This is a genomic window from Pseudomonas prosekii (assembly GCF_900105155.1).
Lineage (GTDB): Bacteria > Pseudomonadota > Gammaproteobacteria > Pseudomonadales > Pseudomonadaceae > Aquipseudomonas > Aquipseudomonas prosekii.
The window spans coordinates 5,173,740-5,395,791 of sequence record NZ_LT629762.1 but is presented as its reverse complement, the minus strand read 5'-3'; the positions used below and the strand labels follow the sequence as shown (position 1 = coordinate 5,395,791).

At 60.0% G+C, this 222,052-nt stretch carries 227 protein-coding genes, 2 tRNA genes and 4 pseudogenes (2 of these 233 only partly in view); 90 read left to right on the top strand and 143 right to left on the bottom strand.

Annotated elements, in window-relative coordinates; translation table 11 throughout:
- The 3 genes from BLU01_RS24360 to BLU01_RS24350 all read right to left on the bottom strand — a co-directional run.
- On the bottom strand, positions 1-574 hold the 5' portion of the coding sequence (locus tag BLU01_RS24360) for a class I SAM-dependent methyltransferase (protein ID WP_092280270.1). It extends 239 nt beyond the left edge of the window; 574 of the gene's 813 nt are visible here — the first part of the coding sequence; its start codon is at positions 572-574; its stop codon lies beyond the left edge, outside the window.
- Between the two features lie 316 nt (positions 575-890).
- Complete coding sequence (locus BLU01_RS24355) at positions 891-2,117, bottom strand: cytochrome c biogenesis protein DipZ (protein WP_092280268.1); 1,227 nt, start codon at positions 2,115-2,117, stop codon at positions 891-893.
- 403 nt (positions 2,118-2,520) lie between these two features.
- Entirely contained in the window at positions 2,521-2,784 is a 264-nt protein-coding gene (locus BLU01_RS24350; protein WP_092280266.1) for a DUF2790 domain-containing protein, read from the bottom strand.
- 297 nt (positions 2,785-3,081) lie between these two features.
- On the opposite strand from BLU01_RS24350, the gene BLU01_RS24345 reads away from it, so the two are divergent.
- Both BLU01_RS24345 and BLU01_RS24340 read left to right on the top strand, forming a co-directional pair.
- Positions 3,082-3,822 carry a response regulator gene (locus BLU01_RS24345; protein ID WP_092280264.1) on the top strand — a complete coding sequence of 247 codons (741 nt, stop codon included), beginning with the start codon at positions 3,082-3,084 and terminating at the stop codon, positions 3,820-3,822.
- Positions 3,819-5,123, top strand: coding sequence for an ATP-binding protein (locus tag BLU01_RS24340; protein WP_092280262.1), 1,305 nt, complete (start codon positions 3,819-3,821; stop codon positions 5,121-5,123). The genes BLU01_RS24345 and BLU01_RS24340 overlap by 4 nt, the downstream gene beginning before the upstream one ends.
- Before the next feature lie 395 nt (positions 5,124-5,518).
- Here BLU01_RS24340 and BLU01_RS24335 read toward each other — a convergent pair whose 3' ends face one another.
- Positions 5,519-6,265, bottom strand: coding sequence for an HvfC family RiPP maturation protein (locus BLU01_RS24335; protein WP_092280260.1), 747 nt, complete (start codon positions 6,263-6,265; stop codon positions 5,519-5,521).
- Positions 6,258-7,097, bottom strand: a complete 840-nt coding sequence (locus BLU01_RS24330) for an HvfB family MNIO-type RiPP peptide maturase (protein WP_092280258.1) — start codon at positions 7,095-7,097, stop codon at positions 6,258-6,260. Before BLU01_RS24330 ends, BLU01_RS24335 begins: the two co-directional genes overlap by 8 nt.
- 228 nt (positions 7,098-7,325) lie before the next feature.
- On the opposite strand from BLU01_RS24330, the gene BLU01_RS24325 reads away from it, so the two are divergent.
- The gene (locus tag BLU01_RS24325) at positions 7,326-8,168 is read left to right on the top strand and encodes an NAD-dependent protein deacetylase (protein WP_092280256.1); all 843 of its coding nucleotides are present in this window, start codon (positions 7,326-7,328) and stop codon (positions 8,166-8,168) included.
- A 115-nt stretch (positions 8,169-8,283) separates the two neighbouring features.
- On the opposite strand, the gene BLU01_RS24320 is transcribed toward BLU01_RS24325, so the two are convergent.
- Positions 8,284-9,186 carry a LysR family transcriptional regulator gene (locus BLU01_RS24320; RefSeq protein WP_092280254.1) on the bottom strand — a complete coding sequence of 301 codons (903 nt, stop codon included), beginning with the start codon at positions 9,184-9,186 and terminating at the stop codon, positions 8,284-8,286.
- 309 nt (positions 9,187-9,495) lie between these two features.
- On the opposite strand from BLU01_RS24320, the gene BLU01_RS24315 reads away from it, so the two are divergent.
- The 3 genes from BLU01_RS24315 to BLU01_RS24305 are packed head-to-tail and all read left to right on the top strand — an operon-like array spanning position 9,496 to position 12,089.
- Positions 9,496-10,194: a CoA transferase subunit A gene (locus BLU01_RS24315; protein ID WP_092280252.1), complete on the top strand. Its 699-nt coding sequence runs from the start codon at positions 9,496-9,498 to the stop codon at positions 10,192-10,194.
- 36 nt (positions 10,195-10,230) lie between these two features.
- Positions 10,231-10,896 (top strand): CoA transferase subunit B, encoded by a 666-nt coding sequence (locus tag BLU01_RS24310; protein ID WP_092280250.1) that lies wholly within the window; start codon positions 10,231-10,233, stop codon positions 10,894-10,896.
- 11 nt (positions 10,897-10,907) lie between these two features.
- Entirely contained in the window at positions 10,908-12,089 is a 1,182-nt protein-coding gene (locus BLU01_RS24305) for an acetyl-CoA C-acetyltransferase (RefSeq protein WP_092280248.1), read from the top strand.
- 50 nt (positions 12,090-12,139) lie between these two features.
- Here BLU01_RS24305 and BLU01_RS24300 read toward each other — a convergent pair whose 3' ends face one another.
- From BLU01_RS24300 to BLU01_RS24290, 3 genes are all read right to left on the bottom strand, one after another.
- Positions 12,140-13,459 carry an Nramp family divalent metal transporter gene (locus BLU01_RS24300; protein ID WP_092281734.1) on the bottom strand — a complete coding sequence of 440 codons (1,320 nt, stop codon included), beginning with the start codon at positions 13,457-13,459 and terminating at the stop codon, positions 12,140-12,142.
- Between the two features lie 119 nt (positions 13,460-13,578).
- Positions 13,579-14,148: a DUF3833 domain-containing protein gene (locus tag BLU01_RS24295; RefSeq protein WP_231987110.1), complete on the bottom strand. Its 570-nt coding sequence runs from the start codon at positions 14,146-14,148 to the stop codon at positions 13,579-13,581.
- Between the two features lie 10 nt (positions 14,149-14,158).
- Entirely contained in the window at positions 14,159-14,692 is a 534-nt protein-coding gene (locus BLU01_RS24290; RefSeq protein WP_092280246.1) for a chalcone isomerase family protein, read from the bottom strand.
- 162 nt (positions 14,693-14,854) lie between these two features.
- Here BLU01_RS24290 and BLU01_RS24285 point away from each other — a divergent pair, with 162 nt between their 5' ends.
- Together BLU01_RS24285 and BLU01_RS24280 are read left to right on the top strand one after the other, a co-directional pair.
- Positions 14,855-15,619: a hypothetical protein gene (locus BLU01_RS24285; RefSeq protein ID WP_092280244.1), complete on the top strand. Its 765-nt coding sequence runs from the start codon at positions 14,855-14,857 to the stop codon at positions 15,617-15,619.
- 84 nt (positions 15,620-15,703) lie between these two features.
- The gene (locus BLU01_RS24280) at positions 15,704-16,264 is read left to right on the top strand and encodes a DcrB/PsbP domain-containing protein (protein WP_092280242.1); all 561 of its coding nucleotides are present in this window, start codon (positions 15,704-15,706) and stop codon (positions 16,262-16,264) included.
- 11 nt (positions 16,265-16,275) lie between these two features.
- Here BLU01_RS24280 and BLU01_RS24275 read toward each other — a convergent pair whose 3' ends face one another.
- The 3 genes from BLU01_RS24275 to BLU01_RS24265 form a co-directional block, all read right to left on the bottom strand.
- Positions 16,276-16,998: an alpha/beta hydrolase gene (locus tag BLU01_RS24275; RefSeq protein WP_092280240.1), complete on the bottom strand. Its 723-nt coding sequence runs from the start codon at positions 16,996-16,998 to the stop codon at positions 16,276-16,278.
- Between the two features lie 175 nt (positions 16,999-17,173).
- Positions 17,174-18,286 carry a succinylglutamate desuccinylase/aspartoacylase family protein gene (locus tag BLU01_RS24270; protein ID WP_092280238.1) on the bottom strand — a complete coding sequence of 371 codons (1,113 nt, stop codon included), beginning with the start codon at positions 18,284-18,286 and terminating at the stop codon, positions 17,174-17,176.
- Positions 18,287-18,481: 195 nt separating this feature from the next.
- Positions 18,482-19,288, bottom strand: coding sequence for a class I SAM-dependent methyltransferase (locus BLU01_RS24265; protein WP_092280236.1), 807 nt, complete (start codon positions 19,286-19,288; stop codon positions 18,482-18,484).
- Between the two features lie 176 nt (positions 19,289-19,464).
- On the opposite strand from BLU01_RS24265, the gene BLU01_RS24260 reads away from it, so the two are divergent.
- A complete protein-coding gene (locus BLU01_RS24260) occupies positions 19,465-19,851 on the top strand; it encodes a hypothetical protein (RefSeq protein ID WP_092280234.1) in 387 nt (128 codons plus the stop codon).
- Between the two features lie 3 nt (positions 19,852-19,854).
- On the opposite strand, the gene BLU01_RS24255 is transcribed toward BLU01_RS24260, so the two are convergent.
- The 4 genes from BLU01_RS24255 to BLU01_RS24240 all read right to left on the bottom strand — a co-directional run bounded on the left by BLU01_RS24255 (position 19,855) and on the right by BLU01_RS24240 (position 25,295).
- Entirely contained in the window at positions 19,855-20,397 is a 543-nt protein-coding gene (locus tag BLU01_RS24255) for a hypothetical protein (protein ID WP_092280232.1), read from the bottom strand.
- 120 nt (positions 20,398-20,517) lie between these two features.
- A complete protein-coding gene (locus BLU01_RS24250; protein ID WP_092280230.1) occupies positions 20,518-21,942 on the bottom strand; it encodes a sigma-54-dependent transcriptional regulator in 1,425 nt (474 codons plus the stop codon).
- Positions 21,911-23,404, bottom strand: a complete 1,494-nt coding sequence (locus BLU01_RS24245) for an ATP-binding protein (protein WP_092280228.1) — start codon at positions 23,402-23,404, stop codon at positions 21,911-21,913. Before BLU01_RS24245 ends, BLU01_RS24250 begins: the two co-directional genes overlap by 32 nt.
- 442 nt (positions 23,405-23,846) lie before the next feature.
- The gene (locus BLU01_RS24240; RefSeq protein ID WP_092280226.1) at positions 23,847-25,295 is read right to left on the bottom strand and encodes a sensor histidine kinase; all 1,449 of its coding nucleotides are present in this window, start codon (positions 25,293-25,295) and stop codon (positions 23,847-23,849) included.
- Positions 25,296-26,099: 804 nt separating this feature from the next.
- Here BLU01_RS24240 and BLU01_RS24235 point away from each other — a divergent pair.
- From BLU01_RS24235 to BLU01_RS24210, 6 genes are all read left to right on the top strand, one after another.
- Entirely contained in the window at positions 26,100-26,609 is a 510-nt protein-coding gene (locus BLU01_RS24235) for an antitoxin Xre/MbcA/ParS toxin-binding domain-containing protein (RefSeq protein ID WP_092280224.1), read from the top strand.
- Complete coding sequence (locus BLU01_RS24230; protein WP_092280222.1) at positions 26,606-27,094, top strand: RES family NAD+ phosphorylase; 489 nt, start codon at positions 26,606-26,608, stop codon at positions 27,092-27,094. The genes BLU01_RS24235 and BLU01_RS24230 overlap by 4 nt, the downstream gene beginning before the upstream one ends.
- A gap of 248 nt (positions 27,095-27,342) precedes the next feature.
- A complete protein-coding gene (locus BLU01_RS24225; RefSeq protein ID WP_092280219.1) occupies positions 27,343-28,689 on the top strand; it encodes a hypothetical protein in 1,347 nt (448 codons plus the stop codon).
- A gap of 35 nt (positions 28,690-28,724) precedes the next feature.
- On the top strand, positions 28,725-30,971 hold the full coding sequence (locus BLU01_RS24220; protein ID WP_092280217.1) for an Ig-like domain-containing protein: 2,247 nt from the start codon (positions 28,725-28,727) through the stop codon (positions 30,969-30,971).
- 60 nt (positions 30,972-31,031) lie between these two features.
- On the top strand, positions 31,032-31,493 hold the full coding sequence (locus tag BLU01_RS24215) for a curlin (protein WP_092280215.1): 462 nt from the start codon (positions 31,032-31,034) through the stop codon (positions 31,491-31,493).
- Between the two features lie 27 nt (positions 31,494-31,520).
- Positions 31,521-32,969: a curlin gene (locus tag BLU01_RS24210; protein ID WP_092280213.1), complete on the top strand. Its 1,449-nt coding sequence runs from the start codon at positions 31,521-31,523 to the stop codon at positions 32,967-32,969.
- Between the two features lie 867 nt (positions 32,970-33,836).
- On the opposite strand, the gene BLU01_RS24205 is transcribed toward BLU01_RS24210, so the two are convergent.
- The 20 genes from BLU01_RS24205 to BLU01_RS24110 form a co-directional block, all read right to left on the bottom strand.
- A complete protein-coding gene (locus BLU01_RS24205) occupies positions 33,837-34,703 on the bottom strand; it encodes a CsgG/HfaB family protein (RefSeq protein WP_092280211.1) in 867 nt (288 codons plus the stop codon).
- A gap of 30 nt (positions 34,704-34,733) precedes the next feature.
- Positions 34,734-35,153, bottom strand: coding sequence for a curli assembly protein CsgF (locus BLU01_RS24200; RefSeq protein ID WP_092280209.1), 420 nt, complete (start codon positions 35,151-35,153; stop codon positions 34,734-34,736).
- Entirely contained in the window at positions 35,150-35,539 is a 390-nt protein-coding gene (gene csgE, locus BLU01_RS24195; RefSeq protein WP_092280207.1) for a curli production assembly/transport protein CsgE, read from the bottom strand. The genes BLU01_RS24200 and csgE overlap by 4 nt, the downstream gene beginning before the upstream one ends.
- Positions 35,536-35,994 carry a type II secretion system protein gene (locus BLU01_RS24190; protein ID WP_231987185.1) on the bottom strand — a complete coding sequence of 153 codons (459 nt, stop codon included), beginning with the start codon at positions 35,992-35,994 and terminating at the stop codon, positions 35,536-35,538. The genes csgE and BLU01_RS24190 overlap by 4 nt, the downstream gene beginning before the upstream one ends.
- 259 nt (positions 35,995-36,253) lie before the next feature.
- Positions 36,254-36,634 carry a type II secretion system protein gene (locus tag BLU01_RS24185; protein ID WP_092280205.1) on the bottom strand — a complete coding sequence of 127 codons (381 nt, stop codon included), beginning with the start codon at positions 36,632-36,634 and terminating at the stop codon, positions 36,254-36,256.
- Between the two features lie 4 nt (positions 36,635-36,638).
- The gene (locus BLU01_RS24180) at positions 36,639-37,112 is read right to left on the bottom strand and encodes a type II secretion system protein (RefSeq protein WP_092280203.1); all 474 of its coding nucleotides are present in this window, start codon (positions 37,110-37,112) and stop codon (positions 36,639-36,641) included.
- A gap of 2 nt (positions 37,113-37,114) precedes the next feature.
- On the bottom strand, positions 37,115-38,947 hold the full coding sequence (locus tag BLU01_RS24175) for a secretin N-terminal domain-containing protein (RefSeq protein WP_092280201.1): 1,833 nt from the start codon (positions 38,945-38,947) through the stop codon (positions 37,115-37,117).
- A complete protein-coding gene (locus BLU01_RS24170; protein ID WP_092280199.1) occupies positions 38,944-39,450 on the bottom strand; it encodes a hypothetical protein in 507 nt (168 codons plus the stop codon). Before BLU01_RS24170 ends, BLU01_RS24175 begins: the two co-directional genes overlap by 4 nt.
- Positions 39,450-39,998: a GspMb/PilO family protein gene (locus tag BLU01_RS24165; RefSeq protein ID WP_092280197.1), complete on the bottom strand. Its 549-nt coding sequence runs from the start codon at positions 39,996-39,998 to the stop codon at positions 39,450-39,452. Before BLU01_RS24165 ends, BLU01_RS24170 begins: the two co-directional genes overlap by 1 nt.
- Complete coding sequence (locus tag BLU01_RS24160) at positions 39,985-40,530, bottom strand: PilN domain-containing protein (protein ID WP_092280195.1); 546 nt, start codon at positions 40,528-40,530, stop codon at positions 39,985-39,987. The genes BLU01_RS24165 and BLU01_RS24160 overlap by 14 nt, the downstream gene beginning before the upstream one ends.
- 1 nt (position 40,531) lies before the next feature.
- Positions 40,532-41,335, bottom strand: a complete 804-nt coding sequence (locus BLU01_RS24155; protein ID WP_092280193.1) for a hypothetical protein — start codon at positions 41,333-41,335, stop codon at positions 40,532-40,534.
- Complete coding sequence (locus tag BLU01_RS24150; RefSeq protein ID WP_092280191.1) at positions 41,316-43,022, bottom strand: GspE/PulE family protein; 1,707 nt, start codon at positions 43,020-43,022, stop codon at positions 41,316-41,318. Before BLU01_RS24150 ends, BLU01_RS24155 begins: the two co-directional genes overlap by 20 nt.
- An 84-nt stretch (positions 43,023-43,106) precedes the next feature.
- Positions 43,107-43,637, bottom strand: a complete 531-nt coding sequence (locus BLU01_RS24145) for a response regulator (protein ID WP_092280189.1) — start codon at positions 43,635-43,637, stop codon at positions 43,107-43,109.
- Positions 43,638-43,860: 223 nt separating this feature from the next.
- Positions 43,861-44,814, bottom strand: a complete 954-nt coding sequence (locus tag BLU01_RS24140) for a peptidylprolyl isomerase (RefSeq protein ID WP_092280187.1) — start codon at positions 44,812-44,814, stop codon at positions 43,861-43,863.
- A gap of 17 nt (positions 44,815-44,831) precedes the next feature.
- A complete protein-coding gene (locus BLU01_RS24135) occupies positions 44,832-46,385 on the bottom strand; it encodes a cytochrome c/ABC transporter substrate-binding protein (RefSeq protein WP_092280185.1) in 1,554 nt (517 codons plus the stop codon).
- A 9-nt stretch (positions 46,386-46,394) separates the two neighbouring features.
- On the bottom strand, positions 46,395-47,042 hold the full coding sequence (locus tag BLU01_RS24130) for an SCO family protein (RefSeq protein WP_092280183.1): 648 nt from the start codon (positions 47,040-47,042) through the stop codon (positions 46,395-46,397).
- Positions 47,039-47,710, bottom strand: a complete 672-nt coding sequence (locus BLU01_RS24125; protein WP_092280181.1) for an SCO family protein — start codon at positions 47,708-47,710, stop codon at positions 47,039-47,041. Before BLU01_RS24125 ends, BLU01_RS24130 begins: the two co-directional genes overlap by 4 nt.
- A 13-nt stretch (positions 47,711-47,723) precedes the next feature.
- Entirely contained in the window at positions 47,724-49,676 is a 1,953-nt protein-coding gene (locus tag BLU01_RS24120; protein ID WP_092280179.1) for a YncE family protein, read from the bottom strand.
- A 146-nt stretch (positions 49,677-49,822) separates the two neighbouring features.
- Positions 49,823-55,672, bottom strand: a complete 5,850-nt coding sequence (gene mnxG, locus BLU01_RS24115; RefSeq protein WP_092280177.1) for a manganese-oxidizing multicopper oxidase MnxG — start codon at positions 55,670-55,672, stop codon at positions 49,823-49,825.
- 1,226 nt (positions 55,673-56,898) lie between these two features.
- Positions 56,899-57,507, bottom strand: a complete 609-nt coding sequence (locus BLU01_RS24110; protein WP_092280175.1) for a lytic transglycosylase domain-containing protein — start codon at positions 57,505-57,507, stop codon at positions 56,899-56,901.
- A 196-nt stretch (positions 57,508-57,703) separates the two neighbouring features.
- Here BLU01_RS24110 and gspG point away from each other — a divergent pair, with 196 nt between their 5' ends.
- Together gspG and BLU01_RS24100 are read left to right on the top strand one after the other, a co-directional pair.
- Positions 57,704-58,138 carry a type II secretion system major pseudopilin GspG gene (gspG, locus tag BLU01_RS24105; protein ID WP_092280173.1) on the top strand — a complete coding sequence of 145 codons (435 nt, stop codon included), beginning with the start codon at positions 57,704-57,706 and terminating at the stop codon, positions 58,136-58,138.
- Between the two features lie 14 nt (positions 58,139-58,152).
- Complete coding sequence (locus tag BLU01_RS24100) at positions 58,153-59,340, top strand: type II secretion system F family protein (protein WP_092280171.1); 1,188 nt, start codon at positions 58,153-58,155, stop codon at positions 59,338-59,340.
- A 303-nt stretch (positions 59,341-59,643) separates the two neighbouring features.
- On the opposite strand, the gene BLU01_RS24095 is transcribed toward BLU01_RS24100, so the two are convergent.
- Complete coding sequence (locus BLU01_RS24095; RefSeq protein WP_092280169.1) at positions 59,644-60,540, bottom strand: LysR family transcriptional regulator; 897 nt, start codon at positions 60,538-60,540, stop codon at positions 59,644-59,646.
- 160 nt (positions 60,541-60,700) lie between these two features.
- Here BLU01_RS24095 and BLU01_RS24090 point away from each other — a divergent pair, with 160 nt between their 5' ends.
- Together BLU01_RS24090 and BLU01_RS24085 are read left to right on the top strand one after the other, a co-directional pair.
- Complete coding sequence (locus tag BLU01_RS24090; RefSeq protein WP_092280167.1) at positions 60,701-61,720, top strand: alpha/beta hydrolase; 1,020 nt, start codon at positions 60,701-60,703, stop codon at positions 61,718-61,720.
- Between the two features lie 236 nt (positions 61,721-61,956).
- Positions 61,957-63,384, top strand: coding sequence for a mechanosensitive ion channel family protein (locus BLU01_RS24085; protein WP_092280165.1), 1,428 nt, complete (start codon positions 61,957-61,959; stop codon positions 63,382-63,384).
- A 213-nt stretch (positions 63,385-63,597) separates the two neighbouring features.
- Here BLU01_RS24085 and ycaC read toward each other — a convergent pair whose 3' ends face one another.
- From ycaC to BLU01_RS24055, 6 genes are all read right to left on the bottom strand, one after another.
- A complete protein-coding gene (gene ycaC, locus BLU01_RS24080; protein WP_092280163.1) occupies positions 63,598-64,224 on the bottom strand; it encodes an isochorismate family cysteine hydrolase YcaC in 627 nt (208 codons plus the stop codon).
- 65 nt (positions 64,225-64,289) lie between these two features.
- The gene (locus BLU01_RS24075; protein WP_092280161.1) at positions 64,290-66,128 is read right to left on the bottom strand and encodes an amidohydrolase; all 1,839 of its coding nucleotides are present in this window, start codon (positions 66,126-66,128) and stop codon (positions 64,290-64,292) included.
- Positions 66,125-66,739: an antibiotic biosynthesis monooxygenase gene (locus tag BLU01_RS24070; protein ID WP_092280159.1), complete on the bottom strand. Its 615-nt coding sequence runs from the start codon at positions 66,737-66,739 to the stop codon at positions 66,125-66,127. Before BLU01_RS24070 ends, BLU01_RS24075 begins: the two co-directional genes overlap by 4 nt.
- Entirely contained in the window at positions 66,732-67,148 is a 417-nt protein-coding gene (locus BLU01_RS24065) for a DoxX family protein (protein ID WP_092280157.1), read from the bottom strand. The genes BLU01_RS24070 and BLU01_RS24065 overlap by 8 nt, the downstream gene beginning before the upstream one ends.
- Positions 67,149-67,567: 419 nt before the next feature.
- A complete protein-coding gene (locus BLU01_RS24060) occupies positions 67,568-68,491 on the bottom strand; it encodes a LysR family transcriptional regulator (protein ID WP_092280155.1) in 924 nt (307 codons plus the stop codon).
- 72 nt (positions 68,492-68,563) lie between these two features.
- Entirely contained in the window at positions 68,564-69,547 is a 984-nt protein-coding gene (locus BLU01_RS24055; protein WP_092281731.1) for an MBL fold metallo-hydrolase, read from the bottom strand.
- Between the two features lie 276 nt (positions 69,548-69,823).
- Between BLU01_RS24055 and BLU01_RS24050 the strand changes: the two genes are divergently transcribed.
- Positions 69,824-70,324, top strand: coding sequence for a helix-turn-helix domain-containing protein (locus tag BLU01_RS24050; RefSeq protein WP_092280153.1), 501 nt, complete (start codon positions 69,824-69,826; stop codon positions 70,322-70,324).
- Positions 70,325-71,057: 733 nt separating this feature from the next.
- Here BLU01_RS24050 and BLU01_RS24040 read toward each other — a convergent pair.
- Positions 71,058-71,868 (bottom strand): annotated as a pseudogene (locus BLU01_RS24040) (alpha/beta fold hydrolase).
- A 55-nt stretch (positions 71,869-71,923) separates the two neighbouring features.
- Positions 71,924-72,490 carry a flavodoxin family protein gene (locus BLU01_RS24035; RefSeq protein ID WP_092280149.1) on the bottom strand — a complete coding sequence of 189 codons (567 nt, stop codon included), beginning with the start codon at positions 72,488-72,490 and terminating at the stop codon, positions 71,924-71,926.
- A gap of 319 nt (positions 72,491-72,809) precedes the next feature.
- On the opposite strand from BLU01_RS24035, the gene BLU01_RS24030 reads away from it, so the two are divergent.
- Positions 72,810-75,659: an ATP-binding protein gene (locus tag BLU01_RS24030; RefSeq protein ID WP_092280147.1), complete on the top strand. Its 2,850-nt coding sequence runs from the start codon at positions 72,810-72,812 to the stop codon at positions 75,657-75,659.
- Here BLU01_RS24030 and BLU01_RS24025 read toward each other — a convergent pair.
- Together BLU01_RS24025 and BLU01_RS24020 are read right to left on the bottom strand one after the other, a co-directional pair.
- The gene (locus BLU01_RS24025; protein ID WP_092280145.1) at positions 75,624-77,093 is read right to left on the bottom strand and encodes an ATP-binding protein; all 1,470 of its coding nucleotides are present in this window, start codon (positions 77,091-77,093) and stop codon (positions 75,624-75,626) included. The genes BLU01_RS24030 and BLU01_RS24025 overlap by 36 nt on opposite strands.
- 184 nt (positions 77,094-77,277) lie before the next feature.
- Positions 77,278-78,228 (bottom strand): GlxA family transcriptional regulator, encoded by a 951-nt coding sequence (locus BLU01_RS24020; protein WP_092280143.1) that lies wholly within the window; start codon positions 78,226-78,228, stop codon positions 77,278-77,280.
- A 320-nt stretch (positions 78,229-78,548) separates the two neighbouring features.
- Between BLU01_RS24020 and BLU01_RS24015 the strand changes: the two genes are divergently transcribed.
- Positions 78,549-79,271: a pirin family protein gene (locus tag BLU01_RS24015; RefSeq protein ID WP_092280141.1), complete on the top strand. Its 723-nt coding sequence runs from the start codon at positions 78,549-78,551 to the stop codon at positions 79,269-79,271.
- Positions 79,272-79,490: 219 nt separating this feature from the next.
- Here BLU01_RS24015 and BLU01_RS24005 read toward each other — a convergent pair whose 3' ends face one another.
- Complete coding sequence (locus BLU01_RS24005; protein ID WP_092280137.1) at positions 79,491-80,366, bottom strand: LysR family transcriptional regulator; 876 nt, start codon at positions 80,364-80,366, stop codon at positions 79,491-79,493.
- Positions 80,367-80,495: 129 nt separating this feature from the next.
- Between BLU01_RS24005 and BLU01_RS24000 the strand changes: the two genes are divergently transcribed.
- From BLU01_RS24000 to BLU01_RS23990, 3 genes are all read left to right on the top strand, one after another.
- Positions 80,496-81,809, top strand: a complete 1,314-nt coding sequence (locus BLU01_RS24000) for a YbfB/YjiJ family MFS transporter (RefSeq protein ID WP_092280135.1) — start codon at positions 80,496-80,498, stop codon at positions 81,807-81,809.
- Between the two features lie 169 nt (positions 81,810-81,978).
- Entirely contained in the window at positions 81,979-82,977 is a 999-nt protein-coding gene (locus BLU01_RS23995) for an NAD(P)H-quinone oxidoreductase (protein WP_092280133.1), read from the top strand.
- Positions 82,978-83,220: 243 nt separating this feature from the next.
- A complete protein-coding gene (locus BLU01_RS23990) occupies positions 83,221-84,993 on the top strand; it encodes a putative bifunctional diguanylate cyclase/phosphodiesterase (RefSeq protein ID WP_092280131.1) in 1,773 nt (590 codons plus the stop codon).
- Between the two features lies 1 nt (position 84,994).
- Here the strand turns inward: BLU01_RS23990 and deoC are convergent, their stop codons facing one another.
- On the bottom strand, positions 84,995-85,690 hold the full coding sequence (gene deoC / locus BLU01_RS23985) for a deoxyribose-phosphate aldolase (protein ID WP_092280129.1): 696 nt from the start codon (positions 85,688-85,690) through the stop codon (positions 84,995-84,997).
- A gap of 121 nt (positions 85,691-85,811) precedes the next feature.
- On the opposite strand from deoC, the gene deoR reads away from it, so the two are divergent.
- Positions 85,812-86,582 carry a DNA-binding transcriptional repressor DeoR gene (deoR, locus tag BLU01_RS23980; protein ID WP_178076550.1) on the top strand — a complete coding sequence of 257 codons (771 nt, stop codon included), beginning with the start codon at positions 85,812-85,814 and terminating at the stop codon, positions 86,580-86,582.
- On the opposite strand, the gene BLU01_RS23975 is transcribed toward deoR, so the two are convergent.
- Genes BLU01_RS23975 through rbsK (BLU01_RS23965) form a run of 3 tightly spaced genes read right to left on the bottom strand, consistent with a single transcriptional unit; the run spans position 86,575 to position 89,929 of the window.
- Positions 86,575-87,633: an aldose 1-epimerase family protein gene (locus BLU01_RS23975; RefSeq protein ID WP_092280125.1), complete on the bottom strand. Its 1,059-nt coding sequence runs from the start codon at positions 87,631-87,633 to the stop codon at positions 86,575-86,577. The genes deoR and BLU01_RS23975 overlap by 8 nt on opposite strands.
- Positions 87,630-88,961 carry an L-fucose:H+ symporter permease gene (gene fucP / locus BLU01_RS23970; protein WP_092280123.1) on the bottom strand — a complete coding sequence of 444 codons (1,332 nt, stop codon included), beginning with the start codon at positions 88,959-88,961 and terminating at the stop codon, positions 87,630-87,632. The genes BLU01_RS23975 and fucP overlap by 4 nt, the downstream gene beginning before the upstream one ends.
- Before the next feature lie 41 nt (positions 88,962-89,002).
- Complete coding sequence (gene rbsK / locus BLU01_RS23965) at positions 89,003-89,929, bottom strand: ribokinase (protein WP_092280121.1); 927 nt, start codon at positions 89,927-89,929, stop codon at positions 89,003-89,005.
- Between the two features lie 361 nt (positions 89,930-90,290).
- Between rbsK (BLU01_RS23965) and BLU01_RS23960 the strand changes: the two genes are divergently transcribed.
- Positions 90,291-91,241 (top strand): alpha/beta hydrolase, encoded by a 951-nt coding sequence (locus tag BLU01_RS23960; protein ID WP_092280119.1) that lies wholly within the window; start codon positions 90,291-90,293, stop codon positions 91,239-91,241.
- A 3-nt stretch (positions 91,242-91,244) separates the two neighbouring features.
- On the opposite strand, the gene BLU01_RS23955 is transcribed toward BLU01_RS23960, so the two are convergent.
- Positions 91,245-93,056, bottom strand: a complete 1,812-nt coding sequence (locus tag BLU01_RS23955) for an ABC transporter ATP-binding protein (RefSeq protein WP_092280117.1) — start codon at positions 93,054-93,056, stop codon at positions 91,245-91,247.
- Positions 93,057-93,234: 178 nt separating this feature from the next.
- Here BLU01_RS23955 and BLU01_RS23950 point away from each other — a divergent pair, with 178 nt between their 5' ends.
- The 4 genes from BLU01_RS23950 to BLU01_RS23935 all read left to right on the top strand — a co-directional run bounded on the left by BLU01_RS23950 (position 93,235) and on the right by BLU01_RS23935 (position 96,920).
- Entirely contained in the window at positions 93,235-93,837 is a 603-nt protein-coding gene (locus BLU01_RS23950; protein ID WP_231987109.1) for a hypothetical protein, read from the top strand.
- A gap of 154 nt (positions 93,838-93,991) precedes the next feature.
- The gene (locus BLU01_RS23945; protein ID WP_092280115.1) at positions 93,992-94,405 is read left to right on the top strand and encodes a VOC family protein; all 414 of its coding nucleotides are present in this window, start codon (positions 93,992-93,994) and stop codon (positions 94,403-94,405) included.
- 582 nt (positions 94,406-94,987) lie between these two features.
- Positions 94,988-95,749 carry a bestrophin-like domain gene (locus BLU01_RS23940; RefSeq protein WP_092280113.1) on the top strand — a complete coding sequence of 254 codons (762 nt, stop codon included), beginning with the start codon at positions 94,988-94,990 and terminating at the stop codon, positions 95,747-95,749.
- A gap of 229 nt (positions 95,750-95,978) precedes the next feature.
- A complete protein-coding gene (locus BLU01_RS23935; protein ID WP_092281730.1) occupies positions 95,979-96,920 on the top strand; it encodes a bifunctional 5,10-methylenetetrahydrofolate dehydrogenase/5,10-methenyltetrahydrofolate cyclohydrolase in 942 nt (313 codons plus the stop codon).
- A gap of 240 nt (positions 96,921-97,160) precedes the next feature.
- Here BLU01_RS23935 and BLU01_RS23930 read toward each other — a convergent pair whose 3' ends face one another.
- Positions 97,161-98,435 (bottom strand): glucarate dehydratase family protein, encoded by a 1,275-nt coding sequence (locus BLU01_RS23930; RefSeq protein WP_092280111.1) that lies wholly within the window; start codon positions 98,433-98,435, stop codon positions 97,161-97,163.
- Positions 98,436-98,467: 32 nt separating this feature from the next.
- Positions 98,468-99,835, bottom strand: a complete 1,368-nt coding sequence (locus BLU01_RS23925; protein ID WP_331716111.1) for an MFS transporter — start codon at positions 99,833-99,835, stop codon at positions 98,468-98,470.
- 105 nt (positions 99,836-99,940) lie between these two features.
- Here BLU01_RS23925 and BLU01_RS23920 point away from each other — a divergent pair, with 105 nt between their 5' ends.
- Positions 99,941-100,843, top strand: a complete 903-nt coding sequence (locus BLU01_RS23920) for a LysR substrate-binding domain-containing protein (RefSeq protein ID WP_092280109.1) — start codon at positions 99,941-99,943, stop codon at positions 100,841-100,843.
- Here BLU01_RS23920 and BLU01_RS23915 read toward each other — a convergent pair.
- The 5 genes and pseudogenes from BLU01_RS23915 to BLU01_RS23895 all read right to left on the bottom strand — a co-directional run bounded on the left by BLU01_RS23915 (position 100,840) and on the right by BLU01_RS23895 (position 108,134).
- Positions 100,840-102,935: pseudogene (locus tag BLU01_RS23915) on the bottom strand (EAL domain-containing response regulator). The gene BLU01_RS23920 and the pseudogene BLU01_RS23915 sit on opposite strands and share 4 nt — an antisense overlap.
- Positions 102,936-102,944: 9 nt before the next feature.
- Positions 102,945-103,334 (bottom strand): response regulator, encoded by a 390-nt coding sequence (locus BLU01_RS23910; protein ID WP_092280107.1) that lies wholly within the window; start codon positions 103,332-103,334, stop codon positions 102,945-102,947.
- A complete protein-coding gene (locus BLU01_RS23905; RefSeq protein WP_092280105.1) occupies positions 103,319-105,049 on the bottom strand; it encodes a PAS domain-containing sensor histidine kinase in 1,731 nt (576 codons plus the stop codon). Before BLU01_RS23905 ends, BLU01_RS23910 begins: the two co-directional genes overlap by 16 nt.
- A 239-nt stretch (positions 105,050-105,288) precedes the next feature.
- A complete protein-coding gene (locus BLU01_RS23900; RefSeq protein ID WP_092280103.1) occupies positions 105,289-107,523 on the bottom strand; it encodes an ATP-binding protein in 2,235 nt (744 codons plus the stop codon).
- The gene (locus BLU01_RS23895) at positions 107,520-108,134 is read right to left on the bottom strand and encodes a biliverdin-producing heme oxygenase (RefSeq protein ID WP_092280101.1); all 615 of its coding nucleotides are present in this window, start codon (positions 108,132-108,134) and stop codon (positions 107,520-107,522) included. The genes BLU01_RS23900 and BLU01_RS23895 overlap by 4 nt, the downstream gene beginning before the upstream one ends.
- Before the next feature lie 220 nt (positions 108,135-108,354).
- On the opposite strand from BLU01_RS23895, the gene BLU01_RS23890 reads away from it, so the two are divergent.
- Positions 108,355-108,867 carry a hypothetical protein gene (locus BLU01_RS23890; protein WP_092280099.1) on the top strand — a complete coding sequence of 171 codons (513 nt, stop codon included), beginning with the start codon at positions 108,355-108,357 and terminating at the stop codon, positions 108,865-108,867.
- A 388-nt stretch (positions 108,868-109,255) separates the two neighbouring features.
- Here BLU01_RS23890 and BLU01_RS27660 read toward each other — a convergent pair.
- A tRNA-Ser gene (locus BLU01_RS27660) sits at positions 109,256-109,370 on the bottom strand.
- 143 nt (positions 109,371-109,513) lie between these two features.
- Between BLU01_RS27660 and BLU01_RS23880 the strand changes: the two genes are divergently transcribed.
- Entirely contained in the window at positions 109,514-109,735 is a 222-nt protein-coding gene (locus BLU01_RS23880; protein ID WP_092280095.1) for a hypothetical protein, read from the top strand.
- Here BLU01_RS23880 and BLU01_RS23875 read toward each other — a convergent pair whose 3' ends face one another.
- The 16 genes from BLU01_RS23875 to BLU01_RS23800 all read right to left on the bottom strand — a co-directional run bounded on the left by BLU01_RS23875 (position 109,736) and on the right by BLU01_RS23800 (position 124,420).
- Positions 109,736-110,035 carry a hypothetical protein gene (locus BLU01_RS23875; RefSeq protein ID WP_092280093.1) on the bottom strand — a complete coding sequence of 100 codons (300 nt, stop codon included), beginning with the start codon at positions 110,033-110,035 and terminating at the stop codon, positions 109,736-109,738.
- A gap of 79 nt (positions 110,036-110,114) precedes the next feature.
- Positions 110,115-110,552: a cell wall hydrolase gene (locus BLU01_RS23870; RefSeq protein WP_092280091.1), complete on the bottom strand. Its 438-nt coding sequence runs from the start codon at positions 110,550-110,552 to the stop codon at positions 110,115-110,117.
- Positions 110,553-110,614: 62 nt separating this feature from the next.
- On the bottom strand, positions 110,615-110,980 hold the full coding sequence (locus BLU01_RS27815) for a tail fiber assembly protein (protein WP_167370420.1): 366 nt from the start codon (positions 110,978-110,980) through the stop codon (positions 110,615-110,617).
- On the bottom strand, positions 110,977-111,312 hold the full coding sequence (locus tag BLU01_RS27810; RefSeq protein WP_167370449.1) for a hypothetical protein: 336 nt from the start codon (positions 111,310-111,312) through the stop codon (positions 110,977-110,979). The genes BLU01_RS27815 and BLU01_RS27810 overlap by 4 nt, the downstream gene beginning before the upstream one ends.
- Positions 111,312-112,490 (bottom strand): pyocin knob domain-containing protein, encoded by a 1,179-nt coding sequence (locus BLU01_RS27870; protein WP_197675569.1) that lies wholly within the window; start codon positions 112,488-112,490, stop codon positions 111,312-111,314. The genes BLU01_RS27810 and BLU01_RS27870 overlap by 1 nt, the downstream gene beginning before the upstream one ends.
- A gap of 22 nt (positions 112,491-112,512) precedes the next feature.
- Positions 112,513-113,175 carry a hypothetical protein gene (locus BLU01_RS23855; protein WP_092280089.1) on the bottom strand — a complete coding sequence of 221 codons (663 nt, stop codon included), beginning with the start codon at positions 113,173-113,175 and terminating at the stop codon, positions 112,513-112,515.
- On the bottom strand, positions 113,172-113,543 hold the full coding sequence (locus BLU01_RS23850; protein WP_092280087.1) for a hypothetical protein: 372 nt from the start codon (positions 113,541-113,543) through the stop codon (positions 113,172-113,174). Before BLU01_RS23850 ends, BLU01_RS23855 begins: the two co-directional genes overlap by 4 nt.
- 3 nt (positions 113,544-113,546) lie before the next feature.
- Positions 113,547-116,648 (bottom strand): phage tail protein, encoded by a 3,102-nt coding sequence (locus BLU01_RS23845; protein WP_092280085.1) that lies wholly within the window; start codon positions 116,646-116,648, stop codon positions 113,547-113,549.
- Positions 116,648-117,046: a DUF6950 family protein gene (locus BLU01_RS23840; protein WP_092280083.1), complete on the bottom strand. Its 399-nt coding sequence runs from the start codon at positions 117,044-117,046 to the stop codon at positions 116,648-116,650. Before BLU01_RS23840 ends, BLU01_RS23845 begins: the two co-directional genes overlap by 1 nt.
- A 5-nt stretch (positions 117,047-117,051) precedes the next feature.
- Positions 117,052-117,651, bottom strand: a complete 600-nt coding sequence (locus BLU01_RS23835) for a hypothetical protein (protein ID WP_092280081.1) — start codon at positions 117,649-117,651, stop codon at positions 117,052-117,054.
- On the bottom strand, positions 117,651-118,235 hold the full coding sequence (locus BLU01_RS23830; protein ID WP_092280079.1) for a hypothetical protein: 585 nt from the start codon (positions 118,233-118,235) through the stop codon (positions 117,651-117,653). Before BLU01_RS23830 ends, BLU01_RS23835 begins: the two co-directional genes overlap by 1 nt.
- A gap of 17 nt (positions 118,236-118,252) precedes the next feature.
- Positions 118,253-121,693 carry a phage tail tape measure protein gene (locus tag BLU01_RS23825; RefSeq protein WP_092280077.1) on the bottom strand — a complete coding sequence of 1,147 codons (3,441 nt, stop codon included), beginning with the start codon at positions 121,691-121,693 and terminating at the stop codon, positions 118,253-118,255.
- Between the two features lie 77 nt (positions 121,694-121,770).
- On the bottom strand, positions 121,771-122,121 hold the full coding sequence (locus BLU01_RS23820) for a hypothetical protein (protein WP_092280075.1): 351 nt from the start codon (positions 122,119-122,121) through the stop codon (positions 121,771-121,773).
- Positions 122,122-122,192: 71 nt separating this feature from the next.
- Complete coding sequence (locus BLU01_RS23815) at positions 122,193-122,633, bottom strand: hypothetical protein (protein WP_157720187.1); 441 nt, start codon at positions 122,631-122,633, stop codon at positions 122,193-122,195.
- Positions 122,634-122,954: 321 nt separating this feature from the next.
- The gene (locus BLU01_RS23805; protein ID WP_092280069.1) at positions 122,955-123,428 is read right to left on the bottom strand and encodes a hypothetical protein; all 474 of its coding nucleotides are present in this window, start codon (positions 123,426-123,428) and stop codon (positions 122,955-122,957) included.
- 71 nt (positions 123,429-123,499) lie between these two features.
- Positions 123,500-124,420 carry a phage tail tube protein gene (locus BLU01_RS23800; protein ID WP_167370448.1) on the bottom strand — a complete coding sequence of 307 codons (921 nt, stop codon included), beginning with the start codon at positions 124,418-124,420 and terminating at the stop codon, positions 123,500-123,502.
- 152 nt (positions 124,421-124,572) lie between these two features.
- On the opposite strand from BLU01_RS23800, the gene BLU01_RS23795 reads away from it, so the two are divergent.
- The gene (locus tag BLU01_RS23795) at positions 124,573-125,154 is read left to right on the top strand and encodes an NUMOD4 domain-containing protein (RefSeq protein ID WP_167370447.1); all 582 of its coding nucleotides are present in this window, start codon (positions 124,573-124,575) and stop codon (positions 125,152-125,154) included.
- Here the strand turns inward: BLU01_RS23795 and BLU01_RS23790 are convergent, their stop codons facing one another.
- From BLU01_RS23790 to BLU01_RS23715, 15 genes are all read right to left on the bottom strand, one after another.
- Positions 125,155-125,550 (bottom strand): phage tail terminator-like protein, encoded by a 396-nt coding sequence (locus BLU01_RS23790; RefSeq protein ID WP_092280064.1) that lies wholly within the window; start codon positions 125,548-125,550, stop codon positions 125,155-125,157.
- On the bottom strand, positions 125,547-125,927 hold the full coding sequence (locus BLU01_RS23785; protein ID WP_092280062.1) for an HK97 gp10 family phage protein: 381 nt from the start codon (positions 125,925-125,927) through the stop codon (positions 125,547-125,549). The genes BLU01_RS23790 and BLU01_RS23785 overlap by 4 nt, the downstream gene beginning before the upstream one ends.
- Complete coding sequence (locus tag BLU01_RS23780) at positions 125,927-126,310, bottom strand: hypothetical protein (RefSeq protein WP_092280060.1); 384 nt, start codon at positions 126,308-126,310, stop codon at positions 125,927-125,929. Before BLU01_RS23780 ends, BLU01_RS23785 begins: the two co-directional genes overlap by 1 nt.
- 8 nt (positions 126,311-126,318) lie before the next feature.
- Entirely contained in the window at positions 126,319-127,314 is a 996-nt protein-coding gene (locus BLU01_RS23775) for a phage minor head protein (RefSeq protein ID WP_092280058.1), read from the bottom strand.
- Positions 127,311-127,832 (bottom strand): DnaT-like ssDNA-binding protein, encoded by a 522-nt coding sequence (locus tag BLU01_RS23770; RefSeq protein WP_092280056.1) that lies wholly within the window; start codon positions 127,830-127,832, stop codon positions 127,311-127,313. Before BLU01_RS23770 ends, BLU01_RS23775 begins: the two co-directional genes overlap by 4 nt.
- A gap of 51 nt (positions 127,833-127,883) precedes the next feature.
- Entirely contained in the window at positions 127,884-128,105 is a 222-nt protein-coding gene (locus tag BLU01_RS23765; RefSeq protein WP_092280054.1) for a hypothetical protein, read from the bottom strand.
- A gap of 10 nt (positions 128,106-128,115) precedes the next feature.
- Positions 128,116-129,075, bottom strand: a complete 960-nt coding sequence (locus tag BLU01_RS23760; protein WP_092280052.1) for a DUF2184 domain-containing protein — start codon at positions 129,073-129,075, stop codon at positions 128,116-128,118.
- A gap of 1 nt (position 129,076) precedes the next feature.
- Positions 129,077-129,556: a structural cement protein Gp24 gene (locus BLU01_RS23755; protein ID WP_092280050.1), complete on the bottom strand. Its 480-nt coding sequence runs from the start codon at positions 129,554-129,556 to the stop codon at positions 129,077-129,079.
- Positions 129,557-129,565: 9 nt separating this feature from the next.
- A complete protein-coding gene (locus tag BLU01_RS23750) occupies positions 129,566-130,693 on the bottom strand; it encodes a DUF2213 domain-containing protein (protein WP_092280048.1) in 1,128 nt (375 codons plus the stop codon).
- Positions 130,690-132,492: an anti-CBASS protein Acb1 family protein gene (locus BLU01_RS23745; protein WP_092280046.1), complete on the bottom strand. Its 1,803-nt coding sequence runs from the start codon at positions 132,490-132,492 to the stop codon at positions 130,690-130,692. The genes BLU01_RS23750 and BLU01_RS23745 overlap by 4 nt, the downstream gene beginning before the upstream one ends.
- Positions 132,489-133,769, bottom strand: coding sequence for a terminase large subunit domain-containing protein (locus BLU01_RS23740; protein ID WP_092280044.1), 1,281 nt, complete (start codon positions 133,767-133,769; stop codon positions 132,489-132,491). The genes BLU01_RS23745 and BLU01_RS23740 overlap by 4 nt, the downstream gene beginning before the upstream one ends.
- Positions 133,744-134,220, bottom strand: coding sequence for an HGGxSTG domain-containing protein (locus BLU01_RS23735; RefSeq protein WP_231987108.1), 477 nt, complete (start codon positions 134,218-134,220; stop codon positions 133,744-133,746). Before BLU01_RS23735 ends, BLU01_RS23740 begins: the two co-directional genes overlap by 26 nt.
- Positions 134,221-134,685: 465 nt before the next feature.
- The gene (locus BLU01_RS28130) at positions 134,686-134,874 is read right to left on the bottom strand and encodes a hypothetical protein (protein WP_231987107.1); all 189 of its coding nucleotides are present in this window, start codon (positions 134,872-134,874) and stop codon (positions 134,686-134,688) included.
- On the bottom strand, positions 134,843-135,220 hold the full coding sequence (locus BLU01_RS23720; protein ID WP_092280038.1) for a hypothetical protein: 378 nt from the start codon (positions 135,218-135,220) through the stop codon (positions 134,843-134,845). Before BLU01_RS23720 ends, BLU01_RS28130 begins: the two co-directional genes overlap by 32 nt.
- Positions 135,217-135,543, bottom strand: a complete 327-nt coding sequence (locus BLU01_RS23715) for a phage holin, lambda family (protein ID WP_092281727.1) — start codon at positions 135,541-135,543, stop codon at positions 135,217-135,219. Before BLU01_RS23715 ends, BLU01_RS23720 begins: the two co-directional genes overlap by 4 nt.
- A gap of 106 nt (positions 135,544-135,649) precedes the next feature.
- Here BLU01_RS23715 and BLU01_RS23710 point away from each other — a divergent pair, with 106 nt between their 5' ends.
- On the top strand, positions 135,650-135,859 hold the full coding sequence (locus tag BLU01_RS23710) for a hypothetical protein (RefSeq protein WP_092280036.1): 210 nt from the start codon (positions 135,650-135,652) through the stop codon (positions 135,857-135,859).
- Here BLU01_RS23710 and BLU01_RS23705 read toward each other — a convergent pair.
- The 14 genes from BLU01_RS23705 to BLU01_RS23645 form a co-directional block, all read right to left on the bottom strand.
- Positions 135,844-136,428, bottom strand: coding sequence for a hypothetical protein (locus tag BLU01_RS23705; RefSeq protein ID WP_092280034.1), 585 nt, complete (start codon positions 136,426-136,428; stop codon positions 135,844-135,846). The genes BLU01_RS23710 and BLU01_RS23705 overlap by 16 nt on opposite strands.
- Before the next feature lie 212 nt (positions 136,429-136,640).
- Positions 136,641-137,327 (bottom strand): hypothetical protein, encoded by a 687-nt coding sequence (locus BLU01_RS23700; RefSeq protein ID WP_092280032.1) that lies wholly within the window; start codon positions 137,325-137,327, stop codon positions 136,641-136,643.
- Entirely contained in the window at positions 137,324-137,998 is a 675-nt protein-coding gene (locus tag BLU01_RS23695) for a recombination protein NinG (protein WP_092280030.1), read from the bottom strand. Before BLU01_RS23695 ends, BLU01_RS23700 begins: the two co-directional genes overlap by 4 nt.
- Complete coding sequence (locus tag BLU01_RS23690) at positions 137,995-138,264, bottom strand: hypothetical protein (RefSeq protein WP_092280028.1); 270 nt, start codon at positions 138,262-138,264, stop codon at positions 137,995-137,997. The genes BLU01_RS23695 and BLU01_RS23690 overlap by 4 nt, the downstream gene beginning before the upstream one ends.
- A complete protein-coding gene (locus tag BLU01_RS23685) occupies positions 138,264-138,665 on the bottom strand; it encodes a recombination protein NinB (RefSeq protein ID WP_092280026.1) in 402 nt (133 codons plus the stop codon). The genes BLU01_RS23690 and BLU01_RS23685 overlap by 1 nt, the downstream gene beginning before the upstream one ends.
- Positions 138,662-138,904, bottom strand: a complete 243-nt coding sequence (locus BLU01_RS23680; protein ID WP_092280024.1) for a hypothetical protein — start codon at positions 138,902-138,904, stop codon at positions 138,662-138,664. The genes BLU01_RS23685 and BLU01_RS23680 overlap by 4 nt, the downstream gene beginning before the upstream one ends.
- Positions 138,901-139,128, bottom strand: a complete 228-nt coding sequence (locus BLU01_RS23675; RefSeq protein WP_092280021.1) for a hypothetical protein — start codon at positions 139,126-139,128, stop codon at positions 138,901-138,903. Before BLU01_RS23675 ends, BLU01_RS23680 begins: the two co-directional genes overlap by 4 nt.
- The gene (locus tag BLU01_RS23670) at positions 139,125-139,835 is read right to left on the bottom strand and encodes an ead/Ea22-like family protein (protein WP_092280019.1); all 711 of its coding nucleotides are present in this window, start codon (positions 139,833-139,835) and stop codon (positions 139,125-139,127) included. Before BLU01_RS23670 ends, BLU01_RS23675 begins: the two co-directional genes overlap by 4 nt.
- Positions 139,836-139,923: 88 nt before the next feature.
- Complete coding sequence (locus BLU01_RS23665; RefSeq protein ID WP_092280017.1) at positions 139,924-140,577, bottom strand: PDDEXK family nuclease; 654 nt, start codon at positions 140,575-140,577, stop codon at positions 139,924-139,926.
- Positions 140,577-141,917: a replicative DNA helicase gene (dnaB, locus tag BLU01_RS23660; protein ID WP_092280015.1), complete on the bottom strand. Its 1,341-nt coding sequence runs from the start codon at positions 141,915-141,917 to the stop codon at positions 140,577-140,579. The genes BLU01_RS23665 and dnaB overlap by 1 nt, the downstream gene beginning before the upstream one ends.
- The gene (locus BLU01_RS23655) at positions 141,914-142,921 is read right to left on the bottom strand and encodes a replication protein (protein ID WP_092280013.1); all 1,008 of its coding nucleotides are present in this window, start codon (positions 142,919-142,921) and stop codon (positions 141,914-141,916) included. The genes dnaB and BLU01_RS23655 overlap by 4 nt, the downstream gene beginning before the upstream one ends.
- Complete coding sequence (locus BLU01_RS27655; protein WP_157720186.1) at positions 142,918-143,139, bottom strand: hypothetical protein; 222 nt, start codon at positions 143,137-143,139, stop codon at positions 142,918-142,920. The genes BLU01_RS23655 and BLU01_RS27655 overlap by 4 nt, the downstream gene beginning before the upstream one ends.
- A gap of 61 nt (positions 143,140-143,200) precedes the next feature.
- On the bottom strand, positions 143,201-143,803 hold the full coding sequence (locus BLU01_RS23650; RefSeq protein WP_092280011.1) for a hypothetical protein: 603 nt from the start codon (positions 143,801-143,803) through the stop codon (positions 143,201-143,203).
- 50 nt (positions 143,804-143,853) lie between these two features.
- Positions 143,854-144,093, bottom strand: a complete 240-nt coding sequence (locus tag BLU01_RS23645; protein ID WP_092280009.1) for a helix-turn-helix domain-containing protein — start codon at positions 144,091-144,093, stop codon at positions 143,854-143,856.
- Positions 144,094-144,176: 83 nt separating this feature from the next.
- On the opposite strand from BLU01_RS23645, the gene BLU01_RS23640 reads away from it, so the two are divergent.
- The 19 genes from BLU01_RS23640 to BLU01_RS23560 all read left to right on the top strand — a co-directional run bounded on the left by BLU01_RS23640 (position 144,177) and on the right by BLU01_RS23560 (position 153,700).
- Positions 144,177-144,914, top strand: a complete 738-nt coding sequence (locus BLU01_RS23640; RefSeq protein WP_092280007.1) for a S24 family peptidase — start codon at positions 144,177-144,179, stop codon at positions 144,912-144,914.
- Between the two features lie 17 nt (positions 144,915-144,931).
- Positions 144,932-145,375 carry a hypothetical protein gene (locus tag BLU01_RS27650; RefSeq protein WP_157720185.1) on the top strand — a complete coding sequence of 148 codons (444 nt, stop codon included), beginning with the start codon at positions 144,932-144,934 and terminating at the stop codon, positions 145,373-145,375.
- Positions 145,376-145,816: 441 nt separating this feature from the next.
- Positions 145,817-146,014, top strand: coding sequence for a hypothetical protein (locus tag BLU01_RS23635; RefSeq protein WP_092280005.1), 198 nt, complete (start codon positions 145,817-145,819; stop codon positions 146,012-146,014).
- 61 nt (positions 146,015-146,075) lie between these two features.
- A complete protein-coding gene (locus BLU01_RS23630; protein ID WP_092280003.1) occupies positions 146,076-146,402 on the top strand; it encodes a hypothetical protein in 327 nt (108 codons plus the stop codon).
- A 131-nt stretch (positions 146,403-146,533) separates the two neighbouring features.
- Entirely contained in the window at positions 146,534-147,160 is a 627-nt protein-coding gene (locus tag BLU01_RS23625) for a hypothetical protein (RefSeq protein WP_092280001.1), read from the top strand.
- A gap of 72 nt (positions 147,161-147,232) precedes the next feature.
- A complete protein-coding gene (locus tag BLU01_RS27645) occupies positions 147,233-147,376 on the top strand; it encodes a hypothetical protein (protein ID WP_157720184.1) in 144 nt (47 codons plus the stop codon).
- Between the two features lie 180 nt (positions 147,377-147,556).
- Positions 147,557-148,093, top strand: a complete 537-nt coding sequence (locus BLU01_RS28215) for a pentapeptide repeat-containing protein (protein WP_092279999.1) — start codon at positions 147,557-147,559, stop codon at positions 148,091-148,093.
- Positions 148,094-148,139: 46 nt separating this feature from the next.
- The gene (locus BLU01_RS23615) at positions 148,140-148,457 is read left to right on the top strand and encodes a hypothetical protein (RefSeq protein ID WP_092279997.1); all 318 of its coding nucleotides are present in this window, start codon (positions 148,140-148,142) and stop codon (positions 148,455-148,457) included.
- A gap of 21 nt (positions 148,458-148,478) precedes the next feature.
- A complete protein-coding gene (locus BLU01_RS23610) occupies positions 148,479-148,682 on the top strand; it encodes a DUF551 domain-containing protein (protein WP_092279995.1) in 204 nt (67 codons plus the stop codon).
- Positions 148,683-148,701: 19 nt separating this feature from the next.
- Positions 148,702-149,124, top strand: coding sequence for a hypothetical protein (locus BLU01_RS23605; RefSeq protein WP_092279993.1), 423 nt, complete (start codon positions 148,702-148,704; stop codon positions 149,122-149,124).
- Positions 149,121-149,336, top strand: a complete 216-nt coding sequence (locus tag BLU01_RS23600; protein ID WP_092279991.1) for a hypothetical protein — start codon at positions 149,121-149,123, stop codon at positions 149,334-149,336. The genes BLU01_RS23605 and BLU01_RS23600 overlap by 4 nt, the downstream gene beginning before the upstream one ends.
- The gene (locus BLU01_RS23595; RefSeq protein ID WP_092279989.1) at positions 149,333-149,536 is read left to right on the top strand and encodes a hypothetical protein; all 204 of its coding nucleotides are present in this window, start codon (positions 149,333-149,335) and stop codon (positions 149,534-149,536) included. The genes BLU01_RS23600 and BLU01_RS23595 overlap by 4 nt, the downstream gene beginning before the upstream one ends.
- A complete protein-coding gene (locus BLU01_RS28120) occupies positions 149,533-149,904 on the top strand; it encodes a hypothetical protein (protein ID WP_231987106.1) in 372 nt (123 codons plus the stop codon). The genes BLU01_RS23595 and BLU01_RS28120 overlap by 4 nt, the downstream gene beginning before the upstream one ends.
- Before the next feature lie 156 nt (positions 149,905-150,060).
- On the top strand, positions 150,061-151,218 hold the full coding sequence (locus tag BLU01_RS23585; RefSeq protein WP_092279987.1) for a hypothetical protein: 1,158 nt from the start codon (positions 150,061-150,063) through the stop codon (positions 151,216-151,218).
- A 10-nt stretch (positions 151,219-151,228) separates the two neighbouring features.
- Entirely contained in the window at positions 151,229-151,987 is a 759-nt protein-coding gene (locus BLU01_RS23580; RefSeq protein WP_197675568.1) for an ERF family protein, read from the top strand.
- A 6-nt stretch (positions 151,988-151,993) separates the two neighbouring features.
- Positions 151,994-152,611, top strand: a complete 618-nt coding sequence (locus BLU01_RS23575) for a YqaJ viral recombinase family protein (protein ID WP_092279985.1) — start codon at positions 151,994-151,996, stop codon at positions 152,609-152,611.
- Positions 152,608-152,949 carry a hypothetical protein gene (locus tag BLU01_RS23570; RefSeq protein ID WP_092279983.1) on the top strand — a complete coding sequence of 114 codons (342 nt, stop codon included), beginning with the start codon at positions 152,608-152,610 and terminating at the stop codon, positions 152,947-152,949. Before BLU01_RS23575 ends, BLU01_RS23570 begins: the two co-directional genes overlap by 4 nt.
- A gap of 1 nt (position 152,950) precedes the next feature.
- Positions 152,951-153,307: a hypothetical protein gene (locus BLU01_RS23565; protein WP_092279981.1), complete on the top strand. Its 357-nt coding sequence runs from the start codon at positions 152,951-152,953 to the stop codon at positions 153,305-153,307.
- Between the two features lie 81 nt (positions 153,308-153,388).
- Entirely contained in the window at positions 153,389-153,700 is a 312-nt protein-coding gene (locus tag BLU01_RS23560) for a hypothetical protein (RefSeq protein ID WP_092279979.1), read from the top strand.
- Between the two features lie 39 nt (positions 153,701-153,739).
- Here BLU01_RS23560 and BLU01_RS27805 read toward each other — a convergent pair whose 3' ends face one another.
- Complete coding sequence (locus BLU01_RS27805) at positions 153,740-153,910, bottom strand: hypothetical protein (protein WP_167370446.1); 171 nt, start codon at positions 153,908-153,910, stop codon at positions 153,740-153,742.
- A gap of 77 nt (positions 153,911-153,987) precedes the next feature.
- Between BLU01_RS27805 and BLU01_RS23555 the strand changes: the two genes are divergently transcribed.
- From BLU01_RS23555 to BLU01_RS23525, 7 genes are all read left to right on the top strand, one after another.
- The gene (locus BLU01_RS23555) at positions 153,988-155,295 is read left to right on the top strand and encodes a DNA cytosine methyltransferase (RefSeq protein WP_092279977.1); all 1,308 of its coding nucleotides are present in this window, start codon (positions 153,988-153,990) and stop codon (positions 155,293-155,295) included.
- A gap of 209 nt (positions 155,296-155,504) precedes the next feature.
- Entirely contained in the window at positions 155,505-156,134 is a 630-nt protein-coding gene (locus tag BLU01_RS23550) for a hypothetical protein (RefSeq protein WP_092272602.1), read from the top strand.
- On the top strand, positions 156,131-156,592 hold the full coding sequence (locus BLU01_RS23545; RefSeq protein ID WP_092272605.1) for a hypothetical protein: 462 nt from the start codon (positions 156,131-156,133) through the stop codon (positions 156,590-156,592). Before BLU01_RS23550 ends, BLU01_RS23545 begins: the two co-directional genes overlap by 4 nt.
- Before the next feature lie 81 nt (positions 156,593-156,673).
- Positions 156,674-157,081, top strand: coding sequence for a hypothetical protein (locus BLU01_RS23540; protein ID WP_092279974.1), 408 nt, complete (start codon positions 156,674-156,676; stop codon positions 157,079-157,081).
- A 341-nt stretch (positions 157,082-157,422) separates the two neighbouring features.
- Positions 157,423-158,277, top strand: a complete 855-nt coding sequence (locus tag BLU01_RS23535) for a DNA adenine methylase (protein WP_092279972.1) — start codon at positions 157,423-157,425, stop codon at positions 158,275-158,277.
- 43 nt (positions 158,278-158,320) lie between these two features.
- Positions 158,321-158,725, top strand: a complete 405-nt coding sequence (locus BLU01_RS28115) for a hypothetical protein (RefSeq protein ID WP_231987105.1) — start codon at positions 158,321-158,323, stop codon at positions 158,723-158,725.
- Positions 158,611-159,774 carry a tyrosine-type recombinase/integrase gene (locus BLU01_RS23525; RefSeq protein WP_231987183.1) on the top strand — a complete coding sequence of 388 codons (1,164 nt, stop codon included), beginning with the start codon at positions 158,611-158,613 and terminating at the stop codon, positions 159,772-159,774. The genes BLU01_RS28115 and BLU01_RS23525 overlap by 115 nt, the downstream gene beginning before the upstream one ends.
- Positions 159,775-159,852: 78 nt before the next feature.
- On the opposite strand, the gene BLU01_RS23520 is transcribed toward BLU01_RS23525, so the two are convergent.
- From BLU01_RS23520 to thrS, 9 genes are all read right to left on the bottom strand, one after another.
- Positions 159,853-159,929, bottom strand: a tRNA-Pro gene (locus BLU01_RS23520).
- 88 nt (positions 159,930-160,017) lie between these two features.
- Positions 160,018-160,374, bottom strand: a complete 357-nt coding sequence (locus tag BLU01_RS23515; RefSeq protein WP_003179985.1) for a MerR family transcriptional regulator — start codon at positions 160,372-160,374, stop codon at positions 160,018-160,020.
- Positions 160,355-160,657, bottom strand: a complete 303-nt coding sequence (gene ihfA, locus BLU01_RS23510) for an integration host factor subunit alpha (RefSeq protein ID WP_002553164.1) — start codon at positions 160,655-160,657, stop codon at positions 160,355-160,357. The genes BLU01_RS23515 and ihfA overlap by 20 nt, the downstream gene beginning before the upstream one ends.
- A gap of 3 nt (positions 160,658-160,660) precedes the next feature.
- Positions 160,661-163,042, bottom strand: coding sequence for a phenylalanine--tRNA ligase subunit beta (gene pheT / locus BLU01_RS23505; RefSeq protein WP_092279968.1), 2,382 nt, complete (start codon positions 163,040-163,042; stop codon positions 160,661-160,663).
- A gap of 26 nt (positions 163,043-163,068) precedes the next feature.
- Positions 163,069-164,085, bottom strand: a complete 1,017-nt coding sequence (pheS, locus tag BLU01_RS23500; RefSeq protein WP_007905876.1) for a phenylalanine--tRNA ligase subunit alpha — start codon at positions 164,083-164,085, stop codon at positions 163,069-163,071.
- A 109-nt stretch (positions 164,086-164,194) separates the two neighbouring features.
- Positions 164,195-164,551, bottom strand: a complete 357-nt coding sequence (rplT, locus tag BLU01_RS23495) for a 50S ribosomal protein L20 (RefSeq protein ID WP_007905879.1) — start codon at positions 164,549-164,551, stop codon at positions 164,195-164,197.
- Positions 164,552-164,578: 27 nt separating this feature from the next.
- Entirely contained in the window at positions 164,579-164,773 is a 195-nt protein-coding gene (gene rpmI / locus BLU01_RS23490) for a 50S ribosomal protein L35 (RefSeq protein WP_008145659.1), read from the bottom strand.
- 60 nt (positions 164,774-164,833) lie between these two features.
- On the bottom strand, positions 164,834-165,385 hold the full coding sequence (infC, locus tag BLU01_RS23485) for a translation initiation factor IF-3 (RefSeq protein WP_176469887.1): 552 nt from the start codon (positions 165,383-165,385) through the stop codon (positions 164,834-164,836).
- Positions 165,385-167,307, bottom strand: coding sequence for a threonine--tRNA ligase (gene thrS, locus BLU01_RS23480; RefSeq protein WP_092279966.1), 1,923 nt, complete (start codon positions 167,305-167,307; stop codon positions 165,385-165,387). The genes infC and thrS overlap by 1 nt, the downstream gene beginning before the upstream one ends.
- 372 nt (positions 167,308-167,679) lie before the next feature.
- Between thrS and BLU01_RS23475 the strand changes: the two genes are divergently transcribed.
- Together BLU01_RS23475 and BLU01_RS23470 are read left to right on the top strand one after the other, a co-directional pair.
- Complete coding sequence (locus BLU01_RS23475) at positions 167,680-167,982, top strand: hypothetical protein (protein ID WP_092279964.1); 303 nt, start codon at positions 167,680-167,682, stop codon at positions 167,980-167,982.
- A gap of 293 nt (positions 167,983-168,275) precedes the next feature.
- Positions 168,276-168,488 (top strand): cold-shock protein, encoded by a 213-nt coding sequence (locus tag BLU01_RS23470; RefSeq protein ID WP_003179963.1) that lies wholly within the window; start codon positions 168,276-168,278, stop codon positions 168,486-168,488.
- 71 nt (positions 168,489-168,559) lie between these two features.
- On the opposite strand, the gene BLU01_RS23465 is transcribed toward BLU01_RS23470, so the two are convergent.
- Together BLU01_RS23465 and BLU01_RS23460 are read right to left on the bottom strand one after the other, a co-directional pair.
- Positions 168,560-168,880, bottom strand: coding sequence for an I78 family peptidase inhibitor (locus tag BLU01_RS23465; RefSeq protein WP_092279962.1), 321 nt, complete (start codon positions 168,878-168,880; stop codon positions 168,560-168,562).
- Positions 168,881-169,047: 167 nt separating this feature from the next.
- Complete coding sequence (locus BLU01_RS23460) at positions 169,048-169,353, bottom strand: hypothetical protein (RefSeq protein ID WP_092279960.1); 306 nt, start codon at positions 169,351-169,353, stop codon at positions 169,048-169,050.
- 134 nt (positions 169,354-169,487) lie between these two features.
- On the opposite strand from BLU01_RS23460, the gene BLU01_RS23455 reads away from it, so the two are divergent.
- On the top strand, positions 169,488-169,700 hold the full coding sequence (locus BLU01_RS23455) for a hypothetical protein (RefSeq protein ID WP_092279958.1): 213 nt from the start codon (positions 169,488-169,490) through the stop codon (positions 169,698-169,700).
- 33 nt (positions 169,701-169,733) lie between these two features.
- Here BLU01_RS23455 and BLU01_RS23450 read toward each other — a convergent pair whose 3' ends face one another.
- The 8 genes from BLU01_RS23450 to BLU01_RS23415 all read right to left on the bottom strand — a co-directional run bounded on the left by BLU01_RS23450 (position 169,734) and on the right by BLU01_RS23415 (position 177,382).
- Positions 169,734-170,762, bottom strand: a complete 1,029-nt coding sequence (locus BLU01_RS23450; protein WP_092279956.1) for a nucleoside hydrolase — start codon at positions 170,760-170,762, stop codon at positions 169,734-169,736.
- 44 nt (positions 170,763-170,806) lie between these two features.
- Positions 170,807-171,211: a D-ribose pyranase gene (rbsD, locus tag BLU01_RS23445; RefSeq protein WP_092279954.1), complete on the bottom strand. Its 405-nt coding sequence runs from the start codon at positions 171,209-171,211 to the stop codon at positions 170,807-170,809.
- Positions 171,208-172,125 carry a ribokinase gene (gene rbsK / locus BLU01_RS23440; RefSeq protein ID WP_092279952.1) on the bottom strand — a complete coding sequence of 306 codons (918 nt, stop codon included), beginning with the start codon at positions 172,123-172,125 and terminating at the stop codon, positions 171,208-171,210. Before rbsK (BLU01_RS23440) ends, rbsD begins: the two co-directional genes overlap by 4 nt.
- 37 nt (positions 172,126-172,162) lie before the next feature.
- Complete coding sequence (locus BLU01_RS23435) at positions 172,163-173,182, bottom strand: LacI family DNA-binding transcriptional regulator (RefSeq protein ID WP_092279950.1); 1,020 nt, start codon at positions 173,180-173,182, stop codon at positions 172,163-172,165.
- 3 nt (positions 173,183-173,185) lie between these two features.
- A complete protein-coding gene (locus tag BLU01_RS23430) occupies positions 173,186-174,163 on the bottom strand; it encodes an ABC transporter permease (protein WP_092279948.1) in 978 nt (325 codons plus the stop codon).
- A complete protein-coding gene (locus BLU01_RS23425) occupies positions 174,160-175,713 on the bottom strand; it encodes a sugar ABC transporter ATP-binding protein (RefSeq protein WP_092279946.1) in 1,554 nt (517 codons plus the stop codon). The genes BLU01_RS23430 and BLU01_RS23425 overlap by 4 nt, the downstream gene beginning before the upstream one ends.
- Before the next feature lie 57 nt (positions 175,714-175,770).
- On the bottom strand, positions 175,771-176,724 hold the full coding sequence (locus tag BLU01_RS23420; protein ID WP_092279944.1) for a sugar ABC transporter substrate-binding protein: 954 nt from the start codon (positions 176,722-176,724) through the stop codon (positions 175,771-175,773).
- Positions 176,725-176,920: 196 nt separating this feature from the next.
- Positions 176,921-177,382: a hypothetical protein gene (locus BLU01_RS23415; RefSeq protein WP_092279942.1), complete on the bottom strand. Its 462-nt coding sequence runs from the start codon at positions 177,380-177,382 to the stop codon at positions 176,921-176,923.
- 342 nt (positions 177,383-177,724) lie between these two features.
- Between BLU01_RS23415 and BLU01_RS23410 the strand changes: the two genes are divergently transcribed.
- From BLU01_RS23410 to BLU01_RS23400, 3 genes are all read left to right on the top strand, one after another.
- The gene (locus BLU01_RS23410) at positions 177,725-178,813 is read left to right on the top strand and encodes an asparaginase (RefSeq protein ID WP_092279940.1); all 1,089 of its coding nucleotides are present in this window, start codon (positions 177,725-177,727) and stop codon (positions 178,811-178,813) included.
- Between the two features lie 154 nt (positions 178,814-178,967).
- On the top strand, positions 178,968-179,258 hold the full coding sequence (locus BLU01_RS23405; protein ID WP_092279938.1) for a DUF1654 domain-containing protein: 291 nt from the start codon (positions 178,968-178,970) through the stop codon (positions 179,256-179,258).
- A gap of 4 nt (positions 179,259-179,262) precedes the next feature.
- Positions 179,263-179,952, top strand: a complete 690-nt coding sequence (locus tag BLU01_RS23400) for an endonuclease (RefSeq protein WP_092279936.1) — start codon at positions 179,263-179,265, stop codon at positions 179,950-179,952.
- A gap of 57 nt (positions 179,953-180,009) precedes the next feature.
- Here BLU01_RS23400 and BLU01_RS23395 read toward each other — a convergent pair whose 3' ends face one another.
- Positions 180,010-180,912, bottom strand: coding sequence for a siderophore-interacting protein (locus BLU01_RS23395; protein WP_092279934.1), 903 nt, complete (start codon positions 180,910-180,912; stop codon positions 180,010-180,012).
- Positions 180,913-181,015: 103 nt separating this feature from the next.
- The gene (locus tag BLU01_RS23390; protein WP_092279932.1) at positions 181,016-181,381 is read right to left on the bottom strand and encodes a penicillin-binding protein activator LpoB; all 366 of its coding nucleotides are present in this window, start codon (positions 181,379-181,381) and stop codon (positions 181,016-181,018) included.
- 248 nt (positions 181,382-181,629) lie between these two features.
- Between BLU01_RS23390 and csrA the strand changes: the two genes are divergently transcribed.
- A complete protein-coding gene (gene csrA / locus BLU01_RS23385) occupies positions 181,630-181,824 on the top strand; it encodes a carbon storage regulator CsrA (protein ID WP_007938114.1) in 195 nt (64 codons plus the stop codon).
- Positions 181,825-182,006: 182 nt separating this feature from the next.
- On the opposite strand, the gene BLU01_RS23380 is transcribed toward csrA, so the two are convergent.
- Entirely contained in the window at positions 182,007-182,465 is a 459-nt protein-coding gene (locus BLU01_RS23380) for a DUF2214 family protein (RefSeq protein ID WP_092279930.1), read from the bottom strand.
- A gap of 155 nt (positions 182,466-182,620) precedes the next feature.
- Here BLU01_RS23380 and BLU01_RS23375 point away from each other — a divergent pair, with 155 nt between their 5' ends.
- From BLU01_RS23375 to BLU01_RS23355, 5 genes are all read left to right on the top strand, one after another.
- Complete coding sequence (locus BLU01_RS23375) at positions 182,621-183,331, top strand: alpha/beta fold hydrolase (protein ID WP_092279928.1); 711 nt, start codon at positions 182,621-182,623, stop codon at positions 183,329-183,331.
- 47 nt (positions 183,332-183,378) lie between these two features.
- Positions 183,379-183,972: an alpha/beta hydrolase gene (locus tag BLU01_RS23370; RefSeq protein ID WP_331716158.1), complete on the top strand. Its 594-nt coding sequence runs from the start codon at positions 183,379-183,381 to the stop codon at positions 183,970-183,972.
- A gap of 121 nt (positions 183,973-184,093) precedes the next feature.
- Positions 184,094-184,351, top strand: a complete 258-nt coding sequence (locus BLU01_RS23365) for a DUF2790 domain-containing protein (protein WP_092279926.1) — start codon at positions 184,094-184,096, stop codon at positions 184,349-184,351.
- Between the two features lie 99 nt (positions 184,352-184,450).
- Positions 184,451-185,122: a heavy metal response regulator transcription factor gene (locus tag BLU01_RS23360; protein ID WP_092279924.1), complete on the top strand. Its 672-nt coding sequence runs from the start codon at positions 184,451-184,453 to the stop codon at positions 185,120-185,122.
- Positions 185,119-186,522 (top strand): heavy metal sensor histidine kinase, encoded by a 1,404-nt coding sequence (locus tag BLU01_RS23355; RefSeq protein WP_092279922.1) that lies wholly within the window; start codon positions 185,119-185,121, stop codon positions 186,520-186,522. Before BLU01_RS23360 ends, BLU01_RS23355 begins: the two co-directional genes overlap by 4 nt.
- Positions 186,523-186,573: 51 nt before the next feature.
- Here the strand turns inward: BLU01_RS23355 and BLU01_RS23350 are convergent, their stop codons facing one another.
- The 6 genes from BLU01_RS23350 to BLU01_RS23325 form a co-directional block, all read right to left on the bottom strand.
- On the bottom strand, positions 186,574-186,942 hold the full coding sequence (locus tag BLU01_RS23350; RefSeq protein ID WP_092279920.1) for a DUF6124 family protein: 369 nt from the start codon (positions 186,940-186,942) through the stop codon (positions 186,574-186,576).
- Between the two features lie 1,038 nt (positions 186,943-187,980).
- The gene (locus BLU01_RS23345; protein ID WP_092279918.1) at positions 187,981-188,373 is read right to left on the bottom strand and encodes a hypothetical protein; all 393 of its coding nucleotides are present in this window, start codon (positions 188,371-188,373) and stop codon (positions 187,981-187,983) included.
- A gap of 85 nt (positions 188,374-188,458) precedes the next feature.
- Entirely contained in the window at positions 188,459-189,106 is a 648-nt protein-coding gene (locus BLU01_RS23340) for a response regulator (RefSeq protein WP_092279916.1), read from the bottom strand.
- 2 nt (positions 189,107-189,108) lie between these two features.
- The gene (locus BLU01_RS23335) at positions 189,109-192,354 is read right to left on the bottom strand and encodes a hybrid sensor histidine kinase/response regulator (RefSeq protein WP_092279914.1); all 3,246 of its coding nucleotides are present in this window, start codon (positions 192,352-192,354) and stop codon (positions 189,109-189,111) included.
- Between the two features lie 91 nt (positions 192,355-192,445).
- Complete coding sequence (locus BLU01_RS23330; protein ID WP_092279912.1) at positions 192,446-193,642, bottom strand: EAL domain-containing response regulator; 1,197 nt, start codon at positions 193,640-193,642, stop codon at positions 192,446-192,448.
- Positions 193,639-196,446, bottom strand: coding sequence for an ATP-binding protein (locus BLU01_RS23325; RefSeq protein ID WP_092279910.1), 2,808 nt, complete (start codon positions 196,444-196,446; stop codon positions 193,639-193,641). Before BLU01_RS23325 ends, BLU01_RS23330 begins: the two co-directional genes overlap by 4 nt.
- A 246-nt stretch (positions 196,447-196,692) precedes the next feature.
- Between BLU01_RS23325 and BLU01_RS23320 the strand changes: the two genes are divergently transcribed.
- From BLU01_RS23320 to BLU01_RS23290, 7 genes and pseudogenes are all read left to right on the top strand, one after another.
- Positions 196,693-197,220, top strand: coding sequence for a fimbrial protein (locus tag BLU01_RS23320; protein WP_092279908.1), 528 nt, complete (start codon positions 196,693-196,695; stop codon positions 197,218-197,220).
- 88 nt (positions 197,221-197,308) lie between these two features.
- Complete coding sequence (locus BLU01_RS23315) at positions 197,309-198,034, top strand: fimbrial biogenesis chaperone (RefSeq protein WP_092279906.1); 726 nt, start codon at positions 197,309-197,311, stop codon at positions 198,032-198,034.
- Between the two features lie 124 nt (positions 198,035-198,158).
- A complete protein-coding gene (locus BLU01_RS23310) occupies positions 198,159-200,693 on the top strand; it encodes a fimbria/pilus outer membrane usher protein (protein WP_092281724.1) in 2,535 nt (844 codons plus the stop codon).
- 24 nt (positions 200,694-200,717) lie between these two features.
- A complete protein-coding gene (locus BLU01_RS23305) occupies positions 200,718-202,031 on the top strand; it encodes a fimbrial protein (RefSeq protein WP_092279904.1) in 1,314 nt (437 codons plus the stop codon).
- 44 nt (positions 202,032-202,075) lie between these two features.
- Positions 202,076-202,792 (top strand): fimbrial biogenesis chaperone, encoded by a 717-nt coding sequence (locus BLU01_RS23300; RefSeq protein ID WP_231987103.1) that lies wholly within the window; start codon positions 202,076-202,078, stop codon positions 202,790-202,792.
- A gap of 106 nt (positions 202,793-202,898) precedes the next feature.
- A protein-coding gene (locus BLU01_RS23295) for an IS3 family transposase (protein ID WP_092271200.1) occupies positions 202,899-204,049 on the top strand; the annotation gives its coding sequence in 2 pieces (ribosomal slippage) (positions 202,899-203,133 and positions 203,133-204,049; 1,152 coding nt in all).
- A 15-nt stretch (positions 204,050-204,064) separates the two neighbouring features.
- Positions 204,065-204,847, top strand: a pseudogene (locus BLU01_RS23290) (U32 family peptidase C-terminal domain-containing protein); the annotation flags it as partial.
- Positions 204,848-205,003: 156 nt separating this feature from the next.
- Here the strand turns inward: BLU01_RS23290 and BLU01_RS23285 are convergent.
- Positions 205,004-205,868, bottom strand: a pseudogene (locus BLU01_RS23285) (LysR family transcriptional regulator).
- Between the two features lie 97 nt (positions 205,869-205,965).
- On the opposite strand from BLU01_RS23285, the gene BLU01_RS23280 reads away from it, so the two are divergent.
- Positions 205,966-206,883, top strand: coding sequence for a DMT family transporter (locus tag BLU01_RS23280; protein WP_092279900.1), 918 nt, complete (start codon positions 205,966-205,968; stop codon positions 206,881-206,883).
- Between the two features lie 389 nt (positions 206,884-207,272).
- On the opposite strand, the gene BLU01_RS23275 is transcribed toward BLU01_RS23280, so the two are convergent.
- Together BLU01_RS23275 and BLU01_RS23270 are read right to left on the bottom strand one after the other, a co-directional pair.
- Entirely contained in the window at positions 207,273-207,503 is a 231-nt protein-coding gene (locus tag BLU01_RS23275) for a hypothetical protein (RefSeq protein ID WP_092279898.1), read from the bottom strand.
- 92 nt (positions 207,504-207,595) lie between these two features.
- Entirely contained in the window at positions 207,596-208,309 is a 714-nt protein-coding gene (locus BLU01_RS23270; protein ID WP_092279896.1) for a FadR/GntR family transcriptional regulator, read from the bottom strand.
- A 300-nt stretch (positions 208,310-208,609) separates the two neighbouring features.
- Between BLU01_RS23270 and BLU01_RS23265 the strand changes: the two genes are divergently transcribed.
- The 3 genes from BLU01_RS23265 to ampC all read left to right on the top strand — a co-directional run bounded on the left by BLU01_RS23265 (position 208,610) and on the right by ampC (position 212,684).
- Positions 208,610-209,932: an MFS transporter gene (locus tag BLU01_RS23265; RefSeq protein ID WP_408003148.1), complete on the top strand. Its 1,323-nt coding sequence runs from the start codon at positions 208,610-208,612 to the stop codon at positions 209,930-209,932.
- A 24-nt stretch (positions 209,933-209,956) separates the two neighbouring features.
- Complete coding sequence (gene gudD / locus BLU01_RS23260; protein WP_092279892.1) at positions 209,957-211,324, top strand: glucarate dehydratase; 1,368 nt, start codon at positions 209,957-209,959, stop codon at positions 211,322-211,324.
- A 208-nt stretch (positions 211,325-211,532) separates the two neighbouring features.
- A complete protein-coding gene (gene ampC / locus BLU01_RS23255; protein ID WP_092279890.1) occupies positions 211,533-212,684 on the top strand; it encodes a class C beta-lactamase in 1,152 nt (383 codons plus the stop codon).
- 127 nt (positions 212,685-212,811) lie between these two features.
- On the opposite strand, the gene BLU01_RS23250 is transcribed toward ampC, so the two are convergent.
- On the bottom strand, positions 212,812-213,924 hold the full coding sequence (locus tag BLU01_RS23250) for an MFS transporter (RefSeq protein WP_092279888.1): 1,113 nt from the start codon (positions 213,922-213,924) through the stop codon (positions 212,812-212,814).
- Positions 213,925-214,077: 153 nt separating this feature from the next.
- Here BLU01_RS23250 and BLU01_RS23245 point away from each other — a divergent pair, with 153 nt between their 5' ends.
- Positions 214,078-214,872 carry an SDR family NAD(P)-dependent oxidoreductase gene (locus tag BLU01_RS23245; RefSeq protein WP_092279886.1) on the top strand — a complete coding sequence of 265 codons (795 nt, stop codon included), beginning with the start codon at positions 214,078-214,080 and terminating at the stop codon, positions 214,870-214,872.
- Between the two features lie 522 nt (positions 214,873-215,394).
- Here BLU01_RS23245 and BLU01_RS23240 read toward each other — a convergent pair.
- From BLU01_RS23240 to BLU01_RS23230, 3 genes are all read right to left on the bottom strand, one after another.
- Entirely contained in the window at positions 215,395-215,967 is a 573-nt protein-coding gene (locus BLU01_RS23240) for a DUF4174 domain-containing protein (RefSeq protein ID WP_092279884.1), read from the bottom strand.
- Positions 215,968-216,170: 203 nt separating this feature from the next.
- Complete coding sequence (locus BLU01_RS23235) at positions 216,171-216,770, bottom strand: biliverdin-producing heme oxygenase (RefSeq protein ID WP_157720183.1); 600 nt, start codon at positions 216,768-216,770, stop codon at positions 216,171-216,173.
- 316 nt (positions 216,771-217,086) lie between these two features.
- Positions 217,087-217,872, bottom strand: coding sequence for a sulfite exporter TauE/SafE family protein (locus tag BLU01_RS23230; protein ID WP_092279880.1), 786 nt, complete (start codon positions 217,870-217,872; stop codon positions 217,087-217,089).
- A 21-nt stretch (positions 217,873-217,893) separates the two neighbouring features.
- On the opposite strand from BLU01_RS23230, the gene BLU01_RS27640 reads away from it, so the two are divergent.
- Positions 217,894-218,112, top strand: coding sequence for a hypothetical protein (locus BLU01_RS27640; protein ID WP_157720182.1), 219 nt, complete (start codon positions 217,894-217,896; stop codon positions 218,110-218,112).
- Here BLU01_RS27640 and BLU01_RS23225 read toward each other — a convergent pair.
- A complete protein-coding gene (locus BLU01_RS23225) occupies positions 218,090-218,827 on the bottom strand; it encodes a hypothetical protein (RefSeq protein WP_092279878.1) in 738 nt (245 codons plus the stop codon). The two genes, BLU01_RS27640 and BLU01_RS23225, sit on opposite strands and share 23 nt — an antisense overlap.
- 236 nt (positions 218,828-219,063) lie before the next feature.
- Here BLU01_RS23225 and BLU01_RS23220 point away from each other — a divergent pair, with 236 nt between their 5' ends.
- From BLU01_RS23220 to BLU01_RS23210, 3 genes are all read left to right on the top strand, one after another.
- On the top strand, positions 219,064-220,212 hold the full coding sequence (locus tag BLU01_RS23220; protein WP_092279876.1) for an aldose epimerase family protein: 1,149 nt from the start codon (positions 219,064-219,066) through the stop codon (positions 220,210-220,212).
- Positions 220,213-220,850: 638 nt separating this feature from the next.
- On the top strand, positions 220,851-221,684 hold the full coding sequence (locus BLU01_RS23215; protein ID WP_092279874.1) for an aldo/keto reductase: 834 nt from the start codon (positions 220,851-220,853) through the stop codon (positions 221,682-221,684).
- Between the two features lie 76 nt (positions 221,685-221,760).
- Positions 221,761-222,052: the 5' portion of a DUF1810 domain-containing protein gene (locus BLU01_RS23210; protein ID WP_092279872.1), read on the top strand. The gene runs 179 nt beyond the window's last position; the window shows 292 of its 471 coding nt (coding positions 1-292); its start codon is at positions 221,761-221,763; its stop codon lies beyond the right edge, outside the window.

Here is a 222,052-nt window from a genome sequence, read left to right as displayed (position 1 = left end):
AGTCGTGATCATCAAAATGCGTGTGCAGCCACGATTCGTTGCCCCAGTTCGACGGCGGTTGCGCGCCGGGTGGCGGTGGCAAGTGGCGACCGAGGGTTTTGAACATCTGGCCAACAAAGCCTTCGGGCGTCCAGTTGGCCAGGCCGATGCGACCACCGGGCCGCACCACGCGCGCCAACTCGGCGGCGGCTTTGCCCTGGTCGGGCGTGAACATCACGCCAAACGTCGAGAGCACCGCGTCGTAACTGGCGTCCTCGAACGGCAGCGCTTCGGCGTCGGCCACCTGAAAAATCACCTCCAGCCGTTCCGCGCGACTGCGGTCTTCGCCGCGCTCAAGCAGCGCCGCAACGTAGTCCGTGGACGTCACGTTGCATCCGCGCCGTGCGGCGGCGAGCGTCGCGTTGCCATTGCCGGCGGCGACATCCAGCACCAGCTCGTCGCAGCGCAGGTCGCAGGCTTCGGCCAGTTGCTCGCCGACAATCTGCAACGTCGTGCCGATCACGGCATAGTCGCCGCTGGCCCAAGCGGCCATCTGACGGTTTTTCAGGGCAGTGAGATCAATCGGTGTGCTCATGAGGTGATGCTCCCTGGCGGGTGAAAACACAGATCAGGCGCTGACGGACAACGGTTCCGCCGTAGTGGATCTTCTTGTTATGAGGACAGGGGCCGGCAGCGCCCTGCTCTGCAACTATCGCCCCGGCACTGCGCCGCGTCTTCGCCGATCGTCCGGAGATAGGCGCGGTTGCAGCGCTCGCCGATGAATGGCGATGAATCTGTTAAACCCGGTTAACAGTCACCGCGAAAAACGCCGCATATCCGCATTTTTCCAGACCCCAAAGTACCTGCGGCGAGTGAGCTTGCTCCCTCGCCAAAGGTACTTTGGTGGGACATTACGATGCGGCGGGCGCCTTCGCCTCTTGCAGCAGTTGTCGGATCATTTGTTCCTGCGTGTCGTAACTGCCCTCGCCAAAGTGGGTGTAACGCACCTGCCCTTTGGCGTCGATCAGGTAGTGGGCGGGCCAGTATTGGTTGTCGAAGTTGCGCCAGATTGCGTAGTTGTTGTCGATCGCCACCGGGTAGGTGATGCCAAGTTTTTCAACCTGATCCCTGACGTTATCGATGATGCGTTCGAAGCCGTATTCCGGGGTGTGCACGCCGATGACCACGAGGCCATCCTGCTGGTACTTTTTCGCCCAATCCTTCACGTACGGCAAGGTGTGCTGGCAGTTGATGCAGTCGTAGGTCCAGAAGTCGACCAGCACCACTTTGCCTTTCAGCGCTTGGGTATTCAGGGCCGGTGAGTTCAGCCATTCGACCGCGCCGTCGAGCGACGGCATAGAGCCCTTGTCAGTGTCGATGCCGGTGTCGATGGCAGTGTCAGCCTTGACCTTGCTGACGAGGTAATCGACCACCTTCGGCACGTTTTCCAGCAGGCCTTGCTCGACGCGGGTGACGCTTTCGGATGAGGTGCCGGCGAGCAGTGCGTTGTCCGCGCCGGTGGATATCACCGCTGCCGCCGCCAGTACCGCCACGCCCGCGCCGCGCCGCAACCAAGCGGTGACCGGGATCGACGGTTTGAGGCGATTGACCAGACTGCGTCCGGCGAAGATCAACGTGCCCAGCGACAAGGCACTGCCCAAGCCGTAAGCCACCAGCAACAAACTGGTTTGCGCGTTGGCGCCTTGCAGCATGGCGCCGGAGAGGATCACGCCGAGGATCGGCCCGGCGCACGGGGCCCAGAGCAAACCGGTGGCAACGCCGATCATCACCGAGCCGAGCGGGCCGGACTTTTTGCGTGTAGCGGGGTCGAGGCGATTGCCGAGCATTACGAACGGGCGTGCGAGCCAGTCACCGATGCGCGCGGAAATCAGCGACAACGCAAACACCACCATGACAATCAGCGCCACATGGCGGCCGGTGTTGTTGGCCTGGATCACCCATTCGCTGCTGACCACGGCCAGGCTGGCGATCAGGGCGAAGGTCAAAACCATGCCGCCCAACGTGAAAAATATCGAGGAGCGCGTGCGCTCGACCCCGGCAAACAGGAACGGCACAACCGGAAGAATGCACGGGCTGAGGACAGTCAAAATACCGCCCAGAAACGCGATGAGAAACATGGCAGGTCACCTGAAATAATCGAAACATCACCCGCCCCTGCAGGGGCCGAGCTTGCTCGCGAAGAGGCCGGCACTTTCAACACACATGCCGGCCGACAGATCGCTTTCGCGAGCAAGCTCTGCTCCTACAGAGAACGGAACATCACCCGCCCCTGTAGGAGCCGAGCTTGCTCGCGAAGAGGCCGGCACATTCAACACACATGCCGGCCGACAGACCGCTTTCGCGAGCAAGCTTCGCTCCTACAGAGAACGGGACATCACCCGCCCTGTGGGAGCCGAGCTTGCTCGCGATGGCGGTGTTTCAGTCGCTGTAGATATTGAGGCGACTGGCCTCATCGCGAGCAAGCTCGGCTCCCACAGGGGATTGTGGGGACTGCGGGAATTTGGCAATTGCATTGCCATCTCAACTGCCGTCGGCGCAGTCATCGGAGAATTTGCTGTAATCCAGTGCCTGGGTTTTGCCTTGCGAGTCCAGGTAAGTCAGCCGTGCATTGACGATCCCGCACGATGGCGTGGCGTCCTGTTTCAGCGACACGACTTTCTGAATGTCCAAATGCGTGCCGTAGGTGTAGGTTTTCGGCGTGACATCTGTTTCGGCGCGGGCCGACAAGGTGCAGATGTTCAGGGCGGCAAACAGGCAAGCGGCGTAGACGGCTTTGGTGTTCATGGCGGTAATCCTCAAGGCTTCAATGGTTAGTCGATGCGAGGCCTGCTGGTTTGCCTCGATGGAGCCCATTAAAAGCGTGCGACGTATCGCGCCTGTGTCGGGATTTGCCCTGAATCAGTCGTTACGTATCAAAGCCAGCGCCCGATACACAGCGATACAAAAGCCCGCAAAATAGACGTTTTTGCGTCCGCATGTATCCCTCGACAGCGCAGATACAGTGGAATACAAAGGCCTGCGGGCGAACGGACAAAGGCCCGATAGACTGCGCGACATCCCCCATTTACAGAGGCGGCACCCATGGAACATGTCGATCACATTCTCATCGTCGACGACGACCGCGAGATTCGCGAACTGGTCGGCAACTATCTGAAGAAGAATGGTTTGCGCACCACGGTCGTGGCGGATGGTCGGCAGATGCGTTCGTTTCTGGAATCGACGCCGGTCGACCTGATCGTGCTCGACATCATGATGCCGGGCGATGACGGCCTGACCCTGTGCCGCGAATTGCGCGCCGGCAAACACAAAACCACGCCAGTGCTGATGCTCACCGCGCGCAACGACGAAACCGACCGCATCATCGGCCTCGAAATGGGCGCCGACGATTACCTGGTCAAGCCTTTCGCCGCGCGTGAATTGCTCGCGCGGATCAACGCCGTGCTGCGCCGCACGCGCATGCTGCCGCCCAACCTGGTGGTCACCGAAAGCGGTCGGCTGCTGGCGTTCGGGCGCTGGCGCCTGGACACCTCCGCGCGGCATCTGCTCGACAGCGACGGCACCATGGTCGCCCTCAGCGGCGCGGAATATCGCTTGCTGCGAGTGTTCCTCGATCATCCGCACCGAGTGCTCAACCGCGATCAATTGCTCAACCTGACCCAGGGCCGCGACGCCGACCTGTTCGACCGTTCCATCGACTTGCTGGTCAGCCGTTTGCGTCAGCGCTTGCTCGACGATGCCCGCGAACCGGCCTGCATCAAGACTGTGCGCAGTGAGGGCTACGTGTTTTCCCTGCCGGTCGAAGTACTCGGGGCATCGGCATGAAACGCACCCTGATCTGGCCGCGCACCCTCGCCTCGCGGTTGTCCCTGATCTTCTTGATCGGCCTGATCCTGGCGCAGGCCTTGTCGTTTGGTGCGCAGTATTACGAGCGTTATGAAAGCGCCAGGACCACCATGCTCGGCAACCTGGAAACCGACGTTTCGACCTCGATTGCGATCCTCGACCGCTTGCCGGCAGACGAACGCGCGGGTTGGCTCAAGCAACTGGAACGGCGCAATTACCGCTACTTGCTCGGCGAAGGTTCGCCGGGCGCGGCGATGGACGATATGCCGGTTGCGGTGACGTCGATCAAAGACGCAATCGGCATGGAATACCCGATGACCGTGACGGATATTCCGGGGCCGCAGAAGCATTTCCAAGTGCATCTGAAACTCACTGACGGCAGCCCGGTGACCATCGACGTGCGGCCGGCGATGGTGCCGTTGTCGCCGTGGTTGCCGATTGTGCTGTTGGGCCAATTGGCGTTGATGATCGCCTGCACGTGGCTGGCCGTGCGCATCGCCATCCGCCCGCTGACACGGCTGGCGATGGCGGTGGAAACTCTCGACCCGAATACCCACGCGGTGCATCTGGACGAAAAAGGCCCGACCGAAGTAGCCCACGCGGCCAAGGCGTTCAACGCGATGCAGGCGCGAATTGCGGCATATCTCAAGGAACGCATGCAATTGCTGGCGGCGATTTCCCACGACCTGCAAACCCCGATCACGCGGATGAAACTGCGCGCCGAGTTCATGGACGATTGTGTGGAAAAGGACAAGCTGTGGAGCGACCTCAGCGAGATGGAACATCTGGTGCGCGAAGGTGTGGCGTACGCGCGCAGCATTCACGGCGCGACCGAAGAGAGTCGCCGCACCGATCTGGATTCGTTCCTCGACAGCCTGGTCTTCGACTATCAAGACATGGGCAAACAGGTGCAACTGAGCGGCAAAAGCGCTGCCGTCATCGACACTCGCCCGCACGCGTTGCGCCGGGTGCTGGTGAACTTGACGGACAACGCGCTGAAGTTCGCTGGCGCGGCCGAATTGGTGGTGAAGGTACTCGCCGATGGCAGTTTGTCGGTCAACGTAATGGACCGGGGGCCGGGGATTGCCGAGGAAGAACTGGCGCAGGTAATGGAACCGTTTTATCGCGTAGAGAACTCGCGCAACCGCAGCACCGGCGGCACCGGGCTGGGCCTGGCGATCGCCCAGCAACTGGCGCTGGCAATTGGCGGATCGCTGACCTTGCGCAACCGCGAGGGCGGCGGCCTGTGCGCCGAACTGAAATTGCCAGCGCCGCATTAGCCTTGTGGGAGCCGAGCTTGCTCGCGATGGCGGTGGGTCAGTTGAGATTGATGTTGAATCTGACGGCCCCTTCGCGAGCAAGCTCAGCTCCTACAGGGGGATGTTTGTTGGGTGGGGGATTGGCGTTCGACCGCGATCAATGTAGGAGTGAGCCTGCTCGCGATGGCGGTGGGTCAGCTGAGGTTGATATCAACTGGCACACCGCTTTCGCGAGCAAGCTCAGCTCCTACAGGGGATGTTTGTTGGGTGGGGGATTGGCGTCCGACCGCGATCAATGTGGGAGCGAGCTTGCTCGCGATGGCGGTGGGTCAGTTGAGGTTGATATCAACTGGCACACCGCTTTCGCGAGCAAGCTCAGCTCCTGCAGGTGCGGTGTTGTTGGGTGGAGGTTGTGCTCAGGCGGCCACGCCGAGCACGCCTTGTGCATGCATCTGCTGCAATAACGCCCAGCCGTTTTCCATGAATTCGCTCGACCCGGCAGCGCCCGCCTCTTGCGCCAGCCCTTGCAGTTGCGCCCGGCCATCCAGCGCAGGAAATTCGCCAATGCGCTGCAACAAGCGCCACGCCAGCGGGCTCAATTCGGCGAACTTCACGCTCCAGTCCTCTGCGCGCCGAACCAACAACAACGTCGGCTGATCCGGCGCAGCGTCAGGCTGATAATCCGGGCCTAAAAGCTGCACCGGCCAGGCATACGCCAACGGCCAGGCCAGTGGCGACACCTGCAACGGCCGCTCCAGCATTAATTGCGCGTCGCTGGCCGGCAACGGCTGGTCATCCGCCTGTTGCAGCACCATTTCGACCCATTCGTAATGCGCCAACTCGGCCATGAACGCCGGCCAATCTCCCGGCAATCCACCGGCGATAAACCCGACAAACTCGCGGGCAATTTCGCCAAATTTCGGCGTTTGTGCGCGGTGGTCACGCAAAAAGGCTCGCAGCAGCAACCGCCAATCCTCCTCGCCGAGAATCTTCACCAGCACCGGAAACGTGCCGCTGAGCAACAACGACAAATTGTTGAACACCAGATCGCGGTACACCTGCAGCCGCGCGGCATCCATTTCGGCCGGCGCCGCGCAGTTTTCGGGGTCGCGCAAGTAGCGGGTCAGGGCATTTTGCTGCTGATGCAACGAGGACTTATCCACGGTTCACCTCCGCCGCTTGCAAGCGGCGAATGGTCTGCAACTCGGCGACCAATTCGGAGAACGCCGGGAAGTTGAAGTCGCGCTCCAGCAGCGTCGGTTGCGCACCAAATCGCGCATAAGCCTCGGACAACAGCGACCAGACCACCGGTTTCACCGAAGCGCCGTGGGTGTCGATTTTCAACGTGTCGGATTCGTCGAAATGCCCGGCGACGTGCATGCCCACCACGCGTCCGGCATCGATACCGGCCAAAAATGCCTGCGGGTCAAAACCGTGGTTGATCGAGTTGACGTAGACGTTGTTGACGTCCAGCAGCAGGTCGCAATCGGCCTCGCGCAGTACGGCATTGGTGAAGGCCAGCTCGTCCATCTCCTGCCGGGGTGCGGCGTAATAAGAAACGTTCTCCACCGCCAGCCGCCGTCCGAGAATGTCCTGCGCCTGACGAATGCGCGCGGCAACGTGGTGCACCGCTTCTTCGGTGAATGGCAGCGGCAGCAAGTCGTACAGGTGACCGTCATCGCTGCAGTAACTCAAATGTTCGCTGTACAGCGGCACGTTGAAGTGATCGAGAAAACCGCGCACTTCGTGCAAAAACGCCACGTCCAGCGGCGCCGATCCGCCGAGCGATAAGGACAAACCATGACAGGACAACGGATAGCGTTCGGCCAACGCACGCAACGCCGCGCCGTGGGCACCGCCGATGCCGATCCAGTTTTCCGGCGCGACTTCGAGAAAGTCGAAGTCACCCACCGCCGCGGCCTGAAGGTCGTTGAGCAGACCGCGACGCAGGCCCAGGCCTACGCCGGGTTTGGGGAATAAATAGGCTGTGTGCATGCTGGTGGCCTCCTCTCAGTTGAACAATTTCGGTCAACCGAGTGAATCGCGCGGGTGTATCGGGGCTGTGTTTGAAACGGGCGGCAATCGTCTGCCGCTGTATCCCGAACGAGCGCGTACACACTGCAATACAAACCACCCAACCTCGTAGGAAGACAGAGCAGTTTTCGGGGGATGCGCGCGAAATGCTACGCTGCCAACACTCAAGGCCTACCCGGAGTGTTGAACATGCTCGACAGCCCCATCCGCGAACAGCTCGACCGACTTCAGCAGTTGATGGCCGACCAGCCATTCGCGGTTCTGACCGGTGCCGGCATCAGCACGCCGTCGGGCATTCCGGACTATCGCGACAACCAGGGCGTGCGCCGTGGGCGTCAGCCGATGATGTATCAGGAGTTTCTCGCCGCACCCGAAGCGCGCCGGCGTTACTGGGCGCGGGCGATGCTTGGTTGGCCGCGGGTGCGCGTGGCCAGTCCCAACGCGGCGCACGAGGCGCTGGCCAGTTTGCAGGGTTCGCGGCAGATCGGCGGGTTGATCACGCAGAACGTCGACACGCTGCACGATCAGGCTGGCAGCCACGATGTCATCGAACTCCACGGCAGCCTGCACCGGGTGCTGTGCCTGGATTGCGGCCAGCGCAGCGAACGCGATGCGATTCAGCGCGTGATGGAGGCGCAGAATCCGTACCTGGCGGGCGTCGATGCGGTGCAAGCGCCGGATGGCGATACGCTGCTGGATCCGGCGTTTGAAGCGCGATTCCAGGTGCCCCATTGCCCGCATTGTGGCGCAGCGCGGATGAAGCCGGACGTGGTGTTTTTCGGTGAAAACGTCGCGGCCGTCACGGCGGCGCGGGCGATGGCAGCGGTTGAGGACGCGGCGGGATTGTTGGTGGTGGGTTCTTCGCTGATGGCGTATTCGGCGTTTCGCTTGTGTCGGGCGGTGGTGGATCAGGGCAAACCGCTGATCGCGATCAATCTCGGGAAGACCCGGGCGGACGAGATCTTGCAGATGAAGATTGAAGGTTCGTGCGAGCAACTGCTGCCGCTGCTGGCGCAACACCTCAATTCCTGAGCAAACCCGACCCCTGTGGGAGCGAGCTTGCTCGCGATGGCGTGGTGTCAGGCGCCATCAACGTCGGCTGTGCCGGCGTCTTCGCGAGCAAGCTCGCTCCCACAGGGAAATGCGTTTATCCATCAGATAATCGCTGGCCGAGGTTGGCTTGCTTGAAGATGTCGAACAACGCCTGCGCCGCTGCCGACAGTTCGACCCCCGGTTTGGTCAGCACGCCAATCGCCCGCTCCACCACCGGGTCGCGCAGGGTGATGCAGTGCGCGCCCGACTCCTGCATCTGCCTGACGCACAGTGCTGGCACCGCGCTCACGCCCAAGCCGCTGGCGACCATGCGCCCGACCGTGGCCAGTTGATGGCTTTCAAATTCCACCGGTAACTTCATCCCGCGAGCCTGCAGGTGTTCTTCCAGCATCACCCGCACGGTCGACGGGCGTTGCAGGGTGATGAACGGTTCCTTCAACAACGTTTCCCAGTCGATTTCCGGCCGATCGGCCAGCGGGGAATCCGGCGGCACCACGGCGACAAAGCGGTCGATGTACAACGGCGTAAACTGCAGCGACGTGCTGTGCGCCGGTTCGAACGAAACGCCGAGTTCCACTTGGCGGTCGCGGACCATTTCCAGCACCTGTTCGTTGATCACGTCGTTCACCGTCACGTTGACTTTCGGGTAGCGTGCGCGGAAGGTTTTGAGGATCGGCGGCAGCAGGTTGCCGGCAAACGACGGCATCGCCGCGAGGGTCACGCGACCGCGCTGCAGGGTAAAACGTTGGCGCAGTTCGTCTTCGGCGTTGTCCCAATCGGCGATCAGCCGTCGGGCCAGCGGCACCAGTGATTCACCTTCCGGGGTCAGCGCGACGTTGCGCGTGTTGCGCGTGAACAGGCGGCCACCGAGGCCTTCTTCGAGGGCCTTGATGGTCAGGCTCAACGCCGATTGCGACAGGTGCAAGCGCTCGCAGGCGACGGCGAAGCTCAGGCTCTGCGCCACGGCGAGGAAGGCGCGGATTTGCTTGACGGTCATGGTCGCGTTGCTCCGGTGATGGGCGTGCAAGTTATTTGTAGGAGCATGGCTTGCCCGCGATGGCGTTTTTGACATCGTCTTCGCGAGCAAGCTTTGCTCCTACAGGTTATGAGGCGTCTGTGAAATCGTGTTCGCGAGCACGCTTCGCTCCTGCGGGAGGAATGATATTGATGTAGGGCGCACGGACGTCATTGGTGAGTTTTATCTATCAATCATCCTTAAAAATCAACTTAACAAATGAATCGACCGGCGCGACACTCGGTTGCATTACGGCTAGCCAGCCGCCCATCAAGAATAAAAGAGGTGCATATGGCAGGTTTCGACAAGCGCGTGAGTTCCTACGAGGAAGCTCTGGCAGGTCTTGAAGACGGCATGACCGTGATCGCCGGCGGCTTCGGCCTGTGCGGGATCCCGGAAAACCTCATCGCCGAGATCAAACGCAAAGGCACCCGCGACCTCACCGTGGTTTCCAACAACTGCGGCGTCGACGGTTTTGGCCTCGGCGTGTTGCTGGTCGATCGGCAGATCAGCAAAGTGGTGGCCTCCTACGTCGGCGAGAACAAACTGTTCGAAGACCAACTGCTGAAAGGCGAAATCGAAGTCGTGCTTACCCCGCAAGGCACCCTCGCCGAAAAAATGCGTGCGGGCGGCGCCGGCATCCCGGCGTTCTTTACCGCCACTGGCGTCGGCACTCCGGTCGCCGAAGGCAAGGAAGAACGTGAATTCCACGGTCGCCGTTACATCATGGAAGAGTCGATCACTGGCGATTTCGCCATCGTCAAAGGCTGGAAAGCCGACCATTTCGGCAACGTCATCTATCGCCACACCGCCCAGAACTTCAATCCGCTGGCCGCTACCGCCGGCAAAATCACCGTGGTCGAAGTCGAAGAAATCGTCGAGCCCGGCGAGCTGGACCCGTCGCAGATCCACACCCCTGGCATCTACGTCGACCGGGTCATTTGCGGCACGTTCGAGAAGCGCATCGAACAGCGCACCGTGCGTAAGTGATCCCCTGCCCCCGGACCGAATGAAGGAATAACAACAATGGCACTTTCCCGCGAACAAATGGCTCAGCGCGTCGCCCGCGAAATGCAGGACGGCTTCTACGTCAACCTCGGCATCGGCATTCCGACCCTGGTCGCCAACTACATCCCTGAAGGCATGGAAGTCATGCTGCAATCGGAAAACGGCCTGCTCGGCATGGGCCCGTTTCCGACTGAAGAAACCATCGACGCCGACATGATCAACGCCGGCAAGCAAACCGTGACCGCACGGATCGGCGCGTCGATCTTCTCCTCGGCCGAATCGTTTGCGATGATTCGCGGCGGCCATGTTGACCTGACCGTGCTCGGCGCTTTTGAAGTGGATGTGCAGGGCAACATCGCTTCGTGGATGATCCCCGGCAAGATGGTCAAGGGCATGGGCGGCGCGATGGACCTGGTCGCTGGCGCCGACAACATCATCGTCATCATGACCCACGCGTCGAAGGACGGTGAGTCGAAACTGTTGGCCCAATGCAGCCTGCCGCTGACCGGCGCCGGGTGCATCAAGCGCGTTCTGACCGACCTCGCCTACCTTGAAATCAAGGACGGCGCGTTCATTCTCAAAGAACGCGCGCCGGGTGTCAGCGTCGAAGAAATCGTCGCCAAGACCGCCGGTAAACTGATCGTGCCGGAGCATGTTCCGGAAATGCAATTCGCTGCTCAGTGAGGAATCATTCCATGCAAGACGTCGTTATTGTTGCCGCCACCCGCACCGCCATTGGCAGTTTCCAGGGCGCGTTGGCCGGTGTATCCGCGGTTGATCTGGGCGCGGCGGTGATCCGCCAGTTGCTCGCGCAAACCGGGCTCGACCCGGCGCAGGTCGATGAAGTGATCATGGGCCAGGTGTTGACCGCCGGTGCCGGGCAAAACCCTGCGCGCCAGTCGGCGATCAAGGCTGGTCTGCCGTTTACTGTGCCGGCGATGACCCTGAACAAGGTCTGCGGTTCAGGCCTCAAGGCGTTGCATCTGGCGACCCAGGCAATTCGCTGCGGCGATGCCGAGGTGATCATTGCCGGCGGCCAGGAAAACATGAGCCTGTCCAATTACGTAATGCCCGGCGCGCGCACCGGTCTGCGCATGGGCCACGCGCAAATCGTCGACACGATGATCAGCGACGGTCTGTGGGATGCGTTCAACGATTACCACATGGGCATTACCGCCGAGAACCTTGCCGAGAAGTACAGCCTGACTCGCGAACAGCAAGACGCTTTCGCCGCCGCCTCGCAGCAGAAAGCCTCGGCAGCCATTGAAGCCGGGCGGTTTGTCGATGAGATCACGCCGATCCTGATCCCCCAGCGCAAGGGCGATCCGCTGTCCTTCGCCACCGACGAACAACCCCGCGCCGGCACCACCGCCGAGTCGCTGGGCAAGTTGAAAGCGGCGTTCAAGAAAGACGGTTCGGTCACGGCCGGTAACGCCTCGTCGTTGAACGATGGCGCTGCCGCAGTGATCCTGATGAGCGCCGACAAAGCCAAGTCGCTGGGCCTGCCGGTATTGGCGAAAATCGCTGCTTACGCCAATGCCGGCGTGGACCCGGCGATCATGGGCATCGGCCCGGTGTCGGCAACCCGCCGCTGCCTGAGCAAGGCCGGTTGGTCGATCGAGCAACTGGATTTGATCGAAGCCAACGAAGCCTTCGCCGCGCAATCGCTGGCAGTGGCGAAAGATCTGGAATGGGATCTGGACAAGGTCAACGTCAATGGCGGCGCAATTGCCCTGGGCCACCCGATCGGTGCCTCGGGTTGCCGAGTGCTAGTGACGTTGCTGCACGAAATGATCAAGCGCGACGCCAAAAAAGGCCTCGCCACCCTGTGCATCGGTGGTGGGCAAGGCGTGGCCCTGGCGATCGAACGCGCCTGATCCACCCTGCTCTGATCGTTCCTGCGCTCCGCGTGGGAACGATCAGCAGCTCACGCCGCCAGTTGCAAGATCAGCCACGCATTCGCGGCGCTGATCACGGCAAACAAGCCCCACGCCAGCAGCCGCGTCGGCAGTTTGTTGACGAACGGCCCCATCAGCTTCTGGTCATTGGTCATGCTGATCAGCGGGTACAACGCAAACGGCAACTGCAGGCTCAGCACCACTTGGCTCATCACCAGCAATTTGCCAATCGCGTTATCGCCCATCAGCCATACGCCGATGAACGCCGGGATCAGCGCCAGCCCCCGAGTAATCAGGCGTCGTTGGTAACAAGGAATCCGCAGGTTCAGATACCCCTCCATGATCACCTGGCCGGCAATGGTCCCGGTGAAGGTCGAGCTCTGCCCCGACGCCAGCAGCGCGACGCCGAACAACACGCTGGCCAGCGCCCCGCCCACCAACGGATCGAGCAAGTGATAGGCGTCCTGAATGTCGACCACTTCGCTGTGCCCGGTGCTGTGGAAAGCCGCCGCCGCCAGAATCAGAATCGCCGCGTTGACCAGCAACGCCAGCGCCAGCGAGCCGATGGTGTCGATGCGCGCCAGCTTCACGGCGTCCTGCTTGCTCGCCAAGTCCTTGCCGATCATCCGTGTCTGCACAATCGAGGTGTGCAAATACAGGTTGTGCGGCATCACCGTGGCGCCAAGAATGCCGATCGCGATGTACAGCGGCGCGGCATCGCTGATGGCGGCCAGCGACGGCGTGAAACCTTGGGCGACGTCCGGCCAGTAAGGTTTGATCAGCAGCAATTCGACGAAGAAACACGCGCCGATCGTGCCGACCAGCACCAGCATGATTGCCTCGAGGCGGCGGAAACCACGATTTTGCAGGGCCAGCACCAGCAAGGTGTCGAAGGCGGTCAGCGCAATGCCGGTGGTCAGCGAACAACCCAGCAGCAAATGGAACGCCAGCGCGCAGCCGAGCACTTCGGCGAGGTCGGTGGCGATGATCGAGATTTCCGCGAGCACCCACTGAACCCGCGCGGTGCGAGTGCTGTAGCGCTCCCGCGACAGCTGCGCCAAGTCGCGGCCGGTGGCGATGCCCAGCCGCGAGCACAGGCACTGCACCACCATCCCGGCCAGGCTCGCGAGCAACACCACGAATAACAAACTGTAGCCAAACCGCGACCCGGCTTCGATTGCAGTGGCCCAGTTGCCAGGGTCCATGTAGCCGATCGACACCAGCAACCCCGGGCCGGCGAAGCGCAGCATGCGTTTGAAAAACGTGGCGCTCGGATCGACGGCGACACTGCCGGCGACTTCCGGCGGGCAAAACGGCGCGGTGGCGAGTTTGGGCAAACTGAATTTCACGCGATCATCCATCAACAGAAGCAAAACGCGCAGCTTAGACGTTTCAGTCCAAGCGCCCAAGGGGCAAATGCCCAAGGGGCAAATGCCCCGGTATCAGGCGCCGTGACCGCGCGAATGGCTCAAGTACCCTGCCGACGGAAAAACAGCGTGACCTGACCGACCTCAAAGCCGAACTTGGTCATCGCCGAGCGATTGGCCAAGGTGTTTTCGTCGATCAGATACATCCAGTCATCGAGGTGCACGTCGTAGACCTTGTCATCGACCGGCAGGCTCAGCACGTAACGCCAGTGCAGCGCATTGCCGGCCACCTCGCCGCTGGACTCGCCAACTACATCGCCCGCCGTGCCACGCCAGCGACCGGGGCCGTCGGGGCGCAGGGTCCAGACGCGGGTCTGTTTGGTGCCGTCGCTGTAGGTGAAGTCCTCGTGCATGATCAGATTCTGACCGTCCATGCGGCTATTGATCAGCACATGAAAACGCTTGACGACCTCGCCCGAGCGTTTCTGAAACATGCCCCAGCCGTCGACACGCCCGAGGAAAAACCCCGGCAGATCGAGTTTCGGATTCTCCCCGCTATAGCGCTTTACATCGACGCCACCGCAGCCGGCCAGGCCCAGAAGCGAGCCCAGGCACAGCACCAGCATCAGTTTTTTCAAAAGCATCTTGTCCAGAAGCAGATGTTTCAGCATCACGGCGCTCTCACGGTGGGTTAGTGCCCAGCAACTGCCGGCGCAACTCGGGGTTACGGGTTCTCGGGTCGAGCCAAATCGCAAAAAACGCCTCGGCGAATTGCACGTCCCGCACTTCGTGCTGCAATTGCTGGCCGACAAAGAACTGCGCGCCCTGCCCCGGCAGATACACGCCGGTAATGCGCGTGCCAGCAGCAACATCGACAAACGAGCGTTGCATCTGCGCCTGCCATTCGGCCAATTGCGTGTCGCTCACCGATTTGCCGGACAAGCGCTTGATCTCATCGACGCTGGCCTGCACCAGATCGTCGCGGGAAATCTTGCGTTGATAAATCAGTTCCAGCGCAAACGGCTGATCCATTGCCAGCGGCCGCGTCGTGCTCCACAGCCGGGCGTTGTAGACGTCGAAGCCAAATACCCGAAACTCGCCGCTGCCGATGATCTGCGCGCCGGGCAGGCCTGCTTGCCAATTCGCCAGCGCTGGGGTGGCAAGCAATGCCAGCAGCAACAAGCCGTGATGCAAACGCAATTTGGTTATGTTCATGGTGATCAAGTCATCGTCGGTGCCTGTTAAAAGTTATACACCAATAAACTATTTGTACAACTTTGCGCATTCGAAGTTTTGTATACAAAACACCGCAATCGGTAGAGCAATCCGCCGCACACGGTGCTAACGTGGCCGCTCACTCAGGTCGGAGGTGCGTGCGTGCTGATGCTCAAGCTGTTGGTGATTCCCGGATTTCTGCTGTTGATTTCCCTGGCCGGCAAACGCTGGGGGCCGAGCGTCGCCGGTTGGCTGTCGGGATTGCCAGTGGTGGTCGGGCCGATTCTGTTTTTCCTGGCGATCGAGCAAGGTGAGGTATTCGCCGCGCAGTCGGCCACCGCCGCGTTGTCGGCGATGTTCGCGATGATCGCTTTTTGCGTGACCTACGCCCAAGTCGCGCAACGGGCCAATTGGCCGTGGGCGCTGTCGATTTCGCTGTTAGTGTGGAGCGCGACGGCGGTGCTGCTGTCGGTGATTCCGCCGTCGCTGACGTTCTCGGTCATCGCTGCGGCGACCGCGCTGCTCGCCGCGCCTTACCTGTTTCCGTCGGTTCAGCCGATTGTTGCGGGGGCCAAACCCAAGTCCGACAAACTGTTGCTGCGCATGGTCGCCGGCGCTCTGCTGACGTTGGCCGTGACCTTGCTGGCCAGCACCGTCGGCGAACACTGGAGCGGCTTGCTCGCGGTGTTCCCGGTGTTGGGCAGCGTGATGGCGGTGTTTTCCCAGCAGACCCGCGGCCCGGCGTTCACCGCCGCGTTGCTGCGCGCGACGGCCACCGGCATGTACTCGTTCGCGGCGTTTTGCCTGGTGGCAGCGCTGACCTTGCCCAGCCTTGGCATGAGTGGCTTTGTGCTCGGCGTCGGCGTGTCGGTCGGCATGCTCGGCGTCACCCGGCGCCTGCTGGCGAAACCCGCACCAACCCAATAAACCTCAAACTTTCGGGTCATTGGGCGGATGCGGTATTCCGTGGGATGATTGCGCAACCGCGCGACCATCCCTGGAGAGTTCCGAATGTCATTGATCAGTAAAAAAGCCGTTGTCCTGTTGCTGACGGCGGTCACCAGCCTGGGGGCGTTGAATGCTTACGCCGCCAAGGCCGCCAGCGACGCGCCGCTCAAAGTCTCAATGCTTGCCGGCAAGTTCAGCTTCACCCTGCCTAAAGGCTTCGCCGCCAACCCGCTGCCGCCGGGCGCGACCGGGGCGACCGGCACCATGTACGTCAACGAAACCACGAAAACGGTGATAATCGCCGCCGAAAACAGCCTGCCACCGGGCGTTACCGTCAAGGACAACGACGGCAAATTCCTCGACGAAACCGCCGCCGATTTCGATGTCGCCGAACACAAGGCCCTGCCGGATTTCAACAAGCTCAGCGAAAAGAGCCTGACCCTCAAAGGCACCGGGTTGGGCGTGCGTCAAGTTGACAGCACCGCCACTCAGGGCGGCGGCAAGACCCTCAACTCGACGCTGATGGCGGCTTCCGGCAACAAAATGGCGGTCATCCAGATCATCTCGCGCCCGGCCGACAAAGCCGGTCACGACACACTGGTCAAGCAAATCACCGGCAAATAACGCCCTGCAACTCAGCGATTGAGGCGCTGCAACCAGGCGCTCAAATCCTCAATTTCGCCAGCGCTGATGCTGTGGCCCAGACCTTCGTAGGTATGAAACTCCGGTTTCAGTGACAGGCGCTGCAGCAGGCTGTTGGCGGCGGTGCCATCAACCAGCGGCAAGCGTTGGTCGAGGGTGCCGTGACCGATGAAGATCGCCAGTTTCTGGCGGTTTTCATCCGGTTTCAGCTCGGCTTTGAGCACCGGCAGAATCCGCCCGCTCAGCGCGGCAATCCCGCCGACCGCTTGGGGATGACGCAACCCCACTTCGTACGACATGATCGCGCCCTGACTGAAACCGACCAAAAACACCTTGCTGGCGTCGGTGTGATACTTCTTCGCCGCTTGCGCGATGAAATCCAGCAACAGCTTGCCGCTGGTTTTCAGATCATCTGTTTCACCGTTGTAGGCGCCTTGGCCCTTCTGGCGAAACCACTGATAACTGTCCGGTTCCGAGCCCAACGCGACGGGCGCCTGCACCGACAGGTAATTGTATTGCGCAGGCAGTTCGTCCTTGATGCCGAACAGGTCCTGCTCGTTGCTGCCGTAGCCGTGGAGGAAAATCACCAGCGGCTGATTGTGCGAATCCGGGTTGGCCTGCTCGATGTATTTGAGCGGCAAGTCGTTCTGCAGTGGAGCTTCGGCGTGGGCCGTGGCGCAGGCCACGAGCATCAACAGGGCAAGAAACTTCAGCATAAATCTTCCTTCACAGGGCGCAGGATTTGGCGGACACCCTAACACTTGTGCGGAAGATTTTTGTTGTGGCTGGTGACGCTTTCGCGGGCAAGCCTCGCTCCTGCAAGAGACCGCGATCCTTTGTGGGAGTGAGCCTGCTCGCGATGAGGCCCTGACAGGCAACGCCGCCAGTGAATCAATCGTTAATCAATTTCCCCACCCGAATCGCTTCACGCCCGGCGACTTTCGCCTGCCACGTGCCCGGTTGCGTGTAGCGTCCGCGATCAATCGCGAACAGCACGCCGCTGGTGCCGGCGCGCACGGTGCTGACCCGGTCGTTCAGCGGGTCGACCACTTCAAACAGCGCATCGTCCTGCTCCACCCACTCGCCCGCCTCGCGCAGAAAACTGACCACGCCGTGATGCGGCGCGAACAAATATTCGGTGCCCTCGAACGGCATGCCTTCGCAGCATTCGCCCGGCGCTGCCGGCCAGTCGCCGCTGATAAAACCCTGCTCGGCGAGGAAACCGAGAATCGCTTCGCAATTGGCCTGCGCCTGATCAACCCGCGTGTCGCCCATGCTGCCGAGCTCGAGCGTGGTCGCCAGGTTCGCCGCCGGAATCGCCGCGTGCGGGAAGGCTCGCGCCAGACGCAACCACGGCGTCGAGCAGGATTCGTCGAACGAGCTGCCGCCAGAGTCTTCGCACAACAACGCGACGCCCGCTTGCAAACGCGCGGCCAGCGATTGCCACTGCGGCCAGTGCTGCGGCAGTGCGTAAATATGAATCGCGGCGTCGAAGTCGCAATGCAAATCCAGGGTAATGTCGGCGTCGCAAGCGTGACGCAACAGCAAGCGGTGCATCGCTTGCAGTTGTGAGGACGGTGCAGGCAGAGCGTCGAGCACCTGGCCCATGGTCTGGCGGATCAGCGCGACGTTGGCCGCGACATCATCGCCCAGTTGCGCGCCGATCAACGCGGCGACCGGCTCGCTCAGTTCGACGAACGCGCGGTTGAAATTCTTGCCGCTGCCGAGCTCGAAACGGCCCATGTGCGCGCCTTGCAGATGCTGGTCGAGGCCAATCGGATTGGCGACCGGCACCAACTCGATCACGCCTTGCAATTGGCCTTGGGTTTCGAGCTCGGCGAGGCGCTTTTTCAGCTCCCAAGCAGTGCGCATCCCCGGCAGTTCATCGGCGTGCAGGCTGGCCTGGATGTAAACCTTGCGCGCACCGGCGCCGTAACGAAACACGCTGAGGCTGCGCTCGGTGCCGAGGTGGCTCCAAGGCAATGGATGGTCGATGCGTTGCATGAAAACTCCTGAATCCTGACGACGGTGCAAGCGAGGCGCTGAAGATAGCGTTTAACGGTTGCACAAACCAATAACAAGTTCGGGATTGGCAGAGGTCAGGGAATCTCTGAGCAGAGTTGATCACGTGCAGGAGCGAGGCTTGCCCGGTAAGGCGTCTGTCCGGGCGACGCGGGCGACGCATTCTCCAAAAAAAACTCAACGCTTCACCGCCACCCAGGTAAAACACAACGGCAATTGCGCCGTTTGCTGTTGATATTGGTCGTACAGCGCCTCGCGGTTGGAGTGCGGGTATTCCTTGAAGTGGCTGATCTGTAATCCAGCCGCCATGGCACCGGTGAAAATCGCGCTCAATGTGTGAACAAACCAATACGACGCCGCTGCGGGTTGCTCGACTTTGCCGTCATACACAATTGGCTGATGTTGTACAAACGGCTCGCTGCGAAAGTACGAACTCGCCAGCCGGTGCGGGTCGGCGGCTTCTGGATCGAACATTTCCAGGAACGGGTGAGTTTCATAGATCACCACCGCGCCACCCGGCTTGAGGATTTGCGCGACGTGAGCGAAAAACTCGGCAATGTCCGGCATCCAGTTCAAGACGCCAATGGTGATCAGCGCCAGATCAAACCTTCCGTGCAACGCCGCTGGCAAATGATGAATGTCCGCCTCAATAAACTCGGCGTCATGCGGCGACCGCTCAGCCAGCTCCCGCGCCTGTTGCAAAAACGCCGCAGACTGATCGACCCCCACCACCCGCCGCGCGCCAGCCGCGTAAAGCGACAAACTTTCGCGCCCGTTATTGCAACCCAGTTGCACCACCTCCTTGCCCTCGACGCCCACCTCATCCAGCACTGCGCGCAAGGTGTCGTCGATGCAGCTGAAATCCGCGCGACTGACCTCGTCGAGCAAAACCGGCCAGTCGGGATTGTCTTTGTGGTGCCTTGCGGAGTCATTCCAGGCGTCGCGGTTGCTGGCGATGGCCTGTTGTTTTGTCGGCATGTCCATTGCGTACTCCAGAGCTCTTTTTTATTGACCGGCAAGAGTCTAGATCAGCCGTTGAACCGCCACAGCACAGGTTTGTACGGAGGTTGTAAATCGGCCATCAGCAACGCATCACGTGGCGCCAGCTATAGTTAATGACCTTGGGGAAATGCGGGAAAACCGATTTCGCAGGTGCCGTCATGAAACACACCGATTTAACGCTGCTGTTCATCGCTGTTCTAAGTTCTGTCAACGCTGCGCACGCCGACGATTTGTTCACGCCGATAGAGCGGTCCAGCAGTGAAATACTCTATTACGGCGCCGACCAGCCGTTCGCGAATCCGGCGCCGTTTACCCTGAACGCCGTGCCGCCGCGCGCGTATATTTCTACCGCGCCGCAAGACTTCATTCCGGTCGCCAGCGACCACGTGTTCTACGATTCGCGGTTGCCGACCGTGGCGGACAGCACCGTGCGCGTGTTCATTCGGTCCTACGATGCGCAGCGCGGAATCTACGTCAACGACGAAGTGCTCGACCCGACCTGCCTGCTCGCCTGCCTCGCCCCTCAGGGCCCGGCGCTGCCGTGATGCTCAATCCGACGGCCAGTTATGTCGCAGCGCCGCGCGGCGGTCGATGGCATCGCGCAAGCGGCGCTTCTGACTTTCCCAGACTTCGCTGTCGACCTTTTCCGAACGCATCAGCGCCAACATCGCTTGCTTGGCCTGGAAATATTCCTCGCAGGCATCCTGACGCTTGATCCGCAGCGCCTCGTCCGCGGACATTTCCATTTGCCGCAGCGCGCGGGTGCAGGGGTCGTCCATGACCACGCCCAAGGTCAGTTGAATCCGATGCGGGGCGCGAAATGCCGTCACCGTGCGCAGAATCTCCCGCGCTCGCGCGCAGCCCCACGCCAGCGCTTGGGCCAATGACGGCTGCCCTTCGCGGTCGTGAAACTCTTCTGCCAGCGGCGAGCCGCCGCGGGCATATAACCCGACAAACACCTGCGTCACTTGCGCACGATTGAGCCGCGCCTGGACGTCAATCTGCGTGCCGTCCGGCAATATTTCATCATGATCACGCCCGTGTAATTGGCTGTTGATCCACAGCCAGTACTGCGCACCCCTGCGTCGCATGGACCGTTACTCCGTCAAAGGGAAAAACCAGTCAGGCACACCCTCGGTGGATTTTCCACTGAGCGCCCCCACCTCTCGTCGTCCTCTGACAAACCATCGATCCTCAGTCCATCGGTGCCCTCACCACTGACGCTTGTCCGGCCGCGCGAGGCCGAGTTTTTCGATCCGGTAACGCAGCATGTCGCGGCTCAACCCGAGCAAACGCGCAGATTTGGTGACGTTCCAGTCAGTCTTGTCGAGCATCTTGCGCACCATGTCGCGCTCGACTTCCGGCAAGTTCATCGATTCGACGCCGTTGCACGGCCGCGGTTCGATGTATTGCGGCTCCTGCACCAGCAGCGGTTCATCGACCAGGCTCTGGCAGACGTGCAATTGATGCGCGGCAATGCTGTCGCTTTGCGCCAGCAACACGGTTTGCTCGAGCATGTTGCGCAACTCGCGCACGTTGCCCGGCCAGCTATAACTCAGCAGCAATGCTTGAGCCTGATCGCTGAAATACAAATGCGGTTTGCCGTAACGCTTGCCGTGGATCGCCAGAAAGTGCCGCGCAAGCAGCAATGCGTCGGTTCCTCGGGCGTGCAGGCGCGGGACTTTGATCGAGATAATGCGCAGCCGAAAAAACAGATCACGGCGAAATTTGCCCTGCTGGACCATCTGCTCGAGGTTGCAATTGGTTGCACTGATCACGCGCAGATCGACCTTGCGCTCCTTCACCGAGCCGACCCGGCGGATGGTCCGGTCTTCCAGCAGCTTCAGCAGTTTGGCTTGCAGCAGCAAATCCATTTCGCCGACTTCATCCAGAAACAACGTGCCGCCGTCAGCCGCTTCCACTAGCCCGACGCGACGGTCCTTGGCGTCGGTGAACGCACCTTTCTCGTGACCGAACAACTCGGATTCGACCAGATTTGATGGAATCGACGCGCAATTGAATTCAATAAACGGGCCTTTGGCGCGCGGGCCGTCGAAGTGCAGCGCGCGCGCTACCAGTTCCTTGCCGGTGCCGGTTTCGCCCTCGACCAACACGGGCGGCAGGTCGGTATTGGCCATTCGGCGTTCGGCGTCGAGCAACTGGCCGATGGTGTTTTTCAGGTACTGCATCGGCGCCGATTCGCCGATCAGCGCCTGCACGCCGGACTTCTGCGCTTCGCGCTCCTGATAAAACGACAACGTGCGCTCCATGCGCTCGGTCGCCAGGGCCTTGTCCAGCAGCAGTTTGAGCTCGGGCAGCGCCACCGGTTTGGTCACGTAGTGAAACGCGCCCTCCTTCATCGCCACCACCGCGTCTTCGACGTTGCCGTAACCGGTCATCATGATCACTTTCAGATCCGGCGCGCTGATGCGCAGCTTCTGGATCAAGTCGTGACCGCTCATGCCCGGCAGCGAGTTATCGGTGAGCACCACGTCCGGCACAAACGAGCTCAGTTGCTCCAGTGCATCCTCAGCCGAATGGCAGACCGTCACCTCGAAATCTTTGCGCTCAAGGTAGGTCTGGATGTTTTCGGCGAGGAGTTCGTCATCCTCCACCAGCAATATGCTGCGCTCCATATTCCCCTCCCGTTGCCACTCTGAAATTGAGACAGACGCGGGTTCCTTCCTGCTCCTGGCTGGTCAGTTCGACCGAGCCATGGAAACGTTCCATTATTCGTTTGACCAACGCGAGGCCGACGCCGAGGCCGCCCTGCTTGGTGGTAAAAAACGGTTTGAAAACCATCTGTTGCTGCTGCCGGGTCATGCCTTTGCCGGTGTCGGTCAGGGTCATGCGCAACGCGTCGGGGCGCGGCGAATCAATCTCGATGCTCAACACGCCGCCCGTTGGCATCGCCTCCAGGGCATTGGCGAACAGGCTATTGAGGATCTGCGTGAGCAACACCTGCTGGCTGACCACTGGCGGAAAGCTCTGCGCGGTGAAGCGCACACGAACATTCGAGCGTTTGATCAGCGCCTCGAAAGCGCTCAGGGTGTCGTCGATGGCCAGCACCAGGTCGACGGATTCACAGTCGTTGTTCATCGGCCGCAATGACAGCAACAATTCGCGCACCCAACGCGACATGCGATCGACCTGATTGATGATGTCACCGATGTTCTTCTGCGCGCCGTGGCTGGCGATTTCCTGGGCCAGTTCGGCGCTGGAACGGATGGTCGCCAACGGGTTGCGCAGGCTGTGGGCCACCGCTGAGGACATCTCGCCCAACGCGACAAACGTCTCGTTGGCGATCAATTGTTTTTGCTGACTCTGCAGCAACGTCGCGGCGCGGCGCACGATCCAGAACAGCGCCAGATAAATCGCCGCGCCGCCGAGCAATGTCGCAATCCAGATCGACTTGAAACCGCGCTGAATGCGCTCCACCAGGTCGGTCGGTTCCTTGTAGATTTCGACCATGGCGATCACTTGGCTTTTGTCGGCATTGAACATCGGAATGTAGTTTTCGATGAACAGTGATTGCGGCTCGCGCAGGAGCATTTGCTCGGGCCGTTCCTCGTCGATCTTGTGGTAACTGGCGGACACCGGGACCTTCATTTTGAAGGAATCATCGAGTTCCTCGTCGTCCTCGAAATGCATGCCGATCATCTGCGGGTTGGTCGACCAGGTCACCGTGCGATCGAGGGCAAACACCGTTGCCAGCAATAAGCCCGGCAAGTGCTCGACATGGTCTAGAAACTCGATGCGCGCCGAGGCACGCGTCTGCGCCGGGACGTCGGAATAAGCGTTGTCCTGCCGCGGATCAAGCATCTCGCCCATGGTTCGGTTGCTGTTGATCTTGGCGTGGCGCATCTCGGCATCGCCGATGGCCTGGATGAACTGCGCGGTGAGCAAGGCATCGCGCTCAATGCTTTCGGTGACCACGAAACGCGTGGAAACGTAGCCCAAACCCAGCGCCACCGCCGCGATGAAGAAAAAACTCGCCAGGGAAAACCAGCGCAGCAAATTGAACTGCCCGCTCCGGTGCTCCTGCTCTGCTGCCATCAGGGTCGGCGCAGGTATTTTTTGTTGTTCTGGCATCAGCATGGGCATGTCCTGGGGAAGCTTGCGTGACGACCTTTTGCGGCGGACTACGATCAGTGTAGGTGGCAATACTGAGGATCGAATGGCCAATGATGGTATTTCGCCGCCATTGGGCAGGAAAACCCTGGACGCCGCGCCATTCGGGCTTTTCCAGCCAACGCAGTGCAAGAGAATGCGAAGCGTTGGCGCTTGCGCAGGCTGTCATTAACCGCCGAATCGATCGTCGCGCGGCGTGGGTGCTTGCGAGACATTATCGTGTCCATCGCCAGCCTTCTCGACGTCGTGCCTCGGTACTGCTGATTTGCAATTACCTCGCCATGTCTTTCACCGGCGCTCACTCCTGTTAGGACGCCTGATCAAACAACGGCTTATGACTTTTGGTAGGCGGCTAACGGTGTCGCGGTGGGCAATCACACCCGTTTGTGGGGAACGCTCTTTCCCCGTTTCAGGGCACGAGTTTGAACGACAGGCGCACGCACGTGCCCTCGCCCTCGCGGCTGCCGAGCGCGACGCCGCCGCCGAAGCGTTCCATGATGCGTTTGACCAGCACCAGCCCTACGCCGAGGCCGCCAGTCTTGGTGGTGAAAAACGGCCGGAAGGCCATTTTGCGCTGTTCTTCGCTCATGCCTTTGCCGGTGTCGCTGAGCACCACGCACACGCCGCGCGCATCGGTCGGTTCGAGGGTGATGGTGAGCTTACCGCCCTTGTCCATGGCTTCCAAAGCGTTGGCCATCAGGCTGTTGAGGATTTGCGTGAGTTGCATGTGCTGGCTGAGGACCATCGGCGTCTGCTGCGGGTTGAACTCTACTTTGACCCCGGCGCGGGTAATTTGCTGCTCGAACGCCATCAGGCTGTCGTGGATCGCCGCGACGAGGTTGACCGGCTCGGCATCGTCGTTGAGCGGTCGCAGCGATTGCAGCAATTCGCGGACCCATTTCGACATGCGATCGACCTGACCAATGATGTCGTTGATGTTTTTATGCGCCGGGCCGGCGCCGAGCTCGAGCGCCAGTTCGGCGCTGGAACGGATGGTCGCCAACGGATTGCGCAGGCTGTGGGCGACGGCCGACGACATCTCGCCGAGGGCGACAAAGGTTTCGTTGGTAATCAGCAGTTTTTGTTGCTGCGCCAAGAGGATCGCCGCGCGCCGCACGATCCAGTACAAACCCAGGTAAATCAGGCCGCCGCCGAGTGCCGTGGCCAGCCAGATCAGCACCAGCCCTCGGCCGATGCGGCCGATCAGGTCTTTGGGTTCCTTGTAGATCTCGACCATGGCGGTGACGTTTTTGCCGTCGGCGTCGAACAGCGGGATGTAGTTTTCGATAAAGATGTAATCCGGCGGCGTGATGAATTTCTGCTCCATCCGCCCTTCGTCGATGTCGTGATAACTGGCGGACACCGGCACTTTGTATTCGAACGCGTGGTCGAGGTCTTCGTCGACATGGATGGTGGTGCCAACGAGCGCCGGGTTGGTGGACCAGATCACCCGCCGGTCGGGTGCGTAGATATTAGCGAGCAGCACGTCCGGCAAGTGCGCGATGTGATCAAGAAACTCCCCCCGGGCATTGGCGCGTGCGGCGGGGTCAACGTCGGGGAAATCTTTGTCCTGGCGCGGATCGAGCAGTTCGCCCATGGTCCGCACATTGGGAATCGCCACGTGGCGCACCTCGGCCGAGGCGATCGCCTGAATGAATTGCGAGGTCAGCAGGGCATCGCGCTGCACGCTTTCGGTAATCACAAACTGCGTCGACACCGCCCCCAACGCCACCGCGACCGTGGCAATCACGCCCATGCTGATCAGCGAAAACCAGCGCAGCAGATTGAACGGCTGCTTGCGCGTGCTCAAGCGAACGTCGCCCTCCTCGGGCCGAAGCGTTTGTGCGTGCAGTTTCATGGACGATGACCCAGGCGGTTTCCCTATAGGGTTATAGCCCACAGTTTGGGGTTTGCCCCAATGCGAGCAAGCTAAGGAAATCCCCCCGTCCCGCTGACGAAACATCCTGTGGTGAGGGGGTTTACCCCTGTTGGGCTGCGAAGCGGCCCCAATGAAGCTTACGCGGTTCTTCAGGAAAAACTCGATCGCAGGTTTGGGGGTTGCTGCGCAACCCGACGGCGGTAAACCCCCTCGCCACAGGGTGTTTATTTCGTCAGGGGAATATGAGGGGTCCGGGCAATAGCTAAAGACCTGCGCGACGAATACCGTCACACCAACAAATTCTTATGAGAAGACACAGCCCCCGTGGCGAGGGGGTTTACCCCCGTTGGGCTGCGCAGCGGCCCCAATAAAGCCGTCGCGGTGTGTCAGGAAAAACGCGATCACAGGTTTGGGGGGTTGCTGCGCAACCCAACGGGGGTAAACCCCCTCGCCACAGGTTGTTTATTTCGTCAGGGGAAATTGCGGCGTCGGAGCAGATAGCTAAAAGACATGCACAACGACTGCTGTCAGCCCGACAAAACCCTCATGAAAAAACACAGCCCCCGTGGCGAGGGGGTTTACCCCCGTTGGGCTGCGAAGCAGCCCCAATAAAACTGTCGCGGTTCTTCAGGAAAAACGCGATCACAGGTTTTGGGGCTGCTGCGCAACCCAACGGGCGTCCCCCCCTCGACATCACCACCCATCAAGAAAATCAAAACTCATTTACCGCAACTGCGACATTTGGCGCTATCATCGCGTCAAATGTCGCGAGAGGTCATCAACATGTCCGCAACCAATACCGCAGACACATCAACCGGCGATAAATCCCGCCCCGCAGGCCGGCGGAGCGCCGTAGCCAAAGTCAGCAAAACACCGACGGAAGTCCTGCTGCATGGCCGTAAAAGTGACACCCCACTGGAGATTATTCGCTACACACAAGAAGGTTTCGACTTGAGCGACGTCCGCGAAATGCTCGAAATCTCCGCGCTGTACATGGCCAGCGGTCTGGTCGAACGCATCACCGGTAAATCCGTGAGGACTGTCCAGCGCTTGACCAAAGAGACCGCCACAGTGCGCTTGAATCAGCAGCAAAGTACCGTTGCGTTTCAATACGCACAGACGCTGGAACACGCGATCAACGTGTTCGGCAGTCAGTCATTGGCCGAGGACTGGCTGAAAAAGCCCTGCAAATACCTGGACGGAAACATCCCGTTGTTATTGATCGACAACGCGCTGGGCTACCTGGTGGTCGAGGGTTACCTGACACGGATTGAACACGGGGTTTATCAATGAATGCTTTGCCATGGGACGGCACTTGGCACGCTTGGCGCCTGGATCGCGAGGTATTCAAGGAGTCGTGGGACAGCGGCCTCTGCGCGCAAGCCTCCGGTGGTCGCTGGAACCCGCCCGGGCGCCGGGTCATCTACGCGTCGGCGGACCCCTCGACCGCCATTCTGGAAGTGGCGGTGCATGTCGGCTTCGATACGCTGGACAGGGTCCCGCACGTGCTGACCTGCTTCCAGGTACTCGACCCGTCCACCATTAAAGTCATCCAGCCCGATGATGTGCCAAATCCGAACTGGCTCATTCCCTCCCTGCCCTCGCTCAATCAGCAGCGGTTTGCCGATAATTTTTTGACCGAACATCCCTTCGTGCTGATCCCTTCAGCCGTGACCCGGCACTCGTGGAATCTGCTGGTGAGCTGCGATCTGGCCGCTGAGCAATTCAAGCTTGTGTCCCAGGAACGTTTCGCACTGGACACCCGCCTGATCAAGTAACGGTGAAATCTCCGGTCGGCCAACCCCCACCGGACTTCCCCCATTCCCCACCGCCCCACCGCCCCACCGCCCCCAATCCTGGGGACACTCGCCCGCTTCAATCGTCCTGCCATCAAACCTCTTCGTCCCCGCGTAACCCTGTACCTCGGGCCTTTCCCGGCGATTGCGCGTGTTTGGTATGCAATTTGCGCTAGCCCCCTCAACTGACCCGTCTCCAAGGGGCAGGCACTCCGATAGAGGGATTACTCATGCACCCTTTACTGTCCAAAACCGCGATTGCGCTGGTGGTTACCGCTCAAGCCCTGGGCGTTGCCGAAGCGGCGCTGTTCGCTGTTGATCCAGGCCCTTATCTGCCAGCCAACGGCTCGTTTGCCGCCTGGTATCAGGACACCCACGGCCGAACGCTCGACCTGTGCCTGTCCAAAGCCGTCAGTTCGCGGGTGCCCGGTGCGCCGGGCGCGCCGACTTACATGTGCAACCTGCTGCCGGCGCCGGGCGTGTTTGACGACGCGCAACCGGTGGTCTTCCCGACCAACTTCCCCGACGAAGCCTTCTGGTTCACCGCCGATGCGACCATCGTCGATGCTGCACGCGGCATTGACCTGTCGTTCGGCACGGCCATCGAAGCGGCGTTCGCCGCGGAAGAACCGGTCGAGGGTGACCAGATCAGTTTCGCCCGTGTGCGCATTCGCATCGACGTGCCCACCGCCGGCACCTATGTCGTCACCCATCCTTACGGGGTCGACGTGTTTGACGTTCCGGTGCCGGGGCGGCGGGCGATCAACATGACGCGCGACATCGGCATCGGCGTACCGAAAACCTACGACGGCGCACTGCGGGGCGACGTCGGGCCGTTCTTGCGCAGCGCCAATGGCCCGTACACCGAGACCAATCCAGTGACCGGCGCGGCCGAGCAATTCATCGGTGATCCGAACATCGAGGAAGCCGTCACCGGCAGCCCGTTCAACACCAACTTCGTGCGCATCGAAGGACCGAACGGCCTCGACCTGCGGACCACGCTGTTTGCGATTTCCGGCAAGTTGTCGACGGTGGTGCGGCCGACGCCAATGATCACCCAGCGCAGCACTTACTCACGCAAGGCCGGTGAAAGCGCCCCTGTGGCGCAGCAGGACATCTTCGTCATGGCGCCACCGCCGCCCGCCACCGCCGTGGTGTCCAGCAGCAGACCGTTGCTGAACATGAGCGAAGCCAACACCACCGGCAACTGGTACGCGCAATCGGCGCTCAACCCGAGCTTGCCGAGCAGCGTGCAGGTGACCGCCGACAACTCGCTGGCGATCCCGACCAGCACGCCGACCACCTTGTCGATGACGCTCACCGACCTGGTGGTCATCCAGCGCGCCGAGTACAGCCTGAGCTCCGGGCAACTGACGCTCGTGGCTTCGACCAGCGATGAAACCTCGCCGCCGGTGCTCACCGCGACCTCCGCCAGCGGGGCCGCAATTGGCGCGCTGAGTGGCGAAGGTGCGGTGAAAACCCTGGCCACCGGGATCTCGCCGATTCCACCGTCCAGGGTTCGGGTGACGTCATCCAATGGCGGCAGCGATACCGAAGAAGTGGTCATCGTGCAATGAACGCTCACATGCGCAGATCCTCATCAGGAGGCATCATGAACAATTGGCCACGCCTGGCGCTCAACGCCCTGGGACTGACTTTATCGCTGTCCGGCAGCGCTTTCGCCCAACTCGCCGCTGTCGATCCCGGCCCTCATACCTTTGCCACGGGGAAATTCCCCATGTGGTATCAGGACAACAATCAACTGTCGATGGAGCTGTGCCAGTCGCGCGCCGCGAGCTCGCGAGTGCCGGCCACCACGCCGCCGTCGTACATGTGTTTGCTCGGCGCGGAACCGGGCGTTTATGACGATGCCCAGCCGATGGTGTTCCCGGACAACTGGCCAGGCGAAGCCTTCTGGTTCGTCGCCGAAACGGCCATCCCGCAAGTCGGCAACAGCGGTTATGAACTGGAAGTGTACGTCGCCGCCATCGAAGCGGCGTTCGGTGGCGAAGCCGTGGTCGATGGCGACCAAGTGTCCTTCGCGCGGATTCGCCTGCGCATCTCGGTGCCGACCGCCGGGGTCTACACCGTCACCCACCCGTACGGCGTGGAAACGGTCAACGTCACCACGCCGGGCCGCCGCGCGATCAACATCACCCGCGACATCGGCATTGGCGCACCGGGCAATTTCAGCGGCGCGCTCAACGGCGACATCGGTCCGTTCCTGCGCAGCGTCAACGGCCCTTACACCGAAGTGAACCCGGACACCGGCGCGGTGGACACCTTCGTCGGCGACCCGAACCTCAACGAGCCGGTGACCGGCAGCCCCAACAACACCAACTTCGTGCGCATTCAGGGCCCGGCCGGGACGATCCAGACCAACCTGTTCACGGTGTCCGGCAAAGTCCTCGACAACCGCGCGCAAACGGACGTCGAAATCGACCGCGCCACCTATCGCCGCACGTCCTCGGGCACGGGCAACAGCACGCGCGTCGAGGTCTTTGGCAAATCGGCCAACAGCTCCAGCCTGTGCTTCCGCGAAACCGTGGCGCTGGTGGTCGGACCGCCGCCGTCACCGTGCCTGATCAACATGACCGGCGACAACAGCGGCCTGTTCTTCGCCCAGCGGCTGTTCAACGGTCCGGTGCCTCCGGTGGTGGTCGTGACCGCGACCAATCCGACCGGCACCACCCGGCCCACCGCGGTATCGAGCAAAGTCACCGACGTGGTGAAAGTGCAGACCGCTCGTTATAACTGGGCCAACCACAGCCTGCTGATCGAAGCCTCGTCGAGTGACGAAGTGGTGGTCCCGGACATGGTCGCGCAGGGTTACGGACGGCTGTCGAAGTCCGGCACGCTGCAACGCCTGACGGTTGCTGATCTGCTGCAGCCACCGGCCACCGTGACGATCAAATCTGCCGCGGGCGGCAGTGACACCGAGCCTGTCGTGGTGGTCGGCGCGGCGCCGAATACTGGCGAGAACGAAGCGCCACTGGCGGTCGCCGATAGCGGCAGCACCAGTTTCGGTGTGCCGATCACCCTCAACCTGCTGGCCAACGACAGCGACCCGGACGGCAACACGCCGCTGAGCATCACCGCGCTGACCCAACCGGCCGCCGGCCAGGGCACCGTGGCATTAAGCGGCAGCACCGCGGTGGTTTACACCCCGCCAGCCGTGGTCAATGCCCCGCTGACCACGACCTTCACCTACAAGGCTCAAGACGTCAAAGGCCTGGCCTCGAGCGCTGCGGCGACCGTGACCATCACTGTGGCGCCGAACCAGTCGCCGGTGGCCGTCGCCGACAGCATCGCGACGCTCGGCGTGGCGATCCCGATCAACGTGTTGGCTAACGACACCGATCCGGAAGGCAACGTACCGCTGGCCGTCGCCAGCCTGACCCAACCAGCGGCCGGTCGCGGCACCGTCAGCACTGACGGCAGCGTGATTACGTACACGCCGCCAGCCACGGTCACCACGGCGTTCACCACGACCTTCAGCTACATCGCCAGGGACGCTTTCGGCGCGCTGTCGACACCGGCGACGGTCACGGTGCAAGTCTCGCCACGCCCTGCTGCGGAAAACTTCGCAGTCACCGCGGCGACGGTCCAGGCCCGTTCCAACAACCGCTTCAATTGGGACTTCACCGGCACCTCCTCGGTGACCACCGGCAACACCATCACCGTTCAAGTGACCACCCCGACCGGGCTGGTGACATTGGGCACCACCACGGTGCCGGTGACCGGTCGCTGGCGGCTGACGGTGAGCAACAGCACCACGGTGATCCCGTCGGCCAACCCGACTGCGACCATCCGCTCGTCCCAAGGCACGCAACGCACGGTCAACGTCACCGTGCAATAAGCCCCCGCCCCACTGGCCTTTGCGGTCAGTGGGGCAGGCCACTTCCCACAGGACAACGCCATGAAAACGCCGACCGCCGCCCTGCTCTGCCTGCTTCTGCTTTGCAGCGGTACAGGCGTGCGCGCCGACGACTTGATGGAAAACGACGACCTGGCACCCAGCGCCGACCTCGGCGAGTTGCCACCGCCAGTCGGCCAGCACGCGCTGATCGATCAGAACGGCCAGGCCAACGTCGCGTTGTTGCAACAGAACGGCCAGTCGCTGCTCGGGCGCATCGTTCAGTCGGGGAGCAATCAGGAAGCCTACATCCTGCAACAGGGCAGCGACCTGATGGCGCAGATCACTCAGCAAGGTTATGGCAACGATGCGTCGATCACTCAGACCGGCAGCCACAACCGCGCGCAGATTTCGCAGAACGGCAATAACAACGACGCCAGCATCGACCAGGCCGGCACCGGGCTGTCCAGCGCCGTGACCCAAGCGGGGAACGGCATGAGCGTTTCGGTCAAACAATATCGCTAAGCACTGCAACAACCTGGAGGTTTTATCATGTTCAAATTGACGCCCCTCACCGCCGCCATCCTGGTCATGATCAGTGCCCAGGCCATGGCCGATGACAGCCTGTCCACGCAAAACCAGCTCGGCACCGCCAACATCGCCGACGTCAAACAAACCGCTGCGCCGTTCAGCACAGCCACCCAACAGCAACTCGGCGAAGGCAACGACGCCGCCGCCAAACAGGACACCGCCACCGGCACCATCACCCAGGACCAGGCCGGCGATTTCAACGCCGGTTACGCCGAGCAGTTGTTCGAAAACGGCAGCGGCATCGTCCAGCAGCAAATCGGCGCGTTCAATACCAGCCACGCCAGCCAGTCGATCGGCCTCGGCGAAAACCAGGCGCTGCAGCAACAGCAAGGCAGCGGCAACTTCTCGTTCATTTATCAGGAATCGCAGGAAGCCAACACCGCGCAGACCTTGCAGTTCGGTGACGGCAACGAAGCCAACATCGAACAGATCCAGATGGGCATCGCCAACAACGCGACGGTCATCCAGTACGGCACTACCAACTACGGCACCGCCGAACACATCAACCACCTCGGCGGGCAGATCGGCATCAACCAGGCCGGCGAAGGCAACTACGCCTACGGCGACCAGCGCAACGGCGACGGCGGCACGCTGACCATCAACCAGTTCGGCGACTTCAACGGCACCGAAGTCTGGCAAGACAGCCAAGTTGCCAGCCAGGCTACCGTCAACCAATACGGGCAAACCAACGAAACCGTGGTCGACCAGAGCTTTGGCGAAAACAACGTCGCGCAGGTGTTGCAAGTCGGCGATCTGAACGCGATCTATGCCGACCAGTTCGAATCGATCGGTTCAACCGTCGCGCTGTATCAGCAAGGCACCGGCAACGTCCACTTCACCTACCAAAGCGGCGACAGCCACGTGCTCAACGCGACCTCGGTGGGCAACGGCAACAAAGTCCACGCCAGCAACTGGCAAGGCCCGCAACTGGGCGGCCAATTCGGCAGCAACCAGCGCGCCACCATCAACCAGAACGGCACTGCCAACGTCGCAAGCTTCAAACAGGACGGCGTCGGCCAGATCATGACCACCAACCAGACCGGCTCCGGCAACAAAACCACCGTCAGCCAGGCCGACAGCTACAACGAGCTGTACTTCGACCAGAACGGCAGCGACAACATCCTCATCGCCGACCAGCGCGGCACCACCAACCTGATCCAGGGCACCTCCGCCGGCAGCGGCAACAGCGCCGAATTCGACCAGTCCGGCACCGGCAACCAGGCCTACACCGCGCAACTGTATGGCAGTGACAACCAAATCAGCGTCAAACAGGCCGACACCATGAACGTCGCCTACGTCACCCAGGGCGGCGCCGGCAACATGGCCACCGTCGACCAAAGCGGCGTGACACAAATGGCCACCGTGCAACAGTTTGGTTCGGCCAACCAGGCGAGCGTTTTGCAGCAGTAAATTGTTGGATAAGAAAAACCGTGCTGCTGGAACAGGGCACGGTTTTTTTGTGGGTGGGGGGTTGGTGGTGTTTGGTTGGGTGGTATCGCGAGCAGGCTCGCTTCTACAGTTGGGTTGGGTACATTCGGGGGAGTTGGGTTGGCTGGGGGGGAGTCATCGCGAGCAAGCTCGATCCCACAGGGGGATTTTGGGGTGTTTGGGGAAACCGGGTCGTCTGGCAGGACGCCATCGCGGGCAAGCTTTGCTCCTACAGGGGGTTGGGTGTGTTTGGGGAAAACAGGTCGTCTGTCAGGGCGCCATCGCGGGCAAGCCTTGCTCCTACAGGGGGGGTTTGGGTGTGTTCGGGGGAAACCAGGTCGTCTGTCAGGACGCCTTCGCGGGCAAGCCTTGCTCCTACAGGGGGGTTGGGTGTGTTTGGGGGAAACAGGTCGTCTGTCAGGACGCCTTCGCGGGCAAGCCTCACTCCTACAAGGGCGAAATCAAAGGCAATCCGCTGTGCTTTTCACCACTCAACAGGCCGAGCGTTAGCTCGCCTGCAGCTCTTGATCTTGCCCTGTTGCCCCTTCGGCAGGCTGAGTGGAGGGGTTGATCTGGGGGTGGGCGCGAAGCGCCGTTTGGCGAAGCCGAACGCATCGAGAGGAGGTCGTAGCGAAGCAGACCGTAGGCGATGCCCCCAGATCGACCCCGGAGCGAAGGAACCCCGAGCCCAAGCGAGGGGCCGAACGCCGGGGCAAAGCCTTTTGGTTACTTTTTGGCGTCTGAAAAAGTCACTCGCTGTAAGAGCGAAACCGCCAGCGGCCCGCCCCCAAATAACGGATATACACACAAACCACCCACCAGCCAGGTCGGCCCGAAGGCCGCCTCGACTCACTCCCCCTCACCCTCCTCAACCACTTTGTTCTGAGACAAATACCGCTCCAGAACCTCATCCCGCGCAGGCACCGAATTATCCCCCGCCACCTGCCACAAACGCCGCTCAATCCCCTGCGCCAAAAGATGCCCCACCGCCGCCTCAATCGCCGACAACACACACAACTGCGCCGGCTCATTCGTCGTATAACCCACCTCAGCCTCAAGCAACTTCTTGAACTCAATAAACTTGAACACCCCGGCACTACGCCCCACCGAATAAATCGTCTTGCTCGTCATCACATTCGCCAGCACCTGCCCACTGCGCACATCCACCGCACGCAAATTCACCGACACCTGATCCACCCGATACTCACGCGAAATATCAATCCCCAAATACCGCGCACCCTCCCCGCCACTGCGCACATTGGTGTCATACGCAATAATCCCGCCCTCCAACATCAGGTTCGCAGCCTGCAACGGCGGCAACTCACCCTGGATATTCACCGGGGTATTTTCCTTCTTCTGCGAGGCGCGAATAATCTTGCGTTCGGTCAGCAAGTTCTGCAGCCCCTCACGTTCCAGCACCACAAACCAGCCACTGGCCTGCAACGCATCCATCAACATGCTCGCCGCGCCCTGGGTGACGCTGGTCGAAAATGAACTGGCCGGCGTCGGTTTGTACTGCCCGGTCTGATCCCGAAAGCCATACACCACCGCCATCAAGCGCCCCTTGGGCCGTGGCATCTTCAACAAGTCGTAATAAGTCGACGCCCGCGGTGTCAGGGTCGGCGACTCGGTGTCCTGCTCGGCCGGCATGGTGTCGCGCAAACTGCAACCCTGTAGTGCCGCCAACATCAGCCCTAACGCGATTATTCTTTTCATGTCATTCGCTCCCCGGCAGCCCGAACCCGATCAAGGGTTGAGGCCGTTGACCTGGATTTCCGAAATTTCACCGGTCACTCGATCGGTCACTTCAATGCTCAGTGCGCCGGAGTCGTCGATGACGTTGACGATAAAACTGTCTGTGGACAGGCTCCCGGTGTTGCCCGTGGAGATGTTGTCCAGCAGTTGCCCGAGCAACCGCGATTGCAACTGACTGGTGAACCGCTCCAGCGCCGAAGTACCGGCAATCGCCGAGCAGTTTTTCAGGTCAGGGTCGTCGTAATCGTTTTGCGCCTGGGCATTGTTGAGCAGCCAGGTGCCGTTCAACGGGTTGCCGCCGAAAGACGGATTGATCGGCGTATAGACCAGCTCAGTGGCGCTGACCAAGCCGCAGCTGCCGAGCCCGACAAGCCAGATGCCGGTGCGCTGTGAGAACGTTTTCTTGTTCATAATTCGTCCTTCTCCAGGTCGGTGGTGTCCTGCAATAACGCTTCGAGCTTGCGCTGCACGATCTGCCGGCGAACCCAGTCGGCGGCGTTGTACGCCTCCTCTTTGAGCTCGACGGTGTTCGGCGGCAGGAAGCGCCGGTAAACCAGGCGTTGCTGATATTCCACGGTCACCAGGCTGCCCCAGCGTGCCGAGGGTCGTTCGCGCACCACCAGGTTGAAATCCATCGGGCTGGTGGCGCGCAGGCGTTCGGTGAACGAGTAGTAAAAGTCGTGGCCAATGTGCGAGATGGTGTCGTCGACGACGAAGCCCATCATTTCGTCCTCTGCGCCGGCCGAGGCCAACGGAGGCATCAACATCAGCAGCAACGCCAGGCAATATCTGTTCATGGCGCCACCCCTGGGGATTTCGCCGACTGCGCTTTTGTCGGGCCGGAAGCGCCTTCCAGAAACGCCTTTTCGGCGACGAATTGCCAATCCTTGTAACTGGCCATGCCGACGAAATCCGACCACTGCGTGGGGAAATCCGTCTGCTTGAGCGGCGTGTCCGTGGCAGCGCTGTACAGACCAGTGATGCGCCCATCAAACCCGCGCATCAGCGACCATTCGCCGCCGCCCATCGGGTCCGGGTACAACTGGCGCAGATGATGTTTGGCCGAGGGAAAACGCTCATCCTGCAACAGATCGGCGAGTTCTTTGGGGTACTGCGCCACGCCCGGCGAACTGCGGTAATAGCTGCGCAACGCCTGCGCGTATTGAGTGCCGACCCAGAGCAACTGACGCTCGCGATCACGTTTGGACGCGGTCGACCACAACTGCCCGGCACTGGCCAGGCCCATGCCCATCAGCGCCACCAGAAACAGCACGCCCAGATAAGTGAAACCGCCTTCATTGCGGCAATGCTGTTTCCCCGTGGCGAGGGGGGTTGCTGTGGCGAGGGGGCTTGCCCCCGTCGGGTCGCGCAGCGGCGCCAACTGTGGTTTTGTCAAACAAACCGCAGTTACCGGTTTTTCGACTGCTGCGCAGCCGAACGGGGGCAAGCCCCCTCGCCACAAGAGCCTCAGTTGCCACAGGTTTCCACCCGCAGGCTTACCACCCACAGGCTTACCACTCGGAGTAAAGGCTGCCATCACTCGCCCTCCCGCTCGCGCCGCTTTTGATATCGGCCACCGCGCCCGGCACGCCGTCCGGTGGCGCGACCAGCACCCACAAGTCTTTGCGCTCGGCAATCGGGTCGGTCGGCGGATTGCGCAGATAGCGCTTTTCCACCAACTGCTCGATGGAATCGGGATAGCGCCCGGTGTCGCCGTAATAGTGATCCAGCGCCTCGCGCATCGCCGACAGACTCTGGCGCAGCGTGGTCTCTTTCGAGGCTTCCAGGCTGGTGAAATAGCGGGGCAAGGCAATGGTCATCAGCGTGGCGATAATCGCCATGACCACCATCAATTCCAGCAAGGTAAAACCCTTCTCGCAGCGCTTGTTCATAGGTTCACCACTCGCGGTAGGCAATGCCGTTGAGACCCTTGCCCCGGGCCTTGGAGTAGACGTCGAAGACGTCCTCGCCTTCGCGCGGGTTCTGCGCCGAACTGTCATAGGAGCGCAGGCCCCAGCCACCTTCATCGTCACGTTTGGCCGGGGTCAGCGGGTCGTGCGGCACCCGGCGCAAAAAGTAGAACTTGGCACCCTTGGCGCTGCGCACATCGCGCACGCCCTCGACCAGCACCTGCAGGTTCGGCGGGTAGCCGCTGCTGTTCAGCGACTTCTCGATATAACCGGCATCGAACGCGCGTTTGTAGGCGTCGATGGCGTCGCGAATCTGGTACAGCGCCGCACGCATGTCCTGCTCTTTGCCACGGCGCACCACGGTTTCGGTCAAGGGTGCGGCCATGCCGGCCAACAGGCCGATCAGGGCCAGCGTCACCACGACTTCGATCAAGGTAAAACCGCGCTGGGAGGCGTTCATGATCAATTCTTCTCGACGACAACATTGACGGTCGACGCCACAGGCGTGGCCATGACGTTGTTATTCACCGTCGATGGCGTGCCACGGTCAGGCGCCTGGATGTGCATGCTGGTTTCGGTGCCGGTGGGGAATTCCATGTCCGACGGGCTTTGATACGGCAGGTTGCGCACGATGCGCGGGGTGATCGACAGCACCAGTTCGGATTTGCCGACGGTGTCCTTGTTGCTGCCAAACAAGCGGCCCAGCCCCGGAATGTCGCCCAGCCCCGGAATCTTGTTGCCGGTGGCGCCGTGGTCATTGCGCATCAACCCCGCGAGAATCTGCGTTTCACCGTCGTGCAGGCGCAAGGTGGTCTGCGCGTTGCGGGTGTCGACTTGCACCGGAATCGTGCCTTGGCGGGTCGGCTCCAGCGGCGTCGCGTTGCTCACTTCCAGGGCAATCTTGATCGCCACTTCGTTGTTCAAATGCACGGTCGGCTGCACTTCGAGCTTCAGACCGACGTCGAGGTAGGTAACGCTTTCAGTGATCACCGGGCCTTGTGTGGATGGCACCGACGTCGCGCTGATGATCGGCACGCGCTGGCCAATGTGGATGCGCGCCTGCTCGCGGTTGCTCACACGGATCACCGGGCTGGCCAGGGTGTTGATGTCGTTGTCCTGCGCGTTGATCTTGGCTTGCGGCGACGGCGAAATGGAGATCCGGCTGGAGTTGATGCCCTTCAATTGGTCGAGCAGCGTCACCGCCGAACCGTCGCTGTTGACCACACCAAAGGTGTTTGGCCATTGCAGCCCGAGGTCGAGAATGCGCTGGGTGGCGACTTCCATCACTTCCACTTCCAGCACCACTTCGGGGTTGGACTGATCTTGCGATTGCAGGAGTTTTTCGGCCATGCGGATCGCGTCTTCGGAGTCGCGCATGGTCAAGGTATTCAGGCGTTCATCAACAAACACGTCGCGGGTCTTGAGCATGGTTTTGATCATGTTCAGCGCGGTGTTGGCATCGATGCTGGTCAGGTAAAACGTGCGCATCACCAGCTCTTGGTAATCCTTGAGCTTCTGCGGCGAGTCCGGGTAGATCAGCAAGGTGTTTTCGTTCACCACTTTCTGGTGCAACTGGTTCTGTTGCAGCAGCAATTCCACGGCGTCTTCGATGCGCACGTCACGCACGAAAATCGTCGCTTTCATGTCCGGGCGCAGGTCTTTGTCGAAGATGAAATTCAACCCGGCGACTTGCGACAGCACTTCGAAAATGGTCTTCAGGTTGGCGTCGCGAAACTCCAGCGTCACCGGCCGATCAAGGCGTGTGCGCAGGTGTGGGTAGGCAATCACGTTGCGGCTCTGCACCAGGCGAATGTTGCCTTGCAGCTCCAGCGCGCCGTCGTTTTTCGGGTCAAGTTCGAGGATCTGTTTGACCTGACGGTCGGCGCCGTAAATGTCGCCCCGGCGCAGGTCTCCTCGGGCCAGTTCGAGTTTTTCATCCTGGCTGCGCAGGTAGTCGAGTTGGCGCAAGGCATCCTGCGCGCGGCGATTGTTCGGTTCGATGGTCAGCACCCGCCCGTACGCCTGGCGCGCCGAGACAAAATCGCGGCGTGAGCGGTCGGTGTCACCGGCGGTCAGCAACGCGGTAACGGCTTTGGCGCGGCCGCTGTTGAGCAGCAAGTGCAGCTCGGTATCACGCGGGTCTTCGCGCAGGCCTTCTTCGATACGCGCCAGCCCGGCTTCGTACTGGCCTTGTTCGATCAGGTCGGAGGCCTCTTTGTTGGCGACTTGCGCCGAGCTGCACGCGGCCAGCGCTGTGCTCAGGCACAGGCTCATCAGCAAACGGGATCTGTTCATTGCGTGCTCCCCACAGACAAAGTCTGGGCCAAGTGCAGAGGCAGGTAGACCAGGCTCAATTCCACATCGGAAATGCCCTCGATCCGCCACGTGTCGTCGATCACATCCCCTTTGCGCACGACGTAGATTTTTTCGCCGTTCTGCAAAAACACTTGCAGGTCGGCGCGGTCGGCGAGCTTGCCGACGAACTGGAACGGCATCGGTGGCACGACTGGGGTTTGCACCACCGCAGCGACGGTGACAGGTTGCTCGGTGACCACCGCGAGGGTCGGCGCGGCGCGCCAGCTACGGGTCGCAAACAGGTCGCCGGCGGGGCTGAGGTCCTTGATCGGCGCCGCTTTGACGTTGGCCGGTGTGGGCGCAATCTTGCGTTTGGCCGGTGTGGCCAGCGTCGCAACGGCGTTCTCGTCGGCGGTGTTTTCCTGAAAATATTCCGGCAACCAGGTCAACCCCGCCGCCACCGCGAAGAACCCGACCCAGCCTGCTACACGTTTGCTGTTCATCACGACCTCGACAGGTAAAGGGTCATGCGGATCCGCCCGGTCAGGTCGGTGTCGGCGATCTTCTTGCGTTGAAACTCGACGTCTTCCACCACCACCGCTGGCAACTGGCCGAGCAAGGCGTGCAGGAAGCGCCGCAATTGCGGATAGCTGCCGCGCACCGGTAGCAGAATCTGGTAACGCGCCAGATGAGTTTTCGGGTCGACGCCGAGGGAATATTCGCCCCGCGCCAGGGTGATGTGCTCCTGCGCGGCCAACGCGTAGATTTTGTCGATGGCCACCGTGGCTTGCGGCTGCGACGGCAACTTGCTGCGAAAATCATCCAGTTGCCGTTGCGGCGCGACCGGCGGCGCGACGCTGCCGTCCTCGACTTTGGCCAGGTACTCGCCGGCCTCGCGGGTCTGCTGGTTGAGGGTTTGCAGCGACTGCCAGTCCGGCAGCAACCCGGCCAGCGCAAACAGCAGCGCCAACAACAGCAGCGCCAACCCGGCCAGGCCCGGCACACCGAGGCCTTGCAGGTATTCGTGAACGATCAGTCTAGGGATTCGCATCGCCAATCTCCCAAGTCGCCGACAGGTTGAATTGCACCGGGTGTTCCGCAACGTTGGCGACGATTTCGTGGCTCAGCAGCGACACGTCGGACAGCTCGTCGCTGGCTTCCAGACGTTGGTGAAAGGCGAGCATGGCTTCCAGATCGCGCGCTTCGGCGCTGATCCGCACTTGGCCCTTGCGTGCATCCGGGGTCAGGGTCAACAAGGCAATGTCTTCACGCGGCAGGCCTTCGAGCATGGCGAACAGGCGTTCCCAGGGGCGGCGCAGTTGCTGCGAGACCTTGCGCATTTCCGCGAGGTTTTGCGCTTGTTCGCGTGTTTCGGCCGGGCTCAGGCCAGCCTTGCTGCCGCTGTCGCCGGTGAGCTCGCGTTGCGCGTGTTGCAAGTGACCTTGTTGTTGCGAGGCCTGGTCGTCGAGGTGTTGCTGGGCGAGGAAGCACGCCACCGCTAGCACCACGCCTGCGACCAACAGGCTCCAGCCCAAAGGACCGGAGCGGCGGCACGGCTGAAAGTCGAGCGTCAGGGCGCGCATCTCAGGCCACCGCCCGCGACATCACGTACAGGCAATCCCGTACGGTGCTGCGGTCCTCGGCAAGGTTTCTCAACTGCACGCCGGGCACTTCTGGCGGCGTATCCAGGCGCGCCGGGGCATGCAGGTAAACGCTCAACGGGCGTTCGCTGGTCGAGGCTTGCAGCTGGTGTTCGCGACCAATCAGCGCCATCAGCGCAACATCGCTGTCGCTGCTGCCAACCGAGCGCACCGAAGCCCAGCGCCCTTCGCGGGCCAGCAACAATACGCTGCGCACCGGTTCGGCGACGATGAACAGAAAGTCCCCGGCATCCAGGCTTTTGTCGAAGTGATTGAACGCCGCCATCAAATACGGTTGCACCGAGCGCAGGCGCAAGCCGCGACCGCTGGCGAGGGTGCGCAGGCGTTCGAGCAAGTCTTGCGGCAGCGCGGCGGCAACGCGGTCTTGGCCGGCCGGTTCGGCTGACAACACCAGATTCCACGGCTGGTTGGGCACGCCATAGAGGTCTTCGAAACACAGTTGGGCGAAGCCGCGCAGTTCTTCGGGGCTGCTGATCTGGTCGCTCCACGGCACCAGACAAAACCGGCTGAAATGCCCGGACACCACCACGCTCACTTCAGCCCCGACACGCGCGTGTTCAGCGAGCAAGCGGTCGAGGGTTTCCAGGGCGACGGTCCAGGCATGAAAACCTTCGTCGATAAACCCGACGCTGCCGAGCCAGCGGGTTTCGCTGCCCTGCCGTTGACCGAGGCCGACACCACTGGCGCCGAGCACGGCGACATAACGATCACGAGACAAAAGTGACACGATTGATCTCCTCGAGCGTGGTCCGCCCTGCTTGCACCAGTTCCAGCGCCGACTCGCGCAACAGCCGCAAGCCACGTTTGCAGGCGTGGGCCTTGATCTTCGAAATCGGTTGGCGCTCGACAATCATTTGCCGCAGTTCGTCGTCCAGGTGCAGCAGCTCGGCAATCGCCGTGCGCCCGCGATACCCGGTGCCGCGGCAATGACCGCAACCCTTGCCGTGGACGAACTGGTAATGCGCGACCTGCTGCGGGTCGAGGCCGGAGGCTTGCAGTTCATCGTCGCTGGGAGTGCTCGGTGCGCTGCAACTGGCGCAGACCAGGCGGATCAGCCGTTGCGCCAGCACCGCGTTGAGCGCCGAAACCAGGCTGTACGGGTCGATTTCCATTTGGGTGAAACGGCCAATCACGTCGAACACGTTGTTGGCGTGAATGGTGGTGAACACCAAGTGGCCGGTGAGCGCCGATTGCACGGCGATTTGCGCGGTGTCGGGGTCACGGATTTCACCGACCATGATCTTGTCCGGGTCGTGCCGCAGGATCGAGCGCAGACCACGGGCAAAGGTCAGGCCTTTCTTTTCGTTAACGGGGATTTGCAGCACGCCCGGCAATTGATATTCGACCGGGTCTTCGATGGTGATTATCTTGTCCACGCCGTGGTTGATCTCGGTGATCATCGCGTACAGCGTGGTGGTTTTGCCGCTGCCGGTAGGGCCGGTCACCAGCACCATGCCGTAGGGTTCGGCAGCGAGGCGGCGCAGTTGCTTGAGGGTTTCATCCTCAAAGCCCAGCGCCTGCAATTGCACGCCGCTGACCTTGTCGGCGAGGTCCTGTTTGTCGAGCACCCGCAGTACCGCGTCTTCGCCAAAAATGCTCGGCATGATCGACACCCGGAAGTCGATCTGCCGGCCGCTGATGCCGATTTTGAAGCGACCGTCCTGCGGCACGCGTTTCTCGCCGATGTCCAGTTCGGCCATGACTTTGACCCGGGAAATCACTTGCTCGGCGAACTCGCTGCCCTGGATTTTGCTGATGTTGTTGAGCACGCCGTCGATCCGGTACTTGATCACCAGGCCGCTGCCGGTGGTGCCGAGATGGATGTCGCTGGCGTGCATTTTCAGCGCGTCATACAGCGTCGAGTTAACCAGTTTGACCACCACGCTGGCGTCTTCGCTGATGCTGGTCAGGGACAGGCTTTGCAGGGTGTCGATTTCGACATTGGCATCGGCCTGGGCGTTGAGCGATTCCACCGCGTGGAAGCTTTCTTCGTGCCGCGCCAGGTAGGCCTTGAGGTCATCGGCGTGCACCAGATACAGCGGCGCGCCGTGCAGGCAATCGTCGATCCAGGCCAGGCGCGCGGTGTCGAACGGGTCGGCAAAAACGCCGATCACCGCGTCGTCGTGGCGCAGCAGGATGAATTCGCGTTTGATGCATTGGGCCAGCGTGACCCGGTCAAATACCGGGGTGGCCTGGAACAGCGTGTCGGTGTCGAGCACCGGGTAATGCAGGGTGGCGCCGAGGCACTGGATAAACGCCATCGGCGGCAGATCTGACAACACGCCGAGGGCGTCGAGCATCCGTTCGCCGCAAGTGCTGGCTCGCGAACGTGCCTGGGCCAATTGCTCGCTGCTAAAGCGTGAAGGTACACAGTCCAGCGGTGCCGCTTCCACGGCCAGTGATAGACGTTCCATGGCTTGCTCTCCAACGCCCGGGGCTTGCGGCCCTGTCGGCGCGGCAGGCCATTGCGGCGGGAGCCGGAACGTCGTGTCGCGCCACTATTCCCCGGTGAGCAATTGTTCGTCGTCCGGTGCCATGGAGGCCGATGTTCGTCGGCGATCCGCCAGCACCCAACTGCCGTCGTACAACTGCAGCGGGAAACTCTCGATCCTGCTCTGGCGTCGTTCGACAAAACCTTCAGCGGTGTTCGCGCCCGTCTTGGCCCCGCGCTCCATCCCCAGAAGGTCGCAGACTGCACGGGCCAATTCCGCCAACGGAAAGGGTTTGAACAGGATATGGCTGACGCCCAGTTGCCGGGCCCGCTCACAGACTTCAGCGGTTGGGTGCCCGGTAATCAGCACAAAATGACAATTCCTGTTCAGGCGGACGGCATCGAGCACTTCGAAGCCTTCCATATCCGGCAAGCGGTAATCGAACACCATCACATCAGGTACGAAACGCTCGGCTTCACCGATTGCTGCGCCACCGTCGTGAGCCATCCGGACTTCCAGTCCTTGCGCCTGAAGGTAATCCTTGAGGTTTTCGGCAAGGAGCTTTTCGTCTTCGACAACCAGTACTTTGTTTAACAAGGTCGACTCCTTGAAACAGCAGGTCCGAGTTCCGGGCCTGTTGGAGTGTGTGCCTTACAAGGGCTAACGCACACTTCATGCCAGGCCGGGTGCCGGTATTCTTATCTATTCATGTCCTTGAATTTGAAGACAATGCCACGTCGTCCAGAACCCCCTCCCCCCAAAGGCGGGGAAGCGCACGGATGGGCATTGAAGCTTTTCCCCACTATTGGGGGGGGAACCTTCAATCATCGTCAATCCGCTCGATGCGATTAGTCGATCGCAAGTGCGCCAATACGTCTCGACGAGCCTGGGCCTTTTGCTGTCGGGCGAGGTACGCCCTGACTGTTTCCAGCCCTTGCTCCTCTGTGACATCTGCCGCCTCCTGGTGGTTCTGTAAATAAATCAAATGCCACCCCACCGCCGTGCGCACCGGATCGCTGACCTCTCCGGGTTGCAAAGCGAAGGCCGCCGCTTCAAATTCGGCCATCATGCGGCCACGAGCGAAATAGCCCAAGTCCCCGCCACTGCTGGCCGAATCATCTTCGGAGACGCTGCGGGCGACGGCGGCGAAATCCGCGCCTTGGGCAATTTGCGCACGGATCTCCAACAAGCGTAGCCGCACCGCTTCAACTGTCGCGGAGTCGGCGCCCGGCGCGACTTTGAGCAGGATGTGCCGCGCCTGAACTTCCTCGGGGCGCCCCATCTCGGCGCGGTGTTCGGCAAAGAACGCGCGCACCTGTTGTTCATCCGGTTCAGGGACTTTGGTCAGTTCGGCGAACATCTGTTGCGCGGCCAATTCGCGGCGGGTGTATTCGGTAAAACCGGCCTCGTCAAAACCGGCGTCCTGCAACCGGCGCGCAAACACCTCGGCGCCACCAATGGCCTGACGCGTCTGTTCGACCTGGCTGCGCACGCTGGCGTCGCTGATCTGCACGCCGCGCTTGCGCGATTCCTGCCACAACAGCTCTTTGTCGATCAACGCATCGAGCGCGGCGCGGCGCAGCTGTTTGTAGGCCTTGGGGTTGCGGATATTGCCCACCGCGCGGCCCTGATCTTCCAGGTATTCGGCGAAATAACGTTCCAGGCGCAGCTCGGTAATCACTTCGCCATTGACCCGCGCGGCGGCCGGTTCGTTATTGCTCAGTGCCACGGGCACCCACAGCATCAGCAGCAGCGTTAAGGTCTTGAGCTTCATGATATGGAGGCCTCCGATCAGGGCGTGGCAGCAATGGGTTTGTAGGGCGCGACCAGATAAAAGCGCTGGTCGGGCAAGTCCACGGTGACGATGTGTGCGCCGCTGAGGCCGAGGCGCCGGCCGGGGCCGAAGCTGATCAGCGGGGTCAATCCGGTGGCGAAGTCATGCAAGCCTTCGAGGGCGCTGATGAGCTTTTCGCGGCTGGCGTCGCGCCCGGCCTGCTTCATGCCTTCGCTGAACAACAGCATCGAGCTGAACGCGCCGACTTGCAGCACTGCGTGTTCGCCGCCAAGGCCCTGATGCTCGCGCAACTGCGCCAGCGCCGTGCGCCCGGCTTGCGTCCAGTCGCTGGGCACGAACGGATAAGCGAGAAACACCCGCCGCGAAAACTCGCTGGGCACTTGCAGCAAATCGCCCGCGACCTGATTCGAAGCGGCGAACAGGTAAGGCGCCTGTCCAGTGTTCTGCAAACGTTTGGCCAAGCGACTGAAACCAGCGCTGTCGCCGAGGTAAAACAGCGAGCGCGCGCCCAGCGGCAGCTCATCGTGCGTCGAGTCATAAGGCTGTAGCCGCACGTCTTGCCAGGCATTTTTCTGCAGGTAATCACCCAGATTCTGCGCTGCCAGGCGTTGGCCGGGATCGTCCGGGTAGGCAATCAACGTCGGCCCGTCGAGCACCGGCAGGCTGTGCGTGGCGTAGTCAGCCAAGGCGATCAGCTGTTCGCGCAAACCCGGCAACGGTTCGAAAATCTGCCGACTGCCGGGCGCCGTGCCGCGCAGCGACAGTGGCCCGATCAGCGGCACGCCGGCGCTTTCCAGGCGTGCGGCCAGTTCACTGTCGAGGGCCGGCACCAGCGGCGCGATCAGCGCGAACACCTGTTGCTGCTCGATCAATTGATCAAGCGCCGCTTCGGCACTCGCGCGGTCCGGGCCGGGGTCGAGAATGGTCAGGCGCAGCGTGCGCCCGTGAATCCCGCCGGCCTGATTGATCCGCGCGACGCTGCCCTTGAGCACCGCCGCCACCGTCGCGCCCTCCTCGCGCAACGGGCCGTTGCCGGGCAACAACGTGCCCAGGTGCAGGCTGTCGGCCTGCAGGCCCGGATCGCGTTCATCGCCCAGGCGTTTGAGGTAGGCGCTGAGGTCGCGCTGGTCCTTCATCGACAGGATGAACCGCGGCATCGCCGGGTCGAGCCGATTGTTGCCGGGGTCGCGTCCTTCCTGCACCGCGCGGCTCAGGCTGGCCTCGGTGTAGGCCGGGTAATCGCGCCCGTTGACCTGCTGCTGACCATAACGGCTGCTCAGTCGCGACCAGTTCAGATCCGGCGGCCGCACCCCGCCCTCCGCGCGCCCCTGACCATCGACACCATGACAATTGGCGCACGGCAGGCTGCTGGCCGGCAGCAAAATATCCGCCGCGCCGACCCGCGCCATCAGCGGTTCACCGCTGCTCGAAAGCCCTTCGCGGTACAACCGCTTGCCGGCGCTTTCGCTGGGCGTGAGCGGCAGCGCGCTGGCAGTCAGGCTGAGGCTGACGCCGAGGCTGGCGAGCAGGCACAACAGGGCGATTTTCATGGCCCGGACTCAGCGTCCGACCACGGGCATGCTCAGCAACTGCAAGCGCTGGGCAATCGCGGCGGCGGGCGCGTCGGGGCGGATTTTGCTCCAGCGCTTGTTGGCCACGTCACCGACGATCAGTTGCGTGGAATGCTGTTCGGGCGTCGGCACGATCTGGCCAATGCGGCTCAATACCAGATCCATCTGCGCTTTGTCGCCAGTGAGAAAAAGCCAGTGGGGCCCATCGACGCCCTGCTTCAAGGTGTAAGCCTTGAGCACCGCCGGGGTGTCCCGCAGCGGATCACTGGTAAGGGAGATAAAGGTGATGCCATCGGCCTTGTCGCCCAGCACTTCGCGCACTTCCTTGAGCTTGCGGGTGATCAGCGGGCAGGCATCGTTGCAACTGGTGAAAATCACGTTCAGCAGCACGATGCGGTTCTGCAAGGCATCGCTGTAGAAGCGCAGGGAGTTGCCGTTCTGGTCGAGCAACGGCGTGTCGGTGAACCAGGTTTTCGCATCGCGGGTGCCGGTTGCCGGTGCTTCGGCTGCGACGGGGGCTGCGGGGGCATCAGCAGTCGCTGCCGGCGCTGGTGGCTGGTGCCCTTCGTGGGAAAACGCGAGAAAGCTGACCATGCAAAAGCACATCGTCAGGAAGATCAAAACGAGCGCTTTCATGGCTGATGCTCCATGGCAATGGCGGTGTGTTTGGCGTGGGCGTTGCGCTCGCCGCTGAGTTTTTCCACTTCACGGGTCAGCACGGTCGGGTCGGTGAAACCGTAATAACGTGTCCAGTGACGGCTGTTGCCATCGCCGACCATGATCAGCGGCGCATGGCTTTTGAAGTCGCCACTGAAGGTGCCGAGGCCCTTGAGCGTAGCGTTGACCGACTGCGGCGTGCCGGTCAGCCAGCTCCAGCCCGGACCGTTCTGGAAGCTGCGCGCGTACTCGTTCAGGCGTTTGGCGTCGTCGCGCTGCGGGTCGATGCTGATCGACACCAGTTGCACCTCTTTGCCGACCCGTGCGCCGAGCTGCTTTTGCACCTTGCCCATGATCGACGAGACCACCGGGCACACCGTGGTGCAACTGGTGTAGATGAAGCTCATGACGACAATTTTGTCGCTGACCAAGTCCTTTTCCAGACGTACCGATTGGCCGTGCTGGTCGACCAGCGCGACGTCGGCGAATTTGACCTGAGCGCTTTCCTGACTCTTCGCCGCTGCCGCCGCGTTATGCCCGGCGTGTTCATCCGCCGAGTGCGCCTGCGCCTGGCCGCTACCGAGGGCCAGCAGGCATAGAGTTACGAGCGATCGCGTCAACAGTCCGTAATGGGCAAATCGGTTCATGGCGGTTTCCTCTTCAGTGAGCATCGCCGGGCAATACCCGAACGCTGGCAAAGGTCTTGTCATCGAAACTCGCGCCCAGCGACGCCGCGCGCACATGCAGGTACCAAGCGCCGCTCTGGCCGAGGGTCACCGGGGCTTCGTACACGCCATTGCCGACGTCCAGCGCAGGCACTTCGCGAGCCCGTGAACTCGGCGCGCGGAAGTAGCGCACGTGCACGTCCTTGACGCCGCTGCGTTGCGCATTCTGTTTGCCCTGGACGATGCGAAAGCGCACCACGTAAGGGTTGCCCAACGTCGCCGTGGAGGTGTCGAGCATGAATTCGACTTTCGGCACACCGGGCAACTGAGCGAGGTTTTTGTCCGGCTCCACCAAAGTGCTGAAGCAGTGAATGATGTTCGGCTGATTGAGCAGAAACGCGACATCGAAACGTCCCGCCGCCGGCAGTTTGATCCGCGCGCTGTAGAGGCCCGGTTCGACTTCGCGCAGGCTGCGGTCGATGACCATGGCCGCGCGCGCCACTTGCCCGCGATTGGGGTAACCGGACATCGGCGCGTTCATGCCTTCGGCGTAGAAATAGGTGGTGTTGTCCACCGGGTTGACCACGAACACCGCGTTGTCGTCACGCGACACCGCCAGGCTCGACGCCAGCGGCAGATCGCCGGCCAGCCGTGGCGCTTGCGGCCCGGCTTCGAACGCCTGGCTGATCGGCGCGCGACCTTCGCCAAGCGACGCCAGATTGATCATTGTCACTTTCGCTGACGCCAGGCCGCGCACGTAGGCGTAGGCCTTGGTGAACACCACTTGGTAGGGCTCGGCCGAGACATCAACGCTGTGGATCAGCACGTTGTTCGCCGCGTCGATCACTTCGGCGCGGTTCTCCAAAGTATTGAGCACCACGCCGAAACGGCCGTCGGCGCTGAACCCCATCGGGCCGAGGCCCTGGCTCAGTTTGATCACCCGGCGCACCGTGAGGCTGTTGGTGTCGACCACGGTGACGCTGCCGTCCTTGCCGTCGGCGACGTACACCGCTTGCGAAAGCGCTGAGTAGGCGACGGACAACGGGTGCGAGCCGGTTTTCAGTTGTTGGCTGATGGTCAGGCTGGCGATGTCGATGATGCTCAGGGTGCCGTCGTCGCGGTTGGTGACGAAGGCGTGGCGGCTGTCCTTGCTGAAGGCGATTTCGTGATGACCGGCGCCGGTGGCGATGTGTTTCAGGGTTTTCAGGCTGCGGCTGTCGATCACGCTGACGCCCGATTCTTCAGCGGTTTTCGCGTTGTTGCCGACCCACAGCAGGCGCTCGTCGGGTTGCAAGGCGAGGCGCACCGGGTTGCTGCCGGCGGCGACCGAGTCGAGCAGTTTGAATTGCTCGCTGTCGATCACCGCGACTTCACCGGCCAGCGGCATCGAGACAAACACGCGTTTGTTGTCCTTGGGCGTGACCCAATCCATCGGCGGTTGCTTGAGTTCGATCCGCGCCATGGTGCTGGTGATGCCGCCGACCGAGACCGACGGGTCGACCACCGAGACGCTGGCGTCGCGGCTCATCACCAGCAGGTAATAGCTGTTGAGGTCGAGCAAGGGCCGTGCGCCGATGCTCGATTTGAGGAACACCCCGACCCGCGATTTGCAGCTTTGCTCACGGCCCTGGGCCTGATCGGCGGCGACGGTTTCCGGGTCGACCCAGGCGCCGGGGTTGACCCCCGCCAGCGGCTGTCCGGAGTTGCTGTCGGTAACGCGGAACTGCACGTCGGCAAACGCGCCTTCACGCAGCACGCCATCCGCGGCCAGCGCTTGCACCTTGAATTGCACCGCCACGCCGTCGCGCTGCAGCGTTTGATTGCTCCAGGCGTCGGGCACCGCGACCTCGCTGAGCAACGTCGCCGGCGCCGTGCGCCAAACACCCAGCCACATCAGCGCCACCCCGACCACCAGCGCACACCCGGCCAATTTGATAGTCCTGTTCATCCCGCGTCTCCCCTTCAGATGTGTGCCTTGCGCTGACCCTGTAGGAGCGAGGCTCGCCCGCGAAGGCGTCAGCCGCGACACCCTCAAAACCCGCGTCGTGCCCTTCGCGGGCGAGCCTCGCTCCTACACCAGCGGTCAGCCGTTGCCTATGGCGCAGGCGCAGGCGCCGGTTCGGGTTCGTTGGTCACCCGCAGCAAACCCCAGAGCCCGGCGGTGTTGCCGAACGAGGCGTTGTCGCGGAACAGGTAATCACCCGGTATCGCATTGATGCCCCCGGCGCTCGGGTGCATCGAGCTGAAATGCGCCGCTGGCAACAGGCTTTCGCGGGCGCCGATGTACATCGACATCGGGTTGTAGCCGAACCGCACCGAACCGACCCCCGGCGTGCCCATCGGGTAACCACCGGTGTCGCTCTTCTCCGACAGGTACGGGTTGACCGACCACAGGTGACCGTCGAGTTGGAAGGTCGAACCACGGCTGCCACCGGACGGCATCAGCGTGTGCAGGCGGAACGGTTGCCCCGGTTTCGCGTACAACACCGGCGTCTGCGGATCGCCACCGACCAGCGCATTGCTGTAAGCCATGTGCGCGTTCGGCACGTCGCCATAACCATGACCGTCAGCGCGACCGAACGGAGCGTCCGGCGCCAGGCCGAAGCGGAACCACATCGGTTCGGCCTTGTAGTTGATGGCCATGCTCGCGTTGTCCTTCGGATCGTTCGGCACGCCGTTGCCTTCCGAGGCGATGCCTTCCACCGGCCGACCATTGGCCCAACGCATGTTCAGGGCTTTCTGCCAGACCAGCGCAAAGTCGCGGTAGCTGGTCTGCCCCGCCGCCGTCACCGTTGCCGAGACTTTGCGGATGTCATCGACCCAGGTGGCGCCGATCGGCAGGATGCTCATCGCCCCACCGAGGCCTTTCTGCGGCTGCTTGATCACGTCGGCCGGAGTGAAATTCAACCCGCCGAATTCCACCGCCGTGGCGTTGATGTTGTCGACGCTGCGGCCCAGTTGGGTGATCGGTTTGCCTTCGCGCTCCAGGTGCCCGGCGTAGTACTGGTAAGTACGGGTCGGGTACGCGCCAGTGCTGCCGACTCTTGGCGGCACAGTCTGGATCGGGTTGGCGCCGACGTTGGTGCCGTCGGATTTAGTGATGTCGTACGCCAGCAATTGCGCGTGCAGACCGACATGGCTGGACGGCCGCAGCAGGTTGTTGTTGAAGGTGGTCGAGCCTTGGCCATCGTTACGATCACGCTTGGCCAGGCCTTGCATGATCGCGGTCTGCGCCAGGTCCGGCATCACGCTTGGCAGGCGGTTTTCCAGGGTGATGTTGATGCAGTCACCCGCCGCCGCACGCAGCACCAGCGGCTCTACCGGAACGCCGGGTTTGAGCTTGCCGGTGACCGTGTCGAGGTCGGATTTGCGCACGTACATGATCGCAGTCGGATCATGCAGCGGCCCGCTTTGACCACCGATGGTGAAGGTTTCGCCGTCCTCCGGATCAGTCACCGTGACCTGCGGAATACTCACCGTCCGCGAGTTGAACACCAGGGTGCCGCCCGCCGGATTCAGCGGCCCACCGACATGTTGGCCGATGCCCGCCGAGTCACCAATCGACAGCCCCAGAGGATTGCTCAGGATGTCGTTGGCCAGCGCCGCCACCACTTCGTAGTTGCGTTGCACAGTAGGCCGCGTGCCGATGCCGTTGGGGTTGGCGCTGATCCGTGGGCAACTGCCATCGAACGCCACGGTGTTGCGCATGCCGGCCGGTTTCGGGTTGTTCGGCAGCGCGAACAGGTCGGCGCGTTGCGCGGTGTAGTTGCGCATCACGCCCCAGATACCGTTCCAGTAACCCTCGATCGAAGCGTCCATCGAGTACAGATAATCACCCGTGGTCGCCGCCGAACTGGATAGCATCGAAACCGGGGCGATGAAGCCCATCTGCTCGGAGATCCCGACCATTTGCGAGGCGCGCCAGCCGGAGTTGGAGCTGTTGCCGTAGCCGGAGCCACTTTGCAGCCATTTCACTCCATGCAAAGTCACGTTGTGCTCTTCTTCGTGACCACCGGCGTGCACCCGCAGCCGCACGTTGTCGCCGGTGTAAGTGCGCAGCATCGGCGTGAACGGATCGCCCGGTTCGGCGCCGCCACGGTTGACGTGCGGCGGGAACAGCGTGGTGCCACCAGTCGGGCCGGTGGCTGCGGTGATCAGGTTCGGCGCCAGGTTCATCGCTGGAATCGCCCGGTCGGTACGGCTTTGCATGGCATACGCGAGGTCGCCGCCGAGGCCGTCAGCCTGCATGCCGCGCTTGCCGTCCGGGCCAACCTTGTTCGGGTCGTACACGCGCAGGGCCAGCGGTTCGTTGCGGTAATTGACCACGAACATGCCTGGGTCATCGACCGAGATCGCCTGTGGGCATGGCCGGGTCGGGCAGCCCGGCATGATCCCGCCGCGCACTTCGACCACCGCTTCGAGCAAGGTGCTGGTGTTGTCACGCACCGGCGGGTTGATCGCGTAGCGGAAGCTGTCGGCGGTCGCCGGGAACGCTTGTGGATTGGGCACGCCATTCGGCCCGGCGCCGACGTACACACCCGCTTCATAGGCGTGCTGGAAGTCGCTGTATTCGAGGAAGAACTCACGGAAGCTGTCGTTCTTGCCGTCGCCATCAAGGTCACCGGTGGATATCACCGCTTGCCACGAAGTCGGCCCGCCGTCCTGCCGTGCGCCGCTGTACAAAGGCTCGCCGGTTTCGGCGTGGAACCAGGTCGAACCGGCCGGTTCAGCCAGCACGGTGGCGTACAGACCAATTTGCTGATGGGTCGATGGGCCTAAGTGGTCGTGAGTGAAAATGGTCCCCAAACCACGGTCGACACCTTTGGCGTTGACCACCGGATCGACAAACCAGCGCTGCATCGCCGTGCGCGCACCGAGCCAGTCGGCGCGGCCGTATTGGCCGAAGAACGGATGCGCCTTGGCTTTCGGACAGGCCGGCGTGCCGTCGCGCGGATCGGTGCCTGCGCACTGGTTGAACTCGCGAATCGCATGGATACGTTCGACCACGGCGCCGGGGGAAAGCACGCCGTCTTCATAGTTCCAGCCGTTGGACGAACCATCGGCGGACACCAGGTCCCATTTCGGCAGGTGAATGTGCTGGCCGATCACGTCGGTCGGCGTGCGCACCTGGTAATCGTCCATCTCATAGGTGGCCGGCACCAGGTTGGTTTGCTGGTATTGCACGCAGTCGAAGGTGTTCATGCGCATCACCAGCGGTTCTGGCGGACGCTGTTTGTTGATCACCGGCCAGGCGTCTTCCCACAGCGCCAGAATGCGCGCCTGCGGGAAGTGGTAACCGACCTTGTTGTACACCGCGTCAAACTGGATATTCGCCGCTTTGTAAACGCGCGGACGGTCAGCGGTGAACGTCGAGGAACCGGTGAAGGACATGCCGTCCACTCGCTCACCGCTGTTGAACTCACCAATGCCGGCGCTGGCGGTCAGGCGTTTTTGCCGATCGTCCATGCACGGTTCGTAGAACGGCGCGCCGGCAATCGGCAAGGCGCCGTTGGTGCGGAAGGCCTTGGCGACAATTTGGTTACCGGGCAGCAAGGCATAGCTCGGATGGTCTTTTTTCGCATGGAACGCCATCGCCGCTTGTTCGACTTCAGTGCCTTCCTCGGGCAGATACAGCGGTTTGGCGCGGGTCACTTCCTTGGAGAAATCCAGCGACGTGGTGATGGTATTGGCCTGCCCGCCGGCAGATACGCCGTCGAGCGAATGCCGGCCCAGTCCGCCGTTCCAGCCACCGGATTGCGCCGGGTCAAGGTTGGCCCATAAGGCATTGCCGCTGGTTTTGAGTGCCTGCGCCGTGGCGGCGTCGAGCATGTCCAGTGGCGGAGTTGGCGGACGTTGGCCGACCGAGGTTTCCATGCCGCCGATCCAGAACGGATAACCGGGGTTTTTCAGGCTGCCGTCGGCATTGCGGTTGGCTTCGCTACGGTCCACCAGGGCCAGCGAGCCAATGCCCTGTGAGGCGCCGGCCTGATGCTCGCTGTCGTCATCATCGTCATCGTCGTCGTCATTTTCGGCGACCAGGGTTTCGCCGACTCTCGGCACGATTGCGACTTTGCCCGGCATTGGCGCCATGGCTTTGCCCGGCAGCGGCACGATGGCCGGAATCGGTGTACCGGCGACGATTTCACCGTCCGGCAAGGCGCGTGCACCGGCAGCCGGTTTACCGCTGCGCAGGGCAAACGGTTCGTTGTGGAAACCGTCGGCGCCTTGCTGCGAAACCTCAAGTTTGGTGCCTTCTTCGAACACGTCGTGCACCCGCCACATGGCCCACATGCCTTGGGCAAAGTGCGGGTAGAAGTGGCAGTGGTAGATCGCATCGCCCGCCACGCGGTTGCGGTTGCCCGAACCACCGTTGGCGATTTCATAGGTATAGCCGGCCCCCGGACCGATGCCCTGCGCGTCGAGGTAATCGGTGTTGTCGTCGTTGGGGTTGAACAGCCATTGGTGGCCGTGCAAGTGGAAGATGTGGTGTTCGTACCCGTTGTGGGTGTTGCGGAATTTGACGAAGTCGCCGATGTAGCTGTGGTTGACGTTGGACGGCTCCGACGGGTACAGCGCCATGGTCGCTTTGACCCCGATCTGATCGGCACGCGGGGTTTCACCGGGACGAATGTTTTCCAGGCCGACGTTGGCCGGCACGTCGACCAGCATCGCGACGTCGCCGACGGTGTGCGAGCTGAGGAAGAATTCTTCGTAGGCACACGACAGGCAATCGTGCATCGGCCCAACGCCCAAGCGGTTGGCCAACACCTCGGCGCCCATGCCGCCAGCGCCGTAGTTGATCATGAACGAGTCGCGAGTCGGCTCCAGCACGTGGGCCATCACCGGGTCGGCGAAGTACGCCGGGAAGGCCTGGGTCACGGCGGTTTCGTCCTGGAATTGCGCGGCGAAATCGCGGAACGGTTCCAGCCGATTAGGCAGCGCCGGATTGCGTTTGCCCATCGATTCCAGCGGATAGGTCGAGGCCGGGAAACTGCCATCGGCGTTGCTGCCCATGACAATCGCATCGCTTTCGCTGGAGATGATTTCGCTGCCATCGACCATGTTGATGATCGGCGTGCCGGCCTTGCCTTCACGCACCCACGGCTCGCGCTGCGGGTAACGCGCCTGATAATCGACGATTGGTTGGCCGGTCGGCGTGCGGCCGCTGCTGGCCAGGCGCATTTCTTCTTCAGTCAGGGTGTTGCGGTAGGTGCGGCCGCCCTTAGGCACCACCACCACTTGGGCAAACAGGCCATTGGCGTTGTTGCCTGCGGCACCTTCACCGCCGAACGTTGCGCCGCGACTGCTGACATCGAACGCGCCTTCGCGCTCGGCGTACAGGGTGTACGAGCGAGTCGCGCCGGGGGCGAGCAGGGTATTGGCATTGCGCCCGGTGTAGGAGGCGATGTCATCGATGCTGTTGACCGCTTGCAGACCGTTGACTTGGAAACCGACGTGACGGTCGGCCACTTGTTCATCGACCTTGAAATCCTCAGCGTTGCCGTTGCCGCCGCCCTCGTTTTCGTTCTCGACTTCACCCTCTTCTTCACCCTCGTCGTCATCGTCGAAGTGTTTGTTCGGGTTGGCCTGATACGCCAGCAGGTTCTGCAGGTTGATGGTCAGGCAGTCACCGGCGGCGACACGTAGCACCAGCGGCCGGGGGCGCTTGTCGGGACGCAGTGAGACTTTGCCCGGCACCGCCGAACCGCCCTGGGCCAGCGAACGGTCATGGTCATCGACCACGTCGCGGCGCAAGGCGAACATCATGCCGTTGGCATTCTGCGCGCCGAGGCGGTTGAACATCAGCGGCTGATCGAACGCCACGACGTTGGCCACCAGATTGCGCTCGCAACGCGCCGCCGCCTCGGCCAGTTCGATGCCGAGCACCGCCCCCAGCAACAGCAGCATTTTGAACAAGGACGAAGCTTGGAATGTGCCGCTCATGATCACGGGCCTCGCTGAGGGTGCTCACAGGAATAATTCTCGACAAAAGCGCTGGAGCAATCCGCATGCCATAAATAATTGTTCTAGTTTTCAATGCGTTGAAACATTCAGTTAATCATTCGGGGCAAATAACCCACCCCCATTCCCCATTTCGCCGCCACTTTTGGCGTTGTCGCCCGGCATGGCGCTGGGCATGCCGCACGACCTGTAGCAACTGCCGAGCTTTAGCGAGGCTGCGTCCGACGGCGCAGCCGTCGCAAACGCTGTGCACGCAATCTCCCAGGTTCACCGCGTTAACCGATCTCGCGACGGCTACGCCGCCGAACGCAGCCTCGCCGGGGCTTGGCAGCTGCTACACGGGTTTGGCGCAGTCGCTGGACTTGTCGCACTGCCTGTAGCAGCTGCCGAGCTTTAGCGAGGCTGCGTCCGACGGCGCAGCTGTCGCAAACGCTGTGCACGCAACCTTCCAGATTCACCGCGTTAACCGATCTCACGACGGCTGCGCCGCCGAACGCAGCCTCGCCGGGGCTTGGCAGCTGCTACACGGGTTTGGCGCTGTCGCTGGACTTGGCGCACACCTGTAGCAGCTGCCGAGCTATAGCGAGGCTGCGTCCGACGGCGCAGCCGTCGCAGATGCTGTGCACGCAATCTCCCAGATTCACCGCGTTGGTCATTCTCACGACGGCTGCGCCGCCGAACGCAGCCTCGCCGGGGCTTGGCAGCTGCTACACGGGTTTGGCGCTGTCGCTGGACTTGGCGCACGCCTGTAGCAGCTGCCGAGCTTTAGCGAGGCTGCGTCCGACGGCGCAGCGGTCGCAAACGCTGTGCACGCAATCTTCCAGGTTCACCGCGTTGGTCGTTCTCACGACGGCTGCGCCGCCGAACGCAGCCTCGCCGGGGCTTGGCAGCTGCTACACGGGTTTTGGCGCTGTCGCTGGACTTGTCGCACGGCCTGTAGCAGCTGCCGAGCTTTAGCGAGGCTGCGTCCGGCGGCGCAGCCGTCGCAGATGCTGTGCACGCAATCTCCCAGATTCACCGCGTTGGTCATTCTCACGACGGCTGCGCCGCCGAACGCAGCCTCGCCGGGGCTTGGCAGCTGCTACACGGGTTTGGCGCTGTCGCTGGACTTGGCGCACGCCTGTAGCAGCTGCCGAGCTTTAGCGAGGCTGCGTCCGACGGCGCAGCGGTGGGGGGTGGTTTTCCCCATTGTTGGGGTAACGCGGCGGTTACAGCGGTGCGTCCATTGCCAGGCCCTGCAAACGCCGGTATTGGCGTAGGACGCTGGGCACATAACGCTGGGTTTCGGCGAACGGCGGGATCACCCCGCCACGGCTGAGCACCGCTTGCGGCCCGGCGTTGTAAGCGGCCACGGCGAGGCTGATGTCGTTGTCGAACAGGGTCAGCAAACGCTTGAGATAACGCGCGCCGCCCTGGATGTTGGCCTTGGGGTCGTAGACGTCGGTGACGCCCAGCTCGCGCGCGGTGTCGGGCATCAATTGCATCAAGCCGCCGGCACCTTTGGCCGAGGTCGCGTCGGCGTTGTAACTGGACTCGGCCTGAATCACCGCGTGCAACAGCGCCGCCGGCAATTGATTGGCCGTTGCCGCCGCCGACACCAGTTCGGCATAGGGCTGGCGGGCGATCATTTGTGGTTGCTGATCCATGCTCAGCCGGGGCGCGTCGGGCTCCTGAATCACCCGTTCATAGTGGCGTCCGGGGCGGTGGACATTGGACAAGACGTAGCTGCCCTTGGCGTCCACCGAAACAAACACATCGGCCTCGGCGACGCCGGTCAGCAGCAGCGCGCCGAGCAATCCTGCAGTGAGTGCTTTCATATTTCATGCCTCCCCTGGCCGGCCCCGAAAAACGGGGCTTATGCCCCAATGGCCGGTAGTCAATCAGCCATACGCAAGCACTGTGCCGTCGCCGCCAAGCCGCGGATTACGGGCGCTGGCGCGCAATCACCAAGCCTGAGCATGGCAATTGCATAAGCCTTGGCAGCGACCCTGCTGCCCACTGGATGAGGTCATCATGAATCAGCGTCCGTGCTCCGCCCCGCACTCGCAACGCGGGTTTACCCTGCTCGAATTATTGGTAGTGCTGGTGGTGCTCGGGCTGTTGGCCGGCATCGTCGCGCCGAAGTATTTCGCCCAACTCGGGCGCTCGGAAGTGAAGGTCGCCAAGGCGCAAATCGAAGGCCTGAGCAAAGCGCTCGATCTGTATCGACTGGAGGTCGGCCATTACCCGTCCACCGAGCAGGGTTTGCAGGCGCTGGTGATTGCGCCGAGCGATGAAACCCGCTGGACCGGCCCGTACTTGCAGAAAAAACTGCCGCAAGACCCGTGGGGGCGCAACTACGCCTACCGCTACCCCGGCGAAAACGGCGAGTACGATTTACTGTCGATGGGCAAGGACGGCCAGCCCGGCGGTGAAGGCGAAAACGCTGAAGTCACTAACTGGCAATGACCGGAGCGACGCCCATGCGTTTTCATCTCAAAGCTGTCGGCAAGGCCGGTGTGGTCTCGATGTCGGTCGAAGCCCCGGGCCACAGCGAAGCCCGACGCATCGCCGAGGATCAGGGTTTGCGCGTGCTCAGCCTGCACGCCGAACGCCATTGGCGAGCGTTGCGTTTGCGTAAGCGCGAGACCTTTAACCTGGTGCTGTTCAGCCAGGAACTGACGACCCTGCTGAACGCCGGGCTGCCGTTGATTGACGCGCTGGAAAGCCTCGCGGAAAAAGAAACCGCGCCCCAGGCGCGCAAAACCCTCAGCGAACTGGTGCGTTTGCTGTACGAAGGCAAATCGTTTTCCCAGGCCCTCGGCCAGTTGTCGGCGGTGTTCCCGCCGCTCTACGTGGCGCTGGTGCAATCGAGCGAAAAGACCGGCGCGGTCGGCGATGCGCTGGGCCGTTACGTCAGCTATCGGCAACGCATGGACGAGGTTCGGCAGAAGATCGTCAGCGCCTCGATTTACCCGATGTTGCTGCTGATCGTCGGCAGCTGCGTGGTGCTGTTTTTGATGGGTTACGTGGTGCCGCGCTTCAGCCTGGTGTTCGAAGGTTTGGGGTCGAACCTGCCATGGCTGTCACAGATTCTCATGAGCAGCGGCATGTTTCTGCACGCGCATCAGGCGCAATTCTTTGGCGGCTTGGCGGCTATCGTCGTCGCCCTCGCCTTCCTCCAGCGCCAACCGGCGTTCCGCCGAGGCGTCGACCGGCTGATCGAAAAACTCCCGGCGGTGCATCAACGCATCTTCATGTACGAACTGGCGCGGTTTTACCGCTCGCTGGGCATTCTGCTGCAGGGCGGGATTCCGCTGGTGACGGCGATGGGCATGGTTCGCGGTTTGCTCACCGTCGCCTCGCGCACTCGGCTTGATCAGGCTTGCGAGCGGGTGCGCGAGGGGCAGTCGTTGTCGGCGGCGCTGGAACTCAATCACCTGGTGACGCCGGTGTCCCTGCGCCTGCTGCGCGCCGGCGAACAGTCCGGCAACCTCGGACAAATGATGGAACGCAGCGCCGACTTCTACGACGAAGAAATCAGCCGCTGGATCGAGTGGTTCGTGCGCTTGTTCGAGCCGCTGCTGATGACCTTCATCGGCCTGCTGATCGGCGTCATCGTCATCCTGATGTACATCCCGATATTCGAACTGGCCTCCAGCATCCATTGACCACCACAACCCCCTGATTCACCCAAGCCCTGTAGGAGCTGAGCTTGCTCGCGATGGCGGTGTGTCATCCGGCGAATGTGTTGATTGATCCGGCGCCTTCGCGAGCAAGCTCAGCTCCTACAGGTTTTGCGCCCGGCACTAACCTCGTATTCACAGCAAATCCCTGTGGGAGTGAGCTTGCTCGCGATGGCGGTGCATCAGTCACATCTGCATCACCTGACCCACCGCTTCGCGAGCAAGCTCGGCTCCTACAGGTTTTGCGTCCGGCACAAACCTCGCTCCCACAGGGGAATGTGCCTGGCTCTACAGCACGCCCTGAGTCTGATCCAGCCGCTCACGCAAAAACTCGATAAACGCCTGCACCGGCCGCGAGCCCTGGCGGTGCTGCGGGTATACCGCGGATAACGTCAGCGGTTCGGGGCTGAAGTCTTCCAGCACTGGCACCAGTCGCCCCTCCTTCAATGCCGCGCCGACGATGAACGTTGGCAGGTACGTGACGCCCATTCCGGCCACCGCCGCATCCCTCAGCACATCGCCATTGTTGACCCGCATGCGTCCGGTGACGTTGACGGTCAGGGGTTTGCCCGGCCCATCAAAACGCCATTGCACCTGACGGCCGTGGCCGTAGGGCAGGCAGTCGTGGTTGAGCGGGTCTTCGGGTTTGCTCGGCGTGCCGCGTTCGGCGAGGTAGTCGGGGCTGGCGCAGTACACGCGTTTGATCGAGGCGATACGCCGGGCGATCAGGGTCGAGTCTTCCAGCACGCCGATGCGCAACGCCAAATCGTAGCCCTCGCCGAGCAAATCCACCGGGCGGTCGCTGAGGTCGACTTCGACGGTGACGTCGCGATAACGCTGCAGAAACACCGGCAGCAAACACCCCAAATGCGCCAGTGCAAACGACAGCGGCGCGCTGAGGCGAATCGTGCCGCGTGGCTCGGTGGTTTGCCCGGCGATGCCCTGCTCCACCTGCTCGACTTCACCGAGCAGGCGCAACGCCGATTCGTAGTAGCTCTGGCCCAGCGGAGTGACGTCGAGGCGCCGGGTCGAGCGATTGAGCAAGCGCACGCCGAGGCGTTCTTCAAGTTGCATCAACCGGCGGCTGACGAATTGCTTGGACAAGCCCAGTTGGTCCGCCGCCGCAGTGAAACTGCCGGAGTCCATGACTTGGCAAAAAATACGCATATCTTCGAACGGGTTCATTGTCACGCCTTGGTTGACAGTCAAACACTTTATAGCTGCTTTTTCCCTTTCTGGCACCCGCTTAATCTGTGTCCACGGTGTTGCTGAGGCCTGAAAGCCAGCGCCAGCAGCAACCTGACCCTCAGGTAGACAATCTCAAACGACTAAAAAGGATTTACCCATGAACCTCGTCAAAAAGACCCTCGCCGCCTCCTTTCTCGCCCTCTCCATCGGCAACGCCTTCGCCGCTGGCAGCCCGGGTGTCGAGCACAACACCCAGGCATTCCTCGAAGCGCTCGCGGCGGGCGGAGGCAAACCGCTGGAGCAACTGAGCCCGAAAGACGCCCGTGCCGTGCTGAGCGGTGCGCAGAACTCGGTGAAAGTCGATCTGTCAGGCGTTGAAGTCAGCGAGCGTTCGATCAAGGTCGGCGAGCAAAACGTCAACCTGACCATCGTCCGTCCGGCCAAAGTCAAAGGTCAGCTGCCGGTGTTCATGTTCTTCCACGGTGGCGGCTGGGTGCTGGGCGACTACCCGACTCACGAACGCTTGATTCGTGACCTGGTGGTGGGCTCTGGCGCCGTCGCGGTGTACGTCGATTACACGCCGTCGCCGGAAGCGCAGTACCCGACCGCGATCAACCAGGCCTATGCCGCCACCCGCTGGGTTGCCGAGCATGGCAAGGAAATCGGCGTCGATGGCCAACGCCTCGCGGTGGCCGGTAACAGCGTCGGCGGCAACATGGCAGCGGTCGTTGCGTTGATGGCCAAGGAGCAGAAAACCCCGGCACTGCGCTTCCAGCTGCTGATGTGGCCGGTGACCAACGCGCAGTTCGATAGCGCTTCGTACCAGCAATTCGCCGAAGGTCATTTCCTCACCAAAGGCATGATGAATTGGTTCTGGGACAGCTACACCAAAGACCCCGCTCAGCGTGCGCAGATCCATGCCTCGCCGCTGCAAGCGAGTGCCGAACAGCTCAAAGGCTTGCCGGCGGCGCTGGTGCAAACCGCCGAGTTCGACGTGCTGCGTGATGAAGGCGAAGCCTATGCCCGTCATTTGGATGCGGCGGGTGTGCCGGTGACGGCGGTGCGTTACAACGGGATGATTCACGACTTTGGTTTGCTCAACCCGCTGAGTCAGATCCCGGAAGTGCAAGCGGCCGTGCGCCAGGCAGCGCTGGAACTGAAGACGCATCTGAACTGAGGCCAGCGACCTTGCCACATTAAGCGATGTGGCGAGGTTTCTTGCCCGCCAATTCTTGTGGCGAGGGGGCTTGCCCCCGTTCGAGTGCGTAGCACTGGCAGGATTTCAGCATCGCTGGATATTTTTGGGGCCGCTTCGCAGCCCAACGGGGGCAAGCCCCCTCGCCACAGGCAAGCCCCCTCGCCACAGATCATCAGGCACAAAACCGCATCAAGCCGCCTTCCGGAGTTCCCGCCATGTCCCTCGTCTACGACCATCCGCTGTCCTGGAGTGCCCTGTTGCTGGTGATCGACGCCCTGCTCTGGCAGCTCGCGCCGTTCAAGCATCGCGTCACGCGCATCGGTCTGCGCCTGGCGCTGTTTGTGCTCTTCAGCGCGGTGATCATCAACGCCGGGGTCAGCCCCCTGCAGTCACCGCTGTTCGCCGACGACCGCGTGGCGCAACTCGGCGCCACGGCATTGGGGATTGTCTGGTGGCTGTACGCCGCGCGGGTGCTCACCGAAGTCATCGGTCTGCTGCTGATGCGCCGCATCGGTCACAGCGGCCGGTTGCTGCAGGATGTCATCGGCGCGCTGGTGTTTCTGATCGCCATCGTCGCGGCCGCCGGGTATGTGCTGGAACTGCCGGTCAAAGGTTTGCTGGCGACTTCCGGGGTGGTCGCCATCGTGGTCGGTCTGGCGCTGCAAAGCACCTTGAGCGACGTGTTTTCCGGGATCGTGCTCAACACCACCAAGCCGTATCAGGTGGACGACTTTGTCGCAATCGACGGCGTCGAAGGCAAGGTGCTCGACATCGACTGGCGCGCCACTCATTTGCTGACCAGCGCCGGGACCATGGCGGTGGTGCCGAACTCAGTGGCGGCGAAAGCCAAGATCGTCAACCTGAGCCGACCGAACAACATGCACGGCGTGTCGATCAGCATTCACGTGCCCAACCATATTCGTCCGCGCCGAGTGCTCGATGCGCTGGATCGCACGCTGCAGGGCAGCAGCACGTTGTTGCTCAATCCGGCACCGAAAGCGGTGCTGAAAGAGGCCGGCGAAACCATGTCCGAGTACGTCGCCAGCGGCTTTATTGCCGAGTTGGGAAAAAAATCCGAAGTGCGCAATCAACTGTTCGATCTGGCGCATCGGCATCTGGAAGCGGCGGGTATTTCCCGGCAACTGGACGGCGTGATCGAGCCTTCGACCCGCGCTCGGGCATTGCTTGATGAGGTGAAGATCTTCCGTTCGCTCAGCGAGGATGAACGCGACCGCTTGGCGCAATCGATGGTTGCGCAGCAGTACAGCGCTGGCCAGGTGGTGCTGGAGCTTGATGAGGTGCCGGACAGTCTGTTCGTCATCGCCACCGGCGTGGTCAGCGCGACCGTACCTGATGGCGTCGGCCAAACCGAGGCTGGGCGCATGGGCCCGAGCGAGGTCATGGGCGAACAGAGCATCCTCACCGACACGCCGTCCCAGGCCTGCTTCACTGCGCTGACGTCGTGCATCATTTACCGCATCGACAAATCCCTGACCCGCGATTGCATGGCGCAACGCAATGAAGTCGGACGCGCGTTGAACAAGTTGCAAGCCGTGCGCCAGCAGAACAGCCGATTGGCGTTGATGACGGCACCGGTGCCGGTCAAGAAAGGAGGGTTTCTGGGGTGGCTGCAAAACCGCTGATCCACCACGCTTTTATGGGTGGAGTGGCTTTTGTGGGTGGCGTGGCTTTTGTGGCGAGGGGGCTTGCCCCCGTTGGAGCGCGAAGCGGTCCCCGCAATGGAGAGTGCTGCGCACTCTAACGGGGGCAAGCCCCCTCGCCACACAGACCGCGCTTGCCTCAAACCGTAAGCAAAAAAATACCCGCGCAATGGCGGGCATTTTTTACGGTGTGGCTTATTTGGCAGTCAGCGCCGAGTAGCTGTTCATCAGGTTGCGATAGTTCGGGATGCGCGGCGACAGCAGGTTGGCCAGGCCTTCCATGTCGTTGCGCCAGTCAACTTGCAGCTCGCAAGCCACCGAGAACCAGTTCACCAGTTGCGCGCCGGCGGCAGTCATGCGCGCCCAGGCGGCTTGCTGCACGGTTTCGTTGAAAGTGCCCGAAGCGTCGGTCACGACGAACACTTCAAAACCTTCCGCCAGCGCCGACAGGGTCGGGAACGTCACGCAGACGTCCGTCACCACACCGGCGATGATCAGTTGCTTGCGGCCAGTGGCTTTTACCGCTTTGACGAAGTCTTCGTTGTCCCAGGCATTGATCTGGCCTGGACGCGGGATGTACGGCGCGTCCGGGAACAGTTCCTTGAGCTCCGGCACCATCGGGCCGTTCGGGCCGCTTTCGAAACTGGTGGTGAGGATGGTCGGCAGTTTGAAGAACTTGGCCAGGTCCGCGAGGGCCAGCACGTTGTTCTTGAACTCGTTCGGCGAGAAATCCTGGACCAGCGAAATCAGGCCAGTCTGGTGGTCGACCAGCAATACAACCGCGTCATCTTTGTTCAGACGTTTGTAAGGAACGTTGCTCATGTGAAACCCCTCGTTAGTGGATGGTGCTTAAGGCGCCGGCACCCGGCCGGCGCTTTGTTTGATCATCAGAAAGCAAAGCACGAGCAGCCGAAAGCGCCCCAGAAACCGGCGAAATCGCTGACCGGCGCATTCGACAGACGCGCCTTTTCGTGGCTGTGGGAGTGCACGCCACACGGCCCGCTGCAATGGTGAACCTGTGCCTGCATCGGCGATGTCGGGCGCCAGTGGCCGGGGACTTTCACCACCGGCGACCAGTCCGGCAGCACCGGCACACTGGCCGGGCCGAGTTTTTCGAAGTCGCCGGCGGCGTACACCACTTTGCCGCCGACCACGGTCAACACCGACTCGATCCACTTGATCGCTTCTTCATCGACGCTGAAAAAATCGGCGCTGAGTGCCGCAACGTCCGCCAGTTGCCCGACCTTGATCTGGCCTTTTTTGCCCTGCTCGGACGAGAACCAGGCGCTGCCGTGCGTGAACAATTCCAGCGCGGTCAACCGTGGCAAACCTTCGGCGTGCAGCTCGAGACCGCCGACGGTGCGGCCGCTGACCATCCAGTACAGCGAGGTCCAAGGATTGTAGCTGGACACCCGCGTGGCGTCGGTGCCGGCGCCGACCGGTACCCCTTCGGCCAACATGCGCTTGATCGGCGGCGTCGCTTCGGCGGCTTTGGCGCCGTAACGCTCGACGAAATATTCGCCCTGGAACGCCATCCGGTCCTGAATCGCAATGCCGCCGCCCAGCGCCCGCACCCGCTCAATGTTCTGCGGCGTGATGGTTTCGGCGTGGTCGAAGAACCACGGCAAACCGTTGAACGGAATGTCGCGATTGACCTTCTCGAACACGTCGAGCATGCGGCTGATGGATTCGTTGTACGTGGCGTGCAAACGGAACGGCCAGCGCTGTTCAACCAAGTGGCGAACCACCGGTTCCAGCTCGTCTTCCATGGTTTGCGGCAGGTCCGGGCGAGGTTCGAGGAAGTCTTCGAAATCGGCTGCGGAGAACACCAGCATTTCCCCGGCGCCGTTGTGCCGCAGGTAGTCGTCGCCCTGGTGCAGGGTCACGCTCGACGTCCAGTTCTTGAAGTCGGTGAGTTCTTCCTTGGGCTTCTGGGTGAACAGGTTGTAAGCAATGCGCACGGTCAATTGGTCATCTTTTGCCAACTGTTCGATGACTTGGTAATCGTCCGGATAATTCTGGAAACCGCCGCCGGCATCGATGGCGCTGGTCAGACCGAGGCGATTGAGTTCGCGCATGAATTGGCGGGTCGAGTTGACCTGATATTCCAGCGGCAACGTCGGCCCTTTGGCCAGCGTCGAGTAAAGGATCATCGCGTTCGGCCGCGCCACCAGCATGCCGCTCGGCTCGCCGTTGGCGTCACGAACGATCTCGCCACCCGGCGGGTTCGGCGTGTTGCGCGTGTAACCGGCGACCCGCAACGCCGCGCGATTGAGCAACGCACGATCGTACAAATGCAGGACGAACACCGGCGTATCCGGGGCTGCCTGGTTGAGTTCTTCGAGGGTTGGCATGCGTTTTTCGGCGAACTGGAATTCGTTCCAGCCACCGACCACGCGCACCCATTGCGGGGTCGGCGTGCGGTCGGCCTGATCCTTGAGCATGCGCAAGGCATCGGCCAGCGACGGCACGCCTTCCCAGCGCAATTCGAGGTTGTAATTGAGCCCGCCACGGATCAGGTGCAAGTGCGAGTCGTTGAGGCCGGGAATCACGCAGCGGCCCTTGAGGTCGATGACCTGCGTGCCGGAACCGCGCAGCGCCATGGCTTCGGCGTCGGAGCCGACGGCAACGAAACGTCCGGCGCTGATCGCCACGGCGGTGGCGAATGGGTTTTCACGGTCAACGGTATGAAATTGGCCATTGAACAGAATCAGATCGGCGTTCATCGCGTTCCCTCAGGCTGAGTGGAATGGGACAGCCACGGCGCGAACAGCCGCGTCGCCATGGGCATGAACAGGTACACCACCGATACGACGATGGTCAGGGTGATCAGGAACGTGGCCACCACGTAGTTGGACAGGAACGCGTTGAGCTGCAGCAGCGGCCCCCAGATGATCGGCACCAGCAAGGTGTGCGGCAGAATCACCAGCAGGGTCACCACGGCCTGCTTCCAGCGCGGTGGCGGTGGCGACGCGCTGTCGGCGGTGGGCGCGAACCAGAATTCGTTGACCGGATTGACCTCGGTCTGGTCGCCGTCGGCCAGCATCGGCGCGGCTTCGTTGACCAGTTCCAGGCGTTGCGGCGAATCGAGCCAGCGCTGCATCGCCTCGGTGGAACAGAAGCGCAGCACGCAGGTGTACATGTCGAGGCCGGCGTTTTTGCCGCGCATCACGTCCACGCCCAAATGCCCGTCCTGCTGCCCGGCGATGCTCACAATGTTGCGCAACCAAGCTTCGTACGGTGCCTCGAAACCGGCCTTGATCCGGTGCTTGATGATCAAGGTCACGACTTCTTCGAAGCCCGGTTTTGCGGCGGTGGGCTGGATGGCATCAGGCATAACGGAACACTCCGGCGAAACGATCGTTGAGCGCCAGCCGTCCTGGCCCGGCGATGAAAATGCTGGTGAAGAGGATGAGCAGCAGCCAGCCGAACTGGCCTTCGAACAGGCTCCATTGCGGATGCACGATCAACAGCGCCACCAGCAGCACAAACAAAATGGGCAGGCACGCCAGCCGCACCAGCACCCCGGCGATGATCAGCAGCGGGCACAGCACTTCGGCGAATATCGCCAGGATCAACGTTAGGTTGGCGCCGAGGTGGAATGGGTCTTCGATCAGTTGCAGTTGCGCGGTGTAATCCAGCAGCTTGGGCAAACCGTGCACCCACAGCAGAAACATTGCGCCGCTGACCCGCAGAAACAACAGCCCGAGATCCCGAGCCCGTTCATCCCATTCCGATGCGTTCATCGCCTGCGCGCCCCTGTGAAAAAATCACCGGCATGGCTTCGCCGGCACTTGAGTTGATAGTGCCGGGTCGGGGCGAGGGAAAATTGAATGTACGTGCTCTTTTTGCGGGGCTCCCTGTGGGAGCAAGGCTTGAGGTCACCGCTCTCCGTGGGAGCAAGGCTTGCCCGCGATGGCGCCCTTGAAATCGCCATCGCGAGCAAGCTCAGCTCCCACAGGGGATTGCGCAACGCTTGAGATCACCGCGCCCTCTGTGGGAGCAAGGCTTGCCCGCGATGGCGTCCTTGAAATCGCCATCGCGAGCAAGCTCAGCTCCCACAGGGGATTGCGCAAGGCTTGAGATCACCGCTCCTGTGGGAGCAAGGCTTGCCCGCGATGGCGTCCTTGAAATCGCCATCGCGAGCAAGCTCAGCTCCCACAGGTTACGCGGGTGGGATGTTCAGCGGTTCGGCCATGTATTGGCTGATCTGCGCGCGCAGCCAGCGTTCGGCGGGGTCGTTGTCGTGGACGCCGCTCCAGGCCATCGATAATTGCGCGGCTTCGATCGGGAACGGCGGATCTTCGGCGCGCAGCGCACAGCCTTCGACCAGCGCGCACGCTGCGTAATCCGGCACCGTGGCGATCATCTCGGTGCCCGCGAGCAACGCGCGCAAGCCACTGAATTGCGGCACGCCGAGCACCACCCGCCGACTGCGGCCAATCTTCGCCAGATCGAGGTCGATGTTGCCGCTCAAATCCCCGGAAAACGAGACCATCGCGTGCGGCCGCTCGCAGTATTCGTCCAGCGTCAGCGGCCCCGGCCGTTTGTCCCCGCGCAATACCTTGCAGGGAATATCGCGCAATTTTTTGCGTTTGGCGTTGGCCGGCAGATCCGTCGTATAGCTGACCCCGACAGAGATTTCCCCGGAAGCCAGCAGCGCCGGCATCAGCAGGTAATTGGCGCGGCGCACCACGACGATGATCCCCGGCGCCTCTTCGCGCAGATGGCTGAGCAATGGCGGAAACAGACCAAATTCGGCGTCGTCCGACAAACCGATACGGAACACGTCGCAACTGCTGGCCGGCTCGAATTCCTTGGCGCGGCTGACCGCGCCGGAAATCACGTCCATCGCCGGTTGCAGCTCCTTGAGAATCGCCAGCGCACGCGCCGTCGGCTCCATGCCGCGACCGTTGCGCAGCAGCAACGGATCGTCGAACAGATCCCGCAACCGCCCCAGCGCCGCACTCACCGCCGGTTGCCCCATAAAGAGTTTTTCAGCGACCCGGGTCAGGTTCTTCTCGAACATCAAGGCTTCGAAAATCACCAGCAGGTTCATGTCGACGCGGCGCAGATCGTTACGGTTCATCAGCAGGGTCCTTTGTGTGTTGAGTCGGCCTGGCGGTCAGCGCAAAACCCGGGAGGAAGCAGTGCCGGAACTTTACTCGATCAACGGCACTTTCGCCGCTCGTTTGTAAGGGCCGTATTCCACTGGCACCCATTGGAAATGTTTGCCCTCGGCAGCGATATGACCAATACCGGGGAACGGCAGATGCGCGGCGGTCACCCAGGTTTTGCTGGTCGCCGCAGCGCTAAACACCTGATTGCGGCTCTTGATCGCCTGCTGGCCGTCGGTGTCGAACCCGATCGATACCTCTGGATGCAGGAACTGCACGGCGAGGTTATGCACCAGGTCGCCCATGAACAAAATGCTTTGGCCCTCAGAGGTGAAACGATACGTCGTGCTGCCCGGCGTGTGCCCGGCCTCCAGCGTTGCCTCGACACCCGGCACCGGCGATTGCCCGCTGGCGAAGGTTTTGAAGCGACCCGCTGCAACATAAGGCGCGGTCGAATCCTGGGCGATTTTGAAATAGGCCTTGGCCGCTTCCGGTGCTTTGGCCAGCGCTTGCGGGTCGAGCCAGTAATCCGCTTCAGGCTTGGCGGCGTACACCGTGGCGTTGGCGAAGATCGGTTTTTGCTCGGCGTCGACCAGTCCGCAGACGTGGTCCAGGTGCAAGTGGGTGAGCAGCACGGTGTCGACCTGATCCGGCTGATAACCGGCGGCTTGCATGTTCTGCGAAAGCATCCCGGCGGTGGCGCCGATGCACTGCCCTGCCCCGGTATCGACCAGGATCAGTTGCTTGCCGGTGTTGATCAAAAACGCATTGAACGCCGTTTGCACGCCCGGCGTTTCAATCGAACGCCGCGCCAGCAACGCGCGGATCTGGCTCTGGGTCAGGCCTTTGAGCAATTTCGGCGACAAGTCGTTGTAGCCGTCAAACAGCGCCGTGACTTCGTAATCGCCTACCGCCAAACGAAAGTAACCCGGCACTTGAGTGCCGACCTGCGCTGGCGCTGCCGCCATCGAAGACGCGGATGCCAGCGCGATCGCGAGGCCCAGTGTGCCAATCAGAAAATGCCGCATGCGTTCACCTTTGATGTACCTGAAAAAAGCGGCCAGCGAGGCACGCCACAAGTCGCCCATCTTGCACTGCGCAAGCAGCGGCCGACTTGCAGCGATGTGCTGAGTTGGCGCAGTGGCTGCCTGTAAACCGCGCGGAATTAACAACGTTTAACTCGCCTGCCAGCCGCCCGCGCCCAAGAATGAAGTCCTCTGCGCAGGCCTGTTTTTTCTCCAAAGGGAAGGTGCTGATCCACCGTGCAGTGCGCCCGCGCATTCCCACCGACACGGAAATTTGTCATGGCTCACGTTCAGTCCAACGCCGTCCGGGCGTCCGCCACGCCCATGCAAAAAACCAGCACCGGCGGCCTCGCGCCCTGGCGTGAAAACCTGGTCAAGCAACTGATTCTGGATGGCCTCAGCGAGACCCTGGAAGTCACCGAACTGGCCCGCGCCTGTGCGCTGTCACGCAGCCATTTTTCCCGCGCATTCAAGTGCAGCACCGGGGTTTCGCCGCAGGACTGGATTCGTTGCCAGCGCATCAACAAAGCCAAGCAGTTGATCCGTGACACCGACCTGACACTGACACAAATCAGCCTCGAATGCGGCTTCTGCGACCAGGCACATTTCTGCCACATTTTCACCCGCAGCGAAGGGATCAACCCGTTTGCGTGGCGTTGCAAAGTGGTGCGCGCGATCTCCTGCACACGTGGGACGAACAGAAAACCAGTGGCGAGGGAGCTTGCTCCCGTTGGGGTGCGCAGCAGCCCCGAAGTCTTTGTGACGACGCAGATTTTGTGAGCGCTGCGCACTCAAACGCGAGCAAGCTCGCTCGCCACAGGTTCAGTGACTGCACATAATTGCCGCCCCACCCCATAACCCTGTGGGAGCAAAGCTTGCTCGCGATGGCGATTTCGAGACCGCCATCGCGGGCAAGCCTTGCTCCCACAAAGATTTTTGCTTGGACGCAGATCTTCGACTAAGCCCAATACCTTCTGTGGGAGCCGAGTTTGCTCGCGATGGCGATTTCGAGACCGCCATCGCGAGCAAGCCTTGCTCCCACAAGGATTTTTGCTTGGAAGCAGATCTTCGACTAAGCCCAATACCTTCTGTGGGAGCAAAGCTTGCTCGCGATGGCGATTTCGAGACCGCCATCGCGAGCAAGCCTTGCTCCCACAAGGATTTTTACTTGGACGCAGATCGTCGACTAAGCCCAATTCCTCCTGTGGGAGCAAAGCTTGCTCGCGATGGCAATTTCGAGACCGCCATCGCGGGCAAGCCTTGCTCCCACAAGGATTTTTGCTTGGACGCAGATCGTCAACTAAGCCCAATACCTTCTGTGGGAGCAAAGCTTGCTCGCGATGGCGACTTCGAGACCGCCATCGCGAGCAAGCCTTGCTCCCACAAGGATTTTTACTTGGACGCAGATCGTCGACTAAGCCCAATACCTTCTGTGGGAGCAAAGCTTGCTCGCGATGGCGATTTCGAGACCGCCATCGCGGGCAAGCCTTGCTCCTACAGGTTTGGTATTTGATCAGGCCTTGAGGAAGGCCAGCAGTTCTTCGTTGAGCTGGTCTTTATGGGTATCGGTCAAACCGTGCGGCGCGCCCGGATAGACTTTCAGTGTCGAGCCCTTGACCAGTTTTGCCGAGGCAATGCCCGCCGCTTCAATCGGTACAACCTGGTCCGCGTCGCCATGCACGACCAAGGTCGGCACGTCGAATTTCTGCAAATCTTCGGTGAAATCCGTTTCCGAAAATGCCTTGATGCAGTCGTAAGCGTTCTTGTGGCCGGAGCTCATGCCTTGCAGCCAGAACCAGTCGATCATGCCTTGCGACGGTTTTGCGTCAGGCTTGTTGAAACCGAAGAACGGGCCAGCGGCGAGGTCTTTGTACAGCTGCGAACGGTCAGCCAACGAAGCCTGGCGGATGCCATCAAACACTTCCAGCGGCAAGCCGCCCGGATTGGCTTCGGTCTTGAGCATCAGCGGTGGCACCGAAGAAATCAGCCCGGCCTTGGCCACCCGGCCAGTGCCGTGACGACCAATGTAGCGCGCCACTTCGCCGCCGCCGGTGGAGAAACCGAAGAGCACCGCGTCCTTCAGGTCGAGCAGCTCGATCAACTGCGCGAGGTCGTCGGCGTAGGTGTCCATGTCATTGCCGTCCCAAGGCTGGCTGGAGCGGCCGTGGCCACGGCGGTCGTGGGCGATGACCCGATAGCCTTTTCATCTGCGATTCCCAACTGTCGGCATTCAGCGGCCAGCCGTGGCTGAAGACAATCGGCTGCCCAGTGCCCCAATCCTTGTAATAAATCTCGGTGCCGTCGCGCGTGGTGAAGGTGCTCATGTGGCGTGCTCCATTTCGGTGGGATGTGAACGGTAGATGAAGAAAATCAGGCAGATCAGCTATTCATGCGTTCGGCGAGCCGCGCCACCCGCTCGCCCAGGTGCGCGGCGGTGCAGCGATCTTCCGGCGGTGGTGCGTCGCCGGGCGTTTGCTCGACGTTGGATTGCGCCATCGCCCCGAGCGAGCTGCCGAGGCGATTCAGTTGGCCGTCGAACACCCCACTGCTGCTGCGCGCCGGCAACAGGTCGAGGCCAACCCAGATCATCGAATGCTGCGCGGCGAACACCGCCATTTGCAGCAAGGTGTTGAGTTTGTCGCCGCACAGCGAACCGGAATTGGTGAACCCGGCAGCGAGTTTGTCGCGCCACGGCTGGGCCAGGTAAAACGCCGCGGTGGCTTCCATGAAATTCTTGAACGACGCCGAGGCGCTGCCCATGTAAGTCGGGGCGCCGAAAATGATCGCGTCGGCCGCGTGCAAGTGCGCCCATTGCGCATCCACGTCCTCCACAGAAATCAGCCGGCAGGTACTGCCCGGATGCTGTTCAACGCCTCGGGCGACGGCTTCAGCCATGACGCGGGTGTGCCCGTAGCCACTGTGATAGACCACCACCACGTTGCTCATTGCGGTGAACTCCAAAAGTGTCCATTCCCTTAACACTGCGAAGACGACGGCCTTCGTTGGACTTGAAGCCGTAGAGTTTTGGGCGTAGACCAGACATTCGACGAGTTAAACGTTGTTAATTTTCAAAACGCCGTCCGCCCCGACCAAGCTCCGTTTGTCACACGGATGCCCAATAAATACACGCTGATCGCGCGCGCACCGAACGTAGCAGTCGCGATGAACACCTGACAGTCAGGCGCGCCCTGATTGCACTGCCGCGCAACCCTTGGGAATATGCCCACAAACCGCGTATTAGACGGATGCAAGCAGGAGCGCCACGTTGACTCTTTCCCCCGAACAGGCCATCCATTTCGGCCCTTACCGAATTTACCCCGGCACCCGTCTGTTGCTGGAAGGCGAGCAGCCTGTGCGGCTGGGGCGGCGCGCGATGGACATCCTGTTGATCCTGCTCGAGCACGCGGGGAATGTGGTCAGCAAACAGCATTTGATTGCGCAGGTGTGGCCGAAAAGCGTAGTCGAAGACATCAATTTGCGCGTGCACATGGCGGCGTTGCGCAAAGCCCTCGGCGACGGTCAGGCCGGCCAGCGCTACATCGTCACGGTCGCTCAGCGCGGTTACAGTTTTGTCGCGCCGTTTTCGCTCGAACCCGCTGCGCAACGCTGCGAGCCGCAGGTGCAACCGCCCCGGCGGCACAACCTGCCGGTGCGCCGCACGCGGATGATCGGGCGCCAGCCGCTGGTCGACAGCCTGGTCACGCAACTCGCGCGTCAGCGCTTCATCACGCTGGTCGGCCCCGGCGGCATCGGCAAAACCACCGTGGCGCTGCGGGTCGCCGAACAGCTGATCGGGCATTACCGCGACGGCATTCGTTTGCTCGACCTCGCCCCTATCAACGACCCGCAAATGATCGACGCGCATCTGGCGTCGTTACTGGGCTTGGCCCTGCACGACGCCGAGCCGATGAGCGACATGGCGAGCGTGCTGCGCGAGCGGCAGATGCTGTTGGTGATCGATAACTGCGAACACTTGCTCGATGCGATTGCGCTGCTCTGCGAAAGCATTCTGCGCGGCGCACCACAGGTGCATATCCTCGCCACCAGCCGCGAGAGCCTGCGCGCCGAGGGCGAATACGTGCAACGCCTGGAGTCGCTGGATTGCCCGCCGCCGATTGCCGTGCTCGACCGCGCCCAGGCCCTGAGTTTTTCCGCGCTGCAACTGTTTGTCGAACGGGCGATGGCCAACCACGACAGCTTCGAATTGAGCGATGAAGAACTGCCGCTGGCGATCGAAATCTGCCAACGCCTGGACGGCATTCCGCTGGCCATCGAGCTGGCGGCGGCGCAAGTGGTCGACCTTGGCGTCAGCGGTTTGCACACGCAACTGCAAGGCAGTTTTCGCCTGCTGACCCAAGGCTGCCAAACCACTCTGGCGCGGCACCAGACCTTGCGCGCGACGCTGGACTGGAGCTTCGATTTGCTCAGCCCCTGCGAGCAAACCTGTCTGCGCCGACTGGGGATCTTTCGCGATGGCTTCACCCTCGCCTCCGCCGCCGCCGTGATTGTTGGCCAGCAGATTGAACCCAACGAAGTGTTCGCCTCGATCACTCAGTTGGTCGCCAAGTCCTTACTCAACGTTGATGTCGGCGACGAAGAAGTTTTCTATCGTTTGCTCGACACCACGCGCAGTTATGCCCTGGAAAAACTGCACCTCGCCGCCGAGTTGTCGGACACCCGGCAGCGGCATGCCGAGCGTTGCCTGGCGCTGATGCAACAGGCGCACATCGACTGGGAGCAAACCCCCACGCACCTGTGGATCGAGCGCTACGCGCGTGGTCTGGAAGACATCCGCGCCGCGCTGGAATGGGGTTTGAACGCGGGCGGTCCGCAGGAACTGGCGATCCGTCTGACGGCGACATCGATGCCACTGTGGCAGGAACTGTCGCTGCTCAAGGAGCATGGCGTGTATGTGCGCCGGGCCCTGGCGCTGCTGGATAGCGCCACCGCGCCGTGCCCGCAAGTGACGCTGTCGCTGAAACTGGCCCTCGGTAGTTCCTGTTATCACGCTCAGGGCGGCAGTGCCGAAACCATCGACGCGTTTGTCAGCGCCAGAACCCTGGCCGTAGCGAGTCAGGACGTCGCCGGCCAGTTGCGCGCGGTGTCCGGGCACATGGCGGTCAATCTCAGCTGCGGCAATTACCAAATGGCCCTGGAACAGAGCCGCGAGTTCGACCAATTGGGCCTGAACGGCGACGCCGTGTTGTCGCTCAGCACTCACCGCTTGAAAGTGTTGGCGCTGCACTTCTGCGGCGATCAGCAGCAGGCGCGGACCCACGCCGAAGAGGTCATCCAGCGCCTGGCGCAGAGCGGCCATCTCAACCGTTTCACCCACGGTTTCGGCGTGCAATACGACCAGAGCGTCGCGGCGCTGACGATTCTCGCGCGCATCCTCTGGCTGCAAGGTCAGCCCGAACAAGCCTGGCGCACGGCGCGGCAGGCGCTGGACATCGCGCTGCAGATCAACCACGGCACCTCGATTTGCTACACCTTGGCGCTGGCCGGTTGCCTGATCGCGCATTACAACGGCGACAGCGCCAACGCGCGCGAACTGTTGCGGCTGTTGCTGGAACAAGCGCAGAAGCATTCGGTGCTGCTGTTTTATAACTGGGCGCGGCATTACGCGCAGGTGATCGACGGCGCCAACGGCCCGGCGCAACCGGGGGTCGGTCTGGTCAAGGAAATCATGCTGACGCTGCACGGTGGCGGGGTCGATGAAGGTTTGCTCGCGCGCGCAGAAAGCGGCGCGGCGGGTTGGTGCACCGCAGAGATCTTCCGCGTGCGCGGCGAGGCGCTGCTGGCCGAAGAAGATGCGCCGGGCGCAACGCTTTCTCCAAGCGGCGAAGCGCTCTCTCGCAGCAGCGAAGCGCCTTCTTTAAGCGGCGAAGCGGTGCTGCTGCGGGCGTTGGCGGTGGCGCAAGCACAAGGCGCGCTGGCCTGGGAACTGCGCAGCGCGACGTCACTGGCGCAGCTTTGGCAGCGTCGGGGTCAGGCGCAACAGGCGCATGAACTGCTGGCGCCGATTTACGCGCGTTTCACTGAAGGTTATGCGACGCCGGACCTGATGAAGGTCCGGGGTTTACTCGACGAACTCGGCGCTCAATTGCACGCCTGAAATCATCCGCGCGCGGCTGACGTATTGCGCGTGGATTAGTTCGATCGCGCGTTGCTGGCCGCTGCCGGTGAGTTTCTCCAGCGCATACGCGCGCGTGGTGTTGAGCCAGCGATAACGTGAAAGGCCGTTGACCTGTTCGACCGACAGCAGCGACGTGCGCGCCAGTTTTTCCAGCATCGACGACAGCTGGATCGGCGCCAGCACCGAGGCACAGATCACGCCGCTTGCCGCCTCGACGGTGAACGCGGATTTGAACGTGGCCAGATGACACAAAACCTTCTGCTCCTGCGCGCTCAATGACTGGAAAGTCCAGTCCAGCGCGGCTCGCAGGCTTTGGTGACGCGCCACTGCCGTGCGCCGGCCCTGAGTCAGCAATTGCAGGCAATTGTCGAGCTGCGCCTGCAACCCGACCAACCCCAACGCGCCAATCTGCGCGGCGGCCAGTTCGATGGTCAGCGGCAAACCGTCGAGCCGCCGGCAGATATCGCGCACCGCGCGCAGGTCTTGTTCGCGCAAAACGAACCCCTGCTGCCGCGTGCGTGCGCGGCTGACCAGCAATTGCACTGCCGAATAACCCATCGCTTGCGCGACGCTGTGCAACGCCGAAACCGGCGGCACTTCCAGCGGCGGCACGCGCTGCACGGTTTCGTCGCGCGCCTGCAACGGCTCGCGGCTGGTGACGAGGATCGACAAGCGTGGCGCGCTGGCGAGCAGTTGTTCGATCAACGTGCGGCAACCTGCGCGCAGGTGTTCGCAATTATCCAGTACCAGCAAGGCATGTCGGCAACTCAGGTCAGCGCCGAATGGCAGCGTGTGGCTCAGGTGCTGGTGCAGTTGCGCTGGCGCTTCGAGGCTCGCCAGATCCACCAGCCAGACGCCGTCGCGGTAATGCTGCAAGAGCAGTTCGCCGACACGCAACGCCACGGTAGTTTTACCGATGCCGGCCGGGCCGACCAAGGTCATGAAGCGTCGCAGCGGCAATTGGCGCACCACGCCGCCGACCATGGAGTCGCGGCCGGTAACGGCGGTCAGCCGCGCCGGCAAGTTGTGCTGCGGCGGTTGCGTGCTGTCGAGGTGCAGCGGCGTTGCGTCGAGCAGGCGCTGCACCGGGGCGATAAAGCTGTAGCCGCGTTGCGGAATATTGACGATGTAGCGCTGGCCGTTTTCGCCATCACCGAGGGCGCGGCGCAACGCGGCGATGTGCACGCGCAGGTTGATTTCTTCGACCACCGACGTCGGCCAGACCCGGGCGATCAAGGCGTCTTTGCTGACGACCTCGCCGGCGTGTTCGAGCAATACCTGCAAGATGTCCAGCGCGCGCCCGCCCATGCGCAACGGCCGATCGCCGTCGAGGATCAGCCGTTGACTGGGGTGGAAGACGTACGGGCCGAACCGCAGCAGCGTATCGCCGGTGAATTCTGTGGGGCTGTTCATGCACGTTCACGTGCTGAAAACCTGGTCGATCAAGTGCCTGAAACCATGCTGGCACCGCTCCATCCAGACTCCCGCACCTCCATTGCAAAACGTTCACCGACATCTTGGCAGGCATCGATGACGGCACAACTACGCCAATGTGCGCAATTCGGACATGTCGGTGCGCCACACGGACACAACCGCTCTAACTGAACTGTTCGCGGTATTGCGCGGGGGTCAGACCGAGTTTTTCACTGAACAGGAAACGCATGTGCCGCACGCTGCCGAAGCCGCTTTTATAGGCCACGGTTTTCAGCGGCACGTCGCTGCTTTCGAGCAACTGGCGGGCATGGTCGATGCGCGCATTTTGCAGAAACTCCATCGGCGTCATGTTCACCTCGCGGGCGAACAGCCGCGCGAAGTGGCGCGAACTCATGTTCGCCAAACTGGCCATGCGCTCGATGCTGAACGCTTCGTCGAGGTGTTCGAGCACGTGATTCTGTACACGGGTGATCGGCGTTTCAGGCGCGCCGACCGCCGCCAGCAACGGGCTGAACTGCGCCTGCCCGCCTTGGCGTTTCATCACCACCAGCAGCACTTTGGCGACATCCTGGGCGACTTTTTTGCCGTGGTCCTGAGCGACGACGGCCAACGCCAGATCGATACCGGCGGTCACGCCACCCGAGGTGATCAGGTTGCGGTCCTCGACGAATATCTGATCGGTTTCGACTTTGGCATTCGGGAAGCCTTTGATCAGCCGTTCGGTGTAGTGCCAGTGGGTGGTCACGCGATAGCCGTCAATCAGGCCGGCATGCCCGAGCACAAACGCGCCAGTGCAGATCGAGCCAAAGCGTTCGGCGCGCGGCACGGCGCGGCGCAGCCAGTTGAGCAACGGCTGGGGTTTTTCGTTGTAAGCGCCGGGGCCGCCGGGTACCAGCAGCAGGTCATAGGCGTCGTTGGCCTGATCAATATGCACGTCGGCCTGGACGTTGACGCCATTGGAGGCGCGCAACGGCCCGATCTCGGTGCCGATGGTCGACAGCAGGTAATGATCGCTTGCGGCCAGGTAACGGTTGGCGATGGAAAACACCTCCATCGGCCCGGCCATGTCGAGCAGGAGGAAGTCGGGGAACAGCACCATTGCCACGGTTTTCATGGGATCGGATTCGTTGAAGTCAAAAGAAGATTATTCACTGCGCACCAGATGCTGTAGGAGCAAAGCTTGCTCGCGATGACGGTCTTGCATCCAGAATATTGGTTGACTGACACGACGCCATCGCGAGCAAGCTTTGCTCCTACAGGGTTTTGCATTATGGCCAAGTCTTGCGGATATGGCCGCTAAATGCATCCGCCAGTTTCTATACTGTCAACCTGCATGAGACAGTATTTCAATTTTCATCTACTTATTGCATCCGCTGGTAACCATTAACCTTCTCCTCACTCGGACGAATTCACGTCCTGACAGGAGATTTCATTATGCTGACCCTTCGCAAAGCTTCGGATCGCGGCGCGGCCAATCACGGTTGGTTGAAGTCGTTCCACACCTTTTCCTTCGCCAACTATCGCAACCCGAAAGAGCAGGGTTTTTCCGATCTGTTGGTGATCAACGATGACCGCGTGGCGGCCGGCAAAGGTTTTGGCCAGCACCCGCACCGGGACATGGAGATTTTCTCTTATGTGCTCGAAGGCGCGCTGGAACACAAGGACACGCTGGGCACCGGTTCGGTGATCCGCCCCGGCGACGTGCAATTGATGAGCGCCGGCAGCGGCGTGGCCCACAGCGAGTACAACCACTCGGCGACGCGGGGTGTGCACTTCCTGCAAATCTGGATCGTGCCGGACGTCAGCGGCGCCAAACCGCGTTATCAGCAAGAGCAGTTCAGCACGCAGAAAAAACGCGGGCGCTTGCAGTTGATCATTTCCCCGGACGGCGCCAACGGTTCGCTGTCGGTGCGCCAGGATGCGCGGGTGTATGCCGGGCTGTTCGACGGCAAGGAAAGCGCCACGCTGGAACTCGCTGCCGACCGCTACGCCTACGTGCATGTGGCTCGCGGCAGTGTTGAACTCAACGGCGTGCAGTTGCAGGAAGGTGACGGCGTGCGGGTGCGTCAGGAGCAAGTGCTGACGCTGAACAACGGCGTCGATGCCGAAGTGCTGGTGTTCGACCTGCGGCCGCAAGAACTGCCGGAAATGCCATAAACGCCCCGCCCAACGCTGCTTATGTAGCAGCTGCCGAGCCTGCGAGGCTGCGTTCGGCGGCGCAGCCGTCGCCAATTCATCCACCGCGGTTTACCTGATACACCGAGGTGGATGGTTTTACGACGGCTTCGCCGCCGAACGCAGCCTCGCGGGCTCGGCAGCTGCTACATCAGTTGTGGTCATCGGTTTTGGTTCGTCGGGAATGGTACTTCGGCAGTGCTATTCGCCGGTGCCGTTGAATCCGGCGACGATTTCATCGATCACCACTCGCACCCGCGCCGTGTGTCGCAGGTCGGCGTGGGTTACCAGCCACACATCGTAAGGCACCGGGCGCGTGCGTTCCGGCCACAGCCGCACCAGGCCATCGCGCTCGCCCATGTACACCGGGATTTCGCCGATGCCGATCCCCGCCGCAATCGAGCGACGGACCAACAGCCCCGACCCCAGACTCGACACAATCCGCCCGCGCGTCAGCGGTTCCGAGACCAGCGTCAGTTCCTTGTTGCCCGCCAGATACGGTTGATACACCACCAGATCATGCCCCTCAAACGCCGAACCCGGCGCCGGCACGCCGTGGGCATCGAGGTACTCCTGCGAAGCAAACAGCCCCACCGGCCAGCGCGCGATGCGTCGGGCGATCAGGTCCGGGTTGTCCGGCCGCGCGTTGCGCACGGCGATGTCGGCCTCGCGTTTAGCCAGGCTGATCATTTGCGTGGACGCATCGAGTTGCACGCGCACATCCGGGTGTTTGCGGTGCAATCGGGCAATCGCCGGGATCAGGAAATCGATCGCCAGCGAGTCGGTGGTGCTGACCCGGACGATGCCGGTCAGCCGATCATCGAGGCCCTGAATCTGGCGCTGCAATTCCAGCGCCGACAGCTCCATTTTCTCCACGGCGTGCAGCGCCGCCTCGCCCACCACCGTCAGCGCATACCCTTCGGAGGTGCGCAGAAACAACGTCGCGCTCAAGGATTTCTCCAGCGCCGTGACACGCCGGCCAACGGTCGCCTGATCGACGCCAAGCACCCGCGCGGCGCCGCGCAAGGTCGATTCGCGGCAGACCGCGAGAAACACACGAGCATCGTCCCAGTTCATTTGGCATTACTCACAGGTTGCAATCGATGATGCAAATTCGCATCACTCTAGCGTGAAATCGCTGCGCGAATGCATCAATTTATCTGGATAAGCTGGGCGCATGAGTTCACCCCCACAGGACAATTCCTCATGCACAGCTCATCGACCCACCCGCGCAGCGCGATCTGGCTGCCGATCTTCGCCGGCCTCTGCGCCAGCCTGGTCAGCATCGGTTTGGCGCGATTCGCCTATACGCCGCTGATCCCATCGCTGATCCAGGCGCAATGGTTTTCCGCCAACGACGTGGTGTACCTCGGCGCGGCCAATCTGGTCGGTTACCTGATCGGCGCGCTGATCGGTCATCCACTCGCTCGTAGAGTCGGCAACAGCACGGCGTTGCGGCTGATGATGCTGGCGGTGACGCTGGCGTTTTTTGCCTGTGGTTTTCCGTTGTCGGTGAGTTGGTTTTTCGGCTGGCGGTTGCTGTCGGGTGTGGCGGGTGGCGCGATCATGGTGTTGGTCGCAGCGACGGTGTTGCCGCACGTGCCGGTGTCGCGCCGAGGCCTGGCCAGCGGGGCGATTTTCCTCGGCATCGGTTTGGGCATTGCCGGCTCGGGGACGATTGTTCCGCCGCTGCTGAGCCTGGGTTTGCAGAACACTTGGTTTGGCTTGGGTTTGATCGCGCTGGTGTTGACCGCCGCGAGCTGGTTTGGCTGGCCGACCGCGAGCGCGCAACATGCTGCGCCGGTGAGCGGTGACACTTCAAATACGCCAACGCCAGCGGGTCTGTATCTGTTGTTTGCGCAGTACGCGTTCATGGCGGCGGGATTAGTGCCGGCGATGGTGTTTCTGGTCGACTTCGTCGCTCGCGGCCTCGGCGCCGGGGCGCATGTCGGCGCGCTGATCTGGGTCATGTATGGATTGGGCGCGATCATCGGGCCAGTGAGTTATGGTTTCCTCGCCGACAAGTTTGGCGCGCGGTTGAGCATTCGCATTGTGTTGGTGGTGCAGGCGATTACCTTGGGTTTGCTGGCGGTTTCCAGCTCGTTCCTCGCATTGGCGCTGCTGGCGGTGATCCTCGGCTCGTTCCCGCCCGGCATCGTTCCGCTGGCGCTGGCCCGCGTGCATGAGCTGGTGCCCAATCATCACCAGCAACAAATCGCCTGGAGCCGCGCGACCGTCTCGTTTGCCACGTTCCAGGCACTCACCGGTTTTGCCTATTCGGCGATCTTCAGCGCCAGCGGCGGTCAGCATGCGCTGTTGTTCGTGATTGCCTGCGGCGCAATCGTCGTGGCCCTGCTGCTGGAACTGGCCATGCGCTTGCTCAAGCAACCAAAACCCTGCTCGCGAAGGCGTCGTAACAGCCAACATCTGCATCGACTGACCGACCGCTATCGCGAGCAAGCTCAGCTCCCACAGGGGATCAGTGCCGGGCAAACATCCACATCCACCGCAAATCCGTAGGAGCAAAGCTTGCTCGCGAAGGCGTCGTAACAGCCAACACCTGCATCGACTGACCCTCCGCTTTCGCGAGCAAGCTCAGCTCCTACAGGGATCTGCGGGTGTGCAGTGAATTTTTTGGCCGCACCGGCGATCCCATCTACATATCCCCTTCCACCACAGGAATTCAAAAATGTCCCTGCCCCAAACCATGACCCTCATCGAAATCACTGAACCCGGCGGCCCTGAGGTGTTGCAGCCGCGTGACGTGCCGATGCCGACGGTGGCTGCCGGTGAGGTGCTGATTCGTGTGCACGCCGCCGGGGTCAACCGTCCGGATGTGATCCAGCGCTCCGGCAAATATCCGATGAAACCGGGCATGAGCCCGATCCCCGGCCTCGAAGTGGCCGGCGAAGTGGTCGCAATCGGCAAAGGCGTCAGTGAGTTCACGGTGGGCGACCGGGTGTGTGCGCTGACTAATGGCGGCGGTTACGCGCAATATTGCATCGCGCCGGCCAGCCAGACCTTGCCGATCCCCGATGACCTGGACTGGATCAAAGCCGCGGCGATTCCGGAAACCTTCTTCACCGTGTGGGCCAATCTGTTTGATATCGGCGGCGCCAGCAAAGGCCAGCGCGCGTTGATCCATGGCGGCACCAGCGGCATCGGCACCACCGCGCTGATGCTCTGCCGCGAGTTCGGCGTCGAGGCGTATGCCACCGCCGGTAGCGAGGAAAAATGCGAAGCGATTCGCAAGCTCGGCGGCAAGCCGATCAACTACCGCGAACAGGATTTCGCCAAAGTCATCGAGGAGAAAACCGCCGGCAAAGGCGTCAACGTGATCCTCGACATCATGGGTGGCTCGTATTTCAACAGCAACGTCAGTGCCCTCGGCATGGAAGGTCGGCTGGTGATGCTCGGTTTCCTCGGCGGCGCCCACGCCAATGACGTCGATCTGCTGGCGATCATGGGCAAACGCGCGTCGATCACCGGATCACTGTTGCGTTCACGCACCAAAGAAGAGAAAGCCGCAATCGCCCAGGGCTTGTACGAATACGTATGGCCGGTGCTGTCCGCCGGGCGCTGCCTGCCGATCATCGACAAGGTTTACCCGTTCACCGACGCCGCCCTGGCCCACGCGCGGATGGAAGCAGGCGACCACATTGGCAAAATCGTCTTGCACATGGACTGACCTTCACTTGCAACTGCCCTGCCCGGCTGCTGACCTGCAGAGCCGGGCTTTTTTTTGCGCGAAAACTTATACAACCGTCCAGCGGCACAAATCCCTGTCATCGCTCTAAACCGCGGATCCAATTTTTATTTTATTGTACGTAAAACTTTTTGTGTACAAGAAAAGTCATAATGCGTGACACTAATGACATCATCAGGCCACCATCGAATTCAGAATCGGTAAGCGTCCGTTCCAGGAGTCACCATGCACGATCATCATTCAGAAACACATCGCCTGGACGCGGTACAAGCCTTGGAGTGGCTGAAAACAGCAGAGTCAGAAAACTTCGACCGCATCTGTCGCCTCGCCGCTGCCTACTTCAACGTGCCCACCGTGCTCATTTCGCTGGTCGAAAAGGATCGGCAGTGGTTCAAGGCGCGCATTGGTTTCGACCGCGATCAAACGCCCATCGACCAATCGTTCTGCGCTTACACCATTCGCGAGAACGGCGTGCTGCAGGTCGAGGATGCGTCGCGGGATGGGCGTTTTCGTTTCAACCCGCTGGTGACCGCGCGCAACGGCATTCGGTTTTATGCCGGCGCACCGCTGCGCACGCGCTCGGGGCACGCAATTGGCAGCCTGTGCATCATCGACAAGGAACCCAAGCAACTGAGCGACGCCGAGCGATTGGTCCTGCAGGATCTGGCGGAAATGGTCATGGCGCAGATCGAGCAACGTCAGCTCGGAGATTGCCATGACCCAGTCAGCGGTCTGCCGAATCAGCGGCAGTTTTTCGCCGACCTCAACGACCTTGGTTTGCAGCCGCACGCCGAACATCGGGTGCTGGTGCTGATCGATGCGCTCGACTCACACCGTGGCCATGAGATGACCTTGGCGGTGGGCACCGGCGCCACACAATCGATCATCCTCGACATTGCCCAACACCTGAAACAAAGCCTTAGCGGCATCAGTTGCGCGTACCACGTCAACGACCGGCAGTTCTGCTTCATGTTGAAGACGAGCATGCCTGACTACGAACTGTTCGTGCATCGCTTGATCGACCGGCTGCGCGCGATGACCCGTTCCGACAGCGCCCTGACCAGCCCGTCGCCGCGCGCCGGCATGGTGATTTTCCAGCACGATCCGCTGTCCCACGCCGACCTGTTGCGCAAAGCCATGCACGCGGTGGAATCGGCGCACCAGGCCAACACGCACTGGGCGCTGTACGACATTGCCCGCGACTGCGCCTGGCGACGTGCGTTTACCCTGGCCCGGGATGTCGACCGCGCACTCGCCAGCGACCAGATGTACCTGGTGTTTCAGCCGCGTTTCAGTCTGCTCGATGGCCGCCGGGTCAGCGCCGAAGCGCTGCTGCGCTGGAATCACCCGGAACTCGGCGCGGTATCGCCCGCCGAGTTCATTCCGGTGATGGAACGCAACGGTTTGATTCAGCGCGTGACGCATTGGGTGATCGATCAGGTCATGAGCACCATGGCGCAATGGCAGGACCTTGATTGCCGGGTGTCGCTGAACCTGTCGCCGAAGGATTTCGACGACCAGGACATCGGTGAAATTTTGCGGCTCGCCTGTCTGCGGTTCGGCATTGCGCCGCATCGGCTGGAAATCGAAATCACCGAGGGCGAATGGATCCGCGCCAACCCGCAAGTGATCCGTCAGCTCAAGGGGTTGCGCGAGCTCGGCATGGACGTGGCAATCGACGACTTCGGCAGTGGCTACAGCAATTTCGCCTACCTGCACGAGATTCCGGCCAATGTGATCAAGCTGGATCGCTCGATTGTCACCGATTTGCCCGGCAGCCCGCGCAACCAGATCATCGCCCGCTCGATCCTGCAATTGGCCCGGGATTTGGGTTACCGCACCGTCGCCGAGGGCATCGAAGACTATCAATGCCTGGCGCTGGTGACCCAATACGGTTGCCACGAAGCGCAGGGTTATTTCCTCTCACGGCCGGCGCTACCCGGCGCACTTGCGCAACTGCACGACCATTTGCCGCCACGGCAATTGGCCGCCAGTTGACTCAGTAACCCTCGCCCGCCGCCTCGGCGCCGCCGACGATGACGATTCCGGAACTGCTGCCCAAACGGGTCGCGCCGGCCTCGATCATCGCCAGTGCGGTCGGGTAATCGCGCACGCCGCCCGACGCCTTGACGCCGATGTCCGGGCCGACGGTGCGGCGCATCAGCGCGACATCTTCGACAGTGGCCCCGCTGCGGCTGAAACCGGTAGAGGTCTTGACGAACGCAACGTTGAGCTCACGGCAGATTTCACAGGCCTGGATCTTTTGTGCGTCGCTGAGCAGGCAGGTTTCAAGGATGACTTTCAACGGCACATCGCCGCAGGCCTTTTTCACCTGAGCGATGTCGTCCTGCACCTCGGCGAGCAAGCCGTCCTTCAGCCAACCGATGTTCAACACCATGTCGATCTCGCCCGCACCGGCGGCAATCGCGCGCTCGGCTTCGAAGGCTTTGCTCTCGCTCAAACCGGCGCCCAACGGGAAGCCGACCACCGCGCAGACTTTTACGCTGTGCCCCGCCTGATGCTGTGCCAAGTGCTGCGCTGCATACGGCACCTGCGCGGAGTTCACGCAGACTGAATAGAAGCCATGCTGCGCAGCTTCGCGGCACAGGGTGGCGATTTGTTCGCGGCTGGCGTCCGGTGCCAGCAACGTGTGATCGATGAACTGCGCCAGTGCCTGAGGGGGAAGATGGGCCATCGCAATAACTCCTGTTTGTATATTCAAATGCCCCTGCGCCACAATCGAGGATCATTTGCGCAAAAACGTTACAAAACTCACAATTAATGTTACTTAAATAACATCAACAATCAACCCTGGAATGCCTGTGGACAGTAAAAAAGCCGAGCGTCTCAAGCTGATTCAACAAGCCCTGCAAGACCAGAGCGCGATTCACCTGCGCGAAATGGCGGCATTGCTCGACGTCTCGGAAATGACCCTGCGCCGCGACCTGAGCAAGTACACCGACCACCTGCGTCTGCTCGGCGGCTACATCACCCGAATCCACGATGGCAACGAGCCCGGCGATTACCGGGTGGCCGAACAGGACACCCGCCACGTCGAAGAAAAACGCCGCATCGGCAAACTCGCCGCGCGGTTTATCCAGCCCGGCGACACCGTGTTTTTCGACTGCGGCACGACCACGCCCTTCGTCGTGGACTTCATTCCCGACGAGCTCGAATTCACCGCGGTCTGCAACTCCCTGAACGTGCTGCTGAAACTCTCGCAAAAACCCAATTGCCACATCGTCATCTGCGGCGGCACGTTCCACCGCAAGAACCAGGTGTTCGAAAACACCAGCGAAAGCGGCATTCTCGACCACGTGCGCCTGACCTGGGCGTTCGTTTCGGCGGCCGGTGTCAGCCAGGACTTCGGCGTGACCTGCTTCAATTTCAATGAAGTGGAGGTCAAGCAGAAGGTCTTGCGCCAGGCGCAGCAACGTTTGTTGCTGGCCGATCACAGCAAGTTCGACACCGTGCGCACTGCGCATTTCGCTGCGCTTGAGGATTTCCACTACGTGGTCAGCGACAAGAAAATCCCCAAGGCTTACCGCGACGCGATTACCGCCAGCGGCGCGCAGTTGATCATCTGATCAAGGCTTGTTGCTCGTCCTTGTTCAGGTAACCGGTGGTGACCTTGAACGCCGCCGTCTGCCCCGCCGCCAATGACCGCACGTTGCCCTTGGCGGACTCGGCCCGATAGCCTTCCGGCTCGCACGTCGCGGGCAATATGAACGCCGCGACTTGCTGATCGGCGTTGTGCAGGATCCAGCGCGCCGCGTGTTCGAATTGCTCCGGGCGATAGCGCGTGTAGAACGCCGCGCCGTCGGGATGGCTCAGCAGAAAATGCGCGTCGCCATGGGCATCGGCGCGCACGCCGTCGAAGAAAAACACAATCTCCGGGTCATAAAGCTCCGGTTGGTCGAGGCAGCGAAACTGTTGCGGTTCTGCGGCCAATTGCTCCATGTAACGGCTCCAGGCCGGCGTCGGTTTGACGTGCGCCGGCACGCTGCTGCGCAACCGCACGCGGTCAAATCCCAACGGTTCGACAAACCGCGCGCCCTCGACATAGGCGTAATTCATGTGGGCCATGTACATCAGGTCCATCGGTTTGCCTGCGCGGTTGGTCACGTTCATCGCGATATCGAACAGGCCGGAATCGGCGCGCAAGGTCACGCTCGGACTGGCCAGATAGCGGTCGCCGAAACCTTGTGCGTATTCATACTCGCCGCCGAGGCGCAGGTACGCCCCGGCGCTGTCTTCACCGACCTCCAGCCAGGCGCGATCCATCGCCGCGCAGGGCATTTCGCCGTGCAGCGGATGGTCGTCCTCGGGCGTCGGGCAACCGTTGCGCAGCAGGCCGCTGTGAAACATGAAACAGCCGTAGGTGCCGATCACTGTCGGGCTCGGTTTCGGCTGGCTGAACAGGTTGCTCATGGTCAGGTCGCAACCGTCGAATACCGCGTCCCAGATCATCTGGCCCTGATACGGCAGAACCAGCAAATGACCACGGCTGTTGCGCATTTCCAGCGCCAGCACACCGCTGGGAAGCAGGCTGGCGCTGACCGTGAAATCCGCCGATTCGAGCAAGGTTTTTGGCGCCTCGCCAAACAGTGCCGGATAGAGATTGATCCGGGTGCTCATGAGGTCACCGCCGCGCCGACGGGCGCACGTTCACTGGCCGAGTTGCGCAGGCAGCGCACCGCGTAAGCGACGATCACGATGAAGCACAGCAACGGCACGCTGTAGGCCAATTGCATGTTGCCGCCGCTGTAATCCGACAGCAGGCCCTGGAAGATCGGAATCACGCCGCCGCCGACAATGCTCATCACCAGCAGCGAACCGCCGACGCCGGTGTCTTCACCGAGGCCATCGATGGTCAGCCCGTAAATGGTCGGCCAGCACGGACCGAGGAACACGCTGACGCCGACGGCCGCATACACCGCAGTGATGTTCGGCACCAGAATCGTGTAGGCGAGCAGCACGATGCACAGCACGCCGTAAATCGCCAGGACCTTGGCCGGGTGCAATTTGCGCATCAGTACGTTGGCGATCAGTTTGCCAACAAAGTACGCAGCAAATGTCGTCAACAAAAACCACGACGCGCTGCGCTCATTCATCCCGCCCAATTGCATGGCCAGGCGAATGGTGAAGCTCCAGACGCCGACCTGCGCGCCCACGTAAAGGAACTGCGCAAGCACACCAAAAGTGAAGCGTTTGTTGGCCCACAGCCGCGACAGACTCTGGCCGAGGCTGGAGGTTTTTTTAGTCGCGGTTTGCACGCCTTTGCACGAAGGAAAACGCGTGATGGCGATCAGGATGAACATCAGCACCAGCACCGCGATCATCCATTTGTAGGGGAGCAACGTGGACTGGATCATTTGCAGTTGCTGCACCGCCGCGTCCGAAGCGCTCATTTGCGTGAGTTGTTCGTGGGTCGCGTCGGTGTCCTTGAACATCACGAAGCTGCCGACGTAGACCCCGGCCATCGCGCCGAACGGGTGGAAGGTCTGCGAAATGTTCAGTCGGCGCGTGCCGGTTTCGCGCGGCCCCATCAGCGTCGAATAGGTGTTGCACGCGGTTTCGAGGAACGCCAGCCCTGACGCGATCACAAACAGCGCCAGCAAGAACATGCCGTATTTGGCCGTCGATGCCGCCGGGAAGAACAACAGGCAACCGAACATGTAGAGCATCAAACCGATGAGGATGGTGGTCTTGTAGCTGAAACGCCGAACCACCAGCGCTGCCGGGATCGCCACGAAAAAATAGCCGAGGTAAAACGCCGATTGCACGAACGCAGTCTGGAAATCGCTGAGCAGGAAGGCTTTCTTGAAGTGCGCGATCAGCACGTCGTTCATGCTCGCCGCTGCCGCCCACAGCGCAAAAATGCTGCACAGCAGAATGAAGGCGAACCATGGCGTGCGGTTCAGGTAAAAACCGTCGGGCGTCTGTTGGAGCGGAGGCTTTGTCATTGTTGTTCTCCGGTGAGTTGTCGGGGTGAAGCGGCGCAAATTCAGGCGTCGAACGCGCGCTGGAATTCAGCGAAGGTGTCGGCGTCCGGGTAGGAAGTCTGGGTGCCGAGGCCGGTGACCGAGCACGCGGAATAGGCAACCGCCTGGACCATCGCCGCGCGAATGTCACGCGAGCGGGTCCAGTGCTGGATGAAGCAACCGATAAACGCATCGCCAGCGCCGGTGGTGTCGCGGGCAGCCACGCGCAGGCCGGGGACCTGAAACTCGCCCTCAGCGCCGACGTACAACGCGCCTTGCTGGCCGAGGGTGACGATGACGTGGCGGATGCCGCTGGCGACCAGCGCTTGCGCGGCGATGAGCGCGGACTCGGGCGAGTCGACGGTCTGGCCGCTGATCAACGCCAACTCGGACTCGTTGGGCACCAGGAAGTCCAGCTGCGCGAGGTGTTCACGGCTGAGGCCGGCCAAGGCTGGCGCCGGGTTCAGCAGCACCGGGATGTTGTGTTCGCGGCCGAAAGCGATGGCGTGATAGACGGTTTCGACGTTGATTTCGAGCTGCAACACGATCAGCGCGCACTCGCGCAAAGCGGCTGCAGCGGCGTCGATATCTGCTGGTGAAAGATGCGCGTTGGCACCTTTGACGATGAGGATGCTGTTGTGCGAATCGGCCTGGACGAAGATCGGCGCGACACCGCTGGACACGCCTGGCACACGCTGTACGTAACGCGTGTCGATGCCAAAGCGCTGGAAATTGGCCAGGGTGTTGTCGGCAAACATGTCATCGCCGACTTTGGTCAGCATCAGCACGTCTGCCCCGAGCTTGGCCGCTGCCACCGCCTGATTCGCGCCTTTGCCGCCGCAACCGAGGGCAAATCCCGGCGCTTCGAGCGTTTCGCCCTGCGCCGGCATGCGGTAGATGTAGGTGATCAGATCCACCATATTGCTGCCGATGACTGCGATCTTGCTCATTGCTATCCCACCTTGTTACGGCTTGCCGGACTGATGTCTGGCGTTGTTGTTTTGTTATTTAAATAACATTTGTTGTGATAATTCAATCTTTTTCTGGGGCCGCCTGGCACGCAAAGACCAGCGGCTTTGCGCAAAACCCTTGTAGGAGCGAGGCTTGCCCGCGAAAGCGCCAGGTCAGTCGAAATCAATGTTGAATTAACCGACGTCTTCGCGGGCAAGCCTTGCTCCTACAGGAGGATTGCGGCGGCTGGAGGTTTATCGCCGCGAATAATCCTGCAACACACACGGCTGTCGAAATAATTCCCGACCTCGGCATGCATCTGTTAAAACCCGTGTTTTCCCCTTTCGACTGGACCGCTGCATGTTTTCTTCCCTCATGAGCCGCTTGAGCAAGCGCTGGTTTGCGACTTTGTGCATGGCGCTGCTGATCGTCGGCCTGCCGGTGGGTTGCGGGGTGCTCAAATACAAAGAGCGCGAGTTGCTGTTTCGCATCGAGCCGGGCACGGCGGGCTGGTATCGCGGCTTGCCGAAAGATGTGCAGGAATTCGACATCAAACCTGCCAGTTTCAAGGGCGGGCAGAACTTGCACGCCTGGTGGTGGCCCGCCGCCCGTCGCGACGCGCCGTCGATCCTTTATCTGCACGGCGTGCGCTGGAACCTCACCGGCCAGGCGTTCCGCATCGAGCAGTTACGCGCGATGGGCTATTCGGTGCTGGCCATCGATTACCGTGGCTTCGGCCAGAGCAAGGGCGATCTGCCGTCAGAGGCCAGCGTTTACGAAGACGCCCGAGTGGCGTGGGATCGCTTCAAAGAGATGCAGCCGGATGCGAAAAAGCGCCTTATCTACGGCCATTCGCTGGGCGGCGCGGTAGCGATTGACCTTGCGGCGGACCTCTCCGAGCAGGCGAAAAAGGATCACGTCGCGGTGCCGGTGCGCGGCTTGGTCATCGAATCGACCTTCACCACGTTGGGCGACGCGGTCGCGCAAGTCGCCGACAGCAATCTGCCGGTCAAATCGCTGCCGGTGCGCTGGTTGCTGTCGCAGAAATTCGATTCCATCGACAAGATCGCCGACATCGACATGCCGCTGCTGGTGGTTCACGGCTTGGCGGATGCGTTCATGCCGTCGCGCTTCAGCGAGCAACTGTTCAACGCCGCCAACGAGCCCAAACGCCTGCTGCTGGTGCCCGGCGGCACGCACAACAACAGCATGAGCCTGGGCGGCAGCCAATATCGTCAAGCCATCGAAAACCTGATGAAAGCCAAACCGGCGCAAGTCGCTGCGGTGCATCGCAGCTCGCCTGAAACCTGAGCACTAGCGATACCCGCGCGCCTGCAAATCAAACAGCTGCGCATAACGCCCGCCCGCCGCGACCAGAGTGTCGTGGTCGCCGCGCTCCAGAATCGCGCCTTGATCAAGCACGATGATGTGATCGGCGTTGCGCACGCTGGAGAAACGGTGGGAAATCAGCAACGTCATGCGGCCCTGAGTGTGCTGGCTGAAATGTTCGAACACCGCCGCTTCCGCCGCCGGGTCGAGGGCTGAGGTCGGTTCATCGAGGATCAAAATGTCGGCGTCGCGGCGCATGTAGGCGCGGGACAAGGCAATCTTCTGCCATTGCCCGCCCGACAACTCCTGACCACCGGCGAACCAGCGCCCCAGTTGCGTCGCATAACCGCGATCAAGGCCTTCGATAAACGGCGCGGCCATGCCCTCGGCGGCGGCTTGTTTCCAGCGCTGCTCATCGTCGAATGCCAGGGTGTCGCCGACCCCGATGTTCTCGCCGACGGTGAACTGATAGCGAATGTAGTCCTGGAAAATCACGCCGATACGCCGCCGCAGCGCGTCTTCTTCCCAAGTCTGCAGATCGCTGCCGTCGAGCAGGATGCGGCCCTGATCCGGGCGATAAAGACGCGTGAGCAGTTTGATCAGTGTGGTTTTGCCCGAACCGTTTTCCCCGACCAGCGCCATGCTGCGGCCCGGCACCAGATGCAAGTCGATGCCTTCGAGCGCCGCCCGACTCGCCCCCGGATAACGAAAACCGACATTCTCGAAACGCAGCCCGTCACCCGGCAGCGCGCCGACGGTGAGGTGGCCGGTGTCGCTGACCACCGGTTCGGCGAGGTATTCGTAAAGGCTCGACAGATAGAGCCCATCCTCGTACAGACCGCTGATCGCGCTGAGGCTGCTGCTGACGGCGGTTTGTCCCTGTTTGAACAGCACCAGGTACATGGTCATCTGCCCAAGGCTGATCTGGCCGTGCACGGTGTCGACCACCACCCACGCATACGCGAGGTAGAACGCCCCGGTGCCGAGCAAACCGAGGAGAAATCCCCAGCCATCGCGGCGCAGGGTCAGTCGGCGATCCTCGGCGTACAGCCGCGCAAAAGTGTCGCGATAACGCTTCAACAACAACGGCGCGAAGCCGAACAGCTTGACCTCCTTGATGAAGCCTTCGTGGGACAGCAACGTCTCGATGTAACTCTGCTGCCGACTCTCCGGCGCCCGACGGGTAAACAGGCGAAACGCATCCCCGGAAAAATGCGCCTCGGCAAAGAACACCGGCAACGCACCGACCACCAGCAATACCAGCGCCCACGGCGAAAAATGCACCAGCAATACGCCAAAGCTGATCAGCACAATCAGGTTCTGGATCAGCCCCAGTGACTTCATCACCAGCGCCAGCGGCCGAGTCGACGCCTCGCGCCGCACCCGCACCAATTTGTCGTAAAACTCCGAATTCTCGAACTGCACCAGCGACAACGTCTGGGCCTTCTCCAGAATCATCGTGTTGACCTTTTGCCCCAACTGCACCCGCAACAACGACTGCTGCACCGACAACGCCCGCTGCGTCGCGCTCAACAACGCGAGCACGCCCGCCTCCATCAACACAAAACGCACCACCGGCCACAACGGCGCACTGCCCTGCTGCGCGTGCAACTGCATCGCCGCCACCACCGCATCGACAATCCGCTGGCCGAGCCACGCCGCCAGCGCGGGCAGTACACCGGCGATCAGCGTCGCGAGGACCAGCCCGAGGAACAGACCGCGCGAAGTGCCCCACACCAGGAGCAAGGCGCGTTTGGACTGGTCGAGCAGCGAGGTGAAGCGTGTGAGGGTTGGCATAGGACGGCGGGCTCTGCGAGGACGGCGGCGATCTGGGCGAAGGCGCCATGGTACTTCAGCTGACAGCGACGGCGGCGATTGCTGCGGCCGTCGCGCTATTGCGCAGTGGTTTGAAGCCTGCAAAGGGTTGAGCCTGAGGGCATAATGGCGGCCCCTCAAAACACCAAAAGGATTTCGTGTGTTATCGCGCCTCAATACCCTCTGGACATGGCTGTATTACGCGATGAGCTGGCTCGTCGTTCTCGTGCTGATCTTGCACCACGCCTTTTACGACTGGTTGTTGATGGAACCCATCGACGTCGGCGGCACGTTCATGGGCGGCGGCATGGCGATTCAGCTGTATTTGTTCGGCTGGATCGTCGCCACGCTGGGCATCATCGTTGCGGTGTTATTGCGTTTGCCGGGCGCGATGTGGGGCTGGATCGGCGCCGGCGTTGTGCCTTTGGGATTCGGAGTCTGGTGGCAAGTGAATTATCCGGACAACGCTGAACAGGTGATCTACAGCGTCAGTCAGCACGAAATCGGCAGCTTTATGTTGATCGGCGTTTTATTGCTGGCGAGCGGATTGTACGTTCGCGCGCGCCGCAAACCCCGCGCCCCGGATCCCGAGCAAATGCCCGTGCAATTCATCGCCGCACTGCTGTTGGCCGGTTTTTTTATTGGCGTGCCGATGTCGATTTACAAGAAGCAAACAATGCCCCATTGCGCGTTCAGCAAAGAAGGTCAGCAACTGACGGTGTGCCTGGGCGATGACGACAACGAACGCGTGATCGTCGACTGAACGGACGGGCAATAAGCCGCCGCGCTGCTATAGAAAAAACGTCTGAATAAACCCGGCAGGATCTGACCTCTAAGGCTTTGCCAATTGAGGTCGAACCCCACTGAAGTTGAAGGCCGCCCTGGCCTTCAGCTCACTCGGTAACCGGGAGCACACCATGAAAATCAATCCCTATCTGATATTCAACGGCGACTGCAAAGCCGCGTTCACTTTCTACGCCCAGGCCCTGCCCGGCCAGATCGACATGATGATGACCTTCGGCGAAAGCCCGGCGCGCGAACATGTGCAGGCGGACTATTACAACCTGATCATCCATACCAGCTTGTCGGTGGGCGACCAGTCGATCATGGGCTCCGACACCACCCCCGACCGCCCCACCGACGACATGGCCGGCTGCTCGATCTCGCTCAACGTCGACAGCATCGCCGAAGCCGAACGCGTGTTCGGCGCACTGGCGGACGGCGGCAGCGTGCAGATGCCGCTGGAGCAAACCTTCTGGGCGGCACGATTCGGCATGCTCGTGGACCGCTTCGGGGTTTCGTGGATGGTCAACTGCGAAAAGGAACAGTGATCCTACAAAACACCTGATCCCCTGTGGCGAGCGGGCTTGCCCGCGTTTGAGTGCGCAGCGCTCACAGGATTTTTGGGGCCGCTGCGCAGCCCAACGGGGGCGAGCCCCCTCGCCACAGGGGGTGATGGTGTAGCGAACTGGGTGGTGGCTCTGCGGGAATGATCGTTGACAGGGATGGCCCAACTTCCGGGAACGCCCGATACCCTGTGGCGAGCGGGCTTGCCCGCGTTTGAGTGCGCAGCGCTCACAGGATTTTTGGGGCCGCTGCGCAGCCCAACGGGGGCAAGCCCCCTCGCCACAGGGGGTGGTGGTGTAGCGAACTGGGTGGTGGCTCTGCGGGAATGATCGTTGACAGGGATGGCCCAACTTCCGGGAACGCCCAATACCCTGTGGCGAGCGGGCTTGCCCGCGTTTGAGTGCGCAGCGCTCACAGGATTTTGGGGCCGCTGCGCAGCCCAACGGGAGCAAGCCCCCTCGCCACAGGGATTGGGTGTTGGCTCGGTTCGCATTGGGCTTGATGGCAACTCTATGGGTGTCTGCTACCGTCAACCCGACGTTTCGCGTGGTGTTGTCGGAGGCTGGATGAATCATCTGCTGCTCGCATTGATCGTATTCATTTGCCTGTTCGGCAGCGCACTGGTCGGTTCGGCGGTGCGGCAGCGTTTGCCTTCGCATCATTTGAGCGACGATTCGGTCGCGGTCCTGAAACTCGCCACGGGCCTGATCGCCACTATGTCCGCGCTGGTGCTCGGTTTGCTAGTGTCTTCGGCCAAGGGCACCTTCGAAACCACCAATGCGCAACTGGAGGGTGCGGCCGCCAAAGTTGTCGAGTTTGATCGGGTGCTGGCGCGCTACGGTCCATCGGCCCAGCCGATCCGCACGCAGCTCAAGCACAATTACGCGGAGATCGTGCAAATCCTCGCCTCCCGGGATGAGTCGAGGCTGGCGCTGCTCGACAGCCCTGAGGCGATCAATCGCTCGGAAGCGCTGCAACAACAAGTCGCCGACCTGTCCCCCGCCACCGACAATCAACGCGTCCTCAAGGCCTCGGCCCTGCAGATGATGGACGCGGTGTTTGCCGCGCGTTGGCTGACGGTGTTGCAGGCCAATCAGTCGATCCCGCCGGTGATGCTGGTGATTCTGATCTCCTGGCTGTCGATCATCTTCGGCTCGTTCGGCCTGTTCGCGCCGCGCAACGGCACGATTGTGGTGGTGCTGATGCTCTGCGCCGGGTCGACCGCGGCGACGATTCTGCTGGTTGAAGAGCTGAATCGGCCGCTGGACGGGCTGATCAGCGTGTCGCTGGAACCGATGGTGCATACGCTGGAACGGTTGGGGCAGTAATCCTGAATCTCCGACACGCCGTAGTCCCCCTGTAGGAGTGAGCCTGCTCGCGATGGCGGTTGATCATTCAACATCGATGTTGGCTGATCGGCCGCCATCGCGAGCAAGCTCGCTCCCACAGGGCTGGTGGTGTTTTGGCGATAGTGTTTCCCCCGCGACATCCTGTCCATCTGCTGCCGGTAGTACACCGCGACCCTCGGCTGGTAACCTGCGCCCTGCTCTTTCAATGATGACGGTGACGCATTTGATCAGCAGTACCCCAACGCTGGCCCGCAATATCGATGGCAAAGCCATTGCCGCCCTGGTGCTGGAAGAAGTTCGCGCAGAGGTCGCAGGCCTCGCCGAACAGCAGATTTTCCCGGCGCTGGCGGTGGTGCTGGTCGGTGATGATCCGGCCAGCCACGTTTACGTGCGCAACAAAATGCTGCGGGCCAAGGAAGTCGGGATCCGCTCGCTTGAGCATCGCCTGCCGGACACTGCCAGCCAGACGCAGGTGCTGGAGCTGATCGCGCAATTGAACGCCGACGTCACGGTGAACGGCATTCTGGTGCAACTGCCGCTGCCGGCGCATATCGATGAAGCGGCGGTAATTCACGCCATCGATCCGATCAAGGATGTCGACGGTTTTCATCGTGAAAACGTCGGCGGTCTGGTGCAAGGCATGGACGTGCTGACCCCATGCACGCCGAGCGGCTGCATGCGCCTGTTGCAGGAAACCTGGGGTGACATCAGCGGTTTGCACGCGGTGGTGATCGGCCGTTCGAACATTGTCGGCAAACCGATGGCGACCTTGTTGCTGCAAGCTCACTGCTCGGTCAGCGTCGTGCATTCGCGCAGCGTCGATGCGCCGGCGCTGTGCCGATTGGCGGACATCGTAGTGGCGGCGGTCGGTCGTCCGGGCTTGATCGATGCCAGTTGGCTCAAGCCTGGGGCGGTGGTGATTGATGTCGGGATCAACCGTATTACTGACGAATCCGGTAGCCGTCTGGTCGGCGATGTCGATTACCCCAGCGCACGCACGGTCGCCAGCGCAATCACGCCAGTGCCGGGCGGCGTCGGGCCGATGACGATTGCTTATTTGCTGAAGAACACGCTGATCGCAGCGCGGTTGCAGCGCGCGGTGAAGGCCCGCGAGCCGGACCCGGATGGCTGTGATTCGGATATCAACTGAGCAGCGTCCGCTTCTGTAGCAGCTGCCGAGGTACGAGGCTGCGTTCGGCTGCGCAGCAGTCGTGAAACCTGTGTATGCGGTTTTCCTGAAACACCGCGTCAACTGATTTCACGACTGCTTCGCAGCCGAACGCAGCCTCGCAGGCTCGACAGCTGCTACAGACCCAAACGCAGCCTCGTACCTCGGCAGCTGCTACAGAACCGACGCGGGCACGTACAGGATTGTCGGTAGCTGGGGGATTCAGAACCTTGGCTTCAGGGTTTTCCAATCCGGTTTATAGCGCTGCATCTGCTTCACATCATCTCGTTGGCGGATCCCGCAGGTCAGGTATTGATCATGCAGTTTGCCGAGCTGATCGTGGTCCAGTTCCAGGCCCAATCCAGGTGCGCGGGTGATCTTCACGCAGCCGTCGACAATCGGCAGTTTGCCGCCCTTGATCACTTCCTCATCCGGCTCCTGCCACGGGTAATGGGTGTCGCAGGCGTAATCCAGATTCGGCACTGACGCCGCCACGTGCGCCATCGCCATCAGGCTGATGCCCAGGTGCGAATTGGAATGCATCGACACACCGACGCCGAACGTCTGGCACATTTTCGCCAGCGCCTGAGTGTCGCGCAGGCCGCCCCAATAATGATGATCGGCCAGCACAATCTGCACACTGTTCAACGCCACGCTGCGGCGAAACTCATCAAAATCGGTGACCACCATGTTGGTCGCCAGCGGCAGCCCGGTGCGTTTGTGCAACTCGGACATGCCTTCGAGGCCCGGCGTCGGGTCTTCGTAATATTGCAGGTCTTCGCCGAGCAATTCAGCCATGCGAATCGAGGTCTCCAGCGACCAATTGGCGTTCGGATCAATGCGCAGCGGATACCCCGGAAAAGCCTTTTTCAACGCCTTGATGCACGCCACTTCATGCTCCGGCTCGAGGGCGCCGGCCTTAAGCTTGATGCTCTTGAAACCATAGGTTTCGATCATCCGGCGTGCCTGGGCGACGATCTGCTCTTCGTTCAGCGCCTCGCCCCAACTGTCGGGTTTGTACGGCGAATCAATGTGCTGCGCGTACTTGAAAAACAGATAGGCGCTGAACGGAATTTCATCGCGAATCGCCCCGCCCAACAGGTCCACCAGCGGCACGTTCAGCGCGTGCGCCTGCAGGTCGAGAAACGCCACTTCAAATGCCGAATACGCATTGCTCACCGCTTTGCTCGCGTGCGAACCGGGCGCCAGCTCAGCGCCAGCAACGCTCGAAGTTTTGTTCGCCGCCACGGTGGCCTGGACGATCGCGCGCAGGTGGTTGAGGTTGAACGGGTCGAGGCCGATCAGTTGCGCTTGCAACTGTTGCTGGATCGCCAGCGCGGGGGCATCGCCGTAGCTCTCGCCAAGGCCGATGTAGCCGTTGTCGCTCTCGATTTCGATAATCGAACGCAAGGCAAAAGGTTCGTGAATGCCGCTGGCGTTAAGCAGTGGCGGATCGCGGAAAGCGATGGGGGTCACGGTCACTCGTTTGATTTTCAAAGGTCAGGCTCCGATTGATCAATATCCAGGGCTTAATGCGATGCGGCGTGGCTCGGCACCACGACGTCGGGCGAATTGCCGTTGCGCTTGCGCGGCGTTGGCGAGGTGGCTTTCGGCGTGGTGCGGGCGAAAAAGATCACCACGGCAGCCATCAGCGACGTCGCCGCGAGGCCGTACATGCCGCCCTCGATCGAGCCGGTGGTTTGCTCGAGAAAGCCGAACGCGGTCGGGGCAACGAAGCCGCCAAGGTTGCCGATGGAGTTGACTAACGCAATCACCGCCGCCGCGATCCGTGCGTCCAGATAGGCTTGCGGAATCGGCCAGAACAGCGCCGAGGCAGCCTTGAAACCGATTGCGGCAAAACAGATCGCGACAAACGCGAAGACCGGCCCGCCGGTAGTGGACATGAACATACCGAACGCGGCGATCACCAATGTCAGCGCGACCCACGCCTGCTGGAATTTCCATTTGCCGGCCAGCGCTGCGAAGCCGTACATCGCCACGATCGAGATGATCCACGGCACCGAGTTGAACAAGCCAACCTGGAAATCGCCCAGATTGCCCATCTTCTTGATCATGCTCGGCAGCCAGAACGTCGCGCCATAAATGGTCAGGGCAATGGAAAAGTAGATGAAGCAGAACAGCGCAATCTGCCGGTCGGCCAACAGTTTGAACATCGATGGCTTGACGCCTTTCACCGCTTCGCGCGCCTGCTGTTCTTCGGCAATCGCCGCGATCAAAGCGCCCCGCTCCTCGTCGCTCAGCCATTTCGCCTCACGTGGATGCGATTGCAGCCAGAACCAGACGAAACCGCACAACACGATGGACGCGAAGCCTTCGATCAGGAACATCCACTGCCAGCCATGCAGGCTCAAACCGTTGATGTTCAGCAGCGCACCGGAGACCGGGCCGGAGATCACCGAGGCAATCGCCGAGCCACTGAGAAACACCGCCATGGTCTTGCCGCGTTCAGACGCCGGCAGCCACTGGGTGAAGTAATAAATGATGCCGGGGAAAAATCCGGCTTCGGCGGCGCCGAGGATAAAGCGCAGCACGTAGAAACTGGTTTCGCCCTGAACGAAGGCCATCGCCATCGCGGCGGCGCCCCAGGTGAACATGATGCGGGTCAGCCAGACGCGCGCGCCGTAGCGTTGCAGCAGCATGTTGGACGGCACTTCAAACAGCGCGTAACCGACGAAAAACAGCCCGGCGCCCAAGCCATACGCCGCCGCGCCGATGCCGAGGTCGGTTTCCAAATGGCTGCGCACGAAGCCGATATTGACCCGGTCAATGTAGTTGACGATAAACATGACCACGAACAACGGCAGCACATGGCGTTTCACTTTGGACGCCGCACGGGCGAGTACCGTGGGCTGCGGCGAACTCTGCAGGGTTTTCAAGAGGCAACTCCCAATCTTGTTTTTGTAGGGACGAGCCGATCATGGACGCGACAATTGATCCCGTCTAATCTAACTTGGCATTCGATTGATACCTGGATTAGATCAATGTTCGAGCTTACCCAACTGCGCTGCTTCACCACGGTCGCCACCGAACTCAACTTCCGTCGCGCCGCCGAACGCCTGAACATGACCCAGCCGCCGCTCAGTCGGCAGATTCAATTACTCGAGCACCACCTCGGCGTCGAGCTGTTCACCCGCACCACCCGCAGCGTCGCGTTGACCGCTGCCGGCCGGGCATTTTTCATCGAAGCGCAGAACTTGCTCGAGCGCGCCCAACAGGCCGCCGTCACCGCGCGACGGTTCGCCGAAGGCGATATCGGCTCGGTCAATATCAGCTTCGTCGGCAGCGCGGTGTATGAATTCCTGCCCAAAGTCATCGCCGAGGCACGGCTGAAACAGCCTCACGTGAAAATCGATCTGACGGAGATGAACACCTACCAGCAGCACGAAGCCCTGCGCGCACGACGTATCGACCTCGGCATCGTCCGCGCGCCGCTGCTGGAACCGGGTTACGCCACCGAATGCCTGGTGCGCGAGCCGTTTGTGCTCGCAGTGCCGAGCAATCATCGACTGGCCAGCGCTGACAGCGTGTCCGTGCAGGACCTCGATGCCCAGCCGTTCCTGATGTACTCCCACGCTGCTTACCCACCGTTCAACGAACTGCTGACCGGCATGCTGCGCTCGGCCCGGGTGGCGCCGGAATACGTGCAATGGCTGGGTTCGTCGCTGACCATTCTGGCGCTGGTCAACGCCGGAATGGGTCTGGCGCTGGTGCCGCGTTGCGCGACGAGTGTGGTGTTCAAGAATGTGCAGTTTCGCGATATCGATCTGGGCGAAGGGGTGCAAAGCGAACTGCACCTGATCTGGCGCGAAAACAATGACAACCCGGCGTTTGCGATGTTGCTCGAAGGGATACGCCGGGCAGTCAGTGAGGGCTGGGGCGGCTAGGGCTCGGAGGCCTGCCGCTCACGCAAAAACACTTCCAGTTGGCCAATCGGCAGCGGTCGGCTGAACAGGTAGCCTTGAACCTGATCGCAACCGTTTTCGGTCAGAAATGCCAGTTGCTCGGCGGTCTCGACCCCTTCGGCGATCACTTGCAAATGCAAGCTGTGCGCGAGTTCGATAATCGTCCGCGCGATCGCCGCATCCTGCGGGTTGCTGGTGACTTCGCGGATAAAGGCGATATCGATTTTCAGCTTGTCGATCGGGAAACGCCGCAAATAAGCGAGGCTGGAATAACCCGTGCCGAAATCGTCGATCGACACCTTGATCCCCAGCGCCTGCAGTGTTTGCAAACTGGCGATGGTGTGCGAGGTGTTTTCCATCAAAGAGCTTTCGGTCAGTTCGATTTCCAGCCACTGCGGATCAATCCGATGGTCGATCAACGCTTGGCGAATACTGTCGATCAAGTCGCCCTCGATGATCTGCTGGCCCGACACGTTGACCGCCACCTGGAACGGCCCCAAATTTGCTGACAGACGCGGCGGATCACCCAACTGCCCACCTCGGAAATCAGCCCGAGGGTTTCCAGAATCGGCACAAACACCGCCGGCGAGACAGGCCCCAGGCCTGGGCGCGACCAGCGCAACAGGGCTTCCAACCCGCAAACGCAGCCATCCGCCAGACTGATCTTGGGCTGATAGAACAACTCGAATGCCTGCTGTTCTACCGCCTCGCGCAAGGCCGTTTCCAGCTCTTGCCGCGCCGACGCGTCGGCGTTCATTTGCGCGGTGTAAAAACGATAAGTGTCCCGGCCGATTTTCTTCGCGCGGTTCATCGCGGTGTTGGCGTGTTTGATCAACCGATGGGCGTCGTCGCCGTCGTCGGGGTACAGCGCGATGCCGATGCTGGCGGTCATCGCTGTGGCGTGATCAGCCAGCTGAAACGGTACGCGCAAGGCTTCGCGGATGCGTTCGACGGTTTGCAGCGGATCGGCCTGGCCCTCGCGAATCATCAGGATCAGCGCGAATTCGTCACCGTCCATGCGCCCCAAGGTGTCGCTGACGTTGAGGCAATGGGTCAGGCGCTGACTGAGCTCGGTGAGCATCTGATCACCCAGCAGATGGCCCCAGGTTTCGTTGACGTTTCTGAAATCATCGAGGTCGACGGTGACCACTGCCAATTGCCACCCGCTGAGCGCCGCTTGGGTCAATCCCATCTGCAACGTGGTGAAGAACAGATTGCGGTTGGGCAGACCGGTCAACGTGTCGTAATGAGCCATTTTCAGCATGCGCTGATCGGCTTCCTTGCGTTCGGTGATGTCGCGGGCAATCCCGACAATGATCCAGTCCTCGCCAGTCTTGTAGGCCTGGCGGTGGATTTCTACCGGGATATGCCGGCCGTCCTTGCAGTGGATGTGCGCTTCCATCGGCTCGCTGGGGCCTTTGCCGGCGATGATCTGGTCATACAGGCGCTCAAGCTGTTCGAGGGAACCATCGCTGAGGTCGGCGGGGGTTTTCTTCAGCAGTTCTTCGGGGCTGTAGCCCAATACCTGGCAGGCGCGCCGATTGAATTCGATCAGGCGCATGGTGCTGCGGTTGACGAGGAAAATCGCATCGCCCGAAGCGTCCATCGCCGAACGAAACCGCTCCAGGTCGATGGTGCGCTGCTGCAATTGGTCTTCCAACATCAGGCTGTGGCTTTTCAGGTAATCGCCGAACGCCTTGAGCCGCAGCAGATTGCGCACGCGCAGCCATAACTCGGCACTTTCCACCGGTTTGCTGAGAAATTCTTCGGCACCCGCCTCCAGCCCGGAAATCCGCGCACTCTGTTCGCCGAGGGCCGAGAGCATGATGATCGGGATGTTGGCGGTGGCCTTGTGGGACTTGAGCTCGCGCGCCACTTCGTAGCCGTCCATGCCCGGCATCATGATGTCGAGCAGGATCAAGTCGGGCGGTTGTTGCGCGACCAGCGCGAGGGCTTCCTCGCCGGAACTGGCGGTCAGGGTCTGGTAACCCTGATTCTGCAAGAGGATTTGCAGCAGTTTGCGGACATGGGTTTCATCGTCGACGATCAACAGGGTAGCGGCGGTGTCGGACATGGAAAGAGCTCAGGTAGAGGGCTGTTGAGGCAGAGTGTTTTGCAGCAACGTGTCGATGACCCGGTAGAGCTCCTTGTAGCGCAGCGGTTTGATGATGTAGGCGTTGCAACCGGCCAGACGGGTTTTCTCCTCGTCTTCTTTCATGGCCATGGCGGTGAGCGCGATCACCGGGATCGAGGCGGTCAGCGCGTCTTGCTTGAGTAAAGAAGTGGCTTTGAGGCCATCCATTCCCGGCAACTGGATGTCCATCAGGATCAGCGCGGGTTGCCGCTCGCGGGCCAGCTTCAGGCCGGTCTCCGCATCAGCTGCGCACACCACGCTGTGGCCGGCGCTGGTGAGCAGCAACCGGGCGAGGCGCATGTTGGCGGCATTGTCTTCGACGATCAGGATCTCGGCCATGGCGCCTCCACAGTGGTTGAATGTCGGATCGGCAGCCACGCCACGAATCGCGCGCCCGCCCCTTCCAGGCTGGCGACGGCGACACTGCCGCCGTGCAGCTCGGTCAATTGCTTGACCATCGCCAGGCCCAGGCCGGTGCCCTCGAATTTGCGTGCCAGGCTGCTGTCGATCTGGCTGAACGCCTTGAACAACTTGTTCATGTTGCCCCTCGCGATACCAATGCCGGTGTCGCTGACGCTCAACTCGAGAAACTCTGGGTAATCGCTGTCGGGAATCTGAAAGCCGTGCACCGGCCAGTCACCTTCAAGCGTGCCCACTTGCTCACGCCCGACCCGGCGCACCGCCAACGTGACCAAACCGCCCGCCGCGCTGAATTTCACCGCGTTGGCCAGCAGGTTGTAGACGATCTGTTTGGTCTTGCGCAGGTCGAGCTCGAAGGTGCCGATGTCGCTGTCCGATTGCAGTTTCAGCTGGATGCGTTGCAGTGCGGCTTTCTCGCGCACGATCAGCAGGCTGTTGCTCAACAGGCTTTGCAGTTCGACCGGTTCGAGTTCCAGTTCCATCATCCCGGCTTCGACCTTGGACAGGTCGAGGATGTCATTGATCAATGACAGCAAGTGTTGGCCACTGTTGAAAATGTCGCCGATGTACTCGCGCTGGGTTTCGGTCATGTCGCCGACCATGCCGTCCTTGAGCGCTTCGGAAAAACCGATGACCGCGTTCAGCGGCGTGCGCAGTTCGTGGGACATGGTGGCGAGGAATTCGGACTTCATGTGGCTGGCATGTTCGAGCTCGATGTTCTTCTCTTCCAGCGTGCGTTCGAAGCGTTTGCGTTCGGTGACATCGCGGGCAGCAGCGAATACGCCTTGCAGCTTGCGGTCGCGGTCATGAAAGGTCGCCGCGTTGTACGAAACCACGGTTTCAGTGCCGTTATAGGCGCGCACGGTGAGCTCGTAATCGCTGACCTTGTGTTCGCTGAGCACACGCTTGATCGCCGCTTCGGCGCGCGCCGGGTCTGTGAAAAAGTTCTTGCACGGCGCACCGATCAGCTCGTCCCGGGTGCGCCCGGTCAACGCCATCATCTGCATGTTGACGTCGGAGATGATGCCTTGCGGGTCGGTCATCATCAGCGCATCGATGTTCGATTCGATCAGCGAGCGGGTATAAAACTGTTGATCGCGCAGGCGTTGGTCAAGCAAGGCCTGGGTCGCCTCCTCTTGCTTGCGCGCAGTGTTATCGGTGCCGATCAGCAGGTAACCGATGATGGTTTCGGCGCTGTCGCGCAGCGAAGTCACCGACACCATCGCCGAGAGACGGCTGCCGTCCTTGCGGATGTAGGTCAGTTCATAAATGTCTTCGATGCCCCGGGACGCCTTGAACACCAACGCTTCAAACCCCGGCGTGATCGGCGTATTGAGCTCGAGGCTGAGGGCGGCGGCGCGGGTGATCAGTTCATTGGGGTCGGAAATGTCCGCCGGGGTGATCTTGTCGACCACGTCCTCGGACTTGTAACCGAGCATGCGCTCGGCGCCGACATTGAAGATCTGGATCACGCCTTTTTCGTCAGTGGCGATGCTGGAAAAGTAGGCGCTGTTGAAGATCGCGTCCTGCAACGCGCCAGTCTTGAGCAGGGTTTTCTGCCGACGAAACTCGACGATTTTTTCAGCCCGAGACTGGGGCTCGGCTGGCGGACGATCTATTGGCGGTGTGGGCATGATGCGTTTCTCGTGAACTCGCGAACCTGCCCGTAATGACGGTGCCGTAAAGCTGCTTACGGTAGATCATCCGAATGGATGAAAAGAGGTCTTCAAAACAATAGCAGAGCAATTTGCCAGAGAGTGCACTGGCAAGCTTTCAACATGCTTTCAGGTGAAGGATAACTTCGGGTTATCCGCACATGCCGAGGTCAATCGCCGGCCGCGTGCCGGCGATCAATTGGCTCTTTCCTGACGACTCAAACCTTCGGCACGGTAAACCGAAACTCGGTGCCCCTACCCACTTCACTCTGTGCTTCGATGCGCCCACCGTGAGCCTCGACGATGCCTTGGGTGATGTAAAGTCCCAGACCGGTTCCGGAAGGATTGCCCTCCTTGACCGTCCAGTAGCGATCGAACACAAACGGCAATTGGTCTGCCGGGATCCCCTCGCCGGTATCGCGCACGCTGAAGACAATTTCATCGCCCGAGGCCATCGCCACCACGCCGATCTTGCCACTGCGCGGCGTGAACTTGATCGCGTTGCCGACCAGATTCGACAGCACTTGGAACAGCCTTTCCGGGTCGGCGTTGATCTTCAGTTGCGGCTCGGCGTGGAAGGAAATTTCGATGTCCTTGTCCAGCGCCAGCGGCGACAGCAAGGCATTCGCTTCTTCGAACATTTCCGCCACCGCCAGCGGCTGCGGGGTGATGGTGTAGCGCCCGGCATCGATCTTCGAGGTGTCGAGCAAATCTTCCAGCAGCGTGTTCATCCGGCTGGTCGCCTGCTGCATGGTGTCGATGGCCGTAGCGATGCGCCGCGAGGTGTGCTGACCGTCGGAGCTGAAGGCCTTTTGCATCATCCCGCAGAGCATCGAAATGACCGTCATCGGATTGCGCAGGTCGTGAGACACCACGGCCACCAGGTCATCTCGCGCCTGAACCGCACGCTGCTCGCGCAGCACCTGACGCGCCAGGTCACTTTCGAGCGCCGAACGCCGCAAATCGTTGGCGGCGAACAAATCGCCGTGGCTCCATTTGGTGGAGATCCCGGCCATCTCGACTTTCCAGATCTCGAACGAAGTCCGTGGACGCAAACGCAGGCCGCCGTCGGAATTTTCGAGGTTGAGTGGCTTGTTCGGGTCGCCACTCCAATTGATGTTTTCCTTCACCTCGGGGCGAAACCACAACACGCCGTTGTCCACCGGTTTCGGCAGGCTCATGGCGAGCACGCCGCTGGCGACTTGGGTGAACGCGGCGGCCGGCGGATACACCAGCGACAGTTGATGACTGGAAAAAACCTTCTGCGAAGAGGTCTGCAACCACTTGTGCAACGCACGAATTTCTTCGGGCTCGGGGCAGTTGCCGTAGCGATGCAGTTGCTTGTCTTCGATGATCGCCACACCGCCGGCATTGGCCAGCGCCATCAACAACTGTGGCTGCTGCGCGAGGCCGTCGAAAACGTTTTCCGTCGAGTCGATCATCGCTTGATTGAGCAACGCCAACGCGTCGATTTTGTCTTCACGTTGGCGGCTGACTTCCAGCGCTTCCATCGCACTGATCTGCAGCGACAACACTTGGCCGATGGTCTGGCAGGCGCTGCGCAATTCGTGCGGGACGTGCAACGGCTGGCGATTGCCACAGCTGATCAGGCCCCAGAGCTTGTCGCCCTTGAGCAGCGAAATGCTCATGGAGGACAGCACGCCCATGTTCTTCATGTACTGGCAGTGAATCGGCGACACGCTGCGCAGGCTGGCGAAGCTCAGGTCCAGCGGCTGGCCGGTATCGGGGCGCAGCTTGGGCACCAGCGGCACCGGTTGATAATCGGCGTTGGGGATGATTCGCAGCCAATTGGTGCGGTACAACTCGCGCGCCTGCTCGGGAATGTCCGAGGCGGGGAAAAACAGCCCCTGAAACACGTCCATATCCGGCGACGTCGCTTCGGCGATCACCTGACCGTGACCTTCTTCTTCAAAGCGATAGATCAGCACCCGGTCGTAACCGGTGATCTGCTGGATTTCCTCGACACTGGTTTCATACAACGCCTGCAGCGTTTTCGCACGCTGAAGGCGCTGCAACATACGGCCGAGGTTATTCGGCTTGCCGTCGACCGTGCGCGGCTGAAACGCCGGATCCTCGACCTCCAGTTCTAGCACCAGAACACCTTGATGGCGGTGCACAAAACCTTCGAACGTGGCGCCGTTGAGAGTGAAAAACAATTCGGCGCCGTCCAGCGGATTGTCCTGCTGCGCCGCTTGTTCGATCGCTTGCGCGTAGTCAGCGCCGACCAGCCGCTGCAATGGCTCGCCGACCATCTCCTGCGCTGCGCGACCCAACAAGTCCTGAACGTTGGCGCTGATCTGCACAATACGCAGATCCGGCTCGGACAAGGTCAGCAGCACGCCGTGTGGCTGGATCGCGCCGGGCGTGCGAATCGGCTCGTCGCTACAATTGTTGAGCAACTCGTCAAAAGCGTCTTTGTCCAACGGATTCATAAAAGCACCTCTGTGCGATCGAGCCAGCGCTCAAAGCAGGCAAATGTTTGCTGGGCGGCGTCGACGACAGCTTGCCGACTGGACGCGTCAAATGGGCTGGTGGCCAGGTAATCGGTGAAATCGCGCCAGCGACGACCGGTGGCGGCACCGTAGATATCCAGAAAAGCGGCGCCATTGTCGGCATCCAGATTCAGGCGCGCAGCAATCTCGCGCCGCAGGATTTGCCCACCGAGGGTCGCGCCTTCGAGCACGTACAAAACGCCGAGACAGGCTGGAGCAGAAACGGTCGCGGGCAAGGTCTCGCAAAGCGGCAATTGATCGATAGCCTGATCACTCAGCCCCAGCGCCAGCAAATCGCTGCGCAGCGTGGGCGTCTTCAGGCGCACGGCCAGATCAAAGTCGTCGGGAGTATTTCCACTGTCTTTCAGGCGCTGTTCCAACGGCTGGTAAAAACCGTAATAGGCCTGAACAAGACGCTGGTAATGAGCGTGGTCCAGCGAAGGGGAAAAAAACGGCAGGCGTTTCTCTAAAGCAATGTGCAGTTGCGCGGTACCCGCTCGCAAGTTCTGCAGGAGTAAGGAAGCGCCGACGCTGCGGTTATTTGATTGCATGTATAAGCTCTAGCGGTCGGGCCTCATCACGGCCATGGGCGAACGGGGGGCGAAACGTTTGGGCGGGAATTCTAACGCAAAGGAGAATGGAGCTTGTGGCTGTCAGATGTCTGGGGTTCGAAAAAATTCAAAGAATTTGGATGCAGGGTTTGGATCTTACGATTTTGTTCAGCCATGTCACGATGCACGGAATGCGATCAAACAATAGGGAAAGTGGGTAATGTCGATCTGGTCACGTGTTGAATCCGTGTTCATTTTTCTCGCAGCATTATGGGTATTGATTGCTTCCGGAGTTTGGGTAACCGCTGATTCAACCAACCCCAAAATGAGCCAGCGGCTTACCGCACTGGTGGCCACCATGAACGAACATCGGATTTCCCACTACCAGAATCAGGACTGGTGCACGCGTATCGATTCCGAATCTGGAAACTACGCAGACCAACCGAGTTCCACGTGTGGCAGCGATGACGGGAACAAGCCTTTCGACGCACACGGAGCACGGCTGTTCAGCGTGGTCAGCGACGCGGCAGAAGAAGCGCAGATAGCGCCCATCAGGATCGACATTCGGTCAGAGCATGGGCGCGTAACGTTCGCGACAATCAGCCTTTCGTGCTTCCTGTGCTACGCGTCCTATATTTATTCGCCACAAAAGCCTTATGTCACTCAGGAGCGCAAACCCACAGATGTGATCAATATGACTGGGGATTGGTATTACGAAAACACCGGGATTTGAAAGGTATCTGGCCGAACTCACCGGCCGGATGGCAATCTGGAACCGTATCCGTAGTTTTCGTGAAGTAACTAAAGCAATGATTGCCCGGCTGTCGCGGGCATCGAATCAATGGGCTTTGGATTGGACCTTAAAGCCATATGCGAACGTCAGCTGACCAAGCGTGTCGCCTGGATAAGCACATGACAACGAAAATCCGACTCTGATGATTTTCATGTACGAGACGCGAATCACGCTGCCACCCGAAGTCGAGCTCATCTCCATTAAGGGACTAACTCTGGCCTCCGTATCAGCTAGGGTTTCCACCCAGAGCCAGTGGTTCTGTAGGGGTAAAAACCACTGAAAATAAAAAGGGGCCGCGAGATAAAATCTCGTGACCCCTTGAATTATATGGTCGGGACGGAGTGATTCGAACACTCGACCCCTAGCACCCCATGCTAGCAGAACTCCTTAAAGCCCAATGAAATCAGGGCTTTGCACCTAGCGCTCGCTGCAACGATGCCCCACGGTGCTTTACTGGAATTAGCGAATCCCCGAAAATCCCCCGACGTAGTTTTTACCCTCTCCCGACGTCCTGTCGACCGAACACAAATCCTTTCGAACACAGTCTGTCTACTGCTACCCTGCCCTTTTCATGGAGGAAAGCAGCATGTCAGATGCAGACCTGATCCACCCCCTCTTCAAAGCGATCAACGAAAACCAGCTCGCACTGGAGGCTGCTCTCTTGGAACTGTCTAACTGGATCGAGCGGCAAGGCGGTGTCGAGGCAAGCAGGAATGCGCGAGCTGCACTCGAGGCACTGGACCGTAACGATGCATTCATCAAATTGACGATCGCGATGCTTAGGCCGTCGGACGGTTGCGGCTTATAGTCAGACCTCCCTGCAATACCACGACTGCGCATACAGCCGGCCGTCGAGTTCTTCCAAACCGCTGAGCGTAAAGGCGTTGGTCGCCATCCCCGACAGTCGAGCATCGAGCAGCGGCGGCAGAGGGGTCGCGTCGAGCGGCATACCCTGCGGCCTGATTTCGGCGATATCGCTGCTTCTATTAAGCGCCTGGCACATCTGACTCCTGATGTTGATGTCGCCCCTAATTGGCTTTCCGCCTTGGATATCCTTCCAAGACCGGGCGACGCCGTGTTCTCTCATGTGGGTGATTAGGAAATACATCTTGCTTGCTCGATACTGGATAGATAAACAGTATCGTTTCGGGCATATGCTTATTCAACCGGCGCTGACGAATGACTTGTCAGGGCACATCTTTGAAAAACAGATGTTGCCCGAGCTTGAGTGTTTGCTTGGCGCCCCTCGTCCACGTCGGCGGACGCGGCATGGTCGTAGCGTAATAGTGCGTGGCACCTTTGGTTGGGTCCGGCGCCTTGCTGTCGATCACATGGTCTGCCGCCATCCGCGCCCGGGCGAGCTCTTTTGCTGGAATCGGCTTCGCGCCACTCAGATACGCATAGTTGGGGTCGTTCTTGTTCCAGCAGCTGAACTGCCACGGCTTCAGGCACACACCGGCATAGCCCTCGCCCCACCAGTCCGGCTTGCCGTCGTTGTGCAGGTCCATCTCCACGCGGTTGCGGATGGTCCAGGCTACGGCGATCTGTCCAGCCAGGCTTTCGCCGCGCGCCTCGCCCCACAAGGTGCGGGCGAGGATGTCGCGGTCTTTTTCGGAAACAGCCATTGGTTTTCTCCAGGCAAAAAAAATCCCGCTCGATGGCGGGTGCTTTGGGGTGCTGTAACGCGTCACATCAGGTCGATGGAACGAGCCTCTGGCGCAGCAATGATTACGGGCACAATTGGCTCAACGGGCCACACGGGCGCGGCGTACCAGGTCGCCTGAGTTGTGACCTTGCCGAGCGCGAACTTGTAGGTCTTCCAGGCTTTGAGATTGATCAGTAGTGCGGCTTGCTCTGCCTCATCTTCCTCGGTCGCTTCGCCGATATCGATGCCAAAACCGATAGTGTCCACACGGTCCTGAATTCGCCCAATCTGAGTAACGGCACTGGCATTCCGGGCTGAAAGCTCTGTCTTCGCCGTGGCAAGTTGTTCAGCCTGGGCAGCAGCGTCCTTCATTGCTTTCGTAATCAGCTGGCTCCAGTCGATATTCATACGCCCTCCTTGCTTACGGTTTCTTCGACTTCTGGCGGTAGCGGTGCAGGGAAAATGACGATGCCGTCCGGCACGCTCAACAGCGGCTGTGGAAAAGCCTGCTCCGGGCTGAAGTTCGTCGGAAGAGGCAGGAACAATGTCAGTTCAAGTTCTCCGTCGCGTTTCTCGACCGGCCCGGCGAACCATATTGAGTCAATGGCGGCAGCCGGCAGCGTGTCGCCGTCAGCCATCGGTGAAAAATCGAAGGCCTCGCCATTGATTGTAAGTGTTTCGCCTGAGCGAACGACTTCAATTCCGAAATCCCGACTCTGCGGGGAAAGATTAATGCGCATCAGAACCACCTCCCAATTGCGACATACCGACAGTTAGCAACCGTCTGCGCCACCGAACCGTTTCTGAAAATTGCCGTGGCACTGTGCACGGCTTTGCTGTTCACCCGTGTGAAACCATACATGTCGTTGCTCGCGTTCGGCGAGCCATTGCACTCAAAGTAGTAATTCGTATTGATGAACAACGCGGGAAAGGTAGCAGGCGATGAAACCGTAGCGACTGAGCCAGCGGCCACGGCAAAGTCCGGCATTGGCCCTTGGCAGATCAGAGTGCCGTCGGCGAGCTTCGTGTAAGTTCCATTGGCGTTGGTGAGCGTTTCAATAATGGCACCAGTGGGAGTCCCACCCGACTGAGCAACCGTCCCCACAATTGCCGACGGCGTCAGTTTGGCAGCTGTACCGGTACTGTTTCCCGTCCCGCCCTGGGCAATGCTGAGCTCAGTGGTCAGTCCAGAGAGCGACGTGATGTTGCTGTTGGCCCCACCTTTTACCAAAGTCTCCCATGCACCCCATGTCCCCGCCACTTGCGTACGGTGGTACAGGTTGTTGGTGGTCAGGCCTTGAGCAAACTGAGAGGCATAGCCGGCGGCGGCATGAGGGTCGTGCTCGATGCTGCAGGTGGACTCTGGCAGGTTGAGCCCGCCAGAGGCAAAGGTGTAGCGGCCCTGCACCGGCAAATTGTTCGCATCTACAGTGTTGCCTTGTTGCAAGCCACCATTGCCCATCCGACCGAAAGCGCCCACGACCAACAAGCTGTTGAGAGTCTTATCCGAGAAGCCGGTTTGACGCACCAGGTTCAGGGCGCTTTGCGCATCCGCCTGGGTGTTACCGCCGGTGCCGCCGTAGATAATGGGCAGCACTTCGAAATTTGCTGTCGATCCGAGCGCGGCCAGCTTCGCGCCGTATGTATTAACGAGCGAACGCAAGGCGTCGGCAGAATCTTTGACGTAGCCCTGCATGGGCGCCAGGGCGTACCCGGCTCCAGCGCCGGTTGACGACAGATAGGCGGGAGAAATCGATAGGGCGGTATCGCTGGCGATGTTGACTACTTCGTACCATCGACCATCAGGCCCGCGGAAGGCATCACCCACGCGGCCATTGGCAATGAATGCCGTGCCCGTGCCAATAACCGTTGTTGAATTTAAGGCGACAGCGACCGTTCCCGATTTATACCAGGGCATTGATTATCTCCAAAAGTTTGGGTCAGGCCAGTAACTTGGCGCAGAGAAAAGGACGATGACCTTGATCGGTCCAGGCGGCGGTGGCTAAGCTGTAAAGCATGATCCGTCCATTGGCGTAATCCACGCCCACTGCGCAACCGCCGCCCGTGGCTCCGTCGTGGCAATGCATTGCGAATGAATTGATTGCGATGAACTCGCCGACACCCATTACTTTATTTATGCTCCAGAAGTATCTCCGCCCAACCGAAAGCAATTCATTACCCACGTACGTCCAGTTACCAGCAGCGAAAGTTACGATTACTGCTGGCGCACCGCTGTCATATACAAGCTCTCCTCCCGCACCCCACAACCTCATTCCATAGTTTGCAGTTCCCATCGACGCCCATGCCGCCACAAAGTACTGACCGCTGAGCACTCCGTTAACGTTTGAGGCGTACATTGCAAATCCCGTCCAATTGCCTGGCCCTCCAGTAAACCAAATGGATATGGGAACCTGTATTTGTCCGTTTTGATCTGGACGAATAAAAACGATTGGAGGGTCTTGGCTGGTCACGGCCCGGGCGAATGTGCCAATTGCTGATCCGTTACCAGAGTACGAGCCTCTTGTGAGCATGCACAGGCGGGGAGCCTCAGAGTCGATCTGGATGTAAGAGCTATCGTTGATGCTCTGAAAGCCGTGGGTCATGTGGAAAACCTTATCGCGTAGGCCTTGGCGACAATCCTTGTCTGGTTGGTGTTGTTCAGGTTTGCAGAGGGGTTGGCAGACCTGACAACAACCTGGCCAACCGAAGTAGTTACATAGGGGTATGACTTGGTGTTGCCTGTTGCATCCCCCTCCGCTGTTTGCACATCCTGAGGTCGTGTCGGGATAATCATGAAAACGCAAGTTGCGGGGTTAAACCCGGGAATGTTGAAAGTGTAAATCGTCGGAGTGTTACCACTCGTCATGCTGAAGTTGATCACTCCCTGCCAAAGAACCTGATAGGTGAATGAGTTGGTATCCATGCCGAGTTGGCCGCTCTCGTTGAAAACCTGAGCCCCATAAAGCGCCATTGTTCACCCCAGATAGCCGAGACGGACGCGCAACACATTGTTGGCGTCGTAGACGGAGACGTTTAGCGAGTTGATGACAAGACGGCCTTGGCCGGGCACAACACCGTTGATTTCCAGCGTGCCGTCCTTATTCAGGATCCACCCCTGCTGACCGGCGATGTAGTTTGTAGAGCTGATGTAGCTGCCGATCTTGGCATTGGTGATCGTGCCATCCGCGATGAAAGCCGAATTGATGAACACCTGGCCGCCCTGCACCGCAAAGGGAACTGAGACGGCGCCGCCGGCGATGGTATTGACGATGGCAAAGCGGTCGGCGCTGACAAGAAACTGGCTTTGCAGGCCTGCGCCTGTGTTCTCGATGCCAAGCCCTATGCCGGCGGCAATGTACTGCCCGCCTGCGGTGACCTGCATCTTCACCGACCACATCGTCGTCAACTTTCCGGCGGTATCGGCGTAGGCCGTTGCCGTCTGCTGGATCGCGGCAGTGTTCTGCTGGATCGCCCCTGCCTGTTGCTGAATTGCTCCGCCCTGCTGCTGGATGGTCGAACCATTCTGCCCAACAGTGACGCTGAGCTGATCGATCTTCGTTGCAGTGGAAGACTGGTTGGTCGAAACGACCTGCTCCAGCGTGGTGACGTTCGCCGCGTTCTGCCCGACCTTGGCATCAAGAGTGGTCGTGATTTGGGCCATCGCCTCGTTTTCCGAAGTCCTGACCTTGGCCTCAGTCGCGATCGCCGCCGTGCTGGTCCAACCCTTCAGCGCATCAGCCAGCTCCCCTTCCCCGTTGTCATCCCGGGATGAGGCGCGCAACGCTTGGAAGGCCGTTGCCTGCGCCGTTACAGCGCCGTCGAGCTCGGTGATATCAGCTGTGTTGAATGCGACCTGCTGGGCCAGGCCGCCGACTGTTTCAATCGACTGCCCAACGTCCAGCCAGTAAGTGGCATTCGGTGGAGGCGTGTTGATCGGGACCGCGATTTTGGCCTGAAGTATCCGGTCATTCTCGACGATCATCTGGCCCTTCGCGTACGTTTGACCTGGCTTGTACGCAGTGAGGCCGTCGAGCGCATCGATCTGCGCCTGCAGCCCTGGGATCTTCTCGATCTCGCCGAGCAGGTTCTGGCTCAGCTCCGTCTTGGTGATCTTGCCGGCGAGCGCGGCCAGATAGGCCGAAACGTCATTGGAAGTCGAAGTCGGCACATAGAGGAATGCACTTTTCCCATAAGCATTGATCGATCGCACGAAGTAATAATAATTCGTGTAGAACGCCAAGCCTGTATGTGTGAAAGACAACCCTTGCCCCAAGTAGTAAGCATTCGCCGCTGTTGCCGTCGGCGAGGTGCTGAAGAAGTACTCGTATGTGCCGCCATTGAGCCCGTAGTTCGGGTTCTGAGGGATCAGCACGATATTATTGATCGAGGATTGGACCACGCAGGATTCGGGGATTGGCGGACCGTTTATGCTGATCACGATTGTCGCCTCGCCAGAGCGCGCCATAGGCCCGGCCGCCGAGACACTCAGCGTGTAATTGCCAGACGGAAGACCATTGACGGCGCACTCTGTCGACGTGGCCGGAACGTTGTGCGATTGAATGACGTTCGCGCCTTGGCGCACGGTCAGGATGTATTCCTTCACGATTCCAGCGGGCGGCATCCACGACAGCACGCCTTGAATCACCTCCGCGCCGGTGTTCTGGGTCCACGTGAGATTCGTCGGCGAGCCCAAGCCGCCGGCTGGCAGATTGATAAAGCCGATCGGGTTATATGGCTGCCCCACCGCATCGTTGAACTGCGCAGCCTCGTATTGGGCGACCGACACACTGCAGCCGTCTTTGTTTCCCATCGCCCAGTTGGTGACGATGAACTCACCCAAGATGTTGAGCGAAGGGAGATTCACCCGGATAACACGACCTGGGCGGCAGTTGTAGCCGGACAGATTCATTGGAATGTTGATCGTGCCACCGCCGCGCCGCCTACGCAGTTCGATATTGGCCAATCGCTGGGACTGGTACGGGTCGGTGACGTAGGAGAAGGTCAGCGTTTCCGCGGCTTCACCGCCATCTTCAACCACCCACTCATCGATTCGAACCTCTGGATAGTCCGTCTCAGTCCAGGATTGCGACGGATCAATGAAGGTGCCGCGGACGGTATTGATGGCGGCATCGTTGGTAGGCTCGGTGCTGCCTGTGATGGTGCCGATCACCATGTCTTCGGTGACTTCGAAGTCATACGGGCCGTAATAGGCGCCCGCCTGAAGCATCCATCGGCCGCCCACGCGGATCAGTTTGCCTGCGCATGACGCCTCCAGCTTTTGCAGGACGCCCCCGCGCTGTTCATCAGCTCCAATGACGCAGGCCGACCGGTAGCGTTGGCTGGTGGAGCCTCCCGCGTTTATGACGCTTTCGTCGCAGACGTTGGCTGCGCTGGCGAAGGTCGAGAAGACGATTTCATCATCAGGCACGCCGCAGCGCGATCGCAAAAACCAAAGGATGTGCAGCGCGGTGTTGCCCGAGTAACCGGAAGTGCCTGAGCGCGGGTCATAGATATCGTTTCTGCCCCGGACAATGAAGCGAACATCAGGAATGCCGGAGGGGAACTTCTCCGCGCTGTAGCGCAGTGAAAGCCGAACGAACGACAGTCCTCGACCAATTTGGCTGTCTTTCCAGCCGGCGCAATTGGCCACCAAGAAAGCATTTGGCTGAGTGGGGTTCACGATCAGTTCATAGCTCGCGGACGCGCCGAACGAGCCGATCTCTTCCTCGCCGAGGTAGATGTTTTCCAATGCATCAATGGGGCCTTCGCTCAGCACATAAACCATGTGCAGCCACTCGCCCTCACTCTGCACGCCGGATTGCTCTTGAGCCCAGACCAGCACGCCACCGGTGGCCACGCGCCCGAGAATGAAACGGACCGGTGCCTTCGATGACCTGACGGTTTGAGCTGATGGCTCGCTGTTCCTGAGTGGAGATTTGGTGTTGAGCTTTTCTTGCTGCTCCGCAGCATAGAAGGCCAGGCCGGCGCCGATCACTGCGCCCCACGGGCCACCTTGAGCGAAACCAACAACCGCGCCGACGACGACTTGGGCGAGCTTTTTAACTCCAGAACTCATTATTCAACTCTCCATGCCGCCAGCGGTTCGCACTCAACCCGCGAAACGCCGTCATCGGTGGTTGACCAGTAATCCCCGGCCCAGAAAACAGCCATGCTTCGGCCGCGCGGCGCGTCGTACAGCACAACGTCCCCGCGCTGGATATAAGGCAGAGCAATCCGCGAGAAGCAGGCGTCCCATGCCGCTTCGAGGCTGCCGTGCTGTCTCTTCAACTGCCGCTTGGCGCCGCTCTCGGTCTTGTACTTGCCGCGGTAATTCGTCGCTGGATCGACACCGCATACGGCGGCCGAGCAATCAGCGGCGAACACGCAGCAGTCAAATTCGCCCCATGAAAAAGGCCGCCCTTGGGCGGCCTTGATCACGTCATGCAGACGCGTGGTCCAATCTCTGTGTCGCATGGCGATTACTCGTAGTTGAATGTCGGGGCATCCTTCGTGGACCCCCAATAAATTGGCCACTCGGACATCTGGGCGATCGCGTAAAAGAAGCGGTCGCCCTGGTGGCGCGCGCGGTGGTTTTCATCCGTGAACCGCTCGGTTCCAGTGCGGCTCCACTCGGCCATGCGGTCAATAACCGGAACCGTGATGCTGTTGCCGTCCTGGCCATTGCCGGCGAATGAGAATTTGGCGGCATCCATGCGGCCCGAAAACAGAATGTCGGCGGCGTAATTACCGGCTTCGTCGAAGACGATGAACAAGACCTTCGCCAACCGCCCGCGGCATCCCCGAACGTTGGTTTCGGAAAGGATGTAGGAATCCAGACCGCTCAGCGTCAGATCGACCGACATGGGCGAGCCGGAGTTGTCGCTTTCCTGCGACTGACTCACCTCGCCGAAATTACCCACGCCGTCATAGGTGATCCCGTCCACGACCAGTTGGCCGGTGCCGGTGTGTGCGAAGACCATGCCGTCGACGAAGTCGAGCTGCACGGCGTAGACGGGCATAAATTTGCCCGTCGCAATGATGTCCACGACGCTTTGGCTGAATGGGAATGCAGATGGCATCAGAACGCCTCCCTGAATTGGTAGCTGCCGTTGGCGACAACAGGCCGGACCGCCAACGACCAGGTATCGGATGTCATGCGCATCTCTGAATATGGATTCAGGTACTCAATCGCCGTCCCGGCCACCATGGTTTTGCGAATGCGTTTGTTGAGCGAAACCGTCACTCGCCCCTGCGCATTTGAGGAAACCGGGTCGGTGACCTCGAACATTTCGCCAGCGATCGTGATGTAGTCGCCGGCGCTGAAAACTGGAGCGTTTGGGGCGGCGCCCTGGATCAGCATGCTGCGCGCCTGGGCATTGCCGGTGACGACCGCCAGCGAACCAACGCTGACGGTCCGCCGCCGAGTGAATGCCGGCATATTGAATGTCCCGAACATCCCATCCAGCTTTCCGAGGAAGGACGTGAGCTCTCGCTCCTGCGCCCGCGTCAGAAGCCCAAACGTGAGCGTGCATTGCCAGTAAGCCCCCGCGAAACCGACGATTTGCTGGGCGTTCGAGAGCGTCGAGGTGAATGCCCTGCTGTTGTTGACGATGCCCCACGTCATTTCTGACGGGCGCAGCGAAGCCGGCCACGTGAGAGCCATGCATTACTCCTTAAGGCTTAGCGCCGCGCGATCAGCTGGCGGATGGGTCCGTTCTGTTTCAGGTCGCGCATAACCATCTCGTAACCGCCCTTCGCGCCTTGGTAGGCAGCATCCTTCACAAGGCTGATGGTCGAGTCGTCAGGTGTGCCCTGAAAGCTGAACTGCTGGATGATGTTCGGCGCCGATCCATCGGAAGACGCGCCGCGTGTGACATTGGTGGTCGCTGCAGCCGAAGTCGGATTGACGTAGCCCCCATCGGCATACCCGTTGGAGTTGGCGTTCATCCGCTCCAGGTACTCGCGCATGCCCGGCTGATCCACAACCTCTTTGCGGATTACAAACTCGCCGCCGTGCACCACCCCTTTCGGCTCGAATTTGCCGCCGGCGCCAGTGAAGCCGCCATCGGAGAATCCGTACTGTGAGGAATAGCCAGCGGCTGTACTTCCTGCCGATGCAGCGGTGCCCGCACCAGCTGTCGCTGCGCCCGCTCCAGAAAATGCGCTGAATGCCGAGCTGAGGAAGCCGGCGGCCGCCTGCCGAACTTGGATGCGGATCAGATCCTCGATCACACCGTTGGCGAAGTCCTTGAAGGACAGCTTGCCGGTGCGAACGAAATTCACCACCGCGTCTTCCATGTTGGTGAACGCTCGAGTGAACAGTTCGCGAGTTTGCCCCGCGACATCCTTGGCCTGTTCGGCGTAAGTCTGGAAAGCGGAGGACGCGCCAATAGTCCAATCCGACTGGGCCTTATCGACCGCGACGTAATAGCCCTGCTGCATGGCGAGACGCTGCCCGAGCGCAGATCGGAGCGCTTCCGTTTCCTGGTTATAAAGCTGCGTCGAGCCGGCCGTCTTGTCGCTTTTGTTGTAGTCGTAGGTCAGCCGATCCATCTGCGACTGGTATGACTGCTGGATCTGTTGCTGCTCTTGCAGCCGCTGAAGCGCCTTGTCGCCCAGCCCAGCGCCTGCAAGCTTCTGATCCAGCCCGCTTTGAGCGAGGCTTAGCTGAGAGTTGAGGTTTTCCTGAAAGGCCAAAAGCTTCTGGGTTTGCTGGGTGGAAATCTTCTTGAGCTCGTTTTGCTTTTCCAGCGCCGCATTCTGCTTCTGCTGGGCGACGTTGAGGTCAGCCATTGCCAGAATCTGTTTCTGCGCTGTAGTAAGTGTTTTCTTTTGCTTCAGATCTGCAATCTGTTGCTCAAGCTCTAGAAGTCGTTTTGCTTCCGCTCCGAGAACCTTGGCCCCGTCACCCTGCTGGCCTATAAGTGCGTTTTGCTGCTGCAATACCGAGTACTGCTGGCGTGCTTGATCCAGCATTTTTTGCCCGGCATTCTCCTGGTACTCCTTCGGCTTCGGCCCGCCAAACTGCTTGGCAGCAGCGTCCTTCAGTTGCTTTATTTGCTCTTCAGAGTACGCCTTACCGGTGAGCCGAGCCGCCTCAACCTGCTTCTCGATCTCGGCATATCTCGCCTTCAACTTCACAGCATTTGATGACGTGCTAGTGAGAGCCTCATTTAGTTTTTCCTGGCTCGCAATGGACTCTTTATTCAGGCGAATAACGTCTGCCTTTGCTGCGGCGCGGCGCTCATCTTCAGCCTTCTGCACGTAAAGCCCTGTGATTTCTGACTGCGCCGCTGACTCTCCTCCAGACAGCTCCATTAGGTCGGGGTTGTCACTGAACAGCGAAGGCATCACTTTCGCGTTACGAATGCTCTGAAGGCGATCTTCGAGCTTGATAAGCTTCTGCTCGAATGTATCTTCGCGACCAACGTCAAGAACGGCGTCCCACGCCCCCTTGGCTGCATCCTTAACGCCGTCCCACGCCCCCTCGATCAGACCTAACTTACCTTTGATAGAGTCAGCGCGCTCGCCCAAGGCTTCTGCGTAAGCTTTTTCGGCAAGAGTGGCAGCCCCCTGCTGATCGCCTTGCTTAACCAGCGCGTCAATCTGCGCATAAGTGCTGCCGGTCAGATAGCCCAGCTGGTCATTCAGTTCTTTCGAGTATTTTACCGGGTCCTTGGCGATCTTCTCGAAGTCGTCCACGGTTTTGCTTGCGGCCTGTCCCGTGGCATCTTGCAATTTCAGAGCGGCGGTCGCGATCATCTCGAAAGAAGACGCCGGAATTTTTGAAGAGCTCGCGAGCTGGGCCAGAACAGCTGCAGCTGCGCCAACCGTACCGGTTGCATCACTGATTCTGCGCGCCATAGATCCGAGAGCCCCGGAACTTGTGCCGGCAGCATTGCCGGTGAGAGTGAGCGCTTGATTAAAGGCGTCAGCCTCTTGGCTGCCTTTGTTGTACCCATAAATTAACAAACCGATTGCGGCCGCGGCGGCAGTCGCTGCGCCGACTATGGCGAGCAAGCTGGTTCCGGCCCCGCCAGCACCCGAAGCCAAAGCAGCTGCCGCGTCCTTAGCGTTTTTGACTGCGTCGGTCGCTGTGTTAGCTCCTTCGGCCACGCCGCCGAGACCTTCAGCTGCAGCTTCCGAACCTTGCGCTACAGCATTTTGCTGAGATGCCAGCTCACCCAGAGCAATACCAGCTCCAGTTATTCCCCCGGCACTACCAATAATCGAAGAGAAGAAACCTTTGACTTTCTTGCCTAGCGCTTCAACGGTGTTATCAATGCCGCCGAATGAATCCTTAATCTGACCACCCTGCTGGATCAGCACCAGCAGTGGATTTTGACCGCCAGCAATGCTGGTGAAAATATCAGTGAATTGGGAAGGCAGTTGACGCAGCGCTGTCTGGGTCTGCGACGCCGAAACGCCGGTTTGTTTAAGGTCCGAATTGAACCCACCAAGAGCTGCTCTGTTTTTGTCGATCGTTGCTTGGTAGGTTTTGAATGTTTCAGTGTCGAGCCCAGACGTTCCGGATTTTCTGTGGCGCTGCAACTCCTGCTCTTGCTTATCCAGCTCGGCCAGCTTCCTCGACACGGGATCGATTCGACCAAGCAAATTCGCCAGCGCGGTCGCCTGTTCTTGCGTTGCGATTGTTGATTTTTTCGAGGCGTCAGCCATTCTGCCATTTGCACCGACATTCGCGTCCGACTCCTCGCGCAGTCGCTTTTCGAGAGCTGCAAGGCTGGCCGCTTTGGTGCTTGCCACGTCAAAAGCGGCGCCCGCTTTTTCAGTACTGGCGGACATCGCCTTGATGTATTCGCTGGCCTGCAGAGAGCTCTTAGCCATTTCAAGCAGGCGGTTGCTGGCCTGGCCGAATGTTTCTGCTGTTCGTTTTGAGGCTTCGCTTGATTTGCTCGAACTATCCGCAAGACCGTCAATAGACCCTGCAGCCTTGCGGGCGCTGCTGCCTGCGCCGTCAATGCCGGAGCCCGCCTGATCCATCGCAGGCTTTACTCGGAGCCCGGCAGCCTCAAGGGCGCCAAGCGCCTTTCGGACGTCTTCCGCCTTTTGCTCAGCGTCACGGCTGTCGATCTCAAGCACCAGGCGGGATGTTTGGGTCATAGCTTTTCTCCGGGCGAAAAAAAACCGGCCATTGACCGGTTATTGATTGGGTTAGCTGTGCCTCGCAGCTGGATTTCCTACTTTGGATCGGTGTACTTAACCAGCATGTCCATCGATGCCTTGATCTCGTTGGCAAGATTTACCAACTCGGCGCCCTGCTCAGGCCTAACGTGCTGGTAAAGGCCATCAGGAGGAGGCCCGATAATGCTCAGCATATGCCGCGTCTTGCGTTCGTAATCTTCGTGCGCGGTGCTTGCTTCCATGCATGGTTTTACGTCGCTGCTCTGAATCGAAACCTCGCACGCTCGTTGCAGCGTGATTGTCGTTTTGGCAGATGCAAGCGCCGCATCAAAGGCATCGACGACCGGATCTGCTAATGCAAGAGAGCTAAACGCGAGCGCGGCAAGTGCTGGTGCGATTCTATTCATTCGAGCTGCTCCCTTTTAGATGGCATCAATCTACCATCCAAATGAACGTAAAAAAGCATCGATCCTGCCATCTATTTTTTGTAAATGTACGGCGAAGGACTTGTGAGTAGCGGCTCAGCCTTGTCCCACATACCACGATAGCCGCGGACTGAATACGAGTAGCCAGGTTTCAGGTCCAGCAGCAGTCCTCGCAGATCGCCGCCGGCGCATCCCGCGTTGTTCTTGATGCTCAACTGGGTCGGTCCTGGCTTATGGTAAAGCTTCACCGACTCACCGCTCCCAGTTTCTGCAACCAAGCGCTCATCGAGATAAACCTTCATCCCTGCCCCGAAGCAACTCATGCCGCCCGCGTCTTGAGTGAATACGATCCTGGCATCGCTCGGCGAGCTCGGCCGGCTGAATGCGTACACGTCTTGCGGTGCAACCTGTCGAGCCGCATCAGGCGCTACCCTTGTGGTTTCACATCCGGCCAGCGCGATGCAGACCAACCCTAGCGCAATAATATTTTTCAAAGCATCGCCTCCCTGTTGAGGAAGGCAATCTAGCATTAACAGCAGGCCGCTCCCAACTGAGGAATCAGTCTTCATCAGCAGAAAGGCATACCGCATCCAGCGCGAACATCGCGGCATCGATCTCATCCCTCGAGAGTGGCGATGGGTGCGAATCGAGCCAGTCGGAGATATCGCGGCCGGACAAGGGCAGCGGGAAGGCGCCGACCATTGTTGTCAGAAAGCGCCGCCCACGCGTTACGCTGCGGAACGTGTTCAGGAGGTGGGCGGTGATGGAGTCGGTCTTGGGCTCTTCAGGAACTTCAACGCCGAGCCGCTGGTAGATCAGGCTTCGCTTTTCTGCTTGCTCGCCGCCCCACTCTTTTTCCCACTCGAAGCGGGCGACGGCTTTTTTACAGTCTCTTCCAGCTCCGACGCGTTGTCAGTGGCTACCGCGGAACCTTCGCGCAGCACGAACAGGAAGAAATCAAGACTGTGATCCAGCAGCTCAGCGGCCGCCGACGGGGTGTATTTCAGCTCGTTGCCCTCGGCATCGAGCACTCCAGTCCAACCCTTCACGATGAAGTGGCCAAGGAGCATGGCGTGGTTCTGGTGCTCTGTGAGCTCACCAGGAACAATGCCCACCTGACCTTCATCGAAGCGCGCATCGTTGCGCACGATCCGGCGGCGCATGCGCTCCAGGCCTACCTGGTACTCGGCATTGTCGATGCCGACCAACAGAATTTTGGTGTCTTTGTCGAACTCTACCCAGCGCGCGCCTGCTGCGGCCTGGTCTTTCTTGATCATCTGCAAAGCCATGTTGAATCCTCAACGCCACGCCAATAAAAGGACCGCCTCGGCCGGCGTTCGAGCCGAGGCAGTCAAAGTTTTTACGGTGTTGGATCGGCCGCTTCGCGGGTGATGGTCGGGCTGAGCTTGGCGACGGTGTAGTTCAGCGTCACCTCGATCAGGTCTCGCTTGCCGCCGTTCGGCAGTTCGCCATCCACTTCCACTGCTGGGAAGTTGAAGGTGTACTTGTTGCCCAGGGCATCGGTGATCGGGAACACCACCGCAATCGGCGTGCGGGTGAAAGTGTTTTTCCAGATCTCCCATGCGCGCTTGGACCAGGCCAGCGTGAGGCTGCCGGTAATGGCGGCTTCGGTCGCGATGTGCGCGCCCGGGCCGAGGCTTTCGGAGCCAAGGCAGCGCTGAGTTTGCAGGCTGTTATCCAGGCTGATGGTCATCGCCGAGACGCAGGCCACACCTTCAAGCGACAGGCCATTAACCAGGATCGTGCCGACATTGTTGTTCGACAGGAAAGGCGTGCTGGTGGGCGCGTTCGGCGCAACCACGATCGGCATGTCACCGTCGGTGTAATCCAGACACGCCATGTTGAACGTGGCGGTCACCTTGCCTTCGGACGGGATGTCGAGCGCGAACGTCGACACGTGTGCGCCCTTGAACAGGCCGTAGACGCCGACATCGTTGTAACCCTTCGCAATGCTGAAGGTGTTGCGGGTATCGCCGACGCGCAGCACGTCAGCCGTCCATGCGCCATAAAACGCAGCTTCCAGTAGCTGGTCAAACGAGCCGAACGAGAATTCGGCGGACAGATCGCCGCCGATATCGATGCTGGTGGCCACCGAGCCTTGGCTCAGGCGGGTGTCGGTGATCTCGTCGCTGACCTCGGTGTTGACGGTTGGGGTCAGCGCATTGCCGGTTAGGCGCAGCGTGTCCCAGGTGCCGACGGGGGTAACGCCGGGCGTCACCTCCTTGATGATGTGACTTACAACCTTGGCTCCTGAACTCATTTTGTTCCCCTATCTGTGTGGTTGAGCGCTTAGGTGCCGAAGGCACAGCTCTGGTAGAATTGATTTGCGGCTAGGGCATGCAACCTGAAAAGCTGGTTCATCACCGGCCTGCCGCACCCTTCAGTGATGACGACTCTTTGATGGAGAGTGATATGCAAGAAATCTGGAAGCCGATAGCGGGCTTTGGCGGCTATGAAGTTTCGAACCTTGGACGCATCAGGTCTCTAGACCGAATCTGTACGGGGCCTAGCGGTCGCCAGCGCAGACGAAGCGGCGGGCTTATGAAGCAGACCGAGACATTCGGATATCTGCAATTGACCCTAATGAACGAGCAAGGCAAGACAGTTGCTAAAGCCCATCGGGTGGTGGCCGCTGCCTTCTGCCTTAAGCCGGATGGGTGCGATGTTGTGAATCACCTCAACGGGCTGAAGAGCGACAACAGAGCTGATAACCTTGAGTGGACTACCGTCCAAGGAAACACCAGCCACTCCTATACGACAGGCCTTCAGACCGGTCGCAAAGGACTGAGCCATCACAATGTTCGTCTCGCGGAAGAGGACGTACTGCAAATAGTGCGACGCTTAGCTGGTGGCGAATCTCAGTGCTCGATCGCAACCGACTACCAAGTCGGACAAGCCCAGATATCTCTCATCAATCTGGGCAAACGCTGGGACCATCTCGACTTCAGCGAATACGGCGCGCCTCCCTACGGAAGAACGCGCGCCCGCGCCTAATCAGCCGGCGCGAAACCGGATGTTGACGTTGATTTGGTAAAAGCCCTCGAACTCGCCGGCGACCACCTGGCTGGCCTCCATGCACTCAAGGTCACCGGACATCCAGTAGGCGAAGTGCGCTTCGAGCGCGTCGGCCAGTTCGTTGATGGCCTTGGTGCCGGTGCGCGCCCGCGCGAAGCACTGAATGCTGATCTGCCCGGGCTTGCGGGTGTACGGCCTGTCGGCCATGCCGGCCATAAAGGCGGTGGCGTACTGCACGTTCAATCGACACCACAGGCCGGTGGCCGGCGGCGTGAAGACTTCGGGCTGGTTGGGATAATCAATGCGCGCCTGGTCAATGCCAGTGAAGGCGACCATCCGCGCTGTGATGAGCGCTCTGATTTGCTCGTAGGTCATCGAAAATCCTCCGACACGCCGATAAAGGTGATGCCGTAGATCCCTGCGGGTGCTTGGCCTGAGTGACCGTTCTCCAGTCGCTCGCCGTATGGCAAGTTGTTCTGGATGTAGACGACGGTGTACGGCTTGAGCGCTGACAGAGCAGCGACTCCATCGGCTTTGGTCTCAGCACCATCCTTGTCCACCTCCTCCGTGATCGTGAACACCGGCGCGCCAATGCTGATCACGTTGTTTCGGCGAAAGCGTCCTGTGTCCACCGGAGATCTGCTGACGATTTCACCGTGCAGCGCGGTGGCGATCGCGCGAATCCGCTCTTTAATGACCTCTTCCACCTCATCCATGAACAGCGACGGCGGCACACTCCAACCCTGCGCCATCAGACCGCCCTCAGCTGGAGTTGGTAGTGAACCCTTGCTGGGTCAGCCTTCACCGGCAACAAGTCGAATGTCTTTACCTGACCGGTGACAGGGTCTTTCGCGGCAATCTTGTGCCCAGCGCTCGGCACGCCTGTTACTTCATTCGTCAGAACGATCAGCAGCGAGTCGGTCGATAGGATATTGACGTTATCAATCTGCTCAAGCTTGTAGCGGGTGAGGACGCCGCGGCCGGTGTAAGTGACAGGTTGCGCGGTGGCTTCCTCGGTCACAGGGTCATAGACGCCCGGACCAAGGTATGTGCCGGTGAACTGAGTCATCACTTCGGCGAACGCGCCATTGAAGAGCGCGCCGAAGGACGACTGCATGGTGTCTCTGATGCTCATGACCGCTCCTATGGATTGACTGGCATGACTGAGTATTCGGCGATGCAACGGCACCGAGCTCGCTCGCTCAGGGGCGCGCCGAGAGAGGAATCACAAGGGAACATCAGTAATGCACCCCGCGGCGAAATGAATGGCTCATCCGCCCGGACGGTCTGGCCATTCATTGTCACGTGGCTATTGCGAACCTTCTCATCGCCGCGCGACTTCCAGGCCTTGCTGAAGGTAAGACGCCCCTTGCTGCGATCGACGATCTGGCGCCACGCTTGGTCGCGCCCCTCGTTGAAGGCCTCGGCAACGTACGTCTGCGCGATCATTTCGGCCTGCGTCGCAAGCAGCCGGTCAGCATAACGACCGACGATTTTGTTCACGTCATCGGCCTTGAGAGTTCTGCCTTCTGCGATGGATTTCTTCACCATTGCGTCGAAGCGCCGATCCCGCCGCGTGCGCGTGAGGTATTGGCGCATCAGGAAGTTGTCGCCACTGGATAGCTGAGTCCTGGCCGTGGCCACGCTCTCTGCGAAGTTGCCACTGAGTCCCACAACGCCGCCCGACCGCTTTCCGGTCTGCTTGCTGACTCTCCCAATCAGATCCAGGGTAGTTTTGCGTGCCGATTGACCACTGGCCCGGCCGGCATCCATTACGGCGCGAACAGCTCTCGCCTCGTCGACTGCCGATTGATCAATGAAGGCCTTGGCCTGACCTGACAGGAACGAGGATGCGTCCGGTGCATTAACGTCGAGCTCCTTGATGATTCCGGGGGCTTTGATGCCCTTGACTTCCCCTGCCCCGCCCTTGATATAGGCGGTGCGGAACAACTCGATCAGTCCAGCGAACAATCCGAGGGGCAGCAGTGCCATAACAGCGTCGTCGTCTCCGTCTTCAATGGCGCGCTCAACCTCGGCGAGTGTGGCCGCATCAATAGCTCCTGCTATTTGAGCCAGGTATGCCCGCTGCGCGGCAGGCTCCATGCCTTCAACGGCCTGAAGCACTTCACGGGCGTTCATACGACGAATACGGCGATGCCGCAGGCGGTTTTGCAACCTAGCAGGGGCGCTACCAGCTCATCCACAACGGTGATTACCGGGCGAGTCGGAACGCCAGAGCCTGTGCTTGCGGTCTGGTATTCAATCTCCAGCACATCGACCTTCTGCCGCTTGATCGCGCCCGACGCAACGTAATCGGGGCTCAGACTCCCTGGCACCGCGATTTCGCGCAGAGCTGACTCGTAGGTCGCCTGCTCGATCTCGATCGGCACCTCGTTCGGGGGGATGGCGTGACCTTCGTTATCCGTCGCGCCCGTGCGCGGCCATTGCAGTGGCTGTGCCCGGCCGCCAGTTTTGGTGCCGGAGAACAGAGATTCCCAGCGGCCGCACGTGCTTTGCGCTTGGTACTTGCCGTCAATGTAGACCGATGCCCGGATCAGCGCGGCCTGCTTCGCCACGTCATCGCCGGTCCAGCCTACATTGGCTCTGGCTTGATGATAGGCGTCGGCTTCTGCGACGGTTCCGTAAAATTCAGGCATCGGGATATCTCGAATAGGTGGAGCGACGTGCGCTCCGGGTTTTGCGGGGTGTTACTTAGCCTGCTCTTTGGATTTCGTCTTCGCTGTTCGATCGGCTTTCTCTGCCGATTCAGGCTCCACAACCTCCTCAAAGCTGAGGACGTTGATCTTTTTCGCCTGCACGAGGTCGTCACCTTCAAGCGCCAATTCCCGGCTCGCGCCGGGCCGAATCAGTTTGATGGTGCCGCCCAGGTATACGCCCCGCGGGGCGGTTCCGCTGTTCGTTACTTTCATGCTGATCCCCTTATGCAGGCTCGGACACGCCGTCCATGTAAGCCATTGCGCCAGGCAGGCGAACTTCAACGCCACCGGTGCGCGCGATGATGCCGGTCTCGAAGCCCATGATCGACTTCTGGTGAACCGGCAGAACCATGCGCGGCATTGGCAGGTGGAAGCGAATCACGTCGATCGCCTTGCGGTAGGCCACGATGCGACCGCCGCCGTCGCCACCAGCTGTCGACTGTGCATCGGCAGTGAGGATGGTCAGCGGACGCTTGGTGCGTGCGGTGTACACGTTGGAGGTGATGAAGCGCTCCAGGATGGTCGGGCTGTTCGCTTCGGTGCCGACGAAGGTGGTGGAGATGTAGTCCATCACTTCCAGCGGCAGCGAGATGGTGTCAGCCAGTTCAACGTTGTTGGACGCCTGAGGGACCAGCTTCAGCAGGTTGTTCAGGTCGGACAGCACTTGCAGTGGGGTTTTGTCCGCGAACAAGGTAGAACTGCCGGTGCCAGTTGCCGCGGCGATGATGGTCTGCACGTTGGTCTGGTTGGTGAAACCGCGCCAGTTCTTTTCGGCGCTGCCTGTGACTGCGATGTCGTACAACAGTCGCTCAGTGGAGCGGCTGGCAGACATGGCCTTCAGGTCGTTGAGGTTGCGGCCGTACAGCGCGGCCGTGTTGACCTCTTCCAGGTTCCACTCCCAGCCGGAGCCGATCATGGCGAAGTCGTGCGAACCTTCACCGAACGACACCTGGTTAAACGGCATGTCGTTGCCGGCGCCGGAAAGGAACTTGGCCTCGCCCGCCAGCTCCTGGCTGTAGAACTGAGTGCCCACCGCCCACTGGTTGCCTTCGGTAACGACCGGCATCAGGTCGCGGTAGCTGTACTCGGGGTAGCGAGCCTCGTAGATGGCCGCCTCGATGTTGCGGCCTTGAGCCACAACGAAAGGCAACGCCGCTTGAGCGTCTTGGAATGCTTGGGGCATGTTACGCGCTCCGGTTCTTGAGGGAGATTTCCACGATGTCACCGGCGGCACCAGTGGTGTCGAAGAAGGTGCTCGGGATCGGGCCAACAATGCCGGCGCCGGCCGCGTTGGTGTAGGTGTTGCTGGCGGTCACGTAGTAAACCGGATCGCCGTCGACTACCGGGGCGCTGACCGTGACGTACATCTGGCCACGCTCACGGATGGCCGCGGTGAAGTATTGCGGGTAGCCGTCGATCAAGGTCGAGCCTTTCGCGACCGCAGGGACCGCCGGGTTCAGCTTGGCGATGCCGACGAACTTGCCGCCGGCGGCGAACGGCACTACGCCGTGATCACCAGCGCCCCGCTGCACAGGCTCGCCGAAGCGAACGCCGGCGGCGTTTTCAATGGTACGGCTGATGTCGTTCTTGATCTCTTCGTTCGCCGAGGCGCCATGCAGGCCCTTGGCTGGACGATCTGGGTAAGTCGTTTGATAAACGGCCATGATGGCTCCTTACTTGGCTGGCTGAGTGGAGTTGAGGTCGGCCAGCATCTTGGCGCGGGCGACGTCAGCGGGGTTCTCGCCTGGCTTGCCGTCCTGATGAATCATGTGCTGACGGAACGGGTCATTGGCCGGGTTTTTGGCTGCGTCTTCCACCAGGATCTCGAAGCGAGCGTCGATGTAGGCGTCAGCCTTACCAGCCACTGCCGCATCACCCAGCTTGGCGATCACGACGGCCTTGCGGATCTCGGCATCGGTCTTGCCGGTGTAGTCGGCATCGGCGATGGTTTTGGCCTTGGTGAGCAGGTCGGCACGGGCAGTTACGCGCTTGTCGATGTCGGCATCGCTGAGTTGCTTGGCCTTGAGGGCGTCGATCTCGGCGTCTTTCTTCGCCAGTTCGCCATCCTTCAGCGCAATCGCAGTGGCGTGCGCGTCGGTCAGGGTCTTGGTGGCGGTGGTAGCATCGGCAAGCTTGGTGTTCAGCTTCTCGATGGCTTGGGCGCCTTGCTCGGTGACATCAATGGAGATGCCATCGACAAGGAGTTTTCGCAGTGCATCAGCCATGTCATGGCCTCCTGTTGGGGTATTTGGTTTGCCGTCACCGATGCGAAGGTGTTCGCCGCCTCGAGCGCGATGCTCCAGGCTCAGGTGATTCATTTTCATAGGGCCGAGGAAGCAGTCGAAGGCCTCCCCGTCTGGCGATACGCCGTCCTGAAACACAACCTCGGCGCCGTAGCCCATGGAAAGCTCGCGTTTGCCTGACTCGTAGTCCTCGATCGCCTTGGCATCCATCAGCACTAGAGGCACCTTGACGAACTGCCCGTCGCGGACAACTTCGCCGCCGGTGCTGCCAATGGCGACGTCCTTCCAGTTCTTGGAATTGACGCCGTCGCCGCCGGGGTGGCCGTTGGTCATGGGACGGTATGCGTAGGAGTGCATGGCGTCCGCGTGAAACACGGCGCTCTCGGGCCGGTACACGCGGACGATCGGTTTGTCGCGTAGCCCGTGCTCGTTCTCGGGATCGATCTCAGTGCCGAGGTAGTCCTGAATGCCAGTGCGGGCGACTCGGGCCTCAGCAACGAGATAGCCGTCCTCCGTTCGACGAACGCCGGAGACGGCGATGGAGTCGGTGAAGATCATTGGGTGATTTCCTCGAAGATCTCAGGCCCGAATTCGATCTTGCCTCGGTACGGCTCTACCGCATTCAGGTCAACCGAGCCGGGCTCGTAGGTAAAGGTGATGTGAGGCTGATACTCCGGCCAATCCCATGTCGCGCCGGCGGCTTCGTTGATCGACACATGGCGCCAAGAGAGCTCGGAGCTGTTGAACAGCAGCACCACAGCGCCTTCGCCGAACTTGTCGATCAGCCTTGCGCCACCTGGTGCAATCTTGAGCTTGCCCATGGCATCGCCTGACCATGACTCGCCGATCTTCATCCAATCGACCGGGTTGCGGCTGTAGGCGACGGTGACGTGCAGGTCAGCATCCGAGACGGTTTCTTCAAATCCTTGCGACTTGGCCCACGCGATGATCTCGGCGCCGTTGGTGACCTTGCGGGACACGTAGAGCGTGCGAGGCGCAGCATCACTGATCGGGGTCTTCGCCGGCGGCTTGGGATCGGCCGTTCCCGGCAGAGCGTCGTCGTCAGCGTCCGCCTCAGGCACCTCACTGCCAAACTCGTTAATCGCCGCCTCAAGCCCCGGCATGATGCTCATCTCGACCAGCAGGTTGACCGCGGCCTTCGAAATGGCATCCTCGGGGAAAAGCTTCGTTTCGTTGAGCGTCTTGATCGTGTCCGCCGTGGTCTTGCCAATATCGGCCCGCTCTTTCGCGGTCGGCTGCCAAAGTGGCGCCCAGGCGTAGTGGATCTCTTTGGGGCGATCACCCAGCGAGGACCTGATCAGGCACTCATCCAGCACGCCCATGGCCGGCTTCATGTCGAGCTTTTGGCGCGAGGCGACGTTGTCGTAATAGTTTCGGGTGTTCTCTTCGCCGTTGGAGTTCAGGCCGCCCGAAGACAGGCCGAACATGCGGGAGCCGGGGATATCGAACGCCCCGGACACGCCCTGCTCCGTCTTGGCGATCACCTCCGGCAGCGTGCCGAAGCTCGCCGACTTGGAGCTGTGAGTCTCCAGGCCATCGAGGATCAGTGTTCCGTTGATGCCCTTGGCAGTTGCCGCCAGACGCAAGCGCTCCAGCAGCTGCCGCTCGTAGTTCTTGTCCTGCATGCTCGACATCAGGTTCGGGATGTTGATGACGTCGATCTTTGCTTCGTAGACCAGGCTCACCACGTTGGCCATCGTCTCGTCGTAGTGCTTCACCGCCGGCATGGCCGACAGAAGCACCGAGTCACCCCAGCCGAACGATGTGCCCTGGGCTAATTCCGAATCAGGGTGTTGCTGACCGATGAAGATCACCAGCCGCGACGGGTGGATCTCAACCGTTGAGCCCGGTAGGCGGTAGGCCTTCGGTTTGCCGAAGCGCTCACTTTGCGGGTCCTGTTCAATCTCGGTCGCGGTCAACTGGCGGCGAGTCATTACCGTCAGATACTTGATACCGCCCTGCCGCACGCGCTCCGGGTTGAGCGCCGACGCCGTATCGCGCTCACCGGTGCCGATGAACACGGCGGCCCCGCCGAAGAGTCGGGCTTTCAGCATGGCTTCGAGGATCTTGCCCTGGACGTTCAAGCGGGTCTCTTCGGCTTCGATCTTCTCGATCTGCTTCTTGTCGGCTTGCCAGTTGCGCCAGTTGCGGCACGCATCGACTGCCGGGATGGATACGCCCTTCTGGGCTGCCCACGAACCACGGAAGGCGTTCAGCAGTTGCAGGTCGTCCATGTCAGGCACGGCGTAGTGCGTGTGCGAGGCCTTGTCGCGCCCTGTACCCAGTCCAGCGACCAGATTCTGCAGGCTGTCTTTGATGAAGGTGTATGCGCTCATGGGTTGCTCACGCTTGCGAGTGTGTAGCCGCCCGCAATCGGGAAGCGCTGGACAATGAAGTAGCCCAGTGCGTCGATTGGGTCTTCAGTGCCGTCCTTGTTGGGCTCGCCGTTCTCGGCGTATGCCTGCTGCTCCAGCACCTGCGTGGTGACCGGGCAGTTGTCGGTGTTCACCAGGTAGCGCCGCTTCTGGTCGATATTCAGGAGCATGGCGTTCACGGCTAGCACCCGGTCGCGGACCAATGGGTTCGAAGGGTTGACCATCACCATGAAGCCGGCGGCGCGGAGCAGGCTGTGATCCGACTCGCTGCCGCTCACGCTCTTGCGGTTCTTGCCGCTGGCGTCCGGATAAACCGTGATGCTGTGTCCAGGGAAGCGGCGCTTGAGCTCAACGATCATCGCGGGCGTGTCGAACAGGTGCGTGGCCTCATCCAGCAGCAGCGGCAGGCCGTCACGGATGACATGCACCGTCGCGGCCATCCGGTTGATGTTGAAGTCCATGCCGATGTGCAGCTGCTCGCCTGGGCGAATCGTCTCGTCGGTGTGATTGAGCCGCCGATCAAAGCTCGGGTACACGCTGCCCGACGTCAGGTTGACGAACAGGCCGTCGATGTATGCGTCCACCAGGTTGGATGGATAAGACTCACGCAGCGACTTGATGTAGTCCTTCGGCAGGTTCTTCGCGTTCTGCCTCGTCGAGGCGTGCACGATGCCGTACAGCGGGCGCTGGCTCGGGTTGGCGGCAAGCTCCTTGACGAACTTGCGGTAAACCCAGTTAAAGCCCTCAGGCGTCGTGGTGACGTCGATGGTGTTCATGTCGCGGCCAGGCCACACCGTGGACATCCGCGCGATGATCTTCTTCCAGGCACTGTCGGCCTTCTTGATCGGCATGCAGTCGATCTCGTCGACCAGGGCATGTGCAATGTTGAAGCCGACGATGCGGTGCGGGTGCTCCATGCTCTTGCAGACGATCGTCGAAAGGCATCGGCCGCGGTTGTCACGCAGGTAAACGCGCTTCTTGCTCGGCACGATGTCGGCGAACAGGCCAAACGCCTCGGCGACCACTGGCATGGTGTCGTAGAAGATGTCCGCGATCTGCGGATAAGTCGGCGCGAAGTAGCCCTGAGGGATGCCGGGATTCTCCAGTGCGTTGATGCAGAGCCGCACACAGCCCACGAACGTCTTGCCGCTTCGGTAGCCGCCGACGAACGCTGAAAACTTCTTGGGGTGACTGATGAACTCGAACTGCGGCTTATTCAGCTTCAGGGTCGCTTGCATCTTCTACCCCGATGATTACTTGCTTGGGCTCGGGCAGGCCCTGATTCGGGTCTTCCAATTCGCGGCGCAGCTTCTCGTTGAGCAGGCGCTTATTGATCAAGTCCTCTTTGGTCTTGGTCAGTGATTCGATGCGGCCGAGGTATCTGTCAGACAGGAGGTCATGCCCATCGCCGGAAGCGAGCAGAACGCGACCCAGCAGGACCTTCGTCAGCCTCAGCTCGTCGTCGATCTGGTCGAGCTCGGCGGCGTTGAAGTCTGCCCGCTCCTCTTGCGTCAGGAACTGGCTATAGATTGATCCGGGCTTAGCCGCCCTGCTATTGCCTACGGGCCTAGCTGGATCCTTCGGCCCCGTACTCTTTCCGCCGTGTAGCTTGCAGCGTGAGGAACCCGGTACCGCGTGACGCTTACATGGTTCCCCGTTGCCGCGCTTTGATGCGCCGCATAGGGCCATTGGAAGCCTCATTCATGGGGTTATGTTTTCGCAAAGATTCATTCAATGCATTCGAACGTCATTCAATGATCATTCGACGGCCTACGCATCACCCTGCACTTTGACTTGATCGCCATCCACGGTGAAAGTGACGACTAATGTCGGCGGGCGTGCGCCTTTGCTATCCATGACGGTGGATACCTGACATGGGAGTATCTGGCCGTCTTCCGTGTGGAGTGCGAACGGGCCAGGCATACCACCCTCTCGCTCTACCCGCTTAAGGATCAGCTTCATAACTCTCTCCAATGTCGCGACACAATTTGCTGATTCGCGAAACGTGTCGCGGACTACTTGCTGGGGTAGTAATGCTTGAAAAGCACGTAGACAGCAGCTGCGGAGATGATCATGGCCAGCTGTACTGCCCGGTGCAGATCATGAAGATGCCGCCTACTGCCCACCCCCACATCAGAACCAATTGGACGCCGCTCACTTGCTCTGACTGCGCTTGATCTGCGCATCCACCTGGTCGGCACATGTGTCGAGCAGCTTGATGGCCTGATCCTTCAACTCCCACACGTCACCGTTGAGGCGAAGGTCAGACTCGTCAGGGTTCACCCGCTCGCAGGGGATCAGCTCGGGCGCTTCAATTCTTACGGCTTGGGTCTTTGTTACCACTGGCGGCTTTACCGCGCAGGCCGTCAGGCAAAGGCTGAGCAGCCCAATCACGAACAGGCTTGCTGTTGCGCTTGAGATCTTCAAAGTCTTTCCTCGCCTTTTTGGCTTTGTCTTCGCTGGCCTTGATCCGCTTGCTCAGGTCTTTCAGGTAGTCAGCGTTGCGCTGGGCTTCGGCCCGGAGCGTGGTGATGGTGGCCTGGCTTTCGGTGTTGGCTTTGATGGCGTCATCCTTACTGCGCGACTCGACAGCCACCTCGCCGCGCAAGGCGATCACACGGTACTGCTGGATGCCAACGAGCAGGATGCCGACCAAGGCGATGATGAATGCTGTAGCGATCGCTTTCATGTTGGGTCCGCCTTGCGCCCGAGAAACTTGATGATCAGTTCTCGAATCGCGGTCACGCCGATGAATCCGATCGTTCCGCCGGCGGCAACGGAAAGACTGGAAGGCCAAGCCATCCATTCAATGATGCTGCTGGCCGATAGGCTCAATGAGCCGCAGATCATCGCCTCAAGGACGACGCGCCACTTGTTGGCCTCTTTGCCCTCGTACAGCACGCGCAGCAGCGAGACAGTGAAGGCCATGATTGCGCCCTGCCAGAGCGGTGTGGAGAGGACAAGCCAGACCTGCGCCCAGAAGTCAGGATTTTTCTCAGGCATCTTGGACATCCGAAAGTCCTCCCTTTGGGGGAGCATGAATAAAAAACCCGCTCAGTAGCGGTTAATGGCTCCGTGCTATCGTTCAGTCTCCACAACAACGAAACAAGGAGGGAATATGACCGATGTAGGAACAGAAGGCCTAGCGACCCAATGGGCTGTGATCGCACTGATAAACGCGCTAAACAAATCTGACGGTGCACATATCGTGTCAGCGGCCAAGGAGGAGGTGCTATCTCAACTTGGACTGCTTGGAGACCGGCCTGGCATTAACGCCGACGAACTAAGAAAGTCGCTAGAAAACATCTTCGCTCAAGCTGGAAAGTGACCCCGAGCCGAGGTGGCAAACTGAAGTGATGCTCCAGCGGGCGCGGCAGCGTCATTTTGGTCGCGACCCGCTGGATTCAGTCCGCCCATCAACAGAGCCTGACCTCTGAACAGATCAACATGCGCTAGGCTGGTCAGCTTGCTGTCAGCGAATGAGTGTCCAGTCAGCAGCTTATCCAGCTCTTCCAGCGACTCTTTGAGCTGCAACGCCTTCTTCAGCACCGACTCGTCGTACTCGGCACGCACCTGAAGTACCAGCTTCCTGACCTCCTCGTAAGCCATGCCAACACCCACTGGGCCAGCCTCACGAACAAGCAGGAAGGTGTCGGTGTATACCGCACCAAAGACTTTGCCGTCAGCGTGATAGAAGTCGCTGACGCCGCCAAAGCAGAAGCAGGCTGCGCTTACGCTTTCATGCTGCTTGGTACTCAACAATTGACCAGTAACACCGAGAAACACCACAGGCAGCGCCTTGGCCAGGCCTCGCAGCGCTCGGATTAGGCGCTGAGCATCACCTACTACTACGGCATCAATTACTGGCTGAGCGTCATTCTTCGCTTGATCGGTCATCACTGTGCTCCAGATGCAAGAAAGACCCACCGATATGGCGAGCCTCGAAATAGATTCAGCTCCAGCAGCACTCCCAGCTCAGAGCGATGGGTGTGGTGGAGCCGGAAACGAAAAAACCCGGCGCGAGGGCCGGGTTCAGGGTTTCGTGTGCGTTTCGCGTTACTTGTGCACTATGGGAAAAGTACCTGAAAAACCCCAACATGGCAATATGTTTATGCCGCGCAATCCTCTTTTTCTGCGTGAATGATCTGCCATACCGGCTGCTGAACGCGGATATCCACTTCCTCTATGGCCGCACGCAGGAAATTCCACGCTTCTTTCCAGTCACGATCCCATACCTTGGGCTCAAGGTGCATACCGTAGAGCTTGTGCATGCCTTCCGCGATACGAGCCGGACCCCATTGCGCACCGCCGTGAGCCTCTACCTTGTAGGACTGCAATGCCATCGTCACAAGACAATGCACTTTCGCCTCCTTGGCCTCGGTTAGCGCCGAAAAGTCCACGCAGCTCCAAACCAGCTTTTCTGCGTTGAGCACGTGAGCCAGGGTCATGCATGGGTGGTACAGGTAGTGTCCGAACTGTTGCTCTTGGAACGGGAGCGTGTCGATTGCGCGCAGTACTTTACCGATGGTGGCAAGGTGAGCGGCACGAGCTGTAGACCTCCCAACTGCTGCGCGCCGCGTCTCGCTGATACTGATCCGCTGCCCTGGTACCGAGAAGCTTGCGGCCTCTTCACCCTTTTCACTACCCAGCGCAGGGAACTTGGCGTCGCGCTTGCCGATGCGCCCGCCAGTCTTCACTGGTGCGGACTCTGCTTGGTCGATGGCCACAGCGCTGATCGACGCGTTCGATTCGTGCTGAGCCTCGGTCCAAACCTGCCTTGCGTTGATCAGTTTCATGCTGCGAGCTCCTTTTTCAGTTCTCTGGTCTTTGCGCGGTATTCGGCAGTGATGGCTTTCAGTTCGTCGACGGTGTGCTTGCGCGGCTCATGGTCGGATTCAAGCGCCTCAACTGCCTCGAGGCCGATGCGGGCGATCAGCCCGGTGCGGAACCCCTGCGAAACCGTCTCGCCCTTGCGCGCGAACCGCGAAGATCCTGCGTTGCAGCTTTTGCACTGAAGCCAGATATTGGTCGGCACCAGCCTCAGCTCTGGACGAGCGCCCTTCCCCATGAAATGCCCGGCATCGAACGCGCCGCCGGTCTTCCAGCCTTGGGCGTGCAGGATTGACTCCTGCGACTCGCCACAACTGATGCAGCCGCTGCCAATACTCAGCTCGTACGTGCGGCGGTAGTCGCGCACAGCTTTCTCTGCATCCTTGAGGTGGTCTGCGCGACTTTTAAGGGCCTCTTTGCGCACCTCGATGTCTCGGCGGTCGATGTCAGACAAGGCCTTGCGAGTGGTTTCCCGGCCCTTCTCCGACTGCCCGTGGGCAATGGCGCACTCGATCTCACCGCACACAGCCTGGGAGGTGCGTGCAGGCGTGAACATCACCCGGCAGATCGGGCAGCGCTTGCGACGCTGGCCGCTGGAGGTGAGTGGGGTTTTGCGCTGTAGTGGGGTGCGCTTCATGCGGGCACCGCCTGGGATTTCTGTTCGGCTGGGGCGAAGTCGCCGCGCAGGGGCATCAGGCTCGTTTCCGCGAATGGCAGGCGATCCCCTATTTCGACATGGGCACACCACCACCCCTTGCGCATGGCGGGAATTGGATGGCGCGCGCAGTTAAGGTTGTCGCCCGGGTTTATTACCTTGTAGAGCTCAACAACACTCCCTGCTGGGAGGATGCTCAAGCTGATCAGCGTAAGCGCCAGATCCCCCGGCTTGAAATTATGGCTCATCAGTAGCGCCCTCCCCACTTGTCCTGCTCGGTCCACTTCACGCCGTGCTCGGCGCCGAACGCCCCCATCAGCTCGAACAAATCGCTGAACCACTTCTGGGATTGCTTGCGCGTCGATACGCCCAGCACGACATAGCCGCCATCAATCCCCGGCACGACGTCTTGCTTCTGGAGTGCGGAGCTGAAGACGTGCTTCCAGTCTTCGTCGGAGAGCTTCTTGCCGTACCACTCGACCTGGCTGGATACGTCCTTGAGCATTGCCCACATCTTGCGGTTGCAGACGTCCGGGCGCTTCTCGTCCTTGATCACCACCATCTTCGGCTTGGTGAAGTCGGATGCGTGGAGGAAGCTCATCAGCCGGTTGACGTCGCGCTGGTCGCGGATTGCGAACTCGGTGCTCATGACTGGCCACCCGCATTGATCGGCGCCATCAGCGTAATTCCCGGGATCATGTTTGCGCGACGGATCAGGACATTGACGCGCTCGTGCGGCACACCAGTCGCATCAGAAACACCATTGCGGTGACCGTGCATGTAGGCTGCGTTCAGGCGCTGGGGCGGCAGCCCATCTTTGCCGCGCATGTAGCCTTGGACCATTTCCCAGTCGGCATCGGTGTAGCTTTCTGGTTTGGCGTATGTCATGACCGCCCCCCTGTCTTCTTGCTGACCTTCCCTTCAGCCTCAAGCTGGCGCATGGTCGCGCGCAGTGTCTTCAGGTCGTAGATGCGGATCAGCGCGCGGAGGCTCTTGTTGGCGATCGCGGCAAGCGCGCCCCCGACAACAAAGAGCATCGACGCGATTACCAGCAATCCGCCTACGATCATTGAGCCGTAACCGAGCCACAAAGCGATTGTGTTGAGAGTCATGACCGTTCTCCCTTGCCCATGGCGGTGTCGATTTCAGCATCAACGTCGGTCAGCGAGTTTTCCTTGGGGAACCAATCCTGAATCAGCCAGATGAAGGTTTGTTTGACTCGGATCCACCGATACCGCTCCGCATCTTTGCGCAGCGCCTCAACCTCACCCCTCAACACCGCGTTCTGCGCCTCATACGCCTCGTAGCCGGTCTTGAGGCCTGCGATTTCGGCCTTGAGATCGTCGCGCTCTGTTTCCACGCTCAATAGGTCGTTGGTTAATTGCTCGTTGATATCGCGCTCGGCATCAATCTCGACGGCAGACTGAGAGCGATCAACCCCGCGCATTTTTTCGAGCTCTCGACTGTAGTAGCCGGACAGTTTGTCCTTGCAGAGCGCGTAGTTGCGCAGAGCAAAGAACTGTCGCTTCAAAACCGCGTATTCCGTTGCCGGCACAGCGTTCAAGGATGCGGGCTGCTCGGCCACAGCCTTGTATTCCTCGCTCTCGGCGATCAGGGCCAGTACTGCGGCAGGGTTGGCGGCGGCGATGAACTTGGCGTTTTCTATCTGCTGGATTCCGTCAACGTCACCGCCTTCGCACAATTCCATCAGGTGCTTGGTGTATCCATCGACGTAGAAAAACAGGCAGTCCTGCTCGTAATCCCATTTTCCGGGCGTTGCAGCCTCGGCCAATGCCTTCAATTTTGAGTAATCGCTCATGCCGTCACCGCCATTGTGATCAGGACGCAGAACACGCCAATGCCAAAGCCTGCACAGGTGCAAGCGGCTCCAATTTGGAATTTGGTAGTCATGCTGCACCCCGTTGAGAAGTCCGAAATATTTGGCGATCGAGAAATGACTTCAGTGCCGTCTCGCAAATGGTTGGCTCGGGCATGAGGGTTAAGCGCTGGGCGTTTGCCTCGGCATGCGTTTCGCGGAGCACGCGCTCCATGTCTGAGCGGTCCGCGCGAACCAGGAACATTTCCTCCATGATTTCGCCGATTGGACGCACGTAATCCATGTCGTCCTTCTGCACTGAGAGCGACATGCGTGCCGCTGCTTCGGGGCTGACGTAATCACGCACCAGGCACTGGAGATCGATGGGGGAGATGTTGTGGTGCCAGCCGTTTGCGCCACGCATAAGGAGCCCGCAATTGAACAGCCCGCCACGGTCGGACTCAGGCAGCCCGATAAGAAACATGACCTCTTTGCCGGTCCGCGCCATGACTGCATCAGCCTTCTGGACTTCCTCGGGCGTTGGCTCCTTACCTTTCACTTCAAGGTAAATTCCCACGTTCGGCAACCAGAAGTCCGGGAGGTAGTAACCCTCGTCGACGCGGACAAGGTCCGGCTCGTATAGGTAGAAGATTCCGGACGCTTCCAAGAGGCGGGCCCACATAAGCTCGGTGTAGGAGCGAAGTCGGTAGCCGTTGTGGTGATAGATCGCTCTGCGCTCTCTCATCAGAAATTCACCTTCACGACGTTGTCTTGGCGGGCGTGGTTGGCCAGCGGAAGGAAGCGGGACTTGGCGCCCTGGAAGGCGGTCGGAACCATGCCAATTTCGCCATCCCGGTTTTTCCGGATCAGAATTTCGCCGATGCCTTTGTCCTGAGTGTTCGGGTGATAGACCTCGTCCCGGTACACGAACATGACGATGTCGGCGTCCTGCTCGATTGCGCCAGACTCACGCAGATCGCTGAGCACCGGGCGCTTGTCCGGGCGACCTTCACAGCCACGATTGAGCTGAGACAGGATGATCACCGGGCAGTCCAGTTCGCGAGCCAGCAGCTTGATCTGGCGGGACATGGCGGTGACGTCCTCGGTACGACCCTTGCCCTCGCCCTCGACAAGCCCGAGGTAATCAATCACCACAAGGCCGAGGCCGCCCATACGGTGCGACTGGCGCCGCGCAATTGAGCGGATGCGAGGCATGGTCATGACTGGCACGTCGGATACCGCTATCGGCGCATCACGGAGCCTGAGCACGGCAGCGTTCAGCTCGGTCACATAGTCGTTGCTGCATTCGCCGGTTTTCAGCGATGGGAGTGGGATGCCTCCGACAGCGGCGAGCAGGCGATCCATGAGCTGGGTCTTGCTCATTTCCAGGCTGATCACCAGAACCGGTTTTTTCTGGTTGATGGCCACGTCTGCTGCGATGTTCATTGCCAGGGTTGTCTTGCCCATTGCAGGACGCCCGGCAACTACGATCATCTGCCCGGACTTTAGCCCTTGAGTGAATCCATCCAGATCTGGAAGACCGGTCCCCAGTCCGTCGATGGTCACGCCCGCCGCAAATTTGTCGAGTCGATCCTGCAGAACCTCGACGTGCTCCGCGAGAATGTCACCGACCATCTGGCACTCACCGTCGCTGCCGCTGCTGTCCAGACCAAGCACGATTGATTGAGCTAGGGAAATCTTGTGCTCCACGCTCGCTTCTTCGTGCGCCACCTCGTTGATTCTTGCGGCGGCCGCTGACATCAGACGGCAAACGGCGCGCTCACGAATGATCTTCGCGTAGACCATCGCGTTCGCGACACTGGCCGTGTTTGATTGGATTTCGGCTGCATACGCCATGACACGTACACCACTCGCGAGCTCCGCGCGACGGTCGTTCAAGGTTACGATGTCGACTGGCTGGCCGTCGGCATGCATCTCCAGAATCAGGCGGTACAGCTCGGCGTTGTCATCCCACGAAAAGGCGTCAGCGGATAGCTGGTCGCTGAGCACATCGATCAGGTGAGGCTGGCAGAGCATGGCGCCAATCACGCCGTGCTCGGCTTCAAGGCTTCGAAGTTCCATCATTGGGATGCCTCCGATACTTCGCGAAAGACTGCGCGACTAACGAGGGCCTCAAGACGGGGCGCAACGTTAGCGCCGCGGAAGAACACCTGATTCCGGTTGTTTGCTTTCTGGAAGAACGGGAGCCAGAAGCCCTGCCCGCTCTGGTGAGCCGGCGACTCGTTCCAGCGCTCGGCGATCATGCTGCGCAAAACCTTGTCGCTCGCCACGGTGACGGCCGGCAGATTCGGGCAGACCTTGTGGTACAGGTCGATGATCTTGTCCACCGGGACACCGGCCTCGGACGCGCCGCTTGGGTTCTTCTTGAATTCACGGCCCAGCCAGTTGACCAGGAAGCGGCGCCAGTCCTTCTTCGGCTTGCTCCCGCTTGCCCATGCGGCGGCACGCTTGATCTCGGCCTCCACGTCAGTCGGTGAGTACGCTTCTGCCCACTTGGTGATCAGGGTGGCGTCGACTTCGAAATCTTCGCCATCGAACGAAACCAGCGCTGCCGGTTTTTCGATTTTGATTTCAGGCTGAGTGGGTTCAGCCCCCTGGGGGGCAGTAATCTGTTTCGTAGAAACAGTTACTAGGGGTTCTTTCTTTGTATAAAGAAGGGAGTCGTCGGATTTGGTCTGTCTCGCAATGCTGACGACACGGCCCGAATGATCCGAGTCGGACGATATGGTCTGATTCGGACATTCATTTTTTGTGTCGTAGAAGACCCATTCAGAAGGGTCGCTGATACCGATATCGCCACGGGCCCCGCCAACGCGGTAGAGAATCCGACGCTTGAGCAGATGGCTGATGGCCTTGGAAGCGACGTCAGGGTGAATGTTGGTCGCCTTGGATATCTCGGTAGCCTGGATGCGAGCTTCGGGCACATGGAAGCCTATGGTGGCTCTGGCTACGTACAGTGCAACCTTCAGCTCTCGGCCAGGCAGATCGACAACCATCAAGGCTTCGATGAGCTTGTTTTCCATCCGGGTGAAACCCCCGGTGATTTTGAGAGGAATGACATTGTTCATGGGCGAGCGCCTTTCGACGACGCCAGGAATGCCCGGAGCTGATCAAGGCATTCGCGCACGAGCTGGTTTTTGGATGGCTTGGAATACTGGAAGCGAATCTGATTCGCTGCGTGCATTGCTGCGGAAAGGTGAAAATCAATCCGCGACACGTTTTCAGATTCAGCAAATCGTGTCGCGACATTGGCTGGGGTATTGACGAGAGAAGATTGTGTATTCATTATTGCCTCGTTGATGTAGCAATGAACCGGGCCGTGAACCCGGTTTTTTTGTGCCTGTGATTTAGTGAATCTTCGAAGCGACAAGCGCTGCCCGATCAGCCATCGCTACTGCATGCGCAGCAAGAGAGCGGCAGAACGATTCGAAGGATTCGGCGTAAACATGGTCTTTCTGGTCAAACACGCCATCGGCGAAGACTCTCCCGCCAAGGCCGGCGACATGCCCGAAGCTCGTCGAGATGCCGGCGAAGACCTGCAACGCGTCGTCAACACCTGAGCCGATCTGTTTAACGGCCAGCAGGCCGTAACGACTCGACAACTCAACCAGGGCGCGGTCACGCCATGGCTGGTCCAGAGCTGCTACCCACGACTCTTCAACCCACGAAGGGATCTCGATGCGGTCGCCACTGTCATCAAGCCAGCGCTCCACGCGCTTGCTCCAAGCCTTGTAGGCCCGACCATAAGCCTGCATGTCCGCGGTTTTGATCATGTCTTGCAGATCAGGAAAGCCCTTTTCTTTGCAGCGTTCCGGAGCGCGGTCAAAAAGCTGGCGATTGAGCTGCTCGGCAAAACCGTCCTGGCTCATGCTCGTTCTCGCGATCATGTCGCGCGCGATGGCGACCAAGACCGCGTCGCGTGTTTCGTGTCGCAAGTTCGACGTTTCCATGGGGACTGCTCTCTTTTAATCTGGCTTCAATGGAGCGGCGGACGGAGATGTCAGGCAGCGGTTTTCTTTGGGTGCGCCTCGGCAAGCAGCCAGGCAGGTTCGAACGGCTTGCCATTGGCGGCCGCCAGTTCTGCAATTTTCTTGGCGTACTGGGTCTCGCCGGTGTACTCGGTGCGTGGCAATGCATCAGCAACAAGCCATTTGTAGATAGCTCGCGGGGTCTTCCCGCAGGCCAGTGCCACGGACGGAACACCACCAGCATCATCAATCGATTTCTTGAGCGGCCGCATAAGGCCTCCGAGTCAAATATGAACTTACGGTACATCTTATGTCGGAACTGAAAGTACATGCAAGTGCGTGAGAACATGAACCCATGGTTCAAATAGAAGAAATCCGCAATTCGTTCGTGGCGCGCTTGAAGCAGTCCCTGTCAGAGGCTGGGATTCCTGAGTGGGGCGCTGGCGTGCGCCTCGCAAAAATGGCGAAGGTGACCCCGAAGGCGTGTAGTAAGTGGCTCAACGGCGAATCCATGCCTGGGGGCGCCAAGATGCTTGCGTTGGCTACCGCTTTGAACGTTAGGGTCGAATGGTTGGAATACGGCCGAGGCGATATGCGTGAGTCAGCAGGTGCCGCGCCCGATCAGGGCCGCACTCCTCCGCGTAGCTTCGATCTCGAGGACGAGCCAGGCTACACCGGCGTTATGCAACTTACCGCTCGCGGATCCACGGGGGATGGCGAAGACAATCCCCACGTCGAGATTCGCGGCGTCATGGCGTTCAAGTCCGCATGGCTGCGTGCAAACAACCTAAGCCAGCGGCATCTTGATGTTATCTATGCCGACGGCCACAGCATGGAACCGACCATTAACGATGGTGACGTGCTGCTGATTGATGAGGCGAAAATCGAACCGAAGGACGGGCACGTTTTTGCGATGCAGAGCGCATCTAAGGGGACGATCGTGAAACGCTTGGTGAAGTCTGACTTCGATGGCTGGATCATCCGCAGCGACAACCCGGACAAGACTCGCTACGGCGATGAGACGCTGCGTGATGGGGAGATAAACGAGGTTCGAATCATTGGGCGTGTGGTTTGGCGCGGCGGCATGCTTTGAAACACTGAGGTTTTGTCATGGAATACAAAGCGAGTACGCAGGATTGGCCTTCTGATGATGTTGTAACTCATTTTCAATTCTGCGCCACTATGCAGCTGCGTACGCCTTTCAGGATTCTTGAAAGGCATGGTGAAACCTATTGGGATAGGACCAAGCGACCACCAATTATAACCAGGGAGGCATGGCAGGGCATATGGGTCCCTGGCACTGCTTTTTCTGATCGCATGGCAACAACCTCAATGATGGCTTCTGAAATAGGACCTATCCCCACAAATGGATCTGATTTCCACAGGTTTCTGCTCGTGATACGCCATATTGCTGAGACAACCGCGGGAGTTGAAAAGCGATATACAGCTATCTGCGCCGAATGTGAGCGCGATCCGTGGACGGAAATTGTAAATCGGTTGAAGGGTTCGACAAGCATTGCTGACCAATTTACTGGTCGAGTGCGCAAGACCTGACTGACATTCTGCGTAAATGAGCCCGCCACTGAGCGGGCTTTTTTACGCCCCCGATAAAAATATGTACTTTTGGTACTTGACCAATATGAACCGTTGGTACATATTCAACTCCATCGAGCCACTCCGCCGTGACTTGCCAGGGCCTCAAGGCCTGAACCGCTCTTTAGCTCCACCGCATCACCTTGCCGGATCACCACCGGCCCAGATTCAAAGGCAGCGATGAACCGGCCTCAACGGTTCAGAGGGTTGGCAACTGACCCGGGTGTGCAGCGTAAAGCACCGAAAGCAGTTATCCAGCGGGAGAACAAGCCGAAAGGCCCGCGGCTGGAGTGACATTTGATTCAAGCCGGTGACTGACGCCAGTAGCGGGTCACGGCGGAAAGCATCACTGAAGCCCGTTCAATGAGCGGGCTTTGGGATGACAACTAAGGAGCATCAGTGATGATCATCATCAAAGACGAGTTTATCGGCGGCGCACAGGTAAGCATGGAGATGGATAAGGACGCGGGTGAGCTGTTCGTTTTTCACTGCCCTCCCGGCCAGGGCTGCAAAGTCTACAAGTGGCCGCTGGACAGCTACCACATGCCAATTGCGATGGCGCACTACGAACAATGTTGCGAACTGGAAAAAGCGGCCTGACGGCCTATTCACTGATGCACCTGGTGACGGGTGCATTGGGAAAACAACCGAGGCAATGACCATGCTCAACATCAACGAAGCCGAACTGAAAAAGTCCATCGTGGCGAATGTCGCCGACCAGCTGCTGCGAGAGGATGAAGACCTCTCCGAGATGGTCGCGAAAGAGGTGAAAAAACGCATCGACAAAATCTTCGACGAGCGCGTGACGTCGCAGATTCAGAAAGCGATCGACGAAACAATCAATGGCTCGTTTGAGCGTGAATATCGCCGGGTGAATCAGTGGGGCGATCAGGAAGGCCCTGCCACCACTCTGCGCAAAGAGCTGGAAAGGACGCTTTTCAAAATCAAAAGCCTTCAAGACCAAGGCAAGGTTGAGAAGCCGTATTGACCAACCAGCGCCACGTCCGCCTGACGAAAACTGCCCTTATGCAGCGATGGTTGAGAGCGTGGGTGGTCACGCTGAAAGCTGCCTTGAACCCACCCGATCCTCTCTGAGAGAGCGCACAGCCTGGAGGACTCATGAAAAAACAGCGCCTTGTTTATGGAGTTGGCCTGAACGATGTCCCGATGTCGGCGGGCCGTGCGGAAGGCAATAAATTCAAGCATGACCCGATTTACGCTCGCTGGTCCGACATGCTTATGCGGTGCTACTCGGCGCGGTACCAGGCCAAGTATCCGACCTATGCCGGATGCACAGTTGTCGAAGAATGGAAGAGCTTCGCCGCATTCAAAGGCTGGATGGTCACTCAGCGCTGGCAGGGGATGCACCTCGACAAAGACTTTCTGGTGCCCGGCAACCGGATATACGGACCGAATACGTGTGCATTCATCCCGCAGTGGCTGAACCTTTTCTTCGGCACCAACCAAGCAACACGGGGTGAGTGGCCGATAGGCGTTGCATGGGTCAACTGCAAGTGCGACAGAAAGTTTGCCGCATCCCTGAATGTCGATGGCTTGCGTGTGACCCTGGGCAGGTTCCACACCCCAGAAGAAGCGAATCAGGCCTATCGAGAAGCTAAGCACCGAGAGCTGCTAAAGCGCATTGAGCAATACAAGGCTTGTGACTCTCCTGATCCGCGCGTTATCAGCGCCTTGAGTGATCGAGCAAGAGAGCTGCTTGCCAACGAATTGGTCGGCTTCCAGTAGCGACCATAGATGCGGACGAAACTGCGGCCTATAACCGCCCACCTGCATCACCCAACCCAACCGGAGATCACCATGCTCCTACTGTTCCTGATCGGCGCAGCGCTCAGCCATGCGCGGCCAGAACCGCCTCCTGAAAGCGGCCTGCCAACCGGTCCATTGCGCTTGCATCGTGAGCGCTGGCGTTCTCGACCGGGGCTATCGGCGTTCTGGCGCTGATGGCCCCGCCCCAATCCTCGACTCAGAGAAACAACTGCATCTGTGAAAGCCCGGGCAAAGCTCGGGCTTTTTTACGCGCCTCTACCCGTCAGCACTCCTCCCCCGCGCCCATCGACAAACAGCGGGAGGAAGGAGTGTTGACGAGTGCAGGCGAAACAAAAAACCGGAAAGGATAAGCCCATGAAAACGTACACCTCTGAGCAACTTGCCGAAATCCTCGGAAAACACCGTTCCTGGCTGCGGGGTGAAGAAGGTGGCGAACGCGCCAACCTGAGCGGCGCCGACCTGAGCGGCACCTACCTGCGCGGCGCCAACCTGAGCGGCGCCGACCTGCGCGGCACCTACCTGCGCGGCGCCGACCTGAGCGGCACCTACCTGCGCGGCGCCAACCTGAGCGGCGCCGACCTGAGCGGCACCTACCTGAGCGACGCCAACCTGAGCGGCGCCGACCTGAGCGATCTGTCCAGCATCTGGGGGGCATCAGGTAACTGCTGTGAAGTGAAAGCCATTCAGTGCGACCACTGGCCAGTCACGTACACCGCCGAGCGCATGCAGATCGGCTGCCAATTCCACACGCTGACTGAGTGGTGGGCATTCACCGAAGACGAAATCGGCCGCATGGACGGCAAGGCCCTGGGCTGGTGGAAGGTCTGGAAACCGATTCTGAAAAACATCATTGAGTTGTCGCCAGCCGTCCCTTGTGGCGCAGCGCCATAGCCTGAAATCGCCGCCTAACCTGGCGAACCAACGAATGGAGAGAGTCATGAGCGATTCATTCCAAAGCAAAAACATCGTCAAGGCGCGAAGCCCTCACAGCTGCGAATGCTGTCGCCGGACCATCAACCCCTGCGAGCACTACATCAACATTGCCGGGAAGTGGGATGGCGATTTTTACGCAGTCAAGACCTGCATGGGCTGCGACAGCCTAATGGACTTGATCTGGCAATTCGACGCGGATCACGGCGGATGGCTTTCCGATGACGGCCTTCCGTTCCACGAAGTAATCGAAATTGGTGAAGAGTTCGGCCTGATTTGTAGGATTCCAGATCGGCCAGCTTGTATCGCCGCCCGTTTCGCCTAACCCCAAACACTGGAGGTCGCCATGAGCGATTGGATCAAGGTCAGCGATTCGCTGCCAGAGTCGCCAGCAGATGTTCAGGTCTACTGCGCAGATACGAAAGAGCAGTTCGTTGCATTCCATGACAAGGCGCGCAAGCAGTTCACCTACGCCATGGACCACGAAGGCAACAGCATCGGCTGCCTTCCAACGCACTGGAAGCCGCTCGGCCCAAACCCGGAACAGTAAATCCACACTGGAGGCGACCATGAACGCAGCACTGATTGCTCAGTTGAACTACGAAAACCGTCAGCCGCCTCCAGTGAGCGAAAGCCCTCGGGAAGATGCTCGGGCCGAATGGCTGTACAACGCCGCCGAGGACTTGCTCCGAGGCTGTGGCGTGTCCTTCCAGCGCCGCATGCACAAGCCGCAGGGCGTCACCGCTGAGCAGTTCGCTCTGGCGGTCGATGAGCACGTGAACGCTCGGCTGGCTGGCTGCGAGATACACACTTCAGCGCTGGGCTGGTTGGTCATCACCGCCGGGCGCGGCCAAGTGGACAAGGTGGCCGCCGCCGAACTGCTGGGCGACAGCGATCACCCGCTGGGCAAGCTTGGCGAGATTGCCGAGGTGCTGCTGAAGCCGCTGGCCAATGACGCACTGATCGCCAAAGCCGAGGACGACGAATTATGAGCGTCCAGCAAGCAGTAGCCGGCATCGAGTATGAGATAGCGAAAATCTCTCGCTCTCACACGCCGGTGGCCGACCGAACGTTTGTGATGGGGATGATCGAGCTGGCGGAAGTCGCCGACCTGATCAACCGCGCCACTGCAAACCGTTACCGCGATGCGCTCGACGTGAAGTTCTGCGAGCGCAACGACTTCCTGAAGAGGGCTGCCGCATGACCACCACACCGGTTAAATCGCTGATCGACGAGCAGATTGACGAGCTGCCCTCAGATCGCATGATCCTCGCGTTCACCCACACCAAGTGGCTGGGCGCCCTGTCGCTGGCTCATGACGCTGGCATCCCGAATGTTCACGCTTGGAGCGGCCGGGCTTGCCTGTGCGGTGAGTGGACTGTCGCTTATGAGGTGAAGGCTTGAGCTTTTACGAGGACAACGTTGAGGACGGCAGCCACTGCATGAGCTGCTTCGAGCTCATCGGTGAGGATGTTGGGCATCCGCGTTGCTGCCGAAATTGCGGCGGCGAAGGAAGCGAGCCGAACCCCGAGGGCCACAAAAAGCGCATGAAGGCAGAAGCCATGCAGCGCTTTGATGGTTGGCTGGCCCGTACCGGCATTGCCCACAAGAAGCACAACAACGGTTATCACGTCGTGCTGACGCTTCCAGATGGGCGAATGATCGACTGCTGGCCCAGCACAAAGAAATGGCAGCTCCGTGGCCAGCGCATGAGCCGTAACGGCAAGGCGCTGCATGAGTTGGTGCTACAGCAGTTGAGGCCGTGGCCATGACCTCCTACCAGCGCGCCAAACGCCTCTACCTCTGGCGAGGCTCGGACATCGTTCTTTTCGGCACCACCTTCGTGATGGTGCTCAGCGCACTCGCTGACCGCGTTACCCAATAACCCAGACCTTCAAACGCTGCGCGCATCGCGGCAAGGATCTCGTATGTCCGCACAACAGCAAGTCATGACCATCGACGACATCAGCGCCGATAACGCGCCAACGATTTACGTCACCGGCGGCCTTGGCCAGTTCTTCGACGCAGTGTCCGCCGAAGTCACCGCAGAGGTTCCCGACCTGACCACCCGCAAGGGCCGCGAGCGCATCGCCTCGCTGGCCGCAAAGGTCAGCAAGTCGAAGACTGCAGTTGAAAAGCCGGGTCGCGACTACCTGAAGCGTTTAAAGGAAATGCCGAAGGTCGTGGAAGCCGAGTTGCGCGAGTTCGTCACCAAGATGGACGCGCTGCGTGATGCGACTCGCCAGCCGCTGACGGACTGGGAAAAGGCCGAAGACGCCCGCGTCGACAAACACAACGACGGCATTCAGCGCATCAAGGACATGGCGCGCTTCGAAGAAACGCCAACCGCTGCGCACGTCGCCCAGGTCATCGCCGATCTGGAACTGGTTGCAATCGACAAAGACTGGGAAGAGTTTTTGCCAGAAGCCGCTGAAGCGAAAGACCAATCCCTCGCGAAGCTGCGCACCCTGCTCACGGAGCGCACCAAGTACGAAGCCGAACAGGCTGAACTGGTCCGGTTGCGCGCCGAGGCTGAAGCGCAGGCGCAGCGTGACCGTGACGCCGAAATCGCTCGAGTTGCCGCAGAGCGGGCAAGCCGCGAAGCCGAAGAGCGCGCCCAAGCGGAGCGGGACGCCGCCGCACGCCGCGAACAGGAACTGATTGATCAGGCGGCGGCAGCGCAACGCGCCACCGAACAAGCTGCTCGCGACGCCGAGGCAGCCGCCGAACGTCAGCGCCTTCAGTTGCAGTTGCAAGCCGAACAGGCGGAACGGGCTGCCGAGCAGGCTGAATCCAACCGTCTCGCCGCCGAGCAACGTGCCGAGCAGGAGCGCATCGACGCCGAGCGGCGCCAGACTGAAGCAGTTGAGCGGGCACGACTGGCCGAAGTCGCGCGGGCCAACGCCGCAGCAGACGAAATCCTTCGCCAAGCAAAAGCCCGCGAAGACGACCTTGAGCACAAGAAGGCAATCAATCGCGCCGCCCTTGACGCCTTCATCGCCGGCGGCATGCCTGAGGCGTGCGCCAAGCAGGCTGTGACGCTGATCGCACAGCGCAAGATTCCAGCCGTCGCCATTTCCTACTGAGGTAGCCAGTATGTCCACCGAAATCATCATGCCGCTGGAGCGCGATCGCCAAATGGCCGCCCATCCAGCGCAAGAAATCAGCATGTTGTCGACCATTAGCCGGCTTGCCCTTGATCCTCGCTGTGACATGGACAAGCTGGAACGCCTGATCAAGCTTCAGGATCGGATGGAAGCCAAAACCGCGCTCGAGGCCTTCAACGCCGCTTTCGCTGAAATGCAGTGCGAAATGCCTTCGGTTGAGAAACGCACCGAGAACACGCACACGAAGAAGATGTACGCCGACCTCGACGACATCAACTACGCAGTGCGCCCGGTCATGGCCAAGTTTGGCTTTGGTGTGTCATTCAAGATCGTCAACCAGGCCAATGGCGTCAGCATCACCGGCATCCTGATGCATAAAGCCGGTCACCGCGAAGAAACGACCATGATCCTGCCTCTTGATACAGGCGCAGGGCGCAGTGCTGTTCAATCGGTTGGTTCGACCACGACGTATGGAAAGCGGTATGTGATGTGCGCCCTGCTGAACATTACCAGCGGAGACGACAACGACAACGACGGATATGTCGAGTCATCTGAACAACTGGTCACGCCTGCCCAGGCGCGACAGATTCAGGCGCTGCTGGATAAATGCAGCGAGGCTGTCCACGCCAACTTCGAGAAAATGTATGGCGACCCCGGACAGATAGCTAAGCCCGCATTCGATGGCGTCGTGGCAGGTCTGAACAACTCAATCTCAAGAGCGGCCAAAGCGGCGCAGCAGGCGGGGTAAACGAACATGCAAATCATCACCGAAGTTAAGCAGGGTTCGCCAGAGTGGCTGGCACTACGCCTAGGCATCGCAACTTGTTCGGAGCTGGACTGCCTGCTGGTAGAGGGCAAAGGTGAGGCTGGCTTTGGCGTGGGCGCCTTCACATATATGAACACACTGATCGGTGAGCGCATCACTGGCGAAGCTGCCGACCCTTTCCAGGGAAACCGACACACTGAGCGCGGCCATGAGTGGGAGGGTGTAGGCCGAAACCTATACGAGCAGCGCGAGGAAGTAAAAACCACCCAGGTGGCAATTATCCTCAATCACGGCATTGGTTATTCGCCTGATTCGCTGGTAGGCGACAAGGGGCTGACGGAAATCAAAACCAAGCTCCCTAAATTTCAGGTCGATGTAATCCTCTCTGACAAAATTCCAAAGGAACACGTCGCGCAGTGCCAGGGCGGCCTGTGGGTATCGGAGCGCGAGTGGATCGACTTTGTTTGCTACTGGCCTGGAATGCCGCTGTTCATCAAGCGCGCCTACCGGGACGAAGTGATGATCCGCAAGCTCGGTGAACGCGTGAAAACGTTCTACGAGATTCTTGATGAGCGCATGAACAAAGTACTGGGGATCGCAGCATGAGATGGGACGCCCACAAGGCCGAAGAGCCGGCCATTGCCCAAGCCCTGCATCAGTTCACTGACGCTGGGATCTTCGCCGCGTCGAAGGCGCTGCGGCGCTCCACCCGCTCTCTCAACCGAATCGCCATCGAGCATGGCGTCGAGTTCTCGACACCCACCGCCAAGACAATGGATGCCCGCCGCCAAGTGAGGGACTCAATGATCGCTCAGGTCAAAGCGCTGGCCGGCACTCGGTCCCAAGCTGAGATCTGCGCGGCGCTGGGAATCACCCGGGCCGTGCTGCGCGAGCTCGCCGAGATTCACCACATCAACATCAACAGTCGCTCGAAAGGAGACTGACATGGACCCGGCTATCGAAAAAAGCACCGAGCGGCAAAGTGAGCTTGATGTCGCAAAGGCTGCGTTCTTCGCGGCCAACGGATCGATCCAGCACATCCCGCGCGGCGTCGGTAAAGACAGTCTTCTTCCGCCAGATGTGCCGCCGCCACGTTACGGCTACGGGCGGATCGCACCGGCCAAATCAAAGCGTGGCCGGATCATCAATTCGGCGGAGAAAGAGGCCTTGGCCGTTCGGCTGATGGAATGCAAGGCGGCCGGCATGTCTCGGTACGGGGCGAGCAAGCATCTGGAGATCAGCGAAACGCTCTGCCGCAAGCTGATCAATCAATTCGACCTCAACTTCCCGGCGACAGGCTGATGCGCAGAATGGTCCGCATCCAGCAACGCAAACGACAAGCCTGGCTGGGAATCCCGGCCAGCGGCATTGAAGAGGTAGGCCATGGCAGCCGCGCAGAAAGATCGATCAGCAAAGACTGCGGCGAGGCGAAAGACTCGCGGCGAGGAAGAAATCAGACTGCATTGCATGGCCGGAACCCGCCAAGCACTGGCTGAGCTGATGGCCTGGAGCGGCATCGAGGAACAGGGCGAAGCGATCACGCTGATGATTCACCATCTGCATGGGCTTGGCCCGGGTGGCGCGCTGCCGCTGCTCACTCCGCCGCGACACAAAATCACGATTTCCGATTCGTGCCGCGCGAAGCTTGAGATCGCCTACCGACGCGAAGAGTTGCGCATCTGTCACGACGAATAACCCCCTCTTCTTTATGAATCACGCCAGTCGACGAGCCGGTTATCGCACCGAGTTCTCGCTGCTCATATACCTCGCCAACTCAATGATCTGCCGCAAGCAAATGACGACCTCCAGCTTCTGCTTGTCGTCGGGAATACCCAACCGCTTCAGCATCCTTTGAGCGTCTTCCTCGATCGCCGCGAGAGCGTCGATATCGCTTTGCAATCTCATGTTGGCCTCCTGCCAGTTTGAATTCGAGATTCATATAAACCACAAAATCACTTCACGCCAGCCGGCGAGGACCACGCATGGAAATCACTTACGGCTCGGTCTGCTCAGGGATCGAGGCGGCAACACTAGCTTGGAAGCCTCTCGGCATGCGCGCTACCTGGTTCGCCGAGATCGAAGCGTTCCCCAGCGCGGTGCTGGCCCACCACTACCCCAACACTCCGAACTTCGGCGATATGACAAAGCTCGGAGCCTTGGTCCTGGCCGGCAAGATTCCTGCACCCGATGTTCTTGTCGGCGGAACACCTTGCCAAGCCTTCAGCGTCGCCGGCATGCGCCAAGGTCTACTCGACCCGCGCGGCGCCCTCACCATCAAATACGTGGAGCTCGCAGATGCAGTTGACTATGTTCGAGCAGGCCAGCGAAAGCCGCCCTGCGTCATCGTCTGGGAAAACGTCCCCGGCGTCCTCAGCGACAAAGGCAACGCCTTCGGATGCTTTCTTGGCGCGCTTGCTGGGGAAGACTGCGAGCTGCAGCCTCCAGGGAAAAAATGGCAGGACGCTGGTTGTGTGTATGGACCCAAAAGAACAATCGCATGGCGGATCTTGGACGCCCAATATTTCGGCCTGGCCCAACGACGCCGCCGTGTGTTCGTTGTCGCAAGTGCTCGAGACGGATTCGATCCCACCGAGGTACTTTTTGAGCGAGAAGGCATGCGCAGGGATTCTGCGCCGCGCCGAGGCCAGGGGCAGGACGTTACCGGAACAGCTCCTTTCGGCCCTGCGCTCCAGTGCGGATGTGGATCCGTCTTCGCTGAATCGCTAGGCCAATACGGCTGCCCGAACTGCGAAGGTGATGAAGGACCCGCGGTTGATATGTTCGGCGGCATCCCGGCATTCGGCGGGCATAGCCTGGGCGGATCGATCGAGAGATCAGCGACGCTCACCGCCAAAGACAGCCGACTCGACATCGAAAGCGAGACCTTCTTTATGCAGAGCTTCGTGGCCGACGATTACAAGGAGGGAACATTCTCCGTCTCAGATGTATCCAGGCCACTCACCACTAGCGCCGACAGGTCGCGCGCCGCGCCTTTAGTCGCTGATATTTCGCCAACCCTTCGCTCCGGAAACATGCGTAACAACAGCAATCCAGCGACGGAGATTTCCATGTTGGTAGGCGGCTCAGCAGTGCGCCGCCTCACTCCCGTCGAGTGCGAGCGCCTACAGGGCATGGCCGACGACTACACCATGATCCCCTGGCGCGGCAAGCCAGCCAGCGAATGCCCGGACGGCCCCCGCTACAAGGCGATCGGCAACAGCAAGGCTGTCACCGTCGTTCGCTGGATCGGCCAGCGGATCGTTCGCCAGATCACACCCAGCCCGTACTGATGATTGCTTCAACCAATCGAACACCGGCGGCAATCAGGTCAAGCAGCTTTATCAGATATTTCATTCGGGCTTCCTCGGCAGACCCGGAGCCAGGATTGGCTTCGTAGTCTATACGTGCCCAATTAGCCAGAGCCCGCCCCGCTGTTCCTCTTGGGCTTTTTCCAACTCAACCACTCCACCGCCCGGGCATGACCCGGATAGGACGCCCCATGCCCACAGAAAACAAAATCGCTGAGCCGGTGCCGAGCTTAGCAACCGGTCACCATCTCGACGCTGCGACTTGGTCTGACTTCGTCCAGCGCCTGCGCCATGACTGCAAGGGGAAGCGGGTCCACGATCATTGCACCGCAGATGCCATCTTCATTGTCGAAGCCCGCCGCATCGTCGCCGGACTGGACATGGACTACACCGACAAGCGCCTGGTGTATTGGGACAGCGGCGAGTCAGTGGCGTACTCGGTAAAGGAATACTGGGATGGCCTGTCCAGCTACCAGAAAAGCCAGCTCAATAAAAAGATGCAGGCCTGGTCTGAATGCCAGTTCATGAAAGCCAGCGAAGACGATCAGTGGTATGTGCTCGGTGAGCTGGCGGAACACTCCGTGACCGGCTGGGATGATCGCTGGGAATACATCAACGCCCACTTCACCCACGCTGCCGCCGAAGCATTCATCAAGCGCAAGAAGCACGACTACCGCGATGGGATGCGGGTCTACGTCGAATCGCAGTACTACGCGTGGGAGTTCAACGCCATCAAGGAAGCGATCCTCGACGGCACGCTGACGTTCACGCCGAAGCCGGCTGTGAATGCCCATGATCTGGTAACGAGGGAGGCTGTATGACAACCAACCAAACGATTAGCTTCCCGCGAGAGCTGAGCGATGAGTTGGGCGAGCTGATCGCCGAGAAGGCCAGGGTCTGTGGTGGCGGTGCGTTCGATATCTGGGAGGCGATCTGCGAGCAATTCGGAACGCCTGGCTTACGGCCGCGCGGAAACCCAGAAGGCAAGCGCGAATATTTTGAAAAGTGGGTAATGGCGACCAATCACCCCGTGTTCGGCTTTCTGGATGGCCGATCCCTGGCCCGTGGCGATGATCGCACCGGTTACGCCGATGAGTATGTGCAGGGTCTGTGGGTTGCGTATCTGGCGCTCGGCGTCGAGCAGCCCGCGCCGATAGCGCTGGCATCCCGCGAAGAGTCGATAGCCTGGCTCAAGCGTATCGATGGCATCGGGCAAGCGCGCGCCGAATTGATCTACTCGATGGGCTTCCGCCGCCACACCGAAGTGCCCCAATCCTGAAAGGAGTACATCCGTACTCCTCTCGCAAAACCTGTAACCCCCCCCTTCAAAGTCAGCCGCTATAGCGGCAAAGGAATCGCTATGCCAGAAGAAACTGTTTTGCCCGTCGCGTCGGCCGAACCTGAATACGCCTACTCCGCCAATGGCGAAGACTGGGTGTCTGACTGGTGCTCGTTCCTCGATCAGAACGACGAACTGGAAGTGGGTGATGAATGTCAGCGGGGCCTGATGGTTTACGGGGACCCCGCCGAATTCGTGGACGCGGACGCCGTGATCGACTCTATGGCCGACAACGCCCATTCAAGCGACCTCGGGGAATGGGCTGATGACTTCCCGGACGTCAGTGCTGAAGCAAAGGCCGAGCTGGAGGATTTGCTTGATGCCTGGGCCCGGAAGAACTGCGATTGCAGCTTCTACCGCGTCAAGGACATCGAGAAATTCAAGATCGCTCACGAAGATTTGGAGCTGCGGGACGAGGTGACGCCATGATCATCCCAGTCTCTGCCCTCGCCTACATGGCCTGGCTCATCTATTCGGGGCCGCGGTGATGACCCACCAACCGAAAGGCGGCATGTGCTCCACCTGCGCCCACGCACACCGCAATTGCAGCCACCTCCCCTTCAGCACAATGCCGCCGCTTTCTCGCGACGGCCAGACCGTGATCGTCCGCTGCACTGACTTCCAACGCCGCAAGTGACCCCTCTTCCACCTACCAGCCTGCCGAAGCCTGAAAGCCCCTTATACGGGGCAATAGGCGTCAGTACGCCTCATATACGAATCATTAATCACAGCCTGCCGGTGTACGGCGGGCGCGCACCTGGAAAACACTCATGACCATTACTGCACCGGTCATCCGCTACCACGGTGCCAAGTTTCGGCTTGCGCCGTGGGTGTTGCAACACTTCCCGCCGCACACTTGCTACGTCGAATCCTTCGGCGGCGCCGCCGGCGTTCTGATGCAAAAACCTCGTTCCTACGCCGAGGTCTACAACGACCTGGACGGCGACATCGTGAACCTGTTCCGCGTTTTACAGGATCCAGTTACGCGATCGGGACTCACCGAGCGCCTGGTCTTCACGCCCTATTCCCGCGAAGAGTTCGAATTGTCGTGGGAGCCCAGCGCAGAGCCGATTGAGCGAGCGCGACGGACGATCATCCGCGCTCAGATGGGCTTCGGATCGGCCGGTGCAACGAAAGGGGTTACCGGTTTCCGCATAGACACCAAACGGCAGTACGGCACGGCGCAATCGCTGTGGGCCACGTATCCGGAGCAACTTGCCGAAGTTGGCCAGCGCCTGAGCGGCGTGCTGATCGAGAACCGCCCGGCGATCGAGGTCATCACCGCTCATGACGGTCCGCAGACGTTGCACTACGTCGACCCACCCTACGTGCATGACACCAGATACAAAGGCGCGTCGAGCGGTCGGTACTACAGGCATGAAATGGACGACGCAGCGCACCGCGAATTGCTTGGTACTTTGCTCGAGCTAGAAGGAATGGTCGTGCTTTCGGGATATCCGAGCGAACTGTATGCAGAGCTCCTACCTGGCTGGGCCAGCTACAGCACATCGGCGCGCATTAGCGCCGGGCGCGGCACCGCCAATCGAACCGAATGCATCTGGCTGAATCCGGCCTGCGTTGATCGAGTCAGCCAGATTGGCTTGGATCTCGGCGAACGAGCATAAACCTTTCACCACCTTCTGCCGCCACGCGCGGCATGGAGCACTTATGTCCAATCGAAGCGCGGCCCAGGTCGCGCCCATCCTCCCGCGCTTCATTCGCGCTGGAGAGGCTTACGGCTATCTCGGCATGTGCCGGGATGAATTCAACAAAACGGTCAGGCCAAACGTTCGGGAATTCCCGATCGGGAAACAGGGCATCGGCTTTGATCGGCTCGAGCTCGACGCGTGGGCAGATGCCTACGTCGAGTCAATGGCAATTGAAAAGGCGGCCAATCAGGACAACAATCGGCCTCGCAGCGAGCGCCAACAAGGAATAGATCCATGGCGCGAAAAACAATCTCAGGGCTCTATGAAAAAGGCGGTATCTGGCAAATCGACAAGGTCTTCCGGGGCCAGCGATTTCGCGAAAGCACTGGAACTGGTGACCGGCAAGAAGCCGAGCAGTACCTGATCCACCGGCTGGAGCAGCTACGACAGGAAAAGGTATACGGCGCGCGGCAGGTTCGGACGTTTGCTCATGCGGCGGCGCGCTTCCTGACTGAATTCAGGGATCAGCCATCGATCAAGCTGTCTGCGCACCACTTGTCTCAGCTGATTGAGTTCGTCGGGGAAGTGCCGCTGACTCACATTGATGACCAAGCGCTTGCGCCTTTTATTAAAGATCGGTTGGCGGAGAAGCAACTTGAAAATGGCAAGGTGAAGAAAGGCGTCACCAACAGAACGGTAAATATATCGATTGAGCGGGTGGTTCGGGTTTTGTCGTTGTGTGCCAGGAAATGGCGAGATGATGAGATGCGGCCGTGGCTGGATAGCGTGCCGATGCTCACAAAGCTTGAAGAGAAGAAATCGAGCAGGAAGCCCTACCCTATGTCTTGGGGAGAGCAGTCGATTCTTTTTGGAGAGCTCCCGTCACACCTGCAAAAGATGGCCCTGTTCAAGGTAAACACCGGTTGTCGAGAGCAAGAGGTCTGCAAGCTGAGGTGGGAGTGGGAGATTTCAGTGCCGGAGATCGGCGCGAGCGTGTTCCTAATCCCCTCTGATTTCGGCGGCAGGAATGAGCGGTCTGGAGTGAAGAACGGCGACGAGCGCCTGGTTGTGCTGAATAGCGTAGCGATGTCGATTATCGAGCAGCAGCGCGGCATCAGTGCCGACTGGGTGTTTCCTTACAAAGGCAACGCCATGCACAGGATGAACGACTCGGCTTGGAAGAAAGCGCGGGTGAGAGCGGCGAAACTCTGGCAGGAGGAAAACCTTCTCCCCGCTCACCCAGGCTACCTATCAATCCGCGTGCACGATCTTAAGCACACGTTCGGCCGCAGGCTGCGCGCAGCGGGTGTAACTGAAGAAGATCGCAAGGCCTTGCTCGGCCATAAGAACGGCAGCATCACCAGTCACTATTCGGGCGCGGAGCTCGGGCATCTGATTGAAGCTGCGAACATGGTATCAGCCACCGATTCACGTGGACCGGTACTGACAATTTTGAAAAGGAGGCAGGCATGAAAATCAGAGAAGCCCCGAAAATCTCCCGACCATGAAAAAGGCCAATGCGCGAACATTGGCCTAAGTCATTGAAAAATATGGTCGGGACGGAGTGATTCGAACACTCGACCCCTAGCACCCCATGCTAGTGCGCTACCGGACTGCGCTACGCCCCGACTAGGCGTTTAACCTGTTCTTCACCTCGAAGAACGCTCAAGAATATATCGCAAGCTTTTGAAAACTGGAAGTATTCAAACACTGGATTTATTTCTTGAGCACAACCAGTACGTCTTCCAATTCGGCAATCATCTGCCGAATCATCTGCTTGTACTGAGTGGTGTCGTCTTTGGCTTCATCGCCGGACAAACGCAAACGCGCGCCGCCGATGGTGAACCCTTGATCGTAAAGAAGCGCGCGGATCTGCCGGATCATCAGCACGTCCTGGCGCTGATAATACCGGCGGTTTCCGCGGCGTTTGACGGGGTTGAGTTGAGGAAACTCCTGCTCCCAATAGCGCAGCACGTGCGGTTTTACCGCACACAGCTCGCTGACTTCACCAATGGTGAAGTAGCGTTTGCCTGGGATGACGGGTAGCTCGTCGTTATGACTTGGTTCCAGCATAAGCCTCAACTCGGGCCTTCAACTTCTGCCCTGGACGAAAGGTGACCACACGGCGAGCCGTGATCGGGATTTCTTCACCCGTTTTCGGATTGCGGCCAGGCCGCTGGCGTTTGTCCCGAAGGTCGAAATTGCCGAAACCGGACAACTTGACTTGTTCGTTGTCTTCCAGAGCGTGCCTGATTTCTTCAAAAAACAGTTCGACCAATTCCTTGGCCTCCCGTTTATTCAGGCCCAGCTCCTCATACAGACGTTCCGCCATCTCAGCTTTCGTCAGAGCCCCCATACGTCACTTCCTTAACGTGGCGTTCAACCTTTGTTCGAGCGAGGTGAGGATATTTTGCGTCGTGGTATTCACCTCATCGTCATTAAGAGTGCGCGATGGATGCTGCCAGGTCAAGCCGACTGCAAGGCTTTTTCTATCAGGATCAATGCCTTTACCCTGATATACGTCAAATAGCCTGAGGTCCGTCAGCCATTCCCCTGCATTTTCACGGATTACGTCCAGTACGGCGCTGGCGGCGACGTCTTTTTCGGCAATCAGCGCAAGGTCACGTCGCACTTCAGGAAAACGCGACAACTCCTGGAATTTAGGCATTTTACCCAACGCGACTTCAGCCAGAACCAGCTCGAAAACAAATACAGGACGGTCGAGACCGAGGGTTTTCGACAGCTCAGGATGAATCGCGCCGACAAAACCTACGAGGCGCCCTTCACGCTCGATGCGCGCGGTTTGACCCGGGTGCAGCGCCGGGTGTTTGCCCGGGACGAACGCGAACGAATCCAGTGCACCGGCAAAGCCCAACACTGCTTCAACATCAGCCTTGATGTCAAAGAAGTCGATGACATCGCGCCCTTGCGCCCAGCCTTCCGGCAGACGGCTGCCGCAGACTACACCGGCGAGCATCGGCTCTTGCTTCAGGCCGTCCAGTTGACCGACGAAACGCAGGCCGCTTTCGAACAGACGGACGCGATCCTGCTGACGATTAAGGTTGTGCTGCAGCGATTTAACCAGGCCTGGCCACAGCGACGAACGCATGGCTGCCATGTCATTGGAAATCGGATTGGCCAACAGCAGCGGTTCAACGCCCGGATTAAACAGTTCGAACTGTTTCGGATCGATGAAGCTGTAAGTGATCGCTTCCTGATAACCACGTGCCACCAGCAGACGACGCAATTCAGGCAAGTCGCTGCGAGCTTCAGCCTTGGCTTGCGGCGCGAGGCGGGCTTGCGGATAACGAACCGGCAGACGGTTGTAGCCGTACAGACGGGCCAGCTCTTCGATCAGATCAACTTCCAGGCTGATGTCGAAGCGATGGCTTGGCACTTCTACGCGCCACTGCCCTGCTCCATCGGCGCTAACGTTCAGGCCCAGGCCATTGAGTAGACGCTCGACTTCGACCGGGTCCATTTCCATGCCCAGCATCTGCGTGATGCGCTGCGCTCGCAATGTCACCGGGGCGATCGACGGCAGATGCTGTTCGCTGACGGTTTCGATGATCGGGCCAGCTTCGCCGCCAGTGATCTCCAGCAGCAGGCCAGTCGCGCGCTCCATGGCTTCACGGGCCAGCTGCCAGTCCACGCCACGCTCGTAACGATGCGAAGCGTCGGTGTGCAGGCCGTAGGAACGGGCCTTGCCGGCGACAGCAATCTGGTCGAAAAACGCGCTTTCGAGGAATACATCACGCGTGGTCGCAGTGTTGACGCCGCTGTGCTCGCCACCCATGACGCCGGCGATTGCCAGGGCGCGGGTGTGGTCGGCGATTACCAACGTATCGCTGCGCAGGCTGACTTCCTGACCGTCGAGCAAAACCAGCTTCTCGCCTTCTTCGGCCATGCGCACGCGAATGCCGCCATTGATTTCAGCGAGATCGAACGCGTGCAGCGGTTGACCCAGTTCGAGCATCACATAGTTGGTGATGTCGACGGCGGCGTCGATGCTGCGCACGTCGCCACGGCGCAAACGCTCGACCATCCACAGCGGTGTTGGCTTGGACAGGTCGACGTTACGGATCACACGACCCAGATAACGCGGACAAGCGGCGGGCGCCAGCACTTCGACCGAACGCACTTCGTCGTGCACGGCCGGCACAACAGCAACTACCGGACGGGTGACTTCGGCGTTGTACAGCGCGCCGACTTCACGGGCCAGACCGGCCAGGGACAGGCAATCGCCGCGGTTCGGGGTCAGATCGACCTCGATGCTGGCATCGTCCAGGCCCAGGTATTCACGAATGTCCTGACCAACCGGTGCATCGACCGGCAATTCCATCAGGCCGTCGTTGCCTTCGCCAACTTGCAGCTCGGCTTGCGAGCACAGCATGCCGTTGGACTCAACGCCACGCAGCTTGGCTTTCTTGATTTTGAAGTCGCCCGGCAGTTCGGCACCGATCATGGCGAACGGAATCTTCAGGCCCGGGCGCACGTTCGGCGCTCCGCAAACGACCTGGAAAGTCTCCGAGCCATTGCTGACCTGGCACACGCGCAACTTGTCGGCGTCCGGGTGTTGCTCGGTGCTCAGCACCTCGCCCACCACCACACCGGTGAATTCGCCGGCGGCCGGCGTAACGCTATCGACCTCAAGACCGGCCATCGACAGACGAGCAACCAGCTCGTCACGGCTTACCTGCGGGCTTACCCAGCCGCGCAGCCATTGTTCACTGAATTTCATCCTGCTCTCCTAAGAATTCGTTACGACTAGCGAAATTGCGCGAGGAACCGCAAGTCGTTGTCGAAGAACAGACGCAAGTCGTTCACGCCGTAACGCAGCATGGCCAGACGCTCAACGCCCATGCCGAAGGCAAAGCCCGAGAACTCTTCCGGGTCGATCCCGGACATGCGCAGCACGTTCGGGTGAACCATGCCGCAGCCCATGACTTCCAGCCAGCCAGTCTGTTTGCAGACACGACAGCCTTTACCGCTGCACATCACGCATTCCATGTCGACTTCGGCGGATGGCTCGGTGAACGGGAAATACGAAGGACGGAAACGCACGGCCAGTTCTTTTTCGAAGAACACGCGCAGGAATTCCTCGATAGTGCCTTTCAGGTCGGCGAAGTTGATATCGCGGTCGACCAGCAGGCCTTCGACCTGGTGGAACATCGGGGAGTGGGTGATATCCGAGTCGCTACGATACACACGGCCTGGGCAGACGATGCGGATCGGCGGCTGTTTCGATTCCATGGTGCGGACCTGTACCGGCGAGGTATGGGTGCGCAGCAACATGTTGGCATTGAAATAGAAGGTGTCATGCATCGACCGGGCCGGGTGATGGCCTGGGATGTTGAGCGCTTCAAAGTTGTGATAGTCGTCTTCGACCTCAGGGCCTTCGGCGATGCCGTAGCCAATGTGGGTGAAGAACTGTTCGATACGTTCGAGAGTGCGGGTAACCGGATGCAGACCACCCGAGGTCTGGCCGCGGCCAGGCAGGGTCACGTCAATCGACTCGGCGGACAGTTTGGCGGCCAGATCGGCCTCTTCAAACAGTGCCTTGCGCGCATTGAGAACCTCTGTGACGCGCTCCTTGGCGACGTTGATCAGGGCGCCGACTTGCGGACGCTCTTCTGCCGGCAAATTTCCCAGGGTCTTCATCACCTGAGTCAATTCACCCTTTTTGCCAAGGTAGTGAACCCGGATTTGCTCCAGGGCATTGATATCTTCAGCGCTTTGCACAGCCTCTAGTGCTTGAGAGACCAGCGCATCCAGGTTTTCCATGTACAGACTCCAGATACAAAATAGGGGAAGAGCTTGAAGGCTCTTCCCCTATTTATGACGTTTAACACCTGGCCCCACAAAGATGAGGCCGGGTGACTGTCGGGGATACTTAAGCCAAGGTGGCTTTAGCTTTCTCGACAATCGCAGCAAACGCCGCTTTTTCGTTCACTGCCAGATCAGCCAGAACCTTGCGGTCGATCTCGATGGACGCTTTTTTCAGGCCGGCGATGAAACGGCTGTAGGACAGACCGTTGATACGTGCACCAGCGTTGATACGAGCGATCCACAGAGCGCGGAACTGACGTTTTTTCTGACGACGGTCACGGTAGGCGTATTGGCCTGCCTTGATTACCGCTTGCTTGGCAACACGGAATACGCGCGAGCGAGCGCCGTAGTAGCCTTTAGCAAGTTTCAGAATTTTTTTGTGACGTTTACGGGCAATGACGCCACGCTTTACACGAGCCATGAGTTACTTCCTCTATTCTTGACTAAATTAACGAAGGCGCAGCATGCGCTCGACTTTTGCCACGTCACACGGTGCCAGCAAGCTGCTACCGCGCAGTTGACGCTTACGCTTGGTCGACATTTTAGTCAGGATGTGGCTCTTGAAAGCGTGCTTGTGCTTGATACCGTTAGCAGTTTTCAGAAACCGCTTAGCAGCACCACTTTTAGTTTTCATTTTTGGCATGTTCGGATACTCCGCATTCAGTTGATAAACATAATCAGTAGGCCTGCCGTGCCCAAATGATTACTTCTTCTTTTTCGGGGCGATGACCATGATCAGCTGGCGTCCTTCCATCTTAGGATGCTGTTCGACCGAACCGTACTCGAGCAAGTCACCTTCAACTCGCTTGAGGAGTTCCATCCCCAGCTCCTGGTGGGCCATCTCACGGCCGCGGAATCGCAAGGATACCTTGGCCCTGTCCCCATCACTCAGGAAACGTACCAGGTTGCGCAGTTTTACCTGGTAATCCCCTTCCTCCGTCCCTGGACGAAACTTGATTTCTTTAACCTGAATCTGCTTCTGGTTCTTCTTGGCTGCGGCAACCTGCTTCTTCTTTTCGAAGATCGATTTGCCGTAGTCCATCAGCTTGCAGACAGGGGGTACAGCATCGGCGGAAATTTCCACCAAATCGAGCTTGGCTTCTTCAGCCTTAAGAAGCGCGTCTTCAATTGACACAATCCCAAGCTGCTCGCCCTCAGCCCCAATTAACCGAACCTCACGTGCCGAGATATTCTCGTTGATCGGGGCTTTCGGTGCAGCTCGTTTATCTTGTCTCATTTCACGCTTAATAGTAATTACTCCGAATCTGGGCGACCACGCCGGGAAACCGCTTGCGCGAGAAACTCAGCGAACTGGGCGACGGGCATCGAGCCCAGGTCAGCACCTTCACGAGTACGCACAGCGACAGTCTGCATCTCGACTTCCCGATCTCCGATAACCAAGAGATAGGGAACCTTGAGCAAAGTATGCTCGCGGATTTTAAAGCCGATCTTTTCATTTCTCAAGTCAGACTTGGCACGAAATCCGCTTTCGTTGAGAGTTTTTTCAACCTCAGCGGCGAAATCAGCCTGTTTGTCAGTGATGTTCATGATCACTGCCTGGGTCGGAGCAAGCCACGCAGGGAACGCGCCCTCGTAGTGCTCGATCAGGATTCCGACAAAACGTTCGAAGGATCCAAGGATCGCCCGGTGCAACATTACCGGGTGCTTGCGACTGTTGTCTTCGGAGACGTATTCGGCTCCCAGACGGACAGGCAGATTAAAATCGAGCTGAAGGGTACCACACTGCCAGACACGGCCAAGGCAATCTTTCAGCGAAAATTCGATCTTCGGACCGTAGAACGCGCCCTCCCCTGGCTGCAGATCGTATGGCAGGCCAGCGCTATCAAGGGCTGCAGCCAATGCCGCTTCAGCGCGATCCCACAATTCATCGGAACCTACGCGTTTTTCCGGACGAGTGGACAGCTTCATTTCGACGTCTTTAAAGCCAAAGTCGGCGTAAACGTCCATGGTCAGCTTGATAAAAGCAGCGGATTCGGCCTGCATCTGCTCTTCAGTACAGAAGATGTGCGCGTCGTCCTGAGTGAAAGCACGTACACGCATGATGCCGTGCAACGCACCCGACGGCTCGTTCCGGTGGCAGGCACCGAATTCGGCCAGACGCATTGGCAGCTCGCGGTAGCTCTTCAAGCCTTGGTTGAACACCTGCACGTGGCATGGGCAGTTCATTGGCTTGATCGCGTAGTCGCGGTTTTCCGACTGCGTGGTGAACATGTTGTCGGCGTAGTTGGCCCAGTGCCCGGATTTCTCCCACAGGCTGCGGTCCACGACCTGCGGAGTTTTGATTTCCAGATAGCCGTTGTCGCGCTGAACCTTGCGCATGTACTGCTCGAGCACCTGGTACAGAGTCCAGCCGTTCGGGTGCCAGAAAACCATGCCCGGCGCTTCTTCCTGGGTGTGAAACAAGCCCAGGCGCTTGCCGATCTTGCGGTGATCGCGCTTTTCAGCTTCTTCGATGCGCTGGATGTAAGCCGCCAGCTGCTTCTTGTCAGCCCAGGCAGTGCCGTAAACGCGCTGCAATTGCTCGTTTTTGGCATCGCCGCGCCAGTAGGCGCCGGACAACTTGGTCAGCTTGAAGGATTTCAGGAAACGCGTGTTCGGCACGTGCGGGCCGCGGCACATGTCGACGTATTCTTCGTGATAGTACAGACCCATGGCCTGCTCGTTCGGCATGTCCTCGACCAGGCGCAATTTGTAATCTTCGCCACGGGCCTTGAACACTTCGATCACTTCGGCGCGCGGAGTGACTTTTTTGATCACGTCGTAATCTTTTTCGATCAGCTGCTGCATGCGCTGCTCGATCGCGGCCAAATCGTCCGGAGTGAAAGGACGCTCGAACGCGATGTCGTAATAGAAGCCTTCGTCAATGACCGGACCGATGACCATCTTGGCGGTCGGGTACAACTGCTTGACCGCGTGGCCAACCAGGTGGGCGCAAGAGTGGCGAATGATCTCCAGCCCCTCTTCATCCTTTGGCGTAATGATTTGCAGCGTGGAATCGCTGTCGATGATGTCGCTGGCGTCAACCAGCTTGCCATTGACCTTGCCGGCCACGGTGGCTTTGGCCAGGCCTGCACCAATGGATGCAGCGACCTCGGCTACGGAAACCGGGTGATCGAATGAACGTTGACTGCCGTCGGGAAGAGTAATAGTTGGCATGGCGCCTCCTCTCCTAGTGGTGACCCCTACCAAAGGTCACGTGGGTTGGGATGAGCCAGTACAAGATCCGATCCAGGCCATTCAATGACGAACGCCTGCCTTACAGCGGCAGGAGCCTTGCGGCCAACCGGAAAACCGAACCAGAGTGACTGGGATTCAAATCAGGGTTATTCGGTCGTTGCCGCTGCCGGGACGAAAAGTCAGCCGGAGCCTGCAAAAGCCCGAGCGGGGCATGCTAGCACAGATGAACGGTCATCGCGGCAACGAGCTTTTGTGCCAAGGCAAATCAGCCGTTTTATGCCAGAGTGATGAACTAGAACGCCGCTTTACCCCTCATATAACAAGACATTGACCCACAAGGAGCATCCCAGCATGCGTCTGAATCGTTTGTTCGCAGTCGTCGCACCCATCGCCCTGTTGCTGCCACTGGCTGCCCACGCAGACTGGCCAAAGGGTGAGCGCGATAAATACATGGCTCAGTGCACTCAGGCCGCCACTCCACAGATTGGCGCCGCAGCCGCCAAGGCGCACTGCGCTTGTGGCGCCGACGCGATCAAGTCGTATCCGGCCAAAGACATTCAGGCATTGATGGACAACAAGGCAACGCCTGAACTGCAACAGAAGGCACTGGGCAAAATTGCCGCGTGCAAAGCCGATACGGCTCCGAAAAAGTAAGCGTCAAAATGCGCTTTGAGGACGCTGACAGACGATGAAACGCCTCCAAAAAGCGTCTTTTCTGACAAATTTTGCAGGTTTTACAGCTTTTTTTCATCGTCTTTACTTTCGGCTGAAAGCCTTTTAAATCGGGGCTTTCAGCCAGATTGAGCAACAAAGAATGGACGGTTATGGGGTAAACAGCACCCGCGGGGGGCTCCCAAATCGTACATTTCGACTATGATAGTCCCGTGTGCCCAGTTGGCCTGAGCAGCACAGTACTACTGAAAATATATGTTTCTTGGAGATACACCATGTCTAATCGCCAAACCGGCACCGTTAAATGGTTCAACGATGAAAAAGGCTTCGGCTTCATCACTCCTCAAGGTGGCGGTGACGACCTGTTCGTACACTTCAAAGCTATCGAAAGCGACGGTTTCAAAAGCCTGAAAGAAGGCCAAACCGTTTCCTTCGTGGCTGAGAAAGGCCAAAAGGGTATGCAAGCTGCACAAGTCCGCCCAGAGTAAGTTTCTGGCGCACTAAAAAAACCCCGTCCATGTGACGGGGTTTTTATGCGCGCAACAAAAGCCTGAAAAGATCAGCCGCAGTTGATGCGCGTGATTACCAGGTTGTCGTCGGTATTGAGATTCAGGCGATCGGAACGGTATTCCAGAGTCACCATGTCGCTAGGCTTGAGGATCCGGGCATTCTGCGCACCTGCGCGAGCACGTGCCTGCTCCAGCAATTCTGGCGAAGCTTTTTTGCCGATGGTGAATTCTGCAGCCTTCGAATCACAGCGGCTATGACCGGTCTCGGTCGCCACAGCATCAGTTGCTGTCGACTCGGTGGAGGATGTGCTGCAACCGGCCAGCATGGCGACGGCCAACAAAGTACCCAATGAGGCGAGCTTCCAAGGCATGAAGCCTCCTTTATTCAATAGATAAGCTGAGTTCGTGCGACCGCCGATCCTGCGTTTGGTTTCACGGGACAGCGCTATCAGCGCGCCGCAGGATTGGACAATCAGCGAGTTTGCCTGAGCACTACCGTGTCATTCATCACTCAATCGTGACTGAATATGAACAGCGCTCAATAGATATCGATGTAGTCGAACGGTGTCTTGGGCCAGTTCTCTTTCAATGCATTGTAGATCTGCATGACCCAGACTTCATCGCTGGCCGCGACCAATCCTACGTAACCCGAGCCCTTGGCCCACGTCTCAAGACGAAACAGCAGCCCACCAATGTCGGTGCCGCCCACCACGCCTGACGAAATGTAAGCGATGCCTTCTCTGGTCACGCGCAATTGGGTGTGCTCGTCATCGCTGGCGGAGGCCAGCAATTGGCGCACGGCTTCAAGGGTCAAGGCGTCAGGTTTATTCAAATCGATCTGCACAGCGCGGTCCTTGAAAATCCATCAAAGAACCAAGTGTCGCATAGCCCTCCCCTCATGCCTAAGTCGGAGTGCCAAACGCCAGACAAAAATGGTTAACTCGACACTCAGACATTCCCGACTTCACGAGCGCCATCATGACCACCGTAAGCATCGACGCCGACATCAAAGCCAAGTGGCCTCAGGGTCACAGTTCTTATAGCCCCGGCAGCCCGGAAGAACTGGCAATCATTGGCATCGACCTGCTGGTCAAGGAGTTGGGAACGCAAGCCGCGCAATCGTTCATCGCCCAGGTATTCGAAAAATACCCGGCCAATTATCTTGGCTTGGTGGGTTCAGGCAGGGAGTAAAAACCCGCAGGCTGGCACCTGCGGGCATGCAGCTTACTTCAGACGAGCCAGACGCTGGGTCAGCAGGTCGAAGAAGCCTTGAGCATCGCCATTCTCGACCCAGAAGGCGTTTTTCGGCGCTTTCAGGCCGTCGTACCAGTCGACGATGGTTTGGCCAAAGGTCGGGCCTTCGCGGCTATCAACAACGACATTCACCGCACGACCGGTGAACAGCTCCGGCTTCAGCAGGTAAGCAACGACGGTCGCGTCATGCACCGGGCCACCCGGAATACCGTAATGTTCCATGTCGCCCTTGACGTATTCATTGAGAATATCGCCGACGATCTTGCCCGCATTGTTGTTCAGCGCGGCGATCTGCTTCAGGCGCGCGTCGCTGGTGAGGATCTTGTGGGTCACGTCCAGCGGCAGATAAGTCAGCTTGACGCCACTCTTGAGCACCACTTCCGCAGCCTGCGGATCAGCGAACAGGTTGAATTCGGCCACTGGGGTAATATTGCCGCCGTTGAAGTGCGCGCCCCCCATGATCACCACTTCCTTGATGCCCTGCACGATCTCGGGTTCCTGAATCAGCGCCAGTGCCAGGTTGGTCTGTGGGCCGAGCATGGCGATGGTGATGCTGTGCGGCTTGGCGTTTTTCAAGGTATCGATCAGGTAATTGACCGCGTTGCCTTCAGCCAAACCCTTCTTCGGTTCGTGAACCGTGACACCCGACAGGCCTTCCTTGCCATGGATGTTCTCGGCATAGATCGGCGTGCGCATCAGCGGTTTCGGCGCGCCAGCGTAGACCGGCACTTCTTCGCGCCCTGCCCACTCCCGCGCCAGACGCGCATTACGCGAAGTCTTGTCGAGGCGCACGTTGCCGGCGACGGTGGTCAGTGCGCGGATGTTCAGTTCTTCCGGCGAAGCCAGCGCAAACAGCAAGGCAACGACGTCGTCGGCACCCGGGTCGGTGTCGATGATCAGGTCGATCTTTTCCGCCGCTTGGGCGCTTGTTGCGGTGATGAAAGACAAGAGCAGCAGACTCCGAAGCAGATGATGCAGTTTCTGAGCATAGCGGTGCATAGCGCACTCCTTGTGCGTGGGAAAGCATAGAAGGAAACAGCGAGTTAGAACGTTACCCCGGACACCAACACGATGTTGCAGTACGGCTGACATTCGCCTGTACGAATAATCGCCCGTGCTTGTCGGCTAAGGACTTTGAATTGGTCATGGCTGAGCAGCTCGCGCCGGCCCAGCTCACCGTCGGCATTCAGCTGATCCAGAGCCGCCAAGGCCGTTGGTTTTTTATCAAGAATCTCTTGGGCGATGACGTGGCTTTCGACCTGCATTTCGCTGAGCACAACTTTCAACGTGCTGACGAAATCCGGAATGCCGTGGGTCAGCGCCAGATCAATCAGTTCGACGCCCGGCGGCACCGGCAGACCGGCATCGCCGATCACGACTATGTCGCCATGGCCCAGAGACGCGATCAGCCGCGACAGCGCGACGTTGAGCAAAGGGGTCTTTTTCATGGTGCTTTAAATGCCTGTACGTCGGACAAGGTAGGAATAGAAGGTTGCGCACCGGCCCGGGTCACCGACAGCGCCGCCGCGACCTGGCCGAAACGGATCGCCTCGGCTTCGGATTGCCCGGACGCCAACGCCGCAGCAAAACCGCCAACAAACGTATCGCCAGCCGCCGTGGTGTCCACGGCGTGCACTTGGGGCGCGGGGAAATGCTGAAAGCCTTGGCCGTCGGCAAACAGCGAGCCTTGAGCGCCAAGGGTGATGATGACTTTACCGGCGCCCATGCCGATCAATCGCGTCGCGGCCGTCTCGGCGGTTTCCAGCGAGTCCACCGGTAAACCGCTCAGCGCCGCCGCTTCGCTTTCGTTAGGGATCAGGTAGTCGATGGCAGCGTACCAATCCGCAGGCAACGGCCGGCTGGCGGGTGCGGGATTGAGGATCACGGTTTTGCCCAGTTCACGCCCGCGCTTCAACGCATGACCGACCGTCGCGTCCGGCACTTCCAGTTGGCAGATGATCACGTCTGCCGCTTGCAACACGGAGTCAAAACGATCGATTACACCCGGCGTCAAAGCACCGTTGGCGCCTGCGACAATCACGATCGCGTTCTGGCTGTTGTCATCCACAACGATCAACGCTACACCGCTGGCGCCGTCGACGATGCTGATGGCATCACAATCAATCTGCTCGGCCAACAACGCGTTGCGCAACTGCTGCCCGTAGGCGTCGGAGCCGATGCAGCCAACCATCGAAACTTCAGCGCCCAGTCGAGCCGCCGCTACAGCCTGATTCGCACCTTTGCCGCCGGAGACGGTTGAAAACGACTGGCCGATCAGCGTTTCACCGCCACGCGGCAGGCGCGGCGCGCGGGTGACCAGGTCCATGTTCAAGCTGCCTATTACCACTACTTTTGCGGGCATACGTCACTACTCATCAATTCGGTTTCAGCGCTGCTTATTAGCGAAGCTGGGCGAACACGCCGGCCAGCGGCGCAGTCGATTCTCGCAAAACAATACTCGGGGTCACGATCCGTTGATCGGTGGCCAGGGCCGGCGTGGCAATCCTTCGCAACAAGACTTCGGCGGCCATTTCGCCGAGTTGCAGGATCGACTGGCCGACGGTGGTCAGTGCCGGGTACACATAACGACTCATTTGAATGTCATCGAAGCCGATTACCGACAGCTCGTTGGGTACGCGAATATTGCGCTCGGCGGCCGCGCGCAACACGCCGATACCAATCATGTCGTTACCGGCAAAAATGGCGCTCGGCGGATTGTTCTCCAGCAGAGTCGCAGCGGCGTTGTAACCACCGGTGCTGGTGAAATCACTTTCCAGCATGCGCTCACGCGGCACATCGACGCCCGCCTCTTTCAGCGCCCGGCAATAACCCGCCAGACGCATTTGCGCCACGCTGGTATCCGCCGGCCCGCCGATGGTGGCGATGTCACGATGGCCCAATTCGAGCAGATGCCGGGTCGCCAGATAGGCGCCGTATTCGTGGTCAATTCGGACCAGATCGGCATTCACCCCTTGCAGCCCACGGTCGACAATCACCATCGGCGTGCGCACCGCCGCGAGGCCCTCGGCGAGTCCGGCGTCGCCACCGGCCGAGGCGACGATCAAGCCGTCGATGCGTTTTTCCAGCAACACCCTTAAATAACTGCGCTGCTTGTCCGGGTTGTCGTCAGAGTTGCAGAGGATCACGCAATAGCCGTTACGCTCGCAGTAATCCTCGATGCCACGGGCCAGTTCGGCGAAGTACGGGTTGAGGCTGTTGGGCACCAGCAAACCGATGGTCGCCGTGGTTTTGGCTTTCAACGACCGCGCGACGGCGCTGGGCACGTAGTCGAGCGTCTTGATCGCCGCTTCGACTTTGACCCGCACTTCCTCGCTGACCGGCCGCGTCTTGTTCACCACGTGAGACACGGTGGTGTAGGAAATGCCCGCAAGCGCCGCCACATCCTTGATTGTTGCCATGAATCAGGTCCGCCGGCTTGCGCGCTGACTGCGATAAGTATCGAGCACCACGGCGACCACAATTACGGCGCCAGTGATGATGCGTTTGGTCGGTTCGCTTGCGCCGATCTGCGCCAGGCCAGCGGCCAGTACCGAGATGATCAACACCCCGAAGAACGTACTGATCACCGAGCCACGGCCGCCCATCAGGCTGGTGCCGCCGATGACCACAGCCGCGATCACTTGCAGTTCCAGACCCGAACCGGCGTTGGGATCGGCAGCTTCCAGACGCGAAATCTGAAACAGTGCGGCAATCCCGGCCAGCAGGCCCATCAGGCTGAAGACTAGAATCTTGTATGGTTTCGGATTGATCCCCGCCAGACGCACAGCTTCTTCGTTAGTGCCGATGCCGATCAAGTAGCGACCGAACACGGTGCGCGTCAGCACAGCCTGAGCCACGATGATAATCACAAAGGCAATGATGAACGACGGCGAAATGCCGAAGGCAATCGGGTTCGACAGCCAGGCAAAGGAATCACCGATGTAAGCCGTGCGCGAACCGGTCATCTGATACGCCAGGCCGCGGGCCATTTCCAGCACGCCGAGCGAGACGATGAACGACGGAATCCGCCACGCCACGGTGATCGAACCGGTCACCGTGCCGGCCAATGCCGCTACGCCCATGCCGAGCAAAGCGGCGGGCAAAACGCTCCAGCCCCAGCCGAGAATCGCCACGCTGACCGCTGACGCCGCGAGCGCGAGTACCGAGCCGACCGACAAATCGATGCCACCGATGATCAGCACGAAGGTCATGCCGACCGCCAGCACCATCAAATCCGGGATCTGGTTGGCCAGGGTGCTGAAAGTGTCATACGAGAGAAAATGGCTGCTCAGGACCGAGAACAGCGCGATCATCGCCAGCAAGGCGCCGGCCAGCCCCAGGTAAGTACCGAGGCCGTAGAAATTGCCACCACGTTTACCGGCGGACGTTGCAGTTTTCATGGGAGATCCCTAGGCGCTGCTTCGTTGAGCAACGCATCACGTTTTTGGTAGCCGGCAAATGCGGCGGCAAGCAAATCATCCTGGGTCCAGCTGTCGCGCTCGAATGTGTCGATCAAACGCCCTGCCGACAACACGCCGATGCGGTCGCAAATCAGCATCAATTCACGCAGGTCACTGGACACCACCACCAGCGCTTTGCCCTGGCGCGTCAATTCGCCGAGCAAGGCATAGATGTCGAACTTGGCGCCGACGTCGATGCCGCGTGTCGGCTCGTCGAACAACATCACCGAACAATCGCGCTCCAGCCAGCGGCCGATCACGACTTTCTGCTGGTTGCCGCCGGACAGCTCCGACACCAGTTGCGTCGGGCTGGAACTGCGGATGCGCATGGCACTGATCTGCCGCTGAGCCAGCGCGATCTCATCGCCGTTATTGACCACGCCCGCGTTGGAAATCACCGGCATATTGCCCAGCGCTATGTTGGCGCTGATCGATTGAGTCAGCAGCAGGCCTTCGCCCTTGCGGTCCTCGGTGATCAGCGCGATGCCGTGGCCGACCGCATCGGCGGGTGAACGAATGCTCACGACCTTGGCCGGCGAACCCAGCGCGACGGTGCCGCTGTCGGGCGTATCAGCGCCGAAGATCAGCCGCAGCAATTCTGTGCGCCCTGCCCCGATCAATCCGGAAATACCGAAGATCTCACCGGCGCGCACTTCAAAGGAAACGTCGCGAACTTTGTCGGAACGGGTCAGCCCTTTGACCGTCAAGGCCGGCGCGCCGATCTTGCGCTCGCCCATGTCCATGTGTTCGCCCAGCTCGCGACCGACCATCAAGGTCACCAGTTGCTCACTGTTGTAATTGGCCATCGGCTCGACGCACACCAGATTGCCGTCGCGCAGCACTGCAATGCGCTGCGCCACTCGCGCGAGTTCTTCGAGGCGATGGGAGATGTAGATGATCGACACGCCACGCGCTTGCAGGCGAGTGATCTGCTCGAAAAGCATCTCGACTTCGCGCGCCGTCAGCATCGCGGTCGGCTCGTCGAGGATCAGCACATGACAGTCGCCGATCAGGTTGCGGGCAATCTCGACCATTTGCTGGTGACCGATGCCCAACTCGCCGACCAGTGTGTCCGGGTCAATCGCGTCGAGGCCGACTTGCGCCATCGCCTCGATCGCCGCTTTGCGCAACTGCTTGCGGCTGATCCAGCCACCGTTGCTCGGCAAGTTATCGAGAAACAGGTTCTCCGCCACTGACAATGTCGGCAGCAGATTGAGTTCTTGCATGACCATGCGAATGCCCAGGTCTTCAGCCTGGGTGCGGCTGCCGGGGCGGTAGTCCTGACCCTGGAATTGCATCTGGCCAGTGGTCGGTGTGACCAGGCCGCCGATGATTTTCGACAGGGTACTTTTGCCGGCGCCGTTCTCACCGGTCAGCGCCAGCACTTCACCGCGCATCAGCGTCAGGTCGATGCCAGTCAGGACAGGTTGCGCGTAGGTCTTACCGATGCCGCTGACCGAGAGGACAGCGTTCGGGGCGGAAACTGACATAGAAAACTCTCCATGCACCCGCCCGGACGGGCGAGTGCCATTGTGTCGCCAGAAGGATTACTTGGTAACCAGCTCCACGGGAGTTTCGATCACGCCGTTGGTGCCGCTGTCGACTTTTTCGCCTTTGATGATTTTCAGCGCAGTCTCGATACCGAACACGGCTTGCTTGGCTGCAAACTGGTCAGCGGTAGCCAGGACGCGGCCGTCCTTGAGCATCGGCTTGATGGCATTGATGTTGTCGTAACCGACGACTTGCACCTTGCCAGCCTTGCCTGCTGCGCGAACGGCGGAAACGGCGCCGACGGCCATGCTGTCGTTACCGGCCAGCAACGCTTTGACGTCCGGGTATTCGCTGAGGATCGACGCGGCAACCTTGTTGCCTTTGTCGATTTCCCAATCACCGGATTGCAAGGAAACAACCTTGATCTGCGCCGCTTCCATCGCATCCTTGAAACCGGCGGTGCGCTGCTGGGCGTTGGTGGTAGTGGACACGCCTTCGATGATGCCGACTTCGTCACCGGCCTTCAGTTGCTTGGCCAGGTATTCACCGACCAGACGCGCGCCTTTGCGGTTGTCCGGGCCAACAAACGGTACGGTGATGTTCTTGCTTTTGACGACAGTCGGGTCGAGTTGGTTGTCGATGTTGATCACGGTAATGCCGGCATCGACCGCTTTCTTGATCACCGGGACCATGGCTTTGGAATCGGCCGGTGCAATCACCAGCGCGTTGACCTTGGCCAGAATCATTTGCTCGACGATGCGCGTTTGGCCCGCGGTGTCGGTTTCGTCCTTGATGCCGTTGGAGATCAGGTCGAAATCGGCGGAATGGTCTTTCTGATAAGCCTTGGCGCCGTCTTCCATGGTCAGGAAGAATTCGTTGGCCAGGGATTTCATGACCAGCGCGACTTTAGGTTTTTCAGTGTCGGCGAACGCCGAAGAGAGGGGTAAAGCGGCAGAGGCGGCAGCCAGCATAGCGACAGCGAGAAGACGTCCAGCGAATGGCAGCTTCATGGGTTCACTCCGATCTTATGATTATTTGTGAGCAACGCTTGCGCTAGCGTAGGCTACTTCACGTGCGGCAATGGATCGATCCACTGCAGGCGCCGCGCAAACGTTTGCGTAGATCGAACTATGCGAACCCTGCAGAGATTTGTCAACGGCCAGAAACGGCCATTATGTAACCCGGTAGCAAAACCGGGTTTGTCACTTACGCCGTGGTGTCGACCACTGAACCGGTGCTCGCGCCCTTGGCCATTTCCTTGACCAGCGCGCCCCACACTTCGAGCATCGCGCTGTTGGTTTCGGCAATCTGACCTTGAATCGCCATGACCGCCGTAGCTTTGGCTTCCGGTGTCGTAGACGGCGCTGCCTGGGCGGCAGCCAATTGTTGCTGCTGTTCGCGCAACTGCTGCTGCAACTCTTGCAGACGCTTGAGCAGAATCTTCACCGCCGCGCTTTGATTGCTTTTGGCCTCGGTCGCAGCTTCGGCGCCGGCACTTTTATCCAGGCCCAAAGCGCCGGTCTTGACCTGTTTGCCATCGTCTTCCTTGGTGCCCAGCGCAGCGGCCGCGGCTTCGGTCGTGGCGTCATTCAACGCGCGGATCGTCGCGGCTGATTTGCCACCAATGGTGACGCCTGCGGCGTTGGGAAAACCTACTGATAACGACATGCGAGCTCCACAGAAAAATATCCTTTGAAGGGTCATCGACCTGCGCGCGAGTTTCTTTAGCACAGGTTTGCAATCCGGCAAGTGGACTAATTCGACATAATCCGTAGGGCTTTTCGGTGGGCCGAACACAAACGCTCCACATGTTCGGAAACCCGGACAACGGCGCGTTTAACCAATCCTGCTCTCTACATAAATATTGATATAAATCATCAGGTTAAAAGTTTTTCTCGTTCAAAGTCAGGCTGGTACAGATCCTGCTCCATTTCGCATACCCAGGCGTTCAGATCTGCCGGGCGTATCTAGATGAACTGCATCAGCACCGTCACTACTAGAGAGAAAATAATGAAATCTGCTTTCAACACTTTTATTCCGGGCGCTTTGGCCCTCCTGCTGCTCCTGCCGACCGCCGTTCAGGCGAAAGAAGCTCAAACTCAACAGAAACTGGCAAATGTCGTGGTCCTGGCCACCGGCGGCACCATCGCCGGTGCTGGTGCCAGCGCGGCGAACAGTGCGACCTACCAGGCGGCCAAGGTCGGTATCGAACAATTGATCGCCGGCGTGCCTGAGCTCAGCCAATTGGCCAACGTGCGTGGCGAACAAGTCATGCAGATCGCCTCTGAAAGCATCACCAACGACAACCTGCTGCAACTCGGCCGCCGCGTTGCGGAACTGGCGGACAGCGAAGACGTCGATGGCATCGTCATCACTCACGGCACCGACACCCTGGAAGAAACCGCTTACTTCCTGAACCTGGTGGAAAAAACCGACAAGCCGATCGTCGTGGTTGGCTCCATGCGCCCGGGCACTGCGATGTCCGCCGACGGCATGCTCAACCTGTACAACGCCGTGGCCGTGGCCAGCAGCAAAGAATCGCGCGGCAAAGGCGTACTGGTGACGATGAACGACGAAATCCAGTCCGGTCGTGACGTGAGCAAAATGATCAACATCAAAACCGAGGCGTTTAAAAGTGCCTGGGGCCCGCTGGGCATGGTCGTTGAAGGCAAATCCTACTGGTTCCGCTTGCCAGCCAAGCGTCACACGATGGATTCGGAATTCGACATCAAAACCATCAAGAGCCTGCCTGACGTAGAAATCGCCTATTCCTACGGTAACGTCAGCGACACTGCCTACAAAGCATTGGCGCAATCGGGTGCCAAAGCGATCATCCACGCCGGTACCGGCAACGGCTCGGTGTCTTCACGTGTAGTTCCGACCCTGCAAGCCCTGCGCAAGGACGGCGTGCAAATCATTCGTTCGTCCCACGTCAATGCCGGCGGTTTCGTTCTGCGTAACGCTGAACAGCCTGACGACAAAAACGACTGGGTCGTCGCACATGACCTGAACCCGCAGAAGGCCCGCATTCTGGCCATGGTCGCGCTGACCAAGACCAACGACAGCAAAGAACTGCAACGGATGTTCTGGGAATACTGATCGACCCTCGCCCGACCGATTCCGGTCGGGCACTGCTTACGCCGTTTGCCTACTCTGGCAAGCGGCGCCCCCTACAAATAAATTCGAACCGTCCTACACCAAACGGGTAAAACGGCTGTCAGAGGATTTTCTTGAATTTTAAGCAGTTGCGAAAATGCTTACAGTTAAATACTGTATGCACGTACAGCTTAATAAGGATAATTCCGTGGCCACCCCTTCTGCCTCTCCTGACTCCTTTGAACGCATGGGTTTGCGCGTTCAGAAAATCATCAATTCCCCCACCGCGCAAAAATCCAAAGCCGCGCTGATCTTCCGTTTGCCGGACGAACCGGTGGACGAATGGGAACGCCTGCTCGAAGAAATCGACGAGAACGATAACGTCACCCTCGCTTACCGCGACGATGGCGGCGTGCAGATTTTCTGGGTTGTGCCGAAGGAAGATTGAGTCAATGAGTGTCCGTTGTTTTGCGTTTTTGTTTATGTTCATCGCCCTGGGCGCCCAGGCGGCTGCGCCACGTACTTTCAGCGAAGCGAAGAAAGTCGCCTGGAAGCTCTACGCCCCACAGTCCACCGAGTTTTATTGCGGCTGCAAATACACCGGCAACAAGGTCGACCTGGCGGCATGTGGCTACGTGCCGCGCAAAAGCGCCAAGCGTGCCGCGCGTATCGAGTGGGAACACATTGTTCCGGCGTGGCAGATCGGCCATCAGCGCCAATGCTGGCAGTCGGGCGGGCGCAAGAACTGCACGCGCTACGATCCGGTTTACAAGAAAGCCGAGGCTGACTTGCACAACCTGGTGCCGAGCATTGGCGAGGTAAATGGTGATCGGAGCAATTTCAGTTTTGGCTGGCTGCCGGTGCAAACAGGGCAATACGGTTCGTGCCTGACCCAAGTCGACTTCAAAGCGAAGAAGGTCATGCCCCGCCCTTCGATTCGCGGGATGATCGCCCGGACTTATTTCTACATGAGCAAGCAGTACGGTTTGCGCCTGTCGAAACAGGATCGCCAATTGTATGAGGCCTGGAACAAGACCTATCCAGTGCAAACCTGGGAACGCCAGCGCAATCAGAGCGTGGCGTGTGTGATGGGGCGCGGCAACGAGTTTGTCGGCCCAGTGGACATGAAAGCCTGCGGCTGAGCGAATGCTAAACGCAGAAAGGCCTCGGGCGTTTAAAACCCGAGGCCTTTTTTTGTATCAGCTGCCGACCTTGTTGTAGCGCCAATAACCCATCAGGTTCAGCGACTCGCGGGGAATGCCGCGCTCCTGGATCAGGTATTTGCGCAAGCTCATGACGGCCACTGTCTCGCCGGCGATCCAGCCGTAGAAGCCGTCATTGGCCGATTCGGAGGTTTCCCAGAGGATCTCCTCATCAACATTGACCTCCTCCAGCTCCAGCACTTCGCAAGATTTTGACGCCGACGTCGGCAGGTCGGCCCGCTGGATGGCTTCGACCATCAATAATCCTGCATCAGCGTGATCGCGAATCAACCATTCAACCGAAAGCCCGGGCCATTCAGGCACTGGCAATGCGTCTTCGCAACTGTCGATTTCAAAAAATGCCTGGGTGACCGGTGGCTGGGCCATGGTCGCCAGTTCATCGAGAATCCCCAGTGCGGCGGGTAACGCCGTGCCATCAGCAACCAGTAGCAATTGCTTGAGCGCCTGTGGCGGCTTCCATTCGAAACCGCCAGCATCCTGCGCCGAGAAGCGTCGATCCGGCGCGCGAATCTGGATTGATTCGCCCGGCATCGCATTAATAGCCCATCGAGAGGCTGGACCGGTTTCGCCGTGCAACACAAAGTCGATATCCACTTCGCCCTGCTCGGCGCGCAGATGCCGAATTGTGTAAGTGCGCATTGCCGGACGTTCGGCGACTGGCATTGAGCGATATCGCGCGAGCCAATCGTCACTGTGGGCTAGCCTGGCAGGCGAGCCGTCCGCCGCCGGGAAAAACAGTTTCACCCGCTGATCTGGCGCCCATGTGGCCATTTCGCTGACCATCGGCCCGGCCAGAGTGACCCGCATCATGTGCGGGCTCAGGGTTTGTTTACGCTGCAACACGGCGTCGAACATTTTGTAAGGATTGGCGTTGGCCATCGGGGGGCTCCTTGCGGGAATCGACAGTGACTACGTATGAATACGAGCCGCCGTGGACGCCCTTTAAGCTTCCCTGCTGAACGGTGCCTGAACCATTACGCGATTACTGAGCGGCCGGACGCTCGATGATCAGCGTTTCAATGTTCTGCTTTTTCGCTTTGACCAGCGCCGCGCTCACTTGCGCCTGCCGCGCCTCGGCCTCTGCCTTGGAGCTGAATGGCCCAAGCAGGATCCGGTCCTTGCCGTTTTCCCGGACGACATTGGAAACAAAACTGTGCTCGATCAACCAGCCGCTCAAGTCGCTGACTGCCTGGGTCGTTTCACCGCGGACTTCAATTTCCCATTGCGGACCCGCTGCAACGGCAGGGGCGGAAACGTTCGCGGACGACGACTTTTGAGCACCTGCATCCCTGCCCTCGCCACATCCCGCCAACGCCAATACTGCGATTACCAAGGCCATTTTGCGCACAACGTTTCCCTCTGAAGGCTGAAAGCGCGGATTTTAACATTCATGAATACTTCCCGAGTGCCGCAAAATGGGCTTAAAACAACGAGAATCATGGTTGCCGCCTCTGTATAGTTACGCCTTGGGAATTAATGCAGCATCTGCGCGTCAGAAAGAGGCACCCAAACCGTGAGACTTCGCACTAATCTATAACTACACCGACCTCTGCACTGTCTGAATCAGGTGCCCTACAAGCAATCAAGGAGAAGACCATGCTGATACTCACCCGCAAAGTCGGTGAAAGCATAAACATCGGTGATGACATCACTATCACCATCCTGGGCGTTAGCGGCCAACAAGTGCGCATCGGCATTAATGCTCCGAAAGACGTTGCCGTACACCGCGAAGAAATCTATCAGCGCATTCAGGCTGGCCTGACCGCTCCAGACAAGCCACAAACCCCCTGAATCCTGCTGCAGTCAGTAGCCAGCCCGTTCGCCTCAGCGCAATGGCTGGCTAAAGATTCAAATACCCCGCTTCGCTCTTCCTGCTTCATGGCTTATCCCCCTCGTGACCTGGAGCCGATACTAACGGCTTCGGCGACGTCTTGGCTGTCAGACCATTCGCTTTAATCCCGAGGAATCGTCCGTCACGACCCGAAGGTCAAGCCGCGCGCCATGCCGGTGGCCGCAATCACCATCAGCATCATCAGCAACGCTTCCATATGACTGATCCGCGCGAACAGCTTTGCCCGCCCCAGATCAATCGAAGCGCCCCGCCCCAATGCGATCCGCCACTTGATCAACGTGATCATCGGCATCAGCTCCAGCAGCAGAATAATCACGAACAGGGTCATTTTCAGATGGAACAGCGGCTGCTGCAGATAATAGTCGGTGCCCTTCTCGAACCCGCCAAAAGCGCGCATCAGCCCCGTGATCAGCAGAACAATCGCCGAAATCCCCCAGACGTTATCCGCCACCAGCACATTGCGCACCTGCGCCGTACCTGCGGCCAAACGGCTGAACGCGGAGCCCCGCACGAGGACGCCCCACAGCCCCAGGGCAAACGCCAGCAAATGGATCGCCGCAAGAAACCAGTGAGACAACATAGGGATCTCCTGACAGGAAAATGGGAAATGGCCTGTCAGTAGTAGTTCAAAATTCGACGACTTGCTGCCTGCGTCCTACAGAAAAAGAGGCCAAATCCACGGAGCATGATGCGGCCCAAATAGGCCAGAATGGGGACTCGCCAAGGATGGAAGACATGGACCGATCAAACCTGCCAACGCTTGTACTGCTACCGGGAATGGATGGAACGGGTGCGTTGTTCGAACCTTTCATTTCTACCCTCAAGGACGTTTGCGACATTGTTGTCGTTTCTTACCCGTGCGATATCCCGCTGAGCTACATCGAACTGCAAGCAATTGCCAAGCAGTCGCTGCCCACGGACCGCCCGTTCGTTTTACTGGGTGAATCGTTTTCTGGACCGATTGCAATCGCGCTGACGGCGTTATGTTTGCCGCAGCAGGTTGGAATGGTGCTGTGCTGCACCTTCGCCAGCAACCCGCGACCGCTGTTCAAACATTTCGGTTTTTTACTTAAATTCCTGCCGATGAACGCCTTGCCCACCGGATGGCTATTACCCGTGCTGCTCGGTCGATTTTCTACAGCCCATTTGCGTGCCACTCTGCGCCAAGCCATCAATCAGGTCAGACCTGAGGTGATGCGCTCAAGATTGCGCTCGGTGCTCGATGTCGACACGTCTGCGCAGCTTGGCCAAATCGAGATCCCAAGCATCTACCTGCGTGCCACCGACGACCATGTGGTACCGGAGGCAGCCTCCGAGCGAATCTCCCAGCTGAACCCAAAAACGCAAATCATCGACATCAAAGCCCCGCACTGCCTGCTTCAAGCAGCCCCGGAAGAGGCGGCAAGCCAAGTCATCAAATTTTTACGGGCCATCGCCCCGCCGTAACGGATTACAGCTTTGTCATGGAGATGTCAGCGTAGTTCGCGCCCTCGATTCATAGAGTGGAATCGTCAGTTACCCAAGCCTGGGCAACTCGCCTCGTCGCCGCCACCCAACGCCTACTCAATCAACAGGACGGCCCGACGGTGCTGGTCGGTCATTCCTACGCTGGCACCGTGGTCAGCGAAGCCGGGGTCGATCCGAAGGTCAGCTCGTTGGTCTACGTCGCAGCGCGCGCACCGGATGCCGGCGAAGATTTCGTCGCACTGTCCGCCACGTATCCAACCATGCCGGTGCGCGCCGGCACGGAAGAGCACGACGGTTACGTCACGCTGAAGCAGGACGCGTTCCTCAAATATTTCGCCGGTGACGTGCCGCGCGACAAAGCCATGGCGCTGTTCGCCGTGCAGCAACCGATTGCCAAAACCCTGTTCGGCGAACGCACCACTGCCGCAGCCTGGCACAGCAAACCGTCGTGGTACGCAGTGTCGAGCCTCGACCAGACGATCAATCCGGACCTAGAGCGCTTCATCGCCAAACGCATGGGCGCAACCACTATCGAGTTGCCGTCGAGTCATTTGTCACTGGTTTCCCATTCGAAGGAAATCGCCGACCTGATCCTCGAAGCCTCCGGGCGCCAGCCGTAATGCCGGGCTCGATTGCATTACAACTTTGTCATTCAACTGTTGGTCGGTTGTCCGCATCGCCTCGGTAACCTGAGTTCAGTGTCGCGCAGTTGCCCGCAGAAATCTTAAAGAGAGACACATCATGAAAATGTTAATTCTCGGTTTCGCCGCCCTCCTCGCCACCGGTTCGGCGTTTGCCGACACCCAACCACAGCGCTCGGTGATTCATGACAAACCCGGTTTCTTCGTTCACCTGGATGTCGACAAAGTGCTGTCCAGCACCGATATCTCACAAGCGTGCGGGATTATTCCTGCGCGGCTCGACTACCTGGACCACAAAGGCCTGGAGCACGTGCTCGATTACCAAGTCGAAGGCACCGGTTGCATCAATGACAATTGAGTGGGCGGCCAACGATGTGCGGCCCGCGTCACGCGCAGATGATCGGGCTACACTGGCTCACGCGCGCCACGGCGCAATGACTTTTTACGGAAATAGATCATGAACATCCTTGTCGTTGAAGACGAGCCGAAGGCAGGCAATTACCTGCTCAACGGCCTGCAGGAACTCGGTTACTCGGTGAGCCTGGCGCGTAATGGCGTCGACGGCCTGCACCTGGCACTGGAAACCTCGTTCGACGTCATCGTGCTCGACGTGATGATGCCGAAAATGGACGGCTGGGAAGTGTTGCGGCGCTTGCGCAAAGAGGCCGACACGCCAGTGTTGTTTCTCAGCGCTCGCGATGACATTGCCGACCGCATCAAAGGCCTCGAACTGGGCGCCGACGACTACCTGATCAAACCGTTTTCCTTCGCCGAACTGGTGGCGCGCCTGCGCACGTTGACCCGTCGCGGCCCGTCCCGCGAAGAGGAACAACTGCAAGTCGCTGACCTGCAGATTGACGTGCTCAAGCGCCGCATCACCCGTGCCGGTGCGCGCATCACCCTGACCAATAAAGAATTCGCCTTGCTGCATTTGTTTGCCACGCATCAGGGCCAAGTGCTGTCGCGCTCTCTGATTGCCTCGCGGGTGTGGGACATGAATTTCGACAGCGACACTAATGTCGTCGATGTCGCGGTGCGGCGTTTGCGCATGAAAGTCGATGACCCGTTTCAACTGAAACTGATCCACAGCGTGCGCGGTATCGGCTACCGCTTTGATACGCAGCCATGACCCGCAGAGCGCATTCCCTGACGCTGCGCCTGGCGCTGTTGTTTGCCCTGCTCGCCTTCGCCTCGTTGGCGACATTGGGCGTGGCGTTGTACCGCGAACTCGAGCGTGAGCTGGTGCGCCGCGATGATGCGGCGCTGATCACTCGCGTCGATCAGATGCGCACGCTGCTCAATGACAGCAATACGCTGGACCTGATCAAGACCAAACCGGCGCTGTTCCAGAACATGCTCGGCAACCGCGAGTCGGTGCTGACCATTGGCGAGCCGGGGCAAAAGCCGCTGCTGGTGGTCAACCCCGGCAACCTGCTGATACCGACGTTGTCGCCGGTGGCGATGGACCGTCCGCTGGCACTGAGCGATGTGCAGCATTTCCCCAGCGTCGATGGCGTGCCGTTTGCGGCAGCGTCGGCGATCATCGATTCCGGCGACGTCGGCAGCCTGCAAGTACTGACCGGGCGGCTGATGACCGAGCGCACCAGCGTGCTCGCCAACTACCGGTTGCGCGTGTACATCCTGGCCAGCATCGCCGCGTTGCTGCTCGCGCTCTGCGGTTACTGGCTGCTTTATCACGGACTGCGCCCGCTGCGACGGCTCGCGGTGCACGCGCAAGGCATCGGCGTCGGCAACCTCGGCGAACGCCTTGGCAGCGAAGGCGCGCCGCTGGAAATCGTGCCGATGATCGACGCGTTTAACGGCGTGCTCGACCGCCTCGCCACCGGCTTCGTGCAACTCGGCCAAGTCTCCACCGACATGGCCCACGAACTGCGCACGCCGATCAACAATTTGCTCGGCGAAACCCAAGTCGCCCTCCAGCAAAACCGCAGCGTCGAAGCCTACCAACAACTGCTCGCCTCCAACGTCGAAGAACTCGAACGCCTGGCGCGCATGCTCGACAACATGCTGTTCCTCGCCCGCACCGACCCCGCCAGCGCCTTGCGCCAACGCCAGGAACTGGACGCGGCCGACGAAATGGAACGCATGGCGGATTATTTTGAAGGCTTGGCGGCGGACGTCGGCATCAGCATCAACGCGCATGGCAGCGGCGTGATCTGCGCCGAGCCGATGTTGCTGCGCCGGGCATTGGCCAACCTGTGTTCGAACGCCATCAAGTACGGCGCGCCAGATTCGGAATTGGTCGTCAGCGCGACGCCCTCCTCCGACGGCATCTTTCTGCGCGTGAGCAACCGAGGCGCGACCATTGCGCCGGAGCATCTGCCGAAATTGTTTGACCGGTTTTATCGCGTCGATGAGTCGCGGGAGCGATCGGCGCAAGCGAACGGATTGGGCTTGTCGATTGTGGCGACGATCATGCAGTTGCACAGCGGAAGGTATGGCGTGACCAGCGCGGACGGATTGACGTGTTTTGAGTTGTTTTTTCCGGCGCGGGTGTTGGAGGGATAGTTGATTGATCGAAATAACGAGGGGGCAATCCCCTCGTTAATCGCCTGGCGACTAGCCGGGCTTGTGGTTATCCAGTACGCGATTGACCGCTAACTCGCCCATCGTGATCACCCGTTGCAGCACCAGCAGCGTTTGGCGTCGTGGATTCTCCGTCAGGCCGACAAGGTCGTTGACGATGATGCTCGCGGACGCAAATGCATCGCACGCATCGACGAGTAAGGTCTCGTCATCTGCCGACGGGTCGATGGCGAAGATGCTGCTGGGTTTGCGGGGCGCTATCTGCGCTTTCGTCGCCCCGGGGTTCAGGTAGATTTTGAGCGCGCGGTCGGCGGCTGCTTTGATCTTTTCGGGGTCGAGATCGAAAGAGGCGTCGTAGGGTACTGGATCGGTGTGCGGCGGATTCGGGGTTACTTTGAACATAGGGACTTTCTCCGGTTGAGCTGCAACCGACTCGCTACTAAACGAGAGGGTGGCGGCTGTGCACAGGTTAGTAGACCGGCAAAGTCACCTAAAACCCCGGCGCGCCCGAGGGCGCCCTGTACACAACCACCATCAAGCACTGGCAAACCTGACCGAAGGAGACTTGTACAACCGAAGATGACTGCCGAGCTACTAAACCCGATCACTGATGTGCAGTGATGGGACAAAGTTACCGGCGGGGCCTTCAGCGAACAAGCCGGCGGATTCTGTCTTACCCGTAGGCAAAGGCACAAGGTTTTGTAGGCATTGGGACGTAACAGATGGTGTCGTTAAACATTACGCTGGCAATGGTTAAACGCACAGAAAAGCTTCTTTCGGTTTTGCTAGCTGATCGCGGCAAACGTGGCGTTGATCTCGCGTCATCCGATCCACTCATTTAGCCCTTTTGCACGCACCGAATGAGTCGGGGTCAACGGGATGGTACGTTGAGTTGCGAAATTGCACTCCACTTGACCACCTGATTGCATCGGTACTGACCACCCGTTTGCATTGCACTTGATCAGGCGCTTGCATTCGATCAGACCACCGATTGCATCGGATTTGACCAGCACGCTTAGAACATGATCGGTAGAGAGCTGCCCATTGCTGCCGCTGGCGACACGCAGTCATCGGCCAAGAGCAGACATTGAATCGATGAGGGCATACACGTACAACGTGTACAGTACTTGGCAACATTCACATCTGGCGTAACGATGAAATTGGATTGGTTCTCATCGAAAAGTGGCTTACCTGCCGAACTTGGCTAGGAGCCTCCCGCTGCCGTCGCATAGCAACGGCGGACTCTGTATTGAGGTCAGTGCCGAGGCAGAGTTACGTCGCCATGTATTCCTCGGCGCTGGACCAGCGCTGCAAGCTTGTGCCTCGCAAATACGGTCACCACTCATCTTTTTGAAGGCGGTAGTGGGCCTTGATGTCATGCGTGCGGCTCTTTCAAATCGGAGAATAGTCCACGCTACGATATCAACCCGCGCATACTCTCTATAGTATTTCTAGATACCGTTTCAAATCTGATGCGCTCACAGGTTGCTTGGAAATCCCTAATAACGGAATGCAATGTGTTTTGGCCCAAGTAAATAAACGTGGCTGGTCACCAAAAGCCAAATCACCAATTAGCATAAAGTTCTTTATCAGGCAACGGCGATTCAAACGTCGGATATATTGCTTATCGGTACTGTCTATCCGAAAGCCATCTACAATGAAACAATCGATTTTTTTGGTTTTATCAACGGTACTCAAAACCTCTTTCATATTAGAACAGAGGATCACGTGGAAATACCCTACTTCATTTAACAACCCACTGTAATTAAGCAGAACACCGACATGGCGGCACAGCACCATGATGTTTTTCTGCTTCACGCACTTGCCGCTCATTTAGACGATCCCTGTGGATAAATGAGGGCATGATCAACGTGGCGCTTACCGCGGGCCATCAGGCAGTTCTTAAAGTTGCCGAGCGTTATTGAAACTTCCCGGCGCTCACGCAGTAAGTCACCAGCGCCTGATCGGTTGTGACCGCCAGCTTGCGCATCGCTGAGACCTTTTGCGCACTCACTGTCTTGCTGCTGCGATTAACCATGCTTGCAATGTCCGTCACGCTGTGGCCGGCCACGAAGAGGCGCAATATTTCCATTTCACGCAGGGATAAGCTGGCAAAGCGTTCGTCGACCTGTTGTTGATTGTGGATAACCGAGATGGCTTCCTGCACGGGGCTCTGGTAGTTACGCCGCGAGGCGAGTGCGTTCAGGGCGTTTTCAATTTCTTCGTGCAAGTGGTTTTTTTGAATAACCCCCATCACCCCCAATTCATGCAGGCGTGACACGATCAAGTTGTTGGACATCATGGTCAGCACCAGGATCTGCGTGTCGACAAACCTTCGCGTGAGGTACTCAATCAGTTTGAGGCCGTCACCAAACGTCGAGTCACCGGGCATGTGAAAGTCGGTAATGACCACGTCCGGTTTTTCGCTCTGAAGCCTGTCGATCAATTGGCTGGAACTGGTCGCTTCGCCAACCACTATAAAACGTCCGTCGCGCTGGATAACTTCACGCACACCGAGCAGCACGATGGGATGATCGTCCGCAATCACTACCTTGATTTTTTTCATATCTACCTGTCCGATGGTTGGCCTTGAGAGCTTGGATTGAGCGCCATGGCGTCCATTACCGCCTCCAGGCGCTGTAGCAGATTGCGCACCTGAGCCACCAGGCTCGGGTCCAGTGCCCCCTTGTACAGCGCCTCTTCCAGCGCGTTGCATGCAGCGCTCAAGCGCGAGGCACGAATCGATGCAAGGGAGCCATTCATGCGGTGCAAATGCCGCACCACGTGTTCCTTGTCGCCTGCGTCGAGACCTTGTCTTGTCAAGCGGACGTCGTCCTGCATGGTGGTGATGAACAGCCGGTGCATAGTCGCGGACAACGTGATCCACCCGTCCAGGTCGCCTTGCTGCAGGGTGGACGCCTCCTGCTGTTCATCCACGCGCTCGCCGCAATAGCGCAGCAGGGTTTTGCGCAACGCGTCCATGCTCAAGGGTTTAACCACCCAGGTGTCCATTCCCGCTGCCAGGCACTGCTCCCCCTCCTCTCGCAGAGCGTTTGCAGTGACGCCAATGATCGGCGTTTGCCTGTCACGCTCGCGTAAGGCGCGGGCCAGGCCATAACCGTCTAGCCGGGGCATATTGATGTCGGTGATAACCAAATCAAAGGCACCAGGCGACCACCGTTGCAGCGCTTCCTCACCATCTCCAGCGGCGACGACCCACGCGCCCAGCGCCTCGAGTTGCTCCTGCAAAATGGCGCGATTGATCGGGTTGTCTTCTGCCACCAGCACCCTCAACACCAGGCGCTGGTCACCGACGCGCTCGGATGACCCGAGCGGTTTAACGCCGCCTGGGCGCGCCTGCGAAAGAGTTCGGGCAATGCCGCGAATGTCGTAGGCGTTGACCGTCCAGGCTTGCTTAAACGCTTCGCCCTGAGATGCTCCGAGTTCGGTCGCCGTGATGTGCCGGCCATTCCAAACGCTCTGCTGGCCAGGCCCATTCCCCATATCCAGCAGCAACTCATGTTGATCACCCTGGTAGCCCGACGGCAGCGCTACCGCACGTGCGCCCCAGCGGTTGAGCCAGTCAGTCAGCGATTGCTCAAGCTCCTTGAACGGTGCCCGCACGTATACCGCCAACCCTTGGAGTTCAATGGCCGAACAGTCAGGTAATGGGCCTGGGACGATAGGCAGGCGTTGGTGAAGGGAGAAACTGCTGCCAAGCCCCGGCTCGCTGACCACCCGCAATTGTGCGTCCATCAGTTCGCTCAAGCGGGAGCAGATCGACAAGCCAAGCCCAGCACCGCCGGCCTGCTGGCTGCCGCCCAACTGCGAGAAAGGTTTGAACAACTGCCCCAGTTGCTTTTCACTGATGCCGGCGCCCGTGTCGGAAACCTGCCATTGCAACGTTGCGTGGTTCAGTGCCAGGTCCGTCACCTTGAGGCGCACGATGACCCTGCCAGAATCAGTGAATTTGATCGCATTACTGAGCAAGTTATTCAGGATTTGCCGAATGCGGCCAGGGTCACCGCTCATAAGGGCAGGCAAGTTCGCATCCACACAGGCGAACACCTGCAACCCTTTGTTGAGGGCTGCGGCAGCATAGCTGTTTACCGCATCTTCGAAGACATCCAGAGGGCTGAAAGTCACGGTCTCGAGCGCCATCTGCCCGGATTCGATTTTCGACACGTCCAGCACATCGCTGATCAACTGAAACAACACTGCCGACGAGCGCTCGATGGTCTGCAGATAGTCCTGTTGGCGGGCGTCAAGATGGGTCAATCCCAGCAGCTCGAGGTTGCCCAATACGCCGTAAAGGGGCGTGCGGATTTCATGGCTCATGGTCGCCAGGAACAGCGTCTTGGCGGCGCTAGCCTCGTCGGCGGAACGTTTGGCCTGCTCCATCAGCAGGGCATCATCAACATGGCGGGTGATGTCATTGAACCCGCAGAGCACCACATCCTCACCCTGATAGCGACTGAACCTGAACGAGACCAGCAAATGCCGCCCGGCCACCTCGATCTGCATCTCGCGCGGGTCTTCCTCTCGATAGTCGCGGTTGAGAAAACCGATCAGCTCAGCGGTGCCCTGCCACTCCTGGGCGCGCTGGTTTTCCAGCAGCACCTTGCTGTTGTTACGTTGCACCACGCAAAGGCCCACCGGGGCGCTTTGCAGTATGGCGCGGTTGAACTCTTCACTTTCGGTCAGTAATCGTGTCGCTCGCAACGCCGGCTCGACGATGCCGGCGCGGTACCAGCGGTTGACCCGCCAGCCTAAAAACACCGCGAGCAGAAACACTGCGCCCGTGCCCAGCAATGACCATTTGGCGAAGCGAAAGAAGTTTTCATAGCTGATGGTGTACAAGCCAACCCATTTATCTTTGCCGGTCGAAACCACCTTGAAGCGCAGGCCCTCGGCGCCCAGGCTCATGCCAACCGGCAATGACGCTGAACCCTTGGCATCGCCGAGCAACACATCGCCTGCCGGAGAGATCAACGTGACGCGATGGTCAATCGGGCGTGTCAGCAAGCGGTCCAGGTCGTCGATTTGCCCAGCGTCCAGCAACGCTGCAACCGTCAGCAAACCATCATCCCGACGCTCAGGCATGACCGATGGGTTTATGTCCAAACCGATAAACGCCACAATCGTTTCGGTACCCTGCAACAGCCCCTTGGGGGCGCGCATCCAGCTCACGCGCCGGTTATTGAGTTGCTCGTGCTGGGCGAGCAGCCCTTGGTACAAGTACCCCGTCACTTCAAAGAAGTTGCTCTTGAGCAATAACGATTGCCTGCGCGTGCCATCGACGCCGGGAATCGCGATGTTGAATTGGTCGGTCGGCGAAAACAGGAATATCTGTGGCGCCGAATAGAACGAGCTGGCCCAAAATGCGCTGTAGTAATCGGTCAGTTGCACGCCCAGCGAATAGCCGCCCTGCAACTGCTCCGGGTCATAGCGCTTGCGCTCGCTCAGGGTGAAAGGCTGGGAAAGGAAAAGCCCGTGATTCTGGAATACCCGCTCCTGGCCTTTCTGCAAAATCTCGACGCGGGACACGGGGCGAATGTCGGTCAGGGTGTTCTGGTTGCTGCGGTCATACGCACTGGCGACACTGCGCAAAAACGTGTCGTACTCATGAATGCTTTCGATCAAGCCCGAAAAATGGAAGTCGACCTTGATCCGCTCTTCGTCCAATACCCTTTCAACCGCCCAGTAACACATGCTGACCAGCAGCACCGTCAGGCCGGCGAGCACCAGCAACAGCTTGTTGATTCGTTGAGAGCTCAAAGCGAAGACGCCGAACTTCAGGCTTGCATTTTTCATCGCCGACGCCCCGGATCTTGGAATGAAACGGCGAGGAGCTTCTCCGCCACTGTTGCCATTCCATGGCGCGTTACAGGTAGACAACTTGACTTCAATTTAGTGCTGGCTTCAGGCCATCTTCGCGCAACAACTCATAAAACCGTTCAGGCGGTACGGCGGCGCAAATTAGGAAACCCTGCGCCTGATCACAGTGGATCTTGCGCAAGAACTCTAGCTCGTCCTGGGTTTCCACGCCTTCGGCCGTCACCGTCAGGCCCAACTTGCGGCTCAGTTCGACAATGCTCTGTAACGCGGTGGCGAGGCCTTCGTTGTCGACGCAACCGTGGACCAGTGAGCGGTCAATTTTCAGTTCGCTGAAGGGCGTAGAAACCAGGTTGAAATAGGAACTGAAACCTTTGCCGAAGTCGTCCTGCGCCAGTCCGAAGCCTTTCATGCGCAAGCGGCAGGCGCCTGCGTAGTAATCGCTGGCCGACTCGGTGGTGGACGTCTCCATCAGCTCGAAACCGATCGAGGCGGGTTCGGCGCCCAGGGCCAAAACACGATCGTGCAAACGATCGGCGAGGTCGTGGCTGTCGAGCAAGTGGGTCGGCAAGTTGATCGAAACGGGCACTTCACAGCCACGACGACGCCAGAACGACTGCGCCTCGATCGTCTGCTCCAGCATCAGCCACAATAATTTATCTTCGAGTCCGAAACGTTGAAGCGCTGGCAGAAAATCCCTGGGCAGCAACGTTCCCTGCTGCGGGTGTCGCCAACGCACCAACGCCTCGGCGCTGCACACTCGGCCGTCACGCAACGATTTTTTCGGTTGAAACCAGGCCTGTATTTCACCGCTTTCCATGGCTTCCAGCAGGCATTGGCGAGCGGGCTGCACAGGATGGCGACGGGAGGCATCCAAGTCACTGCGGCGCTTATCGAGACAATCGCGCAAGCGCATGATGTCGCACGCAGCCACCGGCTTTGAAATAAGCCCCAGCACTTCCAGCCCCAGATTTTTTGCCACAAGCCCGGCACTGACCAACATGCGTCGCGAGGCCACACTCATCAGCGCCAGCGCAGGTGCGTTGCCGAGCCTGGCAATGCTTTGGATCAGTTGCACGCCGTCCATCACGGGCATGAATAAGTCAGTCACGACCAGATCGTAAGTGTGAGTGTTCAGGCGTTGCAGCGCCGTGGCGCCATCCCATACGGCCTCGACGTTGAACCCACCCAGGGTACTGAACAGGTTGCGCAAAAATTCATGCTGAAAGGGGTGATCTTCAACAATCAGCACCCGATAGGGTTTCAATTGCCACTCCTTTGGTAAGGTTCCAGGCAGGTGTAAAGCGTGCGTAAGGCAAACGGTTTTACCAGGCAGCGGTTCATACCCGCTTCCAGGCAACGCTCACCCTCCTCGCTCATGGCGTTTGCGGTAGCGCCGATGATAGGCAAGTGGCAGTCGAGGCTGCGCAATTTGGCGGTCAGTTCGTAGCCGTTCATGCGCGGCATATTGATGTCGGTGAGGATCAGGTCGAACGTCGAATGGCGCCACATCTCCAGGGCCGTGAGCCCATCGCCGGCCAATTCGACCGTGCAGCCGAGTTCTTCGAGCTGATCGCGCAGAATCAACTGATTGATGACGTTATCTTCGGCCACCAGCACGTGGATACCCAGGTTGAATACCGGGTAGCTTTGCGCTGATGCCGTCGCGCCGCGCATGAGTTGGCCTTGAGCGGCCCCAACCGCCATGCGCAGGGCCTTCAAGTTGTTGAAGCTCACTATGCCTGTCGGGTTGTTGAGGGCCTCATCATGCAGATCACTGGCCGCCAGTACGCGCGGGCCTTCCCAGTGCGCGGCCAACGTTTCGCCAAGTCGGCCAGGGTGCAACTCAAGGATCACCGCACCCTGCGTATTGTCATAGGCCTTGGGCAAACCGACTTGGGCGCGCGCGCCCCATCGGCACAACCAGCCACAGATGCTGACGGCCAACTCGCGTACCGGCGAGACCACGCAGACCATTTCCGGCAACAGTTCATCAGCGCCCAGTGATGGCTCCAACGCCGATAGCTGCTCAAGGGGCAGGTGCAGGGTAAAGCTGCTGCCCAGGCCCGGTTCACTCACCACACGCATACTGCCGTTCATCAGGTGCATCAAGCGCTTGCAGATCGACAGGCCCAGGCCGGTTCCCGCTATTACGTGGGTGTTCCCGTCAGCCTGGTAGAACGGTTCGAAGAGGTGTTGCTGGTCTTCGTGGGAGATACCTTTGCCGGTATCGGACACCTGCCAGTGCAACATCACACGCTCACCGTCGCGGCTGTCCAGCCGGACGCGCAGGATGATCCGGCCGCTGTCGGTAAATTTCAGCGCATTGTTGAGCAAGTTACTGAGGATCTGCCGAATGCGGCTGACGTCACCGCTCAACCAGTCCGGCAACTGCGGATCGACGCAGGCAAACAATTGCAGGCCTTTGCGGTGAGCCGCGGCGGCATAGCCGTGAATCACTTCCTCGATCAATTCCAACGGTGAGAACCGGTTGCACTCCAGTTGCAACTGCCCCGCCTCGATACGCGACACATCCAGCACATCGCTGATCAGTTGCAGCAGATTGGCAGAAGACCCTTCGATGGCCTGCAGATAGCCTTTTTGCTGATCACTCAACTCAGTGCGTGCCAACAACTCCAGGGTGCCCAGGACGCCGTACAGCGGCGTGCGAATTTCATGGCTCATGGTTGCCAGGAACAAGGTCTTGGCTTCGTTGGCGGCGTCGGCCATACGCCGCGCGCGATCCAGGGCCACTTCCACCTGCATCCGCGCGCTGATGTCGCTGAATGCGCAGATCAATACATCTTCGCGCTTGTATCGAGTACGCGCGAAGCTCAGATAAAGGTGACGACCATCCGCCAGTTGCAACTCATCGACAGTGTTGTGTTCGGCATCATCAAAGCCGCGACGGATCCAGTCAGCACTGCGTTGCTGGCGCTCCTGACTGTCGCCGATCCACTGCGTATACAGCGGGTTATCAAGTACCACCTCGCCGTCCTGGCGGCGCAGCACACACAGCGCCACCGGCGCAATGCGGATCACCGCCCGGCTGAACGCCTCGCTTTCCACCAGCGCCTCAATGCGATTGCCGGCGGGTACGATCAGGCGCTGGTCGATGCGCCGCATCAGCCAGATCATCAGCCAGGTGGTGAGTACGCACAGCAATACGCTGATCAGCACGGGGCTTATCAACGCAGGCAGTAGTGAGTGCATGTCGAGGGCGTAGACGATCTGCCAGTTCGAAAACCCCAGTTGTTTACGAATCGCCAGATGATCCGGCAGCCAAGTGCCGCCGACAAAGCCGAACGACTGAGGCGCCAGCATTTGAGCTAGTTCCAGGCGTAACGACTGCCCTTGCGCGCTATCAAAAATCAGTTGGCCGCTGGCGTCGAGCAAGATGAACTGGCCGGCGTTTTCGTTTCCCAGGGCGTTCAGCAGGTCTGGCGACTCGACTTCCAACCCCATCCAACCTGAATGAGGGCTACGGTCATCAAGACAGGTAAATATATACAGGGGGGAATCATCGCGCTCGGGATCCGTGAGCCAAAGCTCGTCGGCGGCGCTGTCATATTCAGCGTTGAGCCGCGCCAGCAAATGCGGGGCAATCAGCTGGACTGGTTCGCGGGCGGGGATCAGGCGCATCACCTCGGCTCGGGTGCCGCTCGCGGCGTACAACAGGTTCACGTTGTTGAGCCGCAGGTAGTCGATCATGCGGTGGGTCAGCCACAGGCTCCAGGCTTGTTTGTCCGTCCCAAGGCCGACGTGCACCTCTTCCCCCTCCACCGCATTCGCACTGGCTACCGGCGCAGTGATGCTGCGCACCGCCGCCAGCCGCAGCGTCTTGAGCAGTGTCTGGCGACTGACGAAAAAACTCTGCGCATCGGATATCGCCGCGTTCATGTAACTGCGGCGCTGGGATATCTCCTGGCTCAAGGTGGCGTTCACATAGCTGTAGACGCCCGCGTAAAACCCCAACACCAGAGCGCTCACCAACAGGCGCAGCAACTTCCTCGCCGCAGTGGGAGTTGAGAACGACGTGTCGAACGGAGGTAGGGATTGGCGTAGTTTCATCAGCGAACGTTAATCCAACGGCCATTGAGCCGGAATAAGACGATCCTCAAAGTACCCGCGCTTTCGGCACGGTTCTGTGAGCGGTCGCCACGCATGGCCATTACGCAGCTTTTAAGAATCGCCTGATTAAACCTAACGCCTCCTCTCCTTAAGATTGCGGCGCCTGGACAAGCCCCGTTACGCCGGTTGGCGAACACCGGACAGCCTCCACGCGCAGCCCAATCAACTTTAATGAGGAGTTCCACCATGAAGCGTATTGCCTTGATCCTGGCCATGACCGCCGCTCCAGCGCTGACCTTCGCAGCCGCCCAGAACACCATCACGTTCACCGGCCAGGTATCGGCTCAGACCTGCGCTGTCACGGTCAATGGCAACGCCGCGAACCCGGTCATCCTAATGCCTACCGTCAGCGCTGCCGCCCTGAATGCAGTGGGTAGCACGGCAGGCGAAACACCCTTCACCGTCAGCGTGAGCGGCTGCACCGCACCCTCTTCGAGCCTCGCCATCAAGACGGCTTTCCTGGGTAACAACGTGACCAGCGCAGGCAACCTTGCCAACGCCGGTACGGCCACCAACGTACAAGTGCAACTGCTCAGCGAAACTGGCGGTTCTGCCGTTGTACTCAACGGGATCACCTCAGTTCCAGGCTTGACCTTGAGCTCTGGCGCCACCAGCGCCAGCCACGATTTCGCTGTTCGCTACATCAGCGAAGCCGGTGCCGCCACGGCCGGTACTGTTTCGGCCACCGCGCAATACGCCCTGGATTACCTGTAATCCCAGGTACCTGCCGGGCCCTGTGCCCGGCACTTTTACCCACGCCCGCATTCTTCACCCGCTCTGCGCCTGTTGGACGGAGAACACCATGACTCGCCTGAAGAAAACCACACTGGCATTGGCGCTGACACTCGGCACGGCCATGACCTCCTACGCACATGCCAGCGTCGTAATGACGGGCACCCGCGTCATCTACCCGGCCCAAGTCCAGGAAAAGGTGGTGCAACTGACCAATCAGGACACCCATCCCTACCTGGTCCAAATGTGGCTCGACACGGGCAACCCGAACCTCACGGCACAGACCGCTGATGCGCCGTTTATCGCCAGTCCGCAAGTGTTTCGCATGAATCCCAATGCTGGCCAGGTCGTGCGCCTGGTCTTCACCGGCAACGACCTGGCGAAGGACCGCGAATCGCTGTTCTACCTCAATTTCGTGCAGATGCCGGCCATGAAGACCAGCGAGCGGCAAGCCAACAAGTTGCTGCTCAGCGTCAGTAGCCGCATGAAGGTGTTTTACCGCCCGCAAGGGCTGGCCGGAAACCCCGACGCGCTGAACCAATCCCTGCATTTCAAGCTTCAGGGCAAGACGGTGATCGCTAGCAATGACAGCGGGTATTTCGCCACCGTGCGCCGTGCCGACGTGGTCAGCCGGGGCAAGTCCTACGCGCTTTCACAGGCGTCGATGGTCGCGCCGTTAAGCCAGGCCAACTGGGCGCTGCCCGCCGGCGCCTCCGCCGCTGCGGGAGACACCGTGCGCCTGACATTGGTCAACGATTTCGGTGCTGATGTCATCACTGATCTGCCCCTTCTTTGATTAGCACGAGGTGATCGTCATGCCTACCTATCGTGTATCAGCATTCAAGATGGGGCTTGTATTTGCACGTCACTGCTGGTTACGCGGTTTCGTTCAGTCAACCCTGTTCAGCACGGTCAGCCTGATGAGTCCAGGCATTGCCATGGCGCAAAGCACCGTCGCAGCGTCCACCGACGCTTATGTGTTCGACGACAACATGCTGTTTGGCAGCGGTTCACTGGCGCGCTTCAATAGGGTCAACGCCATTGAACCCGGGCAATACCGGGTGGATTTGTTTATCAACGGTCGTTTTGTCGACCGCGTTGACCTGCGCTTCGCTGACCAGGGTGAAGGCGATGTGCAGCCCTGCCTGCCCGTAGCGTTGCTGGAAAGCGGCGGAGTCCTCAAAAGCGCTATCCAGTCACCCAGCACGGCCCAGTGCCTGGTTCTCGGCAAAGCCGTTCAGGGCGCGTCGACAGCATTCGATTTCGGGCAGATGCGCCTGGACCTGAACGTGCCACAGAGCCTGATGCTGAACACCCCGCGCGGCTACGTCGCGCCGCAAAACCTGGACGGCGGCAACACCATCGGTTTCGTGAACTACAGCGCCAGCCAGTACCACGTCACACGCACAGGCAACTACAGCGGCAGTTCCGACTCAAGCTACCTGGCCCTCAACAGCGGGTTGAACATGGGTCTGTGGCGTCTGCGCCAACAAGGCAATTTGCGTTACGACAACGACAACGGCAGCCACTGGAACACCACCCGCACTTACGCCCAACGCGCCCTGCCTGGATTACAAGGCGAAATGACCGTGGGCCAGGGTTTTACTTCAGGTCGGTTTTTTTCCGGCATGAGCTACACCGGGCTGGAGATTGCTTCCGACGACCGCATGCTGCCGGAGTCAGTGCGCGGCTATGCACCTACGGTACGTGGGATTGCCAAAACCAACGCGCAGGTGATCGTGCGCCAGAACGGCAATGACATCTATCAGACCACCGTAGCGCCTGGTCCTTTTGAAATCAACGACCTCTATTCCACCAGCTACAACGGCGACCTTGAAGTCTCGGTGGTCGAGGCCGACGGCAGCGTCAGCCGTTTCACGGTACCGTTTTCAGCGGTTCCCGAGTCGTTGCGGCCTGGCCTGTCACGCTACAGCATGGCAATTGGCCGAAGCCGCGATCTTGGCGACCAAGATCCCTTCAGCGAAATGACCTACCAGCGCGGCCTGACCAACAGCGTGACCGCCAATAGCGGCTTTCGGGTAGCCGAGGGCTACCAGGCGCTGGTGCTCGGCGGCGTCTACGCCAACACCCTGGGTGCATTCGGGTTGGACACCACCTACTCGCGCGCCAATCTGCCGAACGAAGGCCTGCTCGATGGCTGGATGGCACGCCTGTCGTACAGCCGCACCTTTCAGCCGACCAAGACCACCTTGTCGATTGCCGGCTACCGCTATTCAACCGAAGGCTATCGAGACCTCGGCGACGTGCTCGGCGTGCGCGAGTCGATCCGCAACCAACAAACCTGGGAGTCGACGAGCTATATGCAACGCTCACGCTTCGAGGTGTCGATCAATCAAAACCTCAATGACTACGGCAGCGTGTTTTTATCCGGTTCGACCCAGGACTACCGCAGCGGCCGAGAACGCGACACGCAGCTGCAATTTGGCTGGGCCAACACCTTGCGCAACAACGTCAGCGTCAACCTGTCCGTGTCGCGACAGAGCACCGGCAGTTACCTGAACCGGCGAAGCGGCAACTACAACGACCAACTGGGCAACACGGTCTCGGACAACGGGGTAGGCACCACGCGCAGTGCCGGCACCCAAGAGACCGTCACGCTGCTCTCGGTGTCCTTCCCTCTTGGCAGCCCGGCCCGCTCGAATGTGCCGTCGCTGAGCAGCTCAGTGACGCACAGCTCTACCTCTGGCGACCTGTATCAAACCTCGTTGTCGGGCACCCAGGGGGTCGATCAGAGCTTGAGCTACAGCATGGACGTGTCCCGCGACGCCGATCAGAAACAGAACGTGTGGAGCGCCAACGTCCAGAAACATCTGCCCAACGCCTCGGTCAGCGCCAGCGCGTCCAAAGGGCAGGATTACTGGCAAGCGTCCGGCAGCGCTCGTGGTGCCTTGGCCGTGCACGGCGGCGGTGTGACGTTCGGACCTTACTTGGGCGACACCTTCGCCCTGATCGAAGCCAAGGGCGCCAGCGGTGCGAAGGTCATGAATGGCATGGGCGCAACCATCGACAGCGACGGCTACGCGCTGGTGCCTTCGCTGACCCCTTATCGCTACAACACGGTAGCCATCAACCCTGAGGGTATGAGTGAAAAAGCCGAACTCGATGACGGCCAGCGCCGCGTCGCGCCCTACGCAGGAGCAGCCGTGAAGGTTGAATTCAAGACCCGCGTCGGTAACGCAATCCTGGTCAAAGCCTTACGCCCCGGCGGTGAGGCCGTGCCCATGGGCGCCGATGTATTGGACCAAAACGGCAGCCTCATCGGGATGGTCGGCCAAGGCAGCCAGGCTTACCTGCGCACCGAAAAACTCAAGGGCCGCCTGACCGTCCGTTGGGGCGAAGGCGCAAACGAGCAGTGCCGTATGCAGTTCGACCTGACGCGACAGGACGTCAGCCAAGCCCTGATAAAACTCAACAGCGATTGCCGCCGCCCCTGAAACTCTTTTATACCGGAGCTCACCATGACTCTTTTTCGTCCACTGTTCACACTGCTCCTGACCCTCGGCGCCACCGTCGGTGCGGATGCCCAGGCAACCTGCACGCGGGTCTTCAACGGTAATCAAGTGCTGGACGGCAACTCGGCACAACTGACGTTTGGCCGGGTTAACCTGACCTCCAGCTACCTGCAACCGGTCGGCACGCATTTGGGCTCCATTGTAGTTTCCGCCGCGACGGCGCCCGGACTCACCAGCGAGACCGTACTGTGGCAATGCGACCTGAGCGACGCCGATAGCATTTACGAGGTGTTCGCCACCAACGGTGACGACCGTGTCGGCGGTTACTGGGAAATCGGCAATGGATCAGGGGCCTCGGTCAACGATGGGCTGCCCGGTTACTACGCCACGTGGTTCCCCTATGTCGGGATCAAATTGACGCACCTGAACTCTGGCAAAGTGTTCACACGCTATTGGCAGGACGCCAAAATCACCCAGTACGACACGGTCGGCAACAAGATCCAGATCAAAGCCAAACACTTGAGCATGATCCAGGGCGAACTTGCTCGCGTATCCAGCCTCCCGCCAACGTCAGGCTCGGGAAGTAACTGGTGCGGGGGCCAAGCAGCCTCCAGTGGCAGCGGGACCTACAGCTATACATGCACCCAGCCCAATGGCTACGTCCAGTTTCGAGGGGGTGGCATCGCCTCGGATCCGGTGGGGTCGGACTCCAACAACAACTACAACTTCTGGGGCGCACGCAACGGTATTGCGTTTGGCATGCGCGCCGCGGCTTCTATCAGTTACACCGCCACCTGCGTGGCCCGCAACGTCACGCCCGTGGTGAGTTTCCTGCCGATCACCGCCACTGAGTTGAACCAGGGCATGACTCGCAGCAGTGACTTCACCATCGGCCTGGAATGCAGCAACACCGCCAGTTCCGGTACCGCCAGCAACCAGACCGCACTGGGCATCCAAGTGGCCTACAGCGCGTATACCCAAGCCCAGTCCCTGGGGCTGTTGAGCAGTGGCGGCGGGGTGACCTATCTGGTGTCCAACGGCTATGGCACCGACCCTTCGGTAGCCACCGGGGTGGGTATCAGCCTGCGTAACACTAGCAACGGCAGTGCCATGAATTTTCTGGGATGGTCGGGCACCGGCACGGGCGCCACCGGCGGCTGGTACCCGGTATTAGCGGGCGCCAGCAGCGCCGGCAGCAACGCGTCCGGCTACACCAGCTACCTGCAGACGATCACCGCCACCCTCAGCATCCTGCCTGGCGAAACAGCCAAGCCGGGCAGGGTCAACGCCACCGCTTACGTACTGGTAAAGGTCCAATGATCAGGCTCGCGTTCTACTCGGCGCTGGTATGGATATGCGTGGCAATGAGTGCGTCCTCAATTGCGCGTGCCGGGCTAATGCCCGAACAGACCCGGTTGATCTTCCACGAGGGCCAGACCCAACGCTCGCTGATGCTGGCCAACACCAATGCCTATCCCGTGGTGGTGCAAACCTGGGTCGACAACGGTGAAGGCAACCGCGCGCCGGAAGACTCAGTCTCGGCGATGATCGCCCTACCTTCGGTATTTCGTCTGCAACCCCAAGCGTTGCAGGGCCTGCGCATCGTTTACGACGGTAGCGCGCTGCCGAAAGACCGTGAGTCCGTGAGCTGGTTGAATCTCTACGAAATCCCTCCTGCCAAAGTAGACGCGCCCGCGCTTTCTACGCGCGTCGCCGTGGCCATGAACACCCAGATGAAAATCTTCTACCGACCCGCCAACCTGCCCAGCGCTCCCGAAAAAATGGCTGGCGCCCTGACCTTTCGCATCGAACAGCAGGCAGGTACCTGGGTGCTGGTGTGCCACAACCCCAGCCCCTATCACGCCTCGTTTTCTTCTTTACGCGTTGGCGTTCAAGGGAGTGAACAGCCCGTGGCAAAGTCCCTCGACATGATGGCCCCGCCCCTCAGCGAAAAAGCGTACCCGCTGGCCAACTTCTCCCACGGCGCAGATGCCCGCGTACCCGTCAGCTACACGCTTGTCGATGACGGCGGCCACTACCTGGATGGCCACGCAACCGCCTCCGTGCATCAGATGCCGTAATGAAAACCGCATGATAAAAACGCATAAAGCCCAGATCGAAAGACTGAATCGCCCCTAGTTTCGTAGACACCTCCAAGCCTTAAAATGAGGCCCATTAGGAGGTGCCATGAGCAACCAGCGATATCCCGAAGAATTCAAAATCCAGGCGGTCAAGCAAGTGACCGAAAAGCAGCTTCCTGTCTCGGAGGTGGCTGCACGATTGGGTGTGTCCGTGCACAGCCTCTATGCCTGGGTTAAGCGCTACACCAAGCCCCAAGAACAGCGCGTTGAGGAGGATGATCAAAGCGCTGAGGTTCGTCGTCTACGTGCCGAGCTGAAACGGGTGACGGAGGAGCGAGACATCTTAAAAAAGGCCGCCGCGTACTTTGCCAAGGAGTGCGGCTGAAGTACGCCTTTATTAAGCAGCAATCGGGTCATTACGCGATTCGACGGCTTTGCCTGACGCTCAAGGTTCATCCCAGCGGCTACTACGCGTGGCTATCAGAACCAAAATCTGCGCGAGCCAAGGACGATCAGCGACTGCTTGGATTGATCAAACACTCCTGGCTGGAAAGCGGTGGCGTTTATGGCTATCGCAAGATCCATGATGACCTGCGAGAGGTTGGTGAGAGCTGTGGCCGTCACCGGGTGGCTAGGTTGATGCGCCTTGAGGGTTTACGTTCTCAGACTGGGTATCGACGGAGGCCGGGAAAATATGGCGGTAAACCAGCCGTTGCCTCACCGAACTTACTGAAGCGCCAATTCGATGTCAGAGAACCCAACAAAGTCTGGGTCACAGACATTACCTACATCCGAACATATGAAGGCTGGCTGTATTTGGCCGTGGTGCTCGATCTGTTTTCACGCCAGATCATTGGTTGGTCAATGAAGTCGCAGATGACCAGCGACGTAGCCATTGATGCACTGCTGATGGCGGTTTGGAGACGTAAGCCGAAGCAAGAGGTGATGATCCACTCAGATCAAGGCAGTCAGTACAGCAGCTCAGACTGGCGAAGCTTCTTGAAAGCTAACAACCTGGTGGCCAGCATGAGTCGTCGAGGTAACTGCCACGACAACGCTGTGGCGGAGAGCTTTTTCCAGCTGCTAAAGCGGGAACGGATCAAGCGTAAAATCTACACTACACGCCAGGATGCTCGGGATGATGTGTTCGATTACATCGAGATGTTTTACAACCCAAAACGACGCCACAGTTTCAACAATCAGCTGTCACCGGTAGAGTTTGAAAAGCGTTACGCAGCGAGCCTGGAGAGTGTCTAGAAAACCCGGGGCGATTCAGGTTACATGAACAAGCGCGACGCCAATCAGGGCAGTTGCACCAATGCCTGTCGCTGGAAGTACTCGGCGCAAGCGGCCACGGAAAACCAGCTCGGCGAGATCGTGCAGCAATTCGCGCCGCAACCGACGTTGGGCATTGGCGCGCCGACCGATCAGGTGTTTTTGTTGCAGGAAGCCAATCGGCCGGACGAGTTGATGCCGGCATTCGAGGACGAGCACGGCACTTACATCATGAACGCCAAGGACCTGCGCGCGGTGCAGCATGTCGAGCGTTTGACGCAGATGGGCGTGCATTCACTGAAGATCGAGGGCCGGACCAAATCGCATTTCTATTGCGCACGCACCACTCAGGTGTATCGCCAGGCCATCGACGATGCCGTGGCGGGCCGCGCGTTTGATCGCAACCTGATGACCGATCTCGAATCGCTGGCCCAGCGCGGTTACACCGAGGGTTTCCTGCGCCGGCATGTGCACGACGAATACCAGAACTACCAAAACGGCAGCTCGGTGTCGGAGCGTCAGCAGTTTGTCGGCGAGTTGACCGGTGTACGCCGCGATCGCCTGGCAGAAGTGCAAGTGAAGAACCGCTTTGGTTTGGGCGATCACATGGAACTGATGACGCCCAAGGGCAACTTTCACTTTGACCTGCATGAGTTGCAAAACCTGCGCGGCGAACCGATCGACGTCGCGCCGGGCGATGGCCACACCGTGTACGTGCCGATCCCGGATGCAGTGGATCTGCGCTTCGCCCTGCTGATGCGCGATGTCAGCGGCAACTGACCGACCAACACGCAATTGCGCAGACAACGCAAACCCCCTGTAGGAGCAGAGCTTGCTCGCGAAAGCGGTCTTTCAGGCAGCGTAGATGTTGCGGCTGCCGGCCTCTTCGCGAGCAAGCTCTGCTCCTACAGAAAGCCAGGGCGCCCGGGGTCGGGTTCAGGCAAATTCTTCGCGGAGCATTCCGACAAACGCCTCGCGTGCCGGGTGTACACCGGCGTTCTCGTGCCAATAAAATAAATTCTCCACCGCCGTCAGTTCCGCGAACTCATATCCGGCGCACCCGGCGCCTTTCGCGTATTGATCGAACACGCCTTTGGGCACCAATGCCACGCCGGCCCCGGCGCTGACGCAACCGACAATTGCGCCGTAACTAGCCAGGCTGACAATCGGCAGCGCCTGCCCCTGACGCAGCAACCAATGCTCCAGTGCCGCCCGATACGGGCAACCGGGCGGCCACATGAACACGGTTTTATCCTGCAAATCGGCAACATCGCGCACCGGTCCCAGCGACGTCGAGGCGATCAGCAGCAGCTCTTCGCGGTACATCGGCGTACGCATCAGGTGCGAGCGCTCGACATCCACCGCAACGATGGCACCGTCGAGGCGATGGTTGGCAGTGTCGTCGAGCAGTTGGCTCCAGGTGCCGGTGGCCAATTCCAGCGCAACACCGGGATAACGTTTGTGGAATTTCGCCAGCAAGCGCGGCAAGCGCCCGGTCGCCGAGGACTCGATGGCGCCGATGCGCAGCGGCCCGGAAGGCTCGGTGGATGGGTCGAGAGCGCGTTTGGCCTCAACCGTCAGCGCCAGAATCTTCGAGGCGTAGGTCAGGAAGGTCTGCCCTGAAGGACTGATCCGCAGCCCGCGCCCCCTCGCGCAGAAACAGTGCCACCCCGAGCTCCGCTTCCAACGCCTTGATCCGCGCAGTGATATTCGACGGCACGCAATGCAGCAATTCTGCCGCGCGAGCAATGCTGCCGACGTCGGCCACAGTCTTGAACATGCGAATCTGCGCCAATTCCATAATGCTCACCCAAAGTGATGTATCGGCGCAGTATAAGTCAGTTGTAGCGAACGACCAGGCTTCTGATACTCAGTGCATCCACCACAGGTGCACGACCATGCCGCAACTTTCTCCCGCTCTGAAAATCATTTTTGCCATGGCATTTGTCGTGGTGTGCTGGGGTTATTCACCGACCGGCATTCACCTTGGCTTGCAGGCCTACGAGCCCGGGCATCTGGCGTTGCTGCGGTTTCTGCTGGCGTCGGTGTTGATGGCGGCGGTCGCGGTTTGGCGCGGCATCAGCCTGCCGAAAATACGTGACTTGCCGTTTCTGATCGCGCTTGGTTTGTTTGCCGTGAGTCTGCATCACGTGCTGCTGAACATCGGGCAGCAGAGTGTCAGCGCCGGGGCATCGAGTGTGCTGGCGCAATCGACGCCGTTGTTCAGCACGTTGTTGGCGCGGTTTGTGTTCAAGGATCGGGTCAGTGCCTGGCGTTGGGGTTGCGTGCTGCTGGGGCTGATCGGCGTGGTCATCGTCGTCGCCGGGGACAAAGGCCTGGCCAGCATTGATGCGCAGGGTTTGCTGATTTTGCTGGCGGCGCTGTCGTGGAGTGTTTATTTCGCATTGCAGAAGCATCACACCGGGCGGTATGACGGGTTGACCCTGACCTGTTACACGGTTTGGGCGGGGACGCTGTTGTTGCTGGTGTATCTGCCGGGGCTGGCGGATCAGGTGTTGCGCGCGCCGGTTGACGTGCAAATAGCGGTGATTGGCCTGGGCGTATTTCCGAGCGCGCTCGCGTATCTGGCGTGGGCATTTGTGTTGGCACATGTGGACTTGAGCCGCGCAGCGATGACCCTGTATCTGGTGCCGCCGACGGCGATGCTGATTGCCAGTTTCGCACTGGGCGAGCGGCCGACGATGCTGGTGATAGTCGGCGCAGTGGTGGTGTTGAGCAGCGTGCTGGCATTGAATCTGGAAAGAAAACTGCTGGCGCTGCTGACGCCATCGCGAGCAGGCTCACTCCCACATTGACCCCACAAACCTGTAGGAGCGAGGCTTGCCCGCGAAGGCGGTCGCTCTGGTGATGAAGATGTCGTGGCTGCCGGCCTCTTCGCGAGCAAGCTCAGCTCCTACAGGGTTCGCGGCGCGCTGAAAATCCCCTGTAGGAGCGAGGCTTGCCCGCGAAAGCGGTCGTTCAGGTAATGAAGATGTTGTGTCCCACAGGGTTCGCGGCGTGCTGAAAATCCCCTGTAGGAGCGAGGCTTGCCCGCGAAAGCGGTCGTTCAGGCAATGAAGGGGTTGTATCCCACAGGGTTCGCGGCGTGCTGGAGACCCCCTGTGGGAGTGAGCCTGCTCGCGATGAACGATGACGCGGTCAACCTGCGGCCCACAAAAAACCCGGCACTCTGGCCGGGTTTTGTTTAGCGCCGATCATCGGACAGTGGCGTTTGCTCATCTGCCGCCGGCATGTCTTCGTCGGCGCTCGGGTCTTTCCAGTCATCGGGGCGATCCGCATCCGATTGCGCCGGGTCCCGGGCGGGGTCCATGCCGGGCGGAGCATCATGGTCCAGCGACGGCTCGTCCGTGCCGGGCATGGGTCTGGTGGGATCGGTATTGGGCGTTCCACCCTGGAACATCGAATCGTTAGCCATGATGCACCTCACTGATGTAGGCCGGTCAGTCCGGGCCATATCTGTTGGAAACGGGCGCATCACCGGCGTGCTATCGACTAGACCAACGGTTATCAGGACCGCGCCAGAAAGCGGTCGCGGCTGTTGGTCAGATGCAGCCACATGGCCGCGCGAGCCGCGTCCGGGTCCTGGCGTTTGATCGCGTTCAGAATCGCCTCGTGCTCCTGATTGGCCAATTGCCCGAGCTTGCTCAAATCCGCCGCGCCACGCTCGGCGGCATTGACCCGGGTTCGCGGAATCATCGCACTGCCCAAATGCTGGATGATTTCGCTGAAACACACGTTGCCGGTGGCTTCGGCGATCAGCAAATGGAAGCGCCTGTCGGCCTCCACGCAACTGTCGTTATTCGCCAGCAGGTTTTGATAGTCATCCAGCGCCTCGCGCATCTGCTGCAATTGCGCGTCCGTACGACGACTGGCGGCGAGCGCGGCGGCCTGGGTTTCCAGGCCCATGCGCAGTTCCAGAATGCTGCGCACACCCAGCGCCGTGTCGACGTTCAGCCGCAAGCCCTGCTCCGCTGCGCGCTCAATCACAAAGGTGCCGATGCCATGCCGGGTTTCCACTAACCCCGACGCCTGCAATTTCGAGATCGCTTCGCGCACCACGGTGCGGCTGACCCCGTGTTCCTGAACGATCGAGTTCTCCGACGGCAGCTTGTCGCCGGGCAACATCTGCCCGAGCAGGATGCTCTGGGTCAGCTTCGCGACCAAATCATGCGCCAGGTTATGGCTGCGTTTGCGGGCGGGAACGTCGAAGTCTTCTTGCATGGCGATCTTCCGGAGGCAGGGCAATCGGGATCGTAGCACTGGCATTGTCGGGAGACCTTCCAAAATGACGGCCAACTTGTATGACAACACTCCACAAAACGCCAAAACCCGCTCAAACAACCACCACCAAAGTCAGCTTCAAGAATAAGAATCTACCGGAACAGCGCTATTTCATTGGACAACAGCCTTGCGCACCAAAAAAACCTAGTTGTATGATGTCTATCAACACGTAACACACAGTTACACCCCGCATAAAAATAATCAGTGGGAGAAACGCAAGTGAATACAGCCCTGTCCGGGATGCATGACGGCACCGATTCGGTGCTCGAATCCGCCATCTCGAAAGTCAAACGCCACGTCCTGCCGCTGTTCGTGATCATGTTCATCGTCAATTACATTGACCGCGTGAACATCGGTTTCGTCCGCGCCCACATGGAGCAGGATCTGGGCATCGGCGCTGCCGCCTACGGCCTGGGTGCCGGCCTGTTCTTCATCGGTTACGCGCTGTTCGAAGTCCCCTCCAACATGCTTCTGCAAAAAGTCGGCGCGCGCATCTGGCTGACCCGCATCATGCTGACCTGGGGCCTGGTCGCCGCCGGCATGGCGTTCATCCAGAACGAAACCCATTTCTATATTCTGCGTTTTCTGCTCGGTGTCGCCGAAGCCGGATTCTTTCCCGGGGTGATCTATTACTTCACTCGCTGGCTGCCGGGCGTCGAGCGCGGCAAGGCGATTGCGATCTTCCTCAGCGGCTCGGCGATTGCCTCGCTGATCTCCGGCCCGCTGTCCGGCCTGCTCCTGCAAATCAACGGTCTGGGCCTGCACGGCTGGCAGTGGATGTACTTCATTGAAGGCATGTTCTCGGTTGGCTTGTGCGTGTTCGTCTGGTTCTGGCTCGACTCCAAACCCCACGACGCCAAATGGCTGACCCGCGCAGAACAGGACGCGCTGGTCAAAGCCATCGACGACGAACAACTGGCCCGCGAAGCCGCGACGCCGATCAAACCGTCGGTGGGCAAACTGCTCAAGGATCGCCAGATCATTCTGTTTTGCCTGATCTACTTTTTCATTCAACTGACTATCTATGCCGCGACGTTCTGGCTGCCGAGCATCATCAAGAAGATGGGCGACCTCAGCGACATCCAAGTCGGGCTGTTCAATTCGATCCCGTGGTTGCTGTCGATTGTCGGCATGTACGCCTTCGCCGCCCTGTCGGCCAAATGGAAAAACCAGCAAGCGTGGGTTGCCGCAGCGCTGTTGATCGCGGCTGCCGGGATGTTCATGTCGACCACCGGCGGGCCGATCTTTGCCTTCGTTGCGATCTGCTTCGCAGCACTCGGTTTCAAATCGGCGTCGTCGTTGTTCTGGCCGATTCCCCAGGCGTATCTGGACGCGCGAATCGCTGCCGGAGTGATCGCGCTGATCAACTCGGTGGGCAACCTCGGCGGCTTCGTCGCGCCAACCACGTTTGGCCTGCTGGAGGAACACACCGGCTCGATCCAGGGCGGCCTCTACGGTTTGGCCGCGACCTCGATCATCGCCGCGATCATCGTTTTTGCCGCCCGCAATACGCCGAAAAAAGCCTCGGTCGCCGTCGGCCAAACCGCGTCCAGCCACGCCTGAATTTCTGATCCAAGGACAATAAAAATGCACACACAAGATCACGCCCAAGACCGCACAAAAAACACCGAAAAAGCGCCGATCATTACCAGCATGCAAGTGGTTCCGGTGGCCGGTCACGACGGCATGCTGCTCAACCTCAGCGGCGCCCACGGGCCGTTTTTCACCCGCAACATCGTGATTCTCACCGACAACGCCGGGCATACCGGGGTCGGCGAAGTGCCGGGTGGCGAGCGCATTCGGCAAACACTGGAAGACGCGCGTGCGCTGGTGGTCGGCAGCCCGATCGGCACTTATCAGAAGATCCTCAATCAAGTGCGCCAGACCTTCGCCGACCGCGACGCCGGCGGCCGTGGTTTGCAGACCTTCGACCTGCGCATCACCATTCACGCGGTCACCGGCCTCGAAGCCGCCCTGCTCGACTTGCTCGGCCAGCACCTCGACGTGCCGGTCGCAGCGCTGCTTGGCGAAGGGCAGCAGCGCGATGAAGTGAAGATGCTCGGTTACCTGTTTTACGTCGGTGATCGGCACGCCACCGACCTTGCTTATCGCAGTGAGCCGCAGGCCGATAACGACTGGTTCCGCGTCCGTCATGAGCAAGCCATGACCGCCGATGCCGTGGTGCGCCTGGCCGAAGCCGCGCACGCGCATTATGGCTTCAAGGACTTCAAACTCAAGGGCGGCGTGCTCAGCGGCGACGAGGAAATCGAAGCGGTCACCGCGCTGGCCGAACGCTTTCCCGATGCGCGAATTACCCTCGATCCGAACGGCGCGTGGTCATTGAAAGAAGCGATCCGTTTGTGCCGCGATCAGCACCGCGTGCTGGCGTACGCCGAAGACCCGTGCGGCGCGGAAAACGGTTATTCCGGGCGTGAAGTCATGGCCGAGTTTCGCCGCGCCACAGGGCTGAAAACCGCGACCAATATGATCGCCACCGACTGGCGGGAAATGGGCCACGCGATCCAGTTGCAATCGGTGGATATTCCGCTCGCCGATCCGCATTTCTGGACCATGCAAGGCTCGGTTCGCGTCGCGCAGATGTGCCACGAATGGGGCCTGACCTGGGGTTCGCATTCCAACAATCATTTCGATATTTCGCTGGCGATGTTCACCCATGTCGCGGCCGCCGCGCCGGGGGAAATCACCGCGATCGACACGCACTGGATCTGGCAGGACGGCCAGCGCTTGACCAAAGCGCCGCTGCAGATTGTCGGCGGCTGCGTGCAAGTGCCGAAGAAACCCGGGCTCGGCGTCGAGCTGGACATGGACCAGCTGGTCAAGGCGCACGAGTTGTATAAAGGCATGGGCCTCGGCGCGCGCGACGACAGCGTGGCGATGCAATTTCTGATTCCGGGCTGGAAATTCGATAACAAGCGACCGTGCCTGGTGCGCTGAACCACTCCCCCCCTGTAGGAGCAAAGCTTGCTCGCGAAGGCGTCGTGTCAGTCGAAGACCATTTCGACTGAACCGGAGCTTTCGCGAGCAAGCTCTGCTCCTACAGGATCGTGTGTGCATCAATCCTCGTTTGAACGCCACCATCGCCGCAGCCTCGGCGCGCGATTACAATCGTGCCCATCAGCAGACACGACATGGATGAAACACGATGAGCAGACTGACTATTCTCGCCGCTTGCGTAGCACTGGGCAGCACAGGCGTGTGCCTGGCGCAGGCTCGCACCGACCAGCAGATCGAAGCCTCGGTCGATGCGGCGATCCGCCCGATCATGCAAAGCCAAGGCGTGCCGGGGATCGCGGTAGCGGTGACGGTTGACGGCAAAGCGCATTACTTCAACTACGGCGTCGCCTCGAAAGAAAGTGGGGAGAAAGTCACTAAAAACACCTTGTTCGAAATCGGTTCGCTGAGCAAAACCTTCACCGCCACCCTGCTCGCCTACGCGCAGGCGACCGGCAAATTGTCCCTGAACGACACGGCCAGCCAGGTTCTCCCGGCATTAAAGGGCAGCGCGCTGGATAACATCAGCGTCGTGCAATTTGCCACTTACACGGCGGGCGGTTTGCCGTTGCAGTTCCCTCAAGCGGCAGACAGCGCAGACAAGATGCTCGGCTATTTCCAGCAATGGAAACCGCTTTATGCGCCCGGCACTCATCGGCAATATTCCAACCCGAGCATCGGCTTGTCCGGGTATCTGGCCGCACAGAGCCTCGGCGTGCCGTTTGAGCAGGCAATGGAAAAAACCCTGCTGCCAAAACTCGGGTTGAAGCACACGTTTATCCAGGTACCGCAGGATCAGATGGAGCTTTACGCTCAGGGTTACGACAAGGCCGACAAGCCTGTGCGTGTCAGCCCCGGAGCGCTGGACGCAGAAGCCTACGGGGTGAAAACCAGCGCGGCGGACCTGCTGACTTTTGTCCAGGCAAACATGCAGCCGGCCGCGCTGGACGCGCCGGTGCAGCACGCGATTGCCGCGACGCATGCCGGTTATTACACGGTGGGCGACATGACTCAGGGCCTGGGTTGGGAGCGTTATGCCTACCCGATCACCTTGGATAAATTGCTCGCGGGCAATTCGACGCCGATGGCCATGGAGGCGCATAAAGTCCAGTGGTTGAACCCGCCGCAGGCTGAGCCGAAGGATGTGCTGTTGAACAAAACCGGTTCGACCGGTGGTTTCGGCGCTTACGCGGCGTATGTGCCGTCGCGGGAGATTGGCGTGGTGATCATGGCCAACAAAAACTACCCGATCCCGGAGCGGGTCAAAGCGGCGCATCAGATATTGCAAGCATTGACCGAGTAAGTCGGCCACGCCTATTCCCCTGTGGGAGCGAGCTTGCTCGCGATTGCGGTATATCTGGCGACATCAATGTCGACCGGGCTGACGTAATCGCGAGCAAGCTCGCTCCCACAGGGGTCTGTGAAACTGACTATTTTTTCCGTTCCACACACGCCAGCGCACTCACCGCCAGACACAGCGCCGCCCCGCCATACACCCATTCCGACGGCGCCACCGGCAGCAGAAAACCCGCCAGCAACGGCCCGATCCCGGCGCCGATGTCGCGCCACACCGCGTTCCCCGCCAGCGCGCGCACCCGGCCGCTGTCCGGATGACGCTGGGCGATCACCGTCACCACCAACGGCAATTGCAGCGCGCGCAATATCAGCACCAGCGCGCCGCCGACGATCAACCAGTGAAACCCGAAGCCGATCAGCGCTATCGAGGTCATCAGCGAGAACACAATCAACATTCGCGTCGCGCCCCAGCGCTGCGCCGCCACGCCGCCCAACGGGCTGAGCAACAATTCCGAGACATAACGCAGCGCCAGCAGCGTGCCGGCGACCACCACGGCGTTGCCTTCCAGCAAGTGATCAGCCAATAACGACAGGCCGATGATGAACAAGCCGTCGAGCGTCAGGCCTTCGATAAACGACCACATCGCGACACTGTCCGGCCACTGGAAACGCCGCGTCGAGGCCGCCATCGGATGCGCCGCCGACGGCAGCCCGAGCGCCAGCCACATTCCGAGCAGCGAGGTCACGCACATCAGGTAGAAAATCACTCGCGGGCCGTACTCGACACTGAGCAACGCACCCAGCGGCAGCGCCAGCATCGGCCCCGCCGCGATCACCGCGCGCGAACGCCCGGTACGCCGCGCCGCACCCAACGGCTCGGCGGTAGCCATCACTTGCGTGGACAAATTCAGCGCCGCGTACGACAACCCCCAACCGAGGCGCAACAGCAGCAACCACCAAAAACCCGACAGCGTCGCGTAACCCAACGCGCACAACGCCGCCGTGCCCGTGGCCAGCAGCAACGCCGGGCGATCACCCTGGCGGGTGTAAAACTGCATGACGTAGCGATAACCGAAAATCCGCACCAGCCGATTCGCCGCCAGCAAAATTCCCGCCTCGGCCAGCGTGATGCCGAATGCCTGCGACTGCATCGGCAACAGCAGGTACAACAAGACATCGCCAGGTAAACACAGGGCCAATACCGAAGCGGCCCGGAACGAGTGTTGGTCGGCGGTTTTTTCTGACATGAGAGCGACAGGCCTTGGCAAAAATCTTCAACGTCCAGACTGGCGTGAAGCAACGCCGCTGACAAACTTTTTTACAAATCATCGGAATGCCTTGAACTCCACAAAGCCCCGCGCAGTCATCCCTCTTACCTCCCCTTCAAGCGAGTGATAGCCATGAACATCGATCTATCCAGCAAAACCGCGCTGGTCACCGGCTCAACCCAAGGCATCGGTTTTGCGATTGCCAAAGGCCTGGCGCAATCCGGTGCCGAGGTGGTGATCAATGGGCGCAAGCAGGACGCTGTCGACGCCGCTGTCAGCCAGCTCAAAAAGCTGCTGCCCAACGCCAAGGTGCGCGGGATCGCCGCCGACGCCGGCACCGCCGAAGGCTGCAAGAGCATGGTCGCCGCCCTGCCGCACGTGGATATTCTGGTGAACAACGTCGGGATTTATGGCCCGCAAGATTTTTTCGAAACCGAGGATGAGGTCTGGGAAAAATTCTTCGAGGTCAACGTGATGTCCGGTGTGCGCCTGTCGCGCGCCTATCTCGAAGGCATGGCGAAAAACGCCTGGGGCCGGGTGGTGTTCATCTCGTCCGAGTCGGCGCTGAACATCCCGGCGGACATGATCCATTACGGTTTCACCAAGACTTCAAACCTGTCGATTTCACGGGGTCTGGCCAAGCGCATGGCGGGCACTGGCGTGACCGTCAACGCCGTACTGCCAGGGCCAACATTGTCCGAAGGGCTGCAGGAGATGCTCAAGGATGAACAGCAGAAGTCCGGCGAATCGATGGAAAAAGTTGCAGCCGATTTTGTCATGGCCAACCGTCCGACCTCGATCATCCAGCGCGCGGCCGAAATGGAAGAAGTGGCGAACATGGTGGTCTACGTGGCCTCGCCACAAGCCTCCGCCACCACCGGCGCGGCATTGCGCGTAGACGGCGGCGTCGTCGACAGCCTCGCCTGACCGACCAACCCAAACCCTGTAGGAGCGAGGCTTGCCCGCGAAAGCGGTGTATCAGGTAATCAAAAATCGCCTGACCGACCGCCATCGCGAGCAAGCTCGGCTCCCACAACTGCGCGGTTGTCTGCGGTTATATGCCCAGCCCAAACCCGTAGGAGCAAGGCTTGCCCGCGAAAGCGGTGTATCAGGTCATCAAAAATCGCCTGACCGACCGCCATCGCGAGCAAGCTCTGCTCCCACAACTGCGCGGTTGTCTGCGGTTATATGCCCAGCCCAAACCCTGTAGGAGCGAGGCTTGCCCGCGAAAGCGGTGTATCAGGTAATCAAAAATCGCCTGACCGACCGCCATCGCGAGCAAGCTCTGCTCCCACAACTGCGCGGTTGTCTGGGGTGATGTGCCCAACACAAACCCTGTAGGAGCAAGGCTTGCCCGCGAAAGCGTTCGATCAGCCAGTATCTTTTCTGGCGGGTCCAGCGCTTTCGCGGGCAAGCCTCGCTCCTACAGGGGGGGGCAGAGGATGTTAATCAGTCATCCGGCATTTCTGGTGGCTTGGTAGGCTTGGCCGGTTTTGTCGGTTTGGTACCCTTGGTGCCTTTTGCCGCTGCCGGTTCGGCTGCTGCTGCTGGTGGCGTGGCGGCGGCAGCGGCGGCCGCTTCTTTTTCAGCCATCGGCATCGCGTCGATGGTTTCGAAGATTTTCTTCAGGTCGACGGTTTTCGATTCATCCCCCGAGCTTTCGAGTTTCTTCTCGCCATCCTTGCCCACCAGAATGACTTTCGGCAACGCGCCGGCACCCAGTTTCAGCGAACGAATCAGCGCCATGGTGTCCTGCTGGCCCATGTCCTTGCCGTCGAGTTGGCCGGACATGTTCAGCACGCTGTAGACCCGGATGTTGCGCTGGGCCAGGGCTTCTTTGTTGGCCGGATCGTCCAGCGATTTTTTCAAACCGAGCCAGACCGGGTCGATGGTGCTGGACGTGATCACGATCAGCGGCCGGGCCCTGCCCTTATCGATGTCCAACGGGGAATCGCCATCGGCGGCGAGCAAGGGGCCAGCAAGCGCCAGCAAGGTTGTCAGGGTCAATGACCTGATGAGCATGCGCGTCTCCTTTTGATATCCACGCTCTACTGATTGCGCATCGCGGCGATCGTTCCGGGTGACGGCCCGCAAAAATGTTTCGCCTAGGCCAAAGCTTAGGTCAGGGCCGACATTGCGCAACCGCACGACGCCGCACATTCACCAGCGCCCCCAACCGCCCCCCTGCAGCAGCTGCCGAGCACCGCGAGGCTGCGTCCGGCGGATCATTGCAATACCCCGCACTGCTCCAGCCACTGCTCGAACGCCTTGAAGGTCGCCTCGGCCGCGACCACCGTTCGCGCTCGCTCGGCGGGGTCGCGCACTTCGTACAAGCACGCGAGAAATCCGCGCCACATCACCAGCGTCGAGGTGCCGTATACCCCGAAAAACCGCCCGCCGCTGTGTTCGTCGATGCCCAGGCGCGAGTACAGACCGTTGCGCATCGACTGGCTGCCGAGTGTCGCGCCTTCGAGCACGTATAACACGCCGAGCACGTCGGCGGCGCTGCAGATCTGGAAGGCAAACCGGCACGGGGCAATCGCCTCGACGGCGTCTGTGCCGAGGCCGAGGGCAAACAGGTCTGCTTCAAGGGATGGGGTTTTGCTGCGGATCAGCCAGTCCAGGCCGGAAATGTTCATTGCCTGCCGGGCCAGCAAATGCTCCAGCGGCCGATAAAAACCGTAATAGGCTTTGATCAATCGGGTGTAAAGCGCTTGGTCGGCGGTGAAAAAAGGGATGCGTTTCTCCAGCAACTGATGCTGCTGGGTGGTAGCGATGCGCAGCTCATTGAGAATCAGCGGCAAACTCTTCGGCGGGACGTTCACGACAGGGCGTCGTGGCAGTGTCCGGCTGGGGAACGGAGACGTTCAATGACGTCGATTAAAGCGTGCACGTGTCACCTCATCCTTGTGGATCACGGGGGAATGCCGACAGGTCATCCGCGAATGGATGAAGGGTGGCTTGGCACCGTAGCACCTAATGGGGCGGGAGCAGTGGTTTGTTTGTGCGTGGCGCAAATTGCTGTGGGAATGAGCTTGCTGGCGATGAGGGTGTATCGGTCAAACCGGTGATTGAAGGCTAGTGCGCTATCGCGAGCAGGCTCACTCCTACAGGTGCGGGGTCTGTTCGATAGCGGCGGGATCAGAACGCCAGTTTGTAGCCGATCAGCAGCAGCATCGTCGCCAGGCACGGGCGCAGCACTTCGTCGGAGATTCGCCCGGTGAGGTGGCTGCCGAGCCAGATGCCGGGCAACGAGCCGATCAAGAGGAAACCCAGCACCTGCCAATCCATGTTGCCCATGCTCGCGTGGCCGAGTCCGGCGACCAGGGTCAGCGGCACGGCGTGGGCGATTTCGGTGCCGACCAGGCGCCGCGTGGGCAGCAGCGGATAGAGGATAAACAGCGCAACAGTGCCGAGGGCGCCGGCACCAATCGACGTCAGCGCGACCATGGTGCCGAGGATCAGCCCGGTGATCACCGTCATCACATTCAGGCGGGTGCCGCTGGGGTTGTAGTTGCCGCCGGCGCGTCGATGGGCGAAAGCGAGCAGGCGTTTCTTGAAGAAAATCGCCATCGCCGTGGCAAACAGCACGAAACCCAGGGCTTGCTTGATGATCGCGTTCATCGCGTCGGGCGCGGTGTGCAGGCTGCTGAGAAACCACAACGTCATCGCCACCGCCGGCACGCTGCCGAGGGTCAGCCAACCGGTGATCGCCCAATCGATGTTCTTGTTTTTGCGGTGCACCAGCACGCCGCTGGATTTGGTAATGGCCGCGTACAACAGGTCGGTGCCGACTGCGGTGGCCGGGTTGACGCCAAACCACAACAGGATCGGCGTCATCAGCGAGCCACCGCCGACGCCGGTCATGCCGACGATAAAACCCACCACCAGTCCTGCGACGACTAAACCGAAATTCCCGAAATCCATTAACACGCCCGCAGCAATCGCATGAAAAAACTGGCCCGCAGCATAGCGATTTTTCTTATAACCACTTATATCGATACGGTCTATCGTTATGCCGCAAGCTCGCATCACTCTGTAGGAGCAGAGCTTGCTCGCGAAGGCGGACTAACCTTCATCATCAATGGCGACGATGATGACCTCTTCGCGAGCAAGCTTTGCTCCTACAGGGCCGGTCAGCGGGTTATTGGACGGGCAGGAAGTTGAGGAACAACAGGCTCTGCGCGTAATTCAGGCCAATGCGCCGATAGCGCTCATCGAGCATCTGCGTCAGCAAATCCAGGCGCGCGACGATCTTGCCGAATTCCACGGCAAAACTGAGGTTGCTGCCCTCCTCCGAAATCTCGTTGGAAAACAGCAACGGTTCGCCATTCTTGTTTTGCCGCTGGCTGAGAATCCACGTGGCTTTCTCGATGTTGCGCGCGGCGTTGCTGACGAACACCGGGTTGATCGCATCGGTCATGTAAAACTCCAGCCGATTGCCGTGCGCGGTCACCAGCATGCTGCCGATCGCATAAATGAACGCGCCGACTCGATCGCCGAGAAACTCCGGGCTCATCGCGAAACTCAATGCCGCCAGGTCTTTCTTGCCGCCCAAGGTCGGTAATGGCTGCTGCATTTCGATGGCTTCGCGCACTTGTTTTTCAGCGGATTGCGCGTCGAGGAAACCGGATTTTTTCAGTTCTTGCGGGTTGCGCAGGTACAGCTTGCTCATCAGCAAATAGAGGCTTTCGAGGTTGTCGTGCATCGCCAGCGTGGCCATGCGATCGACGCTGGTCTGGAGGAATTCCTGAGGTTTGCCCTGGCGAAACTGGCTGACGATGTCGCTGCCCTGCTGCTGGCTGCAACCACTGGCGAACAGCAACGCCAGGCAGGCCAAAACGCGCATTGGGCTAGTCATGAGGGATAAAACTCGAACCATGGGATGTTGGGCTGACACGTCTTTGCGCGGCGGGGGTCGCCGCAGCCTGGCCATGCATAGAGCCGCGCATTGGCAAAAAGTGCAGTGCTGGCGCGGGTCTACCGATCACCGGCAGTTTTGCTTCACTCATTTAGTATGACTTTTTATTGAATAACGCGGTTTATCAGCTATAAATTGTCCTTCCAGCGTTATTTAGTATGACTACTATCACAACAACAAAAAATGGAAGGTCAACCATGCTTCAATCCCGCTACCTGCTCTCCGCCCTCGGACTGTCCCTGATGATCGCTACCCTCCCCGCCCACGCCGCCGGCCTGTCCAGCGAGCATAAGGCTTTCGGCAAAACCAAAGACGGCACGCCCGTCGAGCAATACATCCTGCGCAACAGCCACGGCATGCAAGCCACGGTGATCACTTACGGCGCGACGTTGCAGTCGCTGCAAGTGCCGGACAAGAATGGCAAGGTCGATGACATCGTCCTCGGTTTTGATGATGTTCAGGGTTACCAGGCGGGCACCGCGTACTTCGGCGCGACCATCGGCCGCTTCGGCAATCGCCTGGCCGGCGGTGCGTTCGAGCTGGACGGCAAACGTTATCAGGTGCCGAAAAACGACGGCCCCAACTCGCTGCACGGCGGCAGTCAGGGTTTCGACAAACACGTGTGGAAAGCCGAGCCAGGCAAAGGCAAGGATGCGGCGAGCGTGACTCTGACGTACCTGTCGAAAGACGGTGAGATGGGTTTTCCCGGCAACCTGAAAACCGAGGTCACTTACAGCCTCACCGAGAACAATGAGCTGCGCATCGAGTACAAGGCCAGCACCGACAAACCGACGGTGCTGAACCTGACCAATCACAGCTATTTCAACCTCGCTGGCGCGGGTAATGGCGATGTATTGCAGCAACTGGCGACCTTGCACGCGAGCCATTACACGCCGATCAATGGCACGCTGATCCCGACCGGCGAACTGGCGCCAGTGGCCGGCACGCCGATGGATTTCAGCAAACCGACGGCCATCGGGCAGAACATCAAGGCTGATCACCCACAACTGAAATTCGCCGAACCGAAACAGGGCGGCTTCGATTTCAACTGGGCGCTGGACGCCAAGGGCGACGTGAGCAAACTGGCCGCCGACGTCAGCGATCCGCAATCCGGCCGGCGCCTGCAGCTCTACACCAGCGAACCCGGCGTGCAGTTCTACACCAGCAACTTCCTCGACGGCACCGTCAAGGGCAAGGGCGGCAAGGTTTATTCGCATTGGGGCGCGTTCACCCTCGAAACCCAGCACTACCCGGACTCGCCCAACCAGCCAAACTTCCCAAGCACCCGCCTCGACCCAGGCAAAACCTACAGCCAAAACACCGTGTTCAAATTCACCACCGAGTAAGCCGCCCGAAACCCAACCACGCCACAAAACCCTGTAGGAGCCGAGCTTGCTCGCGATGGCGGTCTACCAGGTAACACTCGATTACCTGACCCACCGCCTTCGCGAGCAAGCTCAGCTCCTACAGGTTCCGGGGGTGACTCCATAATCCAACCAACCCCACAAATCCCCTGTAGGAGTGAGCCTGCTCGCGATAGCGGTGGATCAGCCAACATGTAATCACCTGACCCACCGCCTTCGCGAGCAAGCTCAGCTCCTACAGGGTCCGGGGGTGAACCCATAATCCAAACAACCCCACAAATCCCCTGTAGGAGTGAGCCTGCTCGCGATAGCGATCTACCAGGCAACACTCGATTACCTGACCCACCGCTTTCGCGAGCAAGCTCAGCTCCTACAGGTTCCGGGGGTGAACCCGGAATCCAAACAACCCCACAAATCCCCCTGTGGGAGCGAGCTTGCTCGCGATGGCGGTGGATCAGCCCACATGTAATCACCTGACCCACCGCTTTCGCGAGCAAGCTCAGCTCCTACAGGGTCCGGGGTGAATCCGAAATCCAGGCATCCCCACCATCCCACGGGAACCCATGCGTCTTTCTGCTGCCCATTGTTGTATCGATTGTGTTTAGCGAAGGAGGTTTTGCATGCGTACTCTCGAACTGGCCGGCGTTGCGGTTCCTGTGATCGGCCAGGGCACTTGGCGGATGGGTGAGGATCGCTCGGCGCACAAATTCGAAGTCGCGGCCCTGCGCCAAGGCATCGACCTTGGCATGACGCTGATCGACACCGCCGAAATGTACGCCGAGGGCGGCGCCGAGGAAGTGGTCGGCGAAGCCATCGCCGGCCGCCGTGATCAGGTGTTTCTGGTGAGCAAGGTCTACCCGCACAACGCCAGTCGCAAGGGCATTCCTCAAGCAATCGAGCGCAGTCTGCGGCGGATGAACACCGACTACATCGACCTGTACCTGCTGCACTGGCGCGGCCAATACCCTCTGGAAGAAACCGTCGAGGCCTTCGAACGCCTGCGCGAAGAAGGCAAGATCGGCCGCTGGGGCGTATCCAATTTCGACCTCGACGATATGCACGAACTGGCCTCAGTCTCCCCGGCCAACGCCTGCGCAACTAATCAAGTGCTGTACAACCTCGAAGAACGCGGCATCGAATTCGACCTGCTGCCGTGGAGCCAGCAACAGCGCTTGCCGGTCATGGCCTACTGTCCGATCGGCCAGGGCGGGCATATGCTCGGGAACCCAGCGCTGGCACAAGTCGCCGCCCGTCACGCAGCGTCGCCGGCACAGGTTGCGCTGGCATGGTTACTGCGCCAGGACAACGTTATCGCCATCCCCAAAGCGGTCCGCCCCGAGCACGTGACGCTCAACGCGCAAGCGGCACAACTGAAGCTGGACGCTGCGGACCTGACGGCGCTGGACCAAGCATTTCGTGCGCCACAACGAAAGCAGCGGCTGGCCATGGTCTGAGCCATCGCGTGCAGAGCGTTTCCACATGAAGAGCGTTTCCACATGAAGAGCGTTTCCACATGAAGAGGGCTTCCATATGAGAAGCACTGATCAGCTCGACTCGTTCAATTTGCCGCGCTTCGTCCACGCGCAGGACCCGGTGTTCGTGCGGGTCGAGGAAGAATTGCGCAACGGCAAAAAACGTAGCCACTGGATGTGGTTCATCTTCCCGCAGATCGCCGGCCTGGGCGGCAGCGAGATGTCGCGCCACTTCGCCATCAGCGGCGCCGAAGAGGCGACTGCCTACCTCAATCACCCGCTGCTGGGTCCACGTTTGCGCGCCTGCACGCAATTAGTGCTCAACGTCAAACAACGCTCGGTGGCCGATA

What these genes read in the sequence shown, in the direction of transcription:
- BLU01_RS24280 (WP_092280242.1), top strand. Translation starts at nt 15,704, where the DNA reads ATGTCATTGATCAGTAAAAAAGCCGTTGTCCTGTTGCTGACGGCGGTC.
- BLU01_RS24305 (WP_092280248.1), top strand. Translation starts at nt 10,908, where the DNA reads ATGCAAGACGTCGTTATTGTTGCCGCCACCCGCACCGCCATTGGCAGT.
- BLU01_RS24085 (WP_092280165.1), top strand. Translation starts at nt 61,957, where the DNA reads ATGTCCCTCGTCTACGACCATCCGCTGTCCTGGAGTGCCCTGTTGCTG.
- BLU01_RS24125 (WP_092280181.1), bottom strand. Translation starts at nt 47,710, where the DNA reads ATGAACCGATTTGCCCATTACGGACTGTTGACGCGATCGCTCGTAACT.
- BLU01_RS23695 (WP_092280030.1), bottom strand. Translation starts at nt 137,998, where the DNA reads ATGAAGCGCACCCCACTACAGCGCAAAACCCCACTCACCTCCAGCGGC.
- rplT (WP_007905879.1), bottom strand. Translation starts at nt 164,551, where the DNA reads ATGGCTCGTGTAAAGCGTGGCGTCATTGCCCGTAAACGTCACAAAAAA.
- BLU01_RS24210 (WP_092280213.1), top strand. Translation starts at nt 31,521, where the DNA reads ATGTTCAAATTGACGCCCCTCACCGCCGCCATCCTGGTCATGATCAGT.
- csgE (WP_092280207.1), bottom strand. Translation starts at nt 35,539, where the DNA reads ATGAACAGATATTGCCTGGCGTTGCTGCTGATGTTGATGCCTCCGTTG.
- BLU01_RS23335 (WP_092279914.1), bottom strand. Translation starts at nt 192,354, where the DNA reads ATGAAAAATGCAAGCCTGAAGTTCGGCGTCTTCGCTTTGAGCTCTCAA.
- BLU01_RS23475 (WP_092279964.1), top strand. Translation starts at nt 167,680, where the DNA reads ATGCGTCTGAATCGTTTGTTCGCAGTCGTCGCACCCATCGCCCTGTTG.
- BLU01_RS23835 (WP_092280081.1), bottom strand. Translation starts at nt 117,651, where the DNA reads ATGCCATCTGCATTCCCATTCAGCCAAAGCGTCGTGGACATCATTGCG.
- BLU01_RS23410 (WP_092279940.1), top strand. Translation starts at nt 177,725, where the DNA reads ATGAAATCTGCTTTCAACACTTTTATTCCGGGCGCTTTGGCCCTCCTG.
- BLU01_RS23375 (WP_092279928.1), top strand. Translation starts at nt 182,621, where the DNA reads ATGGACCGATCAAACCTGCCAACGCTTGTACTGCTACCGGGAATGGAT.
- BLU01_RS23280 (WP_092279900.1), top strand. Translation starts at nt 205,966, where the DNA reads ATGCCGCAACTTTCTCCCGCTCTGAAAATCATTTTTGCCATGGCATTT.
- BLU01_RS24055 (WP_092281731.1), bottom strand. Translation starts at nt 69,547, where the DNA reads ATGCGGCATTTTCTGATTGGCACACTGGGCCTCGCGATCGCGCTGGCA.
- BLU01_RS28215 (WP_092279999.1), top strand. Translation starts at nt 147,557, where the DNA reads ATGAAAACGTACACCTCTGAGCAACTTGCCGAAATCCTCGGAAAACAC.
- deoC (WP_092280129.1), bottom strand. Translation starts at nt 85,690, where the DNA reads ATGGCCCATCTTCCCCCTCAGGCACTGGCGCAGTTCATCGATCACACG.
- BLU01_RS24215 (WP_092280215.1), top strand. Translation starts at nt 31,032, where the DNA reads ATGAAAACGCCGACCGCCGCCCTGCTCTGCCTGCTTCTGCTTTGCAGC.
- BLU01_RS23315 (WP_092279906.1), top strand. Translation starts at nt 197,309, where the DNA reads ATGACTCGCCTGAAGAAAACCACACTGGCATTGGCGCTGACACTCGGC.
- BLU01_RS23580 (WP_197675568.1), top strand. Translation starts at nt 151,229, where the DNA reads ATGTCCACCGAAATCATCATGCCGCTGGAGCGCGATCGCCAAATGGCC.
- BLU01_RS23975 (WP_092280125.1), bottom strand. Translation starts at nt 87,633, where the DNA reads ATGAGCACCCGGATCAATCTCTATCCGGCACTGTTTGGCGAGGCGCCA.
- BLU01_RS24205 (WP_092280211.1), bottom strand. Translation starts at nt 34,703, where the DNA reads ATGAAAAGAATAATCGCGTTAGGGCTGATGTTGGCGGCACTACAGGGT.
- BLU01_RS23745 (WP_092280046.1), bottom strand. Translation starts at nt 132,492, where the DNA reads ATGAGCGCATACACCTTCATCAAAGACAGCCTGCAGAATCTGGTCGCT.
- BLU01_RS24310 (WP_092280250.1), top strand. Translation starts at nt 10,231, where the DNA reads ATGGCACTTTCCCGCGAACAAATGGCTCAGCGCGTCGCCCGCGAAATG.
- BLU01_RS23320 (WP_092279908.1), top strand. Translation starts at nt 196,693, where the DNA reads ATGAAGCGTATTGCCTTGATCCTGGCCATGACCGCCGCTCCAGCGCTG.
- BLU01_RS23710 (WP_092280036.1), top strand. Translation starts at nt 135,650, where the DNA reads ATGACCGATGTAGGAACAGAAGGCCTAGCGACCCAATGGGCTGTGATC.
- BLU01_RS23465 (WP_092279962.1), bottom strand. Translation starts at nt 168,880, where the DNA reads ATGCCTTGGAAGCTCGCCTCATTGGGTACTTTGTTGGCCGTCGCCATG.
- BLU01_RS23900 (WP_092280103.1), bottom strand. Translation starts at nt 107,523, where the DNA reads ATGAATCCGTTGGACAAAGACGCTTTTGACGAGTTGCTCAACAATTGT.
- BLU01_RS24185 (WP_092280205.1), bottom strand. Translation starts at nt 36,634, where the DNA reads ATGAACAAGCGCTGCGAGAAGGGTTTTACCTTGCTGGAATTGATGGTG.
- BLU01_RS24020 (WP_092280143.1), bottom strand. Translation starts at nt 78,228, where the DNA reads ATGAAAACCGTGGCAATGGTGCTGTTCCCCGACTTCCTCCTGCTCGAC.
- BLU01_RS23840 (WP_092280083.1), bottom strand. Translation starts at nt 117,046, where the DNA reads ATGCGACACAGAGATTGGACCACGCGTCTGCATGACGTGATCAAGGCC.
- BLU01_RS24330 (WP_092280258.1), bottom strand. Translation starts at nt 7,097, where the DNA reads ATGCACACAGCCTATTTATTCCCCAAACCCGGCGTAGGCCTGGGCCTG.
- gudD (WP_092279892.1), top strand. Translation starts at nt 209,957, where the DNA reads ATGCACACACAAGATCACGCCCAAGACCGCACAAAAAACACCGAAAAA.
- pheS (WP_007905876.1), bottom strand. Translation starts at nt 164,085, where the DNA reads ATGGAAAACCTGGATGCGCTGGTCTCTCAAGCACTAGAGGCTGTGCAA.
- rbsD (WP_092279954.1), bottom strand. Translation starts at nt 171,211, where the DNA reads ATGAAAAAGACCCCTTTGCTCAACGTCGCGCTGTCGCGGCTGATCGCG.
- BLU01_RS24200 (WP_092280209.1), bottom strand. Translation starts at nt 35,153, where the DNA reads ATGAACAAGAAAACGTTCTCACAGCGCACCGGCATCTGGCTTGTCGGG.
- BLU01_RS23400 (WP_092279936.1), top strand. Translation starts at nt 179,263, where the DNA reads ATGAGTGTCCGTTGTTTTGCGTTTTTGTTTATGTTCATCGCCCTGGGC.
- rpmI (WP_008145659.1), bottom strand. Translation starts at nt 164,773, where the DNA reads ATGCCAAAAATGAAAACTAAAAGTGGTGCTGCTAAGCGGTTTCTGAAA.
- pheT (WP_092279968.1), bottom strand. Translation starts at nt 163,042, where the DNA reads ATGAAATTCAGTGAACAATGGCTGCGCGGCTGGGTAAGCCCGCAGGTA.
- BLU01_RS27805 (WP_167370446.1), bottom strand. Translation starts at nt 153,910, where the DNA reads ATGAGATTGCAAAGCGATATCGACGCTCTCGCGGCGATCGAGGAAGAC.
- BLU01_RS23365 (WP_092279926.1), top strand. Translation starts at nt 184,094, where the DNA reads ATGAAAATGTTAATTCTCGGTTTCGCCGCCCTCCTCGCCACCGGTTCG.
- BLU01_RS27810 (WP_167370449.1), bottom strand. Translation starts at nt 111,312, where the DNA reads ATGCGCATTAATCTTTCCCCGCAGAGTCGGGATTTCGGAATTGAAGTC.
- BLU01_RS24220 (WP_092280217.1), top strand. Translation starts at nt 28,725, where the DNA reads ATGAACAATTGGCCACGCCTGGCGCTCAACGCCCTGGGACTGACTTTA.
- BLU01_RS24060 (WP_092280155.1), bottom strand. Translation starts at nt 68,491, where the DNA reads ATGAACCGTAACGATCTGCGCCGCGTCGACATGAACCTGCTGGTGATT.
- BLU01_RS23855 (WP_092280089.1), bottom strand. Translation starts at nt 113,175, where the DNA reads ATGACCCACGGCTTTCAGAGCATCAACGATAGCTCTTACATCCAGATC.
- BLU01_RS23430 (WP_092279948.1), bottom strand. Translation starts at nt 174,163, where the DNA reads ATGAAAACTGCAACGTCCGCCGGTAAACGTGGTGGCAATTTCTACGGC.
- BLU01_RS23910 (WP_092280107.1), bottom strand. Translation starts at nt 103,334, where the DNA reads ATGGCCGAGATCCTGATCGTCGAAGACAATGCCGCCAACATGCGCCTC.
- BLU01_RS23615 (WP_092279997.1), top strand. Translation starts at nt 148,140, where the DNA reads ATGAGCGATTCATTCCAAAGCAAAAACATCGTCAAGGCGCGAAGCCCT.
- BLU01_RS23560 (WP_092279979.1), top strand. Translation starts at nt 153,389, where the DNA reads ATGGCAGCCGCGCAGAAAGATCGATCAGCAAAGACTGCGGCGAGGCGA.
- BLU01_RS27655 (WP_157720186.1), bottom strand. Translation starts at nt 143,139, where the DNA reads ATGAATACACAATCTTCTCTCGTCAATACCCCAGCCAATGTCGCGACA.
- mnxG (WP_092280177.1), bottom strand. Translation starts at nt 55,672, where the DNA reads ATGAGCGGCACATTCCAAGCTTCGTCCTTGTTCAAAATGCTGCTGTTG.
- BLU01_RS23700 (WP_092280032.1), bottom strand. Translation starts at nt 137,327, where the DNA reads ATGAAACTGATCAACGCAAGGCAGGTTTGGACCGAGGCTCAGCACGAA.
- BLU01_RS23635 (WP_092280005.1), top strand. Translation starts at nt 145,817, where the DNA reads ATGATCATCATCAAAGACGAGTTTATCGGCGGCGCACAGGTAAGCATG.
- BLU01_RS23705 (WP_092280034.1), bottom strand. Translation starts at nt 136,428, where the DNA reads ATGACCGATCAAGCGAAGAATGACGCTCAGCCAGTAATTGATGCCGTA.
- BLU01_RS23955 (WP_092280117.1), bottom strand. Translation starts at nt 93,056, where the DNA reads ATGCCAACCCTCACACGCTTCACCTCGCTGCTCGACCAGTCCAAACGC.
- thrS (WP_092279966.1), bottom strand. Translation starts at nt 167,307, where the DNA reads ATGCCAACTATTACTCTTCCCGACGGCAGTCAACGTTCATTCGATCAC.
- BLU01_RS24180 (WP_092280203.1), bottom strand. Translation starts at nt 37,112, where the DNA reads ATGAACGCCTCCCAGCGCGGTTTTACCTTGATCGAAGTCGTGGTGACG.
- BLU01_RS23940 (WP_092280113.1), top strand. Translation starts at nt 94,988, where the DNA reads ATGAATCATCTGCTGCTCGCATTGATCGTATTCATTTGCCTGTTCGGC.
- dnaB (WP_092280015.1), bottom strand. Translation starts at nt 141,917, where the DNA reads ATGATGGAACTTCGAAGCCTTGAAGCCGAGCACGGCGTGATTGGCGCC.
- BLU01_RS23240 (WP_092279884.1), bottom strand. Translation starts at nt 215,967, where the DNA reads ATGCTCATCAGGTCATTGACCCTGACAACCTTGCTGGCGCTTGCTGGC.
- BLU01_RS23680 (WP_092280024.1), bottom strand. Translation starts at nt 138,904, where the DNA reads ATGACATACGCCAAACCAGAAAGCTACACCGATGCCGACTGGGAAATG.
- BLU01_RS24135 (WP_092280185.1), bottom strand. Translation starts at nt 46,385, where the DNA reads ATGAAAATCGCCCTGTTGTGCCTGCTCGCCAGCCTCGGCGTCAGCCTC.
- BLU01_RS24110 (WP_092280175.1), bottom strand. Translation starts at nt 57,507, where the DNA reads ATGAAAGCACTCACTGCAGGATTGCTCGGCGCGCTGCTGCTGACCGGC.
- BLU01_RS24245 (WP_092280228.1), bottom strand. Translation starts at nt 23,404, where the DNA reads ATGCTGATGCCAGAACAACAAAAAATACCTGCGCCGACCCTGATGGCA.
- BLU01_RS23755 (WP_092280050.1), bottom strand. Translation starts at nt 129,556, where the DNA reads ATGGCCGTTTATCAAACGACTTACCCAGATCGTCCAGCCAAGGGCCTG.
- BLU01_RS23355 (WP_092279922.1), top strand. Translation starts at nt 185,119, where the DNA reads ATGACCCGCAGAGCGCATTCCCTGACGCTGCGCCTGGCGCTGTTGTTT.
- BLU01_RS23570 (WP_092279983.1), top strand. Translation starts at nt 152,608, where the DNA reads ATGAGATGGGACGCCCACAAGGCCGAAGAGCCGGCCATTGCCCAAGCC.
- BLU01_RS23670 (WP_092280019.1), bottom strand. Translation starts at nt 139,835, where the DNA reads ATGAGCGATTACTCAAAATTGAAGGCATTGGCCGAGGCTGCAACGCCC.
- BLU01_RS23715 (WP_092281727.1), bottom strand. Translation starts at nt 135,543, where the DNA reads ATGTCCAAGATGCCTGAGAAAAATCCTGACTTCTGGGCGCAGGTCTGG.
- BLU01_RS23655 (WP_092280013.1), bottom strand. Translation starts at nt 142,921, where the DNA reads ATGAACAATGTCATTCCTCTCAAAATCACCGGGGGTTTCACCCGGATG.
- BLU01_RS23830 (WP_092280079.1), bottom strand. Translation starts at nt 118,235, where the DNA reads ATGGCTCTCACGTGGCCGGCTTCGCTGCGCCCGTCAGAAATGACGTGG.
- BLU01_RS24090 (WP_092280167.1), top strand. Translation starts at nt 60,701, where the DNA reads ATGAACCTCGTCAAAAAGACCCTCGCCGCCTCCTTTCTCGCCCTCTCC.
- BLU01_RS24015 (WP_092280141.1), top strand. Translation starts at nt 78,549, where the DNA reads ATGCTGACCCTTCGCAAAGCTTCGGATCGCGGCGCGGCCAATCACGGT.
- BLU01_RS23650 (WP_092280011.1), bottom strand. Translation starts at nt 143,803, where the DNA reads ATGGAAACGTCGAACTTGCGACACGAAACACGCGACGCGGTCTTGGTC.
- BLU01_RS23750 (WP_092280048.1), bottom strand. Translation starts at nt 130,693, where the DNA reads ATGATCTTCACCGACTCCATCGCCGTCTCCGGCGTTCGTCGAACGGAG.
- BLU01_RS23875 (WP_092280093.1), bottom strand. Translation starts at nt 110,035, where the DNA reads ATGTATTTCCTAATCACCCACATGAGAGAACACGGCGTCGCCCGGTCT.
- BLU01_RS23450 (WP_092279956.1), bottom strand. Translation starts at nt 170,762, where the DNA reads ATGCACCGCTATGCTCAGAAACTGCATCATCTGCTTCGGAGTCTGCTG.
- BLU01_RS24350 (WP_092280266.1), bottom strand. Translation starts at nt 2,784, where the DNA reads ATGAACACCAAAGCCGTCTACGCCGCTTGCCTGTTTGCCGCCCTGAAC.
- BLU01_RS23420 (WP_092279944.1), bottom strand. Translation starts at nt 176,724, where the DNA reads ATGAAGCTGCCATTCGCTGGACGTCTTCTCGCTGTCGCTATGCTGGCT.
- BLU01_RS24165 (WP_092280197.1), bottom strand. Translation starts at nt 39,998, where the DNA reads ATGCGAATCCCTAGACTGATCGTTCACGAATACCTGCAAGGCCTCGGT.
- BLU01_RS23220 (WP_092279876.1), top strand. Translation starts at nt 219,064, where the DNA reads ATGCTTCAATCCCGCTACCTGCTCTCCGCCCTCGGACTGTCCCTGATG.
- BLU01_RS23595 (WP_092279989.1), top strand. Translation starts at nt 149,333, where the DNA reads ATGACCACCACACCGGTTAAATCGCTGATCGACGAGCAGATTGACGAG.
- BLU01_RS27650 (WP_157720185.1), top strand. Translation starts at nt 144,932, where the DNA reads ATGGAATACAAAGCGAGTACGCAGGATTGGCCTTCTGATGATGTTGTA.
- BLU01_RS23825 (WP_092280077.1), bottom strand. Translation starts at nt 121,693, where the DNA reads ATGACCCAAACATCCCGCCTGGTGCTTGAGATCGACAGCCGTGACGCT.
- BLU01_RS23455 (WP_092279958.1), top strand. Translation starts at nt 169,488, where the DNA reads ATGACCACCGTAAGCATCGACGCCGACATCAAAGCCAAGTGGCCTCAG.
- BLU01_RS23270 (WP_092279896.1), bottom strand. Translation starts at nt 208,309, where the DNA reads ATGCAAGAAGACTTCGACGTTCCCGCCCGCAAACGCAGCCATAACCTG.
- BLU01_RS23790 (WP_092280064.1), bottom strand. Translation starts at nt 125,550, where the DNA reads ATGACCTACGAGCAAATCAGAGCGCTCATCACAGCGCGGATGGTCGCC.
- BLU01_RS23300 (WP_231987103.1), top strand. Translation starts at nt 202,076, where the DNA reads ATGAGTGCGTCCTCAATTGCGCGTGCCGGGCTAATGCCCGAACAGACC.
- BLU01_RS23785 (WP_092280062.1), bottom strand. Translation starts at nt 125,927, where the DNA reads ATGGCGCAGGGTTGGAGTGTGCCGCCGTCGCTGTTCATGGATGAGGTG.
- BLU01_RS23555 (WP_092279977.1), top strand. Translation starts at nt 153,988, where the DNA reads ATGGAAATCACTTACGGCTCGGTCTGCTCAGGGATCGAGGCGGCAACA.
- BLU01_RS23990 (WP_092280131.1), top strand. Translation starts at nt 83,221, where the DNA reads ATGCACGATCATCATTCAGAAACACATCGCCTGGACGCGGTACAAGCC.
- ihfA (WP_002553164.1), bottom strand. Translation starts at nt 160,657, where the DNA reads ATGGGGGCTCTGACGAAAGCTGAGATGGCGGAACGTCTGTATGAGGAG.
- BLU01_RS23250 (WP_092279888.1), bottom strand. Translation starts at nt 213,924, where the DNA reads ATGTCAGAAAAAACCGCCGACCAACACTCGTTCCGGGCCGCTTCGGTA.
- BLU01_RS23765 (WP_092280054.1), bottom strand. Translation starts at nt 128,105, where the DNA reads ATGAAAGTAACGAACAGCGGAACCGCCCCGCGGGGCGTATACCTGGGC.
- BLU01_RS23945 (WP_092280115.1), top strand. Translation starts at nt 93,992, where the DNA reads ATGAAAATCAATCCCTATCTGATATTCAACGGCGACTGCAAAGCCGCG.
- BLU01_RS23890 (WP_092280099.1), top strand. Translation starts at nt 108,355, where the DNA reads ATGTCGATCTGGTCACGTGTTGAATCCGTGTTCATTTTTCTCGCAGCA.
- BLU01_RS24325 (WP_092280256.1), top strand. Translation starts at nt 7,326, where the DNA reads ATGCTCGACAGCCCCATCCGCGAACAGCTCGACCGACTTCAGCAGTTG.
- BLU01_RS24075 (WP_092280161.1), bottom strand. Translation starts at nt 66,128, where the DNA reads ATGAACGCCGATCTGATTCTGTTCAATGGCCAATTTCATACCGTTGAC.
- ycaC (WP_092280163.1), bottom strand. Translation starts at nt 64,224, where the DNA reads ATGAGCAACGTTCCTTACAAACGTCTGAACAAAGATGACGCGGTTGTA.
- BLU01_RS23545 (WP_092272605.1), top strand. Translation starts at nt 156,131, where the DNA reads ATGACAACCAACCAAACGATTAGCTTCCCGCGAGAGCTGAGCGATGAG.
- BLU01_RS23760 (WP_092280052.1), bottom strand. Translation starts at nt 129,075, where the DNA reads ATGCCCCAAGCATTCCAAGACGCTCAAGCGGCGTTGCCTTTCGTTGTG.
- BLU01_RS23310 (WP_092281724.1), top strand. Translation starts at nt 198,159, where the DNA reads ATGAGTCCAGGCATTGCCATGGCGCAAAGCACCGTCGCAGCGTCCACC.
- BLU01_RS23540 (WP_092279974.1), top strand. Translation starts at nt 156,674, where the DNA reads ATGCCAGAAGAAACTGTTTTGCCCGTCGCGTCGGCCGAACCTGAATAC.
- BLU01_RS23215 (WP_092279874.1), top strand. Translation starts at nt 220,851, where the DNA reads ATGCGTACTCTCGAACTGGCCGGCGTTGCGGTTCCTGTGATCGGCCAG.
- BLU01_RS23415 (WP_092279942.1), bottom strand. Translation starts at nt 177,382, where the DNA reads ATGTCGTTATCAGTAGGTTTTCCCAACGCCGCAGGCGTCACCATTGGT.
- BLU01_RS23920 (WP_092280109.1), top strand. Translation starts at nt 99,941, where the DNA reads ATGTTCGAGCTTACCCAACTGCGCTGCTTCACCACGGTCGCCACCGAA.
- BLU01_RS24230 (WP_092280222.1), top strand. Translation starts at nt 26,606, where the DNA reads ATGAATGCTTTGCCATGGGACGGCACTTGGCACGCTTGGCGCCTGGAT.
- BLU01_RS23340 (WP_092279916.1), bottom strand. Translation starts at nt 189,106, where the DNA reads ATGAAAAAAATCAAGGTAGTGATTGCGGACGATCATCCCATCGTGCTG.
- BLU01_RS23645 (WP_092280009.1), bottom strand. Translation starts at nt 144,093, where the DNA reads ATGCGGCCGCTCAAGAAATCGATTGATGATGCTGGTGGTGTTCCGTCC.
- BLU01_RS24050 (WP_092280153.1), top strand. Translation starts at nt 69,824, where the DNA reads ATGGCTCACGTTCAGTCCAACGCCGTCCGGGCGTCCGCCACGCCCATG.
- BLU01_RS24140 (WP_092280187.1), bottom strand. Translation starts at nt 44,814, where the DNA reads ATGAAGCTCAAGACCTTAACGCTGCTGCTGATGCTGTGGGTGCCCGTG.
- BLU01_RS23640 (WP_092280007.1), top strand. Translation starts at nt 144,177, where the DNA reads ATGGTTCAAATAGAAGAAATCCGCAATTCGTTCGTGGCGCGCTTGAAG.
- BLU01_RS27870 (WP_197675569.1), bottom strand. Translation starts at nt 112,490, where the DNA reads ATGCCCTGGTATAAATCGGGAACGGTCGCTGTCGCCTTAAATTCAACA.
- BLU01_RS23380 (WP_092279930.1), bottom strand. Translation starts at nt 182,465, where the DNA reads ATGTTGTCTCACTGGTTTCTTGCGGCGATCCATTTGCTGGCGTTTGCC.
- BLU01_RS24025 (WP_092280145.1), bottom strand. Translation starts at nt 77,093, where the DNA reads ATGAACAGCCCCACAGAATTCACCGGCGATACGCTGCTGCGGTTCGGC.
- BLU01_RS24320 (WP_092280254.1), bottom strand. Translation starts at nt 9,186, where the DNA reads ATGACCGTCAAGCAAATCCGCGCCTTCCTCGCCGTGGCGCAGAGCCTG.
- BLU01_RS24260 (WP_092280234.1), top strand. Translation starts at nt 19,465, where the DNA reads ATGAAACACACCGATTTAACGCTGCTGTTCATCGCTGTTCTAAGTTCT.
- BLU01_RS23905 (WP_092280105.1), bottom strand. Translation starts at nt 105,049, where the DNA reads ATGCCCACACCGCCAATAGATCGTCCGCCAGCCGAGCCCCAGTCTCGG.
- BLU01_RS23585 (WP_092279987.1), top strand. Translation starts at nt 150,061, where the DNA reads ATGTCCGCACAACAGCAAGTCATGACCATCGACGACATCAGCGCCGAT.
- BLU01_RS24265 (WP_092280236.1), bottom strand. Translation starts at nt 19,288, where the DNA reads ATGGACATGCCGACAAAACAACAGGCCATCGCCAGCAACCGCGACGCC.
- BLU01_RS24345 (WP_092280264.1), top strand. Translation starts at nt 3,082, where the DNA reads ATGGAACATGTCGATCACATTCTCATCGTCGACGACGACCGCGAGATT.
- BLU01_RS23800 (WP_167370448.1), bottom strand. Translation starts at nt 124,420, where the DNA reads ATGAGTTCAGGAGCCAAGGTTGTAAGTCACATCATCAAGGAGGTGACG.
- BLU01_RS24315 (WP_092280252.1), top strand. Translation starts at nt 9,496, where the DNA reads ATGGCAGGTTTCGACAAGCGCGTGAGTTCCTACGAGGAAGCTCTGGCA.
- BLU01_RS23305 (WP_092279904.1), top strand. Translation starts at nt 200,718, where the DNA reads ATGACTCTTTTTCGTCCACTGTTCACACTGCTCCTGACCCTCGGCGCC.
- BLU01_RS24170 (WP_092280199.1), bottom strand. Translation starts at nt 39,450, where the DNA reads ATGAACAGCAAACGTGTAGCAGGCTGGGTCGGGTTCTTCGCGGTGGCG.
- BLU01_RS23795 (WP_167370447.1), top strand. Translation starts at nt 124,573, where the DNA reads ATGCAAGAAATCTGGAAGCCGATAGCGGGCTTTGGCGGCTATGAAGTT.
- BLU01_RS23265 (WP_408003148.1), top strand. Translation starts at nt 208,610, where the DNA reads ATGCATGACGGCACCGATTCGGTGCTCGAATCCGCCATCTCGAAAGTC.
- BLU01_RS27815 (WP_167370420.1), bottom strand. Translation starts at nt 110,980, where the DNA reads ATGAATATCGACTGGAGCCAGCTGATTACGAAAGCAATGAAGGACGCT.
- BLU01_RS23720 (WP_092280038.1), bottom strand. Translation starts at nt 135,220, where the DNA reads ATGAAAGCGATCGCTACAGCATTCATCATCGCCTTGGTCGGCATCCTG.
- BLU01_RS24150 (WP_092280191.1), bottom strand. Translation starts at nt 43,022, where the DNA reads ATGGAACGTCTATCACTGGCCGTGGAAGCGGCACCGCTGGACTGTGTA.
- BLU01_RS23625 (WP_092280001.1), top strand. Translation starts at nt 146,534, where the DNA reads ATGAAAAAACAGCGCCTTGTTTATGGAGTTGGCCTGAACGATGTCCCG.
- BLU01_RS23935 (WP_092281730.1), top strand. Translation starts at nt 95,979, where the DNA reads ATGACGGTGACGCATTTGATCAGCAGTACCCCAACGCTGGCCCGCAAT.
- BLU01_RS24095 (WP_092280169.1), bottom strand. Translation starts at nt 60,540, where the DNA reads ATGAACCCGTTCGAAGATATGCGTATTTTTTGCCAAGTCATGGACTCC.
- BLU01_RS23350 (WP_092279920.1), bottom strand. Translation starts at nt 186,942, where the DNA reads ATGTTCAAAGTAACCCCGAATCCGCCGCACACCGATCCAGTACCCTAC.
- BLU01_RS23600 (WP_092279991.1), top strand. Translation starts at nt 149,121, where the DNA reads ATGAGCGTCCAGCAAGCAGTAGCCGGCATCGAGTATGAGATAGCGAAA.
- BLU01_RS23675 (WP_092280021.1), bottom strand. Translation starts at nt 139,128, where the DNA reads ATGACTCTCAACACAATCGCTTTGTGGCTCGGTTACGGCTCAATGATC.
- BLU01_RS24120 (WP_092280179.1), bottom strand. Translation starts at nt 49,676, where the DNA reads ATGAACAGGACTATCAAATTGGCCGGGTGTGCGCTGGTGGTCGGGGTG.
- BLU01_RS24270 (WP_092280238.1), bottom strand. Translation starts at nt 18,286, where the DNA reads ATGCAACGCATCGACCATCCATTGCCTTGGAGCCACCTCGGCACCGAG.
- BLU01_RS23515 (WP_003179985.1), bottom strand. Translation starts at nt 160,374, where the DNA reads ATGCTGGAACCAAGTCATAACGACGAGCTACCCGTCATCCCAGGCAAA.
- BLU01_RS24175 (WP_092280201.1), bottom strand. Translation starts at nt 38,947, where the DNA reads ATGAACAGATCCCGTTTGCTGATGAGCCTGTGCCTGAGCACAGCGCTG.
- BLU01_RS24190 (WP_231987185.1), bottom strand. Translation starts at nt 35,994, where the DNA reads ATGGGCATGGGCCTGGCCAGTGCCGGGCAGTTGTGGTCGACCGCGTCC.
- BLU01_RS23870 (WP_092280091.1), bottom strand. Translation starts at nt 110,552, where the DNA reads ATGGCTGTTTCCGAAAAAGACCGCGACATCCTCGCCCGCACCTTGTGG.
- BLU01_RS24340 (WP_092280262.1), top strand. Translation starts at nt 3,819, where the DNA reads ATGAAACGCACCCTGATCTGGCCGCGCACCCTCGCCTCGCGGTTGTCC.
- BLU01_RS27640 (WP_157720182.1), top strand. Translation starts at nt 217,894, where the DNA reads ATGAAAAAACTGGCCCGCAGCATAGCGATTTTTCTTATAACCACTTAT.
- BLU01_RS23225 (WP_092279878.1), bottom strand. Translation starts at nt 218,827, where the DNA reads ATGGTTCGAGTTTTATCCCTCATGACTAGCCCAATGCGCGTTTTGGCC.
- gspG (WP_092280173.1), top strand. Translation starts at nt 57,704, where the DNA reads ATGAATCAGCGTCCGTGCTCCGCCCCGCACTCGCAACGCGGGTTTACC.
- BLU01_RS23735 (WP_231987108.1), bottom strand. Translation starts at nt 134,220, where the DNA reads ATGGCCCTATGCGGCGCATCAAAGCGCGGCAACGGGGAACCATGTAAG.
- ampC (WP_092279890.1), top strand. Translation starts at nt 211,533, where the DNA reads ATGAGCAGACTGACTATTCTCGCCGCTTGCGTAGCACTGGGCAGCACA.
- BLU01_RS24000 (WP_092280135.1), top strand. Translation starts at nt 80,496, where the DNA reads ATGCACAGCTCATCGACCCACCCGCGCAGCGCGATCTGGCTGCCGATC.
- BLU01_RS23805 (WP_092280069.1), bottom strand. Translation starts at nt 123,428, where the DNA reads ATGGCTTTGCAGATGATCAAGAAAGACCAGGCCGCAGCAGGCGCGCGC.
- BLU01_RS24295 (WP_231987110.1), bottom strand. Translation starts at nt 14,148, where the DNA reads ATGCTGAAACATCTGCTTCTGGACAAGATGCTTTTGAAAAAACTGATG.
- BLU01_RS23740 (WP_092280044.1), bottom strand. Translation starts at nt 133,769, where the DNA reads ATGCAAGCGACCCTGAAGCTGAATAAGCCGCAGTTCGAGTTCATCAGT.
- BLU01_RS23550 (WP_092272602.1), top strand. Translation starts at nt 155,505, where the DNA reads ATGCCCACAGAAAACAAAATCGCTGAGCCGGTGCCGAGCTTAGCAACC.
- BLU01_RS23610 (WP_092279995.1), top strand. Translation starts at nt 148,479, where the DNA reads ATGAGCGATTGGATCAAGGTCAGCGATTCGCTGCCAGAGTCGCCAGCA.
- BLU01_RS24275 (WP_092280240.1), bottom strand. Translation starts at nt 16,998, where the DNA reads ATGCTGAAGTTTCTTGCCCTGTTGATGCTCGTGGCCTGCGCCACGGCC.
- BLU01_RS23360 (WP_092279924.1), top strand. Translation starts at nt 184,451, where the DNA reads ATGAACATCCTTGTCGTTGAAGACGAGCCGAAGGCAGGCAATTACCTG.
- BLU01_RS23685 (WP_092280026.1), bottom strand. Translation starts at nt 138,665, where the DNA reads ATGAGCACCGAGTTCGCAATCCGCGACCAGCGCGACGTCAACCGGCTG.
- BLU01_RS24235 (WP_092280224.1), top strand. Translation starts at nt 26,100, where the DNA reads ATGTCCGCAACCAATACCGCAGACACATCAACCGGCGATAAATCCCGC.
- BLU01_RS23845 (WP_092280085.1), bottom strand. Translation starts at nt 116,648, where the DNA reads ATGAGTTCTGGAGTTAAAAAGCTCGCCCAAGTCGTCGTCGGCGCGGTT.
- BLU01_RS23780 (WP_092280060.1), bottom strand. Translation starts at nt 126,310, where the DNA reads ATGAGCATCAGAGACACCATGCAGTCGTCCTTCGGCGCGCTCTTCAAT.
- BLU01_RS24005 (WP_092280137.1), bottom strand. Translation starts at nt 80,366, where the DNA reads ATGAACTGGGACGATGCTCGTGTGTTTCTCGCGGTCTGCCGCGAATCG.
- BLU01_RS24070 (WP_092280159.1), bottom strand. Translation starts at nt 66,739, where the DNA reads ATGCCTGATGCCATCCAGCCCACCGCCGCAAAACCGGGCTTCGAAGAA.
- BLU01_RS23345 (WP_092279918.1), bottom strand. Translation starts at nt 188,373, where the DNA reads ATGAGCGGCAAGTGCGTGAAGCAGAAAAACATCATGGTGCTGTGCCGC.
- BLU01_RS24225 (WP_092280219.1), top strand. Translation starts at nt 27,343, where the DNA reads ATGCACCCTTTACTGTCCAAAACCGCGATTGCGCTGGTGGTTACCGCT.
- BLU01_RS24160 (WP_092280195.1), bottom strand. Translation starts at nt 40,530, where the DNA reads ATGCGCGCCCTGACGCTCGACTTTCAGCCGTGCCGCCGCTCCGGTCCT.
- BLU01_RS23435 (WP_092279950.1), bottom strand. Translation starts at nt 173,182, where the DNA reads ATGGCAACAATCAAGGATGTGGCGGCGCTTGCGGGCATTTCCTACACC.
- BLU01_RS23665 (WP_092280017.1), bottom strand. Translation starts at nt 140,577, where the DNA reads ATGAGAGAGCGCAGAGCGATCTATCACCACAACGGCTACCGACTTCGC.
- BLU01_RS24065 (WP_092280157.1), bottom strand. Translation starts at nt 67,148, where the DNA reads ATGAACGCATCGGAATGGGATGAACGGGCTCGGGATCTCGGGCTGTTG.
- BLU01_RS23425 (WP_092279946.1), bottom strand. Translation starts at nt 175,713, where the DNA reads ATGTCAGTTTCCGCCCCGAACGCTGTCCTCTCGGTCAGCGGCATCGGT.
- BLU01_RS23470 (WP_003179963.1), top strand. Translation starts at nt 168,276, where the DNA reads ATGTCTAATCGCCAAACCGGCACCGTTAAATGGTTCAACGATGAAAAA.
- BLU01_RS23820 (WP_092280075.1), bottom strand. Translation starts at nt 122,121, where the DNA reads ATGAATAGAATCGCACCAGCACTTGCCGCGCTCGCGTTTAGCTCTCTT.
- BLU01_RS23245 (WP_092279886.1), top strand. Translation starts at nt 214,078, where the DNA reads ATGAACATCGATCTATCCAGCAAAACCGCGCTGGTCACCGGCTCAACC.
- BLU01_RS23605 (WP_092279993.1), top strand. Translation starts at nt 148,702, where the DNA reads ATGAACGCAGCACTGATTGCTCAGTTGAACTACGAAAACCGTCAGCCG.
- rbsK (WP_092280121.1), bottom strand. Translation starts at nt 89,929, where the DNA reads ATGAGCAAGATCGCAGTCATCGGCAGCAATATGGTGGATCTGATCACC.
- BLU01_RS24035 (WP_092280149.1), bottom strand. Translation starts at nt 72,490, where the DNA reads ATGAGCAACGTGGTGGTGGTCTATCACAGTGGCTACGGGCACACCCGC.
- fucP (WP_092280123.1), bottom strand. Translation starts at nt 88,961, where the DNA reads ATGACAAAGCCTCCGCTCCAACAGACGCCCGACGGTTTTTACCTGAAC.
- BLU01_RS23575 (WP_092279985.1), top strand. Translation starts at nt 151,994, where the DNA reads ATGCAAATCATCACCGAAGTTAAGCAGGGTTCGCCAGAGTGGCTGGCA.
- BLU01_RS24240 (WP_092280226.1), bottom strand. Translation starts at nt 25,295, where the DNA reads ATGAAACTGCACGCACAAACGCTTCGGCCCGAGGAGGGCGACGTTCGC.
- BLU01_RS23895 (WP_092280101.1), bottom strand. Translation starts at nt 108,134, where the DNA reads ATGCAATCAAATAACCGCAGCGTCGGCGCTTCCTTACTCCTGCAGAAC.
- BLU01_RS23405 (WP_092279938.1), top strand. Translation starts at nt 178,968, where the DNA reads ATGCTTACAGTTAAATACTGTATGCACGTACAGCTTAATAAGGATAAT.
- BLU01_RS23880 (WP_092280095.1), top strand. Translation starts at nt 109,514, where the DNA reads ATGTCAGATGCAGACCTGATCCACCCCCTCTTCAAAGCGATCAACGAA.
- BLU01_RS23325 (WP_092279910.1), bottom strand. Translation starts at nt 196,446, where the DNA reads ATGAAACTACGCCAATCCCTACCTCCGTTCGACACGTCGTTCTCAACT.
- BLU01_RS24100 (WP_092280171.1), top strand. Translation starts at nt 58,153, where the DNA reads ATGCGTTTTCATCTCAAAGCTGTCGGCAAGGCCGGTGTGGTCTCGATG.
- BLU01_RS23995 (WP_092280133.1), top strand. Translation starts at nt 81,979, where the DNA reads ATGTCCCTGCCCCAAACCATGACCCTCATCGAAATCACTGAACCCGGC.
- deoR (WP_178076550.1), top strand. Translation starts at nt 85,812, where the DNA reads ATGCCTGTGGACAGTAAAAAAGCCGAGCGTCTCAAGCTGATTCAACAA.
- BLU01_RS23395 (WP_092279934.1), bottom strand. Translation starts at nt 180,912, where the DNA reads ATGGCCAACGCCAATCCTTACAAAATGTTCGACGCCGTGTTGCAGCGT.
- BLU01_RS23630 (WP_092280003.1), top strand. Translation starts at nt 146,076, where the DNA reads ATGCTCAACATCAACGAAGCCGAACTGAAAAAGTCCATCGTGGCGAAT.
- BLU01_RS28115 (WP_231987105.1), top strand. Translation starts at nt 158,321, where the DNA reads ATGTCCAATCGAAGCGCGGCCCAGGTCGCGCCCATCCTCCCGCGCTTC.
- BLU01_RS23960 (WP_092280119.1), top strand. Translation starts at nt 90,291, where the DNA reads ATGTTTTCTTCCCTCATGAGCCGCTTGAGCAAGCGCTGGTTTGCGACT.
- BLU01_RS23770 (WP_092280056.1), bottom strand. Translation starts at nt 127,832, where the DNA reads ATGCCTGAATTTTACGGAACCGTCGCAGAAGCCGACGCCTATCATCAA.
- BLU01_RS23690 (WP_092280028.1), bottom strand. Translation starts at nt 138,264, where the DNA reads ATGAGCCATAATTTCAAGCCGGGGGATCTGGCGCTTACGCTGATCAGC.
- BLU01_RS23230 (WP_092279880.1), bottom strand. Translation starts at nt 217,872, where the DNA reads ATGGATTTCGGGAATTTCGGTTTAGTCGTCGCAGGACTGGTGGTGGGT.
- BLU01_RS23775 (WP_092280058.1), bottom strand. Translation starts at nt 127,314, where the DNA reads ATGAACGCCCGTGAAGTGCTTCAGGCCGTTGAAGGCATGGAGCCTGCC.
- BLU01_RS24250 (WP_092280230.1), bottom strand. Translation starts at nt 21,942, where the DNA reads ATGGAGCGCAGCATATTGCTGGTGGAGGATGACGAACTCCTCGCCGAA.
- BLU01_RS23850 (WP_092280087.1), bottom strand. Translation starts at nt 113,543, where the DNA reads ATGGCGCTTTATGGGGCTCAGGTTTTCAACGAGAGCGGCCAACTCGGC.
- BLU01_RS24130 (WP_092280183.1), bottom strand. Translation starts at nt 47,042, where the DNA reads ATGAAAGCGCTCGTTTTGATCTTCCTGACGATGTGCTTTTGCATGGTC.
- BLU01_RS23535 (WP_092279972.1), top strand. Translation starts at nt 157,423, where the DNA reads ATGACCATTACTGCACCGGTCATCCGCTACCACGGTGCCAAGTTTCGG.
- csrA (WP_007938114.1), top strand. Translation starts at nt 181,630, where the DNA reads ATGCTGATACTCACCCGCAAAGTCGGTGAAAGCATAAACATCGGTGAT.
- BLU01_RS23275 (WP_092279898.1), bottom strand. Translation starts at nt 207,503, where the DNA reads ATGGCTAACGATTCGATGTTCCAGGGTGGAACGCCCAATACCGATCCC.
- BLU01_RS27645 (WP_157720184.1), top strand. Translation starts at nt 147,233, where the DNA reads ATGCTCCTACTGTTCCTGATCGGCGCAGCGCTCAGCCATGCGCGGCCA.
- BLU01_RS24255 (WP_092280232.1), bottom strand. Translation starts at nt 20,397, where the DNA reads ATGCGACGCAGGGGTGCGCAGTACTGGCTGTGGATCAACAGCCAATTA.
- BLU01_RS24290 (WP_092280246.1), bottom strand. Translation starts at nt 14,692, where the DNA reads ATGAACATAACCAAATTGCGTTTGCATCACGGCTTGTTGCTGCTGGCA.
- rbsK (WP_092279952.1), bottom strand. Translation starts at nt 172,125, where the DNA reads ATGCCCGCAAAAGTAGTGGTAATAGGCAGCTTGAACATGGACCTGGTC.
- BLU01_RS23565 (WP_092279981.1), top strand. Translation starts at nt 152,951, where the DNA reads ATGGACCCGGCTATCGAAAAAAGCACCGAGCGGCAAAGTGAGCTTGAT.
- BLU01_RS24355 (WP_092280268.1), bottom strand. Translation starts at nt 2,117, where the DNA reads ATGTTTCTCATCGCGTTTCTGGGCGGTATTTTGACTGTCCTCAGCCCG.